The following is a 226591-nucleotide window of genomic DNA, read 5'->3' as shown; positions in this document are numbered from 1 at the left end:
GGCCGAGCCATTGATGAAACGCAGGCGAATCTTTTCGCCTGGTCGAAAGAGCCCCGTCCAGTTCACGTCCGGGGTCTGGCCATTGATCAGGTAGGTGTAGGTTGCGCCACTGACGTCCGCGAGGTCGGTAGGGTTCATCTTCATTTCGGCCCACATCGCGCGGTCAGCAACGGTGGCCGACCAGCCTTTCTTGCCGACATCCTGGATGAAATCACCCACGGTGGGTTTGTGGTAATTGTAGTAATCGGACTGTTTCTTCAGGGTCTTCATCAGCGAAACGGGGTCTTCATCCGTCCAGTCCGTCAGCATCACCACGTAGTCACGCTCATAGCTGAAGGGTTCGGGTTCCTTGGGATCAATCACCAGCGGCCCGTATACACCCTGCTGCTCCTGAAGACTGGAATGGCTGTGGTACCAATAGGTGCCATGCTGGTTGACCGTGAACTGGTAGACATACATCCCACCCGGTTCAATGCCCTTGAAACTCAAGCCGGGTACGCCGTCCATGTTGGCGGGCAGGATGATGCCGTGCCAATGGATCGATGTGGGCTCCGCCAGGCGGTTCTTTACCCGCAGCGTCACGGTGTCGCCTTCGCGCCAGCGCAATAGCGGGCCGGGCAAGCTGCCGTTGACCGTCAGCGCTGTACGCGCCCTGCCGGTAAAGTTGACCGGGGTTTGGCCGATAGACAGATCAAATTCAGTCCCCGCCAGGACGGTGGGCTGCCCCGGGCCGGCCAGCGCCCAGACCGGCGGTCGCCAGAGCCCGAACCCACCCAGCAGGCCGCCGGCAGCCAAGCCTTTGACGAAAGTTCGCCTGGAAGTATTGGAGTGCATGCCGATTCAGTCCCATCAATTGAATGGCAGCAGGTTATAAGCCTGCAGCTGACAACAGGCTTAGCGTCACATTACCGATTGGTCAGTTTCGCCCGGCACCGGGTGCAGGTGCCGGGCGAAGAAGATGAGGCGCGATGGGGCTCAGGCAATCTGTGCTTTCGAAGCCACTTCATCGAACGTCGCCGGATCCAGCGCATCCGCCTGCTCGTCCAGCACCTGCCGCGGGTGACTTTCGCCGGGGATGCTGCTGTCGATCAGGCTCAGCAACTGTGAGCCGCGCAGCGTTAATTTGAAATTCTCACCATTGCCGCACTCTTTCTCTGATCGCGACTCAATAAAGCCGCGCGTGAACAACAACCCCTCGTAATCCGCTGCGAGCTTTTTAAACTCATCGAGATTACCGATGGACTCTCCGGCGGCAGTCCTTTTAGTCGCTTCCTCTTCGGCATATTTGCGCGGGGCGAAGCTGACGCCACCGTTCTGTACTTCATGCAGCAATCGTTCGATCAAATCCCAATCGTAAGTCGTCATCCTGATTCCTCCTGAAGGCACACGAAATAGGCCCTTCAAAGGTGTGACATGCCGGACCCATCGTCCGTTCAGCCTAGCGGACAAGCGCGATTTCGCTGAACTTTTAAGCGTTCGGAACCCTCAACCGAACATCATCGCCATGGAGGTCCGAATCATGAAAACCCTGCTGAATATGGCCGTCGCGGCCACGCTGCTCGCCGCCCTGCCCGCCTGGGCCTGCACGCTGGAAGAAGCCACCGCCAAACGTGAGCAACTGGCCAAGGAGGTGACCAAGCTCACCCAACAGAACCCGCAGAAGGCCAAGGAGATCAACGACGAGCTGCAGAACATGAAGCTGGAAACCGCCAGCGCAGACCTGCCCGACAAGTGCCAACTGATCGACCAGCGCCTCAAGGAAATGGACGCGGCCGCTGCAAAAGCCAAAAACTGAGGCGAAAAAAAACCGGACATTGTCCGGTTTTTTTGTGGTTCAAGCCTTATTCGGCAGCCGGTGCTTCCGGCTTGCGGCGCTTCAGAGGCGCCATGCCGTCCTTGCTGACCAACGACAGGTTGTCGGTCTTTGGACGGTTGGCAATCTTGCGCTTGGTCGGCGACTTGGCGCCGGCCTTCTTCTTGTCGCCCTTGGCGTCGACCTTTTTCTTCTTCACGCCAACGGCCTTGCCCGATGCCTTGACCTTCTTCGGCCCGCCGTAGGTGCCTTTGACTTCCTTGATGGTGCGGCGCTCGAACGACTGCTTCAAGTAGCGCTCGATGCTCGACATCAGGTTCCAGTCGCCATGGCAGATCAACGAGATCGCCAGGCCATCGTTACCGGCACGCCCTGTACGGCCGATACGGTGTACGTATTCGTCGCCGCTGCGGGGCATATCAAAGTTGATCACCATGTCCAGGCCGTCCACGTCCAGGCCGCGGGCCGCAACGTCGGTGGCGACCAGGATCTTCACGCCGCCTTGCTTGAGGCGGTCAATGGCCAGCTTGCGATCCTTCTGGTCTTTTTCACCGTGCAGGACGAACGCCTTGTACTCCTGAGCCACCAGGCGACCGTAGATGCGGTCGGCCATGGCCCGGGTGTTGGTGAACACGATGGCCTTCTGATAGGTCTCGTTGGCCAGCAACCAGTTGAGGATCTGCTCTTTGTGCACGTTGTGGTCAGCGGTGATGATCTGCTGACGGGTGGTCGAGTTCAGGTCGCTGACGTTGTTGACCTGCAAGTGCTCAGGGTTGTTCAGGACCTTGGCGACCATGTCGCGCAAGGTCGAACCACCGGTGGTGGCCGAGAACAGCATGGTCTGCTGGCGGTTCACGCACTCTTGCACCAGGCGCTGCACGTCGTCGGCAAAGCCCATGTCGAGCATGCGGTCGGCTTCGTCGAGCACCAGGACTTCAACTTCCTTGAGGTCCAGGTTGCCGGCGTTCAGTTGTTCGATCATCCGGCCCGGGGTGCCGATCAGGATGTCCGGCACCTTGCGCAGCATGGCGGCCTGGACCTTGAAGTCTTCACCGCCGGTGATCAGGCCGGACTTGATGAAGGTGAATTGCGAGAAGCGCTCCACTTCCTTCAAGGTCTGCTGGGCCAGTTCGCGGGTCGGCAGCAGGATCAGGGTCTTGATGCTGACGCGGACTTTTGCCGGGCCGATCAGACGGTTAAGAATCGGCAGGACGAAAGCGGCGGTCTTGCCACTCCCGGTTTGAGCCGTCACCCGCAGGTCACGCCCTTCGAGCGCGAGCGGGATGGCCGCTGCTTGCACAGGCGTTGGCTCGACAAATTTAAGCTCGGCCACGGCTTTGAGCAGGCGTTCGTGCAGGGCGAATTGGGAAAACACGGGTGCTACCTCGAAGAAATACAAAAAAACAGCTGCATAGGGTAACGGTTTCGGGCGCTCAGGCCGAGTTTCTTTACGCGAACTGCGTTAATCAGCCGCTTTTTTGTCAGGGGATTTGTCCACAAGGACAACTTTGACTGACTTAAATGCTCTAATCGCCCCGTCACGTCCTACAGAAGAATCGCGTTTACCCATGGATATCAAACAGCTCTGGCTCAACGTCAAAGACCTTTGGGGCACCCTCGACGAACACCCGCTGCTGCATTCCAGCCTCGCCCTGGTGGTGTTGCTGGTGGTGGCATTGCTGCTCGGACGAGTGGCTCGCTACCTCATCCTGCACGCCGTCAAGCTGCTGGGCCGGCAACCCGCGCTGCACTGGCTCAACGACCTGCGGCACAACAAAGTCTTCCATCGCCTGGCACAGATGACGCCGTCACTGGTAATCCAGTTCGGCCTGTACCTGGTGCCGGACCTGAGCAAGACCGCCACCCTGTTCATCGGCAATGTCGCCCTGGCGTTCACCATCCTGTTCATGGTGCTGGCGATCAGTGCACTGCTCAACGCCCTGCTGGATATCTACGCCCGCACCGAACACGCCCGCACCCGCTCGATCAAGGGCTACGTGCAGTTGGCGAAGATGGTGCTGTTCGTGTTTGGCGCCATCATCATCGTCGCCACCTTGATCGACCGCTCGCCGCTGTTGCTGCTTTCCGGTTTGGGTGCAATGTCGGCGGTGATCCTGTTGGTCTACAAGGACACCCTGCTGTCGTTCGTCGCCAGCGTGCAGTTGACCAGCAACGACATGCTGCGGGTTGGCGACTGGATCGAAATGCCCCAGGTCGGCGCGGACGGTGACGTGGTGGACATCACCCTGCACACCGTGAAGGTGCAGAACTTCGACAAGACCATCGTCTCGATCCCCACCTGGCGCCTGATGTCCGAGTCGTTCAAGAACTGGCGCGGCATGCAGGCTTCCGGTGGCCGGCGAATCAAGCGCAGCCTTTACATCGATGCCAGCGGCGTGCGTTTCATCCGCGACGACGAAGAGCTGAGGCTTTCCCAGGTACACCTGCTGACCGACTACATGAGCCGCAAGAAGGCCGAACTCAAGGCCTGGAACGAAGCCCAGGGGAATGTCGCCGCGATGTCCGCGAACCGTCGGCGCATGACCAATATCGGCACGTTCCGCGCGTATGCCTTGGCCTACTTGAAAAGCCATCCGGAGATCCAGCCGAACATGACCTGCATGGTGCGGCAGATGCAGACCACGGCCCAGGGCATTCCGCTGGAGATCTACTGCTTCACCCGCACCACCGCATGGGCCGACTACGAGCGAATCCAGGGCGATATCTTCGATTACCTGCTGGCGGTGCTGCCGGAATTTGGCTTGAGCCTGTACCAGCAGCCGAGCGGCGGTGACTTGCGGGCGGGGATGTTGCCGGCGGTGCTGGGAGCCAGTCATTTGCCGGAGGTTGAGTTACGTCGAGGCTGATTAGGTCGGCATGCCGTGGCGAGAGGGTCGAACCCTCGCCACGGGCGTCACCATTTTTGCCAAACAAGCCCCATGCAGCAAGCCAGGAGCCAAGCGATCCCGAAGTAAAACGGCCAGGTTGCCCAACGCCTTAGGGCCAAAGGAACTGACGCCAGCTCCTTCGCAGTAACCTTCCCAGCTTTAATATGAGCTTGAGGTTGCATCAGAAAACCAATAATCACGCTCAAACGCATAGTTTTATCGATCAGTCGATTTTTTCGCCAGAAACGCTTGTTGCGCTGAATGGCTTCGTTTTCACTAAAATAGCTTTCCAGCTCATCCAGTTTTTTATATTTGACAAACAGGTCTGCGCCCAACATGACTAAGGCCTCAATGAACAGAACAATTACGAAGGCAATACCCAGGGACATGATTATTGCCCTACTGATTCATACATAAGATCGCCTACCTCTTCTCCACCTGCCCCTAGAAGGCTACCTCCCGCATAACCTCCAGCCGCTCCGCCCACTATCCCGCAAGCAAGCTTTCCAGCGCCCTTCAGAACCACTCCCAGGACCAAGCTGCAAACACGCCGCGCAGCCTCAGCGCCAGCAATTCCGCCTCGTGCTGCTCCCACCACACCACCCACCAACTTCCCCCCCTCCACATACTTCGCCCGAGTGCACTGCGCTTCCCGCCCTTGCATGCACGCCTCTTTAATCTCTAACCCCGTCACGCCAACATCCAACGCTAAACCTATATAAGTCCCCTTGCCCAAAAATTTCGACGTTTCAGCAATACTGCGAATCCGCTGCGCATAACCAACGATTTCACTCTTGTGCAAATAGCTCTTGGTGGAAATCCCTAACACTTTCTTCAGTGACTTATTCGTTTGCAGGCCGGTACCCAACCGCGCCGCACCTTGCAGTTGAATATCCAAACGCCGGAATAACAGCTGGCGCTGCTGGATAAACGCCTCCTTGTTCACAGCACCGCTCTTCAGTTGCTGATGCAACCGTTCAATCTCCTCCAGTGTGTGCTTGACCTCATCCAAATGCCGCCCCCAGGCAGACGCCGCACTGCCGATGCCAATCGAGCTGTACCCCAGCAAACTTTGCAACAAGTCATAGTTATTGATCACCGCCGCCCCCGCCGATGCGTCCAGTTCCAGATTGCGGCGAATCTCTTGGGCATGGCGCATCAACCACGCATCGTCGGCGGTACACGCCACACCGTAGTCGTCGGGAATGATCACCATCTGCCCCGGCGTCACCAGGCGGTCCTGGCGCAAGTGCAGATTCAGCGCGTCGAATTGATCGGAGAGCTGCCGGCTAGACCCGGTCAGCAGCCGGGATTTCAAACTGAGGTAGTCCGTAGTGCGGTCATTGATGTATCCCTGCGCCATAAATTACATCCCTGATGTAATGAATATGGCGTCGGAATATAAGCAGGCGAGTACGCCCGGGACACAAGCCTGGGAAGGCGGAAATCACATTTGGGAAATCACCTACTCGGCAGGTAATCAGAGCCTACAAAAACACCTCGAGTTAACGTGCCAAACGGCCCGACGACCGCAGGCCCAACCGACTGATCCACACCGCGGCCAGGATCACCGAGCCCCCCAGGAACAGCCTGCCGAGCGGCTCGTGTTGATTCCAGATCAGCAAGTTCAGCAACAATCCCACCGGCACATGCAGGTTGTTCATCACCGCCAATGTACCGCCATTGACCAGGCACGCGCCCTTGTTCCACCAGTACATGCCCAGTGCCGTGCTGACCAAGCCCAGGAATACCAGCACACCCCATTGCAACGGCGCTTCCGGCAGGAAGTTGGCCTTGCCGAACATCAGGAACGCCGGCAACGCCACCGCCAACGCGCCGAGGTAGAAGTAACCAAAGCGCCGGTAGTGCGGCAGATCACTCGGATGACGGGCCACCAGGTGTTTATAAAGCACCTGCCCGGCGGCATAGGTGAAGTTGGCCAGTTGCAGCAGCAGGAAGCCCACGAAGAAGTTCGGGGTGATCTGGTCGAAACGGATCACCGCCGCTCCGCTCACCGCGACCAATGCGGCCACCAGCGCCCACGGATTGAAGCGGCGGTTCAAGGCATCTTCGATCAAGGTCACGTGCAACGGCGTCAGGATGGTGAACAGCAACACCTCCGGCACCGTCAGTACTCTGAAGCTCAAATACAGGCACACGTAAGTCACGCCAAACTGCAGCGCGCCGATCAATAGCATGCCTCGCATGAACGCCGGTTCCACCGAGCGCCAGCGGGTCAGCGGGATAAACACCAGCCCGGCCAACAGCACGCGCACCAGCACCGCGAAATAACTGTCGACGTGACCGGCCAGGTATTCGCCGATCAAGCTGAAGGAAAACGCCTGGATCAGCGTCACAACAAGTAAATAGCCCATGCTCGCCTCATTTTGAATGGGCGCGACCTTAGCGGTTTTCGGCCCTTTACGAAACTCAAGGCAAAAAAAACCCGACCTCGCTAAAAGCGTCAGTCGGGCGGGAGCACTCAGGAGCAAAAAGTGCAAAGGGAGGTTCGATACGCGTACTTGAAGGGTTGCGTGGAGCTATCTAAACAGCGGGCGATTATCTGACGATTAACATCTCACGCCACTTGGGCGAGCAGTGCCTTGGCCTGGTTCACGCCTTTTTCCTGGAAGTCACCGCCCAGGTTCACCCCTTCGGCGTGAATGAAGGTGACGTCGTGGATGCCGATAAAGCCCATGACCTGACGCAGGTACGGTTCCTGGTGGTCGGTGCTGCCGCCGGCATGAATGCCGCCGCGGGCGGTCAGCACAAAGGCGCGCTTGTCGGTCAGCAGGCCCTGGGGGCCGGTGGCGGTGTACTTGAAGGTCACACCGGCACGCAGCACATGGTCCAGCCAGGCCTTTAGAGTGCTGGGAATCGCGAAGTTGTACATCGGTGCGGCCATCACCAATACGTCGGCGGCCAGCAGTTCATCAGTGAGTTCGTTGGAGCGATCCAGGGAAGCCTGTTCGAGCGTGCTGCGCTGTTCGGCAGGTTTCATCCAGCCACCCAGCAGGTGGGCGTCCAGGTGCGGCACCGGGTTGATGGCGAGGTCACGTACGGTGATCTGATCAGCCGGGTGAGCGACTTTCCATTGGCTGATGAATTGTTGGGTCAGTTGGCGGGAGATTGAGTCCTGCTGACGGGCGCTGCTTTCGATGATCAGAACACGGGCCATGATTATGTAAGCTCCATCGGTGAATGCTGTAAGGCGATGGAGTGAAGGTTAATCAGAGCCCGTTCGATTAAAAAGCGTAAAAAATTGCTATAACCCATCTAGAAATTTGTTTATAAGCGGAGTATTGCTGTAGGCGTCCTCCGCTTTTGCCTTATTTCGGTGCGCAGGTCAGCTGGATACGCATCTTGATAATGGCACGGCTGAAATTGACCGTGGTGTTGGTGGTTTTCCCTGCCGCGACCGTGACCTTGCGGGTACGCGGCGCTTCCGGACCATTGGTAAAGCGTACCTTGCACTCCGCGTCATTGGGGCCGTAGTTGGTGAGTTGGATCGAACTGATATTGCTGTCGACGTCCGACGCGCTGTAATCGATCTTCACGCCCTGAATGTCTTTCGTCACATCGGTACTGAATGCAAACGCACTCAACGGCAGCAGCGCCAGCAGCACACAACAGAATTTTCTCATTCGGCAGTCTCCAATAAGGACCGCCAGCTTAGGACAAGAGGAGCTCATCTTGAAAGCGCCCCGCGTTACCCTTGATCAATGGCGCACCCTGCAAGCCGTGGTGGACCATGGCGGCTTCGCCCAGGCGGCCGAAGCGCTGCACCGCTCGCAATCCTCGGTGAGCTACACCGTGGCCCGCATGCAGGATCAACTCGGCGTGCCGCTGCTGCGCATCGACGGGCGCAAGGCGGTGCTCACCGAAGCGGGTGAGGTGCTGCTGCGCCGCTCCCGGCAACTGGTGAAAAACGCCAGCCAACTGGAAGACCTGGCCCACCATATGGAACAAGGCTGGGAGGCCGAGGTGCGGCTGGTGGTCGACGCGGCCTACCCCAACGCCCGCCTGGTGCGCGCCCTCACCGCCTTTATGCCGCAAAGCCGTGGCTGTCGGGTACGCCTGCGCGAGGAGGTGTTGTCCGGTGTCGAAGAGCTGTTGATGGACGGCATGGCCGACCTCGCCATCAGCGGGTTCATCATTCCGGGTTACCTCGGTACGGAAATGAGCGACGTCGAATTTGTCGCCGTGGCCCACCCCGAACACCCGCTGCACCAACTGCACCGCGAACTGAGCTTCCAGGACCTGGAAAGCCACATGCAGGTGGTGATCCGCGACTCCGGCCGCCAGCAGCCACGGGACGTTGGCTGGCTCGGCGCCGAGCAGCGCTGGACCGTCGGCAGCCTGCCCACCGCCGCGACCTTTGTCAGCAGCGGCCTGGGCTTTGCCTGGTTGCCCCGACACCTGATTGAACGCGAACTCAAGGAAGGCCTGCTCAAGCTACTGCCCCTGGAACGAGGTGGCAGCCGCAACCCGACCTTCTATCTTTACTCGAACAAGGACAAACCCCTGGGCCCGGCCACGCAGATTCTTGTCGAATTGCTGCGCACCTTCGACACTGCCCCACTGGACGCGCCGTTCGCCGCACCGCAGCAAGCCTGAACAAGGAGTTCCCATGGCTTATTTCGAACATGAAGGTTGCACCCTGCATTACGAGGAATATGGCCATGGCGCGCCGCTGATCCTGATCCACGGCCTGGGCTCCAGTTGCCTGGATTGGGAGCTGCAAGTGCCGGTACTGTCACAACACTACTGGCTGATCGTGGTGGATGTGCGCGGTCACGGACGCTCCGACAAACCCCGGGAGCGCTACAGCATCGCCCGCTTCACCGCCGACCTGGTGGCCTTGATCGAACACCTGCAACTGCCCCCGGCCCACGTGGTCGGCTTGTCCATGGGCGGCATGATTGCCTTTCAACTGGCGGTGGATGAGCCACAAATGCTCAAGAGCCTGTGCATCGTCAACAGTGCGCCCCAGGTCAAGGTTCGCACGGCCGGCGATTATTGGCAGTGGGCCAAGCGCTGGAGCCTGGCACACATCCTCAGCCTGAGCAGCATCGGCACGGCACTGGGCACTATGCTGTTTCCCAAGCCCGAACAGGCCGAACTGCGGCGCAAGATGGCTGAGCGCTGGGCAAAAAACGACAAACGTGCTTACCTCGCCAGCTTCGATGCGATTGTTGGCTGGGGCGTACAGGAACAACTTTCGAAAATCTCCTGTCCAACCCTGGTCATCAGCGCCGACCACGACTACACCCCCGTGGCGCAGAAAGAAATCTATGTAAAACTGCTGCCCGATGCGCGGCTGGTGGTGATCGAGGATTCCCGCCATGCCACGCCGCTGGACCAACCCGAACACTTCAACAATACCCTGCTCGATTTTCTCAAGACAGTCGAAACCACAACCCAGGATCACTGACCCATGCTGAAAAAAATCGCCTTCTTTGCCGGTTCCGTACTGTTCGCTGCCAACCTGATGGCGGCCGAACCCGCCAAGCCCCCTCACGTATTGCTCACCACCACCAATGGCGACATTGAAATCGAACTGGATCCGGTCAAGGCCCCGATCAGTACCAAGAACTTCCTGGCCTATGTCGACAAAGGCTTCTACACCAACACCATTTTTCACCGGGTAATCCCGGGGTTCATGGTGCAGGGCGGTGGGTTCACGTCACAAATGTCGCAAAAGCCGACCGACGCACCGATCAAGAACGAAGCCAGCAACGGCCTGCATAACGTGCGTGGCACCCTGTCGATGGCACGTACCAACGACCCGAACTCCGCCACCAGCCAATTCTTCATCAACGTTGCGGACAATGCCTTCCTCGACCCGGGCCGTGATGCCGGTTACGCGGTGTTCGCCAAAGTGGTCAAGGGCATGGACGTGGTCGACATCATCGTCAACTCGCAAACCACCACCAAACAGGGCATGCAGAACGTGCCAATCGATCCTGTCCTGATCAAGTCGGCCAAGCGCATCGACTGAAGGCTACAGGGAGTTTCGCGCGGTGCCCGCAAGGCACCGCGCGCATTTGAACAGGAGAGCCCGCCGCGCGGGCGTCATACCTAATGCTCTATCGTCGTTTTGAACAACTGATCGACATCTTCCGCGACGCTCCCAGCGCGGCCCCTCCCGATAAAGTCCTGCCGTTCTACATCTATTACCTGCGCCAGGTATGGCCGTGCTTTGCCGCCTTGCTGGTGGTGGGCCTGATCGGCGCGCTGATCGAAGTGGCGCTGTTCAGCTACCTGAGCCGCATCATCGACCTGGCCCAGGGCACGCCGCCCGCCAACTTCTTCCAGATCCACGCCAATGAGCTGATCTGGATGGCCGTGGTCGCCCTGCTGCTGCGCCCGATCTTCGGCGCCCTGCATGACCTGCTGGTGCACCAGACCATCAGCCCCGGCATGACCAGCCTGATCCGCTGGCAGAACCACAGCTACGTGCTCAAACAGAGCCTGAACTTCTTCCAGAACGACTTCGCCGGGCGCATTGCCCAGCGCATCATGCAAACCGGCAACTCCCTGCGCGACTCTGCGGTGGCCGCCGTGGACGCGATCTGGCATGTGGCGATCTACGCCATCAGCGCCCTGGTGCTGTTCGCCGAAGCCGACTGGCGCCTGATGATCCCGCTGATTACCTGGATCATTGCCTACAGCCTGGCCCTGCGGTACTTCGTGCCACGGGTCAAGGAGCGCTCGGTGATTTCCTCCGAGGCACGCTCCAAACTGATGGGGCGCATTGTCGACGGCTACACCAACATCACCACCTTGAAGCTGTTCGCTCATACGAATTACGAGCAGAACTACGCCAAGGAAGCCATCGTCGAGCAGACCGAGAAAACCCAGCTGGCCAGCCGCGTCGTGACCAGCATGGACATCGTGATCACCACCATGAACGGCCTGCTGATTGTCTTCACCACCGGGCTGGCCCTGTGGCTGTGGACCCAATCCCTGATTTCAGTGGGCGCCATCGCCCTGGCCACCGGACTGGTGATTCGCATCGTCAACATGTCCGGCTGGATCATGTGGGTGGTCAACGGCATTTTCGAAAACATCGGCATGGTCCAGGACGGCCTGAAAACCATCGCCCAGCCGCTGGCAGTGACCGACCGCGAGAATGCCCCGCGCCTGGAAGTGCCCCATGGCGAGGTGCGGTTCGATCAGGTGGACTTCCACTACGGCAAGAAGAGCGGAATCATCAGCGGCCTGAACCTGGACATTAAACCGGGTGAAAAAATCGGCCTGATCGGTCCGTCCGGCGCGGGTAAATCCACCCTGGTCAACCTGCTGCTGCGCTTGTACGACCTGCAAGGCGGACGCATCCTGATCGACGGCCAGAACATCGCCGACGTCGCCCAGGAAACCCTGCGCGAACAGATCGGCATGATCACCCAGGACACCTCGCTGCTGCACCGTTCGATCCGCGACAACCTGCTGTATGGCAAGCCGGACGCCACCGACGAAGAGCTTTGGGCCGCGGTGCACAAGGCCCGCGCCGACGAGTTCATCCCGTTGCTGTCGGACGCCGAGGGCCGCACCGGCCTGGACGCCCACGTCGGTGAACGCGGGGTCAAACTCTCCGGCGGGCAACGCCAGCGGATCGCCATCGCGCGGGTGCTGCTCAAGGACGCGCCGATCCTGATCATGGACGAAGCCACCTCGGCACTGGATTCGGAAGTGGAAGCGGCGATCCAGGAAAGCCTGGAAACCCTGATGCAGGGCAAGACGGTAATCGCCATCGCCCATCGGCTTTCTACCATTGCCAGAATGGACAGGCTGGTGGTGCTGGAAAAAGGCCAGATTGCCGAAAGCGGCAGCCATGCCGAATTGCTCGCACACGGCGGTTTGTATGCCCGACTGTGGCAACACCAGACCGGCGGGTTCGTCGGAATAGACTGATTCCGTTGGTTAACTGCACCCTCAATTCCGAACAATTCTGACAGTTTTCTCCATCTCACTGGTCTTGCGACACAATCCTGCTGTACTCCAATCAGGCCCCAGGAGGGCCCTGATTTAAGGCAGCAGGGAAGCGTCACAGACCCGTTAATCAGATAGAGCAATCTACTAAGGATGTGTTCATGTCACTGTTCAAGCGTTCCGTTACGGAAGGACTGGGTACGTTTTGGCTGGTGTTGGGTGGCTGCGGCAGTGCGGTACTGGCCGCATCGTCGCCTGTCGGGATCGGCGTGCTCGGTGTGGCCCTGGCGTTCGGGCTCACGGTACTGACCATGGCATTTGCCATCGGGCACATCAGCGGTTGCCACCTTAACCCGGCAGTGTCAGTGGGGCTGGTAGTGGGCGGAAGATTTCCGGCCAGGGAGTTACCGGCGTACATCATCTCCCAGGTCATCGGCGGCATCGTCGCCGCTGCGTTGTTGTACTTCATAGCCAGCGGCAAGCCAGGGTTCGAACTGGCCTCGGGCCTGGCGAGCAACGGCTACGGCGAGCATTCACCCGGTGGTTATTCAATGGCGGCAGGCTTTGTGTGTGAGCTGGTGATGACGGCGATGTTCGTGCTGATCATCCTCGGCGCCACCGACCGCCGCGTGCCGGCGGGTTTCGCGCCGATCGCCATCGGCCTCGCATTGACGCTGATTCACCTGATCTCGATCCCGGTCACCAACACCTCGGTCAACCCGGCCCGCAGTACCGGCCCGGCGCTGATTGTCGGCGGTTGGGCGCTCCAGCAGTTGTGGATGTTCTGGCTGGCGCCGATCCTCGGTGCAGTGATCGGCGGCATTACCTATCGATGGTTGGGCACGGAAAAAACCGCCTGAGCCCAACGGGTTCAGCCCTGCCGGTAAGGCAGGGCTGACCTCGCCAGTGCTCTATCAGCCTTGATGTGCCTGCATATACTGGCGCAGCAACTGATTGATGCGCGTCTGATAGCCAGTCCCTTGCCCCTTGAACCACTCAAGAACGTCAGCATCCAGACGGATAGTAACTGCCTGCTTGACCGGCACACGCAATTCGGCACGACGGAAGAAGTCTTCTCCCAACTCGGGAATGTCGCTGGTATCGATCTCCCGATCGTCCATCTTAGCCAGGTGCTCCCAGTCAGTTTTCGATGCTTTCGACATAGTATTTGGCCTCCTGTTTGGTTGCTTTTCGGGCGGAAATAATGCGAATTACGTCACCCCGCCTCTCGGTGTATACAACTACACCTACCAGTAATTTTATCCAGCCAATGCTGACCCAGCGTTCTTCGTCATAATCCGTCCGAGTATCACGTTGTGACAATATTGGATGTTGAAAAATATCCGATACGTCGTTGAAGTCTATGCCGTGCTTGCGGATGTTTACTTGGTTTTTGGATTCATCCCACTCAAAACGCATGGTGCATCCTGTATTTACTTTTGTACATACACTATAGCGAAGTGCTCCCGCCCTCGGCACCTGCCAACCGATCAGTGGTTCAGCCCTGCCGATAAGGCAGGGCTGACCTCGCCTCCTCGGCGTACGCCAGGATCCCCACGCTTTCGCGCTCCAGGAAATCCGCCACCGCGGTCTTCAATCCCGGATGGCGCAGGTAATGCCAGGAGTGTGTGATCACTGGCTCAAACCCGCGAATCAACTTGTGCTCGCCCTGGGCTCCCGCGTCAAAACGCTGCAGGCCATGGGCAATCGCGTAGTCCATGCCTTGATAGAAACACGTCTCGAAATGCAGTCGATCGAACTCCGCCAGGCAGCCCCAGTAACGTCCATAAAAGCTGTCGCCACCGATCAGACTGAAGGCCATGGCCACCGGCCGTGAGCCTTGCTTGGCCAGCACCACGCGAATCGCCTCGGGCGTGCGCTCGGCCAGCAGGCTGAAAAAATTCCGGGTCAGGTACGGCGATTGTCGGCGGATGGCGTAGGTGTTGGCGTAACAGGCATAGACAAAATCCCACTGCGCCTCGCTCAACTCATGGCCTTGCAACCATTCGAACTCAATCCCCTGCCCCGCCACCTGCTCACGCTCCTTGCGCATCTGTTTACGCTTGCGCGAACTCAGGGCGTCGAGAAAATCCTGGAAGTCGCGGTAACCGCGGTTCTGCCAATGAAACTGGCAGCCCAGGCGTTGCAGCCAACCCGGCTGCTGGGCCAGGGCGGTGTCGGCCAGGGCGTCGGTAAAGTTGATATGGGCACTGGAAAGGCCTTCGATTTCCAGGTAACCGGGCAGGCTTTTAAGCAGTTCGAAACCGTCCTCGGCGCGGGCGGCCAACAGGCGCGGGCCGCTGACCGGGCTGAAGGGCACGGCCGTGAGCAATTTCGGGTAATAGTCGATGCCCGCCCGCTCGCAGGCGTCGGCCCAGCCGTGGTCGAACACGTATTCGCCGTAGGAGTGCCATTTGCGATAGCTGGGCAACGCGGCAATCAGCCGGCCACCTTCATAGTGCAGCAAATGCTCCGGCTGCCACCCGGAGTGCGGGCCGATGCTGGCGCTGTCTTCCAGGGCACTGAGGAACGCATGGCGCAGAAACGGCTGATCAGCGGGGACCAATCCATTCCATTCATCGGGCGCAATCTCGGACAGGTTATTCAAACGTTGTAACGGCATCCCATTCCCCGACGGTCACGGCTTTGTGTAGGAGCGAGCTTGCTCGCGATGGTCGTTAACGATAACGCGAGCATTCTGACAGAACGCGGTGATCTCTGGTTCTTTGCGAGCAAGCTCGCGCCTACAAGACTCGACGCAAAAAAAAGCCCCGCCAAACGGCGGGGCAAACCAAATGAGGAGCGCTTTGACGGATGAAGAAAAAGCGCTTTGGAGCGGTATTGCGGGTTGCTTAGAACACGTACTGCACGCGGGCCACGATGGCGTCGCCGCTGTCGTCACCGGCGGCGTTGACGATTTTGTCGGTCTTGGCCTTGATGTAGTTGGCAGAGATTTTCACCGCTTCGTTGGCGTACCAGTTCACCCCAATGATGTTCAGGTTGGCCTTGGCATCGCCCACTTCCCGGGTGGCGGTGTTGCGCACCACGTTTTTGTCATCCACGGTGATATTGTCGTAGCGGTAGAACACTTCCCACGCGCCGTACTGCTTGTTCTCGGGCTTGATGGTGTCGAACTTGGCGCCGTCGAGTTTGTAGACACGGGATTCGCCGGTCAGGGTGTACGCCACCTGGCCGTAGAAGCCGCTGGCTTTCACGTCCTGATAGGCACTGCTGTCGGCCTTCAGCTTGCGGTTCAGGTATTCGCCCTGCAGGGACAACGGACCACGGGCGAATGCAAATTCGCCGCCGAACACGGTGTCGGTGTCGTAGGCGTCGTTCGCCGTCAGGCTGCCGGAATCCAGGCCCACACCGCCACCAAAGGTCGCTCGGTTGCCGTTGGCACCGGCATCGTTGCCGCCGTTGGTGGAAACGCCACGAACCCCAAGACGTGGACGAATACGCGAGTCGAAGGCCGTGTCTTTCAGGTCACGTACCGCGTAATCCAGGCCCAGGTGCAGCACGTTGCCGGTGTCATGCATCGGTGCGAACACCGCACGGGCGTTGAATTGCTTCACGCCTTTGCCGTTCTTGTCGTTGATGTCCTTGGAAGAAACGCTGGCCGACAGGTAAGCCATGTCACCGACGACCGAACTGGCCTGGATACCCATGCCGTTGGCGTGGGAGTGAATCCAGTCAGCGACTTCATACGCCGCGTTGCGGTCGATGCCGGTCACCCACTTGGAGCTGGTGGCTTTTTCCAGGCCGAAGTCTTCGTCGAAGCGGCCGGCACGGATCACGACAGGCTTGAAGCCGGTGTAGGACAGGGACGCTTCGTCGAAGTAGCCATCATCGGCATTGCCGGAGTTGTGGGACAGGTCGTAGTTGACCTGGTACTTCCAGTCCTTGTAGACGGTGCCGCCGAACTCGATGTAGGCACGGCGGAAATAGGCCGCGTCAGCCGAATCACCATTCTTGGTGTAAAAGCCATCAAACGTACCGTAATCGGCCTGCAAACGACCACCCAGCTTGAAGCTGAAATTCTGGTCGGTGGTTGCAACCTCAAGGCCGCCCTTGGTTTTGACAACGATATCGGCGCCGTCAGTAGTGACAGTACCGGCGAAAGCCTGGGCGGTGACAGCCAGGGCCAAGGCGCTGGCCGCGAAACCGGCGAAGTGCTTGCGGATCATCGAAGAATTCCCCTAATTGATGGTCTTTTGCATGGGTAAAACACGCGGTTTAGAGCCGCTGGTGTTGGGGGGCGATCTTGGCGAGGGGATATTTCAGCCGGGTTGCTGGAACATAAAGATTTTGTTACTCGGGAACTTTTTAATAGCCAATCGAAATAAGCCGAAGCCCTTGTAAATCATGGCTCCAGCGCTAAAAAATGGTGAAAATGCCAGATGTTGCAAAATGTAAAAACACCTGAGAAAAATGAATATTTTTTCATGTTGGTTATTTTTTGAGCAAAAAAAAGCCCGCATCATTTATTGATGCGGGCTTCGTTTCTGTGTGAAAAGTGACGGGTATTACTGGTCGCGGGAACGCTCGGCGGCCAGGCGTTCGGCCAACGCATCAACATCGGCGATGGGCGGCTCGGGCAGGATCTTCAGCGTCGCCTGCATCAAGCGCATCTGCCGGATAAAGCGCCGGCAGTTGGGGCAGAACATCAGGTGATGACGCACCAGCAGACGCTCGCGAAAGGTCAGTTGCCCATCGAGATAGTCACTGGAACGCGCCACTTGTTCTTTACAGGTCAACATTCGCCGGTTTCCTCAAAATGCTCCACCGTGGCGAAGACTTTAAGCCGTGCTCGATGCAGCAGCACACGAACATTGGAGAGCGATAGCGTCAGAAGATTACAAATCTCCTCCAACTCCAGCCCCTGACGTTCGCGCAGCAGCAGTACGCTGCTTTGCAGTTCGGAAAGACTGGCCAACGTGTGCTCCAGGCATTTGCGCAGTTCGTCTTCGGTGAGCAGCGCTTCGGGAGTGTCCTGATGCCAGGCAAACGGCGCGACGGCCCAGTGGCCATCGTCAGGCACAAAGCGGTCATCGCCGATGGTGCCGTGGGGCGACGGCAGGTCATCAAGCAGCACTTCCCGGCGATTTTGCTTGTAGCGGCCTTTGGCCGAGTTGGCCGTGATGGTCAGCAGCCAGGTCTTGAGGCTGGAGCGCCCCTCGAACTTCGCCAGGTTGCGCACCACCGACAGCCAGGCGTCCTGGACCACCTCATCGGCATGACGCTGGCCAACGATGGCATAGGCCACCGCACGCATGGCGCTCTGGTAGGTGGTGACCAACTCCTTGTAGGCTCGCTGCTCACCCTTGAGCAATCGTTCAAGCAGGTGCGCGTCGTCCGCTGCTGCCATTCAAGACCTCGATGTCAAAACATGATCAGCGTTTGCGCAGAATCACGCTACCAATCGAATACCCGGCGCCGAACGAGCTCAGCACGGCCACAGCGCCCTTGGGCAAGTCGTCCTGGTAGGTGTGAAACGCAATCACCGAACCCGCGGAGCTGGTGTTGGCGTAAGTATCGAGGATCACTGGTGCTTCTTCCACCGAAGCCTCGCGGCCCAGCAGTTTCTTGACGATCAGGTGGTTCATGCTGAGGTTGGCCTGGTGCAGCCAGAAGCGCTTCACATCGCCGACATTCAGCTGGTTTTCCGACAGGTGCTTGCCGATCAACTCGGCGACCATCGGGCAGACATCACGGAAGACTTTGCGGCCTTCTTGCACGAACAGCTTGTCTGGGGCACCGATGCCCTCTTCCGCCGCGCGGTTGAGGAAACCAAAGTTGTTGCGGATGTTGTTGGAGAACTGGGTCAGCAGCTTGGTGCTCACCACGTCGAACTGGTGGTCGGAAGTGGCCAGGTCGGCCCGCTCGAGAATCACGGCGGTGGCCGCATCACCAAAGATGAAATGGCTGTCGCGGTCACGGAAGTTCAGGTGGCCGGTGCAGATCTCCGGGTTGACCATCAGGATCGCCCGGGCCTGGCCCAACTGGATGCTGTTGGCGGCGTTCTGGATGCCGAACGTCGCCGAGGAACAGGCCACGTTCATGTCAAAGCCGAAACCCTGGATGCCCAGCGCTTCCTGGACTTCAATGGCAATCGCCGGATACGCCCGCTGCAGGTTGGAACAGGCAACGATCACGCCATCGATGTCGGCAGCGGTCTTGCCGGCGCGCTGCAAGGCTTGCTCGGCAGCACCCACGGCCATCTGGCAGAGGATCGACCACTCGTCGTTGGAGCGCTCAGGCAGGCGTGGCGCCATGCGCTGCGGGTCGAGAATGCCGGCCTTGTCCATGACAAAGCGGCTCTTGATGCCCGAGGCCTTTTCGATGAAGGCGGCGCTGGATTCGGTCAGTGGCTCGACGTCACCGCGTTCGATGGCTGCGGCGTTATCCAGGTTGAACTGTTGCACGTAAGCATTGAAAGACTGCACCAGCTCTTCGTTGGAGATGCTGTTGGCCGGGGTGTACAGGCCTGTGCCGCTGATGACGACGTTATGCACGGTCGTTCCTCTAAATCTGTTCAGGCAGAAGGGTATTGGTACCGTCGTACCAAACCGTAAGTAGTTTTATGCCGCTCAGCGGCCTTCAAACGGGTAACGCTTTATTCCATCGCGCCATGGCTGCGCCAGCCCAATTCGACGATCCCGGCATTTATAACCGCGAAGTTTGCCATAAAGCCTGGGGTTTGGCGCCTATCCCGCACAAACACCTTCCCTGTGGCGAGCGAGCTTGCCACAGTTGCTTGCCGCACGTCGGTCACGCCTCGACCAGGCTCCATTGCTTGCTCAGGCGCTTGTCGGAAATCGGCACCTTGGTGCCCAACTGCTGGGCAAACAACGACACCCGGTATTCCTCCAGCCACCAGCGATACAGCTCCAGCTGAGGGTCGCGCTTGCCTTCCTGGGCGTGCTTGTTCAAGCGGTTCTGATACTGGCTCCACAAGCCACCCAGCTCGGTACTCCAGACCCGATCCTTCTGCACCTGGCTCGGCAGTTTCTCCAGGCGCAACTCGATGGCCTTGAGGAAACGCGGCAGTTCCTTGAACCATTGCGCCGGGGTTTCCCGTACAAAACCGGGATACACCAGGTTACTCAGTTGCTGCTTGATGTCATTGAGAGCCACAGCCTGGGCCAGGTCAATCTTGCCCTTGAAGCGTTTTTGCAGGCCATGCCACAGTTTCAGGATGTCGAGGGTCAAGCGCGCCTGGCGCTCGGCATGTTCGGTCCAACTGCCACGCTTGCGCTCGGCCAAGGCGGCCAGGCCGGCGCCGTCACGCGGCAGGCTGGCTTCGCCTTCCAGCACGCAGCTGTCGAGGCTGGCCAACAGAATGTCTTCCACCAGGGCCTCGATACGCCCCAGCTCGCGGTACATCAGCCCCAACTCGGTCAGGCCGGGCAACTTGCCTCGCAGGAATTTTGCCGGCTCGGCCAGTTGTTGCAGGAGCAAGCGCTGCAAGGCCCGACGGTGCTGGAACTCCGCCTCGGCGGCGGTGGAGAAACGCCCTTCCTTGACCGTGCCGTTTTCTTCCACCAATGCCGGATACACCGTCATCGACAGGCCGGCGATGTTTTGCTGGGTTTTCTCGGCCACCGCTGCAAAGACCTTGGCTTCCACCGGCTGCTGGCTTTTCGCGGTCTGCGGCACGGCCAACGCGGCTTGGCTGGCTTCGGCAAAGCGCGCAGTCAGCTCGGCCAGGTCGCGGCCTTCACCGAGGAACTTGCCCTGGCCGTCGACCACTTCCAGGTTCATCTTCAGGTGGTTTTCCACCTGTTGCGCGGCCTCGGCCCAGGCTTCATCGCTGACCCGAGCCCCGGTCATGCGCAGCAACTCGCGCCCCAAGGCCTGGGGCAACGAGCCTTGGCCAAACTCGATGCGTTGCAGGGCCGCCTTGACGAAATCCGGTACCGGCACGAAGTTCTTGCGCAGGGCCTTGGGCAAGTTGCGCACCAGGGCAATGCACTTGGCCTCAATCACACCCGGCACCAGCCACTCCAGGCGCTCGGGCGGCAAGGCCGGCAACAGCGGCGCCGGCACGCGCAAGGTCACGCCGTCCCGAGGATGGTTGGGTTCAAAGTGATAACTCAAGGCCAGGGCGAGGTCGCCCAGGTGCAAGGTGTCCGGGTAATGGGCGGCGGTGACTTCACTGGCCTCGCGGGCCAGCACGTCTTCTTCGCGCATGATCAACAGTTGCGGGTCTTTCTGGCTGTTGACCTTGTACCAGCTGTCGAAGGTCGCAGTCTGGTGGATCTCGGCCGGGAGGCGCGCATCGTAGAAGGCGTACAGGGTTTCCTCGTCCGCCAGGATGTCGCGCCGGCGGGCCTTGGCTTCCAGCTCGTCCAGTTGCTCCAGCAGTTGCTGGTTGGCCGTCAGGCAGCGGGCCCGGGACTGAATCTCGCCGCGCACCAGGCCCTCGCGGATAAACAGCTCACGGGACGTCACCGGATCAATCGGCCCGTAATGCACCGGCCGGCGCCCGACGATGATCAACCCGAACAGGGTGATCTGCTCAAACGCCACCACTTGGCCGCGCTTCTTCTCCCAATGGGGTTCAAAGTGGTTTTTCTTGATCAGGTGCCCGGCCAGCGGCTCGATCCAGTCGGCGTCGATCTTGGCCACCATCCGTGCATACAGCTTGGTGGTTTCCACCAGTTCGGCGGTCATCAGCCACTGCGGGCGCTTCTTGCCGATGCCCGAGGAAGGGTGAATCCAGAAACGCCGCTGGCGCGCGCCGAGGTAATCGCCCTCTTCAGTCTTCTGCCCGATCTGGCTCAGCAGGCCGGACAGCACCGCCTTGTGCAGTTTCGGGAAATCCGCCGGCTCCTTGTTGACGGTCAACTGCATGTCGCGGCAGATCAGGCTCAACTGGCGGTGGGAATCACGCCACTCCCGCAGCCGCAGGTAATTCAGGAAGTTCTTGCGGCACCAGTTACGCAGCGGGCTGGCGGTCAATTCCTGGCGCTGCTCTTCAAACCCACGCCACAGATTCACCAACCCGGCGAAGTCCGAATCCGGGTCCTTCCACTGTGCGTGAGCCTGGTCGGCGGCTTGCTGGCGTTCCGGCGGACGCTCGCGCGGGTCCTGGATCGACATGGCACTGGCGACAATCAGCACTTCCTGCAAGCTGCCGAGCTTGGCGGCTTCCAGCAACATGCGGCCCATGCGCGGGTCCACCGGCAAACGCGCCAACTGGCGCCCCATCGGGGTGAGCTGGCTGTTACGGTCGACGGCGGACAACTCTTGCAGCAAATTGAAACCGTCGCTGATGGCCTTGCCATCCGGCGGCTCGATAAACGGGAAATCGGTGATCTCGCCCAGGCGCAGGTGCAGCATCTGCAGGATCACTGCCGCGAGGTTGGTGCGCAGGATTTCCGGGTCGGTAAATTCCGGACGCCCGATAAAATCTTCTTCGCTGTACAGGCGTACGCAAATGCCCGGTTCAACCCGCCCGCACCGGCCTTTACGCTGGTTGGCGCTGGCCTGGGAAATCGCCTCGATCGGCAAGCGTTGGACCTTGGCCCGGTAGCTGTAGCGGCTGATGCGCGCGGTGCCGCTGTCGATCACATAACGAATACCCGGCACGGTCAGCGAGGTTTCCGCGACGTTGGTCGCCAGCACCACGCGCCGGCCCGGATGGGACTGGAAAATCCGCTGCTGCTCCGCCGGCGACAAGCGCGCATACAGCGGCAGGATTTCAGTGTGCTTGAGCTGGGCCTTGCGCAGCATGTCGGCGGCGTCGCGAATCTCGCGCTCGCCGGGCAGGAACACCAGCACATCGCCGGGGCTCTTGCGTTCGCTGCGTTCAAAGGCGGCGATCTCATCAAGGGTGGCGAGAATCGCCTGGTCGACAGTCAGGTCGTCCTCGACGCGGTTGCCCTCTTCGTCCTGCTCCAGGGTCAGCGGGCGGTACCAGGTTTCCACCGGGAAGGTGCGGCCCGACACCTCGACAATCGGCGCATCGTCGAAGTGCTTGGAAAAGCGCTCCAGGTCGATGGTCGCCGAGGTAATGATGACTTTGAGGTCCGGACGACGGGGCAGCAGGGTTTTCAGGTAACCCAGCAGGAAGTCGATGTTCAGGCTGCGCTCGTGGGCTTCGTCGACGATGATCGTGTCGTAGCGTTCGAGGTAACGGTCGTTCTGGGTTTCGGCCAGCAGGATACCGTCGGTCATCAGCTTGATCAGGGTGTTGGAATCACTCTGATCTTCAAACCGCACCTGGTAACCCACCAGCGCGCCCAGCGGCGTCGCCAACTCTTCCGCGACCCGACTGGCCACGCTGCGCGCTGCAATCCGCCGCGGCTGGGTATGACCGATCAAGCCGTATTGCCCGCGGCCGATCTCCAGGCAGATTTTCGGCAACTGGGTGGTTTTACCCGAGCCGGTCTCACCGGCAATGATCAGCACCTGATGCTTGAGCAGCGCCGCCTTGATTTCGTCGCGCTTGGCGGCGATCGGCAGGCTGTCGTCATAGCGAATCACCGGCAGGCTGGCACGCCGCGCCGTCACCTGGGCGCAGGAGGCCTGCATCCGCGTCACCCACTGCGCAAGTTTTTCCTCATCGGGTTTCTTGCGCAGCTCAAGCAGTTGCCGCCGCAAGCGGTGGCGGTCGGCGAGCATGGCGTGATCGAGGTTTTTCAGCAGTTGGTCGATAGCGGGCGCTTGGTCAGTCATCAGGTACGCAAAGGTCGTCTATGTAGGCAGGGGGCGGATTGTCGCAGAAAAGCGCCGCCACGCGCGCCCCTCATTCATTTTCCAGGCCCTTGCGCCGGTAAGGAAACACATCGATCACTTTGCCGGCGCGAATCGCCTCTTGCAGGCCTTTCCAGTAGTCGGCGTTGTACAACTCGCCGTGCAGTTCGTCGAACAGCCGGCGCTGGCCGGCATCGGCAAACAGGAACGGCGGGAACTCCTCCGGGAACACATCCAGCGGGCCGATGGAATACCAGGGCTCGGAGGCCATTTCATCTTCCGGAGTACGCGGCGCCGGGATATGGCGGAAGTTGGCCTCGGTCAGGAAACAGATTTCGTCATAGTCGTAGAACACCACGCGACCATGGCGGGTGACGCCAAAATTCTTCAGCAACATATCGCCGGGGAAAATATTCGCCGCCGCCAGTTGCTTGATCGCCAGGCCGTAGTCTTCCAGCGCTTCGCGCACCTGGGCTTCGTTGGCGTTTTCCAGATAGAGGTTGAGCGGGGTCATGCGCCGCTCGGTCCAGCAGTGGCGGATCAGCACCGTATCGCCTTCCACTTCGACGGTGCCGGCGGCGACTTCAAGCAACTCGGCCAGGCATTCGGGCTCGAACTTGCTCAACGGAAAACGGAAGTCGGCGAACTCCTGGGTGTCAGCCATGCGCCCTACCCGGTCGACACTTTTCACCAGCCGGTACTTCTCGATCACGGTGGCGCGGTTGACGTTTTTCGACGGTGAAAAGCGGTCCTTGATGATCTTGAACACGGTATTGAAGCCCGGCAGGGTAAACACGCTCATGACCATGCCGCGCACGCCCGGGGCCATGATGAACTGGTCGTCGGTGGTGGCGAGGTGGTTGATCAGTGCCCGATAGAATTCGGATTTGCCGTGCTTGTAGAAGCCGATGGAGGTGTACAACTCGGCGATGTGCTTGCCCGGCAGGATGCGCTTGAGGAAGCCGATAAACTCCGCCGGCACCGGCACGTCCACCATGAAATAGGAGCGGGTGAACGAGAAGATGATCGACACGTCGGCTTCGTCGGTGATCAGCGCGTCGATCTGGATGCCGCGCCCTTCCCGGTGCAGCAGCGGGATTACCAGCGGCCACTGTTCGTCGCGGGTGTAGATGCGTCCGACGAGGTAAGCGCCTTTGTTGCGGTACAGCACCGACGAAAACAGTTCGACATTCAGGTCCGGGTCTTTGCAGACCCAGTCCGGCAGGTTTTCGCGCAATTGCGCTTCCAGGCGGCGCAGGTCGGCGGGCAAGTCGGCGTAGGGTTCGCTGAAACGGTAGTCGGCGAAAATCTGTTCCAGCATGCCCGCCAGCTTGCCGCCCGGCTTGTAGGTGCGGGTTTGCGCCGCCCGGGCGCGGCGCAGGCTGGGCCGGGTGGTGTGAATGAACATGCAGCCGTCGCTGATCAGGTCATGACTGAACAGGCCGCAGAACGTCGAGTTGTACCAGGTCTCGGACAGCTCATCGTCAAACCGCAGGTCGATCAGGCTGATGTAGGCGCTTTTCACCAGCGGCCAGGCGGCAATGTCGAGCAGCACGGCCTCATCGAAGGCCGCCCGCAGCCGCGCCGTGACTTCGCTGACCTTGTCTTCATACAGGTTGATGCGCGCTGCCGAAGCCGCCTGCCCTTGCTGCCACTGCGCCTTTTCGAAACGCTCCCGGGCGCCATCGGTGATCTGGCGGAAGTGCTCGCGGTAGTCGTCGAAGCCGTCGAGGATCATCTGCGCAATGTCGAGGGCGGGCGTTTGCTGCGGCATTTGGGAAACCTCTGCGGGCATTTGGAGTGAGCTGAGCTTAGCCAGTGTGCAGGGACAGGAGAAGGGACATTTTCCGTTCAGACTTGTACGGGTTTGTTCATTTTGTACATTTATTTTCAATTTTATTAATTCGACCATTTGGTCAATAAAAAACCTTCCAAGTCATCCTTGCCAAGTTAAACGTTTCATCTGAAAGCCTTTAGCCACGGGCCTCCCTCGGGTGCCCCTTGGAAAACCCGAGTATTTGCTCTAGCACGCTGGACCTCACGTTCCTTGAGAGCATTGGATCCAACGTAAGGGAAACCCTTATTACCTTACGTGATGGCTCTTTGCTATATAGCGCGCCCTCTCCCACCTAACAAGGTCAGAAGACCGATCCGGGAACAGGTTCTAATCGCCCAAGGAGCATTGAGATGTCATTGAGGAATATGGGGATCGGTCTGCGCGCCAGTCTGAGTTTTGGGGTGTTGGCCAGCCTGTTGATAGTGGTCGGCCTGTTTGGCCTGGGACAGATGGCCAAGCTGCGGGAAAGCGCGCTGATCATCGAAGAGTCGTGGATGCCGAGCATTGAAAACATTCACGACAGCGCCGCCTATGTCGCCAGCATCCGCCTGGAAGCGTTGCGCTTGCTCACCACCGATGAGTCCCGGGTGCGTGACAACAGCAAAAGCCTGATCACCCGCCAGCGCAGCGACCTGGAAGAACTGCTCAGCCGCCACGAAACCCTGCTGAGCAACGAGCAGGAACGCGACCTGCTCAAGCAGTTGAAAGCCAACGTTGCGACCTACATGACGATCGTCGCCCAGATGATTCAACTGGTCGACCAGGACCAACAGCAAAACGCCATGGACTTGCTCAATAGCCGGCTGGCGCCCCAAGGCATGGTCCTCAATAAAAGCCTGGAAGACATGATCACCTTCAATCAAAAAGGTGTGGAAGACGCCGCAGAGTCGGCAGCCCAGATGTACACCAGCGCCCAATGGGTGGTCGGCAGCATCATCGTCACCGCCCTGCTCGCCACCTTGTTGCTGGCCTGGCTGCTGACCCGCAGCATCACCGCGCCCATCGGCCAGGCACTGACGGTGGCCCGCACCATCGCTTCCGGCGACCTGAGCCGGCCGATTGTTGTGGAAGGCAAGGATGAGCCGGCGCAACTGCTGACGGCCCTGGCCACCATGCAGACCAACCTGCAAGACACCATCCGTGGCATCAGTGAGTCGTCGCAGCAGTTGGCCTCGGCGGCGGAAGAGATGAGTTCGGTGATGGAACAGAGCACCCGCGGCCTGCAAGCGCAGAACGATGAAATCGAACAGGCCGCCACTGCCGTGACGCAAATGAGCGCCGCAGTGGATGAAGTGGCGGGCAATGCGGTGTCCAGCGCCGAAGCGTCCAAGGCCTCCGACGAAGACAGCAAACACGGCCACTACCAGATCAGCGAAACCATCAGCTCGATCCAGAACCTGGTGGACGAGGTGCTCGGGGCCTCGACCAAGGCCGAGGGCCTGGCCGTGCAGGCCCAGGACATCAGCAAGGTGCTGGAAGTGATTCGCGGGATTGCCGGGCAGACCAACCTGCTGGCACTTAATGCGGCAATTGAGGCGGCCCGCGCAGGCGAGGCCGGTCGCGGTTTTGCCGTGGTGGCGGACGAAGTGCGCTCCCTGGCGCAACGCACCCAGGACTCCACCGAAGAAATCGAGCAGATGATCAACGGTATCCAGCAAGGTACCCAGGACACCGTCGGGGCCTTGAACAGCAGTGCCGAACACGCCGGGCAGACTTTGCAGCGGGCCAATAGCGCCGGCAGCGCGCTGGAGAAAATCACCGCAGCGATCTCGCAGATCAGCCAGCGCAACCTGGTGATCGCCAGCGCCGCCGAGCAGCAAGCACTGGTGGCCCGAGAAGTGGACCGCAGCCTGGTGAACATTCGGGACCTGTCGACACAAACCGCCGCCGGTGCCACCCAGACGTCGGCGGCCAGCCAGGAACTGTCGCGGCTGGCGGTGGACCTCAATGGCTTGGTGACGCGCTTCGTGCTGTAAAACATGTATTAGCGATTGTGTCAGACAGGTCCGTGGGCAACACTTCCGCCCTTATCAAACAGGAGTGTTTCCGTGAGACCTGTCGACACCCTGCACCTGTTGGTGCTGGCCGCTATCTGGGGCGCGAGTTTTTTGTTCATGCGAATTATCGCGCCGGAAATCGGCACCCTTCCTACGGCATTTTTCCGGGTGTCGATTGCCGCCACCGGCCTGCTGGTGATCCTCGCCATGATGCGGGTGAACTGGGATTTCCAGGGCAAGTTCAAAACGGTCCTGTTACTGGGCGTGATCAACTCGGGCATTCCCGCGACCATGTATTCGGTGGCGGCCCAAGTGCTGCCGGCCGGTTACTCGGCGATCTTCAATGCCACGACGCCACTGATGGGCGTGCTGATTGGCGGGCTGTTTTTCAGTGAGCGCCTGACGCCGTCGAAAATTGCCGGCGTGTGCCTGGGGCTGTTCGGCGTTGGCATCCTGACTCGCGCCGGGCCGGTGGCCTTCGACCTGGAACTGCTGATGGGTGCGCTGGCGTGCCTGTTGGCGACCACCTGCTATGGTTTTGCCGGCTTTTTGGCACGGCGCTGGCTCGATCAACAGGGCGGTTTGGACAGCCGCCTCGCGGCCTTGGGCAGCATGCTCGGGGCCACGCTGTTCCTGCTGCCGCTGTTTGCCTGGAGTGCCATCAGCCATCCACCGGCCAGTTGGGGTGGCTGGCCTGTGTGGTTGTCGTTGCTGGGGTTGGGGCTGGTATGTACGGCGTTTGCCTACATCCTGTACTTCCGCTTGCTGACCTCCATCGGCCCGGTGAAGTCGATGACCGTGACCTTCATGATTCCGCCGTTCGGGGTGTTGTGGGGTGCGTTGCTGCTGGATGAGCCGCTGTCCATGGCGCATCTGTATGGCGGGTTGTTGATTGCGGGGGCGTTGTGGCTGGTGCTTCGGCCAGGGAAATTGGCCGGGAAGCTGTAGGAGCGTTTCGGCTCCTACAGCGTGGGGTTGATCAGCTCTTACGGAACACAAAAGCCAATCCGACAATGATCAGCCCCATCCCCACCAAGCTCAGGATTGCCAGCTTGTTGCCGAAGATCAGGTAATCCATCATCGCCGTCACCGCGGGCACCAGATAGAACAAGCTGGTGACATTCACCAGGTTGCCCCGAGCGATCAGCCGGTACAGCAACAGCGTCGCCAGCAGCGACACCACCAAGCCCATCCACAGCACCGGCACGAAAAAGCCGCTGCTGTGTTCAAAGTGGAACGGCTGGAACGGCACAAACACCGAGCACAACAACAAGCCTGCGAAATACTGCACCGGCAGCGTGCCCAGCGGGTTATCGGTGATGCGCTTCTGCATGATCGAGCCGAAGGTCATGCTGGCCAGGGCCAACAGGCCAAAGAGCATGCCCGCCAGGGACATCCCGGACATGCCGATGCCCTGGTACACCACCATGATCAAACCCGCCAACCCCAGCGCCAGGCCGAACATCCGGCTCCAGGAGCGCTGACGCTCCATCAACACCACGGTCAGGATCGGTTGCACGCCCATGATGGTTGCCATCATGCCGGGCGTGACTTTGAGGTCCAGGGCCAGCAGATAGAAAATCTGGTAGGCCCCCAACAACACCAGCCCGGTGGCTGCCGCGTAGAGCATCGGCTTGCCAGGGCGCGGCAACTTCAGCTTAAGGATCGGGACCAGTATCACCAGCCCCGCCAGGGCGATGGCAAAACGGATCAGCAAAAACGCAAAGGGCGAAGCGTGGGCCAGCCCCCATTTGGAGAAAATCGCCCCGCTGCTCCACAGCAAGACAAACAGGCTCGTCGAGGCCGCCGCGGCCACGGATTGTTTCGAAAGAACAGACATGGATACCACCTGTAATCAGGCAAAAAGCCAACTCAGCAAAGGCTGAAATTCAGTAGGTTTTTTCAGGCGGGCACAGGGGAACAGCCATCAGCTGATCAGCCCGAAATGCCAACGCCCGGCGGTGATACGACTGCGTACACCGGCGTGCTACTGACAGGTGGGGGGTAATGACTGATCTGCGCAGGCTGCTGGCTCCCGCACGGCACGACCACAGCGTTGACCGCTGAATCGACTACCGCTATGCGCAAGGAAGCTGGCATGTGCTGATCTTTTTTGAGGGGATGGACAAGGTGTCTGAAAACACCTGCGACCGACTATAACCAGCTGGGGACATGCTTTGCAATGACTTCGCCAAAAGGCCAGTAAGGACAGCTTGGGTCAACGCCACTAGCCTTGGGAAAAACCAATCCGCTCCGAATCCGGGGGGCTTTTAACTCATGATGACCAATGCCAAAAAAACGCGATTCTCTGCGCTATCAGTTATACCGTTCAAAGGCGGGCTTAGCATCGTAACCATGCTCAATTAATGATCAACAGTGGAGGCTAATATGGGAGCAGTTCCTGAAAACTCCGTCAGCCAGAAATCATCATCGAAGCCAATAAAAGAGCCTGGGGCACCAGCACTAGCACTCACCGCCAATCAGCGCCGTTTTCTCAGTGCAGCCATGACGACCAGCGTTGATGAACCCAGCCTTTTAGCGGGCAACCCCGACAAATCAAAAGCATAAAAAAACCGCTCACTCGAGCGGTTTTTTTATGCCTGCGAAAGCCTTAACCAAACAACCAATACCCCAACGCCGTCAGCACCACCACCGCCAGCACTGGCCGCAGGATGCGATAAGCCTTCGGATGCTTGCGCTTCCACTGCTTGACCACGCCGCTGAAGCTGTCGCTGAAGCGCTTGCTCCAGGCGTACGCCTGGTTGATCCCGCCAACGCGTTCGTCATCCAGGTTCTGCGGCGCAGTAGCGCGGCCCAGTTGGGCGCTGACCCAACGGTTGATGCGCGTCATCAGGCGGCTGCTCAGGGGGCGTTCGATGTCGCAGAACAGGATCACCCGGGTGTGCTCGGTTTCGTTCTTCACCCAGTGCACGTAGGTCTCGTCGAACATCACGTCTTCACCGTCACGCCAGGCATACACCTGGCCGTCGACGAAGATGCGGCAGTCGTCGGAGTTGGGCGTGGACAATCCCAGGTGGTAACGCAGGGAACCGGCAAACGGGTCACGGTGCGGGTTGAGGTGGCTGCCACCGGGCAACAGGGCAAACATCGCGCCCTTGACGTTGGGAATGCTGCTGACCAGGGCCACGGTTTTCGGGCACAGCAGCTCAGCCGACGGCAACGGTTTGTCGTACCACTTGAGGTAGAAACGCTTCCAGCCCTTCTTGAAGAACGAGCCGAAACCGGCATCGTTGTTCTTCTCGGCGGCGCGGATGTAGCCCTCGTCGAACAGGTGCATGGCCTCTTCGCGAATCACTTCCCAGTTGTCCTTGAGCAAGTCCAGCTCCGGAAACTTGCTGCGGTCCAGGTACGGCTTGGACGGCACGGCGGAGAAGATGTACATCAAGGCGTTATACGGGGCGAACAGCGCCGAATGGTTGACGAATTGACGCAACATCGGCAAGCGGGCCTTGCCACGCAAATGCACGTACAGCGTACTGCCGATAAACAGCAGCAACACCGACAGTTTGGCGGCCAAAGAAAAGGTCATGCAGCAACTCCTGGAAATAGGCGTCTGGCCATTAGCCTCCCATTATCGGGAAACCAGACGTAGCAGCCGGCCATGATAAACACTCCGGGCCTCGGGAAAAACCCGCGCACTCCAACAATCAGCATCTAGCGGTGCGCGATAACGGGCCAATTATGCATAAGGGCCACGCCATCGCGCTGATTTGAATCAAGCCTGGTTTTCCTGATCGGTAAACAAATCGGCGAACAGCATGCTCGACAGGTAGCGTTCACCGGAGTCAGGCAGCACCACGACGATGGTCTTGCCCTGCATTTCCGGCTTCTCCGCCAGGCGCACCGCCACGGCCATTGCCGCGCCACAGGAGATACCGCAGAGAATCCCCTCCTCCTGCATCAGCCGCAAAGCCATGGCCTTGGACTCTTCATCGCTGATCAGTTCGACCCGGTCGACCATCGACAGGTCGAGGTTTTTCGGCACAAAACCGGCGCCAATGCCTTGGATCTTGTGGGGGCTGGGCTTGATCTCTTCACCGGCCAGCGTCTGGGTAATCACCGGCGAGCTGATGGGCTCCACCGCCACCGACAGGATCGGCTTGCCCTGGGTGTTCTTGATATAGCGCGACACCCCGGTGATGGTGCCGCCGGTGCCTACGCCTGCCACCAGCACGTCCACGGCGCCATCAGTGTCATTCCAGATTTCCGGACCGGTGGTTTTCTCGTGGATCGCCGGGTTGGCCGGGTTTTCGAACTGGGCCGGCATAAAATACTTGGCCGGGTCGCTGGCGAGGATTTCGCCGGCTTTTTCGATCGCGCCCTTCATGCCCTTGGCCGGCTCGGTCAATACCAGTTCGGCGCCGAGGGCCTTGAGCACCTTGCGGCGCTCAATGCTCATGGAAGCGGGCATGGTCAGCAACAACTTGTAGCCACGAGCGGCGGCAACAAACGCCAGGCCGATGCCGGTATTGCCGGAAGTCGGCTCGACAATGGTCATGCCCGGCTTGAGTTTGCCGCTGCCTTCGGCGTCCCAGATCATGTTTGCGCCAATCCGGCATTTCACCGAATACCCCGGGTTACGCCCTTCGATCTTGGCCAGGATAGTCACGCCACGCGGGGCGATGCGGTTGATCTGAACCAGGGGCGTGTTACCGATGGAGTGCGCGTTGTCTGCAAAAATGCGGCTCATGACGGGTCCTTGAGGCAATTTCAGGAAGGCCCCAAGGGTATGCCTCGTGTTGCGAGGCGTCCAGTCAGGCGAACGTCCAGCCGCTGTAGTAGTCAATCGCCTACACGGATGGAGAAAATTCCCATGAAACGTCGCTACAGTTGGCCCCTCTGGACCCTCGCCGGGGTCGTGGTACTGCTGGTCGCCCTGGATATCGCCCTGCCCTATCTGGTGCGCAACTACCTGAATGACAAACTCGCCGACATGGGGGATTACCGCGGCCAGGTCACCGATGTCGACCTGGCACTGTGGCGCGGCGCCTATCGAATCAACGGGCTGCAGATCGTCAAGGTCGACGGCAAGGTGCCGGTACCGTTCGTCAAGGCGCCGGTGATCGACCTGTCGGTCAGCTGGCATTCGCTGTGGTACGACCACGCGGTGGTGGCCGAGGCGCAGTTCATCAAGCCGGAATTGAATTTCGTCGACGGCGGCACCAACAAGCAGGCATCCCAGACCGGTCAGGGCACCGACTGGCGGGAACAACTGGGCAAACTGTTGCCGATCACCCTCAATGAGGTGCACATCAACGACGGGAAAATCGCCTTCCATAACTTCAGCTCGAAACCGCCGGTGAACATGTATGCCACTCAGGTCAACGCGACCTTCTACAACCTGACCAACGTGGTGGACGTCAAAGGCCAGCGCGACGCGCGTTTCGACGGCAAGGCGCTGTTTTTGGGCCAGGCGCCGCTGGAAGCCACCGCGACGTTTGACCCCTTGAGCAATTTCGAAAACTTCGAATTCCGCTTCCGGGCCCGGGATATCCAACTCAAGCGCATGAATGACTTCGCCTCGGCCTACGGCAAATTCGACTTCAATGCGGGCACCGGCGACCTGGTGGTCGAAGCCCAGGCCGAAAAAGGCCAATTGACCGGCTACATCAAGCCTTTGCTGCGCAATGTCGAAGTGTTCAACTGGCAACAAGATGTCGAGAACAAGGACAAGAGCATCTTCCGCTCGATCTGGGAGGCCGTGGTGGGCGCCAGCGAGACCGTGTTGAAAAACCAGAACAAAAACCAGTTTGCCACCCGCGTGGAGCTGAGCGGCAACGTGCACCAGCAAGATATCAGCGCGTTCCAGGCGTTTTTGCAGATTTTGCGCAACGGTTTCGTCCAGGCCTTCAACGCCCGCTATGAACAACCCAAGCCCTCGACAGATTGATTTTCAACGTGACTGCCCATTCAGAGACTGAATAGCCCGTCTGCGTTCACAGTCGCCGGGGCTGCGCGGTATAGTCGGGCCAAGCTGATTACTCGCCCGCTTCGGTCCCGGACCGTTCGGCGTCACGTTCGAGGATTGATAGATGAAGTTCGAAGGCACCCAGGCCTACGTTGCCACCGATGACCTGAAACTGGCCGTCAACGCCGCCATCACGCTGGAGCGGCCACTGCTGGTCAAGGGCGAACCGGGCACCGGCAAGACCATGCTTGCCGAGCAATTGGCCGAATCCTTTGGCGCCAGGCTGATCACCTGGCACATCAAGTCCACCACCAAGGCCCACCAGGGCCTGTACGAGTACGACGCGGTGAGCCGCCTGCGGGACTCGCAGCTGGGCGTGGACAAGGTGCATGACGTACGCAACTACCTGAAAAAGGGCAAGCTCTGGGAAGCCTTCGAGTCCGAGGAACGGGTCATCCTCCTGATCGATGAAATCGACAAGGCCGACATCGAGTTCCCCAACGACCTGCTGCAAGAGCTCGACAAGATGGAGTTCTACGTCTACGAAATCGACGAGACCATCAAGGCCAAGAAGCGCCCGATCATCATCATTACCTCCAACAACGAAAAAGAACTGCCGGACGCCTTCCTGCGCCGCTGCTTCTTCCACTACATCGCCTTCCCGGACCGCACCACCCTGCAAAAGATCGTCGACGTGCACTACCCGGACATCAAGAAAGACCTGGTCAGCGAAGCCCTCGATGTGTTCTTCGACGTGCGCAAGGTACCGGGCCTGAAGAAAAAACCGTCCACCTCCGAACTGGTGGACTGGCTGAAACTGCTGATGGCCGACAATATCGGCGAAGCGGTACTGCGCGAGCGCGATCCCACCAAGGCCATCCCGCCCCTGGCCGGTGCCCTGGTGAAAAACGAGCAGGACGTGCAGTTGCTGGAGCGCCTGGCGTTCATGAGCCGTCGCGGTAACCGATAAGGGCGATTGCCATGTTGCTCAACCTGTTCAATGAAATGCGTGCAGCCAAGGTGCCGGTCTCGGTGCGTGAGCTGCTGGACCTGATCAACGCGCTGAAACAGCGCGTGACCTTCGCCGACATGGACGAGTTTTACTACTTGGCCCGGGCGATTTTGGTGAAGGACGAACGGCATTTCGACAAGTTCGACCGGGCCTTCGGCGCCTACTTCAATGGCCTGGAAAAACTCGACGATCACCTGCAAGCACTGATCCCCGAAGACTGGCTGCGCAAGGAATTCGAACGCTCGCTGACCGACGAAGAGCGCGCGCAGATTCAGTCCCTCGGCGGCCTCGACAAGCTCATCGAAGAGTTCAAGAAACGCCTCGAAGAACAGAAGGAACGTCACGCCGGCGGCAACAAATGGATCGGCACCGGCGGCACCAGCCCGTTCGGCTCCGGCGGTTTCAACCCCGAAGGCATACGCGTGGGGGATGCCGGCAAGCGCCAGGGCAAGGCGGTCAAGGTCTGGGACCAGCGCGAGTACAAGAACCTCGATGACTCGGTGGAGCTGGGCACCCGCAACATCAAGATCGCCCTGCGCCGCCTGCGCAAGTTCGCACGCCAGGGTGCGGCGGAAGAACTGGACATCGACGGCACCATCGACCATACCGCGCGGGATGCCGGGTTACTGAATATCCAGATGCGCCCGGAGCGGCGCAACACCATCAAACTGCTGTTGCTGTTCGACATCGGCGGCTCGATGGATGCCCATGTGAAGACCTGCGAAGAGCTGTTCTCCGCGTGCAAGACCGAGTTCAAGCACCTGGAGTATTTCTACTTCCACAACTTCATTTATGAATCGGTGTGGAAGAACAACATGCGCCGAGGTTCGGAACGCACCTCGACCCAGGATCTGCTGCACAAATACGGCGCCGACTACAAAGTGATCTTTATCGGCGATGCGGCCATGGCGCCGTATGAAATCACCCAGGCCGGCGGCAGCGTCGAGCACTGGAATGAAGAGCCCGGGTATGTGTGGATGCAGCGGTTCATGGAGAAGTACAAGAAGCTGATCTGGATTAATCCGTACCCGAAAGACACCTGGGGCTATACGGCGTCCACCGGGATTGTCCGGGACTTGATCGAGGACCAGATGTTTCCGTTGACGTTGCGTGGGCTTGAGGAAGGGATGCGCTTTCTTTCGAAATAGGCGGAGCACTCACTGACGCCATCGCAGGCAAGCCAGCTCCCACAGGGAAATGCATTCCAAATTGTGGGAGCTGGCTTGCCTGCGATGCTTTTAGCGGTTCATAAAACGCTGCAAATACTCCACCTGCTGCCGATGCGCCGTCTCCTGCATCACCGGCGCCAACCTCACTTTCTCCCCCGGCAAATACTGCGCCAGCCGTGCCAGCGCCAACGGCGTCAACGCCCCCAGTCGCGGATAACCGCCAATGGTCTGCCGGTCATTGAGCAATACAATCGGCTGCCCATCCGGCGGCACCTGGATCGCACCCAGCGGAATACCTTCCGAAATCAGCGACGGCCCCTGATATGCCAGCGGCGTGCCCAGCAGGCGCATCCCCATGCGGTCGGCGCGGCTGTCGAGGGTCCATTCACTGTTGAACACGTCAAACAGACTCTGCCCGCCGAACTGGCCGATCTGCGCCCCGAGGATCACCTCCAGTGGCGCCTTCGAATCCAGTTTCGGCAATTGCTCCGCAGACAACACCTGCATCGCACCGCCCACGCCTGAATAGCTCAACTGCACACCTTCAGCCAGCGCTCGGCCAAAGCCATCCAGCCCACCCAGTTCTTCACGCCCCACTGTCGAGCAACTGCCCAGCACCTGCGGCGCATCAAACCCGCCCGGCGCGGCCAGGTAAGCCCGCGCGCCGCTGAACGGCTGGGTAAAACGCAAACGCTGGCCTTTTTGCAGAATAAAACTGCGCCCCGGGCTGATTGCTCTTTCATCGACATAAGCGCCCAAGTCCGCCCCGGCCAGCGCCAGCAGGCAATAGTCCTCGGCCTGCACGGTGAAGCCACCCAAGGTAATTTCCACCACGGGCGCATCCAGGGCGTTGCCCAGCAACCAATTGGCCCACGACATTGATACCCAATCCAGCGCGCCGCCCTGGGTCACGCCCAGATGCCTCACGCCAAAACGTCCAGCGTCCTGCAACAGGCACAGCGGGGTGCTGGCCTCGATCAACAAGCGGCTCATGCCTGGGCCTCCAACGGTGTGTCATCGCCGCCCAGGTTGATGAATTCGCTATGGCTGACCGCTTCGTAACGCACGGTGTCCCCCGGCTGCATCAGGCTGTAGCCCTCGCGTTCGCGATCAAACAACTTGGCCGGTGTGCGGCCGATCAGGTTCCAGCCGCCCGGCGATACCACCGGATAGGCCGCTGTCTGCCGCTCGGCGATCCCCACGCTGCCTGCCGCCACCCGCTTGCGCGGCGTATTGAGCCGTGGAGCGGCGAGCAGTTCGTCCACCAGGCCCATAAAGGCAAACCCCGGTGCAAAGCCCAAGGCGAACACCTGGTACTCGTGCTGGCTGTGGCGACGGATCACCTCCTCCACCGCCAGCCCACTGCGCTGGGCGAGTAACGGTAGCTCGGGGCCGACGCTCAGGTCATACCAGACTGGCAACACATGGCATTGCCCGCTGCCCTTGGGCTCCGGCTGCAGTGCTTCAAGCGCCTGATCGATCAGCTCCCGCGCCTGGGCCGGGCTCAGCGCCATCAGGTCGTAATGCACCATCAAGGTCGTGTAGGACGGCACCAGGTCCACCAGCGCCGCGCCAAAACCTTCCCGCAAGCGGCGGGTGGCGGCGAGCATCCAGGGCATGTTGTCTTCGGCGATCACATCAAACAGGCGCACCATCAGGCAGTCGATGGCGACGACTTCAATCCGTGGCTTCATGCTGGGGTCAACGCCTCACGGATGCGCTGCACAGCGGCCACCGAGCTGGCGTTATCGCCATGCACACACAAGGTATTGGCCTGCAGGTACAACGGGCTGCCGTCGCTGGCGACCAGGTGTTCACCGCGAGCGATGATCAAGGCCTGCTGGATGATCTTTTCCGGATCGTGGTGCACCGCCCCCGGCAACTGGCGGGAGACCAGATGCCCGGCACTGTCATAGGCACGGTCGGCAAAGGCTTCGAACCACAGGGTCACGCCATATTCGTCGCCCAGCGCTTGCGCGGCGCTGTTGTCGCGGGTGGCCATCAGCATCAACGGCAGGCTGGCGTCGTAGGCCGCTACGGCCTGGATCACCGCGCGCAATTGCGCCGGCTTGGCCATCATGTCGTTGTACATCGCACCGTGGGGCTTGACGTAGCTGACCCGCCCGCCCTGCGCCCGGCAAATACCGTCGAGGGCGCCGATCTGGTAGTGCAACAGGTCCTGGATTTCCTGCGGGGTGTAGGCCATGGAGCGGCGGCCGAAACCCTGCAGGTCCTGGTACGCCGGGTGCGCGCCCACCTGCACACCGTGCTCGAAGGCCAGGCTGACGGTCTTGCGCATGATGCTCGGGTCGCCGGCGTGGAAGCCGCAGGCAACGTTAGCGCAATCAATGAACGGCATGACCTCGGCATCCAGACCCAAGGTCCAGTTGCCAAAGCTTTCGCCGATGTCGCAGTTCAATAGCAGGCGGCTCACGGTAGGGCTCCTGTAGGCTTTGTTTTTTTGTAGTGTGGGATCTTTTACCAAGATCTCGCAACGATGTTGTCCTGAACCCCAACGACGCTTATCGTGAGACAGCTCGATTTTTGGCGTTTGCGACACGCTGCGTCCAACTAATAAAAACCGATCCATGCATAAGAAAAGTTGATCCCATGAATTTGAAGTTCCTCGAAACCTTCGTCTGGGTGGCCAAGCTCAAGAGCTTTCGCCTGACGGCGGAGAAGCTGTTCACCACCCAGGCCTCGATCTCCAGCCGCATCGCCGTGCTGGAAAGCGAGCTGGGGGTGAAGCTGTTTCTGCGCGACTCCCGGGGGGTGAGCCTGACGCCGGAGGGCTTGAAGGTGCTCGATTATGCCGAGCAGATGATGGCGACCATGCAAGGGCTCAAGCAGTCCCTGGAAACCACCAGCAGCAAGGTCGGGCGTATCCGTATCGGGGTGATGGACACGGTGATCCACACTTGGCTCAGCGCGCTGGTGGCAGAACTGACGGACCACTTCCCACGGGTGGAAATCGAGTTGGTCGCCGATACCGCACTGAACCTCAGCGATCAGTTGCAAAAAGGCTTTCTCGACCTGATCCTGCAAACCGACCTGCTGCGCCAGGAAACCGTGCGCAGCCTGGAACTGGCCAGCCATCCCATGGGCTGGATCGTGGCCAGCCATTCGATCTACAACCGCGACTACGCGTCCCTCGCCGAACTGGCCCAGGAGCGCATCATCACCTACTCGAAAAACTCCTGTCCGCACCAGGACGTGCTCAGCCTGATGCAGGCGAACGGCATAGCCGCGCCACGCATGAGCTGTGTGAACTCGGTGTCGGCGATCACCCGCCTGCTGCGGGACGGGTTCGGGATTGGTGCGTTTGCGCCCGTATTGGTCAGCGAAGAGTTGGCACGAGGAGAATTGACCATGCTGCCCATGGAGCAACGACCACCGAACTTGCAGGTGGTGGTGTCGTGGCGGGTGGGCGTGGAGTTGGTGGAGGAGATTGTGGCGCTGTGCCAGAGCGTGGTGGAGCAGTACGCGCAGAAGGTCGGCGAGGACTTGATGGTGTTGAGCAAACCCATGCCACTGAAGGAACCGATTTAAAACTGTGGGCGCGGGTTTGCTCGTGAATGCAGTCTACCAGCCAACCTATATGTCACTGACGCACCGCATTCGCGGGCAAGCCCGCTCCCACAATTTGACCGCGTCAGCCTTTAAAGCCCCTTGAGGTCCCGCTCTTCAATCGGCCGGCTCTGGCGCAGGCGCTTGCCGCCCAACACCACCCAGTCGATCAGGCGGAACAGGCATTCCAGGCCAAACGACAACAGCATCGCCCCACCCAGGCCCCAGCCCATGGCTTCCGGGGTCAGCAACAGCATGTAGCTGTAGCCGTTCCAGGTTTCCTGGCGAATCGCCGGGTCGGCCGCCACGGCCACTTGCAGCGCGCGGATGTACCACGGGCCTTGCATCGCCTGGAACTGTTTATCCAGCGCTACCTGGCGGTCGAGCAACGTGCCCAGGCTGTTGGCATCGCTGCGAAACACCGGGTCGTCACTGGCACGGTAATGAGCCACCAGCGCCTGCAAATCGCCGTTGAAGAACTGCTGCGCCGTGGCATCGAAGCCGCGCAGGCCAGTCTGGGCCTCGATCAGATGGGCTTCGACGCGCTTGGCGTAGTCACTGATAAACCCCGGCACCTGCACACCGACCAACAAACCCACGGCAAACAACACCAGTCGCAAATAGCTGAGCAACATATTCGACGTCCTTATTCCGTTTTGCCTTGGCTGACACATTCGCCGCGTCGCCACAGGCTCCACTGGCCCGGTTCGTAGCGGGTCCAGGTCTCGTTTTCGGTCAGGGGTTCGGTGGCAATCACCGTCACCACGTCATTGGGGGTGGTTTCGGCCTGAAAATCGACGATCACGTCGACATCTTTCAACCGTGCGGGACCAAACGGCGCACGCCGGGTGATCTGTGCCAGTTTGGTCGAGCAATAGCAGAACAGCCAGTCACCGTCGCTGAGCAGGCAGTTGAACACGCCCTTGCTGCGGTATTCGCTGCAGGCGGCGATCAGGTCAGGCAGCACCTGTTCGATGTCCACCGGCTCCGGAAACGCTTCACGGACGCGGTTGAGCAAATCGCAGAATGCCGCTTCGCTGTCGGTATCGCCCACCGGGCGGTAGAACGTGGCGCGGGGATTGAAGTCCGCCAGTTGGCCGTTATGGGCGAAGCACCAGTTGCGGCCCCACAACTCACGCACGAACGGGTGGGTATTGGACAGGCACACCTTGCCGACATTGGCCTGGCGGATATGGCCAATCACCACTTCACTCTTGATGGGATAACGCTGCACCAGCAGCGCGACTTCCGATTCGCTGCTGGCCGCCGGGTCCTGGAACAACCGCAGGCCACGGCCCTCGTAGAAGGCGATGCCCCAACCGTCGCGGTGGGGGCCGGTCCGTCCGCCGCGCTGCATCAGCCCGGTAAAGCTGAACACGATATCGGTCGGTACGTTGGCACTCATGCCCAATAATTCACACATGCCAGGCTTCTCGATACAGGGCGTACAACGTTAAAGGCGCGGTTCGACCCGCATACCGCTGACAGGGGCCGGGCGACCGTATCGCTCATCGGCGAAGGGTTCGTCGTCTTCCGGCTCGGCGGCAGCGGCTGCCGCAGCGGCAGCCTTCTGCTCACGCCGGATTCTGGAGGCACGCTCGATGGGCCAGCGGATCAGCACAAACACCAGGTACACGCCGAACGCGATCATGGAATACATGAACAGATCGGAAATCGCCCGCCAGGCGTTGTTGCCGACCTTGAGCACCAGGTCCAGGGCGGTGATGGCGACGGCCGGGGCGAACTGGGTCTTCACCGGGTCGACAATGGTCGGGCTGAACAGCAGCACCGCCATCAGCAGCCGCAGCGGCTCGCGCAGCCAGCGCCACATCCAGCGGGTCATGGCAAACCACACCAACAGGCAACCCAGGGCTGCGAAGGCGTAGAGGCCCCAAGCGATCAGATAGTCGTTCTCGGTCATGGTGTCCATGGCAAGGTAGGCAAACAGGCCGCTATGATAACGGCTTTTCAGTGCCGAGGCTGCAATGCCGTCGGCCAACCGCCAGACAGAGAGTGATCCATGCCCCCATCGACCCACATCACTGCCGCCCCGATCGCCCGCAAGGCCCCAGGCACCGACCCGTACGCCTGGCTGCAAGCGCGGGACAGCGCCGAGGTGCTCGATTACCTCAAGGCGGAAAATGCCTGGCAAGAAGCAGAATTGTCCGACCAACAGGCACTGCGCGAAACCCTGTTCGAAGAGATCAAGGGCCGCATCCTCGAAACCGACCTGTCCCTGCCCTCGCCCTGGGGCCCGTACCTGTATTACACCCGCACCACCGCCGGCGACGAATACGCCCGCCACTACCGCTGCCCGCGCCCGGCGGATGACAGCCAACAGGTCGACGAAAGCGCAGAAGAGCTGCTGCTGGACCCGAACGTACTGGCCAATGGCGGCTTTTTCTCCCTCGGCGCCTTCAGCATCAGCCCCGACCACCAGCGCCTGGCCTACAGCCTGGACACCAACGGCGAAGAGATTTACACCCTCTACGTGAAGGAATTGGCCACCGGCAAGGTCAGCGAACTGGAGTTCGAAGACTGCGACGGCAGCATGACCTGGGCCAACGACAGCCTGACCCTGTTCTTCACTGAACTGGACGACACCCACCGCCCCCACAAACTGTATCGCTATCGCCTGGACGGTACCGCCGCCGAAGAAGTGTTCCACGAGCCCGACGGCCGTTTCTTCCTGCACTGCTACCGTTCAAGTTCCGAGCGCCAGTTGCTGCTGGCCCTGGGCAGCAAGACCACCAGCGAAATCTGGGCCCTGGACGCCGAGCAGCCCCAGCAGGCCTTTACCTGCCTGGCGCCACGGGTCGAAGGCCATGAATATGACGTCGACCACGGCAAGCTGGACGATCAGTGGACCTGGTTTATCCGCAGCAACCGCGACGGCATCAACTTTGCGCTGTTCCAGGCCGCCGACACCGGCAGTGTGCCGACCCAGGACGACTGGCAGAACCTGATCCCCCACGACGACGCCGTGATGTTGGACGGCGTGAGCCTCAACGCCCGGGCCATGACCCTGAGCCTGCGCATCGGTGGCTTGCCGATCATCGAAGTGCACCCACAAGGCCAAGCGCCTTATCGGGTGGAATTGCCGGACGCGGCCTACAGCCTCTACGTGCAGAACAGCCTGGAATTTGCCAGCGACAAGATCCGCCTGCGCTATGAGGCCCTGAACCGCCCGGCCCAGGTGCGCCAGCTGGAACTGGCCAGCGGCGCGCAACAGGTGCTCAAGGAAACCCCGGTGCTCGGTGTGTTCAACGCCGACGACTACGTCAGCCAACGGTTGTGGGCGACGTCGGCCGATGGCACTCAGGTGCCGATCAGTCTTGTCGTCCGCCGCGACCAGTTGGGTAAGCCGACGCCGCTGTACCTGTACGGCTACGGCGCCTATGGCCAGAGCCTCGACCCGTGGTTCTCCCACGCGCGCCTGAGCCTGCTGGACCGTGGCGTGGCCTTTGCCATTGCCCATGTACGCGGCGGCGGCGAACTGGGCGAAGCCTGGTACCGCGCCGGCAAGCAGGAGCACAAGCAAAATACCTTCAGCGACTTTATCGCCTGCGCCGAACACCTGATCGCCCAGGGCCTGACCACCTCCAAGCAACTGGCTATCAGCGGCGGCAGCGCCGGCGGCCTGTTGATCGGTGCAGTGCTCAATCAGCGCCCGGAGCTGTTCCAGGCGGCGATTGCCGAAGTGCCGTTCGTCGATGTGCTTAACACCATGCTCGACCCTGAATTGCCGTTGACCATCACCGAGTACGACGAATGGGGCAACCCTGAAGAGCCAGAGGTGTATGAGCGGATCAAGGCTTACGCGCCGTACGAAAACGTCAGCGCCCAGGCCTACCCGGCCACGCTGGTGATCGCCGGCTACAACGACAGCCGCGTGCAATATTGGGAAGCGGCCAAGTGGGTGGCCAAGCTGCGCGACACCAAGACCGACGATAACCTGCTGCTGCTCAAGACCGAGCTGGGTGCGGGCCACGGTGGCATGAGTGGGCGTTACCAGGGATTACGTGACGTAGCACTCGAATATGCATTTGTTTTCAAGGCGCTGGGGCTGATTTAAGGAACTCCGCCTGGCGGGCGGGTCTGAACACCTGACCGCCGGGCGCGCCCTGCACGATTTATGGACAAAGACTGTAAGCCTCATGCCAGAACCGACCTTACTCAATAACGAAATCCGCGACATGCTGATGGATTGCGGCCTCTTCGACCCGTTGCTGCCGGAAGACTTCCATGTGGCGGCGGGCTATTTCAACATCAGCAGCATCGCCCGCGATGAAGTGATATTCCTCGAAGGGGACGCGGGCACCTTCATGTGCATCATCCACTCAGGCCAGGTGGCGGTGCAGAAAACCAACCATGAGGGCCAGCGGCTGACCATCGCCACCTTGCGCAGTGGGCGAGCCTTTGGCGAGATGGCCGTGCTGGATGGCGAGCGCCGTTCCGCCAGCTGTGTGGCGGCCAGCGATTGCGTGCTGTTGAACCTGGGCAAGGATTCCCTGGAAAAAATGCTCAACGATGCACCGAAAATCGCGGCCAAGATAATCCGTGCGATTGCTATCGCCCTGTCCAGGCGCCTGCGCATGGCGGACGGGCAATTGCTGTCCCAGCAGTTTTAACCGCCTGGGGTCTTGGGCTTGATGTCGTTCTGCTGCAAGCCCGGGATCGTCTGGTCCTTCGGCGGCGTGGGCAGCACGATAGGCGCCAACAACGGCTCACCGCTGCCGGCCGCCTTTGGCGTCGCCGGTGGCGTGACTTGCGGGTAAGGTGTGGGCGTTGCAGTGCCCGGTGAACCCGCCGTCGGCGCCGGGGTAATCGGTACGGTTTGCGACTCCTGAGCCTGGGCCACACCGCCAAGGGCGAGCGCGCTCCACACAATGACCGTTAGAATGCTGCACTTCATCGATGGCTCCATGGCCTGACCGTAAAGTCGTAAGGCTACTCCCAACCGCGCAAGAATGCCCTTCCCAATGAGATTTCCATGAAACGTTTCGTTCTGCTGGACACCACTCCGATCCCCGACAACGGCGGTGCCTTGTGCCTGTTCGAATACGGTGAGGATTTTGTCATCAAGATTCAGGGCGGTGACGGTGGCCAGTTGATGAACACGCGCATGCACGGTTCCGAGGATGCATTGGCGGAGATTCCGTGCCGTAAAGTCGCCGGTCGGCCCGGCTCGCGGGTGTTGATTGGCGGTCTGGGCATGGGCTTTACCCTGGCGGCGGCGCTTAAAGCTTTGGGCAAGACTGCCGAAGTGGTGGTCGCCGAACTGGTGCCCGGCGTGGTGGAGTGGAATCGCGGGCCACTGGGGGAAAAGTCCGGCCGCCCGCTGCTGGACCCGCGCACCGTGATCCGCCTGGAAGACGTGGCCAAGGTGCTGCAGGCCGAGCCCCAGGGCTTTGACGCGATCATGCTGGATGTGGACAACGGCCCCGAAGGCCTGACGCAAAAAGCCAACAGCTGGCTGTATTCCGCCGGTGGCCTCAGCGCCTGCGCCAAGGCCCTGCGGCCCAAGGGCGTACTGGCGGTGTGGTCGGCCAGCGCCGACAAGCAGTTCAGTGACAAACTGCGCAAGGCCGGCTTCAAGGCCGAGGAAGTGCAGGTGTTCGCCCATGGCAACAAGGGCACGCGGCATACCATCTGGATTGCTGAAAAGCTCAAGGGCTAAACATTCACTGCGCCGGCCGTAGGTCAGATCGACCGGCGCAGTCGATTCAAATGCCTCAAGCCTTCCAGCACCAACACCACCACCGCCAGCCAGATTGGCAGGTAGGTCATCCATTGGCCCGGCTTGAGGCTGTCTCCCAGCATCAGCGACACGGCCACCAGCAGCACCGGCTCCGCGTAACTGAGCAAACCGAACAGGCTAAACGGCAACAGCCGGCTGGCCAGGATGTAGGAATAACCCGCCGCCGCACTGACCAATCCCATGAGTGGCACCAGCCAATAGAGCGCCGGGCGTTGCGCCAGGGTCTCGCCGATGGGTTCGCCACCGAGGACAAACCACAGCGCGACCGGGATCATCAGCATCATGTCCAGCCACAGTCCGCCGAGGTTATCGGTGCCACAGCGCCGACGCAGTACGAAATACAGCGGATAACCCACGCACACCACCAGGGTGGTCCAGGAGAACCCGCCCGTGCGGTACAACTCATTGGCCACACCCACCGCCGCCAGCGCTGCGGCAATCTTTTGCAGATGTGAAAGGCGTTCGCCGTAAACGATGCGGCCGGTGATGACCATGGTCAGCGGTAACAGGAAATAGCCCAGCGACACATCCAGGCCGTGACCATTGAGTGGCGCCCACATGAAGATCCACAACTGCACCCCCACCAGCGCACTGGTGACCACGACACAGGGCAGCAGCGCGGGTTTCTCCCGCAGCCGCTTGTAGATCAACGGCACCCACTTCCAGTCTCCGGAGAGGCACAGCAGCAACGTCATGAAGGGCAGCGAAATGAGCATTCGCCAGCCAAATATCTGCTGACCATCCAAGGGTTCAAGAAGGGAGGTAAAGAAATACAGCACGCCAAACAGGAAGGAAGCGGAAACCGCCAGAACAACACCTTTAGACACAACAGCCTCTACAAAAAATTGCATATGTTTGATTGAAGCAGGCAGTTGTATTCACGTAGCGTGAATATAAGCGAGATGAACATCAGAAGTTTATTAACGAGCGCCACAACTTCATAACTTACGCAAGGCAATAATCCTGAACTTTAAAATTATATAAGCCAGGCAACTCGTCGAATTTTTATTATTCGCACGACGATCATCAGACACTTCAACCTACCCAACTTCGGTTATTTGAAGCAGCGCGCTCTGGACGAGCGACTCTGATTTGAAACGCCACAATATCAGCCATATGGGGTTGATACCGTGAAGGGGAACCCGGTTGACGGGGAACTAACAGTCGTCAGGAAAGACCTGAGACACTGAACATCTGGCGCTACTGCAGAGCACACTAACGGCAGCTGGCCAAGAGGCGCTACATTAAAGAAACCGGCAAAGTTAGTCCAACACTTTATTACCCAAATCCTATTTAAATCAGCAAGGGCATTTAAATCGATATTCGCCAGGCCATTACTGTATATTCAGCCGTTATACGTCCGATAGAAACGGCGCCAGGCCGCCCCTGTCGGTTCGTCACTTACTTGCTCCTGCTGTCGATAACGTAGGGCACTTTCTTCTTGAAGGTATCATCCAGCTCTTTGCGGTTGAGTGACGTAAATCCCCCTAACTGCCCGGCGCTGAAACCGCTGTCCCCTACCGGCGCATCGGGCGCGAGGCTGACCATGCGCTTGGCCACCGCCTCGATTGCCTTTTCATACCCGCCCTGCTTGTTCAGGTTGAACCCACTCAGGTCAATCTGCGTGCGCAACCACCCTCCCCAGTAAAACTCCAGGAATTCCGGCACCACCGCACCAGAGGTCGGCTTGCCGTAGGACGCCTTGCGGGAGAAGTAAACCAGGCTGCGGAACATGTCGTCGCCCAGGTCCTTGAAGCCCAGGTGTGCCGGAATTTGCTCAGGCGTGATGGTCTTGCCCTGGCCGTCATTGAGCCAGACCTTGCGGCCCTGCTCCATGCGTTTCCAGAACGTCGCCAGGTCGGGACTGTCGCTGAAGTTATCGGTGACCCGCACCCACATCTTCAGTTTGGCGCCGGCACCTGGCTGCTCCCACAAGGTACTGAACGAATGGTGGCCGTCAGTGAGGTACAACTGGCCAGCAGGGCCGACCACCACGGTTTTCATGTCTGCCGGGTGAGTCCCCACCAGGTCTTTGCAGGTAAAGCTGCCTGGTTTATGCAGGTCGGCATCTTTAGGCACCTTGCTGGCTTCGCCCTGGCCATTGGTTTCACAGTATTCGTCAAACACCTTCTTGGGTGATTCGGCAAACACCCCCAGCTTGTAATGGATCTGATCAAAGCCAATCACCGCCTGGGTAGGGTGGAGCTGCTCCAGCGCCACATCAATCAACTGGCCCGGCTGGGGCGTGGAAAACGCCTGGGCTTGAACGCTGAGGACGAATAACAGCAACGCCCACCATCCTGTATGCATCCGCATGAGTACCGCTCCTTATGAATTCAGTTCGCCGATACTACAAACAATCCCCACCACCTGCGTGTACTGCCGCTGAAAAAGCCGGAGGTTTATTACCCCGCAAGCAGCTAGAATCAACGCTATCCGTGATCCACTAAAAGACAGGAGCCATGATGAGCTCGACCAACCCGCCCTCCCACACCGCCAAGCTGGACCGCATCCTCGCCGATGCCCAGCGCGACCGGGAAATGGGCTACCGCGACAAAGCCCTGAAGATGTACCCCCACGTGTGCGGCCGCTGCGCCCGTGAATTCGCCGGCAAGCGCCTGAGCGAACTGACCGTGCACCACCGCAACCACAACCATGATGACAATCCCCAGGACGGTTCCAACTGGGAGTTGCTGTGCCTGTATTGCCACGACAACGAACACTCGCGCTATACCGACCAGCAGTATTTCGGCGAAGGCTCCACCAGCAGCCCGACGATTGCCAAGGCGACGCATAACCCGTTTGCGGCGTTGGCCGGGTTGATGAAGAAAGACGACTGAGTATCTTCGCTGAATGTGACGGCCTCATCGCGGGCAAGCCCGGCTCCCACAGGGGATTGCATTCCAAATGTGGGAGCCGGGCTTGCCCGCGATAGCGATCGCCCAAGCAATACATTAGCCCGAGGCCGTATAATCGCGGCTTTTCTCGAAGGCACCCTTTCCCGTGGGCAATAAACGCTACAGCTGCATCGGTCTGTACAACCCCAAATCCCCCGAAAACGTCGGTTCGGTGATGCGCGCCGCCGGCTGCTACGGCGTGGCCTCGGTGTTCTACACCGGCAAGCGCTATGAGCGGGCCCGGGACTTTATTACCGACACCAAGAAGGTCCACCACGACATTCCGCTGATCGGTATCGACGACCTGAAAAAGATCCTGCCCCTGGGCTGCATCCCCGTCGCCGTCGAGCTGGTGGAAGGCGCCCGCCCTCTCCCCGAATACACCCACCCCGACCGCGCGCTGTATATCTTCGGCCCGGAAGACGGCTCCCTGGACAAGGAGATTCGTGACTGGTGTGAAGACGTGATCTACATCCCGACCACCGGTTGCATGAACCTCGCCGCCACCGTCAACGTGGTGCTTTACGACCGCCTGGCCAAGGGCAACAACACCCGTTCAGGCCCCAAATACTGATTTTCCGGGAACATCCGCGGCCTGTGTGCAGTCAGCTGCATATCAATCAGCCCTTGTTGGAGACAGATCATGAGCGACAGCAAAACCCTGCGACCCGTTATCCGGTCCACACCGTTCGAGCGCCAACCCACGCAAAACGTCCAGGGCTGGGAGCGCATCGGCTCACTGGCCGGCGGCGTGGTGATGATGGGCAAGGGCCTGCGCCGTGGTGGCTTTTTCGGTTTGATCCAGGTGGCGATTGGCGGCGTGGCCCTGGCACGCGGGATCAGCGGGCACAGCTCGGCGAAAGAGTTGCTGGAACGCAGCCGCCAGGAAATGAACACCGTGCGGACCAAGATTGAACGCGCCGGTGAGGAACTGAAGAACCTCAAGACCAAGGCTGAAGTGGCGGCTGAAAACGCCAGCAAAACGGCGGGTTAACCTCGATCAAATGTGGGAGCGGGCTTGCTCGCGAAAGCGGTGTGTCAGGTGATGCATAGTTGACTGACAGTCCGTATTCGCGAGCAAGCCCGCTCCCACCTTGGTTTCAGTGCAGCAGTTTGGTATCGAGTACTACCGACGACTCGCCAATAATGCTCTCCCCCAACTGCACAAACTCCTTTGTGCTGATGCTGTTCATGCGCATCACCGCCTGGGTCAAATCATCCAGCGAACGCTTGTTGTGGGTTTTCACACGAATCTCGCGGTCCAGCTCCTGCAACAACACCACTGCCCGCGCCACTGTCGCACTGTTGGCGTGCTCGACCCGCAGGGTGGTCACGTCCTTGCCTTCCTTGGCCAGCCGGGTCTGGAGCGCGGCATAACGGTCGTCACTGATGCCGCCCGCACGGCGCATCAATTCAATGGCGTAGTACTGCGCCAAACCTTCGCTGATCCAGTCGCTGCCCTGGTGGTCGTTGAAGCGACCGATGGCCTGCACCACTTCGCGGATTAACGGGCTGCTGCCGTTTTCGCTGACCAGCGGCGTACGGCTGTTGAGGTAGATCGAGTCCCGCGCCGAGTACACACCGCGCCGCATCGGGTCACTGGCGCCCACCACCAGGAGTTTCGCCGGGTGCCGCGGGAATGCCGCCTGCACTTGCGGCCAGACGAACGTCAGCAAGGTCAGCACATCCATGCGATGCATGCCCTGCCCTTTGGGCGACGCCACGGTGATTTCGGTTTCCCCCAGGCGCATCCTGCGGCTGCCCAACGTACCCGCGAGCATCCAGCCGGTGGGCCGGTCAAACAGGCGGGAAACATTATCGATGCGGAATTTATGCTTGCCGATGCGTGGCCAGGACGTCTCGACGCTTTTCCAGCCGGCGGGCAGTTCAAACACCAGGCGCGACACCAGTTCAATACCGTCCTGCTGATCCAGGCGCGCGGTGGGCACCAGGTCTTCGCCACGAAACAGCGCCCAGCTCGGGGTCATGCGTGCTTCGTAGACGCCCTTCTTGCGGGCGTGGGTCAGGCGCACGCGGTAGGTCAGGCTGGCCTTGTCGGCACTGGGTTGCCACAGGCCACGGCTGGCGCCCGGCGTATTGCCCGGCAACACTTGCCACTGGCCATCGGCCTTGAAATCGCTGTAGTCGCCGTCACGGCCCAGGTCGAAGTTGAGGCTGCGCACCGCCGAGCCCTGGGACAGGCTCAGGCGCACCTCTGCCTGATCACTTTGGGGCAGCAGCTTGACGTGGTAGTCCAGGTCGACTTTCTTCGCCCAAGCCGACGTACTCAATGCCAACAACAGCAGGCTTGCCGCCAGCCGGGCTCCAACCGTCATACACACTCCTTCTCAGCCCGCGCGAAAAATCAGGTAATCCTCCCAGTCATCCTCGGGCACGCTGCCTTCGCTGAGCATGCGCCCGGACTGGGAAATGCGTTCCTGGTGCACAGCGTCGCGATCACCGCAGACGAGGTGGTGCCACAGCGGCAAGTCCTTGCGCTCACTGACCAACCGGTAACCGCAGGTGGGCGGCAGCCATTTGAACTGGTCGGCCTGGCCCGGAGTGAGCTGGATGCAATCGGGCACCGAGTCGCGACGGTTGGGATAATCGGTGCACTGGCAGGTTTTCAGGTCCAGCAGTTTGCAGGCGATACGCGTGTAGTAGACGCTGTTGTCGTCTTCATCCTCGAGCTTTTGCAGGCAGCACAGGCCGCAGCCGTCGCACAACGACTCCCACTCATCCTGGTCGAGTTGTTCGAGGGTTTTGCGGATCCAGAAAGGTTCGACTTTGGCGGCCATGGCTCTACATCAATATCGGTATGTTAAAAGGCCGCCAGTCTAGTGCCCATGGCTTCCGGGGCCAAGCGCTTACGACTGTCGGTACAACAAGACTTGTCAGCCATCCAGCGGCGAAGTAGTTTTAAACCCCGTTTTTCATCAGGATCAGCTCAATGAGCAGCAACCCTCGCGTCGCCGACTACCCGATCCACCCACAATTCACCGACCGCTGGTCGCCGCGCGCCTTCACCGGCGAAAGCATCCCGGTGGAGACCCTGTTGAGCTTCTTCGAGGCCGCGCGCTGGTCACCCTCGGCCTACAACTCGCAGCCATGGCGTTTTCTCTACGCCCGTCGCGACACGCCAAACTGGGAGCGGTTCCTGGGCCTGCTGAACGAATTCAACCGCGGCTGGGCGCAGCATGCCTCGGCCCTGGTGATCGTCGCGTCGAAGACGACCTTCACCGTCCCCGGCGCCACCGAAGAAACCCCGGCGCTGTGGCACACCTTTGACACCGGCTCGGCCTGGGGCCACCTGGCGCTGCAAGCCAGCCTCAGCGGCTGGCACACCCACGGCATGGCCGGTTTCGATCAGGAACTGACCCGCAAGGAGCTGAAGATTCCTGAAGGTTACGCCCTGCACGCAGCCGTGGCGATTGGCAAGTTGGGGGACAAGTCGACCCTGCCCGACTACCTGCAAGCCCGGGAAACCCCGAGCCCGCGTCGTCCATTGAACGAGCTGGTGTCCGAAGGCGACTTCAATCACCAGGACTGACACGCTCTGACAACCCTTGACGGTCGCTTCAAAACCCTGCTGCCATCACAGCAGGGTGCACCCGCCACAAGTGTAGCTACGCCTTGGCGACCAGCGCGTAATAGGCCCTGCGCAGCTCGTCTCTATCACGCTTGTACAAACTGGCGAGAAACGGTGTCATGTCTTCAAGCCCGTTGGCGTTCAAGTCCACTGGATAAATTTTATTATCCCTCGCCGAATACAGGAAATTGCTCAGCTGCAGATCGTTGTGGTAAAGATTTTTCTGCTCCATACGCCGAAACGCGTCATCCAGTAAAAGCCGCGCCTCTGGGGGCAAACTTCCCCTCGCCAGGGTATTAACGTCCACCCCGTCCAGTTTGCCCATTTTCAAATAACGACGACCATCCTCAAATATCGTCGTTGCAAAGCCGTCACCGTAATAGCTGTTCAGGCACAGGGTCTCGTTATCGACAAAGTCGTCGGCAGCCGTCATGGATGAAGGGCCATAGTCCTTATAAACACTTTTACCGTCGAGACTTTCGTAGATCGTCCCCTCGCCGCCTCCGCCAATTTTTGGGCCCAGGTCCGATGCCACCGAAGGCGGGTTGCCGCCGCGGGCACCCAAGCGCTGCCATTGGTCCCCCTGAAGGTGCTGCACCAACAGCGGCGTTTGCCGGTTGTTGTGATAAATCTGCGCCTGTACGGCACCGTCGGCGGTGCGAGTCACTTGCCGCACTTCGTAGACCGCCGTGTTGCCGGCGGTATCGGTATGGCGGATATGAGACACGTGACCGTCTGCCGCCGCATAGATCCCCTGACTGTTGCGCGCAAGCCCGGAAATGTTCGATTCAGCCACGCCGTAGTCGCCAAACAACCGGTTGTTCAGGGCGCTGCCTGACTCGGCAGGCCTCGTGATAATCGCGCCATCCATCGCACTCGTTTTTGCGGTGAAACCTTCAAGCGGGCTGCCGTACGGCCTCATCCTATGCACATCAAACGCATACCATCGACCGTTCTGGAGTACCGCACCTCCATCAACGTTTTGCCCCGCGACCTTGAAAGTACCCGTCGCCGCTGCGTCATGGTGTTTGCTGGCCGCTTTCAACAGGTCATAGCTGCCACTCGCGCCCTTGAGCTTGTTGACCACCTCTGCACCCGTCGCGCGTACAAGGTTGGCGCCTTTGCCCAGCAGTCGGGCACCGCCAGCGACCAGATCGCTGAAGCCATCCAACGGGTTGAATGCCTGAATGGCCGCCACACCGACGACCTTTGCCACTTGAATGGCCTTGGCGGCAGCGCTGGCGACCTTGGCCCCCGCCTTCGTCACTTTCGCCGCCACACCCGCGCCCGCCGTGACGAAACCAAACACATCCAGCGCCAGGTCACTGGCACCTTCCAGGTGGTTGCCCTTGGAAAAGTTCGCAATGGCTGACCTAAGCGGAATCAGGTCGAGAAAAAAGTTGGTGACGTTCCACTCGGTTGCCATCTGCTTATCGAACGAGGTTACGCCCCGGGCATAAGCCTTGACGTCATCACTGTCGAGATCGAGGTGCTCAACAAAAGCGTCGGCGATGTGCTGCGTTCGCGTACTGGAAAAACTGATGGGCGGCGTCGATAAGCCCGCCTGGTTTTTCGGGCCAAGGGCAGCCTCATTCACGGCCTTGGGATTGAAGTGTTCCGTCTTGAACGTTTTGTTGGCTTGCCGCTCTCGTTTTGTTGTTAATTCAGAAGCTGGCACCGCGCTGATTGCAGCTGCTTTCAAGTCAATTTCATAAACGGCGTCGCCATTTCTTCCGGTCGCCTTGACCCACAACTTATTGTCCGCCCCCCGCCTTTTTTTTGAGGTGAAGTCGACGCCAAGTTCATAGGTGTTTTTCTGAAAAAACTCGAGTTTTCCAAACTCAAGGTTTTCTCTGTCGGCCAATGGAAGTGTTGCGACAAGGTGCCTGATAGCGCTGCGAACCCCTTGCTTGCGAGAGGCGATCGCTTGCTCGAACTGTTCGTTGAAGACTTTGTTCACGCCGAAATCAAGGCGCTTGCCTTTGATCGCCTCTGCAATGTGCGGGTCCCTGCTTTCCCATGTGTAGTGGCCAAGTCCGCTCATGGCGATGTCCAGCAACGAGTAAAGCCCGGCGGGTGCCCGGTTCGGATCGTAAAGCGGTTGGGCTGACGGTTGTTTCGAGTCAACGACCTTCAGTCGTTTCTCTTCAAAGGGTACATGCTCGCCAAACCGCTCTTTCAGGTGGACCAGTGCAATGTCTTTACGGCTTGGGATATCGGCTTCCAATAACCCGGTAGCCGCAAGCGTCAACTTCAGTTGTGCGTTGAATGCCGTCCTTGCACGGTCTATCTCGACGTCGCTGTAACTGTCACTGGGCTGCCGAGTGACAATCCCGTTGGCCACGCCCCAATCCACCAATGCCGCCTTCTGTGCGTGTTCGGCGGCCGCTCGATTCGTCACGATCGCGTTTTCAGCGCTGGACATGACCTGGGCAAAGTTCATGTGCGCCACCTTCCCGGGGAACTGCGCTTCTATGGCCGCAGCTGCGACCGCGAGGCTTACCCAGGCCGGGCTGCCGTAAGTCACGCGGTCGGGAATGCCCTTGATCAAAAACTCGGGGGCCTTTCGTGCCAGTAACAAATAGGCGCCGGCCTTGGCCATCTCGGGACTGGTCTTGTAATTTTCGTGCAGGTAAGTGCTCAGGCGCTCGAGCACTGTCGAAGCCGGCCTGCCCCAGTGGGCGTGTTGCGCGAGGTCGAAACCTGCCACACGGTTTCGGTGCGGCGCCGTAATGGACTCGGGGTCCAGCAGCAGGTGGATTGCGCTCAGTGCGTATTCGTTCACGCTGGTATCGGTTGCGACGCCCCCGAGCTGATCCTGGATGGCTTGCCCCAGTGCCTGCCCGCGGGTGGAGCTGACGAGGGTTTCGAGTGCCTTGGCAGGATCAGCCAATGCCTCGTCCGACAACGGCCGGTTCGCGTTCAGATATTCCAGTATACCCACGCTTGCGCCGATGTGCGGTGCATTGGGGTTCTGGCTGCCATGGTCGGTAGCCGCCGCCAGCACCCTGCGCTGTTCACCGGCGCTCATGGGAACAGGCCAGGACAACCCGCCGCCAAAATTGCCGAGCGGATGCTCCAGTGCCCTGTCACTCACCGCGTGGGCATGACCGGTCAGTTGAAAATGATTGGTGGGCAACCCCAAGCCGATACTTCTGAGAAAGGTCTCTACCGTCGCCGCTTTACCCGCCCGGATCGGGTAGGACGAGTCGGGGTGTATTTGCATCGGTGTCGTTTGCAGCGCGGCCAGCACCGCTTGAGGGCTGGCATTCACGCCAAGACGGCTGGCGATTTCGTTGAGCTTCTGGCCCAGTGTCCGCAGATTCTCGCGGTCGCCCAACGCCGCGGTGAGACCGGATTGCCGGGGGACTGGGGCGCGGGACTGCGCGTTGAAATCGGCCGCGGCGACCAGAGCAGAGGGCAATAGAGGGAGCGCCGCCGGCTCGGTGGAAAGAAGGGAAAGTTGCGGAGTGACCCGTGGAGGGAGAGACACAGTGCCAGCATTCAACATGAGAATGTACCCATCTAAAGAGGGGTACGAGACTCACATACGACCTGTAAAACCGACATCTGATTAGTGTTTGCAGAAATTTGTAAACGCCCGGCAACATGCCTGCCGGGCTAGCGCACTATCAGTAACCGCGCTCGAAACTCACTTCCCCGCGCAACGTTTCCTGCGCCTGATACGCCCGCAAATTCTCGACAAACAACTGCACCATCATCCCCGGCGAAGTCGGCGCCGAGCTGTGGCCGGTGAGCAGCAAGCCCCAGGCGGTCCAGAACGGATGGCGTTGGGGCAATGGCTCCTGACGGCAAACGTCAATCACCGCGCCGGCCAGATGGCCTTCCTTCAACGCTTCCACCAGGTCCGCATCGACCACCGCTACACCGCGCCCGACGTTGATAAACAACCCGGTCGGCTTGAATTGCTTGAACAACGCGGCGTCGTACAAATCATGGGTGTTCGGCGTGTTGGGCAGCAGGTTGACCACATAGTCCACCTCGCCCACCAGGCGCGGTAACTCTTCGAGCCCGGCGACTTCGATAAACGGCGCCTGCTCGCGGGCTTCGCTGGCGATGCCATACAACTCAACACCAAACGGCAGCAGGAATTGCGCAACGCTACGGCCGATATCACCGGTACCGACGATCAGCACCTTGCGCCCCGCCAGGCTCTGGCCCATGCGGTTGTCCCACTTGCGCTCGACCTGGCTGACCAGCCGCGCCAGCACTTCACGCTCATGGCCAAGCATGTAAGTCAGCACGTATTCGGCCATTACCTGGCCAAAGATACCCACGGCGCGGGTCAGGCGGTAATCCCGGGGCAGGCCTTCAGCCAACAGCGGCGTGATGCCGGCCCAGGTGGACTGCAGCCATTGTGGCTGGTGGCCCTGACGCAGCAAGGTGGCCAACAGGTCCGGCTGGCCCAGCCACACCGGGCAATCGGCCGCCAGGCGCGACAATTCGGCGGAGTCGCCGCTGGTCATGACCTCAAGGTCCGGCGCCGCTTCGCGCAGCAGCCGGGCGTACAGCGGGTGATCGTGTTCAGCAATCAGAACGCGCATGGTTCAAACCTTTCAAAAACACTGCAGGCGGCCGCCGACGCAGTTCGCTGTCCGTTGCGGCCACCGCCAAAAATTGAATTCCATTGATGATGTGCCCCGAACGGGGCACTGACCGATCACATCGGGTCATTACGTCGCAGCAGCTCTTCGGGCAAGTGTTCGATGTACTCGTCCTCGGCCGGCGGCATTTGCAGGTGGTAACCCTGCTTCTCGAGGTTCTCCAGAACCACGGTGATGTCCTCGCGGGACAGCTTGCGCTCCGGGCTCAGCACCAGGTCAAAGGCGTGGTGCGGCTTGCCGAAGGCAGCCAGCAGACTTTCCGGCACGCGCTCCAGGGCATCGCTTTTCAGCACGTAGAGGTACATCTCGTTTCGTTTGAGGCTGCGATAGATGGAGCAAATACGTTTCAAGGCTGTTCTCCGGCATTGGCCAGGCTGTCCAGCAGTGCCTGGCCCATCAATTCGCGGCGCCAGCCACGCAGCGAATCTGGCAATTGGTAAGGCCCCTCGGGGTAGCCGCTCTTGACCAGGGCTTCGAGGGTTTTCTTGCGCAGCATCAGTTCCGGCGCCATGTCCAGGCGTTCAGCCTCGGCCTGGCCCAGGGCGCGCAGTTGCTTGATCAGCGTGGCGGCGTCCACCGGCAATGGCTCGGCAACCGCCGGTGGCCATTGGTCCATGGGCACGCTGCCGGCGCGCTTGATCAGGCCCAGCAGGAACTCGCCGTCCTGGCGCACGGTGCGCGGGTGCATGTCTTCGATCTTGCCCAGCGCGGCGAGGTTATCCGGCTGGGATTTGGCCAGGGGCCATAACGAGTGTTCACGAATGATCCGGTTGCGCGGCAAGTCCCGGGCACGGGCCTGCTGCTCCCGCCAGGCGCACAGTTCGCGCAATACCGCGAGCTGGGCACGGGACAGTTTCCAGGCCAGCTTGGCGTCGCGGTAGACCTCGTACGGGTCGACTTCGCGGCGCAGGTTGGCCACCAGTTCGGCACCGTCTTCCAGGACCCACGCGTATTTGTCGTCGGACAGCTTCGGGCGCAGGCGTGTGTAGACTTCCGCCAGGTGCACCGCGTCTTCGGCGGCGTAGCTGATTTGCGTCTCGGACAATGGCCGCTGCAGCCAGTCCGAACGGGTTTCACCCTTGGGCAGGTCGATATCGAGGACGGCTTGCACCAACCGCGAATAGCCCATGGAGAAACCGAGGTTCAAATACGCCGCCGCCAGTTGGGTGTCGAACAACGGCACCGGCAGGCTGCCAGTCAGGCGCAGCAACACTTCCAGGTCTTCGCTGCAGGCGTGCACCACCTTGATCACCGCCGGGTTTTCCAGCAAGGCGGCCAAGGGTTGCCAGTTGTCGATGGTCAGGGGGTCGATCAGGTAAGCGCGAACGCCATCACCAATCTGGATCAGCCCGGCAATGGGATAAAAGGTGTCGACCCGCATGAATTCGGTGTCGAGGGCGACGAATGGCAACTGCTGCCATTCGGCGCAGTGCTGGCCGAGGCTATCGTTGTCGCAGATCCAGTGAATATCGATGGCCACACGGCTCTCCCTTGAAGAATGGCGCGCAGTATATATCGCGAAAGGGAGTTGCGAGCATTCGCAGTACAGCATCCGCCATGAAAACTCTTACAGGAGCTGAAGAATAGTCCGACAGCCGGTACTTATCCTCTCTTGCGCAGGACGTACACGCGCCACATGGCCGAGCCGGGCAGGAATTCCTGTTGATTGAGGACCTTGAAGCCGGCCTGGCGAAACTCCGCTTCCACCTGCGCCCGGTTGCTGGCAACTGCCGCCAGTGCGGGCTGCACAGCCCGGTAGCCGCTGTCACTGTTGACCGAGACGATCACCGTGTCACGGCTCACCCGGTGAAACTCCCCGAGCAGGGCCAGGCGCCCTTCTGCCGTGGGCACATGGCGAAACAACTCCAGGCAAAAAATGCAGTCCACCGCGTTGGCCGACAGGCCGATGGAAAACGCCGAGCCCTGGAAGGTCTTGATCCGCTTGAGCAATCCCGGCGCGTGGTGAGTGCGGGCGTGGTCGAGCATGTCTTGGGAGTTGTCCGAGGCGAGGATCACCCGGTTGCTGTGCTCGGCCAGCACCGGCCAGAACCGCCCGGTACCGCATGCCAAATCGAGGATCAGCCCCGGCTCGCCGGCGATTTTCAGCGCGCGGCGCACCAACCGCTCATCGCGCCACAACCCCAGGCGCCGCAACAGGCCCGGCGGACGTGTGTCCGCGCAGACCCGGGCATGCTCCTGGCCTGTGCGTTCGGCAAATTCAATCTCGATGGAAGACGGCGGTTGCGACGGCATCACACGACTCTGTTAATGGATCAGACATTCGCAGCTTAACCACCGTCTCGTGAAAAAAAGGTCGAAGGATTGTTCACCGTTCATGCAGAACCAGTATCCAGCCCGCTGCCTGTCTGTTAACTGTCTGTGATCAAGGCCTTCATCTTCAGGCCTGATGCAAATACCAGCGCCAATCCTGCTCGCCCACCTCGCCCATGAACTGGCGGTACTCGGCCCGCTTGACCGCCAGGTACACGCCAAGGAATTCGCGGCCAAACGCCTCCCGCGCCCAAGCCGAGCCTTCAAGCGCACGCAAGGTGGTCAGCCAATCGGTCGGCAGCAACTCCTTGGCCTGGGCGTAACCGTTGCCTTCCACCGGCGCGCCGGGGTCGCGCTGTTCGCGGATGCCCCGGTGAATACCGGCCAGAATCGCGGCTGCCGCGAGGTACGGGTTGGCGTCGGCGCCGCAGATACGGTGTTCGATATGCCGGGAAAACGCCGGCCCGCCGGGTACTCGCAGCGTGACGGTGCGGTTGTCCACGCCCCAAGTGGCGGCCAGCGGCGCGTAGCTGTTGGTCTGGAAGCGCCGATAGGAATTGGCGTTCGGGCAGAACATCAGCAACGAGTCGAGCAACGTACTGAGCATGCCGCCCACCGCATGGCGCAACAGCGGCGTGCCGTCGGGCGCTTCGCTGGCAAACAGGTTATTGCCGTCGCGGTCCGCCAGGCTGACGTGCATGTGCATGCCGGTGCCGGCCAGGTCATCGAAAGGTTTGGCCATGAAACACGCGGTCATTCCGTGCTTGTGGGCCACGCCCTTGACCAGGCGCTTGTAACGCACTGCTTCGTCCATGGCTTGCAGGGCATCGCTGCGATGTTCCAGGGTGATTTCCACCTGGCCCGGGGCGTATTCGGAAATCGCCGTGCGCGCCGGGATGCCCTGGAGTTTGCAGGCGCTGTAGAGGTCGGCGAGAAACGGTTCGATCTGCTCCAGTTCTCGCAGGCCGTAGACCTGGGTCGAGCGTGGACGGCCGCCATCGACATCCCGCGCCGGTTGCGGGCGGCCGTTGCTGTCGGGCTTCTGGTCGAGCAAGTAAAACTCCAGCTCCGCCGCCATCACCGGGTAATAGCCGTCGGCCTTGAGGTCGTCGATCACCTTGGCCAGCAAGTGCCGGGGATCGGCCACGGTGGCGGGCATGCCTTCGGTAGGGTGCATGCTGACTTGGACCGCCGCCGTCGGGATCAGCCGCCACGGCATGCGCTGCAAACTGCCGCTGACCGGGTAGGCACGGCAGTCGATATCACCGACTTCCCAGACCAGCCCGGAGTTCTCCACGTCGTCGCCATTGATGGTCAGGCCGAGGATGGTACTCGGCAGCGGCCGGCCATTTTCATACACCGCCAGCAGTTCGTCGCGGTGCAACAACTTGCCCCGGGGCACGCCGTTGTTGTCGAGGATGAACAGCTCGAACATCTCGATATCCGGGTTCTGCTCAAGAAAGGAGTGGGCTTCGTGCAGGGTCGCAAAGGGCGTGTTCATGGGCATTCTCATACGTTCGCGTCAGGCAGGCGCGCAGGCGCTGCCGGGCAGATGCGCGGGGCATCCATGGGGCCAATCAACGTAGGAGAAAGGTGTCCGGTGGGCGTGCGTGGCGGCAGTGCCACAGCGCCCAGAAGGCGAGTTCGGAGGGAAGCGCATCAGCGGTGATCCGACGACGATCCGGACGGCTGGACGCGGTAGCGCCTGGCGATGTCTCAGGGTGTGTGTCGGGGGAACCGTCCATGCGCAAATCACAGTGAAGAGATGCCGGGCAGCCTCACACGCGAGGTTAAGCCGTTAAATCCAGTCTTGACGGAGTTTGGTTGTACCGTGGCTAAACATTTGCAAATAATGGCGCCCCTGCTCATGCCCAAGGACCCGACCGCATGAAAGCTTTGCTGACCCTTTCCCTGCTGGCTGGCCTGTCCGCCCAAGCTCTCGCCGACAGCCCCGTGTCGCGCCTGGATGAAGTGCTCCAGCGCGGTGAAATGACCGTCTGCACCACCGGCGACTACAAGCCCTACACCTATCTGCGCCCGGACGGCAGCTACGAAGGCATCGACATCGCCATGGCCCAATCCCTGGCCAAGAGCCTTGGGGTGCAGGTGAAGTGGGTGCCAACCACCTGGAAAACCCTGATGCCGGACTTCCTGGCCCAGCACTGTGACATTGCGGTGGGCGGTATTTCGGTGTCCCTGGAGCGGCAGAAGAAGGCATTTTTCAGCCAGCCATTGGGCGTCGACGGCAAGATCCCGCTGGTGCGCTGCGCCGATGTGCAGCGCTATCAGACCGTCGAGCAGATCAACCAGCCGCAGGTTCGGGTGATCGAGCCTTCGGGCGGCACCAATGAAGTGTTCGCACGGGCGCACTTGGGTAAAGCGCAACTGACGCTGTTCCCGGATAACGTGACGATTTTTGAAGAGCTGCTGGCCAACAAGGCCGACGTGATGATCACCGACGCCAGCGAAGCCCGGTATCAGCAAAAACTCAAGCCGGGGCTGTGTGCGGTGAACCCCGAGCGGTACATGCAGTACAGCGAGAAAGCGTTTTTGCTGCCTCGCGATGACGTGGCCTGGAAGAGTTATGTGGACCAGTGGCTGCACTTGAGCACGGTGACCGGCGTGTACGACGGCATCATCAATCAGTGGTTGGCTGCGCCCTGACCAATTCAACAAATGCCCTGCACGCGGCACTGCGGTAAGCCCCCTTGCGACTGAGCAACGCCGCCGTGCGTTGCGGCAACGGCGGGCTCAGCGGCATCGCCTGCAACCCCGGCTGCACCTGGGCAATGGCGCTGGGCAGGATGGTTGCCAACGCCGTGTTGCGTACGATTTCGATAATTGCACTGATGGAATTGGCCTCCATGGCAATCAGCGGTTTCACCGCCTGGCTGCGAAAATACTCATCGATATAGCGGCGTGTGGCGAAGCCCGAGTTCAGCAACACCAACGGTTGTTGAAGCCATGACTGTTGGCCGATATCCGAATGGCCAGCACTCACCACCACACTCAACGCCTCGACAAACACCCCTTCACATTCGATATCCGGCAAATGCTCGCCGGTGAAACCGATGCCGATATCCAGTAAATCCTCGGTCAGCGCCGCCTCCATGCGGTCCTGGGTCAGTTCCTCGACGCTCACCGTTATGCCCGGGTACAAACCGTTAAAACGCGCCAGCAAAGGCCCGATCAAGTAGGCGGTAAACGTCGGGGTCATGGCCAGGCGCAAGTTGCCACGGCTCAAGTCCTGCACGTCATGCATGGCGCGGGTGCCGGCCTGCAGATCCTGCAAGGCCAGGCGCGCAAACCGTACATAGGCCTCGCCCGCGTCGGTCAGGCTGACGCTTCTGCCGGAGCGATCCAGCAGCGGCGCGCCCAGGGTATCTTCCAACTGCTTGATCTGCTGGGACAAGGTCGGCTGCGACACATGCAGCGCCTCCGCCGCCCGGGTGAAATTACGGTGTTCGGCAACGGCCAACAGGTAGCGGATATGACGCAGCAACATGGGTGGCGCTCCAACTATAGGCATGACTTATAGAAACCATAATAAGCCGGTCTTGGACGCTATAGCTGAAAACTTCCATCCTTGCCCCATCAGCGACGCAAGGAGAACCACCATGCAAAACCTCATCGACGGCTTTCGCAAGTTCCAGGGTGAAGCCTTCACCCAACGCAGCGACCTGTTCAAACACCTGGCGACCACGCAAAACCCTGGCACGTTGTTCGTGTCCTGTTCCGACAGCCGTGTAGTACCAGAGCTGTTGACCCAGCAGGAACCCGGCGACCTGTTTGTAATCCGTAACGCCGGCAACATCGTGCCGTCCTACGGCCCTGAGCCCGGTGGCGTGTCGGCCACCGTCGAATACGCAGTAGCCGTTCTCGGCGTCAGCGATATCGTGATCTGCGGCCACTCCGACTGCGGCGCGATGACGGCCATTTCCACCTGCAAATGCCTTGATCACTTGCCTGCCGTGGCCAACTGGCTGCGCCATGCCGAGTCGGCCAAGGTGATCAACGCCGCTCGCACTCACGCCTCCGATGCCGACCGGCTGAACTCACTGGTGCGGGAAAACGTGGTCGCCCAACTGGCCAATCTCAAGACCCACCCCTCCGTGGCCCTGGCCCTGGAACAAGGCCGGCTGAGCCTCCACGGCTGGGTCTACGACATCGAAAGTGGCGGCATCGACGCCCTGGATGGCCGCAGCGGGCGCTTCGTGTCACTGCTGGACAACCCGACTACCCGCGCCCACGCCGCCTGAACCTTATTCAACCCCAAGAGGAAATCATCATGTTGCAATCCCAATTCGCCCAATCCCCACGCCTGGCCCTGGCCGACACCGTCATCGACATCAAGGCGCGCAAGAACCTGTCGTGGCAGGACCTCACCGACGGCACCGGCCTGAGCCTGGCGTTCGTCACCGCCGCCCTGCTCGGCCAGCACCCACTGCCGAAAGACGCTGCCGATGTGGTCTGCGACAAGCTCGGCCTCGACCAGGACGCCAGCCGACTGCTGCAAACCGTGCCCCTGCGTGGCAGCTTCCCCGGCGGTGTGCCGACGGACCCGACCATGTACCGCTTCTATGAAATGCTGCAGGTCTACGGTTCGACCCTCAAGGCCCTGGTGCACGAGCAGTTTGGCGACGGCATCATCAGCGCGATCAACTTCAAGCTGGACATCAAGAAGGTCGAAGACCCGGACGGCGGCTCCCGCGCGGTGATCACCCTGGATGGCAAATACCTGCCGACCAAACCGTTCTGATTTGCCGGTAAACCGTCTACGCTCTTGGCACACCAACAAGAACGAGGGACGGGTAATGAAGGCAATGCTCCGAGCCACCTGGCTGCTGCTGTTGTGTTTTGGCCAGGTGCACGCCGCCACCGCTGAGGAGGCGGATGCCCAAGCCGCCAAGGCCTTGTTGGAAAAGGCCTTGGCGTATTACCAGAGCAATGGCGACAAGGCCTTTGCGGCGTTCAGCCGCCAGGGTGAGTTCGTCGACCAGGACCGCTATGTGTTCGTGGTCAACACCAAGGGCGTGCTGCTGGCGAGTGGCGGGCCCTCTTCTGCGTTGATCGGGCGCAATGTTTCCGAGGTGCTGGGGCCGGACTTGAACAAGTCGTTCAAGGATGCGTTGGCGGTGCCTGAGGGCAGTGGCATTCAGCAGGCCGATTACCGTTGGCAGAACTGGAATGACGGTAAGGTGGAGCGCAAGCATGTGTATTACCAGCGCGTCGGGCAGCGGATTCTAGCCGTCGGCTACTACCTGCCGCGGGCTACGCCGGAACATGCGAAGTCTTTGCGGGACAAGGCGGTCAAGGCGTTGGAGAAGGACCCGGCCGGGACGCTCAAGGCGATCAACGCCATGCAGGGCGGCTTTTTGCAGGATGATCTGTATGTGTTTGTGGTTGACCTCGATACCCATCGCTACGTGGCCCATGGCACGACTCCGCGGCTGGTGAATACGGATTTCAGCAAGATCAAGGACCCCGACGGGAAGCCGGTGGGTGAGCCGATCCTGGCGGTCATGGCCGAGCAGGACCAGGGGGAATATCGATACCGCTGGAAAAATCCGGTGACCGGGAAGGTTGAGAACAAGCATGCGTATTTGCGCAAAACCGGACATTTCATGGTGGCTGTGGGGTATTACAGTCCGTGAAGGTCACCTATTTAAATGCTGTAACGCAATCGAATGTGGGAGCGGGCTTGCTCGCGAATGCGGTGTATCAGCCAGCCTATTTATCAGCTGACAGACCGCATTCGCGAGCAAGCCCGCTCCCACATTTAATCTTCATTGTTCCAACTATTTGGCCTTGTCTTCCCGCCCCCGCAACACCCGATTAGGCATGGCAATCGCCGCCGCCAACCCCAACAACGACACCCCGGCACTGACCATCAGCAAATGCCGAAAGGTAATCAGCAACTCCCCCCTCAAAGCATCCTGCGCCGGCCCAGGCGCCGCATTCAAACCATCCAGCAGCACATTCCCGGAACTCCCCTCAGCCACCAACGCCCCACTGGCCAAGTGCGCAAAACTGGAGTCCTGCAACAACGCCAGCAACAGCGCCGACATGCATGCCACCCCGACCGCCCCGCCCAGGGAGCGGAACAGGTTGGTGGTGCTGGTCGCCACCCCAATATCCCGCTGTTCCACCGAATTTTGCGTGCCCACCAGCGAAGTCGGAAACTGCATCCCGGCGGCAATCCCACACAGCAACATAAACAAACTGGTCACTGCCACAGCCTGCGGCGCACTGAGGGCCATACCGAGAATCGCGATCGGACTCAGCAAAGCCCCAATCAGAATCATCGGTTTATAGCGCCCGGTCACCGAGGTCATACGCCCGGCGAAGTACGCGCCCATCGGCAAGCCCATCGCCAGCGGCAGCAAGTGCAAGGCGGCGCTGTCGGCACCGGAACCGGTCACAGTCTGGTAGCGCAGCGGCATCAACACCGTCAGGGAAATTGCCTGGAAACTGGTAAAGAAAATCGTGCACCAGCACAACACCGCACTGCGGTTGGCAAACAAGTGCATCGGCAGCAACGGCTCCCGCGCCCGGCGTTCGTGCCACACAAACACCGTCAACGCCACCAGAGCGCAGGCCAACAAGCCCAGCACTTCATCGTCGCGCCAATGATGACCCTGGCCGATTTCGGTAATGCCCAGCAACAGCGCCGTCAAACCGACGATCATCAACACAGTGCCGAGATAGTCGATCACCGGCTTGCGCTGCGGCACCGGCAGCCCCACCAACGTGCGATGGGCCACCCACCAGGCACCCGCGCCCAGCGGCAAGTTGATCAGGAACACCCAGCGCCACGACAGGTACTCGGTCATATAGCCACCCAACACCGGGCCGGCCACGCTCGCCACCGCGTACATGCTGCTGAAGTAGCCCTGGTAACGCCCCCGCTCACGGGGCGGAATGATGTCGCCGATAATCGCCTGGCTGACCGAAATCATCCCGCCGGCACCAATGCCCTGGAGGATCCGCGCCAGCACCAGTTGCTCCATGCTCTGGGCCATGCCGCAAAACAGCGAGGCGATGGTGAACAGGCCCATGCCGATCAGCATCATCGGCCGGCGCCCGTACAGGTCACCGAGCTTGCCGTAGATCGGCACTGCCACGGTCATCGCCACCATGTAGCCGGAGATCACCCAGGCGAGCAGGTTGACGTCATGGAACTGGGCGGAAATCGCCGGCATGGAGACGGCGACGATGGTCTGGTCCAGGGCCCCGAGAAAGATCGCCATCATCAAGGCGACAAGGACACTGCGAACAGCAGGTGTGGCGGGCTGATTGAGGTTGGTCACGGCAGAACCTGCGAGCAAGGCCCACGGGAAAAGGAAGCCCGCGGGAATGCTCGTCAGTGTACTAGATAGCTGGCTATTCGATAGTCTCGTAAGGAAGTCCGACGTAATTTTCTGCAATGGTTTTACGCCCGGCTTCGGAGTCGACGAAGTATTCCAATTCGCTCTGGGCGATGCGCTGGCTGAAGCCGTCCGCTTCAGGGAATTGGTGCAACATCGAGGTCATCCACCAGGAAAACCGTTCGGCCTTCCAGATCCGCCGCAGGCAAATCTGTGAGTATTTCTCCAGTAATTCCACCCTGCCCTCGCGGTACACCTTGAGCAGGATATTGAACAAGGTGCTGACATCGCTGGCCGCCAGGTTCAAGCCCTTGGCGCCGGTGGGCGGCACGATGTGGGCGGCGTCCCCCAGCAGGAACAGACGACCGTATTGCATCGGTTCCACCACGAAACTGCGCAGTGGCGCGATGCTCTTTTCGATGGACGGGCCCGTCACCAGTTGCTCGATCAGCGATGTCGGCAGGCGGTTTTTCAGTTCATCCCAGAAGCGCTCGTCGGACCAGTCGTCGACCGACTCATCGGCCGGCACTTGCAGGTAATAGCGGCTGCGGGTCGGTGAACGCATGCTGCACAGGGCAAAGCCGCGCTCGTGCTTGGCGTACACCAGTTCCTCGTGGATCGGCGGCGTGTCGGCGAGAATGCCAAGCCAACCAAACGGATACACCCGTTCAAAGATTTTCAGCGCCTCCGCGGGAATCGACTGACGCGCCACACCGTGGAAACCGTCACAGCCGGCGATGTAGTCGCAGTCCAGCCGGTACTGCTCGCCTGCATGCTCGAAGCTCAGCCACGGCTCTGCGCTTTTCAAATCATGGGGCTGCACGTTGCTGGCGGCGTACAGAGTAGTGGCACCGCTGGCCTGGCGCGCGGCCATCAGGTCGCGGGTGACCTCGGTCTGACCGTAGATCATCACCGTCTTGCCGCCGGTCAGCGCCTTGAGGTCGATGTGGGTCAGTTGCCCGTTCAGTGCCAGCTCAAAGCCCTCATGCACCAGGCCTTCGACATCCATCCGCGCACTGACGCCGGCCTGGCGCAACAGGTCGACCATGCCCTGCTCCAGCACCCCGGCACGGATGCGGCCTTGCACGTAATCCGGCGTCTGGCGCTCAAGAATAAGGGTTTCAATCCCCGCTTTGTGCAACAGTTGACCGAGCAGCAGCCCCGAAGGACCGGCGCCGATGATGGCGACTTGGGTTTTCAGCGTTTTCATTATTTTTATGGCCCGCAAGCTTCACCCGAACGTATCCGGTGAAAGAGTTGTCATTGAAGGTGTTGCTGGCATTTTTCACTTGAGTGCCCGGCATAAGAAGGTGAAAACTGAGCCCAAAGCTGCGCTTTTCGCCAATCAGGGCGATTACCGCACAACTCTCCCGAAGTATCGGATGAAGCCATGACCAAAACTGCCAGTGCCGCGATTCCAGTGTTCAAGCTCTACGGTGAAAGCCAGCAATGGCCGACCCCGGATTTGTTGCACTGTGAAACCATCTCCCGGCGCAGCCGTGAGTACCAGTGGGAAATCCAGCCCCACCGGCACGCGGACCTGTGTCAGTTGTTGTACGTGCACAAGGGCCAGGCGCAGTTGGAGATCGAAGGCCAGCGCAGCACCCTGAACGAATCGACGCTGCAGGTACTGCCGCCGTTATGCGTGCATGGTTTTCGGTTTTCCGAAGACGTCGAAGGCTTTGTGGTCACCCTGGCCGCGCCGCTGATGGCGCATTTGCAAGGGCAACTGGGCGCGGCGCTGGATGGCCTGAACGCCTTGGGCAGCTATCCCGCCGGCAACGACAGTGACTACCTCAACAGCCTCTTTACGCGCTTGCAGGACGAGTACGCCAGCGATCAACCGGCGCGGGACATGATGATGCACGCGCTGGTCAGCGTGCTGCTGGTATGGATCAGCCGCCAGGCCATTCAGCGCCGGCATCCACGGGCGCCACGGGGCCGCGAATACTTCCGCCGGTTCACCCAGTTGGTGGAGCAGCATTATCGCGAACACCCGAAAATCGAAGACCTGGCCCACAAGCTCGGGATCTCGGTCTCACACCTGAACGGTACGTGTCGGGAGTTGGGCGGGCAGCCCGCGTTGCAGATCATGCACGACCGCCAGTTGCTGGAAGCCAAGCGCCTGCTGACTTACACCAGCATGACCATCAATGAGATGTCGGAGGTTTTGGGCTTCTCCGATCCGACCAACTTCTCACGGCTGTTTCGCCGACGCGTCGGGTTCTCCCCGAAGGCGTTTCGGGAGCAGTTGAAAGCCGACCAGGACGCTAGCGAAGCGAACTGAAAGCGGCCATGTGGCCAACGCATTGACCGTGATTGCAGCTGGAGGCGAAGCCCGGCTGCATGCGGGCCTGTTCGACGCGGTAGGCGGCAGTGCCATAGAGCGCTGTGGCGGCGGCGCACAGGGTGAAAATCATCAGGTACTTTCTTGTTTTGATCGACATGATGCTGACCTCTGACCGGATCAAGAAGGTGCTTTGGTAAGCATAGGTCAGCTGAGGCAAGTCGCCATTATCCGGCGACATTCAACCTGTTTATGTCGGCTCAGAGACCGACGTCCCACACCGGCTCCTCCGGAAACCTCAGTACCAGGAAGTCCAGCAGGCTGCGTAGCGCCGCCGGCATGTGCTTGCGCGAGGCGTACACCGCGTAGATGTTCATCTGCTGCGGCTCGGCCTCGGGCAACAAGCGGATCAACTCGCCACTGCGGATGTAGTCGCCCGCCTGATAACTCGGCAGCCGCGACACCCCGGCGCCCGCCAGCGTCACCCGCAGCAACGTACTGGCCTCGTTGGCGCTGATATTGCCTTGCACCGGCACCGACACCGGCTCGCCGTTTTCCATGAAGTGCCACAGGCTTTTGCCGAAGTAGGAGTGGGTCAGGCAATTGTGCCGGGCCAGGTCCTGTACCCGCCGGGGTTGCGGATGCTCCAGCAGGTAAGCGGGCGAGGCGCAGATCACCGAACGGCACAGCGTGAGGCGGCGGGCAATCAGGTTGGGGTCCAGTTCAAAGCTGGTGCGGATCGCCAGGTCGATGCGCTCATCCACCAGGTTCACGGTGCGATCGAGCATCTGCATATCAACGCTGACCTGCGGGTAGCGCTTGACGTATTCGGCCATGGCATCGGCCAACTGCGCCTGGCCGAACGAGGTGCTGACACTCAGGCGCAGCAGGCCACGGGGCGCTTCGTCCGGTTCGCTGACGGCGGCCTGCATGTCGCTGCACAATTCCAGCATCTGCCGGCAACGGGGCAAGGTTTCGCTGCCGGCGGCGGTCAGGCTGAGCTTGCGGGTGGTGCGGTGCATCAGGCGCGCGCCGACCCAGTCTTCCAGCTCCGCCAGGTAGCGCGACACCACCGGGCGAGAAAGGTCCAGGTGGTCGGCCGCTGCAGACTGGCTGCCCAAGTCCACCACGGCCACAAACACGCGCATTGCTTGAAGACGATCCATGATTTGCCCGCTTTTAGAAACAAACTATGTCCAAGCATCGCATTTTTTGTAGCGTTTGGTGCAACTAAGCTCTGTCCACACCTACCGATGACTGGAGCAGCACATGTTTGGATTCTCCCCGCTCAAGCGCGTGGCCCTGGCCGCCGCCACCCTGGCCTTCGCCGCGCACGCCACGGCTGCCGACTTGACTCTGGACGCCTACAACCCGGGCGAAACCGCGATGATGCCGGTCACCTCGGTACTGGTCAGCGGCGACAAAGACGCGATCCTGGTGGACGCCCAATTCGGCAAGACCCAAGCCGAGCAACTGGTGCAAAAAATCCGCGCCAGCGGCAAGCGCCTGACGACCATCTACATCAGCCACGGCGACCCGGACTACTATTTCGGCCTCGACACCCTGACCGCCGCCTTCCCCCAGGCCAAAGTACTGGCGCCGCAGCCGGTGGTGGACCATATCAAGGCAACCGTTGAACACAAGCTGGCGTTCTGGGGCCCGAAACTGGGGGCCGACAAGCCAGCCAAAGCCGTCATCCCCCAGGTACTTGAAGGCCACAGCCTGACCCTCGAAGGCAAGCAACTGGAAGTGATCGGTCTGGACGGGCCGCAGCCGGACCGCACCTTTGTGTGGATCCCGTCGATCAAGGCAGTGGTGGGGGGTGTGGTGGTCTCCGAGAACATTCATGTGTGGATGGCCGATACGCAGACCGCGAAGTCCCACACCGATTGGCTGGCAACCCTGCAACGTATCCAGGACTTGAAACCGCGCACCGTGATTCCGGGTCACTACCTGGGGACACCGTCGCTCAAATCCGTAGCGTTCACCGCCGACTACATCAAGGCCTTTGACGAAGAAACCGCCAAGGCCAAGGACTCCGCCGCCCTGATTGCGGCGATGCAAAAGCGTTACCCGAACCTGGGCGACGAAAGCACCCTGGAACTGGGCGCCAAAGTTGCCAAGGGCGAGATGCAGTGGTGAGTTGATTCAACCCTTAACCGTACTGGAGAACGTCATGAGCAAGATCGCAATCATTGGTGCCACCGGTCGTGCCGGTAGCCAACTGCTGGAAGAAGCGCTGCGTCGCGGGCACACCGTCACGGCCATCGCTCGCAATACCGACAAGATTGGCGTACGCCCTGGGGTCACCGTCAAGCAAGTGGATGCACTGGATGCCCAGGCGCTGGAACAGGCCCTACGCGGCAACGACGTGGTGATCAGCGCGGCGCACTTCGCCACCCTGCCTGCGGAAGCGGTGATCAACCCGGTGAAAAAAGCCGGCGTGAAGCGCCTGCTGGTGGTGGGCGGTGCCGGTTCGCTGCTGTTGCCAGGCGGCAGCCGGGTGATCGACAGCCCGGGCTTCCCCGAGGAATACAAAGCCGAAGCCAGCGCCGGCAGTGTCTTCCTCGACACCCTGCGCCAGGAAAAAGACCTGGACTGGACCTTCCTGTCGCCTTCGGCGGAGTTCGTCGAAACCCCACGCACCGGCAAATTCCGCCTGGGCCAGGATGAATTGCTGGTGAGCAGTGAAGGCCGCAGCTGGATCAGCTTTGCCGACTTTGCGATTGCGCTGATTGACGAAGTGGAAACACCGAAGCATTCACGCCAGCGGTTCACCGTCGGTTACTAAGGCTGACGCGCACTAAAAATGTGGGAGCGGGCTTGCTCGCGAATGCGGTGTGTCAGTCAACAGATGTATTGGCTGACCCGGCGCCTTCGCGAGCAAGCCCGCTCCCACATTTTGATCCTCATTGTGACGGCGACTGGGCCTGGGTTACCAGCCAATCCATAAGCTGCTCCAACCCCGCCGAGGGCTCCGTCCCCGGCGGGTACACCAGGTAATACCCCATGCCCGTCGGCACCCTCAATTCAAACGGCGTCGCCAGCCGTCCCGCCTTGAGATCCTCGCCAATCAGCGCGCTGTCGCCAATTGCCACACCAGAGCCCTGGGACGCCACCGTCATCGCCAGGTCCAGCGTTTCAAAATGATGCCCCTGGGCCAGATTGCTCAAGCGTGTATTCGCCGCTTTCAACCACAACGCCCAATCCCGTTCATCCCGCGTAGGGTGCAGCAGCACCTGTTGCTGCAAATCGGCGGGCGTGTGCAAGCCCCCGAGCAAGGCCGGCGCACACACCGGCGTCAGGCACTCATCGAACAGATGCCGGGCTTGGGCTGACTGCTCGGCAATCGGCGCGTAGATCACGGCGGCATCGAACTGTTCACGGCGAAAGTCGACGGTGTAGGCCACGGTGGTGGTCAGTTCCACCGGCACGTCCGGGCGTTCTTGCTGCCACTGCATCAGGCGCGGTAACAACCAGCGCATCACGCAGGTGGAAGCCTTGAGCTGCAAGGTCTCGCGGCGGGTGCCGATCTGTTCCACCGCCTCGCCGATCAGGCCGAACACCTGCTGCGCCCGCAGCGACCATTCGCGGCCCTCTTCGGTCAGGCTCAAGCCACGGGCCTGGCGCTGGAACAGCGCATAACCCAGATGACTTTCCAGCCCGGCAATCTGCCGGCTCACCGCCCCCTGGGTGATGTGCAATTGCTCGGCGGCTCGGGTGAAGTTGCAGCACTGGGCCGTGACCCAAAAGGTGTGCAGGGCCGGCAAGGGCGGAAGGCGTTTCATAAGGGCGCAGCCATGACGTGAGGACATGGCTAGTATGACTTTTTATCGATTGTTGCCGCTATGGGCCAGCCGTTCCAATACGGGCCTTTACCAACAATAAGAGCGATGACAATGGCGACCTGCGGCGAAGTATTGGTCAACCTGCTGGAAGGCTACGGCGTGGACCAGGTGTTCGGCATCCCCGGCGTGCACACCGTGGAACTCTACCGGGGCCTGGCACGTTCAAGCATCCGCCACGTCACCCCGCGCCACGAACAGGGCGCCGGCTTCATGGCCGACGGCTATGCGCGCACCAGCGGCAAGCCCGGCGTGTGCTTCATCATCACGGGCCCCGGCATGACCAATATCACCACCGCCATGGGCCAGGCCTACGCCGACTCGATCCCGATGCTGGTGATTTCCAGCGTGCAGTCCCGCAGCCAGCTGGGCGGCGGGCGCGGCAAGCTGCACGAGCTGCCGAACCAGAGCGCGATGATCGCGGGCGTGGCGGCGTTCTCCCATACCTTGATGTCGGCCGCCGAATTACCCGGTGTGTTGGCCCGGGCGTTTGCGCTGTTTCAGGCCGGGCGACCGCGCCCGGTGCATATCGAAATCCCGCTGGATGTGCTGGTGGAAAACGCCGACGCATTGCTCGGCAGCGAGCCCGTCAGCGTTTCTCGCGCCGGTGCCGCGCCGTCGGCGGTCAAGCAGATGAGCCAGTTGCTGGCGGCGGCAAAACGTCCGCTGATTCTCGCCGGTGGTGGTGCCATCGACGCAGCGCCCGAGTTGACGCAACTGGCTGAAGCCCTCGGCGCGCCAGTGGCGCTGACCATTAATGCCAAGGGCATGCTGGCCTCCAACCATCCATTGCTGATCGGCTCGACCCAAACCCTGGTCGCCACCCGCGCCCTGGTGGCCGAGGCGGACGTGGTACTGGCGATCGGTACTGAGCTGGCAGAGACCGACTACGACGTGACCTTCGCCGGCGGTTTCGACATTCCCGGCGCCCTGCTGCGCATCGACATCGATTCCGACCAGACCGTGCGCAATTACCCGCCGCAAGTCGCGCTGGTGGCTGACGCGCAAATCGCTGCGCAGGCATTGCTTGCCGAACTCGGCAACAAGTCCCTGGCCGCCCGGGACAGCGACTGGGGCGCCCACCGCGTCGCCCGCCTGTGGCGCGAACTGGAACCCACCTGGGACGCCGCCACCCGCGCGCAAACCCTGTTCCTCAATACGGTATTGGACGAATTGCCCGACGTCGTACTGGTGGGCGACTCCACCCAACCGGTGTACACCGGCAACCTGACCCTTAACCTCGACCACCCGCGTCGCTGGTTCAATTCCTCCACCGGCTACGGCACCCTCGGCTACGCGTTGCCGGCGGCCATCGGTGCGTGGCTGGGGCGTGGCAACGGCGCGCCGGTGGTGTGCCTGATCGGCGATGGCGGCCTGCAATTCACCCTGCCGGAATTGGCCAGCGCGGTGGAAGCGCGCACGCCGGTGATCGTGCTGCTGTGGAATAACCAGGGTTATGAGGAGATCAAGAAATACATGGTCAACCGCGCCATCGAGCCGGTGGGCGTGGACATCTATACACCGGACTTTATCGGCGTGGCCAAGGCCCTTGGCGCTGCTGCCCAGCGCATCCAGGGTGTTGAGGAACTGCGCAGCGCATTGCGCGCCGCCACGGATCGCCAGGGGCCGACTGTGATTGAAATCGACCAGGGGCTGTGGATGAAGGAGGTGGCGGTATGAGCGCGGTATTGAACGGGCTGTACATCAACGGTGTCTGGCGTGCGGGCCATGACGTGCTGGACGTGATCAACCCGGCGACCGAAGCCACGCTGGCTCAGGTGAACCTAGGTGATGCAAATGCGGTGACCGAGGCCGTCGGTGCCGCCAGCGCTGCCTTCCCGGACTGGTCGAAAAGCACCGGCCGCGACCGCGCGGCACTGCTGCGCAAGATCGCCGAGGGCGTGAGCGCCCAGCGTGACCACCTGATGCACCTGCAATCGAGCAACAACGGCAAGCCGCTGTTCGAGGCCGGGATTGATGTGGACGACGTGATCGCCACGTTTGAGTATTACGCCGGTGTGGCCGACGAAATGGATGCCAGCCAGGACCGTCCGGTGGCACTGCCCACTGAGGATTTCAGCGCCCGCGTGCGCCGTGAACCCTGCGGCGTGGTGGGCCTGATCGTGCCGTGGAATTTCCCGATGGTCACCACCGCCTGGAAACTCGCCCCGGCGCTGGCGGCCGGTTGCTGCGTGGTGCTCAAGCCTTCGGAAGTGACGCCGTTGGCGGAGCTGGAACTGGCCAGGATCATCGCTTCGGTGGGACTGCCTGCCGGTGTGTTCAACCTGGTCTGCGGCACTGGCCTGGCGGTGGGCGCGCCGATGGCGGCTGACCCACGGATCGCGAAAATCTCCTTCACCGGCAGCAATGCGGTGGGCGTACAGGTGATGCAGCGCGCCGCCGAAACGGTCAAGGGTGTGAGCCTGGAGTTGGGCGGCAAATCCTCGTTGCTGGTGTTGGCAGACGCCGACCTCGACCTGGCCGTGGAACTGGCCTGCGGCGGTGGTTTCTTCAACGCCGGGCAGATGTGTTCCGCCACCAGCCGGGTGTTGGTCGCCGACGAATTGGCGGACGAATTTCTGACCCGTTTGCAGGCCAGGGCCGAGAGTATTCGCGTGGCAGACCCGTTTGCCGAAGACGTGGAAATGGGCGCGCTGGTCAACCGTGCGCAGTACCAGCGGGTGCTGGGGCATATCGAGCGGGGGGTGCAAGCCGGCGCGAAGTTGCTGTGTGGTGGCGGGCGCCCGGCGGATTTGCCTCACGGGTATTTCATTCGCCCGACGGTGTTTACCGAAGTGCCGCTGGACAGCGCGTTATGGAACGAAGAAATCTTCGGCCCGGTGCTGTGCGTGCGCAACTTTGCCAGTGAAGCCGAGGCGGTGGCGCTGGCCAATGACAGCGAGTTTGGTTTGGTGGCCAGCGTGCTGAGCGGCAACCCGGAAGCGGCTGAGCGGGTGGCCAATGCGTTGCAGGTAGGCCTGGTGTGGATCAACGCGCCGCAGGTGATCTTCCCGCAAACGGCGTGGGGTGGTTACAAGCAGAGCAGCATCGGCCGGGAACTGGGGCCGTGGGGGTTGCAGGCGTTTCAGGAGATCAAGCATGTGATTCGGGCGGTCTGAAAACCACCACACAACACTGTGGCGAGGGAGCTTGCTCCCGCTAGACCGGGCTGGCGATCCAGTGCGAAGCGCTCTCAAAAATCTTGGGGCCGCTGCGCAGCCCAGCGGGAGCAAGCTCCCTCGCCACAAAAGCTTTCCTCACCACAAGGGTCCTTGGCAGAAAAGCCCACCCGCATTTTTTCAATAGCCCCAACGACTTTCTCATTTGCCCCCCTCCCCCACGCCCGGCCTAATACTGCCCTTGTCAGTTCAAGGCTCGCCCATGGAAAACGTCCGCGCAAAACCCGCTACCGCCCTTTGGCTGATGATCAGCGTCGTGCTGGTGGCTCTCAACCTGCGCCCGTCGATGGCCGCCGTCGGCCCGTTGTTGTCGTCGATTCGCGCCGACGTGGCCCTGAGTTTCAGCACCGCCTCCCTGTTGACCATGCTGCCGGTCATGGCCATGGGCCTGGCGATGTTTTTTGGCATGGGTGTGGCCAAGCGGTTCGGCGAACATCGCAGCATTATGCTGTCGCTGGTGGTGATCGGCCTGGCCACGGTGTCGCGGTTGTTCCTGGACTCGGCGGTTGAGCTGATCCTCAGCGCCATCGCCGCCGGCGTAGGCATCGCGATGATCCAGGCGCTGATGCCCGCGTTGATCAAGTCTCGCTTCAGCGACAACGTTTCCCTGTTCATGGGCCTGTACGTCACCGCGATCATGGGCGGCGCTGCCCTCGCCGCTTCGTTCTCACCGTTTATCCAGGTGCAAACCGACAGTTGGCGCATCGGCCTGGCGATCTGGGCGGTTCTCGCCGTATTGGCGCTGGTGTTCTGGTACGCCCAACGCTCGGCGTTGCTGCCACTGCCCCAAGCCGGCTCAGGCCCACAGGAATCATTCTTCGGCAATCGCCGGGCCTGGTTGCTGGCGATCTTTTTCGGGCTCGGCACCGCGTCCTACACCTGCGTGCTGGCCTGGCTCGCGCCGTACTACGTGGAACAAGGCTGGAGCGAGCAGAACGCCGGCCTGTTGCTGGGCTTTTTGACGGCCATGGAAGTGGTCTCTGGCTTGATCACCCCGGCCATCGCCAACCGGCGCCGGGACAAGCGCGGTGTGGTCGCGGTGCTGCTGGTGCTGATCATCGCCGGCTTCTGCGGCCTGATCCTTAGTCCGCAGCACCTGAGCCTGCTGTGGCCGTGCCTGCTGGGCCTGGGGATTGGCGGGCTGTTTCCGATGAGCCTGATCCTGTCCCTCGACCACCTCGACAACCCGCGGCGCGCCGGTGGCCTGACGGCCTTTGTGCAGGGCATCGGCTACCTGATCGCCGGTGTTTCGCCGCTGATTGCCGGGATGATCCGCGACCAACTGGGCAGCTTCGAGTGGGCCTGGTGGTCACTGACGGCCGTGGTGGTGGTGATGCTGCTGATCATGCTGCGTTTCGACCCCCGGCATTACGCTCGGCATATTCGCTGAGGTCGTGTTGTAAACATTATTTGTCTCACCTCAAACAGAGAAAGGTCCGACAGAGCTTTCTATTGGTACGAGCGTTCCGTTAACATTTTGTATTGTCTTGTACCAAGTTCGGTACAAAGCGCTTGCGGACGGAACGGATGCTAAACAGCAACTTGCTTAGAAAGCTCGATATGCAGGACCTGATGGTGTTTGTCGCTGTTTACGACCAAAGCAGCGTCACCGAGGTCTCCGAAACCCTGTTCGTCAGCCAGTCCACCGTGAGCTACAGCCTGAAGAAGCTGCGCACCAGCTTCGAAGACGAGTTGTTTATCAACACCCGGGCGGGCATGCGTCCTACGTACAAAGCCGCCACCATGTACGGGCATGTGCAGAAAATCCTCGAAAGCATCAACCTCTGCCATGCCGGCAGCCAGGCCTTCGACCCTACCCAGAAGGCCGTGACCTTCAACGTCTGCGCCCCCGAATACTTCGAACAGTTGATCCTGCCGCGCCTGCTGAAAAACTTCGACCACGCCGACCTGCCGGTGATCGTCAATGTGCAGAAGCTCGAAACCGAGATCCCGGCCGACGCCTTGCGCGATGGGCGCCTGGACCTGGTGATCTGCTTCGGGCCGCACTTTCATCGCGAGCACAAGGACATCAAGACTCAGATGCTGCTGGAAGACGACCTGGTGTGCGTGTTCGACAAACAGTCGGCGCCCCGGGAGCCCGCGTTCAGCCTGCAATCCTTCGTCGCCCGGCGCCATGTGTTCCCCACGCCCTGGAGTTCCGACACCAACATGATCGACGGCTGGCTGGCGCGCCAGGCTCACAAACGCCAGGTGATCGCCCGAGCCAACAGCTACAGCGCGGCGCTGAAGATGATCACCGGCACCGACTTTATCGTCACCCTGCCCCGTCGGGTGCAGAAGCTGCTGGCGGACAAAACCCTGTTCGGCCATTGCGAAGCGCCGAACGGTTTGCCGGGATTTACCCTGGAGATGCAGTGGAATGAACACAGCGAGCAGGACAGCGCCAACACGTGGTTCAGGGAGCAAGTGGTGAAGGTGTGCGCGGATCAGGGGTTGCTATAACCCCCTGTGGCGAGGGAGCTTGCTCCCGCTGGGCTGCGTAGCGGCCCCAAGAATTTTGGGAGCGCTTCGCACTGGAGCGCCAGCCCGGTCCAGCGGGAGCAAGCTCCCTCGCCACAGCGTATTGCCCGTCAGCCAATGGTGATTTTGCTGTAGGAATCGCGATCCATGTCTACCAGCAGGACGCTGAGCTGAACCTGCAAATCCGTAGGCCATTCGCCCAGGTCCTGCAGCGCTGCCAGCAGGCTTTCCGACAACTGTTTCTTGACCTGGGGTGAACGCCCGCTGAGCAGCGACAGTTTTACCGCAATAAACGCGCGCGGGCTCAAGGACGTACCGACCTGAAAGGTCTCCACCTTGACCGCCCGGCTTTTGATATCAAACTCGGAACCGAACTGCCCGGACGCCATCAGCACGTTGTTGAGCCGCAACAGGGTTTTCTCAACGGCCAGCGCTGTGAGGTTGGCGGTGTATTCCAGATGCAGATGCGGCATGAAAAGCTCCGAGTTGTTGTAGGAAAAGAGTCATACATATAGCACGAGGCCGGGTCGAATCAGACCGCTTTCAATGTGAAACTTCGGTCAAGCTGCGCAGCGAGCGGTTTTCCCAGATTGCCACCATCACCAATACCGCCGAAGTCAGCGCCCCCAGTACCAAGGCCGAAAACACCTGCTGCAATCCCAGCGGCAACAACACCAGCAACATCAGCAATCCGCCCAGGTGCGAAAGCGGTGGCAATGCCCGGTCGCTCATCACCCACTTGAACAACGCACTGCCCAGCAGGAACAACCACGGGCCGGCGATGATCGCCACCACGCCCGCCTGGCTGGCATGCCCCGGATGCACCAGCACCAGTTCGTCGGCCACGGCGCTGACGATAATCCCGGCGACGATCAATACATGCAGGTAGGTGTAGGCAATCCGCGCCTGGCGGCCGGGGTCGGCGGAGCTGGCGATGCGATGGTGGGCACGCTCGGCGCCGCTGTCGAAATAGATCCACCACAGGGCGATGCTGCCCACTACCGCCACCAGGAAGGCCGCCAGCCCGTCCACGCTCCAGGGCAACTCAGCGAAGGTCGCGCCAGTCACCAGCAACGACTCACCCAAGGCGATGATCACAAACAGGCCGCAGCGTTCGGCCATGTGGTTGCCTTCCACATTCCAGTCCGCAAGCGTCGAGGGCCCAAGCCCCGGCACCCAGAAATACACCGACGGGGAAATCAATTCGATCAACAGCGCCAGGCCCCAGAAGGCCAAACGCTGTTCACCTTCGAGCAGCGCGCCGGTGATCCAGAACACCCCGGAAAACAGCATCCACGCCAGGATCCGCTGGAAATTGCGGGTCATGTTCAGGGGCTCGCCGCGCACCGCCCACAGGGCAAACAGCGTGCGTCCTACCTGCATGAACACATAGGCACCGGCGAACAACAGGCCGCGGTCGGTAAACGCCTTGGGGATCGACGAGGACAGCAGCAGGCCCGCCACCATCAAGCCGAACAAGCCGATGCGGATCGGGATTTTTTCCGGGTCCAGCCAGTTGGTGACCCAGGAGGTGAAGATCCACACCCACCACACCGCGATCATCATCAGCGCCACCTGCACCGCGCCGCCGATGGACAAGTGGGCGAGCAGCGAATGGGACAACTGGGTCACGGCAAACACGAACACCAGGTCGAAAAACAGCTCGACCATGCCAACCTTGCCGCTGTCATGACTGCCGCGCCCACGCAGCAAGGACCGGGATGGGGTCATGGGTGGATCTCCCTGAAAGGCCTATCTCAAGAGTTGGGGGCGACTACCGGCAGCATGTCCCGCTCGCTCATGAACGCCTCGAGTCGCGAACGCATCCAGCGTTCCGCCGGGTCGGTATCCACATGGCTGAGCCAGACCATGGACAAATCCAGGGTCGGGGTTTCGAACGGGAACGGCTCGCAGAACAGATGCCCCCCGGCGGCCATGGCCTGGGCGGTGTAGTCCGGCAGGCTGGCGATCATGTCGGTGCCGGCAAGCAGCGCCGGCAGCGCGCTGTATTGCGGCACCGAGAGCACCACGTGGCGTTTGCGACCGATTTCCGCCAGCCACTCATCGGCAAACCCGGACACGTTGGCGGTGTGGGACACCAGCACATGGGGCCGTGCGCAATATTCATCGAGGGTCAGGGGTTTGTCCGACGCGTCCGCCCGCAGCAAACAGGGGCGGATATGCCGCAACAGCTTGCGCTTGGCATTCGCCGGCAGGCCACGGGTCTGGGTGATGCCGACGGTAATATCGCCGGAGGCCAGCAGGTCCGGAATGCGCCAGTAATCCACATGCTGCACCACGAACACCACCAGCGGCGCTTCCTGGCGCAAGGCCCGCAGCAGCGGCGGCAGCAGGCCGAACTCGACGTCGTCGGACAGGCCGATGCGAAAGGTCATGGTGCTGATGGACGGGTCGAAATCGTGGGTCAGGCTCAGGGCCGACGACAAGGAATCGAGGGCCGGCGACAGGTGCTTGATGATTTCCTCGGCCCGCGCGGTGGGTTCCATGCGGTGGCCGACGCGAATGAACAACGGGTCATTGAACAAGGTGCGCAGGCGGTTGAGGGCCGAACTGATGGTGGGTTGGCCAAGAAACAGCTTCTCCGCCACCCGGGTCACATTGCGCTCGAGCATCAAGGTTTCAAAGACCACCATCAAGTTGATGTCGGCCTTGCGTAATTCATTGCGATTCATCGGCGCTCGCCCCACTGCCCTGGATAAGCCGCAGTTTAGAAACACCCGGGGCCCTGCGTCTATGCGCACACTGTTCAACACGGGGCTTTGGGACTATAAAGCAGCTTCCAAGGCTTGCGAGAACACCATCGTGCTGGTCATTTCCGCCTTGAGCGTCCTGGTTGCCGGGATTTTGCTCTGGGCCATCAAATTCATCGCTCATCCCACCGCCAGGACACTGTTACGGGCATTTGTCGGTTTATGCCTGGCCGCCGTCGTGGCTTACCTGGTGCTGGCTTCCGGGTTTCCGACCTCATTGCTGGTGTGATCGGGCTCCTGTCCCTGGCGCAAACGCAAAGCGGCCAACGCGGCCACCACCAGCACCACGGCGATCACTTTCAAACCGTTCATGGCGTTGCCAGTGCTCATCTCGATCGCGCCCATCACCGACGGCCCGACAAACCCGCCGAGCAACCCGCAGGCATTGACGAAGCCCAGCCCGCCCGCCAGTGCCACGCCCTTGAGGCGCGAAGCCGGGTAGAGAAAGATGATCGACTGCACCACAAAGAACATCACCGCCGACACACAGAAACCCAGCAGGCTGAACACCGGCCCCGACACCGAGGCAATCCCCAACCCCAATGCCATGGTCAGCAAGCCGGTAATCAACAGCCGCCGGGCACGGGTGGGCGTGGTGGCAAAACGCGGCAGCAATACGGCGCCGGCCGCTGCGGCAATCCACGGCAATGAGGTCAGCAAGCCGACACTCATGGTGCTCAACTCACCGTACTTGCTGATGATGCTCGGCAGGAAAAAGATCACGGTGTAGATCGTGATCTGATGGCAAAAATACACAAAGATCGCCAGCAGGATCTGCGGGGTCAGCCAGTTCTTCAGGGAATGCCCGCCCTCGCCTGCCCCCTCTTCGGTCTCCATCGCGATGCGCTGTTCAATCCCGCGCGCCTCTTCGGCCGAGAGCCAGGATGCCTTGCTCGGGCGGTCCGGCAACTTGCACCACACCACCCAGGCAAACGCCACTGCTGGCAAGCCTTCGAGCAGGAACATCCACTGCCAGCCATGCCAGCCGAGGATCCCGTCCATGCGCATCAACGCCGCGCCCACCGGGCCGCCGATGATGTTGGCAAAACACACGCCGAGCAGGAAATACCCGGTGGCCCGCGCCCGTTGCTCGCGGTTGAACCAGTAGGTGAGGTACAACATCACCCCGGGAAACAGGCCGGCTTCGGCAATGCCCAGCAGCAGGCGCAGGATATAGAACGAAGTCTCACCCTGGACGAACGCCATGGCCGCCGAAATCAGGCCCCAGGTCACCATGATCCGGGCAATCCAGAACCGCGCGCCGACCTTGTGCATGATCAGGTTGCTGGGGATTTCCGACAGCGCATAGGTCAGGAAGAACAGCCCCGCCCCCAGGCCGTAAGCCGCCGCTGAAATCCCCAGGTCAACGTCCAGGTGGTGCTTGGCCAAGGCGATGTTGGTGCGGTCCAGAAAGCTCAGCACGTAGGCGATGATCAGCAACGGCATCAGCTTGACGAACATCAGTTTGTTCAACTCCCGTGGTTCACGGGCAGTGTTGGCAGTCTTCATCGGGCATTCCTCTTGGCGCCCCGCCAGCGCAACAGTTGGGGGGCGCATCGGTGTTGTTCTAGGGTTCGAGTTGCGCAACCAGCGCCGGCGGGCGATGGGAAAACAGTTGCAGCAGCGCCCCGCCCAGGGCACAGCCGGCCATCACGAAGAAGCACACCGTGTAGCCGTGCAAGGTGGTCCAGCCGCCGCCCATGGCAATCAGGCTGCCCATCAGCACCGGCGCCAGGCCGCCGCCGATAAACATCGCGGTGGTAATGATGCCGTTGGCGGTGGAAGTCGCCGACGGCTCGGCCGAGTCACAGGCCACCGCGTAGTAGATCGGCCACACCGCATTGGCCACCAGGCCGAACAGCAGTTGCACGACGATGATCAGTGTCAGGGTGTTGGCGAAGTAGAACGCACCGACACTGGCGGCCATCCACACGCCGCAGATGATCAGGGTGACGCGTCGGCCAATGATGTCCGACAGCGACGGCCACACCAGTTGCCCGAGAATCCCGGTGAGGGTGAACACCACGCTCATCCCCGCCGATTCGGCCAGGGACAACCCGGCGATGTTGTACAGGTACGCCGGCAGCACGATGTTGACGCCCATGTACACCACTTGGGTCAGCATCGTATTACCCGCCGTCAGGGCGATATTGCGATTGCGCAACGTGGCAATAAACGTGCGCCAGGCGTGGCCTTTCACTTGGCTGGCGGGTGCGTTGTCCGGCGGGGTCATGCCCTTGGCGGCGATGTCGACGTACAACGCGGTGATGCGTTCGGCAGTGGAATACCGCGCCCAGAAAATCATCAGCGGCAACGCCACCACAAACGCGAAGAAGAACACGTAGCGCCAGTTGTCTTCGCCAAAGGTGCTGATGACAAAGCTGGCGACGATGCCACTGAGCATGGCGCCAATCGGGTAACCGGTGTGGTGCGCACCCAGGGCAAAACCACGACGCTCCACCGGCCACCATTCGGCGGTGTTGCTCACGCCCACCGGCTCGCCCCAGCCTGCGCCGAGGTTGACGCCGACCCGCAGCGCGATAAAGGTCGCGAGGTTGCCGCTCAGGGCCTTGAACCCGGAGAGAAACGAGATCGCCGTGTAGCCCAGCACCAGCGGCACCTGGAACCGCGCGCGCTTCCAGCCACCGCCGTAGCGGTCGCTCCACATCGAGCCGGGAATATCCAGCAGGGCCAGGGCGAGCATGATCACTGTGGCCATGGTGCCCCACTGATCGGCGGATAAATCGAAATGCTTGGAGATGGTCGGCCCCAGCCGCAACACGATCTCACGGTCGTAGGCGTTGAGGATCCAGATCATCCAGCACACCAGCAGCGACACCCAGGAGTGCCGGTGAATACTGCGCAGCGAGGCTTTTTTCAAGGTTGCCATGGGTTTCTCCAGGCGCGCGAGGGCGCGCACTGACACAAGGTTGCGGAAGGAATGTGCCTTGTTGAAAAAAACGCGCTAGCTGGCGAACCGTCGCTCGGCTATTCCTTGCACGCCCAGCCCGGAGATCGCAAAAAGCGCCCCGCGCTGCTGACCGTCGGCCGGGAAACGCGGCAACGGCGGCTTGGCCATGGAGGTGACGAACAGGGTGTCCAGGTTCGGCCCGCCGAAGGTCAGGCTGGTGACCTTTTTCACTGGCATCTGGATGATCCGGTCGACCTGGCCATCAGGTGTGTAGCGCACCAGTTTCCCGGCGTAGACCAGCGCCTGCCACAGACAGCCTTCGGCATCCACGGTGCAGCCGTCGGCGGCGCCACCACTGCGGGTGTCGACCTTTGCGAAGGTGCGTCGATTGCTCACCGCTCCCGTGGCGAGGTCGTAGTCGTACGCCCAGATCTCGCCGGACCAGGTGTCGCAAAAGTAGAACGTGTCACCCGACGGGCTCCAGCACGGGCCGTTGGACACGATGATGCCTTCGTCCAGGGTGTGCAGGCTCAGGTCCGCATCCAGGCGGTAGAGTTTGGCGCTGGCGCTGTCTTCCAGAGTGTCCATGGAGCCGAAGACAAAGCGGCCCTGGCGGTCGACCTTGCCGTCGTTGAGGCGGTTATTGGGCAGTGCGGGTTCCGGGTCGATGACCAGCGTCAGTTCGCCGCTGTTCAGGTCAAGGAGATGCACGCCGTTTTGCAGGGCGACGATGGCTTGCTCGCCACTATGGCGCAGGGCCATGGAGCCGATTTTCTGGCCCACGTCCCAGGCGCGCAGTTCGCGGCCATCCTCGGTGCAGCGCAGGATCCGGCCGTCGGCGCTGTCGATCCAGTACAACCGTTGTTGTTCGACGTCCCACACCGGGCCTTCGCCCAGGGTGGTCTTCACGTCCACAAGCACTTCGATACGCATGGTGTTATCCCCTTTTTTGTTGTTGTGCGGGATGGACATGGCCGCGCCGTGACGCGACCGGTTTATCGCTTAGAAGTTGACCTGGTCGCGCCCTTTCAGCCCGAGGATTTCCCGCGCTTCATCCGGCGTGGCGACCCGGTGGCCGAGGGCTTCGATCACTGTGCGAATGCGCCGTACCTGGTCGGCGTTGGACGCGGCGAGCTTGCCCGGGCCATCCCACAGCGAATCTTCCAGGCCGACCCGGGCGTTGCTGCCCATGGACAGGCCCATGGTGGCCAACGGGATCTGCCCACGGCCGGCGCCGAGGATCGACCACACGTAGTCGTCGCCAAACAGCCGGTCGGCGGTGCGACGCATGTGAGCGAGGTCTTCTGGATGGCCGCCGATACCGCCGCGCAAACCGAATACCGACTGGATAAACAGCGGTGGCTTGAGCAGGCCGCGCTCCAGGAAGTGGGCGGCGGTGTACAGGTGGCCAATGTCGTAGCACTCGATTTCAAAACGTGTGCGGTTCTCGGCGCAGGAATTGAGGATGTGGGTAATGTCGCGGAAGGTATTGCGAAAAATCCGGTCGTCGCTTTCTTCCAGGTACGGACGCTCCCAGTCGTGCTTGAACTCGGTAAAGCGGTTGAGCATTTCATACAGGCCGAAATTCATCGAGCCCATGTTCAGCGAGGCCAGTTCCGGCTTGAACTGCATCACCGGTTGCAGGCGCTCTTCGACGCCCATGGTCGGTGCGCCGCCAGTGGTGATGTTGATCACCACGTCGCTGGCGGCTTTGATCTGCGGCAAAAATTCGGCGAACAGCGCGGGGTCCTGGCTGGGACGGCCATCGATGGGATCACGGGCATGCAGGTGGACAATGGCGGCGCCGGCTTCGGCGGCACCGATGGCGGCGTCGGCAATTTCCTGCGCGGTGATCGGCAAATGCGGCGACATCGACGGCGTATGGATGGCACCTGTGACGGCGCAGGTGATGATGACAGGACGATTTTTGGACATGACGATTCTCCGACTTTTATTCTTATGAAAAAAATCCCGGGTGTGGCTTGTGTGTTCTTCCTTGGCTAAACGCTGACGCGGCCTACAGGTATTCGACGTTACCGTCGACACTGATCGCTTGGCCGGTGACATTGCGGGCGGCGGGCGAGCAGAGAAACAAGGCCATGGCCGCGACGTCTTCGGCGGTGACCATGCGCTTGAGGGAGATCTTGTTGAGGTATTCCTGGCGCATCTCGGCTTCCGGTACGCCGACCTGCTCGGCACGGGCGCGGATCACGCCGTCCATGCGCGGGCCTTCGACGATGCCGGGCAGCAAGGCATTGACGCGAATGTCGCTTTCGCCCAGCTCCGAGGCCAGGGATTTCATCAGGCCGACGATGGCCCATTTGGTCGCGGCGTACGGCGTGCGCCAGGCGTAGCCGAGTCGCCCGGCGACCGAGGCGATATGCAGCAGATGGCCGTGGGACGATTCCTTGAGCATCGGCACTGCGTGGTGGGCAAAGCGGTATTGCGCCGTCAGGTTGATGTTGATCGTGGCTTGCCACTCGGCATCGCTGATGGCGTCGATACCGCCAGTGGGCCCGGCAATCCCGGCGTTGTTGACCAGCACATCCAGCCCGCCGAATTGCTCGCGCTGCACCTGGAACACCGCCTCGATCTGCGCGGCATCGCTCACGTCGGCACGGGTGGCAACGGTGCCCGGGTACTTGTCGCGAAACGCCGCCAGGGCCGGTTCGCTGATATCACACACATGCACCTTGGCGCCCGCCTCCAGATAGGCCGCCGCCAACACTTCACCGATACCGGCAGCCCCGCCGGAAATCAACACACGTAACCCAGGATAGGGCTGCAGCCGCTGTAGGACACTCATGCACGTTTACCTCCTGAAACAGACGACCGCGAACGGTCGTTCTTGACGAGCAGGCGCGCCAGGGAATCGGCGGCCTGCATGATGTCATCGGTCACGGCAGCGCGGGCGCCAGCGCCATCGCGGGCGGCCAGGGCCTCGACGATGCGCGTATGCGCCTCCATCGAACGCTGCAAGTGAGCTTTATCGGGAGCGACCAGGGCAAAACACGGGCCCATGTGCAGCCAGAAGTTTTCCACGGCGGCCATGGTCAATTCGGCCTGGGCGACGGCATAGATCCGACGGTGAAAGGCGAAGTTGGTCCACAGGTAGCGGGAAACGTCGACCTCGTCGGCGGCCTGTTGCATCTGTTGGCAGAGGTCGGAGATTTCGTCGAGGTCGGCTTTTTCCAGGAGCAACACGGCTTTTTCTGCCAGCAAACCTTCCAGGGCGACCCGCGCATCGCGGATTTCCCGCAGGCGTTCGACCGTCATCATGCGGACCCGCAGACGGGAGGTTTCGGTGACTTCAAAAGCGTTTTCGGCGCTGAGGCGCTGGAGGGCTTCGCGCACCGGCATGGGGCTGGAGCCGAGGGCTTCGGCGAGGCCGCGGATGGTGAGTTTCTGGCCGGGCTGGAAACGACCACTCATCAAGGCTTCGCGAATCTGGCGATAGACCTGGTCTTGCAAGGTGTCGCGGGACACTTGGCGCAAGGTGGGAAGGAGGAGCGGGCCATCTGTCATGAGTCAAAACCTGTGTTGTCGTTCTTATGGCTCCAATATGTGATCACAAATCAAATATGTCAAATAGTTTCCCGTTGACCATGAGTGTGACGCTGACTTAAATGGGCTCTCTCTCAAGCAAGGACCGCTGAACCATGAAATTCGCCTACACCATCGTCTATGTGCCGGACGTCGCTGCCTCCCTGCAGTTCTTCGAAAAAGCCTTCGGTTTGAGTCGTCGTTTCCTGCATGAATCGGGGACGTATGGCGAGTTGGAGACGGGTGGCACCACCCTTTCCTTCGCGGCCCATGAGTTGGGCGAGATCAACTTCAAGGGCGGGCATGTGGAGGCGCATGCCTCACAGCAGCCGCTGGGGATGGAGTTGGGGTTTGTTACTGAAGATGTGTCAAAGGCCCATGCCAGAGCGCTGGCGGCGGGTGCGAAAGAACTTGCTGCGCCGAGCACCAAGCCTTGGGGGCAGGTGGTGTCGTATGTGCGGTGCCCGGATGGCACGCTGGTGGAGTTGTGTACGCCGATTCAGTGAATTTTAGCCAGGTTGAACGTGGCGAGGGAGCTTGCTCCCGCTGGAGTGCGAAGCGCTCCCAAAAATCTTGGGGCCGCTGCGCAGCCCAGCGGGAGCAAGCTCCCTCGCCACAGTGAATTGCCTGCATCAGGGCTTGAGCGGGCGCTCCTGGTCGCGCTCGGACAGTTCGGTGCCATCGTCCGGATGCTTCCAGGTCTGCGGCTTTTCTTCCTCGCGACGCTGCCTGGCGCGCTCCTGCTCCAACTCATCACGTTGCTTGTGTTCGTTGCTCATACCCACCTCCCGTCCGTAAGAATTGGACACAATGGACAAGCATAGATGAGGGAGCGGTTTTGTGTGATCCCAGTCATTGATAACCAAGGCACATCAATCCATGTAAACAACTCACTTATCATTTCTAAATGTGTCAGCCACTATCCGCGGTCTTAAGCGAAACAAGCACTTCAAAAAGAACGCTGGAGACACAAGAACATGCAAAACCCTTCACGACCTGACTCTGCCCGCTCAAAAGTCGGCGCGGTCTTTCGCGTCACCTCCGGCAACTTTCTCGAACAGTTCGACTTCTTTCTGTTCGGCTTCTACGCCACCTATATCGCCGCTGCCTTCTTCCCTGCCGCGAATGAATTTGCGTCATTAATGATGACCTTCGCCGTGTTCGGCGCAGGCTTTTTGATGCGTCCGCTGGGGGCCATCATCCTCGGCGCTTACATCGATGATGTGGGCCGTCGCAAAGGCTTGATCGTGACCCTGGCGATCATGGCCAGCGGCACCCTGCTGATCGTGCTGGTACCGGGCTACCACACCATTGGTTTGTGGGCACCGCTGCTGGTGTTGATGGGCCGACTGTTGCAAGGCTTCTCGGCCGGTGCCGAACTGGGCGGTGTGTCGGTGTACCTGGCCGAAATGGCCACACCGGGCCGCAAGGGCTTCTACACCAGCTGGCAATCGGGTAGCCAGCAGATCTCCATCGTGGTCGCGGCCGCCCTGGGTTATGGCCTGAACCAGTGGATGGAACCGGCCGTGGTTGCCGATTGGGGCTGGCGCATTCCGTTCGCCATCGGCTGCGTGATCATCCCGTTCATCTTCGTCCTGCGCCGCAACCTGCAGGAAACCGAAGAGTTCGCCAACCGCAAGCATCGCCCCACCATGCGCGAAGTGCTGGCCACCCTGGTGAAGAACTGGACCATCGTAATCGGCGGCATGATGATGGTGGCGATGACCACCACTGCCTTCTACCTGATCACCGTGTACGCGCCGACCTTCGGCAAGACCGTGCTTAACCTGACCACCTCCGACGCCCTGCTGGTGACCTTGCTGGTGGCCGTGTCGAACTTCATCTGGCTGCCCATCGGCGGCACCCTCAGTGACCGTTTTGGCCGCAAGCCGGTGCTGATCGCCATGACTGCTTTGACCGTACTGACCGCCTACCCGGCACTTTCCTACGTGGTCAATGCGCCAAGCTTCGCGCACATGCTGGAAACCCTGCTGTGGTTCTCCTTCCTCTACGGCATGTACAACGGCGCGATGATCCCGGCCCTGACCGAAATCATGCCGGTGGAAGTGCGTGTGGCGGGTTTCTCCCTGGCCTACAGCCTGGCGACCGCCATTTTCGGTGGTTTTACCCCAGCGATTTCCACCTGGTTTATCCACGAGACGGGCGACAAGGCATCGCCGGCCTACTGGTTGATGTTTGCCGCGCTGTGCGCCCTGTGCGCGACGTTTGCGCTGTATCGCCGCGCCAGCGCCCGTCTGCAAGTTGCCTGAGGAATCACGCTGATGAAAACCCTATTCAAAACACTGGCGGCACTGGCGATCGGTTCGCTGGGGATGGTCGCCCACGCTGAAGCGCTGAAAGTCATGACCTCCGGCGGCTTCACCGCCGCCTACAAGTTGCTGGGTGCGCAATACGCCACCCAGAGCGGCGACACTCTCGACACCATCCTTGGTCCGTCGATGGGCAAGGCGCCGGAAGCAATTCCCAACCGACTGGCCCGTGGCGAACACGCCGACGTGGTGATCATGGTCGGCTACGCCCTGGACGAACTGATCAAGCAAGGCAAGGTCGACAAGGCCTCCCGCGTTGAACTGGCGGACTCGCGCATCGGCCTGGTGGTCAAGGAAGGCGCAACCAAGCCTTCGATTGCCACCGATGCCGAACTGAAGGCGGTACTGACCAACGCCAAGTCCGTCGCGTACTCGGACAGCGCCAGCGGCGTCTACGTCGAAAAGGAACTGTTCAAGAAACTCGGCATGCCGTCCAAGGGCACCATGATCGAACGCATCCCGGTGGCCTCCCAGGTCGCCAAGGGTGACTACGAGGTGGGCTTGCAGCAGGTGTCCGAACTGCTGCCGATTCCAGGCGTGACCTACGTCGGAAAAATCCCTGAAGACGTGCAGTCCGTCACCCGTTTTGCCGCCGGCATTCCGGTGAACGCCGAACACCCCGAGCAGGCGAAAAAACTCCTGCAATTCCTCGCCTCGCCCCAGGCGCAACCCGTGGTGCAATCCACCGGCCTGGATTCGGTCTCACACTGACCGGAACGGCATCTCCCGCGTCAACCGCTCCAGTTCCAGTGCCGCCGGCGTCAACGTACGCCCGCGGCGCTTGATCAACCCCACGTTGCGCACCACCTCCGGCTCCACCAGCGGCACACTCGTCAGAATCGGGTGCTTGCCGCCTGGCATCGCAATCGACGGCACCATCGCCACCCCCAACCCCGCCTCCACCAGCCCGATCATCGTAGTGACGTGATGGGTCTCGCAGATGCTGGGCTTCTTCACCCGCACCCCGCGCAGGGCCTGGTCGAGCAAGAAGCGATTGCCTGAGGTTTTGTCCACGGTGATGTAGTTGTGCTCGTACGCCTCGGCCCACGTCACACTGGCGCGGTCCGCCAGCGGATGCTCCCGCCGACAGGCCAGCACATACCGCTCCTGCAACAACAGCTCGAACTCCACGCCATCCGCCAGGCTGCCGCTGAAACTCACGCCGAAATCCGCCTCGCCGCTTTCCACCGCCGCACACACCTCGCCCGCACTCGCGTCAAATACTCGCAGACGAATCTTCGGATAGAGCTTGTGGAATTCGGAAATCACATGGGGCATGAAGTAGTACGCCGTGGACGGCACGCAGGCGATGGTGACATCGCCCATGCGGGTCGAGGCGACGTTGCTGATGCCCATCAGGGCGATGTCCAGGTCATCGAGCATGCGCTCGACCTGCGGCAGAAAGGCACGGCCAACCATGGTCAGGCTGACCCGGCGCGTGGTGCGTTCGAAGAGTTTGACGCCGAGGGCAGATTCGAGCTTTTCGATGCGCCGGCTGAGGGCCGGCTGGGAGATACGAATGGCTTCGGCCGCCGCACGGAAACTGCCCTTCTCTACCACGGCACGGAAGGCTTGGAGGTCGTTGAGGTCGAAGTTGATGATCATCGAGTAGGCCGTTGGGTAGTCGCGGGTGACGTCATTATGGGGGACAGCGGCTTGTACCCGCCTGAAAAAAGCAAGGTGATGTTGGGCCCTGTGCTTGATACGGTGGCGGACGCGTGCAAATCCTCTTCACAAATACCTATCGGCAGTCATCAATGGATAAAACAATAAAAAGGGCTCATGCAACCCACTCGCCTTATCGAGCACTCCGATCGGGTTTATGGCTATCGGGCCTGCTGTGCACCGTCACCCTGGGCTTCTTTGCCTGGCAAAGCTTTTACCCGGTCAGCGCCGCCGATGGCTGGAGTGTTCAAGTAGTCCACCGCGATGTGGAAAAGGCCGCATCCCTGATGCCGATGTCCGACGGCTCGCTGATGGTGAGCCAGGAATTGAGCAACGGGCTTGGCAGTATCGTGCGCATCTTGCCCGACGGAAAACGCGAACTGGTGGTAGGCAATCTCTCCAAGCCCGATGGCATGGTCGCCACTCAGGGCGGCTGGGTGTTCAGCCAGGAAGTGGATGGCGCGCCGGTCAGTTTCCTCAAGGACGGCGTCGTCACTGAGCTGTTCAGGGGAGACAGCGTGCAAGGGCTGTGGGACGACGGTGAGTACCTCTACGCCATCGAAGACCGCAAGGTAGCTGCCCGGATCCTGCGCTATCGCTGGAGCGACAAGACACTGAGCGTCGTGCGTGACCAACTCAGCGAAGGCGAGTCGATTGTTCGCTGCACGGATGGGCGCATGCTCTACACAGAAAAGAAGAAGGGCGTGGTGCGAGAGCTGACCAACGACGGCAGCGACCCGGTGGTGCTGGGCCAACTGAACAAACCCACCTTCCTGATGTGCGATGAACGCGGGTTATGGATCAACGAGGATTCCACACACCGCGCGCGTTTGTTGTTGATCGACAAGCAAGGACACCAGCAGACGATTCTGTCTTTCCTGAAGGCGCCACAGTCGATTGTGCGTACGACAAAGGGAACGTACCTGGTGGCCGAAGGGGGTCGTGACCGTATCCTGGAACTGGTGCCGTCCGTGGCACGGGTAGACCCGGTTACAGCTGAAACCGCGCCACCGCCTCGTTGAGCGACACGGCCAAGCGCGCCAGCTCTTGGCTCGACCCGTTGATCTGCCCCGCTCCCGAAGACGATTGCGCGGACAGGTCACGAATATTGACGATGTTGCGGTCCACTTCCTTGGCCACCTGGGCCTGCTCCTCGGCGGCGCTGGCGATGACCAGGTTGCGCTGGTGAATCTGATCGATGGAGTCGGTGATCTGGCTCAATGCGCCACCGGCGCCTTCGGCCAGGATCAAGGTTTCGCTGGCACGCTGGGTGCTCGACTGCATTGAGGTCAGTGCCTCGCTGGAGCCACTGCGCATCGCGGTCACCATCTGGTCGATTTCCAGGGTCGATTGCTGGGTGCGATGGGCCAGCGCACGCACTTCGTCGGCCACCACTGCAAAGCCACGCCCGGACTCACCGGCACGCGCAGCCTCGATGGCGGCGTTCAGGGCCAGCAGGTTGGTCTGCTCGGCGATGGAGCGAATCACATCGAGCACCTTGCCGATGTCCCGCGATTGATCGGCGAGGTTCTGCACCAGATTCGAGGTTTCACCGATGTTGGTGCTCAGCGCCTGAATCGCGCTGACGGTTTCGCCGACGCGCTGCTGGCCATCGCGGGCCGTTTCATTGGAGAGCCGGGTGGATTCGGAGGTGGAAACGGCATTGCGTGCCACCTCATCGGCGGCGGAGGTCATCTCGTTGACCGCCGTGGCGGCTTGCTCGATTTCAGCGGTCTGCTTTTGCAGGCTGCGGTTGCTCTGGTCGGTGATACCGTTGAGGTCGGTGGCCGAGGCCGCCATTTGCCCGGCCGACTGGCGAATCAACTGCAAGGTACCCCGCAGGCTGCCTTGCATGCTCTGCAGTGCCACGAGCAGGCGCGTCACTTCGTCGTCGCCGGTGACTTCAACGGTCTGGGTCAGGTCGCCCCGAGCGACGTTTTCCGCGGCACGCACCGCGTGGCTCAGGGGCCCCACAATGCTGCGCGTCAGCAACCACGCCAGGGCCACGGTGCTCAACGCCGCCAGCAGCACGAAGCCGAAGACCATCGTGCGTGAGCGACTGTACTGCGCCTGCGCGGTCTGGCCCTGCAGGTTGATCTGGGCGTTGTAGTAGTCGGCCAAGGCATTGAGCTGATTGCCGGAACCGTCGACCACAGTTTTCATGTCCACCAACAGCAACTTGTTCAGCTCGGTGGTCTGCTGCTTGTCGGCGAGGATGAATGACTGAGTGAGACCTTGCTGATACTGACGCAGGGAGACCTGGAACTGATCATAAAGGTTGCGTACCTCGGGGGTATCAATCACCGCATTCAGGTCGGCCAGTTTCTTCGTCAGGTCCTGGCTGCGGGTGTCCATCTGGCTACGGTATTGCGAGAGGCTCGCCGGGTTGGGATCAAGGGCCATGCGCAGGGAAATGGTGCGGATGCGCAGCATGATTTCGCGAATGTCCGAGACCAGGCGCATCTTGGGCACCAGGCCACTTTCAACCTGCACGGCGCTTTCGCGGATGCTCGCCATGTTCGAGAGTGCAAAGAACCCCAGCAGCGCCACGAGCAAGGCAATCAAGGCAAAACCGAGACCCGCGCGGCGGGCGATGGACAGGCTGCGGAGCGACATGGCGATTGTTCTCATTATTGGCATACGACATCGTATGACAGAGTTTCGGCCAGCCAGGGCAGGACTTGAGCGCAATTCGTGCAAGTTGCCAGATATAAAATTTCCCACGAAAAAGCCCGCTGGCTTTTAGCTACAGCGGGCTTTGCGGGGCGTCGTTGGCGTTCACGGGTTGGCGGGTTTATCAGCTGCAAATTGACGGTCGAGTACCGAGTCGACCAACGCCTGAGCATTCTCGATCAACTGGGCCAGCCCCATGGTTAATCGATAGTGAATGCTGTCTTGACCATCGGCGCAGCGGTAGGCCGTTTCCAGCGCTGACGACAGGATTTCGGTGGCGTTGGCCAGTGCTTCTTCGGTGCCTACATCCGCACCTACGAGGAAGATTTTGCGTGGTGGGCGCTCGTCGATTTCAGCCGATTCGGGCGCAGGTTCACTCAGGTAATAATCAAGCGCTCTTTGCGCCGCGTCGGACATTTTTCCGTCAGTGAGTTTGTTGTGCGCGCGAGCGCCGAAAGAATCAGGGGGATTGGGGGTGATCTTTTTCATGGTGTAGCTCCTGTATGTAATCGGAGCTGCCATTCCCCTGCTGTCAAACAGGATTGGGTGGCAGCTGTACGCGGGTTGACAGACCGGTATACAGGACCCGGCGCACCCGAAGATGCCCCACGTACAGCCGCCATAAAACGACGCCACAGCTAAAGCAGCCTGTAATCGTATGGAGGTTGTACACCTGTAAATCGGTCTGTCAAAACCGGTCGCCATGGGGGCGACGGGGCGAAGGTTACCGCCGTGCCTCTGGCAGCGCAACCCTGCACTGGCAGCTAAAGAATCAGGCTACAGACATCACTGAAAGGGTGTAACTAGCAAGGCACCTTGCGCCCTCTTGCCTCCTACTGCGATGACTATCTGTTACTAACCGTTATCGGACCTGATGCCCACAGTCGGGCCGAGTGGGGCTCATTTCTGCGCACCGTGCATAGCGATGGGGTAGCGCCTTGGATACTCGGGCGAGTCGTCTATCCCGATAGCGATGATTGAGTGTCGTATTTCTAGGCGGACAACGCCTTCTCGGCACTGCGCGCCATGATCTGCAAATCTTCAAACGGATTTCTGCCAATCAACATGAAGGCGTGAGACGGGCTGGACCAAAACACCACGTTCATGCCCCGGCGCTGTTCGGTGGCCATGGCCACGGCTCCTTTCTTCGCCGCCGTAATGCACAGCGCCAGCGGGCCGTGCCGCGCGTCGAGGTAAGTCAGTTGGCCGATCAGTACGCCGTCATAATCGAGGATTTGTGCACGGCGAAATTCGGCGCCGGGCAGGTGCACTGCATCCGGGCTCAACGGCAGGCCGAGCTGGCTCCCGACCGAACTCAGTTGGGCGATATGGGAGTCGGGGTCAGTGCTGAGGTTTTCCAGGGTCCGGGGCGTGTAGAGCGCCATGTATTCGGCGACCGAGGCACGCCAGCCCGAACCGGGCTCTGGTCGGGGCCAGGTCATGAACAGTCGATCGGCGACCACGCCGGCCACCGCAAAGCTTGCCGCAACCGCGAGAAACCTGCGCCGACTCAGGGTGGGTGTTTGTGCTGCCGGCAAGGCACCGAGCATCGCCTGCAAACGTTCGGCAGGGGCTTGGTCGAGAACCGAATCAAAGGCGGATTTGAACGGTAACTCACCACGCTTGAGCTGCTCCAAGCGGGCGGTCACGGTGGGATCGATGCCCAGCAGGTTATCGATAAGCTGGCGCTGCTGCGGGTCCAACTCGCCGTCCAGATAAGCCACCAGCAGTTCATCCGACGGTGGTGTATTTTGAGTCATCGTCGTTCTCCGCTCGATTTATCCAACAAGCCGCTTGAGTGCGCCGTTTCAGCCAGTTTCAAGCGCGCAGCGGCCAACCGACTCATCACCGTTCCCACGGGAATATGCAGGACTTCGGCAATTTCCTTGTATGAAAGCCCTTCGACGTAGGCCAAAAACACCGTCTCCCGCTGGGCTTCAGGCAACGCATTGACGCGCTTGATCACCTGCGCGGCCAGCACTTGATCCTGGGCCAGGGTTTCGCCGTCAAATGACAACTCCTGCTCGGCATCGACAAACCCCTGCCCTTGCCGTACCCGTTGCGAGCGCAATTCGTTAAGCCAGATCGAATGCATGATCGTCAGCAGCCAACGGTCCAGCCGCGTACCGGCCATGAACTGGCCTGCACGCTCCAACGCCCGCACGCAAGTGGCTTGCACCAGGTCATCCGCCACATGCTTTTGTCGCGACAGCACCAACCCGTATCGCCATAAACGTGGCAATAGCTGGCTCAACTCACGGCGCAACTCAGCGTCTTGGGTGATGGTGATCTCCCGACTGTTCGCTCACGGGTTCAAGCCTGAGGCGCGGCGGCGATGGCTTCGGCCAGGTCTTCGTATTCTTCGCAGGTTGTGCTGCACAAGGCTTTGATTTTCACCAGTTGCTCCTGGGCCAGGTCCACGCGGCCCTTGATGACGTAGGCCTCACCCAGGTACTCACGGACTTGTGCGTAGTTGGGGTCCAGTGCCACGGACTTCAGGTAGTAGCTGATGCCTTCATCGGTGCGCCCCAGTTTACGGGTGGCGTAGCCGCGGTAGTTCAGGGCCTTGGCGGTGTTCGGGTTCTGCAGGGTGTCGAGCAGTGACAGGGCTTCTTCATAACGCCCATCCTTGGCCAGGCGATAGGCGTAGTCGGTGCGGTCGGCGTCCGACGTGGCTTTGCTGGTTTGCAGCACGCACTTGCCGGTCTTGGTATCCCAGACCTGGCCTTTGGGGCAATTGGGTTTGGGTGGCGCCGACTCGTCACCGGAAGCGTGAGCCTGCCCGGCCAGTAATGCGGCGGCCATACAGGCACCGAAGAACAGAGCGGTGCGGTAACCAACGGCGTGTTTGGGACGATTCTTCATGGCGTTCATGCTCCGTAACGATAGGAAAAGTACAGCAGCAAACTCAGTGTTGAAGATCGCCCCGAGGGCCGGGCAGCATGCGGCGCAGCGTGCTGTCGCGCTGGATGTAGTGATGCCACAGCGCGGCGCAGGCATGCAGCCCCGCGAGCACGATGATCGCCCACGCGACGTTGTTGTGCAGGCCACCCAAGGTGCCACGCAACTCGTGATCAATCACAAATGGCGCGGGGACGGGGAACAGGCCGAAAAAGCTGAAAGGCTCGCCTTGGGCCCATCGGAACAAAAAGCCCAGGATCACCTGCGTCAGTAGTAACAGGTATAGACAGCCGTGGGCGATCTTGGCGGCCAGGTTAAGCGCAGGGTGATTGTCGGCCTTGGGGTGATTACCGCCGAACAGACGCCAGAGGATACGTGCAGCGATCAGCACTGCCATGGCGATGCCCAGGGAGATATGGACGGATTGCAGGCCCTTGCGCAGCGGCGTGCCTTTTTCCAGGTTTTCCCAGATATGGGCGCTGGCGAACATGAAGATCACCAACGCGGCGGTCAGCCAGTGGAAGGTGCGGGTCAGGCGGTCGTAGCGGTCGGCGGGGCTGTTCATGGGCGTTTCCTGGGGGGGCTGTGTGGTGAACACCGCAGCAGGAAAACTTATTCAGAGGGAGAGTAAAATTCACAGATTAGACCTGTTTATTTTCCAACCCCGCATCCTTGGTCAAGATATGCGAACTAAATGCTAGAAACTCCCCCAGGTGTTTTGTGATGATCGCTACGGTAATCGGCAGTTGAAGCGTCTGGTACTCGTGAACAGCAATGTTACGGAACCCGACCATGTTTTTCAGGTTGGTCAGCAACGCAGGATTGACCCAACCGCCCTGGCATAACAACTCAAACACGTCACGAGCGCCTTGTGGAACGCCCAGGCGCTCACGACGAATCAAGTGCTGGCCCATGTCCAGCGCTGCCTCACAGGCACGCTGAATATTCAAAATCGCCGCATCCTGGCGCGTGAAATCTGTGGCGAAGCTGGTGGGATCTTTATCGTATTCCTGACGGGCGCGCGCAACGTACCGCTCAATGCTGGCTGCTTTATTGATGAGAACATCATCGACCATAAACTTTCCCTTCCTTCTGGATATCCGCCAACAACTCAGCCCTTGCCGTGTCCAGCGCGGTTTTTTCGCTCAGGACGTAGCTCTCGAATAGACCCGCCTGGACGTTCCCGGACCAGAGCCGACGCCCAGTGGTCAATACTTGGTATTGCATTACTGTTGAGGCTGCGCGCAAATCAAGCAAGTCGACTGGAACTCCAACTATATCGGCCAACTCCCCGGAGAGCTGCCATAGCAATAAAGGCTCGACCACTCCCGCAGAAAGGACCGCAACATCCAGATCACTCTCACTACCTGCCTCACCCGTCACTTGGCTACCGAACACATACACAGCCAATAGTTCGGGAACTTCAGCCTGCAAACGCGCCAGTACTTTTTTAAAATTCATGACTGATGTCCGAAGCGCCAATTAACGAAGACCGTAGCAGAATTCATTATGCAGTTTCTGACTGAAAGCAAAAAACCCCCGACAACATTGAAGTTATCGGGGGTTTTTCATTTTTCAATAATGGCGGAGAGATAGGGATTCGAACCCTAGGTACCGGTGAAGGTACAACGGATTTCGAATCCGTCCCATTCGGCCACTCTGGCATCTCTCCAACGGCGCGCATCATAACAGCCTGTTTCCTGGAAGCAAAGCGCCAAAGCGATTTTTTTCCGTGCTATCAGATGCTTGCGTCGATTACAGCGGTACGCCGAGACGGTTGGCGACTTCTTCGTAAGCTTCGATGACGTCACCGAGGCCCTGACGGAAGCGGTCTTTGTCCATCTTCTTGCGGGTGTCCTTGTCCCACAGGCGGCAGCCGTCCGGGCTGAATTCGTCGCCCAGGACGATGGAGCCGTCGTGGAACACACCGAATTCCAGTTTGAAGTCCACCAGCAGCAGGCCGGCGTCGTCGAACAGTTTGCTCAGGACGTCGTTGACCTTCAGCGACAGTTCTTTCATGCGCGCCAGTTGTTCAGCGGTGCCCCAACCGAATGCCACGACGTGGGATTCGTTGATGAACGGGTCGCCCTTGGCGTCGTCTTTCAGGAACAGTTCGAAGGTGTAAGGGTTGAGCTTGAGGCCCTCTTCCACGCCCAAACGCTTCACCAGGCTACCGGCCGCGTAGTTACGCACGACGCACTCGACCGGGATCATGTCGAGTTTTTTCACCAGGCATTCGTTGTCGCCCAGCAGTTTGTCGAATTGGGTCGGAATGCCGGCCGCTTCGAGTTTCTGCATGATGAAGGCGTTGAACTTGTTGTTCACCATGCCTTTGCGGTCGAGCTGTTCGATGCGCTTGCCGTCGAACGCCGAGGTGTCGTTGCGAAACAGCAGGATCAAGCGGTTGGCGTCGTCGGTCTTGTAAACCGATTTGGCTTTGCCGCGGTAGAGTTCTTCACGTTTTTCCATGATGGGCTCCGCTTGCTAAGTAGGTGGGCTAGGCGATGTGTCGCCAGTCGAGCCCTGAATCTTGATCGGCCAGTTGCAGCCAGTCCGGGTCGCACCCAAGGGTGTCGACAAAACATTGCCGGGCCAGCTGCGGCAGGTTGTTCTTGCTGCTCAGGTGGGCCAGGACCAGGTGTTGCAGGTCTTGCCAGCCCAACTCATACACCAGGTACGCCGCCTGGTGGTTGTTCAAATGTCCAAACTGCCCGCCGACCCGCTGCTTGAGAAAGGCCGGGTAGTGACCCCGTGCAAGCAGGTCACGGCAGTGGTTCGACTCGATCATCAATGCGTCGAGGTCGCGATAACCGTCCAGCACCTTGGCGCAGTAGGAACCCAGGTCGGTGAGCAGGCCGAAGCGCCGTTCACCATCACTGAATACGTATTGCGTCGGTTCCTGGGCATCGTGGGCCACTTCAATCACAGCGATACTCAAGGCACCGATCTGCAATTGGTCGCCACCGGCCAGCAAACCTGCGGGTTCGATCGGTTTGCGCATCCCGCGCAAGGTACCGCGACTCAGGTACACCGGAAGATTGTAGCGCCGAGACAGCAAACCCACGCCATGCACGTGGTCGGCATGTTCGTGGGTCACCAGAATCGCGCTCAGCTGCGCGGGGTGAACCCCCAGGCGCAGCAGGCGCCGCTCGGTTTCCCGCAGGGAGAAACCACAATCCACCAGGACGTACGTGTCGTCGTGGGCTACAAGCGTGCCGTTCCCTTGGCTACCGCTGCCGAGAACGGCAAAACGCATCGGATCAGCCCAGGTTGTCCTGAATCACGCCCAACACTTTGCGCGCCACTTCTGCCGGCGCCACGGTGTTGATGTTTTTCTCGACGGTGACTTGCACGGTTTCGCCTACCTTGCTCAAACGAACCTGGTAACGCTCGGCTCGGGTCTCGACTTCTTCCTTGGTCGGCTTGCTGCCGAACAGCTTGCTGAAGAAACCTGGCTCTTCGTCTTTCTTCTCGGCTTTTTCAGCCAAGTTGATGTAGTACAGGCCCAGGCTGCGGTTGATGTCTTCAACCCGCCATTCGCCATGCTCCAGCGCGCGGCCGACACTCGACCAGGCGCGATCCAGGTCTTCACCCAGGTTGAGCACAACGTTACCGCTGCCGTCTTCGCTGAGGCTGACGCGGCTAGGTGTGTCGAAGCTACCGGCGGCGAGCAGGGAGACGGAACCGCCCTTCTCGGAGATTCGGCTCATGCTGGCGAGCATTTCGTCGACCAGGGCAGCGTCCACGCCGGTGTTGACCGAACGTGGGGTGAAGTCGACGTTGGCAGTGCTGCCGGCAGGACGCTCGGCGCTTACCACATAGACTTCACTGGTGTTGCGCTGCACGCCTGGCTCGATGCGCACGCGGATACGGGCTTCGCTGTCATTGGCTACGCCGCCGGCTTGCAGGCGCTTGGCCATGGACGCCGACAGTTCGCTGGTGTGCTGCCACGCGGTGGTGAATTCACCGGTCTGCGGGCGTTGCTCATCGATACGGAAACCGTTGTCCTGGAAGAACTGGACGGCCACCGGCCAGACTTCGGCAGGTGGGCGCTGGGCCATGACCCAACGGGTGTCGCCGCTCTTCTGCAGGCTGTAGTCGCTGGCCTCGGCCACGGCCGACAGCGGCTGTGGACGCGGCACTTCGTATTCACCCTTGAAGGTGTCGTCGGCCACGTTGCGCGGAATCGGCAGCAACGGGTCAAGGCGCTTGGCGACATTGACGTCCGGCGGCAATTTCATCGGGGCAGTTTGTTGGGCTTCCAGGTAATCGCTACCGCGGTCGCGGAAGTAGCCTTCCGGGCCCCAGATCCAACCGCAGCCACTGGTGCTGGAGATAATCAAGGCAAGTGCGGAAAGTCCGGCCAATCGCTTCATGCGTAGTGCTTCCTCAATTAAACCAGGACGCCGGACTGGCGCAGGGCCTGTCGCAGCGGTTCGTGACAGGCTTCGCTGAGCCAGGTGAGCGGCAGACGGATACCGTCCGGCATCAGGCCCATCTCATGCAGCGCCCATTTCACGGGGATAGGGTTGGATTCGATAAACAGGGTTTTGTTGAGCGGTGCCAGTTGTTCGTGGATCGCCCGGGCCTTGACCGCATCACCGGCAATGGCTGCGGCACACAGCTCGCTCATGGCGCGCGGTGCGACGTTGGCAGTCACCGAGATGTTGCCTTTGCCGCCCAGCAGGATCAGTTCGACGGCAGTGGCGTCGTCACCGGAATACACCAGGAAGTCGCTGCTGACGCCGGCCAGGATGTCCTTGGCGCGTTGCAGGTCACCGGTGGCTTCCTTGATACCAATGATGTTCGGAACGGTGGACAGGCGGATCACGGTCTCGGCCTTCATGTCGCAGGCGGTGCGACCCGGCACGTTGTAGAGGATCTGCGGGATGTCGACCGCTTCGGCAATAGCGCGGAAGTGCAGGTACAGGCCTTCCTGGGTCGGCTTGTTGTAGTACGGGGTCACCAGCAGGCAGGCATCGGCGCCGGCTTTCTTGGCGTTGCGGGTCAATTCGATCGCTTCGCGGGTCGAGTTGGCGCCCGTGCCGGCGATGACGGCAATACGCCCTGCAACACGCTTGACCACGAATTCGATCACTTCGATGTGTTCTTCCACATCCAGTGTGGCCGATTCACCTGTGGTGCCGACCGCCACGATGGCGTTGGTGCCCTCTTGCAGGTGGAAGTCCACCAGTTTGCCCAGGCTGTCCCAGTCGAGATTACCTTGTGCATCCATGGGTGTGACCAGTGCCACCATACTGCCCGCAATCATGCAACCGCTCCTGCCGGAAAAAGAGAGCGGTAATGGTACTGGCGCCAAGATGCTTGTACAAGCGAAGTACCGCCTGAGGATGCGTTCTGGATCAACTTAGTTCGCGGCAACGCCATCATTCGGCCAAAGCGGGGTTTGATGAAGCTGATTACGTAATGAAAACGCCACCTCCTAGCCCTTGGCGATGGTTTTCGCTACCCTTGATCCTTTGATTGATACCGCTTGCATCGTATCGACCGCTCATCGCTTTAGGAAGGCTGCATGTCCACCCCCACAGTCCGCGAACAATTCCTTGTCATCAGTGCCCTTGGCGCCAACCCCATGGAGCTGACTAACGTCCTGTGCCGCGCCAGCCATGAAAACCGCTGCGCCGTCGTGACCTCCCGCCTGACCCGCCATGGCGAGTGCAGTGCGCTGGTCCTGCAGATTTCCGGAACCTGGGACGCTCTGGCCCGCCTTGAAACCGGCCTGCCGGGTTTGGCGAAGAAGCATGACTTCACGGTCAACGTGGTGCGCAGCGCCGCCTTGGAAAACCGTCCCCAGGCCCTGCCTTATGTTGCCTATGTCAGTTCGGCCTACCGCTCGGACATCGTCAACGAGCTGTGCCAGTTCTTTATCGACCATAACGTCGAACTGGAAAACCTGACCTGCGACACCTATCAGGCTCCACAGACCGGCGGCACCATGCTCAACGCTACCTTTACCGTGACCTTGCCGGCCGGCGTGCAGATCAGCTGGCTGCGCGACCAGTTCCTGGATTTCGCCGATGCCCTGAACCTCGACGCACTGATCGAGCCATGGCGCCCACAGAACCCAATGTAAGGAAGTTTTCATGGCAGTAGTCATCGACAAACCGGTAGCCGATTTCGAAGCCCAGGCCACCAGCGGGCAGACCTTCAGCCTTGCCGAGCTCAAGGGCAAGCAAGTGGTGATCTACTTCTACCCCAAAGACAGCACCCCGGGCTGCACCACTGAAGGCCAGGGCTTCCGTGACCAGCACGCAGCGTTCAAGGCGGCCAACACCGAAGTGTTTGGCGTGTCCCGGGACAGCGTGAAGTCCCACGAGAACTTCAAGGCCAAGCAGGAATTCCCCTTTGAGCTGATCAGCGACAAGGACGAAGCGGTTTGCCAGCTGTTTGATGTGATCAAGTTGAAGAAGCTGTATGGCAAGGAATATTTGGGCGTTGATCGCAGCACGTTTCTGATCGACAAGGATGGTGTGCTGCGTCAGGAATGGCGTGGTGTGAAAGTGCCAGGCCATGTGGATGCCGTGCTGGCAGCGGCGCAGGCCCTGAACAAGGCTTGACTCACTTGCTGGCTTTGAAATAGCTATCGCAGGCAAGCCAGCTCCCACATGTGATCAGTGTTCGACAGGACAACTCAGTCAATGTGGGAGCCGGGCTTGCCCGCGATGAGGCCTGCACCGGCACCACAACTCTCAGAGTAACGGCGCTACAACAGGCTCCTGCCGAGGCCAGGCATCCAGCACCGCCTTGAACAGTGTCGCCAGGGGGATCGCAAAGAACACCCCCCAGAAGCCCCACAACCCGCCAAACAACAACACCGCACAGATGATCGCCACCGGATGCAGGTTCACCGCCTCGGAGAACAGCAGCGGCACCAGCACGTTGCCGTCCAGCACCTGGATGATGCCGTACACCGCCATCAGGTAGATGAACTGATCACTCCAGCCCCACTGGAACAGCGCGATCAACATCACCGGCACTGTCACCACCACCGCGCCGACGTATGGCACCACCACTGAAACACCCACCAGCAGCGCCAACAGGGCAGCGTAGTTCAGGCCCAGTGCGACAAAGCCGATGTAGGTGACGCCACCGCAGATAAAGATCTCGATGACCTTGCCACGGATGTAGTTGGCTATCTGCCGGTTCATTTCTTCGGCGACCCGGGTAATCAGCGCGCGCTCACGGGGAAGATAGCCACGCACCCAACGACCGATCATCTCGCGGTCCTTGAGGAAGAAAAACACCAGGATCGGCACCAGTACCAGGTAAATCATGATGTTGACCAGCAACGGCAAGCTCGAAAGAGAAAAGGTCAGTGCCCATTGTCCGAACTTTCCGATTTCACCGCGGGCTACTTCAATGGCCTGCAATACCTGCTCGTCCGACACCAGATGCGGATAACGCTCGGGCAACAGCAGCAGCAATGACTGCCACTTGGCGAGCATGCCCGGTAGTTCGTTGAACAAGGTGATCAACTGATGCCACAACAAAGGCACTACGATCACGATAAACACCAGCAACAGCCCCATGAACAAGGCAAACACCAGGCCCACCGCCGCCCCGCCCGGCAATCGCAAACGCTCCAGGATGGAGACCAGGCCTTGCATCAGGTACGCCAGCACCATCCCTGCCAATACCGGCGCCAGCATGCCGCCCAAGGTGAGCACGGCCGTAAAGGCAAGAAACAGCAGGACGGCCAGCACCACGGCTTCTTCATCGGAAAAGTAGCGCTGAATCCAGTCACGCAACACTTTGAACATCAATAAACCTCAGGCGATAAGGACAGCATATTCACGCGATTCAGGCCTTGCGCAACCAGTAACGATAGACGCCTGCTTCGTCTTCTTCACGCAGCAAGGTGTGGCCGGCCAGCTTGGCAAACGTACGGAAATCCCGCTGGGAGCCCGCGTCCGTGGCGATCACCTTGAGCACCGCGCCGCTGGCCAGTCGATTGAGTTCCAGCTTGGCCTTGAGCAATGGCAGCGGGCAGTTAAGGCCACTGGCATCCAGTTCGGCATCGAAGGCTACAGCGTCAGTCATGGTTTAACTCCGGGTGGGCATCGGGGGCGCTTAGAATATCTGGTCCGAAGCTCAGTGTCCGGCTACAGTAAGCTCTTTGTCGAAAGGCTTTGTGCATGACTTTTTTGCGCCCTACCCTGCTGACGCTGGCTTGCCTGCTGGCCTCTCCAGGCTTCGCTGACGACCTGCCGTCACTTGGCGACGCCAGTTCTGCCATTGTCTCGCCAAAACAGGAATACGATTTGGGCCGGGCATGGCTGGCCTACCTGCGTGGCCAGGTCTCGCAACTCAACGACCCGCAGCTCAAGGACTACGTCGAAACCAGCGTGTACAAACTGGTGGAGACCAGCCAGGTCAATGACCGGCGTCTGGAATTCATTTTGATCAACAGCCCGCAGTTGAACGCCTTTGCCGCACCTGGCGGCATCGTCGGGGTCAACGGCGGCTTGTTCCTCAATGCCCAGACCGAAGGCGAATATGCCTCGGTACTGGCCCACGAATTGGCTCACTTGTCCCAACGCCACTTCGCCCGAGGCGTGGAAGCGCAGCAGCGCATGCAGATCCCGATGATGGCAGCGCTGCTCGGCGGCATCATCGCCGCCGCCGCGGGTGCAGGTGATGCGGGCATTGCCGCAATTGCCGGCAGCCAGGCCGCCGCCATCCAGGAGCAACGCCGCTTTTCCAGGCAAAACGAGCAAGAGGCTGATCGTATCGGCATTCTCAACCTGGAGAAGGCCGGCTACGACCCGCGTTCCATGCCGACCATGTTCGAGCGCTTGATGCGCCAGTACCGCTTTGACGCCAAGCCACCAGAATTCCTGCTGACTCACCCGGTTACCGAATCGCGGATCGCCGATACCCGCAACCGCGCGGAGCAAGCCAAGCCGGGCGGCATTGAAGACAGCCTGCGCTACCAGCTGATCCGCGCGCGCGTGCAGTTGTATTACGAAGACACTCCAGGCCTGGCAGCCAAGCGCTTCCAGGCTCAGCTGGATGAAAACCCGAAAAATGATGTGGCGCGCTATGGCTTGGCCATCGCCCAGATCAAAGGCGCGCAGTTCAACCTGGCCCGGGAAAACCTCAAGCCGCTGCTGGCCAAGGCACCCAACGACATCACCTACAACCTGGCGCAGATCGAGTTGGACATGACCAACAATCGCCTGCCGGACGCCCAGCAGCGCACGGACCGGATGTTGACGCAATATCCAGGCAACTACCCGCTGAACCAGGTGCGGGTGGACCTGCTGCTCAAGCAGAACCGTACCGCTGACGCGGAAAAAGCCCTGGAAGGCCTGCTTAAATCACGCACAGACGATCCGGATGTCTGGTACCAGGTCGCGGAAACCCGTGGCTTGTCGGGCAATATCATCGGCCTGCACCAGGCCCGCGCCGAGTACTTCGCCCTGGTGGGAGATTTCAAGCAGGCCATCCAGCAACTGGACTTCGCCAAGCGTCGCGCCGGCAGCAACTTCCCGCTCTCATCACGCATCGATGCACGCCAGCGTGAACTCATCGACCAGGAACGCATGATCAAAGACATGATGGGCTAAACCTTACAGCCACAAAAAAGCCCCGCTCTCGTCCATCGAGAGCAGGGCTTTTTATTGGACTAGCGGATTACTCGGCCAGCTTGAAGGTAATGAAGCTGGCACGCCCCTGACGCAGGACGCGCATCGACACCGAGCGGTTCTTCGGCAGCGCCTTGGCGATGTCGGTGAACTCTTTGGTGGAGTTGATGGCCTGGTTGTTCAGGTGGGTAATCACATCACCTGGTTGCAGGCCAATCAGGGAGGCAGGGCCGTCCTGGACTTCCTTGATCACTACACCGCTCTTGAGGTCGAAGCTCTTCTTCTGCTCGTCGGTCAACTCGACGACGGCAATGCCCAGGCGGTTGCTGCTGCGTTCGGCACCCGGCTTGCTGTTGCCCAACGCGTCAAGCGCCGCGCCTTCTTCCGGAATCGCGCCGACAGTCAGCTCAACGTTCTGGCGTTTGCCGTCGCGGATCACTTCCAGCTTGGCCTTGCTGCCGGCCTTGAGTGCGCCCACCAGGTGTGGCAAGTCCGCAGACATGACGATCGGCTGGCCGTTCATGCTCAGGATCACGTCACCCACTTGCAGGCCGCCTTTGGCTGCCGGGCCATCGTCCTGGATCTGAGCGACCAAGGCACCGGCTGGCTTGTCGAGACCGAAGGATTCAGCCAGGTCTTTGTTCACCTCCTGGATCACCACACCCAACCAGCCGCGGCTGACTTTGCCACCGGTTTTCAGCTGGTTGGAAACGTCCATGGCCACGTCGATCGGAATCGCGAACGACACGCCCATGAAACCACCGGAGCGGGTGTAGATCTGCGAGTTGATGCCGACCACTTCGCCCGCCAGGTTGAACAGCGGACCGCCGGAGTTGCCCGGGTTGATCGGCACGTCGGTCTGGATGAACGGCACGTAGTTTTCGTTCGGCAGGCTGCGACCGATGGCGCTGACGATGCCTTGGGTCACGGTGTGGTCAAAACCAAACGGCGAACCGATGGCGACGACCCATTGCCCGGCTTTCAGGTCCTGGGATTTGCCCAGCTTGAGCACCGGCAGGTCCTTGCCGTCGATTTTCAGCAGGGCCACGTCGGAACGTGGGTCTGTGCCTACCAGCTTGGCTTTCAACTCACTGCGGTCAGCCAGGCGCACCAGAATCTCGTCGGCATCGGCAATCACATGGTTATTAGTGAGGATGTAACCGTCAGGCGAGATGATGAAGCCCGAGCCGAGGGACTGGGCTTCGCGCTGGCCGCCACCACCACGAGGCGTGCGCGGCTGGGGCATGCCACGTTCGAAGAACTCCCGCAGCATCGGCGGCAGGCCTTCCAGGTCAGGCATCTGCTGGTTGGAGACTTTACGGTCCGGCAGCTTCTGCGTAGTACTGATGTTCACCACGGCAGGCGACGCCTGCTCCACCAGTTGGGTGAAATCAGGCAGCTCGGCCGCTTGCGCGGTAACGGCCTGACCCAGCACCAGCACCGTGGCGACTATGGATAGGTAAGACTTCAAACGTGGTATCGACATACAGCTCCCGTTACGACGAGCAGGGTTGAGCGACAGGGTTCAATAAACGCCGAAAAAACTGCGACCGACATTTTTGTTCCGCGAACAAAACAAGGCCAGGGCCGAGAAGCCCTGACCTATAAAAAACATAGGAGATTTTAGCAAGTGAAAAAAATGATCCAGACATTTCATGTCTCTCGGTAGAGGCAGGCATCGACTCTCTCCTGCGCAACATTGAAATATCAGGATGAACATAGGATTAACAACTCACGGCTTGGCGGGCATGGTGCCGCTGCGTAAAGACAGCGCAATTCGCTCGGCGGTGCCAATCGGGATTTCGCCGACGACGGTCACCATCACCTCGCCTTCCAGGGTATTCAGACGCCGCGATACGGCAACTGTCGGGCCCAACTGGGTGCGCGTCTCGGTCACGGTTGCGCCGTTAAGCGGCTCCAGGAACACCGAAAAACGCGCGAGGCCATCGTCATACATCAAGCTGCTGACAGTGACCTTGGTGTGGGAGTCTTTATGAGCGCTGGTGTTGACTAACTGAAAGCCTGGCGGCAACCAATCGAGGCGCCAATCCTGAGGGATCTCGACCTCCGGGGCCTTGGCGCTGGTCACAGCGACCGGCGTACATTCGCCGCTGGGCAGCAAATCACGATCATCAGGCACCGATGTATTGAGCCGGGTGAACTGGAATCGCTCCAGCAATTGGCCCTGATCATTAAGCAACAATGACTTCAGTGGCAACGCGGTTTCGCGATCCAGATGCAGCTCAAAACCATAGCGGTATTGATCGCGAGGGGTCACTGAGACGATCACCGCATTTCGACCGGCCACGCGCGATTTGCCGATGACGGCAAGGTCGTAGAACGCTTTGAGTTTTTGCGGATCAAGGGTGCGTGCTGTGGCGTTGGGGGAGGCCCCAAGCCCGGCAACCAGCGTGCCGCTCACGCATTGGGTTCGGCCATCCACGCGCAGGACTTCCTGGGCAGAACCATCGAGCTGCAGAAGCCGCTCACGGACCTGGCCATTCTGGACACGATGCCAGATGTCATGGGTAGAAAAACTACCGTTACGCTCGTAGATGAAAGTGCCTTGAAAGCTTTGTTGCTGCTCCGCCCGCCCAAGACGCGTCAGCCAGTCTTGGGCTTCGTCGGCATGGGCGGGGACTACAAACCAGCCACTGAGCAAAAGCGCAAGGAGCGGTATGGCGCGCATAAAGCTCCTTGGCGGACTAGCGGTTTTCCAGGCTTGCAGCACGAGCGTATGGCAGAGCGCTTTCAGTGCCTTTCAAGGCCGATTCCTGTGCGTGTTGGCGCAGGTAGCCAGGAAGACGCTGATCTTGCCAGCCGGATTGCCCTTGAAGTACACCGTTGGCCATAGGCCCGGTGGTATCGGAGCTTTCCTTGTAGCCGGCCAGTACGGCGGGACCCTTGACCTGCGGACCGGCCATGACCGGTTGCTGGGTCTGCTGGGCCAGCTCGGCACCGGCGATTTCGTCCTGGTTGTACAGGCGAACACCTGCCAGAACAGCGACGGTCACCGAAGCAGCGACTGCCAGACGGCCAAGGCTACGCCAAGGACCGCGAGCAGCTTTTGCCGGAACGGCTTCATCAGCCAACGCAGCAGAAACGGCCGCAGCAATATCCAGACGAGGGATTAGAAGATCCTTGTGCATCACCGCCCGAGCGACTTGGTAACGAGACCAGGTATCACGGGTTTCGGCGTCATCAAATGCATTAAGCACTCGACGAAGTTCCAGTTCATCCGCTTCGTTATCCATCACTGCGGACAGCGATTCCTGCAGGGCATCACGACTCATGGCGGTTCCTCTCTTGGCTGTCGCCGCTGTCTCAGTTTTCCTGCAACAACGGCTGCAGGGCTTTATCGATGGCTTCCCGAGCCCGGAAAATCCGGGAACGTACGGTACCCACCGGACATTGCATGACGCTCGCAATGTCTTCGTAACTCAGACCATCGAATTCACGTAAAGTTAACGCGGTACGCAAATCTTCTGGCAGTTGTTGAATAGTGCGATGGACGGTTCCTTCAATCTCGTCGCGCAGCAATGCACGCTCCGGCGACTCGAGATCTTTGAGGCCGTGATCACCATCATAAAATTCAGCATCTTCCGAACTAACATCACTATCTGGCGGGCGGCGACCGCGAGAAACCAGATAGTTCTTCGCCGTGTTAATGGCGATGCGGTAGAGCCACGTGTAAAACGCACTATCACCGCGAAAATTACCGAGTGCACGGTACGCCTTGATAAAGGCTTCCTGTGCAACGTCCTGCGCTTCATGGGTGTCGTGCACAAACCGCACGATCAACCCGAGAATTTTGTGCTGGTATTTCAGCACTAGCAGATCAAATGCCCGCTTGTCGCCACGTTGAACGCGCTCGACCAGCTGCTGATCCTCTTCCTGGGTTAGCATGAACACTCCTCGTAGTACTTGAAGGAGGCTTGCATAACTAATCGATCAGGCTTGCAAACATAGACTCGGGCTTTTCGCAAAAGTTCTCCCCCTCCAAGCAAGTTTCCGGTACGCACTGATTTGGCACACACGAAAAACGCAGCACGGGCTATGCCGGCTGCGCGAATAATCTGTCGCCAGTTTCCTGACGCACCTGACACAGGCGCCGATCAGCAAATCCAGCGTGTTCCCAGCTTTCGGGCATCCTGCTATTGAGTCGGGGCTTATGCAAAAAGTTCCCATCCCAATCGCTGTCAGTTTCATGAAAGCCGTGCAGTTCGTTGACCGTAGTCTCACAATGCCACGAATGCCCGGCTATTGTGCCGCTCCCCCCCTCTATATACTAGTGGGCCGTGTGACCCTTTGATTCGCCGATCCAGGCGTCCTGTTTGCGCCCCCTTCGGATCGCTTTTTGCGGAATCCTTCAAATGAGCCAACAGTTTCAACACGATGTCCTGGTGATTGGCAGCGGCGCTGCGGGCTTGAGCCTTGCACTGACCCTGCCGAGCCACCTGCGCATAGCCGTACTGAGCAAGGGCGACCTGGCCAATGGCTCGACATTCTGGGCCCAAGGCGGTGTCGCCGCAGTGCTGGATGACACCGACACCGTGCAATCCCACGTCGAAGACACCCTGAATGCCGGCGGTGGCCTGTGCAATGAAGAAGCCGTGCGCTTTACCGTCGAGCACAGCCGCGAAGCCATCCAATGGCTGATCGACCAGGGCGTGCCCTTCACCCGGGATGAACATTCCGGCACCGACGACGGCGGCTTCGAGTTCCACCTGACCCGCGAAGGCGGCCACAGCCATCGACGGATCATCCATGCCGCCGACGCCACCGGCGCCGCAATCTTCAAGACCCTGCTCGACCAAGCGCGGCAACGCCCCAACATCGAACTGCTGGAACAGCGGGTCGCCGTCGACCTGATCACCGAAAAGCGCCTGGGCCTGTCGGGCGAACGCTGCCTCGGCGCCTATGTACTCAACCGCGCCAGCGGCGAAGTCGACACCTACGGCGCCCGCTTCACGATTCTCGCCTCGGGCGGCGCGGCAAAGGTCTACCTCTATACCAGTAACCCAGACGGCGCCTGCGGTGATGGTATCGCCATGGCCTGGCGTTCCGGCTGCCGGGTGGCGAACCTGGAATTCAACCAGTTCCACCCCACCTGCCTGTATCACCCGCAAGCCAAGAGTTTCCTGATCACCGAAGCCCTGCGCGGCGAAGGCGCGCACCTGAAACTGCCCAACGGCGAACGCTTCATGCAACGCTTCGACCCACGAGCCGAGCTGGCTCCGCGAGACATCGTCGCCCGGGCCATCGACCATGAAATGAAGCGCCTGGGCATCGACTGCGTCTACCTGGACATCAGCCACAAGCCCGAAGCGTTCATCAAGACCCACTTCCCGACGGTGTACGAGCGCTGCCTGGCGTTCAACATCGACATCACCAAAGGCCCGATCCCGGTCGTCCCGGCGGCGCACTACACCTGCGGCGGCGTGATGGTCAACCAGCACGGGCGCACCGACGTGCCTGGCCTGTATGCCATCGGCGAAACCAGCTTCACCGGCCTGCACGGTGCCAACCGCATGGCCAGCAACTCACTGCTGGAATGTTTCGTGTACGCCCGCTCCGCCGCCGCCGATATCCTTGAACAACTGCCGCGCATTCCCGTGCCAGCCGCCCTGCCCCGCTGGGACGCCAGCCAGGTGACCGATTCGGATGAAGACGTGATCATCGCCCACAACTGGGACGAGTTGCGGCGCTTCATGTGGGACTACGTGGGGATCGTGCGCACCAACAAACGCCTGGCGCGGGCACAACACCGGGTTCGGCTGCTGCTGGATGAGATCGACGAGTTCTACAGCAACTATAAAGTCAGCCGCGACCTGATCGAGCTGCGCAACCTGGCCCAGGTGGCGGAACTGATGATCCGCTCGGCCATGGAACGCAAGGAGAGCCGGGGCCTGCATTACACCCTCGACTACCCGCAAATGCTGCCCGAGGCGCGCGACACTATTCTGGTGCCAACCACCTACGGCGGCTGAACTTCAAGCGCACCCGCAGGCGCCGATGCACATCGGTGGCCTGCGCATCCTGTGGCACACAGACCGAACGCACCCACCAGTCACCCTGCACCCGAAAGCGCAGCACCACGATCAACGGCAACGCCAGGCTGTCGGGGCGCAGTTGCACGCGGTGCCAGCCACGTGCGGCGCTCCACAGCTGCCAGCCATCCTCATCGCGACGCAGGCCGCGAATCGACGAACGGTGAGTGAGCAGGAGATGACGCGGCACCACCCAACCGGCATGGGCCAGGCACGACAAGGCGCCAAAGGCTGCAACCCACGGGGATACATCGAGAAACCACAACGCACCCAATGCGAACGCCTGGGCGAAAAGATAAACCGCCAGCAACTGCCCGGAGGCATGCCAGCGGCATTCGAACGTATTACTTAGGCTGGACACGATCCAGAATCATCCGAACCATGCGCTGCAGCTCCGGGTCTTCCGATTCGGCGCGTTCCATGAACCAGCCGAACATGTCCTGATCTTCGCATTCCAGCAGCTTGCGGTAGCAGTCGCGGTCGACGTCGTTGAGGTGCGGATAGACCTCCCTGACGAACGGTACCAGCAACACATCCAGCTCAAGCATGCCGCGGCGGCTGTGCCAGTAGAGGCGATTGAGTTCTACATCTTCGACCATGGAGCGCTCCTCAAATAGAGCGCAAGTATACAGGCCGAAGCTGCCCGGAACAGTCGGCTTTGGTCGGCCATACGGAAACTATCCATTTGCCGGGCGCCCCTCTATGATGCACTCATGACTTTTTAACCTGCGATGACCCATGGCTGACTCTGCTTTCTTCTGCCCCCTGTCCCACGAAGGCGTTCTCGCCGTCCGCGGTTCCGACGCTGCCAAGTTCCTCCAGGGACAACTGACCTGCAACCTCAACTACCTGAGTGACACCCAGGCCAGCCTGGGCGCGCGATGCACCCAAAAGGGGCGCATGCAGTCGAGCTTCCGCATTCTGCTGCAAGGCGATGGCGTGCTGCTGGCCATGGCCACCGAACTGCTGGAGCCGCAACTGGCAGACTTGAAAAAGTACGCCGTGTTCTCCAAATCCAAACTCACCGACGAAAGCTCCGCCTGGGTGCGCTTCGGTGTGTCGGATGCCGATCAGGTACTGGCCAGCCTCGGCCTCGAGCTACCCGCCGAAACCGACAGCGTGGTGCGCAGCGACGACTTGATCGCCATCCGCGTATCGCCAGGCCGCGCCGAACTCTGGGCCCCTGCCGCCCAGGCTGAAACGCTGCACAGCCAACTCGCCGCGCAATTGAACGAAGGTGAACTGAACCAGTGGCTGCTGGGCCAGATCCGTGCCGGCATCGGCCAGGTCATGCCTCAGACCCGCGAATTGTTCATCCCGCAAATGCTCAACCTGCAAGCCATCGGCGGCGTCAGCTTCAAGAAAGGCTGCTACACCGGCCAGGAAATCGTCGCGCGCATGCAGTACCTGGGCAAACTCAAGCGCCGCCTGTACCGCCTGAGCCTGGATGCCAGTGAACTGCCGGAGCCAGGCACCCCACTGTTTTCCCCGACTCACAACAGTGCCATCGGCGAGGTGGTCGTTGCCGCCCGTGCCGACCAAGGGATTGAACTTCTAGCGGTGCTGCAAGCCGAAGCAGCAGAGAGTGGCGATGTGCATGTAGGCACGTTGGAAGGCCCCGGTCTTCAGTTGCTCGACCTGCCCTACCAACTGGACCGTGATCGCGAGATCCAGCGCTGATCGTCGTACCTTTTTGCAACACCCTAGAGATCATGAATGAACATGCTGGCGGAAAAAGTCCAACAGGCGTTGGTTGTGGCCATCGATAACGATGACCTGGTTCTGCCAACGCTGCCGGAAGTGGCCCTGAAGATTCGTCAGGCCGCCGAAGACCCGGACATCAGTATCAGCCATCTAAGCAAAGTGATCGGCCGCGATACCGCCTTGTCGGCGCGGCTGATCAAAGTGGTCAACAGCCCGCTGTTGCGCGCGACCCAGGAAGTCACAGACCTGCACACCGCCATCACCCGGTTGGGCACCAACTACAGCAGTAACCTGTCGATCGGGCTGGTGATGGAACAGATCTTCCACGCCCGTTCCGACGTGGTCGAACAGAAGATGCGCGATGTGTGGCGACGCAGCCTGGAAGTGGCCGGCGTGAGCTACGTGCTCTGCCGCAACCACAGCCAGTTGAAGCCAGACCAGGCGGCCCTCGGCGGCTTGGTGCACCAGATTGGCGTGCTGCCGATCCTGACCTACGCCGAAGACCATTATGAACTGCTGGCTGACCCTGTCAGCCTCAACCACGTGATTGAAAGCATCCACCCGCTGCTGGGGGACAAACTGCTGCGACGTTGGGACTTCCCGGAAATGCTGGTGAACCTGCCCGGGCAATACCTCGACCTGGAGCGCGACTCCGAGCGCCTGGACTATATCGACCTGGTGCAGGTCGCCGTACTGTATTGCCACCGCAACACCGACCATCCGCTCGCCAGCGTGCCGCTATCGACGCTGCCTGCAATCAAGAAACTGCGCCTCGACCCGCACAGCGACGCCTTGCGCGCCGAGCTGGATGAAGCGCGGTCAATGTTTTACTGATCACCCCGCATTAAAACTGACCCGCACCTTCAACCCCGCCAACTCACCATCATGCAAGCTGATCTGCGCCAGATGTGCCCGGCAGATCTCACCGACAATCGCCAGCCCCAAGCCCGAACCCAAGCCCTGCTGACTGCGCCGATAGAACCGCTCGAATACCCGATCCCGCTCATCCAGCGGGATGCCCGGGCCGTCGTCTTCCACCTCAAGCACCGCCGGCGCCGTCACCCGCAGGATCACGTTGCCACCCGGCGGCGTGTGGGCCAAGGCGTTGTCCACCAGGTTGCTCAACAACTCGTTCAACAAGGTCGGCTCGCCTCGCAGCCACACTGGCTCATCGGCTTCCAGGGCCAGGGCCACGCCACGTGCATGGGCCAGCGGCGCCATGGCCATGCCCAATTCGCGAGCCAACTGGCTCAAGTCCAGCAACTGGGCCCCGCCTTCGGCAATCGCCCTGGCACCGTTTTCGATGCGAGCCAGCGACAGTAATTGATTGGCCAGGTGAGTCAGGCGATCAGTGCCCTGGGCGGCGGTTTCCAGGGTGGTGCGCCAGGTGGCCGGGTCTTCGGCCCGCAGGCCGAGCTCCAGGCGCGCCTTGAGCGCCGCCAGCGGTGTGCGCAGCTCATGGGCGGCGTCAGCAATAAACTGTGCCTGGCGCTCGAACTGCCCGCGCAGGCGTTCAGTGAAATGGTTGAGCGCCCGCACCAGCGGGCCCAGCTCATGCTGCACTTCCACCAGCGGCAATGGCCGAAGGTCATCGGGCTGGCGCTCTTCCACGGCCGTGCGCAAACGTTCCAATGGCCGCAGTGCTGCACTCACGGCAAACCACACCAACAGCAACGCGCCGACGGCCAACATCCCCAGGCGCAGCAAGGTATCGGCCATCAGACTGCGGGCCATGGCAACACGCGCCTCATCGGTTTCGGCCACGCGGATCTCTGCCATGCCGTTCATGTTCGGCTCGGAGACGGCCTTGAGCAGGCTGACCACTCGCACGTTCTGGCCCTGATACTTGGCGTTATAAAAGCGCGCCAGCGCCGGATAGTCATCGGTGCGCGGCGTGCCCGGCGGTGGGCCCGGCAGGTTCTCGTAGCCGGAAATCAACTTCTGGTGAATATCATTGACCTGGTAGTAAATCCGCCCGGCGCTGTCGTAGGCGAACGTATCCAGGGCCACGTACGGCACGTCGGCGCTCAAGGTCCCGTCGCGGTGGGACAGGCCGGCCGCAATGGTCCGCGCCGAGGCCAACAGCGTGCGGTCATAAGCCGTGTCCGCCGCCTCGCGCCCATTCCAGTAAGCGCTCAAGCCACTGGCGAGCATCAACACCACCAGCAACAGCGCCAGGTTCCACAGCAGGCGCCAGCGCAGGCTGCTGGGCTTATGCATCGCGGGCTTCCAGCAGATAGCCCAGGCCACGGAAGGTGACGATGGCCACCGGTTGGCCATCGAGTTTCTTGCGCAGGCGGTGCACGTAGATTTCGATGGCGTCGGGGCTGGCCTCTTCATCCAGGCCGAACACTTGGGAGGCCAGTTGCTCCTTGCTCATCACCCGGCCAGGACGCGCGATCAGCGCCTCAAGCACCGCCTGCTCGCGGGAGGTCAGGGTCAGCAGTTCGCCACTCAGGGTGAAACGCCGCGTATCCAGGTCATAAATCAGCACGCCACACGCCTGCTGCCGCTCACCGCCCAGCACGCTACGGCGCAGCAGGGCTTTGACTCGGGCTTCCAGCTCCGTCAGTTCGAACGGTTTGGCCAGGTAGTCATCCGCACCCAGGTTAAGGCCGTGCACGCGGTCTTTCACATCACTGCGTGCAGTCAACATCAGCACCGGCAGATTTTTCCCGCGGGCCCGCAACCGCGCCAACACCTCGAAACCGTCCATGCGCGGCAGGCCCACATCAAGGATCGCCACCGCGTATTCCTCGCTGCTCAAGGCCAGGTCCGCCGCCACCCCATCGTGCAACACGTCGACGGTCAAACCCGTGCTCTTGAGCGCCTGGGCGACACTTTCGGCTAGCTGCAAATGGTCTTCGACCAGAAGGACACGCATGGGTTTTTACCTCGTTCGGGGGTGGTCGACGCCACGCTTTGCCGGGGAGTTTACAGGCGCCACCTGTGCTGTGAAGCCCGAAAACATTGAAAGGCGGCTGAAAGGTTAGTGAAAGCTTCGCCCTTTAGCATCCAACCACGGTGGGTTTCGCCTGCCGAGCTATTTCACCCATAGCGCCCGAAAAACGCCTCGAAGCGTTTTCGCCAAAATAAGAACAATAAACGGAGTACACCCACGATGCTGCGCACACAGCCGCCTGCTCGTTCTTCTCGTTTCACCCAGACCGCCCTTGCCAGTGCTGCCGCCTTTGCCGGCTTTTCGCCCGTAGGCCAAGCCGCCTTTTTCGAGGACAGCACCGCCACCCTCGAAACCCGCAACATGTACTTCAATCGCGACTTCCGCGATGGCACCAGCGCACAACAATCCAAGCGCGACGAGTGGGCCCAGGGCTTCATGCTCAACCTGCAGTCGGGCTACACCGACGGCACCGTCGGCTTTGGCGTGGATGCCCTGGGCATGCTCGGGGTCAAGCTCGACTCCAGCCCCGACCGCACCGGCACCGGCCTGCTGCCCACCCACGATGACGGCCGCGCCGCCAACGAATATTCCAAACTCGGCCTGACCGGCAAAGTGAAGATCTCCGCCACCGAGCTGAAGATCGGCGCGCTGATCCCCGAGTTGCCGATCCTCAAGCCCAACGACGGGCGCATCCTGCCGCAGACGTTTGAAGGCGGCCTGTTGAGTTCCAAGGAGTTCAAGAACCTGGTGTTTACCGGCGGCCGCCTGAACAAGGCCAAAGACCGCGACGACACTCACTACGAAGACATCGGCCTCAATAACAAGAACAGCCGCTTCCTCAGCGGCGCCACCGGCAAGCATTTCGATTTCGGCGGCGTGGACTACAAGTTCGCCGACAAGATCACCGGCAGCTACCACTTTGCCCAACTCGACGACGTGTACCGCCAGCATTTCCTCGGCCTGGTGGCCTCACGGCCGATGGGCCCCGGCACCTTCGGCGCCGACCTGCGCCTGGCCGTCAGTGATGACACCGGGGCCGCCCGCGGCGGCAAGATCGACAACACCTCCCTCAACGGCCTTTTCAGCTATGCCCTCAATGGCCATAAGCTCAGCGCCGGCTATCAGCACATGTCGGGCGACAGCGCCTTTCCCTACGTGGACGGTAGCGATCCTTACCTTGTCAACTTCGTGCAGATCAACGACTTTGCCGGCGCCGAAGAACGCTCCTGGCAGGCACGCTACGACTACGACTTCGCCAAGCTGGGGATTCCCGGCCTGAGTTTCATGAGCCGTTACCTGTCGGGTGACAACATCAAGCTCAAGAACGGCGAGACCGGCAAGGAGTGGGAACGCAACAGCGAGATCAAGTACGTGGTGCAAAGCGGCACCTTCAAGGACGTGGCCGTGCGCCTGCGTAATGCCACTTACCGTTCCAACTACTCGGCCCGTGATGCGGATGAAGTGCGCCTGCTGGTGAGCTACAGCGTCGCACTCTGGTAACAGCCACCTCATAACAACAATGATGGAGATGAACATGACCCTTTCACTGCGTAAATTTGCCCTGACGGCCAGCTGCATGCTGTTCGCCAGCCAATTGCTGGCCGCCGAGCCCAAGCGCCCGGAATGCATCGCCCCGGCCTCCCCGGGCGGTGGTTTTGACCTGACCTGCAAACTGGCGCAGAGCGCGCTGGTCAACGAGAAGCTGCTGAGCAAGCCGATGCGCGTGACCTACATGCCCGGCGGCGTGGGTGCGGTGGCCTACAACGCCGTCGTGGCGCAGCGTCCGGCAGACGCTGGCACGCTGGTGGCGTGGTCCAGCGGCTCGCTGCTGAACCTGGCCCAGGGCAAGTTTGGCCGCTTCGATGAAAGCGCCGTGCGCTGGCTCGCGGCCGTTGGCACCAGCTACGGTGCTATCGCGGTGAAAAGCGATTCGCCCTATAAAAACCTCGACGACCTTGTTCAAGCGCTGAAGAAAGACCCGAGCAAAGTGGTGATCGGTTCCGGCGGCACTGTCGGCAGCCAGGACTGGATGCAAACCGCGCTGATCGCCAAGGCCGCTGGGATCAACCCGCGCGACCTGCGTTACGTGGCACTGGAAGGCGGCGGTGAAATCGTCACAGCGTTGATGGGCGGCCACATTCAGGTGGGCAGTACCGACATCTCCGACTCCATGCCGCACATCCAGAGCGGTGACATGCGCCTGCTGGCCGTGTTCTCCGAGGAGCGCCTGGACGAGCCGGAAATGAAGAATATCCCGACCGCCAAGGAGCAGGGCTACAACATCGTCTGGCCAGTCGTACGCGGCTTCTACCTTGGGCCAAAAGTCAGCGATGAAGACTACGCCTGGTGGAAAGCCGCCTTTGACAAACTGCTGGCTTCCGACGAATTCGCCAAGCTGCGCAACCAGCGTGAGCTGTTCCCGTTCGCCATGACCGGCCCGGAACTGGACACCTACGTGAAGAAGCAGGTGGCTGACTACAAAATACTCGCCAAAGAATTCGGCCTGATCCAGTAATCGCCCCCCTGTTCGTGCGGCCACGTCCCTGCACATCAGGGCCGTGGCCCAGGAGTTTTTCATGCTCTTACAACGCATTTTCGCTGCCGCGCTGCTGCTGGCCTGTGCTGGCCTGGCGCTGATGGCCTGGCCGTATCAGGCATCGTTTTCCTACGAGCCTGTCGGACCACGCGCCTACCCATTGCTGATGCTCGGACTGATGAGCCTGGCGCTGATCTACATGCTGTTTCGTCCACAACCCACCAAGCACACCGAAGACGAACCTGCACTGGACCGTCCGACGCTGATCAAGATCGGGGTTTGCGTGGTGCTGCTGCTGATATTCGCCGGCACCTTCGAATCCCTGGGTTTCATTCTCAGCAGCATGCTGATCGGTATTCCGATGGCCCGGCTGTATGGCGGCCGCTGGTTGCCTGGTGCGGTGATCATCACCTTGATGAGCGTCGGCCTTTATCTGTTGTTCGATAAAGCCATGGACGTACCGCTCCCCCTCGGCCTGCTCGACGTTCTGGAGAACTGATATGGATACGCTTGGCTATTTGGGCCAGGGCTTCGGCGTTGCGCTGACCCCTTACAACCTGGTGACCGCGCTGTGCGGCACCCTGATCGGCACCGTGGTCGGCCTGTTGCCAGGCTTGGGCCCGATCAACGGCGTCGCGTTGTTGATCCCGATTGCGTTCGCCTTGGGCCTGCCGCCCGAGTCGGCGCTGATCTTGTTGGCAGCCGTGTACCTGGGCTGCGAATACGGCGGCCGGATCAGTTCGATCCTGCTGAACATTCCGGGTGAAGCCTCCACCGTGATGACCACCCTGGACGGCTACCCGATGGCCCGCAAAGGACTGGCTGGCGTGGCATTGTCGCTGTCGGCCTGGAGCTCGTTCATTGGCGCGTTCATCGCCACCTGCGGCATGGTGATGTTCGCCCCGCTGCTGGCCAAATGGGCGATTGCTTTCGGGCCGGCGGAATATTTCGTACTGATGGTGTTTGCGATTGTCTGCCTGGGCGGCATGGCCGGTGACAAGCCGCTGAAGACCTTTGTCGCCGCCTTGATCGGCCTGTTCCTGTCCGCCGTCGGCATCGATGCCAACAGCGGTGTGTACCGCTTCACCGGCGACAACATTCACCTGACCGACGGCATCCAGTTCGTGGTGCTGGTACTGGGCCTGTTCTCCATCAGCGAGATTCTGTTGTTGCTGGAAAAAACCCACCACGGCCAGGAAGCCGTCAAGGCCACCGGCCGCATGATGTTCAACTTCAAGGAAGCCTCCTCGGTGTTCGTGGTGAACATTCGCTGCGGCGTGCTGGGGTTCATCATGGGCGTGTTGCCGGGTGCCGGTGCAACGCTGGCAAGCGCCGTGGCCTACATGACCGAGAAACGTATCGCCGGCGCCAGCGGCGAATTCGGCAAGGGTGACAAGCGCGGCCTGGCCGCCCCGGAAACCGCCATCGGCGCGGCCGCTTGCGGCGCACTGGTGCCAATGCTGACCCTGGGCGTCCCGGGTTCCGGCACCACCGCCGTGATGATCGGCGCCCTGTCGCTGTACAACATCACACCGGGCCCGCTGCTGTTCCAACAGCAACCGGACATTGTCTGGGGCCTGATCGCGTCGCTGTTTATCGCCAACATCATGCTGGTGATCCTCAACATCCCGATGATCCGTATCTTCACGCGCATCCTCGCCGTGCCGAACTGGGCGCTGGTGCCGGTAATTGCCATCATCACCGCGATTGGTGTGTATGCGGTTCACGCCACTACCTTTGACCTGTTCCTGATGATCGGCATCGGTATCTTCGGCTATATCCTGCGCAAGCTGGACTTCCCGCTGTCGCCGGTTCTGCTGGGCTTTATCCTCGGCGGCTTGATGGAGCAGAACCTGCGCCGGGCCCTGTCGATTTCCAACGGTGCAGTAGAGATCCTGTGGTCGAGCCCGATCACCTTTGGTGTCTGGGTACTGACTGCCATTATGTTGCTGATGCCGATCCTGCGTATCTGGCGCAAGCGTTCCCTGCAGCGTCGCGCCCTGGCCGATGTCTGAAGTCAGCTTTAAACAGTGGTGGGCAACACCGCTGGTCGGCCTGCTGGGCGGGTACCTCGCCAGCCAGGTCGGCTGGCCTCTGCCGTATATGGTCGGCTCGTTGCTGGCGATCATCCTCGTGCGCTGCCTCACACCCTGGCAGTTGGCAGAAATCCCCGGCGGCCGCAAATGCGGCCAATGGGTGGTGGGCATCGGCATTGGCCTGCACTTCACCCCGGTGGTGATGGAACAGGTGATGAGCCACTTCGGCCTGATCTTCTTTGGCGCGCTGGTCACCAGCCTCTCCAGCATTGTGGGCGTGTGGTTGATGCGCCGTAGCGGTGAAGACCGTGCCACGGCGTTTTTCTCCAGCATGCCGGGCGGATCGGGGGAGATGGTCAACCTTGGTGCCCGCAATGGCGCGGTGCTCAGCCGCGTCGCGGCGGGCCAGAGTTTGCGGGTATTGGTGGTGGTGCTCTGTGTGCCGGCGGCGTTCAAGTATTTGCTGGGGGAAGGTGCTCCGCAGTTGCATCCGGCGACGGTCGATTGGGCCTGGCTGGCGGTGCTGTTCCCTATCGGCGCGTTAGTAGCCTGGGGTTGGCAGCGCTTGCGTCAGCCGAATCCCTGGCTGTTCGGGCCGCTGCTGGTCAGCGCCATCGTCAGTATTACCTGGGACCTGCACATCGGCCTGCCCGACGGTGGCAGCCAGATCGGCCAGTGGCTGATCGGCAGCGGCCTGGGTTGCCACTTCAACCGGCAATTCTTCCGGCGCGCGCCGTTGTTCATGGGGCGTACGTTGATCGGTACGGCGTTGACCATGTTGATCGCGACACTGGCGGCTGTGGGCTTGAGTGCGCTCACTCAACTGGATCTGCGTTCGCTGACACTGGGCATGATGCCAGGCGGAATTGCGGAAATGAGCCTGACGGCGGAAACCCTGCAACTGTCGGTGCCGTTGGTGACGGCGATGCAGGTGATGCGTTTGTTGTTTGTGTTGTTTCTGGCGGAGCCGTTGTTCAGGCACTGGAACCGACAGCCCTGACCAGCCATCCGTCGGAACTGTCAATATTCACAGCTGGGCAAGTGGAAGGGCTGGAGGCTCAATCGTCCCAGCCCTGCCCTTTAGAGTCGGGCCTTCAGACTGACCTTCAGAGGGTAAGGTTTATGACCGGAAAATCTCCCCAGCCCCCCTTTCAAGCGACTGGAACACTGGACGGCGATGAGGAACCCAAAGGCATTATCAGCCTCATCAACGTTGCAGACACACCCAGCCGTATAGTGGTCAGCGCGGATGGGGCACGCCTCTACATCTCGAGTACGCGTGAATCTGTCATGGTCATTGATACTGCCAGCGATGCCGTCATCCACACCCTTGAAGGTCACGGCACCCCGCTGTGGATGGCCCTGCACCCCACGCAACCACAGATCTATATCAGCTACGGAAACCGCCCGGGCAACCCCGTGGTCGAGGTGATCAGCACCGTTACGTTTGACGTGATCGAGACGATCACGGGTTTTTTCCTCATCAATGGCATTGCGTTGAATTCGAGCGGATCGCGGCTGTATGTCCCCGACAAAACTGGCGAGCTGGATGTGATCACCACCGCCTCCCCTCAACAACGCGCCAAACTGAGATTTACCGTTGGCCCCGACATTGTCGCCGTCGCGCCCGGCAATGCCCGAGCCCACCTGGCCAACGAGCGGGCAGACTGGTTCGTCGTCCATCTCGGAACCCATCAATTGGTCACCAGCATCAATACGGGATTGGTAGCCACCCCATCAACTATCGCCCACGCAATCCACGCAGCTCGCATTTACATCCTCTATCCAAACGCGGGCTTGATTTATATAGGAGACACAACCACCTATCGCCAGAGCGAAATTCTCTCCCGCCTGCAACACCCCTGGGATATCGCGTTTAACAGCATGCGAGAATTCGCCTACGTCACCGAAACCGAAGGTGACCGGGTCAGCATCATCAACACCGGCAGCCAAAGCATCTCCGGTACATTCGAGGGGTTCAACAGGCCCAGGGGCATTGCGGCGACACGAGACGGCCGCACGGCCTATGTTGCCAACAGCGGCGACAACACCGTGGCCAGGGTCCGAATTTGAGCCACCGCGACACAAGACTCAGACCGACGGCAACACCCAATTGATCGGCGTCTCGCCATTCTGCTCAAGAAATTTGTTGGTGCGGCTGAAATGCCCGCAGCCAATAAACCCTCTATAGGCCGACAACGGCGACGGATGCACCGACGTCAGCACCAGGTGCTTGGTGGCGTCGATCAGCTTCTGCTTGCCCTGCGCATGGGCGCCCCACAGCAAGAACACCAGGTGCGGCTGATGCTCGCTCACCACTTCAATAATCCGATCGGTAAAGAACTGCCAGCCCTTGCCCGCATGGGCGTTGGCATTCGCGCGCTCCACGGTCATGGTGGTGTTGATCATCAGCACGCCCTGGTCGGCCCAGCTTTGCAGGTAGCCGTGGTTGGGAATGTCGATGTTCAGGTCGCGCTTGAGTTCTTTGTAGATATTGACCAGCGACGGCGGGGCCGGCACGCCCGGCTGCACCGAGAAGCACAGACCGTGGGCCTGGCCCGGGCCGTGATACGGGTCCTGGCCGAGGATCACCACCTTGACCTTGTCCAGGGGCGTTGAGTTGAGTGCGTTGAAGATCATCGGGCCGGGCGGGTAAATCTCCTTGCCGGCCGCGTGCTCCTGGCGCAGGAATTCCCGCAACTGGGCCATGTACGGCTGGTCGAACTCGTCACGCAGGGCGTGTTTCCAGCTGGGTTCGAGTTTGATACGGTCGTCGGTGGTCATGGTTGTATCCAGAAAAAACAATGGTGCGAACCCTAGGAAAGCCCACCCTGCTTGTCAATTGATCTGACGCAGAACCGGCACTTTCCCGTGAAGCGATCATACTGAACCTTCACTTTCTCGATTGAGGTCATGATGAACCTGCACTTCGAAGAGCTGATTGGCACCGGCGGCGCCCGCATTGGCATCGCCAGCCTGGACGCGGAAAAATCCCTCAACGCCCTGTCCTTGCCGATGATCCTGGCCCTGAGCGAACGCCTGGACGCCTGGGCCAAAGACCCGCAAATCGTCTGTGTACTGCTGCGCGGCAATGGCCCCAAGGCCTTTTGCGCCGGTGGTGAGGTGCGCAGCCTGGCCCAGGCCTGCCGTGAGCATCCCGGCGAAGTCCCGGCCCTGGCCGCGCAATTTTTCGCCGCTGAATACCGTCTCGACTACCGCCTGCACACCTATCCAAAACCGTTGATCTGCTGGGGCCACGGCTATGTGCTGGGCGGCGGCATGGGTTTGCTGCAAAGCGCCGCCGTGCGCATCGTCACCCCGAGCAGCCGCCTGGCCATGCCGGAAATCAGCATCGGCCTGTACCCGGACGTAGGCGCCAGTTGGTTCCTGTCTCGCCTGCCCGGCAAGTTGGGGTTGTTCCTGGGCCTGACCGGCGCCCACATGAATGGCCGCGACGCCCTGGACCTGGGCCTGGCCGACCGCTTCCTGCTGGATGAACAACAAGACGAGCTGCTCGAAGGCCTGCTGCAACTGAACTGGCAGGAACAGACCGACATGCAACTCAACAGCCTGCTCAAGGCCCTGGCCCAGGAAGCCACCGGTCAGTTGCCCGAAGCCCAATGGCTGCCGCGCCGTTCGCAGATCGACGAGTGGTTGGATGTAGGCGATGTGCGCTGTGCGTGGCGCGCCTTGAGCCTGTTGCGCGACCACACCGACCCGCTGTTCAGCCGCGCCGGCAAGACCCTCAGCGAAGGCTGCCCACTGACCGCGCACCTGGTATGGGAGCAGATCCAGCGGGCGCGGCACCTGTCCCTGGCCCAAGTGTTCCAGATGGAATACACCTTGAGCCTGAACTGCTGCCGTCACCCGGAATTCAGCGAAGGGGTGCGGGCGCGGTTGATCGACAAGGACCAACGGCCCCACTGGCATTGGCCGGATATCCATTTGATCCCCGAGGCCGTGGTGCAGGCGCACTTCCACAAGGTGTGGGAAGGGCGGCATCCGCTGGCGGACTTGTCGGACTATTGAGCGCCCGTCAGCGCTTTGCCGCCTCGAACGTGAAGGCACAATTATCGGGTTGACGGTCTTCGCACTGGAATGTGGGTTGCCCGAAAACATCAGTCCCCGGTTGCCAGTGCGTGGTCTCTGCCAGCGACATCGTGCCCCCGCCCCGGGCCGGGCCAAATCTCAAGGCAACCGTGTTACCGCGGACGGTTTTATAGATACACTTTTCCAGGTAGCCACGCTTGCGCTCACCCGACACCTGCGGGATAAAAATCGCCCCCACAAAGGTTTCCACGAGGTCCTGGCCGCTCATTGCCTGGCTTATCCAGAGGGACTCTTTATCAGCTCCCTGAAAGTGGTCATCAACGTAGCGCACGGTACTCGGGTAAGGGCAGCCTTGCGCCGCCGCCAATGCGCTGAAGCCTGAGAGAACAAAAAAGAATAAGTAAACTGGGCTGACTCGCATGGTATGGGCTCCGTCAGGCGATGCAGGAAACGACACGCCAAATAGCGTCCGCTCCCAATTAACTACTGTCGTAGCCCCATAGAATAGCTGTCAAATATGACAGTACCGACCAGCGGTCAGCAAAAACGGCGCCTAAGCGCCGTTTTTTCAATTAGTACGATCAGCGATGCCCGCCACGACCTCCCCCCTGGCCGCCTCGGCCGTCCTGACCACGCCCGCCGCCATTGCCCCAATGACCGTTGCCCCAACCCTGGTTGGGGTAAGGCCGGTAACCGGCTCGCGGCCCTGCAGGGTAATAGCGAGGCGCCGGCTGGTAATAACGCGGCGACGGGTAGTAACGCTGCGGTGGTGGGTAGTAACCCTGGCGGTAATGATAATAAGGACCGCCGCCGTAGTAGTACGCCGGCGCGGGCGCCGTGTAGACCTCGGAACCGTAGTAGGCCCCGCCACCACCGTAATAGGGCGCACACGCAGACAGGGTCAAACCGAGCAAAGCGATGAGAAGCAGTCGACGATACATGGCGGCCTCCTGGACCGCGGAAGAGCACACCCAGCGACGCTGGGGGGCGGCAAACAGCTTTCACTGCCTGACGAAATATCTGACATCAAAAAGCGAATCTGGTGCGATTTGGTAACAGCTTGATACATGTCAACACCCCCTTACTTTGCCTCAATGACAGCCCTGCCATGAAAACCAGCTCCCAGGATGGATTTTTAATCGGCATTGAAACTTCAACAATTCGAATGATGTCATTATGATGCCACGCAACAGCACGGACGCTCTAGTGCGGTCATCCTATCGTCATCAATCCGGATCTCAGCCATGAAACTCTCAACCAAACTGCTGCTTTCGTTCGTACTGTGCGCCTTCATCACGCTGGCAGTCGGGACATTGGGTATCAACGGTGTCAGCCGGCTGGCAACCGCCCTTGATTCAGCTTTCTCCAACAACCTGGTATCCGTCAGTAATACCAACGCTACCCTCAACGGCCTTGTTGCCCACAACCGGGGGCTGTATCGATTGCTGGATGCCAGCCGTGGTGATATTTCCTCACAAGACCGTGATCGTGTTCGCCAAGACATCGCCAATGAGTTGAAACGCAGCCAAACGGCTTACGCGACTTACCGCGCAACGCCCCTGGAGGATGATGAGCGCGCGGCGGGAGATACCCTGGACCAGGTTTGGGCGAAGTACGTCACCAGCTCCGAACAAATTATTTCACTGATTGACGCCGGCCACGCCGATCAAGCGCGCACGCTGCTCAACAGCAGCAACAACGAACTCTTCAGGCAATCCCGCGAGCTGCTCAAAATCATCGTCGATTCCAACAATCGCCAAATCAAGGAAGGTTCGGCAGAGGCCGACGCTTTACGTAGCAGTGCCTTGCAATGGATGATCGGCGGTATCGTCCTGGCATTTATTGTCGCGATCACCATTGGCCTATTGATTACCCGCCTCATCACCCACCCCCTCGCACAGGCGGTGCAAAGCGCACAACGTGTAGCACAAGGCAACCTGACGCAGGCCATCATCACTGATCGCAAGGATGAAGCCGGGCAGTTGCTGATGGCGTTATCCGACATGCAGGGGGGCTTGAAAAGCACCTTGCTGGAAATTTCCAACGCCTCTGACCAACTGGCCTCCGCAGCGGAAGAACTGAGCGCGGTGACCGACGAAAGTACTCGCGGCCTGACCCGCCAGAATGACGAAATCCAGCAAGCCGCCACCGCCGTAAACCAGATGACCGCAGCGGTGGACGAGGTAGCGCGTAATGCGGTGTCGACGTCCGAGGCCTCTCGCCAGGCGAATGCTGAAGCGGATGATGGCCGCCTGCAAGTGGACCAGGCCGTGTCCGGGATGAGTTCGATGGTCAGTGAGATCAATGATTCCACCCAGGCCGTGGTTGATCTGGCCGTGCAGGTTCGGGAAATTGCCAAGGTGGTGGATGTGATTCGTGGCATTGCCGATCAAACCAATCTGCTGGCCCTCAATGCGGCTATTGAAGCGGCGCGTGCCGGCGAGCAAGGCCGAGGCTTTGCCGTCGTGGCGGATGAAGTCCGGGCGTTGGCCCATCGCACGCAATCTTCCACCGTCGACATCGAAAACATGATCGGTACCGTGCAGCTAGGGGCCGATGGCGCCGTTGCGGCCATGAACAAGAGCCTTACCTTGGCCAACAACACCCAGACGATGGCGCAGAATGCGGGCGGAGCCTTGCAGCGCATCACCCACAGCGTGGCGAAGATCAACGAACGCAACCTGGTGATTGCCTCGGCATCCGAAGAGCAAGCCCAGGTTGCGCGGGAAGTGGATCGCAACCTGCTCAATATCCAGGACCTGTCGACGCAGACCGCTGCCGGCGCCCACCAGACCAACGCCTCGAGTCAGGAGCTGTCGCGATTGGCCACATCGTTCAATACCCTGGTGGCCAAGTTCCAGCTGTAGAAAAACCGCATTATCCATCGGGCCCGGGGGTTCGCTTCATTGCAGTGCAACCACGCACCAGCGCAATGCATGAACCCCCGGCGCCACGCCTCCATGCCTGTCGGCAGGCCTGTAAATCCGCGCCATTCCTCACTTGGCACGACTCTCGCTTTACCTCTCCCGTGCAAGAGTCATCACAGGTTCGCGGCACCACAATTTGCAATGGCTGACTAGGGTTCCGGCTCGCTAAGGCGAGTGGCTGGTCCGAGAGTTGGCGACCTCCAGTTGAGGTTACACGGCGGGATAAAAGCCCGGGAGACAAGCCACCGTTTACGGTGCCGCGTTGCTCCTGCTCGCCCTTGATCAACTGGAGAAGCATCCATGCCCTCGATACGTTTACCCGCCCTGCTCGCCGCCGCCTTTGCCGCCGTCGTGAGCTTTTCCGCCCAGGCCGCCCCCAAAGACCATTTCAGCGTGTGCTGGACGATTTATGCCGGCTGGATGCCGTGGGAGTACGCCGGCAGCCAAGGCATCCTCGACAAGTGGGCCAAGAAGTACGGCATCAAGATCGACATGGTGCAGCTCAACGACTACGTCGAATCCATCAACCAGTACACCGCCGGCCAGTTCGACGGCTGCACCATGACCAACATGGACGCCCTGACCATCCCCGCCGCCGGTGGCGTGGACAGCACCGCGCTGGTGGTCAGCGACTTCTCCAACGGCAACGATGGCGTGGTCATCAAGGGCATCGGTAAGACCGTCGCCGACCTCAAGGGCATGAACGTCAACCTGGTGGAACTCTCGGTGTCCCACTACCTGCTGGCCCGCGCCCTGGAGTCAGCCGGCCTCACCGAAAAAGACCTGAAAGTGGTCAACACCTCCGACGCCGACATCGCCGCCGCCTTCAACACCGACCAGGTCAAGGCCGTCACCACCTGGAACCCGATGCTCTCGGAGATCAAGGCCAAGCCCGGCGTCACCGAAGTGTTCGACTCCAGCAAAGTGCCCGGCGAAATCATGGACATGATGGTGGTCAACACCCAGACCCTCAAAGACAACCCCAAGCTGGGCAAGGCACTGACCGGTGCCTGGTTTGAAGTGGTCGCCTTGATGAACGCGAAAAACGCCGCCAGCACCGACGCCCTGGAACACATGGCCAAGGCTTCCGGCACCGACCTCAAGGGCTTCCAGTCGCAACTGGACACCACCAAGCTGTTCGCCACGCCCAAGGAAGCCCTGGCCTTCGCCACCAGCGCGCAGTTGCCCGCCACCATGGGCAAGGTCGCCGAGTTCTCGTTTAAACACGGCCTGCTCGGTGAAGGTGCCAAAGACACCAACGCCGTGGGCATGAGCTTCGCCAACGGCGTGACCCGCGGCGATACCGCCAACCTCAAGCTGCATTTCGACCCCAGCTACGTGCAGATGGCGGCCGACGGCACGCTGTAAGAGGACCCGGCCATGCGCCTGATCAACCGTCACCCGGAACGCTCCAGTCGCCTGCTGTTGGTGCTGCTGCCCTTCGCCTTGCTGCTGTTCGCCTACTTCGTGGGCTCGGCCGAGCGCCTGGCAGACAACCCCAACGACAAGCTGCTGCCCAGCGCCGCACAAATGGGCGACGCGGTGAAACGCCTGGCCTTCAGCGCCGACGCCCGCACCGGCGAATACGTGCTGTGGCAAGACAGCGCCTCAAGCCTGCGGCGCCTGGCGATCGGTCTCGGCATCAGCGCCCTCGCCGGCCTGTGCCTGGGCATCGCTGCCGGGACCTTGCCGCTGTTTGGCGCACCGTTGTCGCCGTTACTGACGGTGCTGTCGATGGTGCCGCCGCTGGCGATCCTGCCGATCCTGTTCATCGTGTTCGGGCTGGGGGAATTGTCGAAAGTGATGCTGATCGTGATCGGCATCACCCCGGCCCTGGCGCGGGACCTGGAACAGCGGGCGCGGGAAATTCCCGTCGAGTTACTGGTGAAGGCGCAGACCCTCGGCGCCTCCACATGGACCCTGATGCTGCGGGTGGTGCTGCCGCAATTGCTGCCACGCTTGCTGATTTCCCTGCGCTTGATGCTGGGCTCGGCGTGGCTGTTCCTGATTGCGGCCGAAGCCATCGCCTCCACCGACGGGTTGGGTTACCGGATCTTCCTGGTACGCCGCTACCTGGCGATGGACGTGATCCTGCCCTACGTGGTGTGGATCACCCTGCTCGCCTGGCTGATGGACTGGGGCCTGAAAGCCCTGACGCGACGTGCGTTCCCCTGGTACGAAGGAGCGCGGGCATGAGCTTTATCAGCGTCAACAACGTGTGGCAGCGCTATGGCGAGCAGGTGGTGTTGGAGCGCCTGAACCTGCAGGTGGCCGAAGGCGAATTCTGCACCTTGGTCGGGACTTCCGGCTGCGGCAAATCGACCTTTCTGCGCCTGTTGCTGGGACAGGAAATTGCCAGCCATGGCGAGATCCTGCTGGACGGTAAACCCCTGGCCGCCGAACCCGATGCCAGCCGCGGCGTGGTGTTCCAGCGCTACTCGGTATTCCCGCACCTGACGGTGCTGAACAACGTTGCGCTGGGCCTTGAACTGCCGCGCTCGCCGTTGCTCGGGCGCCTGTTCGGCAGCGCGAAAAAACAGGCACGGGAACAAGCGGCCGCTCTGCTGCATAAAGTCGGTTTGGGCCATGCCCTGGACAAGTACCCGGCACAGCTTTCCGGCGGTATGCAGCAGCGGCTGGCCATCGCCCAGGCGCTGATCATGAAGCCCCGCGTGCTGCTGCTGGACGAACCCTTTGGCGCCCTCGACCCGGGCATTCGCAAAGACATGCACCTGCTGTTGCTGGAGCTGTGGCGCGAAACCAGGCTGACGGTGTTCATGGTCACCCACGACCTGAGCGAAGGCTTCAGCCTCGGCACCCGCTTGCTGGTGTTCGACAAGGTGCGCCTCGACCCCCACGCCCCCGGCGCCTACGGCGCCCGTATCACCTACGACATCCCTTTGAACAGCGAGCGCCGCAAGGCGATCGCCGCTGAACTTGGAGCCACTTCCAAATGACCGACTCAACTCAATTGTTCCCACCTTTCGCCGAGGAAATGCTCCCCGGCGGCGGCCACCGTTCCTTTGTGCTCAAGCGCGGCCAACTGCTGCGCCTCACCGACATTCGCGGCGGCGCCAACGTCAGCCTGACCCTGCTCAATGCCAACGAAAAAACCGAGCGTTTGAACCTGCCCGACAGCCTCAAATGCCAACACACCGCCAAGCTCACCCGCGGCCATTGCCTGTACTCGGACATGGGCCGCGTGCTGGCCGCCATCACCGCCGACACCTGCGGCTGGAGCGACAGCATCGGCGGCGTGTTATGCGCCGCCGAAGTCGCGGAAAAATACGGCAAGGGCCGCTATCAAGAGCTGCGCAACGGCTTCTACCGCAACGGCACCGACAACCTGCTGGTGGAATTGGGCAAGTGGGGCCTGGGGCTGTCCGACCTGCTGATGACCCTCAACCTGTTCAGCAAAATCACCGTGGATGACACCGGCACGCTGCACTTTGCCGAAGGTAATTCCAAGGCCGGCGACTACATCGAACTCTACGCACCGATGGACACGCTGGTGGTGCTCACCGCGCTGCAACATCCCATGGACCCCAACCCCGAATACGCGCCGCAGCCGCTGAAACTCAGCTGGATGAACGCCGACCCAAGCGTCGCCGAACACTGCCGCACTTCGCGCCCGGAAAATGAGCGCGGCTTTATCAACACTGACCGTCTGTTCGCCTGAGGACCTGCCATGTCTATCGCACTCGCCAAACAACCGGACGCGGCCGTGTACCGCGCGACCATCCCCGCCGGCGAACCCTGGCTGATGGAAGTCAAGGCCGGCCAGACCCTGCGCATCCTCGACCTTGAGGGCAACCAGGCCGTCGACACGCTGTTCTACAGCCTGAAAAACCCCAAGGAACGCTACGACGTGCAGCGCACCTTGCGCCGGCAAAACAGCGTGTACCTGAGCACCGGCAGCGTGCTGTATTCCAACCTCGGCCAGCCGATGCTGACCATCGTCGACGACACCTGCGGGCGCCATGACACCCTCGGCGGCGCCTGCGCCCAGGAGAGCAACACCGTGCGCTACGCCCTGGAAAAACGCTACATGCACAGCTGCCGCGACAACTACCTGCGGGCCTGCGCCCACGATGGCCGGCTGGGCAAAAGCGACATCGGGCCGAACATCAATTTCTTCATGAATGTGCCGGTGACCGCTGATGGCGGGCTGACGTTCGAGGACGGGATTTCCGCCCCCGGCAAATACGTCGACCTGCGGGCCGAGATGGACGTGATCGTGCTGATCTCCAACTGCCCGCAACTGAACAACCCGTGCAACGGCTACAACCCCACCCCGGCGGAGTTACTGGTATGGAACTGAAAATCAAGCGATTGCGTCAGTGGTTGTTCGCCCTGTGCCAGGCCCGAGCCGGGCAGTGTCTGCGAAAACACTGAAGATCAACTGTGGAAGATGACCTGTGGGAGCTGGCTTGCCTGCGATAGCGGTGGATCAGCCAACCTATGGGGTGACTGCCCCACCGCCATCGCGGGCAAGCCCGGCTCCCACAGTTGATCTCCATTGATGTTGAAATTTGCGCTCCGGACGACCGTAGCGCCATCCACATTTGCGGGACGGCCCGCATCCCAGGACAAGGCCGAGCACTCATCGGCCTGCGGGGTTTTGCCATGTTCGAAAAACTGTTGATCGCCAACCGTGGCGCCATCGCCTGCCGCATCCTGCGCACCTTGCGCGAGCTGTCGGTCAAGGGCGTGGTGGTGTATTCCGAAGCCGATGCCGCCAGCCTGCATATCCAGCAAGCCGACGAAGCCTACAGCCTGGGCGAAGGCGCGGCGGCCGGCACCTATTTGTCGGTGGAGAAAATCCTCGCCACGGCCAAGGCCTGTGGCGCCACCGCGATTCATCCCGGCTATGGCTTTCTCTCGGAAAACGCCGCGTTCGCCGAAGCCTGCGAAGCAGCCAGTATCGCCTTCGTCGGCCCGACGCCGGAGCAACTGCGGGTGTTCGGCCTCAAGCACACCGCGCGCGCGTTGGCCAAACAGCACAACATCCCGCTGCTGGAAGGCACCGAGCTGCTCAACAGCCTTGACGCCGCGCTGCTGGCCGGGGAAACCGTGGGCTATCCGATCATGCTTAAAAGCACCGCCGGTGGTGGCGGGATCGGCATGCGCGTGTGCCACAGCGCCGATGAATTGCGCGACTGTTTCGAGGCAGTCAAACGCCTCGGCCAGAACAACTTCAGCGACGCCGGCGTGTTTATCGAAAAGTACATCCAGCACGCTCGACATCTGGAAGTGCAGGTGTTTGGTGACGGGTGTGGCGAGGTGATCGCCCTCGGTGTACGCGACTGTTCAGTGCAGCGGCGCAACCAGAAAGTGCTTGAAGAAACCCCGGCGCCGAACCTGCCCGACGGCATGGCGGATGAGCTGTGCCGTGCCGCCATCACCCTGGCCAAGGCCGTGAATTACCGCAGCGCCGGCACCGTGGAATTTATCTTTGACAGCGCCGATGGCCGCTTCTATTTTCTGGAAGTGAACACCCGGTTGCAGGTGGAACACGGCGTCACCGAGCAAGTGTGGGGCGTGGACCTGGTGCGCTGGATGGTGCAACTGGCCGCCGGAGAAATGCCGCCGCTGCGGGAACTGGACCTGAAGCCTAACGGCCACGCGATTCAGGCACGCCTGTACGCCGAAGACCCGGGCCGGGATTTTCAGCCGAGCCCGGGGCTTCTGACCTGTGTGGATTTCCCGATTGCTGAAGGCCTGCGCGTCGACACCTGGGTGGAGGCCGGTTGCGAGATCCCGCCCTACTTCGACCCAATGATCGCCAAGCTCATCGCCTGGGCGCCAACCCGCGAACAGGCGCGGCTCGACCTGCATCAAGCCCTGACCAGCAGCCAGCTGTACGGTGTGGAAACCAACCGTGATTACCTGCGGCAAATTCTGCTGGCTGCGCCGTTCGCCAGCGGCCAGCCGTGGACGCGCTGCCTTGAAGATTTGGTGTACCACGCCGACACGTTCGAGGTGCTGAGCGCCGGGACCCAAACCAGTGTCCAGGACTATCCGGGGCGCCTCGGTTACTGGGCCGTGGGCGTGCCGCCGTCGGGGCCGATGGACAGCCGCGCATTGCGCCTGGGTAACCGCCTGCTGGGCAATGCCGAGGGTACTGCCGCACTGGAAATCACCATGAGCGGGCCAATGCTGCGCTTCAATTGCGCGGCAGTGGTGGCGGTGACCGGTGCAGACATTGTGCTGCGCTTGAATGATGAAGCGGTACCGATGAACACCGCGTTGCTGATCCCGGCGGGCGCGACCTTGAGCCTGGGCACCATCGCCGGGGCCGGTGCGCGCAGCTACCTTTGCCTGCGCGGCGGGCTGCAGGTTCCGGATTATCTGGGCAGCAAAAGTACCTTCACACTAGGACAGTTTGGCGGGCATGGCGGACGGGCTTTGCGGGCGGGTGACGTGTTGCACGTGCTGCCGTTGGAGGATGTGCGTTGCGGCAACACGTTAGTGCCTGAACCGCTTGCCGAGGTGCGAACCCTGCGGGTGATCTACGGCCCTCACGGCGCGCCGGAATACTTCAAGCCTGAGTACATCGAGACGTTCTTCGCCACTCAGTGGGAAGTGCATTTCAACTCCAGCCGCACCGGCGTGAGGTTGATCGGGCCGAAGCCATTATGGGCGCGTACCGATGGGGGTGAGGCGGGACTGCACCCGTCCAACATTCACGACAATCCCTACGCGATCGGAGCGGTGGACTTTACCGGGGACATGCCGGTGATCCTCGGCCCCGACGGCCCGAGCCTGGGTGGATTTGTATGCCCGGTGACGGTGATCGAGGCGGACTTGTGGCAGTTGGGCCAGCTCAAGGCGGGTGACAAGATTCAGTTCACTCCAGTCGACCTAAAGACCGCCCGCACACTCGCCTTGGAATGGGATCAGGTGTGGGAGCCGGGCTTGCCCGCGATGCAGGCAACTCGGTCCGACAGGCAAGCCGAGGCGATGCTTTCGCGAGCAAGCCCGCTCCCACATTCGATTGAGTCGCCTGTGGTGTGTGATCGTTCCCACGCTCTGCGTGGGAATGCCGCTTGGGACGCTCCGCGTCCCGCTGTCGACGCAATGACGCAGAGCGTCACAGGATGCATTCCCACGCAAAGCGTGGGAACGATCATGTCGCCTGTTGTTCTGGACATCGGCCAAGCCGACACGCGCCTGGTCGCCCGCCTCGCCGGTGACACCCACCTGCTCCTGGAAATCGGCGCCCCGGAACTCGACCTGGTGCTGCGCTTTCGCGGCCACGCCCTGATGCAAGCCCTCGAAGCACAGGCACTGCACGGCGTCATCGACCTGACCCCCGGCATCCGTTCCCTGCAAATCCACTACCAGCCCGAACAACTGCCCCTCGCCGACCTCCTGGCCTTGATCGCCCGCGAATGGCACACCGTCTGCGCCAGCCAAAACCTGCAAGTGCCGTCGCGCATCGTCCACCTGCCACTTTCCTGGGACGATCCGGCCTGCCAACTGGCCATCGAAAAATACATGACCACCGTGCGCAAGGATGCCCCGTGGTGCCCGAGCAACCTGGAGTTCATCCGCCGCATCAACGACCTGGCCAACCTCGACGAAGTGCGCCACACCGTATTTGACGCGAGCTACCTGGTGATGGGCCTGGGTGACGTCTACCTCGGCGCCCCCGTGGCCACACCACTGGACCCGCGCCACCGCCTGGTCACCACCAAGTACAACCCGGCGCGTACCTGGACCGCTGAAAACTCCGTGGGCATCGGCGGCGCCTACCTGTGCGTGTACGGCATGGAAGGCCCCGGCGGTTATCAGTTCGTCGGGCGCACCTTGCAGATGTGGAACCGCTACCGGGAAGTCGCGGCGTTCGATGGCAAACCCTGGTTGCTGCGCTTCTTCGACCAGATCCGCTTTTACCCGGTGAGTGCGGATGAACTGGTGCAGATTCGCCGGGATTTCCCCCTTGGGCGGTTTGAACTGAACATCGAACACAGCCAGTTGAACCTGACGGATTACCAGGCCTTTCTCGCGCAGCAAGCCGAAAGCATTGGCGCGTTTCGCGGGCAACAGCAGCGCGCGTTCAACGCCGAACGCGAACGCTGGATCGCCAGCGGCCAGGCGCATTTCGACAGTGAGGAACTCGCGGCGCCATTGGGCGACGACACGCCGTTGCAGGCCAACGAATACAGCATCGACAGCCACATCGCCGGCAATCTCTGGCAAGTGCAGGTGAGCGCGGGTGAACGCGTGGCGGCGGGTGATGTGCTGGTGATCCTGGAGTCGATGAAAATGGAAATCCCGGTACTCGCGCCGTTCGCCGGCACCGTGCGGGAGATTCCCGTGCAACCGGGCAGCGGCATTGGCGCCGGGCAACGGGTGGTGGTGCTGGAGCGTGATTTGCAATAACGCCTCGGGGCTGTATCGTGCAAGGCACACCGGGTTTCACCGGGACCTTGTCCGATACAGCCTGAACCGACCGATGACCACGCCAACCCTCTGCCCCGCCTGCGGCGCCCGCAACGACTGCGCCCTGGCCGACCCGCGCACTGCCGACCAGGCCTGCTGGTGCTACAGCGTCAGCATCGACCCCGCCGTGCTTGAAGCCTTGCCGCCGGAACTGCGCAACAAAGCCTGCCTGTGCCCGCGCTGCGCCCAGGCGGACGAGCAACTGCGCGGCGCCGAGCCCACGTAATGCGTGTCGACCGTTTCCTCAGCAACCTGCCCCGTTTCAACCGCAAACAGGTTCGCCTGTTGCTGGTGGAACGCCGGATTACCGTCGATGGCCAATTCGTCAGCGATCCGCATCACCCGGTCAGCGAGTTCAGCCGTGTGCTGCTGGATGACGAAGTGCTGCAAGCCGGCAAACCCGCGCGCTACTTCATGCTGCACAAACCCCAGGGCTGCGTGAGCGCCACCGCCGATCCGCAACACCCCACCGTACTCGACCTGCTGGATGAGCCGGACAAGCACGAGCTGCACATCGCCGGCCGCCTGGACTTCAATACCACCGGCCTGCTGCTGATCACCAACGACGGCCAATGGTCGCGCCGCCTGACCCAGCCGCAAACCAAACTGCCCAAGGTGTACTACGTCGAGACCGAGCAGGACATTGGCCCGGAATACGCCGCCACCTTCGCCGCCGGCCTGTACTTCGCCTTTGAAGACCTCACCACCCAACCGGCCGAATTGGAGCTGTTGGGCCCCAGAACGGCGCGCCTGAGCATCATTGAAGGGCGTTATCACCAGGTGAAACGCATGTTCGGGCACTTCGACAACAAAGTGACTCGCCTGCACCGCGAGCGCATGGGGCCACTGGCATTGGACTCAGCCCTTGCCCCAGGCCGGTACCGGGCGCTTACGGACGCTGAAATCCAACAGGTCTGATGACCGTTCAGCCGATGATGGCAAAAAACCACGGCGTCGACTGGCGAACTGGCATCCCTGATGCTTGAATCAACCGAGCCAGCCGCAATCTGACTGGTGAGTCACCCCTACCTACAAGAAACACTTTGCCCGTCCGCACGCTTGATCTGCGGGCACCTCACGGCAAATTGCCCGCCATAACAACACCCGTCGGCCAGCCAGTACCGGATCGACATGGGCCCTCACTTCCAGGCGTATGCCTACCTGTCACAAAGCTCGTGCAGAGTGATCTGCGCGCATTACCCGCTTGCCAGGAGTCTTACGACATGAGGCCAGAAATCGCTGTGCTGGATATACAGGGTCAGTATCGGGTTTACACGGAGTTCTATCGCGCGGACGCAGCTGCCAAGACCATCATCCTGGTCAACGGCTCAATGGCCACCACTGCGTCTTTCGCCCAGACCGTGAAAAGCCTGTACCCGACATTCAACGTGGTTTTGTACGACCAGCCCTACGCCGGTCGCTCAAAAATCCACAATCGCCACGAGCATATGCTGACGAAAGAAGTCGAGGGCCAGATCCTTCTGGAACTCATCGACCACTTCGCCGCCGAACACGTGCTGTCCTTTTCCTGGGGCGGCGCCGCGACCCTCGTCGCCCTCGCCCACCGCCCGCGTCGTGTGGAAAAGGCCGTGATCAGCTCGTTCTCCCCGGTGATCAACGCCCCCATGCGCGACTACCTGGAGCGCGGCGTCGACTACCTCGGCAACCTCGACCGCGACCGCGTGGGCCACCTGGTCAACAGCACCATCGGCAAACACCTGCCGTCGCTGTTCAAACGCTTCAACTACAAACACGTGAGCAGCCTGGCCGAGCATGAGTATGGGCAGATGCACTTTCACATCAGCCACGTGCTCAACAGCGACCGGCTGTGCTACCTCAAGGCGGCGAAGCAGATTGATATACCGGTATTGTTCTTGAACGGCGAATGGGACGAGTACACCAGTGCCCAGGATGCCAAGCTGTTTGGGCAACATATTGCGAAAAGCAGCTTCGGCACGATTCAGGCGACCGGGCACTTTCTGGATATGGAGCACAAGGCCGCGAGCCGGGATAGCCGGGAGGCGTTGATGGGCTTTTTGAGGCCGGAACAGCAGCCAAGCCGGTTGCGGTACCACGCGTCACAGCCACAGCATGCGTTTGCCGTATGAGCGGTGGGGTTGTGGGTGGGCTGGATTTCCATAGGGGTCCGCCTGCCCACGACCGACCGTTGCCACGTAAAACACAGAATTTTCGAAGAAAAACTTCAAATCCGTGAGCACATCTGGTACAAAGTCAGCCGCTCTGAGCGGGTATAGTTTAGTGGTAGAACGAAAGCTTCCCAAGCTTTAGATGAGGGTTCGATTCCCTCTACCCGCTCCACTCAGATTTTGGTCCTGCGTCAGGCTGGTTTGACGGGGGATGTGTAAAAAACCGGTCCTTGGTGGCCGGTTTTTTTATGCTCGAAATTTGAGAGGGCTGCCGATCACCGAACAACCTTGAAATAGACAAGCTCCGGATCATCCTCATCCAGATTCTCAATAACGCCACTGCGCAAGAATCCAGCCTTGGACATGAGTTGCTGTGAAGCGACGTTTGAGCGGTTCGTTGAGGTAAAGAGCTTGTTCGTCTTACACGCGGATTCAGCAGCAACAAGCAGTAGAAGCGCGATGCCTTTGCGCTGGTGTGCGGGAGAGATAACCACCAGTGAAACAAAGCCATTCCCGAAAAAATCATGGGTAAGTACGAGATAGCCGACGACGCTGCCAGCGTCCACCGCAACCAGGCATTGACCCTTCTCAACAGCCTCGCGAATAAGCTCGCCGCGGCTGACATTCGATTTCGCGAAAGCGTCGAGCTCAACCAAGTCACTCAAGTCTTCAAGCTTTGCCTCTCGGGTGAACGGGGTTGTTTCTGCTTCGCTGTTCCAGGTCATCGGTGCGAACTCCCAACACATCAAAATCGGCTGCCCTTCCCTTGGTATGTGCGGCCTGGAAGGGAAAGCCTTTTATAGAATCAAGAAACGCGATCCACTCGGTCCTGCACGGCTTCTACCAGCAAAAGCCCCAACTCAATCATTTGCTGAATCGCCAAGGCCAGGGAGCGATGCTCGTCTGGCAGGTTATCGGCAAATTCATTGGTCATTGCCCCCGCGCCTGCAATGGTTTCGTAGGCGTTGGCGAGCAATGCATCGGTGCCGATTTCGGGACGTACGCTGAATATTCTTACGGGTGAATTATACGAGTCAGTACACATCTGTTGATCCTCAAGAAGGACCACCACCCAGTACAACGGAAATAGGGTGGCAGCTGTACACAGGTTAGTAGACCGGGTAGCTTTCAAAACCGGCGCGCCCGAAGACGCCCTGCGCACAGCCACCGTCAAGTACAGGCACTGAAGTGCCTGACTGATGGGACAGCCATACGCCAAAAGCTACAACGGGCTACTAAACCCGACCGCTGATGGGCAGCGGCTGACGAACCTTAAAGAGGTCGCCCAAGGCGTACAACCGGGACGATTCTGATGGTTGTGTAGGCAAAGCCGCAAGATTCATCACTGCTTACTCGCCCAAATAAGCCGGCAATCTCTGGCAACAAGAAAGCAGCCGCTAGCATTTGAACTAGCCACCTCACTCAGATCATTCTCCGGAACCTCATCGCACCAACGGGTGAGAAACCAGCCACGAAGAATTGATCATGAACCAAACACTTACGGCATTTGATATGACGACACTGCTGGACACTGACGAAGCCATCAACGAGTACGTTTCTCAGGTTTTGGCTGACGGCGACAATGGGGAATTTCTCAGAGCGGTCAGCTATGTGACCGAGACTCGCAAAAAAGCAGAAACCTTCCATATTTCCAAGTTTGAACCATGAAAGACGCATACGATTTCAGCACCGGCAAACGTGGTGCCATCGCCAGCAAAGTGGGCAAGGAGCAGATAACGATCATGCTGGATGAAGCAGTGATTGAAGCTATCCGCAAACGCGCTGAAAGCTCTGGGACCGGAAATCAAACGGTGATCAACACCCTTCTGCGGCAAGCACTAATTCCTCTGGATGGGCAGTGATTTTTCGTGGCACTCAGGCAAGGCCATCGCAGCCTCGCCAAAGCTCGACAACTCCCACATTAGAGCGGTGTCGCTCCCAAATTTGGAATGCACTTCCTGTGGGAGCCGGGCTTGCCCGCGATGCAGGCGGCGCGGTCTGCCAGGTACACCGCAGCGATCCCATCGCAGCCTCGCCAAGGCTCGACAGCTCCCACAAGGAACTGAATTCACCATCCGAAAAGACGGCTATCTCTCGAGCACTACACCCCGCTGCACCACCCACGCCAACGGCAAGGTCAGCAACAACATCCCCGCCAATACCATCACCGCCACCGGCACGCCCATCGAGTCCCCCAAGCCGCCAAACAGCACCGGCGCCAGCGCGCCACCACCGATGGTGCCGGTATAGAACACGGCAAACGCCTGTTCCCGTTTCCCCGCGCCCGCCAGGTCCGGCACCGCGCCGTACAGCACCGACGACGTGCCGTTCAACGCGAGCCCCAACACCGGCAACATCACCATCAAACTGGTCAACGGCAGGTACACCGCCGCAACGATCAACAGCGCGGTGCTGGTCTCCGTCAGCCACACGGTTTTCATCATGCCGATACGTGCGCCGAGGTAGCCGCAAAGCAACTTGCCGAAGGCGCCGCCGATAAACAGCAGGGTCAGCGCCAAGCCGATGCCTGCGGTGCCGGCGCCTTTGGCCTGCAGCAGAAAGGGCAAAAACGTGAGAAAGCCCATGCGCACGGCACTGTCGAGAGTGCCCGTAACGACCAACGCACGCAGGCCGCTGACGGAGCCGCTTCCTACCAGTGCCTTGGCGGTTTTCCCGGAAGTGGACGCCGCGGCCTGCGTGGGGATCAACCACCACAGCACCCCCGCCGCCGCCAGCCCCAGCAGGCCCAAAAACGTAACACTGGCGCGCCAGCTGATGACCGTCAGCAACAGCCCCACCAACCCGGGAACCAGGGTTTTGCCGATGTCCCCGGAGAAGTTGTATTGAGACAGCGCTTCCTTGACCCCACCACCGTTCTCGTAGGTATCGGTGATCAGTGAAGAAGCCAGCGGGTGTTGAGTACTCGCCCCTAGGCCACCCAATAGCAGCGCCAGCAATAACATGCCCAACCCGGTCGCCTGCCCCACCAACAGATAAGCAACACCGGCAAGCGCCGTGCCGCCCACCAGCATCGGCGTGCGTCCCCAGCGTTTGGCGGCGCGGCTGGCCATCAGTTGGAACACCGCCATCATCCCGGAGTACGCCCCACGCAGCAGGCCGATCTGGGCGTAGGTCATGCCGAACTGCGCTTGCCAGATCGGCAGCAGCACGTAGATCACATCCGTCAGGCCATCGTGAATCGCATGGGCGCTGCAGCCGGCGATCAACGAGCGGCGACGGGCGGAAGTCTCGGGTACGGGCACGGCAACGGCGTCGTTCATGAGGTCTTGCTCAGTTCAGATTGGAGGGGCTTCCAGCCCGTCAGGGCGATCAGCAGTGACAGCAACTGGAAACCGATGATCAGCGCTACGCACCCCGTCCAGCCCCAGCGCCCCCAGATCAGCGCCGGGACGATGGCGCCAAAGCTGCCGCCGAGGTAATAGCAGGTGAGGTACAGGCCCACGGCGCCGGCCTTGTTGTGGCGGGCGGTGGCGGTGGTGAAGGCGCTGGCGGCGGCCTGGGCGAGGAATACGCCGGTGGAACTGAGGGACAGGCCCAGTACGATGCACCACAGGGACGGCACCAAGGTCAGGGCCGAGCCGCAGACGCCGAGTGCCGCAGCCGCCGTCAACAGTTCGGATTGCGGGCGGGATTTGCTCAGGCGCCCGGCGATGGGGATCACCACCAGGGCCAGGAGGAACACCATGTAGAGAGTGCCCAGCGCCGCCGGGCCAAGGTCGAACGGGGCTTGGCTGAGGTAAAGGCCGGCGTAGGTAAAGGTCGCCACTTGGGAGAACAGCACGCAAAATCCTACGGCGTACGCCGCCAACAGCGGAGCGCCGAGTACATCGCTCCAAGTGGTTGCAGGTCGTGCAACGGGGGGAGGATTGTCCGGCAGCAGGAACTGGATAAATCCGCCCACCATCAGGCTCAACACTGCCAACAGCTCAAAGGCCTCACGCCAGCCGACATACTCGATCATCACCCCGGTGACGAAGCGCCCGGCAAACCCGCCGAGCACGGTGCCGGCCACGTAGAGGCTGGTGACTTCGGTCACGGTGCCGCCGCGCCAACGATCACCGATATAAGCCACGCTGGTGGCAAACACCACGGGGATCAGCATGCCTTCGATAAACCGCCACACCAGCAGCTCGGCGAAGCTGCTGGCATAGGCAGTCATCAGCGCCGGCACCGCCAGCAACAGCGCGGCCACCGAGATCACGGTGCGTTGCTCAAACCGCCCGGTCAGGCGGCTGACAAAGGGCGCAGTCAGCGCCACCGCCAAGGTGGTGACAGTAATGCTCCAACCGGCCGCCTTGGCGCTCACCTCAAAGTTGGCGGCAAGCGTCTGCAAAATGCTCTGGGTGGCGTAGAGGTTGAGAAACGCCGCGCAGCCACACAGGAACAGGGCAAGACGGGCACAATGCAGGCGCGGTTTCATGAAACCTCTCGTTTTATTATCTGAGGCCTTTATAGAATGACCCGCACACCCGAGACCAATACCGATTTCGAACCGATCAATACCCTGGGGCCAGGATGCTCGACCTACGCAAGCTGCGTTACTTTCTGACCGTCGCCGAAGAATTGCACTTCGGCCGCGCCGCCATTCGCCTGCACCTGGCCCAGCCGCCGTTGACCCGGCAGATTTCCGCGCTGGAGGCTGAACTGGGGTTTCGTTTGTTCGACCGCACCAGTCGCACAGTTTCGCTCACGCCTCAGGGCCGCTCGTTCCTGCCCTACGCACGGGCGGTGCTGGAGCAGGTCGACCTCGCCGAAGTCATCGCCGGCAAACTGGCCGCAGGCACCGCCGGGCAACTGGCGCTGGGTTACGTGAGTTCCATAGCCCTGTCGGACTTGTTCAGCCAGGCGATTCAAGCCTTCGCCCAACGTTTTCCCGATGTGCAATTGACGCTGGTGGAATGCGCCTCCGGCAGCCTGGGCGCACAGGTGGCGGATGGGCGACTGGATATCGGCCTGAGCCGGTTACTGCCCCAGGACGGTCAGACTGAGGTGCAAGCCTTGTCGTTGGGTGAGGAGCGGCTGGTGGCGGCGGTGTCCAGCGACAGCCCGTTGGCCAACCAGGCGGCGGTCAGCCTGGCGCAGTTGAGTGGGTATCCACTGATTCTGTTCCCAGCCGATTATGGCTCGGGACTTAACCAGTCCATTGAGCAGCTTTACCGGGGCAAGGGTTTGCCACTACGGGCCGGGCCGTCGGGGCGGCAAATCACGTCGATCATTGCACTGGTGGCGGCGGGCCAAGGTGTGGCGCTGGTGCCGGAATGTACTCAGAGTTTGATGAATAAGGGCGTGACGTATCGGCCGTTGGTGGACGCGGATGCGTATGCTCGGTTACTTGTTCTGACGCGCAACGGTGGGAGCAGCTTGATGGTTACGGCATTTTTGAACGTGATTGATGAGTTGCTCCAGGCTCGTCAGCAAACCTGATTGCTCTGCCGAAAAACCTCGCAATACCTCCGCCGGGCGCCGTCCCCACACGCTCATACACTGCATACACCACCTACAACAACATCGGTCGTCGACCGCTGGTAGGTAGAGTGTTGATAATTTATCTTCAGTGGTTATAGTCTCCACCAACACACACCACAAGGAGGTGATGTGGACAGCCGTTATTTGATAGGTCACATCGTTGCGGATGGCTGGTACCTGGTGCGAATCAGAGGCAGCCATCATCATTTCAAGCACCCGACAAAGCCGGGGCTTGTGACGATTCCCCATCCTAAAAAGGACCTGCTGGACAAGACCGCAAAGAGCATTTTGAAACAAGCTCTGCTCAGCTGATACGTTCGTGGAGGACAACAAACATGCTGTACCCAATCGCAATTTCAACCGGTGACGAGGACCATGCCTGGGGTGTGGAAGTCCCGGACATTCCCGGTTGCTTCTCAGCTGGAGATGATCTGGACGACGCCATGGCCATGGCCCGCGAAGCGATCGAAGGCCACTTCGAGATCCTCGCAGAAGACGGTGCGCCCATTCCTACAGCACAGAAAGTCACCCTTCATGCCGCCAACTCGCAATATGCCGGCTGCACGTGGGCGGTGGTGGATATTGATGTCACCAAGTACCTGGGCAAGGCACAGAAACTCAATATCACGTTGCCCGGCTACCTGCTGAACCGCATTGACGAATACGTCCTGCATCATCCGGAAGAAAAAAGCCGCTCGGGCTTTCTTGCGTCTGCTGCCCTCAAGGTATTGCAACAGGACCGGTAACAGCACTTCAAGGAACCGCGCAATGCTCCCTCCCTCACACCGCACGCCCAGCCCCGTACTGCGCAAAGTACTGGGCTGGGTGCTGGTCGCGCCTCTGCTGCTCTCGTTTCTCAGGCTGCCCTTTCCGCTGGGGCTCGTGCTGGTGCTGGCGTCCATCACGGCCTCCGTTTATGGCGCCCGGTTTGCCCAACTGCATGCCAGCCGACGTGTAACCGTAGGTGCCGTGATCATCACGCTGCTCAACATCGCTTCATTTTTTGTCATCGGCACGGCATCGGTACTCAAGGCGCTGTACTGGTTCTCGTGGCTTTATTGGTATCCGTATTACGCCGATTGGGTTTACTGGAACTTCTAAGTCGTTCGCGAATTCGACCGCAAGAAACGTAGTTCCACCATAGGCCAGCCTATCTACAGTAGAGCCATACCCACTCAAGGAGCCCGACCATGTCCTATGAATACCAATACATGCCTTCCCCCGTCGGCCAACTGACCCTCGTGGCCCGTGACGGAAAGCTCACCGCTATCCTCTGGGAAAAAGAACGCCCCAACCGCGTTCGCCTGGGTGCCCTGCAAGAGGCCAATAACAGCCCGGTGTTGCAGGAAACCGAGCGGCAGTTGAAGGAGTATTTCGCCGGTACCCGCAACCGTTTCGAGCTGGAACTGGACTTTGCCGGCACCGACTTCCAGAAGAAAGTCTGGCAGGCGCTGCTGACCATCCCGTTCGGACAGACCCGCAGCTACAGCCAGATCGCCGCACAGATCGGTAACCCCAAGGCAGTGCGTGCGGTGGGCGCAGCCAACGGACGCAATCCGATTTCGATTGTTGCGCCGTGCCATCGGGTCATTGGTGCTTCAGGCGGCTTGACCGGTTTCGCCGGCGGGCTTGAGGCCAAGCAGTACCTGTTGGCGCTTGAGGATGGCGTTCAGGCACAAACGCCATCCGGTTCCGCTTGAACCACGGCCCCGCGTATGAACGCCTGATATTCGAACAACGGGTTGAAACCCTGCTTGCGATAAAGCGACACCCCCTGTGGCGCTGCCTCAAGAAAGCAGTGCCGGGCGCCCAGGGCCTGAGCGTGAGCCAGTGCCGCGTGAATCAGTTGCGTGGCATAGCCTTTACCGCGCCAGGCGATCTCAGTCGCGATGTCATTAAGCCGGGCCACGCCATCGCACATCGATAACGTCAACGCACACACCACACCGACGCTGACTGACAGTGTGAAGTGGTAAAGGCCTTGATCGCTGTCCAAGGCTCTCTGATGCCGTGCCTGGTAGTGCGCGATGCCGCTCTGCTGCAGCGCGTACGCACTGCCAATCGGCCCGGCCCACTCGCTCAAGTGCCGAGTCAGGTGGATGTTCAGGTCGCTATCCCTCGACACCGGGGTAAACGTCGATAGTTCCAGGACCATGGCTGTCGTCCGCTCTACTGCAACAAAGCCCATCCCTATCAGCACCTCACCCAGGCCCTCCACCTTGTCTTGATGAATCAAGACACGAGTCGCCAGTGGGGTACGGCGAATCAGCTCCAACGGAGCGTCCATCGAGTGGTCCAGTGCCGAACTGCCCACCAGGACAAACAGCAGGTTCCAGGGGACAGGATGCTCGTCGGAAAAATATGCATTTACGCAGGCGCTGTAGCGGTGAATCAGCGGGCAGAGCGCCGTTAAGAAATGCTCTTCGGTATGGTAATAAAGAGCGGCCAGATCGCAGGTTGCGGTGGAATGCATGGGGCAGGTCCGGACAAAAACCTAGTGTTCCCCTCGGCCCTTCCGGGCAATGTAGGACCCGTCCTAAAAGCCCAACGGAAAAATATATAAATCTGCTTAAAACTCATTTGTTAAAAGAAATTTCAGAACACGCCTGCGGTCAGTATTTTCATCACCCACCCTTTAAGGAAAACGGTCATGAAATTCTCCGCAGTCTCACAGTCCCTGTCCCGCTGGGCAGGCAGTGCCCGCACGTTCTATGCGGCGGTGGCGTTGATCTTCCTGTGGAGCTTGAGCGGGCCTTATTTCCACTACAACGACACCTGGCAGCTGATCATCAACACCTCCACCACCATCATCACCTTTCTGATGGTGTTCCTGATCCAGAACACACAAAACCGCGACAACGACATTTTGCATATCAAGATCGACGAGTTGCTACGCGCCACCAAAGACGCGCAAAACGCGGTGCTGAGCCTCGATGGCCTTGATCGCAAGCAACTTGAGAAATTGCGCAAGGAATACAAGACCATGGGCGACAGCGAAACCATCACCGTCACCACGCTGGTGACCGAAACACCGAATGACGGTGACCGCCCCAAGACGGACTTTAACCAAGCATAAAAAAACGGCGGCTGGAGTGACCCAGCCGCCGTTTTTGATGAAGTACTCAATGCAATCAACCGTCGCCTTGGTGACCTTTACCGTAAGTCGACGCCAACGCCCGGGCTTTCTCCAGGCGCTCTTCCAACTTGGGCAGGGTCTCATCCACCAGGGCCTTTATTTCAGGAATGTCGGACTCGGCACCTTCCTGCTTGAACAGCGCGATCGCGTCTTCATTGGCCTTGACCTGCTCGGCGGTGTAGGCGGCGTCAAACGAATCGCCGTCCTTGAGTTCAGGCATCAGCGACTCGGCCTTGTCGACGATCTTGTCCCGTGGGGCCACCGGCAAGTCGAGCTTCTTGGCAATGGCCGCCAGGTGCTGATTGGCCAGGGTGCGTTCATTGATGACTTCGATGGTGTAGTCCTTGATTTCCTGGGACGACGTCTTGGCGTGTGCCATGCGGCTGGTCTCGATATCGGCCATGCCCTTGGCCGAAGCCTGCTCGATGAAATCGGCAGGCGACTGGGCGAAAGCACTGCTGGCGCCGAGGCCCAGCAGCATCGCGAAACTGGCGGTGCGTAACCGGATAGCCATGCGGCTCATGATGGGTTCCTCCAGGTAATAAACAGGTGCAGGGAAATGAGCCCCGCTCTGAATCTGAATTTTCAGGGCGGTAAAGGTTTAGAAAAAACTTGCCAGTGCGACGAACGGTCGTCAAATCTTGCGGCCAAACAGGCCCGACACTGTTCCCTGCACCTGCCCATTCAACCACTTCAACGCCGGGTCTCCACCCGGCGTGGCGCACGGCCGGCTGATCAGTGCTTGTCGAGGGTGCGCAGCTTCTGCGGCAAGCCCCACAGCAACAACGCCGCCGCCAGCAGTGCACACACGCCGATGACATACAGCGCCGGCGTGGTGCTGCCGGTCAGGTCCTTGATCCGGCCGACCATCACCGGGCTGACGATGCCGCCGAACTGGCCCAGGGTGTTGATCACCGCAATCCCGCCCGCCGCGCCCGCGCCGGCACCGGCCAACAGCTTCGGCGGCAAGGTCCAGAAGGTCGGGATCGAGGCGATGATGCCGGCGCCCAGCAAGCTCAGGGCGACGATCAGGAACGTGGTGTGATCGGCAAAGATCCCTGCACAAAAGAACCCCACCGCCCCCAGCGCCACCAGGCCGCTGACAAACTTGCGACGTTCGCCGGTGGCGTCCGACAAACGCCCGATCACCACCATGCTGATAGCGCCGCAGACGTAGGGAATCGCCGTCAGCAGGCCGATCATCACCGGGCTCTGGGTGCCGGCGCTGCGGATCAATTGCGGCGCCCAGAAGTTCAGGCCGTAGGACGCCACCTGGATCAGGAAGTAGATAAAGCCCAGCATCAGGAAACCGGGAATACGCAGTGCCGCAAGCAGCGAGCCACCGCTCTTGTGGGGTTCATGCACGGCAATGCGGCTGGCCAGCAACGTCTTCTCCGCCGAGGTCAACCAGTGGGCATCCTCGATGCGGTCCTTGAGCAGCTTGAGCACCAGGAAACCCAGGCCAACGCAGGGCAAACCACCGAGCAAGAACAGCCAGTGCCAGCCGCGCATTTGCAGCACGCCGTCGAGGTGTTCCAGCACCAGCCCGGAGAACGGCGCGCCCACCAGCCCGGCAAACGCCGAGGCCAGGAACAGCATCGACGTGATACGCCCACGGTAGTGCTGCGGGAACCACAAGGTCAGGTAATACAACACGCCCGGCGCGAACCCTGCCTCCATCGCACCAATGATGAAACGCAGCCCGTAGAACTGCCATTCGGCCGTGACAAACACCATCGCCGCCGTCGCCAGCCCCCACGACATCATGATGCGCGCGATCCAGCGGCGAGCGCCGACCTTGTACAGCATCATGTTGCTCGGCACTTCGAAGATCACATAGCCGACCACAAACAGCCCGGCGCCGAGGCCGTAAGCGGTGTCGCTCAAACTCAGGTCGGTCTGCAGCTGGAACTTAGCGAAGCTGATGTTGATACGGTCAAAAAACGCGAACAGGTAGCAGACCATGATCAGCGGCATCAGGCGCCAGGCGACCTTGCTGACCAGGGCTTTTTCGGCATCGTGTTCAGCGGCCGGGCGCACGCCGACCTCCAACGTATTAAGGCTCATTGTTTCTCTCCAGCGGACTGCTCGCAGGCGTCCGATTGTTTTTGTTGTCTGGTGGCGTCTTACAAGGTGGCGATGTAGGCCGGTGGCGGATGCAGGTCGCAATTGCGCCCGGCCTTGGCCACCTGGCCCGGGAGTTCATGGCCGAGCAGGGCCGGCAGTTGCCGCGACATTTTCAGCAAGTGAGGCAGGTCGATACCGGTGTGAATCCCGACTTCGTCACACAGGTTGACCAGGTCTTCAGTGCAGATATTGCCCGACGCGCCGGGCGCAAACGGGCAGCCGCCGAGACCGCCCAACGCCGCATCAAACCGTCGCGCTCCGGCCTCGTAGGCGGCCAGCACGTTGCACAAACCCAGGCCGCGGGTGTTGTGGAAATGCAGGGTCAGGTCGCTCGCCGGAACACGTTCCAGAACGCGTTTGACCAGGCGCTCGACTTGACGCGGGTTGGCCATGCCGGTGGTGTCCGCCAGGCTGATGCCCTGGATGCCCAGCTCGCGGTAGGCATCGACCAACTGCAGCACGCGGTCCTCATCGATCTTGCCCTCGAACGGGCAACCGAAGGTGGTGGCGATGCTGCCGTTGAGGCGCACCGGATAGTCGACAGCAAAACTCACGATGTCGCCGAACGCCGCCAACGACGCTTCGCAACGCATGCGCATATTCGCCAGGTTGTGGGTCTGGCTGGCGGACATCACCAGGTTCAACTCATCGGCCCGGGATTCGATGGCACGCTGGGCGCCCTTGAGATTGGGGATCAACGCCACGTAGATAATTCCGGGGCGGCGGGTGATGCCCTGGAACACCTGTTCGCCATCGCGCAACGCAGGAATGGCCTTCGGCGAGACGAACGAACCGGCTTCGATCCGGGAAAACCCCGCCAGGGACAGCTGGTCGATCAGCGCGACCTTGTCGACGGTCTCGACCCAGGTCGGCTCGATTTGCAGGCCGTCCCGGGGCGAGACTTCCTGCACGATCAGGGCATCGGAATAGCTTTTCATTGCACCACTCCCGAGGTTTTCAGACGTTGAATATCGGCCCCGCTCAAGCCCAGGTCGCCGAGGATTGCATCGGTGTGCTGGCCCAGGCTCGGGCCCTGCCAATTCACCGCGCCAGGGGTTTCCGACAGCTTGGGCACGATGCCGGGCATCTTCACCGTGAGGCCGCCGGGCAGGTCGGCGCTGAGCAACATGTCGCGGGCCTGGTAGTGCGGATCGGCGACGATATCGGCCACTGAATAGATGCGACCCGCCGGCACTTCGGCGGCTTCCAGGGCGCTGAGCACCTGGTCGATGGGCAGGCTGCTGGTCCAGTGGGTGATGGCGGCATCGAGCAGGCCGCTCTTGGCGGCACGGCCATCGTTGTGGGCAAACTCCGGCGCTTCGGCCAGGTCGGCGCGGCCGATGGCGAGCATCAGGCGCTTGTAGATCGGGTCGCTGTTGCCGGCGATCACCACGTAGGCGCCGTCGGCGGTCAGGTAAGTGTTGGAAGGTGCGATGCCGGGCAAGGCGCCGCCGCTGCGTTCGCGCACATGGCCGAGCATGTCGTATTCCGGTACCAGGCTTTCCATCAGGTTGAACACACTTTCGGCCAGGGACACGTCGACGACCTGGCCGTCGCCCTGGCCGGTCTTGACCCGCAGCAACGACATCAGCGCGCCGATCACGCCGTGCAGCGACGCCAGGGAATCACCGAGGCTCACGCCCACCCGCGCCGGTGGAGAATCCGGGTTGCCGGTGGTGTAGCGAATCCCGCCCATCGCCTCGCCGATGGCACCGAAGCCTGGGCGGTCGCGGTAGGGGCCGGTCTGGCCGTAGCCCGAGATACGCACCAAGGTCAGCTTGGGATTGAGGGCGTGCAGCACGTCCCAGCCCAGGCCGAGTTTTTCCAGGCCGCCGGGACGCAGGTTTTCGATCAGCACGTCGGCGTCGCCCAGCAGTTGTTTGACCAGGTCCAGGCCTTCTGCCGACTTGAGGTCCAGGGCCAGGGACTTCTTGTTGCGCGATTGCAGGTACCACCACAGCGAGGTGCCTTCGTGCAGCTTTCGCCATTTGCGAAGCGGATCGCCCTGCCCCATGGCTTCGATCTTGATCACCTCGGCGCCAAACTCGGCCATCAGCCGGGCGGCGAAGGGCGCGGCAATCAGGGTGCCGATCTCGATCACCTTGATACCGCTCAGGGGAGCCGTCATGGGGTGTACCTCTTGTTCTTGGAATGTGGGCCAAGGCTAGAGGACACGGGCAGTAGAAATCCAACCGTCAGTTGGCAACGAGCGTTCGCGAAATGCGAAGGCTTGAATAAGCGTTGGGTGTGGCGAGGGAGCTTGCTCCCGCTGGAGTGCGTAGCGCTCCCGGCTTTTTTGGGGCTGCTACGCAGCCCAGCGGGAGCAAGCTCCCTCGCCACAGCAAGCTCCCTCGCCACAGGGTGTGCTTACGCCTGCTCTCGCCGCAGGTAGTCGAACAACAACCGGCTCACCGGCGACAGCTGCGCCTCATCACGCACCACCAGGATCAGGCTGCGATCCGACCAGGCATCCGTCAGCGGCACCGCGTGCAAACCCAACGCCCGGCCAAACAATTCATAGGCCTTTTGCGGCAGGATGCCGATGCCCATGTTGGCCTGGACCATCCGGCACATGGCATCAAAGCCCGGCACATGGATCCGCAGGCGCAACACCTTGCCCGCCTCCCGCGCCGCCGCGTGGGTGCGCATGTTGATCGAACTGGCGGAATGCAGCCCCACGTAGTCGCTGTCCAGCGTCTCGACAAACGCCAGGGCCTTACGCGATGCCAACGGGTGATCCGCTGGCATCAGCACCACCAGCTTGTCCCGACGATAAGTCACGCCGGGCAGGCCTTTGGTGTCGGTGTCGCTGGAGCAGATACCCAGGTCCGCCACCCCATCGATCACGCCCTGGACCACGCCATTGCTGGGTCGCTCTTCCAGGTCGGCTTTGACCTGCGGGTGCCGCGCGGAAAAGTCGCGCAAGTCTTCCGGCAGGAACTGAATGATCGCCGAGAGGTTCGCCAGCATCCGCACATAACCGCGCACGCCGTGGCTGTGTTCGCCCAGCTCCAGGCCCATCTTCTCGACGTTGAACAACATCTGCCGCGCATGGTGCAGCAAGGTCTCGCCGGCGGCCGTGAGCTGCATGCCCTTGGCCTGGCGCACAAACAGGCTCACGCCCAACACCTGTTCCAGCTCCATCAAACGCTTGCTGGCGGCCGAGACCGCAATGGCTTCGCGGGCCGCAGCGCGGGTCAGCGTGCCTTCTTCATGCACCGCCACAAACAGTTGCAGGGTGATCAGATCAAGGCGACGAACCAGGCTTTTGTGCAGCATCTAGGCGCGCTCGGTGGCCAGGCGATTGATATCGGCCTGCTCCACCACCGGCAGAGGTGCGCCGTGCCGGACGGCCGCGAGCATCGCGCGGCCAACGGTTTCCGTGCTCACCACCCAGGCCGGCCGCACATGGCGCAGCAGCGACAACAACGGGCCGACCACGGTGTAGATGGATTGGTAGAGCGGGGTTTTCGAGCGCACGCCGTGCAACGGCTGAATCACCCCGGGACGGAACAGGTACACCGCCTTGAACGGCAGGCGCAGCAACGCGTTCTCGGTCTTGCCCTTGATCCGTGCCCACATGGTTTTGCCGGTTTCGCTGCTGTCGGTACCGGCGCCGGACACGTAGATGAAAGTCATCTGCGGATTGAGCCGGGCCAGGGTGCTGGCGGCCACCAGGGTCAGGTCGTAGGTCAAATGGGTGTACTTGACTTCGTCCATGCCCACCGAGGAAACGCCCAGGCAAAAGAAGCAGGCATCGAAACCTTGCAGCAGATGCTCAAGCGGCTGGAAATCGAACATATCGGCATGCAGCACCTGGTGCAGCTTGCCGTGTTCCTGGGTCAGCGCGGTACGGCCGACGGCGACGACTTCCTGCACGTCACTGGCCAGCAGGCACTCGCGCAACACGCCCTGGCCGACCATGCCGGTGGCACCGAATAGCAGAACTCTCATAGGGGGGACCTCTGCGGCAAGCTTCACGCCGCAAGCTTCAAGTTAAAAAGCAGCAAGGCACACACCTTAGCAGCTTGTTGCCTGAAGTTTGCCGTTGTCCCTATCAAAACGCGCTGCGGAAGATCTCTTCAATCTGACGCTGATCCGCGCGCCGTGGGTTGGTCAGGCCGCAGGCGTCCTTCAGGGCGTTGGACGCCAGCAGCGGGATGTCCTGCAACTTGGCGCCCAGCTCCCGCAGCCCGGCAGGAATTTCCACGTCCTGGGACAGGCTGCGAATCGCCGCGATGGCCGCCTGGGCGCCCTCTTCCACCGACGTCCCTTTGATGTCTGCGCCAAGGGCCCGTGCCACATGGCTCAGGCGTTCGGCGCTGACGCTGGCGTTGAAGCTTTGCACATGGGGCAACAGCACCGCATTGCACACACCGTGGGGCAAGTCATACAGCCCGCCCAACTGGTGCGCCATGGCGTGCACAAACCCCAGGGACGCATTGTTGAAGGCCATGCCGGCAAGGAACTGCGCATACGCCATGTTCTCCCGGGCGGCCATGTCTTGGCCGTCGCGCACCGCAATCCGCAGGTTGGCGCTGATCAGTTCGATGGCCTTGATCGCGCAGGCGTCGGTGATCGGGTTGGCGGCGGTGGACACATAGGCTTCGATCGCGTGGGTCAGCGCGTCCATGCCGGTGGCGGCAGTCAGGCCCTTGGGCATGCCGACCATCAGCGCCGGGTCGTTGACCGACAGCAGTGGCGTGACGTTACGGTCGACGATGGCCATTTTCACGTGACGGGTTTCGTCGGTAATGATGCAGAAACGGGTCATTTCGCTGGCGGTGCCGGCGGTGGTGTTAATGGCCACCAGCGGCAGTTGCGGTTTGGCCGACTGGTCGACACCTTCGTAATCGCCGATGTGCCCGCCGTTGGTCGCACACAGGGCAATGCCCTTGGCGCAGTCATGGGGTGAGCCACCGCCGAGGGACACCACGAAATCGCAGGCGCTCTGTTTCAGCAACGCCAGGCCTTTTTCGACGTTCTCGACATTCGGGTTGGGCTTGGCGCCGTCGTAGATCACCGAGTCGATGTCCTGCATCGCGAGTTTCTCGGCGATCATGCTGGCGACACCTGCCTTGGCCATCCCGGCGTCAGTGACGATCAGCGCCTTGCGAAAGCCGTAGTTGCGAATCGCGGTCATGGCGTCGTCGAGGCAGTCGATGCCCATGATGTTGACGGATGGAATGAAGAAGGTGCTGCTCATGGTGGCGAATCCTCGAAAGTCGTTATGCCTACAGCATCGACCTCGATTGCCTGCGGCATCTTGACCAGGATCAACGCCCGCTCGTGATAAAGTCACCGCCCAGCCGTTTTTGAGTAGACCCGCCGCAATGAAGGATTCCCAGGATTTTGACGCCCACCTTGAAGACTGGAACGCCTTGCGCAGCAGTACCGCCTTCAGCGGGATCCTGATCGGCAACGGCGCCAGCCGCGCAGTGTGGGAAGACTTTGCCTACGACTCACTGTTCGAAAACGCCCGCACCGTGGAAGAGAAACCCCTGAGCCAGTCCGAGCTCAGTGTGTTTGACGCGATGCAGACCCGCAGTTTCGAACAGGTGCTGGGCGCGCTGAAAACTACCAGCCGGGTCAACAAAGCCTTGGCGGTCAGCTCGGCGGCGCCGCGCAATCGCTACTACGCGATCAAGGAAGCACTGATCAACACGATCCACAGCGTGCACATTCCGTGGCGCCTGGTGAAGCCTTCGACGCTGGCGACGATTCATCAGGAGTTGGCGAGTTATCCGACGGTATTCACCAGCAATTACGACCTGCTCAACTACTGGGCGATCCTGCAGGCGCCGGGAATCGATGATCTGTTTCGCAGTACGGATGCGAGCTTTGACCTGCGCAATACTGGCTGCGACACCCCGCGCATTTTGTATCTGCATGGTGGTTTGCACCTGGTGCGTAACCTTGACGGTACGGCGCGTAAATTGCCGACCACTGACAGCACGTTGCTCAGCAGTTTTGCGATCAACAACACGATCAAGACGCTGGATGATGTGCCGTTGTTTGTCAGCGAGGGCAAGGTTGAGGAGAAGTTGAAGACCATTCGCAGTTCTGACTATTTGTCGTTCTGTTATGAGCAGTTGTTGAGCCATGAGGGCGCGTTGTGCATCTTCGGGCATCACCTCGGCGCGCAGGATGTGCATCTGGTGCAGGCGATTCGACAGGCGAAGATCACGATGTTGGCGATTTCGGTGTTTGGCCGCAGTGCGGGGTTTATTCAGCAGCAGAAGCGGCGTTTTGCGCAGTTGTTTGAGGGGGTGGATGTGGAGTTGCGGTTTTTTGATGCGCGTAGTCATGCGCTTGGGGGTTCGGGGCTTTCGGTGCCCGTGGAGCGGTGATGGGGGTGGGGCGGGGTGAGGTGTACATATCCGTTGCTGCGGTAACGGCTGCTTAGGGTTCCGCTCTTACAGCGGGTCACTTTTTTACAAACGCCTAAAAAAGTAACCAAAAAACGCTTTGCCCCACCACTCGGTGCCTCGCCTAGGCTCGGCATGCCCGCACTCCGGCCCGATTCCGCGGGCCGCCGCGACGGGCCATCCATGGCCCGGCGCGGCTAAATCGGCATCCCTGCCGATTTACCCGCTCCACCGTGCCTACTTGCGGCCATCGTGGTTGACGGGGCCCGCAGATCAAGATCAAAAGCAAGAGCACAGCGGCCTCCCGGCCGGCTTGAGTGTTAAAAGCAAAGGCAAGATCCAGAGCGAAAGCCAAATCTGAAGCGGATGCAGCTCTGCTTTTCTGTGGGAGCTGGCTTGCCTGCGATGCAGACACCTCGGTGCATCAGGTACACCCAGTTGATGCTATCGCAGGCAAGCCAGCTCCCACATTTGACCGTGCCCGCTTTAGCTTTTGATTTGGCTCTTCAACACTCAAGCCGGCCGGGAGGCCGCTGTGCTCTTGCTTTTGATCTTGATCTTAGGCGCCCCGTTAAACCACGCTGGCCGAACGCAGGCTTTGGAGCGTGGGTAACCTGGCAGGACGCCAGGTTAGCCGTCCTGGGCCAGGGATGGCCCATGACGGCGGCCCACGGTCCAAAGCCGGAGTGAGGGCACTCCGAGCCTAGGCGAGGAGCCGAGTGGTGGGGCAAGAGCGTTTTGCTTACTTTTGCGCTCTTCAAAAGTGAGCCGCTGTAAGAGCGGAACCGTCAGCGGCCATCACACAAATAACGGATATGCCCCCACCCCACCATCACTCCTCAGCGCTATGCACCACCACCAAAAGCTGCGCCTGAACCTCCCCCACCGACCGAATCCGATGCGGTTTCTGCGCATTGAAATGCAACGCATCCCCCCGATTCAACACCACCCGCTCACTCATGAAATCCACCTCAACCTGGCCTTCATGCACAAACAGAAACTCCTCCCCCAAATGCTCCTTGAAGGTCTTGTCGGTGAACTCCGCCGGCGGGTAAATGATAAACGGCAACAAACTGCGCTCACTGACCTGATGCGCCAACACCGCATACCCTGGTGACGCATCGGTGCCCGACAACGCCTGCCGTTCATGGCTACGCACCAGGCTGTAACTGTCGAGACTGACGTTGTCTTCACTGAACAGCTCTTCAACCTTCACGTTCAACGCCTTGGCCAACTTCAGCGCCGCAGCAATCGAAGGCGTATTCAGCCCGCGCTCGACTTTCGACAGGTAACTCTTGGTCATCCCGGATTTCTCCGCGAGCGACTCCAGGGTCACACCAAGTTTTTTTCTCAGTATTTTCAAACGGATAGACATGTGCAGCGGTTAATCCATTAAAGAGGCGATGATGAATACTTGCCAATGACACTTTGTGTCATATAGTCTCTTTCGTGTCATTTGCGACGAACAAGGACACTGATATGGCCAAGACATTAGCACTCCCAAAAGACCAACTGGTCAAGCAAGCGCTGAGCCAGATGCAAAACACCCTGGCGGATAATACGTGGACCGACCGGCAAAAGCTGGCACTCACCTGCCGGATCCTGTTCGAAAACGGCCACGACTCCGGCCTGGCCGGGCAGATCACCGCACGCGGCCCCACCCCGGGCACCTATTACACCCAACAACTCGGCCTGGGTTTCGATGAAATCACCGCCAGCAACCTGCTGTTGGTCAACGAAGACCTGGAAGTGTTGGAAGGCCACGGCATGCCCAACCCGGCCAACCGTTTCCACAGCTGGGTGTACCGCGGTCGCCCGGATGTGAATTGCATCATCCACACTCACCCGACTCATATCGCTGCGTTGTCGATGCTGGAAGTGCCGCTGCAGGTGTCCCACATGGACCTTTGCCCGCTGTACGAAGACTGCGCGTTCCTCGAAGCCTGGCCCGGCGTGCCGGTGGGCAACGAAGAAGGCGAAATCATCACCGCCGCCCTGGGGGATAAACGCGCGATTCTGCTTTCTCACCACGGCCAATTGTCCACCGGGGCGAGCATCGAGGAAGCCTGTGTGATCGCACAGTTGATCGAGCGTGCCGCCAAGTTGCAGCTGCTGGCGATGGCCGCCGGCACGATCAAACCGATCCTGCCGGCGCTGGGCCGCGAAGCCCATGACTGGATTTCCAAGCCCAAGCGCCACGGCGCTGCGTTCAACTACTACGCTCGGCAGAACCTGCGCCAACACGCCGATTGCCTGAACTGAAACCCTTTTTCGACCGGAGACTTTTCCATGTCCAGCCCTTCTATTCACGGCATTATCGGCTACACCATCACCCCGTTCAGCGCGGACGGCCAGCACATTGATCTGGACGCCCTGGGGCTTTCGATCGACCGCCTGATCGACAGCGGCGTGCACGCTATCGCCCCGCTGGGCAGCACCGGCGAAGGCGCCTACCTCAGCGATGCGGAGTGGGATGAAGTCGCCGCCTACAGCCTCCAGAAGGTGGGCAAACGCGTGCCGACCATCGTCAGCGTCTCCGACCTGACCACCGCCAAGGCCGTGCGTCGCGCGCAGTTTGCCGAAGCCCACGGTGCGGACGTAGTGATGGTATTGCCGGCCTCTTACTGGAAGCTCAGCGAGGCGGAAATCCTCGCTCACTACGCGGCCATTGGCAACAGCATCGGTGTGCCGATCATGCTCTACAACAACCCGGCCACCAGCGGCACCGATATGTCGGTGGACTTGATCCTGCGCATCGTCGACAGCGTCGACAACGTGACCATGGTCAAGGAAAGCACCGGGGATATTCAGCGCATGCACCAACTGCATCGGCGTAGCGAGGGCCAGGTGCCGTTCTACAACGGCTGCAATCCGCTGGCACTGGAGGCGTTTGCGGCAGGGGCGAAGGGATGGTGCACGGCGGCGCCGAACCTGATTGCGCAGCTCAACCTGGATTTGTATGAAGCCGTTTTGGCCAATGACCTGGAGAAAGCGCGGGAGCTGTTTTATCGCCAGTTGCCGTTGCTGGACTTCATCCTCAAAGGCGGCTTGCCGGCGACGATCAAGGCCGGTTTGCGGCTGACGGGGCTGGAGTCGGGGGATCCACGGTTGCCGGTGTTCCCGCTGGGTGAGCCTGGCCGTGTTCAGTTGCAAGCACTGCTGACCCTGTTGCGCTGAAACGCCATCCAAAGGTGGGAGCGGGCTTGCTCGCGAAGGCGGTGGGTCAGTCAATTAATATGTCGACTGATTCACCGCCTTCGCGAGCAAGCCGCTCCCACATTCAGTCCGCATTCCTCCGTAGAATTTCACTAGAGACAAATGACAATAGTTCTCGATATCATTCGCGACTTTTCCACGTCGTGCTTCGTCAAGAAGGATATCCATGTCTCGTCCCAAGCCCGACCCGCTGTCGGCCGATGCTTTTCGCAGGTTTTATGCAGATATCTTGCATTTCCTGCGCAAACGCACGGACAACGCCAGCGACGCGGCAGACATGACCCAGGACGTCTTCACCCAGTGGCTGGACTACCGCGACCGCGCCCAGGTCGAGCAGCCACGGGCGTTTCTGTTCCAGATGGCGCGCAATCTGCTGCGCGATCACTGGCGCAAACAAAAGGTGCGGCACACCGTCCACCAGCAACAGGCCGAACTGGAGGCCGAACCTGTCAACGACTCGCGAGACGATCCCATGGCCGCCGCGCAACGCCTGCAACGCCTGGAACAGTTGAAAGAAGTCCTCTCTGAACTCTCGCCGAGAAGACGAGAAGCCCTTATGCTGCACCGCTTCGAAGGCCTGAGCCAGGCGCAGATCGCCGAACGCATGGGCGTTTCCGTCAGCATGGTGGAAAAGCACATCGCTTTTGCCTTGCTGCATTGCAAGCAGCGACTTCAACAAGAACAGGGCAAGGAGCAGCCAGAATGACCCGCCTGAGCGACATCGACAGCTGTGACATCGAGGCCCGCGACTCCATCGATGCCCAAGCCGCCAGCTGGTTTGCGCGCAACCGCAATGACGCCGGTCGCGCCGACCGCAAGGCGTTTGCCGCCTGGCAGTCCGAGCCGGCCCATGCCCGTGCCTACGCCGAATTCGAACAGCTGTGGGCCGACCTCGCCCAGTTGCAGCAACTGAACAAACCCACACCGCTGCCCGTGCGCAAAACGCCAGTCTGGCGCCCGGCCCTGGCGGTGGCGGCCGCCTTGGTGTGTGCCCTGCTGACGAGCAATCTCGGCGCCCCGCGCGAGCTGTTCCACGCCCAGGTCGCGGCCCATGCCAAGGGCATGCGCACCTTGCACTTGCCCGACGGCAGCACCTTGTACGTCAATGCCAACACGCGCCTACGGCTGGATTTCAACAGTCATCAGCGCGTCGTGCATCTGGATCAAGGCCAACTGTATATCGAGGTGGCACCCGACAAGGAACGGCCACTGTTCGTGCAAGCCGGTGAAGCCAATGTGCGGGTGGTCGGCACCGGCTTCGATGTACGGCGCAGCAAGCAACAGTTGGTGGTCAGCGTGGCCCACGGCCAAGTCGCGTTCGACGCGAATGCCAAGGTGCCAGCTACGCTGCTCGGCGCCCAGCAGCGCGCCACGTTCAGTTATGCCAAGGGCACCTTGCAACAGCAAACCCTCGAAGCCGGCGAGGTCGCCGATTGGCGCGGCGGGCACGTATCGTTTCGTAATCGCGAGCTGGCCAGCCTGATGGACGAGTTGAGCCTGTACCGGCCACAGGCGCCGTTGCTGGTGGACAGCGCGGTGGCGCAGTTGAAGGTCTCGGGCAATCTGGACGTGAATGATCCGGACGCCCTGCTCAACGCCCTGCCCGCCCTGCTGCCAGTAAAAACCGTGGCCCTGGCCGACGGCAATATCAGGATTGAGCCTCGGAAATAATCCCTCGATACACTCATTTGAGAATATTTTGCATTCGCATGTGAGGATTATTTTTCCTGCCGCGTCTTCCTCGGGTCTGCGTTTGATACGCACACCTTTCTGGCCATTTGGCTACTTCGGGGGATTTCATGTTTCGCGCGCCTTGCCACGTTCAGCACCTGTTTCTTCGACCCACCGCCATTGCCGCCTGCCTGGCCTTCAGCCTGAGTGCCCAGGCCGAGTCGTTCAAGCTGCAACTGCCGGCCCAGTCCCTGGCCACGTCCCTGAGCCAGGTGGCGCAGCAGGCGAAAATCCAGCTGCTGTTCGATGAAGCACTGCTGAAAAACGTCCAGGCGCCGGCCCTCAATGGCGACTTCACACCGGAAGTGGCGATTCGCACCTTGCTCAACAACGGCGAGTTCGTGTTGCTCAAGGTCGGCAGCACCTACGTGGTACGCCCCGAAGAGGGCAAGACCACCAACAGCAGCGCGATCCAGCTGGAGGCCCTGAGCGTGATCGGCACCGGCAACGAGGTGGACTCCACCACCGTCGGCCGTTCCACCCTGAGCCAGGCCGACATCGACCGCTACCAGTCCAATAACATCCCCAGCCTGCTGCAGACCTTGCCCGGTATCAGCCAGGGTGGCTCGCTGAAGCCCGGCGGCCAGACCATCAACATCCGGGGTTTCGGCGACGCCGAAGACGTGCCGCTGACCGTCGACGGCGCCACCAAAAGCGGGTTTGAGCGCTACCAGCAAGGCACCGTGTTTATCGAGCCCGAGCTGATCAAGAGCATCGAAGTGGAGAAGGGCCCCAACTCGCCCTTCAGCGGCAACGGCGGCTTTGGCGGTACGGTCAACATGACCACCAAGGATGCCCCGGACCTGCTCAAGGACGGGCGCAACAGCGGCGCCATGCTCAAATACGGCTACTCCAGCAACGACCATGAGCAGGTCTACAGCAGCGCGGTCTACGGCCGTACCGATGACGGCCGCTTCGACGCCCTGGCCTACCTGACCCAGCGCGACGGCGGCGACATGAAACTGGCCGCCACCCTGCCCAACGACAACAACCAGTACCCGATCAACCCCAAGCGCCTGCCCAACAGCGCCCAGAATGTGGATGGCAAACTGTTCAAGTTCAATGCTCACTTCACCGATGAGCAAAGCCTTGGCCTGTCGTATTCGCGCTCCAACAGCCAGCGCTGGACGCCCTTCTCTGCCGCCAGCTACCCAACACCGCCGACCCAGGCCAACATCGACCGCTATGGCTACGAAGCCGCGCTGAAACGCTTCCTGGCCAACCGCAACACCGTCGACACCACCTGGTCCGGCAAGTACGAATACCAGCCGATGAATAACCCGCTGGTGGACTTGACCATCAAGTATTCCGAATCCAATACCGACCAGACCGACGAGCGAGACGCCACGGCGTTTTTCCAGCTGGCCACTGGCGGGCGCAAGATGGACACCGCCTACAACGACAAGAACCTCGACGTACGCAACGTCAGCCTGTTTTCCACCGGTGCGTTGCAACACGCGGTGACCACCGGGGTGCAGATTCGCAAGCACACCCGGGAAACCGAAATGTGGATGCCCGGCGCCACCTACAACACCCCGAAATACAACTACGGGCACTTCCAGCCGGGCTTCATGCCCCATGGCAAGGTCGACACCCACAGCTTCTTTATCCAGGACGCGGTGACGCTGGGCGATGTCACCATCACCCCGTCGATGCGCTATGACCATGTGCGCAACCGCGGCGAGGCCAATGACGCGCCGTACTACAGCAACCCGGATCCGGCCATCGGCCACGACTACAGCGACCGCACCTACACCGGCTGGTCGCCGCGCCTGGCCGCCTACTGGACCATCACCCCGAACGTGGCGATGTTTGCCAACTGGAGCCGCACCTGGCGCGCCCCGGTGATCGACGAGCAGTATGAAGTCCAGGGCCTGGGCAGCCGCACCGCCACCAGCCTCGACCTGGACCCGGAGCGCATCACCTCCATCACCCTGGGCAACGTCACCCGCTTCGCCGATGTGTTCACCCACGGCGACAACCTGCAACTGCGTACCACGCTGTTCCACAACAAGGTCGAGGACGAGATCTTCAAGAACACGGGGGTGGGCTGCCAGAACCAGGCGGTCAACGGCGGGACGATTTCCAGCGCCTGCCCGCCGGGGGCGATGTCCAACTACCGCAACATCGGCGGCATGACCATCAAGGGCTTTGAGGCCGAGAGTTTCTACGACTCCACCTACGTGTTCGGCTCGGTGTCCTTCGCCTACACCACCGGCAAACACGAAGGCGCCTACACCAACCCATGGGGCCCGGACGTCTGGGCGCGGGATATTCCGCCGACCAAATGGGTGATCGTACTCGGCACCAAGATCCCGAGCCTCGACGCTCAGGTGGGCTGGCAAGGACAGTTCATCGGCGCCACCCGCCGTTTGCCGAGCGACAAGTATTCCGGCGGTCCGGGCACCAGCATCGGCGACCTGTTCTACGATCAGTACGGCAACAAGCGCTACAACACCCAGGGCCTGTTCGCCAGCTGGAAGCCGCAGCAGGCTTACCTCAAGGGCACCGAGGTCAACTTCACCGTGGATAACCTGTTCAACAACAACTTCCGCCCGGCGTTGAGCGGCGACCGCGCCTACACCAAGGGCCGGGATGCGAAGATCAGCGTGACGCGGTTCTTCTGACCCTTCACACGTATTCGGCTTGGAAACCCGATCAGTGTGGGAGCTGGCTTGCCTGCGATGCGGGCGACTCGGTCAGCCAGTTAAACCGAGGCGATGTCATCGCGGGCAAGCCCGGCTCCCACATTGAACGAGTGGCCACATTCAGATCTTCTGCGCGCCATTTCTTGTATTCACAAGGCTGAGCTCTGGGGCCTGAACCCGCTGCCGGCTCAGATACCGCGTGCAACTCACCCGCAAAAACGAAGCAAAATTCACCACTTCGCCGCGGTAGTCCATCACCTCTTCATACAGCTTGGCGATCAGTTGATTGGTGGTCATGCCATCCACCTCGGCGATTTCGCTGAGGATGTCCCAGAACTGGTTTTCCAGGCGCACGGTGGTCACCACGCCGCAGATGCGCAGGGAACGCGAGCGGGATTCGTACAGAATCGGGTCGGCCTTGACGTACAGCTCGCACATGGCGATGACCTCCACTTCACAGGGTGATTTTGGTGCCCAGCAGGCCGAGGAAACCCGCCAGCCAGCTGGGGTGCGCCGGCCACGCCGGTGCCGTCACCAGATTGCCTTGAACGTGGCTGTCGGTCACCGGGATATCGATGAACGTACCGCCCGCCAATCGCACTTCCGGCCCGCACGCCGGGTAAGCGCTGCACTCACGGCCTTCCAGAATGCCGGCGGCGGCCAGCAATTGTGCCCCGTGGCATACCGCAGCGATGGGCTTGCCAGCCTTATCGAAGGCCTTGACCAGTTGCAGGACTTTTTCGTTCAGGCGCAGGTACTCGGGCGCGCGACCACCGGGCACCAGCAACGCGTCGTAGTCGGCGGCGTCGACCTTGGCAAAATCTGCGTTCAGGGCGAACAGGTGCCCGGGCTTTTCGCTGTAGGTCTGGTCGCCTTCGAAGTCGTGGATCGCCGTGCGAACGGTCTGGCCGGCGGTCTTGTCCGGGCACACGGCGTGCACGGTATGCCCCACCATCAGCAGCGCCTGGAACGGCACCATCACTTCATAGTCTTCGACGTAATCGCCGACCAGCATCAGGATTTTCTTCGCGGCCATGGGACATTCCTCCGGTTGAACGGTTGGGCAGACAGGAGTAGCCAAGATAGACCTGTGCCGATGGGCCGGGTAATGGCCCGCTACTACATCAGCACCCCGGCTTGTGTGGGAGCCGGGCTTGCCCGCGATGCAGACACCTCGGCCTGACAGGTAAACTGCGTTGATCCCATCGCAGCCTCGCCAAGGCTCGACAGCTCCCACATGAACCGAGTCGCCCATTCAAAACTGTACGGCTCAATCTTGACCCAGCTGTAAGCGCGCGTTTGCGGGGCTTTGTGGCTAGATGAACGTCCACTTCCGGCCCATTTGATTCTGGTTCCTTCCATGAGCTCCCGCGAAAATACCGGCATGGCCCTCGGCCTGCTGGGCGTCGTCATCTTCAGCCTCACCCTGCCCTTCACCCGTATCGTGGTGCAGGAAATCCACCCGCTGCTCAATGGCCTGGGCCGGGCGTTGTTTGCGGCGGTGCCGGCGGCGGCGTTGTTGCTGTGGCGCCGTGAGCGCTGGCCCACCTGGCGCCAGGTGCGCGGGCTGACGCTGGTGATTGCCGGGGTGATCCTGGGCTTCCCGGTGCTGTCGGCCTGGGCCATGCAAACCTTGCCCGCGTCCCATGGCGCGCTGGTCAACGGTTTGCAGCCGCTGTGCGTGGCGCTGTATGCCGCGTGGTTGTCCCATGAGCGGCCATCGAAGGCGTTCTGGGCCTGCGCGGCGCTGGGCAGTGCGCTGGTGCTGAGTTATGCGTTGATCACCGGGGCCGGCAGTATCCAGGCGGGCGACCTGTTGATGCTCGGGGCGATTGCCGTGGGTGGCCTGGGTTACGCAGAAGGTGGCCGTTTGGCCAAGGAGATGGGCGGCTGGCAGGTGATCTGCTGGGCGCTGGTGCTGTCGACGCCGGTATTGATCGGGCCGGTGGCCTACCTGGCGCTGCAACACGAAGGGCCGATTTCCATGCGCACCTGGTGGGCGTTTGGTTATGTGTCGCTGTTTTCGCAGTTCCTGGGTTTCTTTGCGTGGTACGCCGGGCTGGCCATGGGTGGCATCGCCCGAGTCAGCCAGATTCAGCTGTTGCAGATCTTTTTCACCATCGCGTTTTCCGCGCTGTTTTTTGGTGAGCACATCGAGCCGATTACCTGGCTGTTTGCCTGCGGGGTGATTGTGACGGTGATGTTGGGGCGCAAGACCAGTGTGAAGCCTGCGCCAGCTCCCAAGCCCAGCGCGATCTAATGTGGGAGCTGGCTTGCCTGCGATAGCATCACCTCGCTTTACCTGTTACACCGAGGTGCCTGCATCGCAGGCAAGCCAGCTCCCACATTTTGGTTAGCGTCGTTCTCAGGCGAGGTAACCGTCCGCCCGCAGCAGGGTTTCGAGGCAATGTTCGGTGATGTTGTAGAACGCCTTGAGCTCTTGGACTTTCCCCAGGAGCTGAGCGTTATCCACCGGCTCCGCACGCTTCACGGCAAGGATCATCTTGTTCTTGTTGGTGTGTTCCAACGAGATGAACTCAAACACCTTGGTTTCATAGCCGCAGGCTTCAAGGAACAACGCACGCAGGCTGTCGGTGACCATTTCCGCCTGTTGGCCCAGGTGCAGGCCGTATTGGAGCATCGGCTTGAGCAGCACCGGGCTCTGGATCTGCAAACGAATCTGCTTATGGCAGCACGGCGAGCACATGATGATCGACGCCCCGGAGCGGATGCCGGTGTGAATCGCGTAGTCGGTGGCGATGTCGCAGGCATGCAGGGCGATCATCACGTCCAGTTCGCTGGGCGCGACGCTGCGCACATCACCACACTTGAACACCAGCCCCGGGTGATCCAGGCGGGCGGCGGCGTTGTTGCACAGGGTCACCATGTCTTCGCGCAGTTCCACGCCGGTGACTTCGCCCTCGGCATTGAGGGTGTTGCGAAGGTAATCGTGGATGGCAAACGTCAGGTAGCCCTTGCCCGAGCCAAAGTCCGCAACCCGCACCGGCTGGTCCAGCTTCAGCGGTGAGGTGGTCAGCGCATGGCTGAACACTTCGATGAACTTGTTGATCTGCTTCCACTTGCGCGACATCGCCGGGATCAGCTCGTGCTTGGCGTTGGTCACGCCAAGGTCAGCGAGAAAGGGCCGGGACAGGTCCAGGAAGCGATTCTTCTCGCGGTTGTGCTCGGCAGACGGCGCCTCCCGCAGTTGTTGCGGCTTGCTTTTGAACAGCGAGCTTTTGTTCTTCTTGCTGTATTCCAGCTGGGCTTCGTCGGTCACCGACAGCAGGTGCGCGTTCTTGAACGACACCGGCAGCAGCTCGGCAATCGCTGCCACGCCATCGGCCAGGGAGAAGTTCTTGGTGATGTCGCGGGTCTTGTAGCGGTAGACGAAGGACAGGCAAGGCTGGTCCTTGACCGTCAGCTGCTTGATGATCAGCTTCTGAAGATCAGGCTCGGTGCCGACGTACTTGGCCAGCACCAGCTTGATAAAGGCGTTTTGCTCAAGGCTCGCGCTCAGCAGTTCTAGGAACTGCGCGTGATGATCCGGCGCGGGGCTGGCAGGTTTAGCGGTGGCAGACATGAACAAAAACGCCTCGGGCAGGGAATGCCGGGAATTTTACACTACTCCAACACCACCAACCGATTCGGCAGCTCATTACGCGCGTGGGTCACCGGCACATGCTCCTTGAGCAACTCGCCGCAGGCTTCAATGCACGCGACAAACCCGGCCAACGTCTGCCCCTGCTTCACCTGACGGGTGAAGTCCTTGACGATCGCATCCCAAACGCTGTCATCCAGGCGACTGGAAATCCCCTTGTCCACCAGGATTTCCACATACCGCTCGGCCTCACTGACGAAAATCAGCACCCCGGTACTGCCCAGCGTGTGGTGCAGGTGCTGCTCCAGAAACTGCCGCCGTGCCAGGTTGGACGCACGCCAGTGGCGCACCGAGCGCGGAATCAGCCGCGTGGTGACCTTGGGCAACCGGAACACCAGGCACAGCACGACGAACGTGCCCCACTGCGCCAGCAGCAAGGTGTACATGGTCAGCCAGCCCGACAGGTAGTGAATGATCCCCGGCACCACCAGCGCCAACAGGCTGGCCCACAACAGCGGGATGTAGGCGTAGTCGTCGGCACGGGCCGCGAGCACGGTCACCAGTTCGGCGTCGGTCTGCTGCTCGACCCTGGCGATCGCCTCGGCGACCTGGCGTTGCTCGTGTTGACTCAGTAATGCCATGGTTGTTGATGCTCTCTCGTTATTGTCATTACCAGCCACCCGAGGCGCCACCGCCACCGAAACCACCGCCGCCGCCCCTGAAACCACCACCGCCACCGCCTCCCCCGCCGCCACGGCCACTGCTGCTGAGAATCGCCAGCAGGATAGCGCCAACGGGCAGGCCCATGCGATTGCACAGCCACAGCACCGCCAGCAACAGGATGAACAGACCAATGGAAATGCCCGGGTTTTGCTTGGCGAAGTTGGCTTCAGACACATGCGCAGGCACGGCCAGCGGATCGCCGCCCACCACCTGCAGCATCGCCGCCACGCCGTCGCTGATGCCCTTGCTGTAGTTGCCCGTCTTGAACGCCGGGGCGATCACCTGGTTGATGATCACCCAGGACTGCGCGTCGGTGAGTACGCCTTCCAGGCCGTAACCCACTTCGATACGGATCTTGTGCTCATCCCGAGCGACAATCAGCAATGCGCCGTTGTCCTTGCCCTTCTGGCCGATGCCCCAGGCGCGACCCAGTTGATAACCGAAGTCTTCAATGGGTACGCCTTGCAGGTCAGGCACGGTGACCACCACGATCTGGTCACCGCTGGTCTGCTCCAGCGCCTGCAATTGCTGGGTCAGTTGCGCACGCACGGCCGGATCGATCATCTGGGCGTTGTCGACCACCCGCCCGGTCAGGGCCGGGAAGTTCAGGGCGGCCTGGGCGGTCAGGCTAAAGGCCAGCAGCACCGCCGCCAGCAGCCAAGCGCGCTTGCCCATCAGAATTTCACTTGCGGCGCTTTATCGGCATCGGCACTGGTGGCCTCGAAGTTGGCGCGGACCGGCAAGTCGCTGTACATCAGGCTGTGCCACAGGCGACCCGGGAAGGTGCGGATCTCGGTGTTGTAGGCCTGTACCGCCTGGATAAAGTCACGACGGGCCACGGCGATGCGGTTTTCGGTGCCTTCAAGTTGCGACTGCAGGGCCAGGAAGTTCTGGTTGGCCTTCAGGTCCGGGTAGCGCTCGGACACCACCATCAAGCGGCTGAGTGCACCGCTCAAGCCGTCCTGGGCTTGTTGGAACTGCTTGAGCTTTTCCGGGTTGTCCAGGGTACTGGCATCCACCTGGATCGAGGTGGCCTTGGCCCGTGCTTCGATCACGGCGGTCAGGGTGTCCTGTTCATGGGCCGCATAGCCCTTGACCACTTCCACCAGGTTGGGGATCAGGTCGGCGCGCCGCTGGTACTGGTTCTGCACCTGGGCCCAGGCCGCCTTGGCCTGTTCGTCCAGGGTCGGGATCTTGTTGATGCCGCAACCGCTCAGCACGGTGCTCACCAGTATCAATGCCACGACCTTCCAGCCCCAGCGGTAACCTTGTGCTGCTTGCATGGTGTTTCTCCTGCCAAACCTATGAAATTTACCGACTGACGCGTTAGCCACGGGCTTAGGGCATAATCCGCCACCACCCACTGGATTGCATCGTGCCAATCAGCTAAAAGATGCCCAGCGCCAATAAGAGTTCAGAAGTGTGCGGTATTTATCTGAACAACACCCGAACAACAATAGACGCTCTCCGGTCCCAAGGCTGCGAGAAAGGATTTTCATGAAGAAGCTGTGTTTGCTGGGCCTTGTTGTCAGTTTGGCCACTCATTCCGTATTTGCCGAAACAAAGCCCGCAGTACTCAAGGACAAAGACGCCTTCGTCAGTGATCTGCTGAAACAAATGACCCTCGATGAAAAGATCGGCCAGTTGCGCCTGATCAGCATCGGGCCGGAAATGCCCCGCGAGCTGATCCGCAAGGAAATCGCCGCAGGTCGTATCGGCGGCACCTTCAACTCGATCACCCGCCCGGAAAACCGTCCGATGCAGGACGCGGCCATGCGCAGCCGGCTGAAGATCCCGATGTTCTTCGCCTATGACGTGATCCACGGCCACCGCACGATTTTCCCCATCAGCCTCGCCCTGGCCTCCAGCTGGGACATGGACGCCATCGGCCATTCCGGGCGCATCGCCGCCCAGGAAGCCGCCGCCGACAGCCTCGACATCACCTTTGCACCGATGGTCGACATCTCCCGTGACCCACGCTGGGGCCGCACCTCCGAAGGTTTTGGCGAAGACACCTACCTCACCTCGCGCATTGCCGAAGTGATGGTCAAGGCCTTCCAGGGCACCAGCCCCGCCAAGGCCGACAGCATCATGGCCAGCGTCAAGCACTTCGCCCTGTATGGCGCGGTGGAAGGCGGTCGCGACTACAACGTGGTCGACATGAGCCCGGTCAAGATGTACCAGGACTACCTGCCGCCCTACCACGCCGCCATCAAGGCCGGTGCCGGCGGCGTGATGGTTGCGCTGAACTCGATCAACGGCGTGCCAGCCACCGCCAACACCTGGCTGATGAACGACCTGTTGCGCAAGGACTGGGGCTTCAAGGGCCTGGCCGTGAGCGACCACGGTGCGATCTTCGAATTGATCAAGCACGGCGTGGCCAAGGACGGGCGTGAAGCCGCCAAGCTGGCGATCAAGGCCGGCATCGACATGAGCATGAACGACTCGCTCTACGGCAAGGAATTGCCCGGTCTGCTGAAATCCGGCGAGATCGAACAGAGCGACATCGACAACGCCGTGCGCGAAGTGCTCGGCGCCAAGTACGACATGGGCCTGTTCGCCGACCCTTACCTGCGCATCGGCAAGGCCGAGGATGACCCGGCCGACACCTACGCCGAAAGCCGTCTGCACCGCGCCGACGCACGTGACGTGGCACGCCGCAGCCTGGTGCTGCTGAAAAACCAGAACGACACCCTGCCGCTGAAAAAGACCGCGACCATCGCCCTGGTCGGCCCGCTGGCCAAGGCGCCGATCGACATGATGGGCAGTTGGGCCGCTGCCGGTAAACCCGCGCAATCGGTGACCCTGCTGGACGGCATGAATGCCGTGATCGGCGACAAGGGCAAAGTGATCTATGCCCGTGGCGCCAACATCACCAACGACAAGAAAGTCGTCGACTACCTCAACTTCCTGAACTTCGATGCGCCGGAAGTGGTGGATGACCCGCGCTCGTCCCAGGACATGATCGACGAAGCCGTCAAGGCCGCCAAAGGCGCCGACGTGGTCGTGGCCGCAGTGGGCGAGTCCCGTGGCATGTCCCACGAGTCGTCGAGCCGCACCGACCTGAACATCCCGCAGAGCCAGCGCGACCTGATCAAGGCCTTGAAAGCCACCGGCAAACCGCTGGTGCTGGTGTTGATGAATGGCCGTCCGCTGTCGATTGTCGAGGAGAACGAACAGGCTGACGCAATCCTCGAAACCTGGTTCGCCGGTACCGAAGGCGGCAACGCCATCGCTGACGTGCTGTTCGGTGACTACAACCCGTCGGGCAAGCTGCCGATCACCTTCCCGCGTTCGGTGGGGCAGATTCCGACCTACTACAACCACCTGAGCATTGGTCGGCCGTTCACCCCGGGCAAGCCGGGCAACTACACCTCGCAGTACTTCGATGACACCACCGGGCCGCTGTTTCCGTTCGGTTATGGCTTGAGCTACACCCGCTTCAGCCTGTCGGACATGGCACTGTCTTCTACCACCCTGAACAAGTCCGGCAAGCTCGACGCCACCGTGCTGGTGAAAAACACCGGCAAGGTCGATGGCGAAACCGTGGTGCAGCTGTACATCCAGGACGTGGCCGGCTCGATGATCCGCCCGGTCAAGGAATTGAAGGACTTCCAGAAGATCATGCTCAAGGCGGGCGAAGAGCGCGCGGTGCACTTCACCATCACCGAGGAAGACTTGAAGTTCTACAACACCCAACTGAAGTTCGCGGCTGAGCCGGGCGAGTTCAATGTGCAGATCGGATTGGATTCCCAGGATGTGAAGCAGCAGAGTTTCGAACTGCTCTAAAGTCTTGCTCGGTCAAAGTGTGGGAGCGGGCTTGCTCGCGAATGCGGTGTGTCAGTCAATGGAAGTTTGGCTGATCCACCGCTTTCGCGAGCAAGCCCGCTCCCACATTTGATTGGGGTTTTCTGGCTAGCCGCGGCGGTCCAGAAGATTGACCACCAACCGATCAATCCACCCCCACACCCGCTGCTTCACGCGCCGCCACAATGGGCGTGACTGCCACGCCTCAAGGCTCACCGCCTGGCTCTTGGCAAAATCCCTTTCGAAACTCCCCGCCACCGCCAACGCCAATTCCGGGTCCAACGCCTCCAGATTCGCCTCCAGGTTGAAGCGCAGATTCCAGTGGTCGAAGTTGCACGAACCAATGCTCACCCAATCGTCCACCAACACCATTTTCAGGTGCAGGAAGCACGGCTGATACTCAAAAATCTGCACCCCGGACTTGAGCAAACGCGGGTAATAACGGTGCCCGGCATACCGCACCGACGGGTGATCGGTACGCGGTCCGGTCAACAGCAAGCGCACATCCACTCCGCGCCCCGCCGCCCGGCGCAGGGCACGCCGTACGCTCCAGGTCGGCAGGAAATACGGCGTGGCCAGCCAGATACGCTGGTGGCCGCTGTTCAGCGCACGGATCAGTGATTGCAAAATATCCCGGTGCTGGCGAGCGTCGGCATAGGCCACCCGCCCCAGCCCCGGCCCTGTCGCCGGCACCTTGGGCAAGCGTGGCAGGCCAAAATGCGTGGCCGGTTTCCAGGCCCTGCGATCGTCGTTGGCCAGCCATTGGCGATCAAACAACGCCTGCCAATCCAGCACCAACGGGCCACGAATCTGCACCATCACTTCGTGCCAGTCGGCGGTGTCTTCCCCGGGTGTCCAGAATTCATCCGTCACACCCGTGCCGCCAACCACAGCGACGGTCTGGTCGATCAGCAACAGCTTGCGGTGGTCTCGGTAGAGGTTGCGCATCCAGCGGCGCCACCTCAGGCGGTTATAGAAACGCAGGTCCACCCCCGCCTCGATCAATCGCCGACGCAGGCCCAGGGTAAACGCCAGGCTGCCGTAGTCATCGAACAGGCAACGTACGCGCACGCCACGTTCGGCGGCGGCCACCAAGGCCTGAACCATCGCCTCGGCACACGCGCCCGCCTCCACCAGATACAACTCCAGCGCGACCTGTTGCTCGGCCTGGGCGATGCTTTCCAACATGCGCGGAAAGAAACTCGGACCGTCGATCATCAACTCGAAACGGTTGGCGCTGCGCCACGGGAACACTGCGCCGCTCATGTCAGCGCGCCGTGAAAATCAGGACCGCACCCACCGGCACCGACAGGCTGATCTGCGACAGCCCGGCGGCCTTGCGCAATGTGGCCACGCCCGGCAGCAAATCGAAATCCTCGGCGTGCACCACCAGCGGTTCCAGGGTGACCACCTGGAAGCGTCGGTCATCCAGGCGAGTCGCCAGCAATTCGGCGCTGTAGGTCTGGGTCTTGCCGTGCAGCGTCACCGACAGCGGCAGGCGCAGCTCGTATTGCGCACCGGGGGCCAGGTCGTTGATCGGTTGCAGGTTGATCTGCGCGTTGATCACCGCGTCCGGGAAGGTCTTGATCTCGAACAGCTCATTGCGCATGCGCTCGTCGCGCAGCGGAATGCCGCTGTTGATCGACTCCAGTTCGACTTCCAACTGCGCCGCGCCCTTGCTGTCGACCTTGCCATGCAGCACCAGAAAGCGCTGCACTTCGGCGACGTCGGTGTTTTTGGTGGTGACGAACGACAGGCGCGAGGACTCGTTGTCCAGGTACCAGTCGGCGTGAGCAGGCACAGCTGCTCCGGCCAGCAGCAGGAAGGCCATGGGTTTGAACAGGGACATAAAGACTCTTGGGGCAAAAAACCTGCACGAACCTTAAGCGCAATGTAACGAGCGGCGCAAATCCAATGTGGGAGCTGGCTTGTGTGGGAGCTGTATTTCAGGCCAACGCCTGCTGCACATCGCGAATGGTCGATTCCAGGGTGGCCAGGTGCAGGCTCAGCACCCGTTCCACCGGAGCCTGATCCATCGGCCAATGCAGCGCCATGCTGCCCACCAACCGCCCATTGGCCCGCACCGGCAAAGCCACCGCGCGAATCAGGAACGGCAGGCGCACCGGGTATTCCCAGTAGCCTTCGGTGCGCTGGCCAAACCCCTGATGCTGGGATTGTTCACACGCCCGGTATTGATCGTCTTCCGCCACCCGCTCACGGCCGGCCAGGCGCTGCACTTCATCCGCCGACAATTGCGCCAGGCACGCCTTGCCCATGGCCGAATGAAACAGGCTGGCGTGCTGGCCGACGATCTGGCAGTTGTTCGGGTAGAGCTTGCGCAGCACCGTGGGGATCGCGCTTTCCATCACTTCCAGGCGTTCGCCGTCGAAGCTCGACAAATCCACCACCAGGCCGGTGCGCTCGCTGAGGTCCAACAGCCACGGCGCGGCGCTTTCCACCAGTTGGCGCTTGAAACGTTGCTGAGTGTCGCCGAACAAACGCCGGGCCCGCAGGCGGTAACGCCGGTCGCTGAGGCCACGATAGACCCAGCCTTGTTCCTGCAAGGTCAGCAGCATCCGCGAGACGGTGGCCTTGGGCAGGTGAGTCAGGTAGTGCAGTTCTTCCAGCCCCAGCGCCTGGTGCTCGCCGAGCAATTCGATGATCGCCAGTGCCCGCCCCACTGAGCGTACGGTTCCCGTCTCGGCGTCGCTGCCCATGTGTCGATCTCCTTGATGCCGATGGATGATCTGATTTCACAGCAAGATACAGGCCCGTCGCGACTCAGCCGGTCGGCGAGAGGCAAGCGGGCGGCCGCCGCTGCACCCACTGGGTCAGTTGTTCGTGGGCGTACGCCAGTTGCAACACCGCCCTGTCCGCCTGGGCCGGGCCGATGATTTGCAGGCCCATGGGCAAACCCTGGGGGTTGAACCCCACCGGCACGTTGATGCTCGGCAGACCGGCCAGCGTGGGGCCGATCACCACTTCCATCCAGCGGTGGTAGGTGTCCATCTCGCGCCCTGCGACAAGGCGCGGCCAGGGTTGTTGTGCATCGAAAGGGAACACTTGGGCGGTGGGCAGCAACAGGAAATCGTAACGTTCGAACAGCTTGCCGAGGGCGCGGTACCAGTCGCTGCGGTTGACCGACGCCAGGTAAACGTCCGCCGCACTCAATTGCAAACCGCCCTGCACTTCCCATTGCGCCTCGGGTTTGAGCAGCGCGCGTTTTTGCGGGTCGGCGTAGGCCGCGCCGAGAGAGCCCTGGATCAGCCAATGGCGGTGCACCAGCCAGGTCTGCCACAGGCGTTCCAGGGAGAATTCCGGTTGGCAGTGCTCAACCTCGCAACCCAACGCGGCGAAGTCCTTGAGGGCCGATTCGCACAGGCTCATCACACCGTCTTCCATCGGCAGATAACCGTTGTAATCCCCGAGCCAACCCAGGCGTGCACCCTTGAAGTCATGCTGCAGCGGCTCACCCAACACCGCCGGATCTTCCTTGAGCGACAACGGCACCCGAGGGTCGTAGCCGGCCTGCACACTCAGCAGCCGCGCCACATCCGCCACGCTGCGGCCCATCGGGCCTTCCGTGGCCAGTTGCTGGACGAACAGCTCCGGCGCCGGCCCGTGAGGCACCCGGCCCTGGGACGGGCGCAGGCCAAACACGTTATTGAACGCCGCCGGGTTACGCAGCGAGCCCATCATGTCGCTGCCATCGGCCACCGGCAGCATGCGCAATGCCAGCGCCACTGCCGCGCCGCCGCTGCTGCCACCGGCCACGAGGCGCGGGTCATAGGCGTTGCCGGTGGTGCCGAACACGCTGTTGTAGGTCTGCGAGCCCAGGCCGAATTCCGGCACGTTGGTCTTGCCGATGATGATCGCGCCACTGGCCCGCACCCGCGCCACGCTGATCGCATCTTCTTGAGGAATGTGCTCGGCGAACAGCGGCGAGCCAAGGGTGGTACGCAGACCTTGGGTGGCCGCCAGGTCCTTGATCGCCTGGGGCATGCCGTGCATCCAGCCACGGGATTGGCCTTGGTCCAACTCGCGATCACGCTGCATCGCTTCGGCCAGCACCTCCTCATCAGAGCGCAGCGAGACCAGCGCATTCACCGCCGGGTTGAAGCGCTCGACCTGGGCCAGATACGCCTGCATCACTTCATGGCAGGACACCTGCCGCGCATGGATCGCCCGGGACAGTTCGATGGCATCCAGTTCAACAATACTCAAGGTTTCACCTCGCTGGAAAACGGCGCCGGTCGTTTCGCCCGTGGCGCCTCATGCATGCAGTAAGTGCCCAGCAGCGTCAGGACGCAAGCGAACAGCACATAAAATGCCGGGGCTACCGGCGTGCCCAGCACCTTGCTGAGCCAGGTGACGATCAACGGTGCAAAGCCCCCGAACACCATCACCGCCACGTTGTAGGCCACCGACACCCCGGTAGAGCGTACTTCGATGGGAAACTGCTCCGCCAGGGCCGTCGGCGCCGGGCCGAAAAAGCCGCCGATGGCGGTGCACAGCATCACCTGCATCACCAGCAAACGCTCGATGGATGGCGCCGTCGCGACCCACACATACAGCGGGTACACCATCACAAAAAACGCCAGGGTGAACGCCATCAATACCGGACGCCGACCCAGCCGATCCGACAACAGGCCGGACAGCGGAATCACCACGGTCATCAGCGCCACCGCGAACATCTGCACCATCAGCACCTGGTCCAAAGGCAGGCCGAGGTTCTTGTGGGCGAAGGTCGGCATATTCACCAGCACCACGTAGAACGACACCGTTGCCCCACACGCCAGGCCCATCGACACGAGGATGCTGCGGCGGTGATCGCGGATGACCTCCATCAAGCTCGGTGCCGCCCCCTTGGCCTGTTTGCGCGCCTCGATAAATTCCTCGGGGTCTTCCATGTGCCGGCGGATCCACAAGCCCACCGGGCCGATCAGCAAACCGAAGATGAACGGCAGGCGCCAGCCCCAGACTTCAAGGGTTTGCGGCTCGAAAAAGTGCGTGACCAACGCCACCATCGCCGCCCCGCCGAACACCGCCAGGCACTGCCCCACCAACTGCCAGGAACCGTACAACCCCTTGCGGTGGGCCGGCGCGCTTTCCACCAGGAACGCCGTGGCACTGGCGTATTCGCCGCCGGTGGCAAAGCCCTGGAGCATGCGTGCAACCACAATCAGCATCGGCGCGCCCATGCCGATCGCCGCATAGCTGGGAGCGAAAGCGATCAAGGCGATGGAGATGGTCATCAGCCGGATGATCAGTTGCATCGCGGCCTTGCGGCCTTTGCGGTCCGAATACATGCCCAGCAGAATCCCGCCCACCGGACGCATGAAGAAGCCGACGCCAAAGGTGGCCAGGGCCATCAGCAGCGAGGCGTATTCATCCTCCGAGGGGAAAAATTGCCGGGCGATGATGCTGGCGAGAAAGCCGTAGACGATGAAGTCATACCATTCCAGCGCATTGCCAATCACCGCCGCCACGACCTGGCGGGTGCGGGATACGCCCTGTTTTGCAGTCTGCATGAGGAACACTCCATTCAACCTGTTGGGAAAGGGTCCAGCGGCAGAAAAAAGAGGTCGTCAGGCGGGCTTGAGCCAGCTCTCGGCCAGCGCGCCCCAGTAGGCGGCGCCGGTCAACAGGATGTCGTCGTTGAAGTCATAGGCGGGGTTGTGGACCATCGGCCGCGAGACGCCGTTACCGATAAACAGGTAGCTGCCGGGGCAACGTTGCAGCATCCAGGCGAAGTCTTCGCTGCCCATCAGCTTGGTGGTGTTGCCGTCGACGGCGTCCTCACCCAACAAGGCGACACCGACCTCGCGAGCGAACTCGGTTTCATCCGGATGGTTGACCAGCACCGGATAGGCCGGCCGATGTTCGATCTGCGCGGTGCAGCCGAAGCTCGCGGCCTGGGTCAGGATGATCGCCTTGACCCGCTCCAGCATCAATTCACGCACGTTTGCATCCAGGGCCCGCAGGCTCAAACGCAACAGTGCTTGCTGGGGAATCACGTTGGCCGCCTGGCCCGCTTGCAGGGCACCGACGGTCACCACGGCGGCTTCCTGGGCATTGATATTGCGCGCCACCACGGTCTGCAACGCCATGACCATACTGGCGGCGGCCACCAGCGGGTCCACCGTCAGGTGCGGCATGGAACCGTGGCCGCCGACACCTTCGAGGGTCACGGTGAGCAAGTCCTGGGAGGCCATCATCGGCCCGACCCGCAGGCCCAGATGGCCAGCGGGCAAGCCCGGCATGTTGTGCATGCCGAACAGTGCGTCGCAGGGAAAACGTTCCAGCAAGCCGTCGGCGAGCATGGCTTCGGCGCCGCCCTGGCCTTCTTCGGCGGGCTGGAAAATCAGGTTCAGGGTGCCGTCGAATTGACGGGTCGCGGCCAGGTAACGCGCGGCGCCCAGCAGCATGGTGGTGTGGCCGTCGTGGCCGCAGGCGTGCATGCAGCCGGCGTGTTGGCTGCTGTAGCTGGCGCCGGTGTTTTCGATGATCGGCAAGGCATCCATGTCGGCACGAATCCCCAGCTTGCGCGCGCTGCTGCCATTGCGCAGCACACCGACCACGCCGGTCTGGCCGATACCGGTGTGGACTTCATAGCCCCAGCTTCGCAGGGATTGCGCCACGAGGGCCGAGGTGCGGTTTTCTTCAAAGCCCAGTTCGGGGTGGGCGTGAATGTCCTGACGCACGGCGTGCAGGTCGCTGGCGACATCGCTCAGCCAATCCAGGATGTGCTGGTGTGGGCTCATGGTGATTCTCCTCGCAGGCGGGTGTTCCCGTTCTTGTTCGTTGCACACCGCCAGATAACCGCGATGTGCGCAGGAGGACAATCAAAGGTGGTTCCACCCTGTGGAACCTCATGGTGTGAGTCGGCAGCCCTCGCGTTGGCCCAGCCATTGGGCACTGTGGGTGCGACCCAGGCCGCTGGCGGTCACCCGGTGTTTTTCCGGGTTGTCGGCGAAGGCGCTGGTGGGCACGTATTGCTTCACATAACCCACGCAATAATCAGCGGGATTGCCTTCCACATACCGGCACGAGCAGTACTCCTTGGCGGTATAGGCGGCGATGATGTCGGGGAAAGCTTGCAGATTGACCCGCTCGTGCCAGACCCAGCCGAGCAACACGAGTAGCAGCAGGATCAACAGGCTGATGAAGGGATGGCGGCGGATCATGGTTGCACCGCCGCGAGGACGCGTTTGAGGAGTTCGTTGTGGCGATAGCTACCGTCGCGGTCGTCGCCGTAGCGCACGATCACCAGGTGTTCATCGGGCATTACGTAGAGCGCCTGACCCCAGTGGCCAAGGGCGGCGAAGGTGTCGGCGGGCGCGTCCGGCCAGGGTTTGGCGGCGCCCTGCACTTCGCGGTTGAGCCACCATTGGCCGCCGGGGACTGCTTCGTCCTGGCCGGGCTTGTAGTGGTCGAAGGGTTGGCGGTTGAACGCGATCCACTCCTTGGGCAGTAACTGGCGGTCGCCCCAGCGACCGTCGCGCTGCATCAGCAGGCCGACGCGCGCCAGGTCGCGGGCGGTGAGGTAGGCGTATGAAGAGGCGACGAAGGTTTCGTCGGCATCACTTTCCCAGGTGGCGTTGCGGATGCCCAGCGGCTGGAACAGGGCGGTCCATGGGTAGTCGACGTAGGCCTTGTGGCCGAGCATGCCTTTGAGGGTGGCGGACAGGATATTGCTGTCGCCGCTGGAATAGCGGAATGCCTGGCCGGGGGCGTTGAAGGTGGTGGTGTCGGCGCTGAATTCGGCCATGTCGTGGCGGCCGCGGGTGTAGAGCATTGCCACCACCGAGGATTTCAGCGGGGCGAATTCGTAGTCTTCCTGCCAGTCGAGGCCCGAGGCCCAGTGCAGGAGGTCGGCCATGGTCACCCTTGGGTGTTGTTTCATGGGTGGGTAAAAGCGAGCGGCGGGGTCGCTGAGTTTGAAGCGGTTTTCGCCGAATGCCACGCCGAGTACGGTGGCCATCAGGCTTTTGCTGATGGACCAGGTCAAGTGCGGGGTGTTGGCGGTGGTGGGGGCGGCGTAGCGTTCGTAGATGATCTGGCCGTCACGGATGACCAGCAAGGCGTCGGTGCGGATGCCTTTGCGGGTGCTGTCGTCGCGGGGTGGGAAGGCGTAGTCATCCAAGGCCTTGGCGGCCGGGCCGGTCAGGGGCTGGCCTTGGGACCAATCCTTCTCCGGCCAGGTTTCGGCGTGGGCTGTCAGGGTGAACAGCAGCGCGGCGTATAGGAGGCCTTTGAACATGGACGTTGAGACTCAGGGCATTCAAGCCCGCGAGGCTAGCCCAGGGGGATGACGGTTTTGTTACGGGGCCCTGGGGGGAGTACATATCCGTTATTTGGGTAACGGCGGCTTAGGGTTCCGCTCTTACAGCGGCTCACTTTTGAAAAGCGCAAAAGTAAGCAAAACGCTCTTGCCCCACCACTCGGCACCTCGCCTAGGCTCGGTGTGCCAGCGTGGTTTAACGGGGCGCCTAAGATCAAAATCAAGATCAAAAGCACAGCGGCCTCCCGGCCGGCTTGAGTGTTGAAGAGCAAAATCAAAAGCTAAAGCGGGCACGGTTCAAATGTGGGAGCTGGCTTGCCTGCGATAGCATCAACTGGATGTACCTGATGTACCGAGTTGTCTGCATCGCAGGCAAGCCAGCTCCCACAGAAAAGCAGAGCTGCATCCGCTTCAGATTTGGCTTTCGCTCTGGATCTTGCCTCTGCTTTTAACACTCAAGCCGGCCGGGAGGCCGCTGTGCTTTTGCTTTTGATTTTGATCTGCAGGCCCCGTTAACCACGATGGCCGCAAGTAGGCACGGTGGAGCGGGTAAATCGGCAAGGATGCCGATTTAGCCGCGCCGGGCCATGGATGGCCCGTCGCGGCGGCCCGCGGAGGCGTGCCGGAGTGCGGGCATGCCGAGCCTAGGCGAGGCACCGAGTGGTGGGGCAAAGCGTTTTTTGGTTACTTTTTTAGGCGTTTGTAAAAAAGTGACCCGCTGTAAGAGCGGAACCCTAAGCCGCCGTTACCGCAGCAACGGATATGTACACAAAAATCCCAAACCAGCCCCAGGCGCCTGTCATCTAAGCGTCACCGTAACTTCATGGAGATGACACCGGCCCTACATAGCCTGACATGGCACAAACAAGTCGACTGGCCGCAACCCTGGCCGGCACTCGGAGACTCGCCATGACTCAGATCGCCCGCATCAGCGACACCGGCAATGAACGCCGTCTGCAAGCCGAACGCCTGATCGGCGCCCAGGCTTTGCAGGAAGCCCAGGCCCTGCGATTCAACGTATTCAGCGGCGAATTCAACGCCAAGCTGAAAGGCGCGGAACTGGGCCTGGACATGGATGACTATGATGTTCACTGCAGCCACATCGGCGTGCGGGATTTGAACAGCGGTCGACTCGTCGCCACCACCCGTTTGCTCGACCACCAGGCCGCCAGCACCCTGGGCCGCTTCTACAGTGAAGAAGAATTCAGCCTCCACGGCCTGCTCCACCTCAAGGGCCCAATCCTGGAAATCGGCCGCACCTGCGTCGACCCCGCCTACCGCAACGGCGGCACCATCGCGGTGTTGTGGGGCGAGTTGGCCGAAGTACTCAACCAGGGCGGCTACAGCTACCTGATGGGCTGCGCGAGCATCCCGATGCACGACGGCGGCATCCAGGCCCACGCGATCATGCAGCGCCTGCGCGAACGCTACCTGTGCAACGAACACCTGCGGGCCGAACCGAAAAAGCCGCTGCCAGCGCTGGACCTGCCGTCCAACGTCATCGCTGAAATGCCGCCCCTGCTCAAGGCCTATATGCGCCTGGGCGCGAAGATTTGCGGCGAACCGTGCTGGGACGAAGACTTCCAGGTGGCCGACGTGTTCATCCTGCTCAAGCGTGACGAGCTGTGCCCGCGTTATGCCCGCCACTTCAAGGCGGCCATGTGATGAGCCGTCTTCGGGTGTACGGGCGAATTGCCCGCGTGCTGGTGGTGGTGGCCCTGGGTTTGACCATGGCCAGTGTGTTTGGCGTATTTGAGCGTTTGGGCGTGGCCAACTCGATGGTGCGCCGCCAGCGCTGGTCGCGGTTTTTCATGGCGCGGTTGACCAACGCCCTGCCCTTTCGCGTAACCGTTCACGGTGAGTTGCCGCAACAGTCGATGCTGTGGGTCAGCAACCATGTGTCGTGGACCGACATTCCGCTGCTGGGGATGGTGGCGCCGATGTCGTTCCTGTCCAAGGCCGAGGTACGCACCTGGCCGGTGGCGGGTTGGTTGGCAGCGAAGGCCGGCAGCCTGTTTATCCGTCGTGGTTCAGGTGACAGCCAGTTGATCCGCAAACAGATGACGCGTCACCTGGAACAAAAACACCCGCTGTTGATGTTCCCGGAAGGCACCACCACCGATGGCCGCACCCTGCGTACTTTTCATGGGCGCTTACTGGCCAGTGCAATTGATGCCGACGTGTCGTTGCAACCAGTGGCGATTCGTTATCTGCGCGACGGCAAAATCGACCCGCTGGCACCGTTCATTGGCGATGATGATTTGCTCTCGCACTTGATGCGGTTGTTTGGCAATGACCAGGGCGATGTGGAAATTCATCTGCTCAAGCCGATTGCCTGCGCCGGGCAGGAGCGTGCGGCGCTGGCGTTCCAGGCGCAGCAGGCGGTGCAGAAGGCGTTGTTTGGCCCCCTTCCAGAAGCTGAGCAAATGCCAGCGCGGCCAGCATTCGCGGCCTAAAGCGAGCGCGCTGAAAAATGGGGGAGCGGGCTTGCTCGCGAAGGCGGTGTATCAATCAGCAGATTCATTCGCTGACCCACCGCTTTCGCGAGCAAGCCCGCTCCCACATTTATAGTTGTATTGCCAACTGGCTATTTGAGAACCGCTGCAACTCTGGGTAAAACACCCGGAAGTCCTCGCTTAACGGTTCATACAGCGCTCGCAATTCCTGCATGGCATGGCCCAGTTCTTCGGGCCGTGTCAGGCGCCGGCCAATTCCCCGCAGTACCTGCTCCATCACCGCAAATTCCCGGTACGAACCCAGCCAGTCATCCGCCGCCATGTACGGCGCAATCTGCGCCAGCCGACCCGGCAGCGCCGGCTCTTCGGCGAGCACCCGGTAAACCTGGGAGGTAAAACGCTCCAGTGGCTGATCGGCATATAACGCCCAATCCCGCGCCAGGCAATGGTCGAAAAACACATCGAGGACGATCCCGGCGTAGCGGCGTCGGGTCAGCGTGAAGCGCGACAGCGCCTCCCCGATCAGCGGGTGGCTGTCGGTGTAGCGATCGATTGAGCGATGCAACTGAATCGCCGACTCGATTTGCGGGCTGAACTGGCCTTGCAGGCGACCTTTAACAAAGTCGCCATACAGGCTGCCGAGCAATTGAGCAGGAAGTTGGCCGCCAAGGTGCAGATGTGCGAGATAATTCATGGCGCGCAGTTTAGCACTGCCGTCAACGTATCGTTATAACCCGATATACCGATTTAATCTGGTTTAAGACCAAAATCATATTGGTATATCGGGATACAACGATTTAAGGTTCGCCTCATCGCGATATAACGTTTTACAAACCCGAGCATCACTGCCATGTCCATCGACCTCGACGAAATAATAAAAGCCCTGGCGCACCCAGTACGGCGAGACATCCTCAACTGGCTGAAAGACCCTAAGACGCAATTCCCCGATCAGATCCACCACCACGAGCATGGCATTTGCGCCGGGCAGATCGACCAGCGCTGCGGGCTGTCCCAGTCCACCGTCTCGGCGCACTTGGCGAACCTGCAACGGGCAGGACTGATCAGCAGCCAGAAGGCTGGCCAATGGCATTTTTTCAAACGCAATGAGGATGTGATCCAAGCCTTCCTCAAAGCGCTCACCGAAGAACTCAGCGCACCGCTGTAACAAGGACTCACCCATGCCTCTCTCGCTACTCATCCTGGCCTTAAGCGCCTTCGCCATCGGTACCACCGAGTTCGTCATCATGGGCCTGTTGCCGGATGTGGCGGCCGACCTCGGTGTATCGATTCCCGGCGCCGGCTGGCTGGTGACCGGTTACGCCCTGGGCGTGGCCATCGGTGCGCCGTTCATGGCACTGGCCACCGCCAAGCTGCCGCGCAAGGCCGCCCTGGTAGCGTTGATGGGCATCTTCATCGTCGGCAACCTGCTCTGCGCCCTGGCCAGCGACTACAACGTGCTGATGTTTGCCCGTGTGGTCACCGCGCTGTGCCACGGCGCCTTCTTTGGTATCGGTTCGGTGGTCGCCGCCAACCTGGTGCCGGCCAACAAGCGTGCTTCGGCCGTGGCGCTGATGTTCACCGGCTTGACCCTGGCCAACGTGCTCGGCGTACCGCTGGGCACCGCGCTGGGTCAGGAAGCCGGCTGGCGCTCGACCTTCTGGGCCGTGACCGTCATAGGTGTGATTGCGTTGATCGGCCTGATCCGCTTCCTGCCGGCCAAGCGTGACGAGGAAAAACTCGACATGCGCGCCGAGCTGAGAGCGCTCAAAGGCGCCGGCATCTGGCTGTCACTGAGCATGACCGCACTGTTCGCTGCCTCGATGTTCACCCTCTTCACCTACGTCGCGCCGCTGCTGGGGGATGTCACTGGCGTCTCGCCCAAAGGCGTGACCTGGACCCTGTTGCTGATCGGCCTGGGCCTGACTGTTGGCAACATTATCGGCGGCAAGCTGGCCGACAAGCGCCTGGCTGCCACCCTGATCGGTGTATTCATCAGCATGGCGGTGGTGTCCACGGTCCTGACCTGGACCAGCGTCGCCGTGATCCCGACTGAAATCACCCTGTTCCTCTGGGCCACCGCCTCGTTTGCCGCCGTACCGGCGCTGCAAATCAACGTGGTGACCTTCGGCAAGGCGGCACCGAACCTGGTGTCCACCCTGAATATCGGCGCCTTCAACATCGGCAACGCCCTCGGCGCCTGGGTAGGCGGCAGTGTGATTGCCCATGGCTTCGGCCTGACCAGCGTGCCCCTGGCCGCTGCAGCACTGGCCGTGCTCGCGCTGCTGGTGACCCTGATTACTTTCCGTCAGACCGGCGATGCCGACCTGGCCCCCGCGACTAACTGATCAACTAAACAGAAGGGTGTTATCCCATGACGACTATTTTCGATCCAATCAAGCTGGGCGACCTGGAACTGTCGAACCGCATCATCATGGCGCCGCTGACCCGCTGCCGTGCCGACGCCGGTCGCGTGCCCAATGCGCTGATGGCTGAGTACTACGTACAACGCGCTTCCGCCGGTCTGATCCTCAGCGAAGCCACTTCCGTCACGCCAATGGGCGTGGGTTACCCGGACACCCCGGGCATCTGGTCCAACGATCAGGTTCGCGGCTGGGCCAATGTGACCAAGGCCGTGCACGGTGCAGGCGGCAAGATCTTCCTGCAACTGTGGCATGTGGGCCGGATCTCCCACGAGTCGTACCTGGACGGTGAAACCCCGGTCGCGCCAAGTGCCATCCAGCCTAAAGGCCACGTCAGCCTGGTACGCCCACTGGCCGACTACCCAACGCCGCGCGCCCTGGAAACCGCCGAAATCGCCGACATCGTCGACGCTTACCGCGTAGGCGCCGAGAACGCCAAGGCTGCTGGCTTTGACGGCGTGGAAGTCCACGGTGCGAACGGCTACCTGCTCGACCAGTTCCTGCAAAGCAGCACCAACCAGCGCACCGACAACTACGGTGGCTCCCTGGAAAACCGCGCACGCTTGCTGCTCGAAGTCACTGACGCCGTGATTGAAGTGTGGGGCGCCGGTCGTGTCGGTGTGCACCTGGCACCGCGTGCCGACTCCCACGACATGGGCGACGCCAACCTGTCGGAAACCTTCACCTACGTCGCCAAAGAGCTGGGCAAGCGTGGCATCGCGTTCATCTGCTCCCGTGAAAAGGAAGCGGGCGACAGCCTCGGCCCACAACTGAAAGCAGCTTTCGGCGGCCCGTACATCGCCAACGAACGCTTCACCAAGGACAGCGCCAACGCCTGGCTGGCCTCCGGCAAAGCTGACGCCGTAGCGTTTGGCGTGCCGTTCATCGCCAACCCGGACCTGCCCGCTCGCCTGAAGGCCGACGCGCCGCTGAACGAAGCACATCCAGAGACGTTCTACGCCAAAGGCCCGGTCGGCTACATCGACTATCCGACCCTGGCACTCTGATCTGCTGAAACGAAAAAGCCCCGGCTTACGAAAGCCGGGGCTTTTTTATGGGCGGCGGGAAACATTCCTTCACAGCCTTGCAACAATATTGCTACAAAATACTTAGCAAACTACCTATCAACCACCCGCCAGCCCGTATATAAAGTCACCCCACAAAATCAGGGAAAAGTCTGGTTGACCTCCCTTGGTCTTTATTGTTGACACAACTGGTCGCAATTACGCATTTTGTCTTAATTGCGCAGGCCAGGGCTCAAGCGCAGCATGTCCAACGCGATATCCACCCACCGTTCTGCGTCCTGGGCCAATTGAAAACTGTCGGGTACCAGCAGCCATTGGCCGAGAATTCCGTCGATATAGGCGTGCATGCACACCGCCGCACGTACGGTGTCGAGATTCTCCGGAAGCTGCCCGCGATGGACCGCGTTACGCAGGGTCAGCCCGATGCGCAGGTTGCATTCAAGGCTGGCGGTCTGGCGCTGACGGCGCAGATCACACATTTCATCGGTGAATTCGCACTTATGAAACAAAATCTCATTGATGCGCCGGGTCTTCGGGTCCAGGGCCACTTGATGGAACAGATGAATCAGCAGCTTGCGCATGCAACCCAGCGGATCGACCTCGTCCTCGCTCTCACTGGCCCTGGCCAATTCATCCAGCGGCTCGTGCAGGGTATCGAGCATCGCCTGCACCAGATCGGCCTTGTTGCTGAAGTGCCAGTAGATGGCACCGCGCGTCACGCCTGCCAGCGCGGCGATATCCGCCAGTGTGGTACGCGCAACCCCGCGCTCGTAAAAGGCTTGCTCGGCCGCTTCAAGAATCTGGCTGCGCGTTTCCTGAGCTTCCTCTTTGGTACGACGAACCATGGCAGTAAAACCTCAATCAGGAATCCTGGGGCGATAGGTAACGGCAATTCAAGAGCCGGTAACCATCATCTGAATAATTGTGGGACGACACCGTCAAGGGCGCCGAACGTACTAGAATCGAGGCTTTGCGCGTTGCTTTGTCAACATTGCGCGAAGCCTGTCAAGAGTTTACAAACAACCATGAACGTAAGTATATTGCGTAGCAAGCTACTTATCTACTCAGTGCCTGTTTTTTACCCTTCCACACTTCTTGTGCGCACCCTGCGCGCCTGACCCGAGGATCTTCATGCAACTTAAGCCAGCTGTTACCGCCCTGGTTACTGCCGTCGCCCTGGCATCGCTGCTCAGCGGATGTAAAAAGGAAGAAGCGGCTCCGCCCGCTCAAACCCCTCAGGTCGGCGTGGTCACCATTCAACCTCAAGCCTTTACCCTGACATCCGAGCTGCCAGGCCGCACCACGGCCTATCGCATTGCCGAGGTTCGCCCTCAGGTCAACGGCATCATTCTCAAGCGTCTGTTCAAGGAAGGGGGCGACGTCAAGGAAGGCCAGCAGCTCTATCAGATCGATCCGTCGGTGTATGACGCCTCCCTGAAAAGCGCCCAGGCCAACCTGGCCCAGACCAAGTCGATTGCCGATCGCTACAAGCAATTGGTCGACGAGCAAGCCGTCAGCCGTCAGGAATACGACACCGCCGTGTCCAACCGCATGACCTCTGAAGCCAATGTGCAAACGGCCCAGATCAACGTGCGCTACACCAAGGTCTTTGCCCCGATCTCCGGACGTATCGGCCGTTCTTCGGTCACCGAAGGCGCGCTGGTCAGCAATGGCCAGACCGACGCGATGGCGGTGATCCAGCAACTGGACCCGATCTACGTCGACGTTACGCAGTCCTCCGCCGAGATGCTGAAACTGCGTCGCGACCTGGAAAGCGGCCAACTGGAAAAAGCCGGCGAAAACGCGGCCAAGGTCAAGCTGACCCTGGAAGACGGCAGCGCCTACAAGCTGGACGGCAAGCTGGAGTTCTCCGAAGTCTCGGTCGACCAGACCACCGGTTCCGTGACCCTGCGTGCCGTGTTCCCGAACCCGGATCACACCCTGCTGCCAGGCATGTTCGTACACGCCCAGCTGCAAGCCGGCGTGAACAGCAAGGCCATCCTGGCTCCGCAACAAGGCGTCACTCGTGACCTCAAGGGTGTACCGACGGCACTGATCGTGAACAAGGACAACAAGGTCGAGCAACGTGTCCTGGTGGCCAACCGCACTTCCGGCGCCTACTGGCTGGTGGAAAAAGGCCTGGACGCTGGTGACCGCGTGATCACCGAAGGCCTGCAATTCATCAAGCCGGGCATCGAAGTCAAGGTCAAGGACGCTGACAACGCTAAACCCGCCGGCACTGCTGCAGCGCCTGCTGCCGATGCTGGTAAAGGGGAGTAATCCATGTCGAAATTTTTTATCGACCGTCCCATTTTCGCCTGGGTAATTGCCCTGGTGATCATGCTGGTCGGGGCACTGTCGATCCTGAAGTTGCCCATCAACCAGTACCCGGCCATTGCGCCAACCGCCATTGATATCCAGGTGACCTACCCGGGCGCGTCCGCACAAACCGTGCAGGACACCGTGGTGCAGGTTATCGAGCAACAGCTCAACGGTATCGACAACCTGCGTTATGTTTCCTCGGACAGTAACTCCGACGGCAGCATGACCATCACCGTGACGTTCAACCAGGGTACCAACCCGGATATCGCCCAGGTTCAGGTGCAGAACAAGTTGAACCTGGCGACCCCACTGCTGCCGCAAGAAGTGCAGCAGCAGGGTATCCGCGTGACCAAGTCGGTGAAGAACTTCCTGATGGTGATCGGTCTGGTGTCCGAAGACGGCAGCATGACCAAGGACGACCTGTCCAACTACATCGTATCCAACATCCAGGACCCGATTTCGCGAACCGCCGGTGTAGGTGACTTCCAGGTGTTCGGTTCGCAGTACGCCATGCGTATCTGGCTCGACCCTGCCAAGCTGAACAACTACCAGCTCACGCCGGTGGATGTCAGCACAGCGATCTCCGCACAGAACGTGCAAGTGGCTACCGGCCAACTCGGCGGCCTGCCTGCCGTGCCCGGCACCCAGTTGAACGCAACCATCATCGGCAAGACCCGCCTGCAGTCTGCAGAGCAGTTCGGCAATATCCTGATGAAGGTCAATACCGACGGCTCACAGGTACGCCTGAAGGATGTTGCCCGTATCGAGTTGGGCGGTCAGAACTACAGCATCGCTGCACAGTTCAACGGCAAGCCGGCATCCGGTATGGCGATCAAGCTGGCGGCCGGTGCTAACGCGCTGGACACCGGCAAGGCCATCCGCGCCACTGTAGCGTCCCTGGAACCGTTCTTCCCGCCAGGCATGAAAGCTGTGGTGCCGTATGACACCACCCCAGTGGTGACCGAATCGATCTCCGGTGTGGTTGACACCTTGGTCGAAGCGATCGTGCTGGTGTTCCTGGTGATGTTCCTGTTCCTGCAAAACTTCCGCGCCACCATCATCACCACCATGACCGTGCCGGTAGTGTTGCTGGGTACCTTCGGGATCCTGGCTGCGTTCGGCTTCACCATCAACACCCTGACCATGTTCGGCATGATCCTGGCCATCGGCTTGCTGGTGGACGATGCCATCGTTGTGGTGGAAAACGTCGAACGGGTCATGGCCGAGGAGCACTTGTCGCCTAAAGAAGCGACGGTCAAGTCCATGGGCCAGATCCAGGGTGCCCTGGTAGGTATCGCGCTGGTGCTGTCGGCAGTACTGCTGCCGATGGCCTTCTTCGGCGGCTCCACTGGTGTGATCTACAAGCAGTTCTCCATCACCATTGTTTCGGCGATGGCGTTGTCGGTACTGGTTGCGCTGATTTTCACCCCGGCCTTGTGCGCCACCATGCTCAAGCCGATCGACCCGGAAAAACACGGCCAACCCAAGCGCGGTTTCTTCGGCTGGTTCAACCGTACCTTCGACCGCGGCGTATTGAGCTACGAACGCGGCGTCGGCAACATGATCAAGCACAAGATTCCGGCGTTCCTGGTCTACGCGCTGATCCTGGCCGGCATGATCTGGCTGTTCATGCGCATCCCTGCCGCCTTCCTGCCCGATGAAGACCAGGGCGTGATCTTCGCTCAGGTACAGACGCCGGTCGGTTCTTCGGCGGAGCGCACGCAGACAGTCATCGACGATATGCGTGCCTACCTGCTGAACGACAAGGAAGGCGAGCCGGGCGAAGGCAAAGGCGTAAAATCGGTATTTACCGTAAACGGCTTCAACTTCGCCGGTCGTGGTCAGAGCTCTGGCCTGGCCTTCGTGATGCTCAAGTCATGGGAGGAGCGCGACGCATCCAACTCGGTATTCGAGATTGCCAAGCGCGCCCAAGGTTACTTCTCCCAGACGTTCAAGGACGCCATGGTATATGCCATTGTGCCGCCTTCGGTTCTGGAGTTGGGTAACGCCACAGGTTTCGACGTATTCCTGCAAGACCAGGGCGGCGTCGGTCACGACAAGCTGATGGCTGCACGCAACCAGTTCCTTGGTGCAGCGGCACAAAGCAAGATCCTGGCAGGTGTGCGCCCCAACGGCGTGAACGATGAACCGCAATACGAGCTCAGCGTCGACGACGAGAAGGCAAGTGCCCTGGGCATCAGCCTGGCAGACATCCAGCAGACCTTGGCCATCGCTCTGGGTGGCAGCTACGTCAACGATTTCATCGACCGTGGTCGTGTGAAGAAAGTGTATGTGCAGGGCGACGCTTTCAGCCGGATGTCCCCGGAAGACCTGGATAAATGGTACGTGCGCAGCACCTCCGGGAAGATGGTGCCAATGTCGGCCATCTCGTCGGGCAAGTGGATCTACGGTTCGCCGAAACTCTCGCGCTACAACGGTGTAGCCGCGATGGAAATCCTCGGTACTCCGGCACCTGGCTACAGTACCGGTGACGCGATGACTGAAGTCGAGCGCATTGCCAAGGACCTGCCGGCGGGTGTCGGTTATGCGTGGACCGGCCTGTCGTACGAAGAACGTCTGTCCGGCTCCCAGGCACCTGCGCTGTACGCCCTGTCGCTGCTGGTAGTGTTCCTCTGCCTCGCGGCACTGTACGAAAGCTGGTCGATCCCGATTGCGGTGATTCTGGTGGTACCGCTGGGTGTGATCGGTGCGTTGATGGCCACCAGCCTGCGGGGACTGTCCAACGACGTGTTCTTCCAGGTAGGCCTGTTGGTGACGGTGGGCCTGGCAGCGAAAAACGCCATCCTGATCGTGGAGTTCGCCAAAGAGCTCCACGAACAGGGCAAAGGCATCGTCGAGTCGGCCATCGAGGCATCTCGCATGCGTCTGCGACCGATCATCATGACGTCCATGGCGTTCATGCTCGGCGTACTGCCCCTGGCGATTTCCACCGGCGCAGGCTCAGGTAGCCAGCACGCCATCGGTACGGGCGTAATTGGCGGTATGATCACCGCCACGGTCCTCGCGATCTTCTGGGTACCCCTGTTCTTCGCAACCGTGTCCTCCGCTGGCGAGCGTAAAAAGACTGAAACCAAGCAAACTCCTAAAGAGGCTGGCCAATGAGCAAGTCGCTACTCTCCTTAGCGGTCACAGCATTCGTGCTCAGTGGCTGCTCGCTGATCCCGGACTACCAGCGCCCTGAAGCGCCGGTAGCCGCGCAGTTCCCGCAGGGGCCGGCGTATTCGTCGGCCCAGGCGCCTGGCCAGGCCGCTGCCGAGCAAGGCTGGAAGCAGTTTTTCCATGACCCTGCCCTGCAACAGCTGATCCAGACTGCACTGGTGAACAACCGCGACCTGCGTGTCGCGGCCCTGAACATCGACGCGTATGCCGCGCAGTACCAGATCCAGCGTGCCGACCTGTTCCCGGCAATCTCGGCCACGGGCAGCGGCAGTCGTTCGCGCACCCCGGCCAAGCTGTCGCAGACCGGCGAATCGACCATCTCCAGCCAGTACTCGGCGGGCCTCGGGATCAGCTCCTATGAGCTGGACCTGTTTGGTCGCGTCCGCAGCCTGAGCGAACAAGCGCTGCAACAATACTTCGCCACTGAAGAAGCGCGTCGCACCACCCAGATCAGCCTGGTAGCCAGCGTGGCCAACGCCTACCTGACCTGGCAAGCCGACAAGGAGCTGCTCAAGCTCACCCAAGACACCCTGGGCGCGTACGAGCAGAGCTTCAAACTGACCTCCCGCAGCAACGAAGTCGGCGTGGCGTCGGCCCTGGACTTGAGCCAGGCCCGCACCTCGGTGGAAAACGCCCGGGTTGCACTGGCGCGCTATACCCGCCAGGTGGCCCAGGACGAAAACAGCCTGACCCTGCTGCTGGGCACCGGCCTGCCGGCGAACATCGCCAGCCGGCCATTGTCTGATGACCTGTTGAGCGAAGTACCGGCCGGCCTGCCGTCGGACCTGCTGCAACGTCGTCCCGACATCCTGCAGGCCGAGTACAACCTCAAGGCTGCCAACGCCAACATCGGCGCAGCACGGGCCGCGTTCTTCCCGAGCATCAGCCTGACCGCCAGCGCCGGTACCGCGAGCCCGACCCTGGGCGGCCTGTTCAAGGGCGGTTCGGGCACCTGGTCGTTTGCACCGCAGATCAACATCCCGATCTTCAATGCCGGCAGCCTGCGCGCCAGCCTGGATTACTCGAAAATCCAGAAAGAGATCAACGTCGCCAACTACGAGAAAGCGATCCAGACCGCCTTCCAGGAAGTCTCCGACGGCCTCGCCGCCCGCGAGACCTACAAGCAGCAACTGGACGCCCAACGTGGCTTCGTCGCCGCCAACCAGGACTACTACCGCCTGGCCGAGCGTCGCTACCGCATTGGTGTCGACAGCAACCTGACGTTCCTCGACGCCCAGCGCCAACTGTTCAGTGCCCAGCAGTCGCTGATCACCGATCGCCTGGCGCAGCTCAACAGCGAGGTCAACCTGTACAAGGCCCTCGGTGGTGGCTGGAACGAGCAGACCGCGAAGAACGAGCCGTTGAAAGAAGAAGCACCGCCCTTGAAGTTGTTCTGATTACATTCAGTTGAAACGCAAAGCCCACCTTCATGGTGGGCTTTTTTTGGCTCACGCAACGCCTACTCATCCTGCGTATGTTCGAGGTTGAACGACTCACAGTTGACCGAAACAGTGCCATCGGGAACGTTATAGTGAAAGCGAAAACGGCCCTCGATACTCAGTCTTTGGCCGTTCTGAAAATAGTCATTGACCTGGAGAAGTCCTCCACCAATGCCACTACCCGTGCCACCTCCCTTATCGACGTAATTGAAAGAAGCAAAGACGTCTGCATCTTCTCCTACAAAAGGATTACCGATGAGATAAGCCGTGTCGGCAGCCAGAGGTTTGATAAACACCAAAGACAAGTTTGATGCGTCTTCACCCGGCCCGAAGTGGGTTTCCACTATGGTTGACGGTCCCTGGTACCCAATAGTCATTCTGTGGGATTTCAGAATATGCGGCCGTTGGCCCGGGGCTTCGACCACCAACTCCATGGATCCGGTTGTCGCACGCTGATTTTCAACACCCTCGATTTTCTTCGTCTCTTTGTTCCACTTGAAATCCATGACGCCGCTCCTGCTCGTAAAACGTGAATGGATCGGGGAGGACATCCAAATCACCTTCCGGCCCTCAAGCTACCCCCCCACTTCACTTTCAACAACTGGCAGAAATCACAGGTACAGACCAGTTGAGCGTCGGTTCCAGCGGGACAAGGAAACCTCCTTCCTGGTGCTCGGTGGCGGGACCTTTGGCGTGTCGATCATCGAACTGTTCGACGATCGTTATGGTAGCGACCCCCTTCGCCTGCCAGAAATACCTCCCCGCTTTTCCCTGGACCAGCCTTACCGCCTCCCGCCTGTAAAACTGCGAAAAAACCGGCCAGCCCTTCCCCGGCGACCGGCCGCGCAACTGCGTTCGATCATCGCCCAAAACCCGCTTTACCCCAATTGAAACGCGCCCACGCCGCCCCGCACCATGGCCCGCACCTGCATAACCCCAATAACAACAGGTCTAACGCCATGAGCATCGTTCACCCGCGCCAGCTACTGCTGGCGACCGCTGTCGCCAGTCTCGCCCTTCCCGTTCTCGCCGAAGAACATGGGTTTCTCGAAGACGCCAGCGCTAACCTCAACTTGCGCAATTTCTTCTTCAACCGTAATTTCACCAACCCGACCAAGGCCCAGGGCGGCGCCCAGGAGTGGACCCAAAGTTTCATCCTCGACGCCAGGTCCGGCTTCACCCAAGGCACCGTCGGGTTCGGCATGGACGTGCTCGGTTTGTACTCGCAAAAGCTCGATGGCGGACGCGGCACCGGCGGTACACAACTCTTGCCGCTGGACCGTGATGGCGAGCCCGCCGATAACTTCGGGCGCCTTGGCGTCGCGTTCAAGGCGCGAATCTCGAAGACCGAAGTGAAAGTCGGCGAGTGGATGCCGGTGCTGCCGATCCTGCGCTCCGACGATGGTCGCTCACTCCCGCAAACCCTGCGCGGCGGCCAGATCACCTCCAAAGAGATCGACGGCCTGACCCTCTATGGCGGCCAGTTCCGCGCCAACAGCCCGCGGGACGACAGCAGCATGACCGACCTGTCGATGTCCGGAAAAGCCGCCTTCACCTCCGACCGTTTCAACTTCCAGGGCGGCGAATATACCTTCAACGACAAACGCACCCAGATCGGCGTATGGAACGCCCAGCTCAAGGACATCTACCGCCAGCAATACCTCAACCTGATCCACAGCCAGCCCGTGGGCGCCTGGACCCTGGGCGCCAACCTCGGGTTCTTCTACGGCAAGGACGACGGCAGCGCCCGCGCCGGCGACCTCGACAACAAGACCTGGTCCGGACTGTTCTCGGCCCGATACGGCGGCAACACCTTCTATGTGGGCCTGCAAAAACTCACCGGCAACAGCGCCTGGATGCGGGTCAACGGCACCAGCGGTGGCACCCTGGCCAACGACAGCTACAACGCCAGTTACGACAACGCCCGGGAAAAATCCTGGCAGCTGCGCCACGACTACAACTTCGCCGCCCTGGGCATTCCAGGCCTGACCGTGATGAACCGCTATATCAGCGGCAGCAACGTACACAGCGGCACGGTGACCGACGGCAGGGAATGGGGACGGGAAAGTGAAGTGGGCTATGTAGTGCAGAGCGGAACATTGAAGGACCTCAATGTGCGCTGGCGCAATTCCAGCATGCGCCGGGACTACAACAACAATGAGTTTGATGAAAACCGGTTGATCGTCAGTTACCCGATCTCCTTGCTCTAATGCTGGAAGCTCCATGGTTGTGACTTCACTGGGAAAACGCTTAACTATTCAAAAATTTTTCCCTACGGTCGGTAGGAAAATGACACAACCCCAAATGAACCAACTCCATCGTTGCACCAATAACAATCTGTTCCGACCAACACTTCACTTAATGTTTGCAAGATGGAGCAACACTATGACAACAGTAACTTCAGGCAATCCAAGTTCATTCTCCTGGAATGACTGGCGACAAAAACTGGACGAAAAACATACAGCAAGCACCTCACACCACCAGAGCGCCCATCAGGAGCCGACCCACAACAAGGAAACTTGCCAGCGCCAACGGCACCGGTCCAACTCTTCCAGTCACTTCACTCAACACAAGTACGACGCGGCCCCACCTCCCGCTAAACCCGCTGTCACACCACCCGGTAACGAGTACCGCGCCAACGAATTCGTTTGGACCGATCTTGTCAACGTGCCGAGATCTGCGAGTGGAGCCCCCGTGACCCACGAATTTGACAATGGCAATGTCAAAATAACCTCGTCGCCCATGCACCAGGGAAGCTTCAACGGCACGCCTACCCCGCGAAACAAGGTCACCATCGAAACGGGCCATCAGGACGATCACATCGAGATAAAGACACTTCAGTCTGGAGGTGTCGTCGCTGAAATCAATGGAAAAGCCTACGCGCTCCCCATCGAAAACGTGGGTGCAATAGCTGGGCTACTTGAAATAAATACCAATGGCGGGGAAAAAGATAAGGTAAATATCGCCAAAAATATCTGGTTCGAAACGCAGATCAGCCTCAATGATGATCATCGTGTATCAGGCCGAAATGGCTACACGTCCGCACCTGAATCCTCTGACAAAAAAGCGTCAGACGCTATCCCGGTGGCTTCCCAGATGAAGCAAGAGGGTGACAGCAAGGTATTCACGCACGACGCTGTCACCATCAGCTACGATCAAAACAAATACTCCGACCATCCCGGCGACGGCGTCACACAAATCCAAACGGGTGATGGTGACGACAACGTTCGTATCAGTGCTGCCGACGATGGCTCATTAATAGCCGACATCAATGGAGAAAATTTTTTACTGCCGGTCAAAAATGACCCTACCGGACGTTCGCGATTGTTTTTACAGACACAGAAAGGCGAAGCTCACGTCACCATCGACTCAAACGTTAAAAACTTCTCCTATATCAACTTGGGCGCGGACAAGTCGGGCACGGTTTATACCGGCGGTGGATTTGTCTCCGGCCCGCAAGAAACGAAGCAGGACCAGCAATATAGAAACCAGAACTACAACCCTGTTTAAAACTGCCTGAATGGCCGGGCTGTGTGCGCTCGTCAGCCTGGCTAAAAACTGCGACGAACTTGCTGTATGGTGCGCGCGTGTCATGGATGACCGAAACCCGCAGCCAACGTCTTTCGAGTCCGCCGTACACCATGAAACCCTTCGCCGCCGTATCGGCTCTACTGCTCCTGGCCCTGAGCCTCAGCGGTTGCATCGGTCCGCCCTTGGCCCTGACACCGCAGACCGAACAGCGTTTGAAAACCGAGGCGCCGATCCGCTTTTTGCTGACCTTCGATGACGGCCCCAGCGCCTCGGGTTTTATGAACCCGAGCCGCTCGGTGATGGCAGACCTGGCAAACAACCCGATACAGCCGGGGATCAAGGCGGTGTTCTTTTTGCAGACCGAGGCGCCCCGCTCCGGCGGCAACCCGCGGGGTCGCAAGACCATGGAGCGCGAATACGCGGCCGGCCATATCCTGGCGTTCCACACCGCGACCCCATGGCACAGCAATCATCGCTCGCAGAACCCGGTGGAACTGGAGCACTACCTCAGCCTCGGCTCGTCGACCCTTGAGTCAATCACCGGCCAGCCGCCCACACTGGTGCGCCCACCCTTCTGGAATTACGACAAACGCACCTTCGCCGCCTACCAGCAACATGGCCTGCACGTATTGCTCACGGACCTGAGCGCGAACGATGGCGTGATCTGGGTATTCAATGGCAGCCCGCGTCGCCGGGAAAACCTGATCCGCCAACTGTCAGTGCTGCGCGAACGCATCGCACGGGGTGAGTTGCCGACGGTGGACGGCGTGATCCCCGTGGTGGTGACCTTCCACGACATCAACCGCTACACCGCCTGGCACTTGAAGGAATACCTGCAGATCCTGATGGACAGCGCGCGCATCAACGGCGTGCCCGTCGCCCAGCAGCCGTTCTATACCGACCGGGCAACCTTGCAGCGGGCGGCCATGGCCCGCACGGTGAAGAACGCCGACGAAGTGGTGCATCTGCCCGGCGTGTGGAACTGGGTGTGGGACGCTGACTCGCATTGAATCTGAACCCGGCTCAAGCACGAAATATCGCGACAGCATTCGACTTTTCCTACTGCGGAACTGCCCTTCTCTTCAAACCAACCAAAAGGCTCTCACAAAGAATGATTGAGGTTTTGGTATGAATATTTCTCCGCACGCGCCTAACCCGATGAACTACACCCGTAGTTCGTTACCGCCATCAGAACCGCCCATTCAGATCCAATACAAAACCCCTGATTCTCGAGCGTTCACCAACGCTTCCCGATATTCTCCCGAGTTCCAACTCGGACAAAAAAATTACATCAACAGCGAAGTCTTGTATCAAGACCAAAACGTAAAGATCTCCCAGGAATATGAATTCTCAGCCAATCAAAACGGCGAAGTGGAAGTAGTGTTCACCGAAATCGTACTGGAAACAGGCAACCGATCAGACACGGTAAAGATCACCGGAGCCCCCGACGGCAAGTTACTCGTCACCGTCAACGGTAAACGCTACCTAATCGAATTGCTCAACCGCCCCGACCTCGAAATAAACCAACCGCTGCACGTCAAGACACACGGTGGCAACGACAGTGTGGTGGTCGCCCCTGAGGTCACCACACCTATCAGGATCAACCTGGGAGATGGCAATGACTACGCCCGTGCCGGAGGCGGCCCCACACAGATCAGGGGCGGATCCGGGGATGACGTTATCCTCCTGGGCAGCGACAACGGGGTTGCATCGGGCGAAGGTGGCAACGACGTATTGGTCGCGGGCACGGGCAGTGGCGCGCTTTATGGCGGTGAAGGAAATGACTGGCTTCTCGCCCTGGACGGACCGCCCGAACGTGTGATGCATATGGACGCTGGTAAGGGAAACGATTCCATAATTTCCAAAAGCGGCCACTCGGTAATACACGGTAACGGCGGTAAAAATCGGATCACCACGCTGGGCAGTGCCGTCATCTATACCGGCAGGGACAAAAACAATGTCAACGCCTACCACGACAACACCGTTATTTACGCCAAACCTTCAGATAACGTGACCCGCACGAGCCACTCACGCAGGTTTGACGTACATCCCAGCGACGCTGGCAAAACAGGTTATTCAGTCGTGGGCTCCACCGAATTCAAAGAGCGCGTGGAAGACGACCTGGAGCTCTTGAGAATGTCGCCTACCGGCCAACAAGGCTTGAAGAAGGCTGACGAACTGGCCCGACAGAACAACGCGCCCATCACCATTCGTGAGTTGAACACCCGAGACGACATGAACTATGCCTTTAACAACAAAGCGATCCAGGAGTATCTTGAGAAAGGCGGCGATGTCAATTCACTGACACCTTCAGAGCTGGGTTTTATAACGGATGGTAAACCCGGAGCCACTGCTGACCGTGGAACGATTATCTACAACCCTTCCCTTGCGTCCAACGTCGGTAACCCAATCATCGGCCTTTATCATGAAATGGCCCACGCGTTTAATGGTGCCACCGGCACTTCGTTACCGGGCTCAACCGCGCTGGATCCGTATGAAAAACACGTTGAGGAAGACCTTGAGCGTCAGGCAATTGGCCTGCCAACGGTAGCTGACCCCTTCGACTTTGACGGGGATCCTGAGACCCCGCCGACCACCACCAACCCACGGCCATTCACCGAAAACGGCCTGAGACAAGAAATGCGTGTTCCATTACGAAAAAGCGTCGACGAGAAACCGTAGACCTGACCCCATGAATTAAGGAGCAGGCGCAAATCACGCCTGTTCCCGCGACTCAACCCCCAGTTCATCCCACACCGACTCGGCCAGGTGAAACGTCGCATTGGCCGCCGGGACCCCGCAATAGATCGCGCTCTGCATCAGCACTTCCTTGATTTCGGCACGGGTCACGCCGTTACTCGCGGCGGCCCGCAGGTGCAGCTTCAGCTCTTCACTGCGGTTCATGCCGATGAGCATGGCGATGGTGATCAGGCTGCGGGTATGCCGCGGCAGCCCCGGGCGGGTCCAGATATCACCCCAGGCGTGGCGGGTGATCATTTCCTGGAACTCGCTGTTGAACTCGGTCAGGGCGTTGAGGCTGCGGTCGACGTGGGCGTCGCCCAGCACTTCGCGGCGCACTTGCAGGCCGTCGGCATAACGTTGTTTCTCGTCCACAAAAAGCTCCTCATGCAACTTTTGACAACAGGCACATAACCTGTGGCGAGGGAGCTTGCTCCCGTTGGGTCACACAGCGGCCCCAGTGAGGCCGCTGCAGGGTTTTACAAATAGTTGGGTTGCAGCTGCTCAGGGGCTGCTACGCAGCCCAACGGGAGCAAGCTCCCTCACCACAGGGTTCAGCGATACTCAGCGGGCGAGCAGAAATTTCAGCACACGGTCGCTGAACGCCGCACCGGCCTGTACGTTGGACAGGTGCGCGGCGTAGAACTCGGCGTACTCGGCGCCTTTCACGTGCTCCTGGATAAAGTGCCCGCCAGAAGGCGGTGTGACCGCATCTTCAGTGCCGGCAATCACCAGGGTCGGCACCTTGATCGACGACACTTGTTCACGGTAATCCGCGTCTCGCACGGCCGCGCAGTTTGCGGCATAACCCTGGGGATTGGTCGCTGCCAGCATGTCGGTGATCAGCGTGGCCTGGTCAGGGTGAGCCTCGGCAAAGTCGGCAGTGAACCAGCGCGCGATCGATGCGTCACGCAGGGCCACCATCGCTGCCGCACCGTCGCGCAGGACCATCTCGATGCGCGGGTTCCAGATCTCGGGCGTGCCGATTTTGGCTGCGGTGTTGCACACCACCAACCGATGCAAACGCTCACCCGCATGGATGCCCAGCCACTGGCCGATCAGGCCGCCCATGGACAACCCGCAGAAATGCGCGCGCTCGATTTCCAGTGCATCCAGCAGCGCCAGTACGTCACGGCCCAACTGCTCGATGCTGTAGGGGCCTTCGGTGACCAGGGATTTGCCGTGGCCGCGGGTGTCGAAACGCAGCACCCGGAAGTACTGGGTGAACGCCTCGATCTGGATGTCCCACATGTGCAGGTCGGTGCCCAGGGAGTTGGACAACACCAGTACCGGTGCGTCTTCGGGGCCATCAAGTTGGTAGTTCAGTTCGCCATCGGCGAGTTGTACACATCCCACAGCAGCCTCCTCAGGCAATCAAAGCAAAATGTTCGGCCACGGCCCGGGTAACCCAGGTGTGTGCCTGGCCCAGGTAGTGCGCCGGGTCCAGCAGGCGATCGAGTTCGGCCGCCGAAAGCTCGGCAGTCACTTGGGGTTCATCCCCCAGCACCGCCCGCAGGTGGCGCCCGTCGGCGACGGCGCGTTTGCAGCATTGTTCCAGCAGATGGTGCGCGGTCTCGCGGCCCAGGCGTTGGGCGAGGACGATGCTGACCGCTTCAGCCAGTACCAGGCCTTGGGTCAGGTCCAGATTCTGGGCCATGCGCCCGGGGTCGACTTCCAGACCTTCACTTACCAGCAACGCCTGGTGCAACGCACCGGATACCAGCCGGCAAATTTCCGGCAAGGTTTCCCATTCGGCATGCCACAAGCCCAGGCTGCGTTCGTGCTCCTGGGGCATGGCGCTGAACATCGTCGCCACCAGGCCCGGCACGCGGGTGGCGGCGCTGATCAGCACGGCGGCGCCCACCGGGTTGCGTTTGTGGGGCATGGTCGAGGAGCCGCCTTTGCCCGGTGCCGACGGTTCGAACACTTCCGCCGCTTCGGTCTGCATCAGCAGGCTGATGTCGCGGCCCAGCTTGCCGAGGCTGCCGGCGATCAAACCGAGCACCGAGGCAAACTCCACCAGGCGATCGCGCTGGGTGTGCCAGGGTTGTTCCGGCAGGCCCAGTTGCAACTCCGCCGCCAGCGCTTGTGCCACCGGCATCGCCTGTTCGCCAAGGGCTGCCAGGGTTCCCGAAGCACCGCCAAATTGCAGCACCAGCAAACGCGGCTTGAGCTCACTCAGGCGCTGCCGACTGCGGGTGACCGCGCCGAGCCAGCCGGCGATCTTCATGCCCAGGGTGACCGGTGTTGCATGCTGCAACCAGGTGCGGCCAGCCAAGGGGGTTGTCCCATAGCGTTGGGCCTGCGCGGCCAGGATCTCGCCCAACCGTGCCAGGTCATGTTCGATCAGCTCGACGGCGCTGCGCAGTTGCAGCACCAGGCCGGTGTCCATCACATCCTGGCTGGTCGCGCCCAGATGCACATAACGCTCGGCGCCGGCATCTTCGCCGGCGATCAATTTGCCAAGGGCCTTGACCAACGGAATCGCCGAATTGCCCGCCGTGGCAATTGCCTCGCCGAGGGCATCCACGTCGTAGAGAGAAGCCAGGCAGGCCTGGGCAATCGGCGCGACGGCCGCTTGCGGGATCAACCCGACCTGGGCCTCGGCCCGGGCCAGTGCCGCTTCGAAATCCAGCATGCCCTGCAAGCGCCCTTGGTCGCAGAACACTTCGGCCATGCTGTTGGCAGTGAAGTAGGCGTCGAACAGTTGGTTGCTCGTGCGCATCGTCATAAAACATCCCTAGGTGGCGCATACCCGACAATGGGCATGCGCCAGCCGGTTACAGATCGTGGTGCAAGTACGCCGCCTCTTTGGGCAAGCGCAAGCTGAACAGGAAAGCCACCGCCATCATCGCCGTGACGTACCAGTAGAAGGTGTTCTCCATACCCATGGACTTGAGACCCAAGGCCACGTATTCCGCCGAACCACCGAAGATCGCATTCGCCACCGCATACGCCAGGCCCACGCCCAGTGCACGCACTTGTGGCGGGAACATCTCGGCTTTCACCAGGCCGCTGATGGAGGTGTAGAAGCTCACGATGGCCAGGGCCAGGGTGATCAGCACAAAGGCCAGGAACGGACTGCTGACGGTTTTCAGGGTCAACAGGATCGGCACAGTGCACAGCGTGCCCAGGGCACCGAACCACAGCATCGAGTTACGGCGGCCAATCTTGTCCGCCAGCATGCCGAACACCGGCTGCATGCACATGTAGAAGAACAGCGCGCCGGTCATGATGTAGCTGGCGGTCTTGGCGTGCATCCCGGCGGTGTTCACCAAGTACTTCTGCATGTAGGTGGTGAACGTGTAGAAAATCAGCGAACCGCCGGCGGTGTAACCGAGCACGGTGATAAACGCGGCCTTGTGATCGCGGAACAGCGCGGCAATGCTGCCGGCGTCCTTGTCTTCACGCATTTCCTTGCTGGTGGTTTCTTTCAGGGTACGACGCAGCAACAGCGAGATCACCGCCGCAATGGCGCCGATCACAAACGGAATCCGCCAGCCCCAGGCCCGCAGTTCATCTTCGGTGAGGATCTGTTGCAGGATCACCACCACCAACACCGCCAGCAGTTGCCCGCCGATCAGGGTCACGTACTGGAACGAAGCAAAGAAGCCGCGCTGGCCCTTGAGGGCCACTTCACTCATGTAGGTAGCGGTAGTGCCGTATTCACCGCCTACCGACAGGCCCTGGAACAGCCGCGCGACCAGGAGCAAGGCCGGGGCCCAGGCGCCGATGTCTTTGTAGGTGGGCAAAAAGGCGATGACCAGGGAGCCGGCGCACATCATCAGCACCGAGATCATCATCGAATTCTTGCGACCATGTTTATCCGCGACCCGGCCGAACAGCCAGCCGCCGATGGGGCGCATCAGGAAGCCGGCGGCGAACACACCGGCGGTGTTGAGCAGTTGCACGGTGGGGTCGTCCGACGGGAAAAACGCCGGGGCAAAATAGATGGCGCAGAAGGCATAGACGTAGAAGTCGAACCATTCGACGAGATTGCCGGAAGAGGCACCGACAATCGCAAAGATCCTTTTGCTGCGTTCTTCTCCGGTGTAGTGGCTGGTTTTTGTTGTCATGTTTTTTCACTCAGTGGGAACGGTTATAGCCTAGACATACTTTGCAACAACCATGTTCCGCAAGCAGACTTTTGCATATTTGTTGCCTGGGCCGGCCTCATCGCGGGCAAGCCCGGCTCCCACATTTGGAATGCATTCCCCTGTGGGAGCTGGCTTGCCGGCGATAAATCCCCAGCCAACTCAATAATCGAAGAACACCGTCTCTTCGTCTGTGCCCTGCAAAATCACATTCCACTGATACACACCCGTCGCATCCGCCTTGGCGATCAACGTGCGCCGGCGTTCTTGCGGTACACACGCCAGCAGCGCGTCATCCCCATTCGCCGCCTCACCGTCAAAGTAAATCCGCGTCAGCAGGTGCTTCACCAACCCACGGGCAAATACCAGCACCACCAGATGCGGCGCCTGGGTCGTGCCCTTCAACCCCGGCACACTGCCCGGCTTGATGGTGGTAAACCTAAAACGCCCTTCGGCATCCACCGGCACCCGGCCAAAGCCTTCGAAGTTCGGGTCCACCGGCTTGTCCTGCTCATCTTCAGGATGGTCGTACTTGCCGGCCGCATTCGCCTGCCAGACTTCCAGCATGGCGTCGTTGACCACATCGCCGTTGCCATCCACCACCTGCCCGGTGATCGCCACGCGCTCACCAAGGGTTGCGGCAACGGTGAGGTCTTCGCGGTTCAGCCAGGTCAGGCCGATGTGGTAATACGGCCCGACGGTGTGGGAAGTAGTCGCGTTGAGGCTCATCTCATTTCTCCATCGGCGTGGCGTCGCGGCCGCGCAGGACGATGTCCCAGCGGTAGCCGAGGGCATAGTGCGGAATGGTTTTTTCCAGGTCGAAACTGGCGATCAGGCGTTCCTTGGCGGAGGTGTCCGGGACGCAGTTGTAGATCGGGTCGTACGCCAGCAACGGGTCGCCGGGGAAGTACATCTGCGTCACCAACCGCGTCAGCACACTCGGGCCGAACAGCGAGAAGTGGATGTGCGCCGGGCGCCACGCGTTGTGGTGGTTGCCCCATGGGTAGGCGCCGGGCTTGATGGTCTGGAACTGGTACCAGCCGTCAGCGTCGGTGACGGTACGCCCGGTGCCGGTGAAGTTCGGGTCCAGCGGCGCGTCGTGCAGGTCGCGCTTGTGGTTGTAGCGGCCGGCGGCGTTGGCCTGCCAGATTTCCACGAGGATGCCAGGCACGGGCAAGCCGTTTTCATCCAGCACGCGCCCGTGAATGATGATGCGTTCGCCCTGGGGCTCGCCTTCATGCTGGGCGGTCAGGTCGTTGTCCTTCTCGTTGATGCGCTCGGCGCCGATGGTCGGGCCGGTGATTTCCGACAGGGAATGGGGCAGGAACACCAACGGCTTGGACGGCGAACGCAGGTTCGTCGACTGGTAGGCCGGGTGCAGGTAATCAGGCTGAGTACCCGCTTGCGGGCGCCGGTATCCGGGCTTGTCACTCATGGAGCAATCCTCTTTATTCTTGTGGGTCTCAAACACGTTCGATCGCCAGGGCCAGGCCTTGGCCAACACCGACACACATGGTCGCCAGGCCTTTGCTGCCGCCGGTTTTTTCCAACTGATGCAGGGCGGTCAGTACCAGGCGTGCGCCACTCATGCCCAGCGGATGGCCGAGGGCAATGGCGCCGCCGTTCGGGTTGACCTGCGGTGCGTCGTCGGCAATCCCCAGTTCGCGCAGCACGGCCAGGCCCTGGCTGGCGAAGGCTTCGTTGAGTTCGATCACATCGAAATCGGTGACTGCCAGGCCCAGGCGTTCTACCAGTTTGCGCACCGCCGGCACCGGGCCGATGCCCATGACGCGAGGCGCCACCCCGGCGCTGGCCATGCCCAGCACACGAGCGCGGGCAGTCAGGCCATGTTTTTTGACGGCTTCCGCAGAGGCCAGGATCAGCGCTGCGGCGCCGTCGTTCACACCCGAGGCGTTGCCCGCAGTGACCGTCTTGTCAGGGCCGTTGACCGGCTTGAGTTTGGCCAGGGCCTCCAAAGTGGTATCGGCCCGCGGGTGCTCGTCGTGCTCGACCAGGGTTTCGCCTTTTTTATGGGCGACACGCACCGGCACGATTTCTTCAGCAAAAAAGCCGGCAGCCTGTGCAACAGCGGTACGTTGCTGGCTGCGCAGGGCGAAGGCGTCCTGATCGGCGCGGGACACGTTGTAATCGTCGGCCACGTTGTCGGCCGTTTGCGGCATAGGGTCCACGCCGTATTGGGCCTTCATCAGCGGGTTGATAAAACGCCAGCCGATGGTGGTGTCTTCCAGCTTCATGTTGCGCGAGAACGCCGCATCGGCCTTGCCCATCACAAACGGTGCGCGGGACATCGACTCAACGCCACCGGCAATCGCCAGCTCCATTTCACCGCTGGCGATGGCGCGGAAAGCCGTGCCGATGGCGTCCATGCCCGAAGCGCACAGGCGGTTCAGGGTGACGCCGGGAATGCTTTGCGCAAGGCCCGCCAGCAATGCTGCCATGCGCGCCACGTTGCGGTTGTCTTCGCCGGCCTGGTTGGCGCAGCCGAGGAACACTTCATCCACCGCGTTCCAGTCCACCGATGGGTTGCGTTCCATCAGCGCCTTGATCGGCAGTGCCGCCAGGTCATCGGCACGCACGGTGGACAAGCCACCGCCAAAACGGCCGATGGGGGTACGAATGGCGTCACAGATAAATACGTCGCGCATCAGGCTTCTCCGGGGGCTTGGCCGTGGGCCGCCGCCGTGCGTGCCTCAAGGTCGCGCAGGGCGGTCAGTTCAATCTCGGTAGGTTCGGCGCTGGTGCTCACCTGGTCGGCAAAACGAATCGCCCAACCAGTTGCGGCCACCACTTGCTCACGGGTTACGCCGGGGTGCAGGGCGGTGACGACAAACTCGTGGCTGCCCTCCTCCGGTTCCATGATGCACAGGTCGGTAATGATGCCTACCGGACCGGCCCCTGGCAGCCCCAGGCGTTTACGCGAGTCGCCGCCTTCGCCGTGGCCTACCGAGGTGATGAAATCCAGTTTGTCGACAAACGAACGCGCCGACTGCTTGAGGATGATCAGCACGCTCTTGGCGGAGCCGGCGATCTCCGGCGCGCCACCGGCACCCGGCAGGCGCACTTTGGGCTGGTGATAGTCACCGACCACGGTGGTGTTGATGTTGCCGAAGCGGTCGACCTGGGCCGCACCCAGGAAGCCGACGTCAATGCGCCCGCCCTGCAGCCAGTAGCGAAAAATCTCACCCGTTGGCACCACGGTGTCAGCGGTTTCCGCCAGCTCGCCGTCGCCGATGGACAGCGGCAGCACGGATGGCTTGGCGCCAATCGGGCCGGACTCGTAGATCAGCACCACATCCGGCGACGACGTCAGGCGCGCCAGGTTGGCGGCCTTGGAAGGCAGGCCGATGCCGACGAAGCACACCGAACCGTTCTTCAGGCGGCGCGCGGCGGCGACAGTCATCATTTCATTGGTGGAGTAAGCCATTATTTGGCCTCCTGCGCGGTGGCCAGCTTGGCCTGGAATTCACTGAAGTTGGCGGTGCCGTGGATGTATTCGTTGATCCACGCAGTAAACGTCTCACGGTCCCGGGCGATCGGGTCCCAGGCCTGGTAGAAGCGGTTGTCACGCTCGGTGTAACCGTGGGCGTAGGACGGATGCGCGCCACCCGGCACATGACACACGGCAGTCAGGGCCCAGGTCGGCAGGACGCAGGCGTTCATCGGTGCGTTGAGGTCATCGACAATTTCTTCGACGGTGACGATGCAGCGCTTGGCCGCCAGGGCGGCTTCTTTCTGCACGCCGAGAATGCCCCAGAGCAACACGTTGCCCTTGCGGTCAGCCTTTTGTGCGTGGATCACGGTGATGTCCGGGCGCACCGATGGCACGGCGGCCAGCACTTCGCCGGTGAAGGGGCAGGTCACGGTCTTGATCAGCGGATTGACCTTGGGCAGGTCGGAACCGGCGTAGGCCCGCAGCACCGCGAATGGCAGGCCGGACGCACCGGCGACGTAGGCATTGGCCAGGTCGGCGTGGCTGTGTTCTTCGATCTCCAGGGGTTGCGGCCATTGCTTTTCAACCGCGTCCCGCAGGCGATGCAGGGAGCCCACGCCCGGGTTGCCGCCCCAGGAGAAAATCAGCTTGCGTGCACAGCCGGCACCGATCAACTGGTCGTAGATCAGGTCAGGCGTCATGCGCACCAGCGTCAGGTCTTTCTTGCCCTGACGAATGATTTCATGACCCGCCGCCGTAGGGATCAGGTGAGTAAAGCCTTCCAGTGCAACGGTGTCACCGTCATTCACGAACTGCTTTACTGCATCAGCCAGCGAAAGGATTTCAGCCATGGGGTTGGGCTCCCGGTATCGATCGAAAAAGGCGCTGGGGGGCAGCGCCGAAGTGCTTGAAGATTAAGCCGGGGGTCGGGGCCAAACAATCCGATAATCGACTGAGTGTTCGATTATCGAACGGATTGTTGTCTTGCTATCGGTCCGCTTCAGGTGGCGTCCGCATGGCTGACCATGCCCTTGATCACCACCGCGGTGGTGGCCAATGCCGCGGGTATCACCAGGGCCGTCAGCACCTGTTCGAAGTTCCAGCCCAGGCCCAGCAAGGTTGCGCCCATCCATGCGCCGAGGATCGCGCCAAAACGGCCGATGCCGAGCATCCACGACACGCCGGTGGCACGGCCCTGGGTCGGGTAGAAGCGTGCGGCCAACGACGGCATCGCCGATTGCGCACCGTTGACGCACATGCCAGCGATCAGCACCAGGGTCGCCAGCAGCGTGATATTGCCCAGGCTCTGCCCCACCGCGTAGGCAAACACCCCGGCCAGCAGGTAGAAGGTGCCGATGACCTTGTGGGGATTGAACCGGTCCATCGCCCAGCCCACCCCGACTGCGCTTAGCACGCCGCCGAACTGGAACAATGCACCGATAAATGCGGCCTGTTCCATGCTGGCGCCGCTGTCGCGCATCAGGGTCGGCAGCCAACTGGTCAGCAGGTAAACAATCACCAGGCCCATGAAATAAGTCAGCCACAACAACAAGGTGCCGGCGCTGTAGGTGCCAGAGAAGATCACCGCGAACACGTTGCGCGCCTTGACGGTTTTTTGCTCGGGTACGCTGAAGCTTGAGGCTTGGGCGACGATGCCGGGTTCGATGGGCGCGAGGGTCTTGCGCACCTTGTCGGTGCCGCGATTGCGCACCACCAGGTAACGCGCCGACTCCGGCAGCCAGAACAGCAACACCACCGCGAGGATCAACGGCAAGATGCCACCGATCATCAGCAGGCTGTGCCAGCCAAAGGCCGGGATCAACTTGGCCGAGATAAACCCACCACCGGCCATGCCCAGGTTGAAGCCGCAAAACATGCTGGTCACCAGCAGCGACTTATGGCGCTCCGGGGTGTATTCGGAGAGCAGCGTCGTGGCGTTCGGCATGCCGGCGCCCAGGCCCAGGCCGGTGAGGAAACGCAGGATCAGCAGTTGATCGACGTTACTGCTGTAGGCCGATGCCAGGCTGAAGGCACCAAACACCAACACCGCCCCCACCAGCACCACCTTGCGCCCGAAGCGGTCGGCGAGTGGGCCGGAGCCGAGGGCGCCAAAGACCATGCCGATCAACGCGGCGCTCATCACCGGGCCGAGGCTGGCGCGGTCGATGCCCCAGTCCTGGGACAACGCCGGGGCGATAAAACCCATGGCAGCCGTGTCGAGGCCGTCGAGGAAGACGATGAGAAAACACAGGATCACCACCCGCCACTGATACCGCGACAGCGGCTGGGCGTTGATGAAGGACTGAACGTCCAGGCAAGTACCGACAGCAGGTGAAGGCTGATTCATTATTTTTATTTCCACACCGATGGGCGGGCGAACGACCTTGAGTCGTCATTATTATTGGGGCCGCGCCCTGAAGCGCTGCCGCACATTAATAAGCCTTGGGAAACACCGTCAATTCATCCAGCCGGGATCTGTGCGGTCACCGAACAGCTTACGCAAACAGCTGGGCACTCAGTTCCTGGCTGGCGCTGAGCATGCTTGGCAGGAAACGCTGCTCCAGCTCACTGCGGCTGACCCGCCCGGCATGGGTGCTGACGTTCAGCGCGGCCAGCACCTGGCCGGAGGCGTCGTACACCGGCACGGCGATGGAACGCAGGCCCTGTTCCAGTTCCTGGTCGACAATGCACCAGCCTTGTTGCCGCACTTCCTGCAGGCATTCGAGCAAGGCTTGCGGGGTGGTGAGGGTGCGGCTGGTCTTGGTTTGCAGGTCGGCGTGGTCGAGGTAGTCCTGCAGCGAGGCGTCATCCAGCGCCGCCAGCAGGATACGGCCCATGGAGGTGCAATAGGCCGGCAAACGACCGCCCACCGACAGGTCGACGGAAATCAGGCGCTGGGTGGTGGCGGAACGGGCGATGTAGAGGATGTCGTCGCCTTCCAGGGTCGCCATGTTGCAGGCTTCGTGGAGTTGTTCGCTCATGCGGTCCAGGTAAGGCTGGGCCGAAACCGCCAGGGGCGTGGATGACAGATATGCGTGGCCGAGGGTCAACACCTTGGGCAGCAGCGAATAGGTACGCCCGTCGGTGGTGGCGTAGCCGAGTTTGATCAGGGTATGCAGGCAACGGCGTACGGCGGCGCGAGGAATTTCCGTGCGGTGGCTGATCTGGGCGATGGTCAGGTGACGCTTGCGCTCCTGGAACGCCTGCACCACGGCCAGGCCACGGGCCAGAGAAGTCATGAAGTCCGGATCACCGGTAAACGCCTGGATACGCTTGGCCGGTGACGCAACGATCGGCGGCGCCACTGATGCGAAGGAGTTGCGCAATTGATCGTTCATTTGGGGTCCTTTCTCTTATTTTTAACCGCTGCGGAGGGGTGACTGCTATTACAAGCCGCCGTGCAATTGATACACAAGGCAGCGAGGTCAACATTGGGCGATTATCGGACGACCATTCGATTATCGCAATTTTTCACTGCTGGCCGGTGTCGGATCCGGATCGTCCCCCGGGGTGGCTTCTCAAGCGACTTTCAGAATCGACTGATGTACGAGAGAAGTTAAGATTTATTTACCGCCTTTAGAAAGCTTCACCCTTTTATGACGCCAATAGTTCAGCAAGTACCTCACCTGAGCGCGTAACAAAACGCTCACACAAAGTTGACGATTTTTAACTTGATGGCGATAGTGTTATTCAAACGCGTCGCTATAATGCATCCTGTGTAGAGGCCAGCCTCGTCTCGCCCTCGAGGACGAACCTCACCCGGCCGTGAACCGGCTGTGTACAAGCTGCGCCGCAAGTACCTGACACTCATTTCAAATGCCTGCCAACTGCTTGTGGTTGTGAACAAGAAAACTGTTGCTACGACAGCTGTTCTTCTCCGGCATCGTGGCCGCGTGCAATAAAGAAGTGGTTTTTCCTGTATACCTTCACACGCTGATCTTTCGGGTTGATGGTATACCGGGGCGACTTCTCGGCATCGCGCTTCGCCGGAATCAAACTCAACTCAATTAGGTAACAATGTGACGAAAGACGAACTGCGCGCGGAACTTGAGCGCCAGGAACAACGTTACAAGGATGTTTACGGCGGGGAAGTCACCACCTACGCCGCCCAACCAGAACCTGAACGCAAGCCATGGCGCAAACGGGCCAGTCTGCTCGACCAGGCCTTTGCCCAGGAAATCCAAAAGATTGAACAGGATCTCAAAGCCGAAGAGCCATAAGCGAATCGGATTGAGCTTCCAGGGGTGCCATCTCTCTGCCAGTACCGCGCTGGCGGAGGGAAGCGCCTATATGGCGTCTTACCGAAATTTCATACAATTGTTTCAGATGCTTCCTTCCAGCGGTTTAAGCCGCACATTTAAAGCATCCTCCTTATAAATCAACCACTTGCCAAAGCCCCGAAAACACCGGGATGCGCCCCTCCCCGCCATTTTTTTTCGTTGAAGAATGTTACCGATGAGCAGCTAGTGCATTGATTACCGATGTTTTCTGGCATAATCGCGCCCCCTTACGACCGGGTCAGAAAACCTTCATGATCGATTTATTCAGCGGACTGGATGCTTGGGTTCTAGTGAGCCTGTTGCTCGCCCTGGCCTTTGTCCTCGCCTTCGAGTTCATCAATGGCTTTCATGACACCGCTAACGCGGTTGCCACAGTCATCTATACCAAAGCCATGCCTCCGCATCTGGCCGTGTTCTTCTCCGGGGTGTTCAACTTCCTCGGCGTGTTGCTCGGTGGTGTCGGTGTTGCGTATGCCATCGTGCACTTGCTGCCGGTGGAGTTGCTGATCAATGTGAACACCGGCCACGGTCTGGCCATGGTCTTCTCATTATTGGCAGCGGCGATCACCTGGAACCTCGGCACCTGGTATTTCGGGATCCCGGCGTCCAGCTCCCACACCCTGATCGGTTCGATCCTCGGTGTCGGCCTGGCCAACGCCCTGATCAACGACATTCCCCTGGCTGACGGCGTGAACTGGCAGAAAGCGATCGATATCGGTGCCTCGCTGGTGTTCTCGCCGATGGCCGGCTTCGTGGTGGCAGCCCTGGTGCTGCTCGGCCTGAAGTGGTGGCGCCCGCTGTCGAAGATGCACAAGACACCGGACCAGCGCCGCAAACTCGACGACAAGAAGCACCCGCCGTTCTGGAACCGCCTGGTACTGGTGATTTCGGCAATGGCCGTGAGCTTCGTGCACGGTTCCAACGATGGTCAGAAAGGTATTGGCCTGATCATGCTGGTGTTGATTGGTATTGTCCCGGCGCAGTTCGTACTGGACCTGGGCAGCACCACTTACCAGATCGAGCGTACCCGCGACGCCACGCTGCACTTGAATCAGTTCTACCAGCGTAATCACGAAACCCTCGGCGAGTTCCTCGCCCTGGGCAAGAGTGTGAAGGACGATTTGCCGGGCAAGTTCCAGTGCAATCCGCAACAGACCGAACCGACCATCACCGCCCTGCTGGATACATTGAAGGGGGTCTCTGACTACCATTCGCTGACTGCCGAGCACCGCATTGAAGTGCGTCGTTATCTGTTGTGCCTGGATGACACCGCGAAGAAGGTGGGCAAGTTGCCTGGCCTGGAAGCGCGTGAGAAGTCGGACCTGGACAAGTTGCGCAAGGATCTGACGGCCACTACCGAATATGCACCGTTCTGGGTGATCCTGGCGGTAGCGCTGGCCTTGGGCCTGGGCACCATGGTGGGCTGGAAGCGTGTGGTGTTGACCATTGGTGAGAAGATCGGCAAGCAAGGGATGACGTATGCCCAGGGCATGTCGGCGCAGATCACCACGGCCAGCATGATTGGCCTGGCTAACATCTTTAGCTTGCCGGTATCCACGACCCATGTGTTGTCTTCGGGTGTGGCCGGGACCATGGTGGCGAACAAGAGTGGGCTGCAAGGCGGTACCGTTAAGACCATTTTGATGGCTTGGGTGTTGACGCTGCCGGCGACTGTGGGCCTTTCGGCCGGGTTGTTCTGGTTGGCTTCCAAGGCTTTGGGTAGCTGACAGATCTTTGGCTTGTGAAGAAGGTGCGACCTGTGAGGGTCGTGCCTTTTTTTGTGGCTGGGGTTTGGGTGTATATCCGTTATCCGGCTTTGGACCGTGGGTCGCCACGATGGGCCATCCTTGGCCCAGCGCGGCTAACCCGGCGTCTTGCCGGGTTACCCACGCTCCAAAGCCTGCGTTCGGCCAGCGTGGTTTAACGGGGCGCCTAAGATCAAGATCAAAAGCAAGAGCACAGCGGCCTACCGGCCGGCTTGAGTATTAAAAGCAAAAGCAACAGCCAAATCAAAAGCGGGCACAGTCAAATGTGGGAGCTGGCTTGCCTGCGATAGCATCAACTGGGTGTATCTGAAAAACCGAGTTGTCTGCATCGCAGGCAAGCCAGCTCCCACAGAAAAGCAGAGCTGCATCCGCTTCAGATTTGGCTTTCGCTCTGGATCTTGCCTTTGCTTTTAACACTCAAGCCGGCCGGGAGGCCGCTGTGCTCTTGCTTTTGATCTTGATCTGCGGGCCCCGTTAACCACGATGGCCGCAAGTAGGCACGGTGGAGCGGGTAAATCGGCAAGGATGCCGATTTACCCGCTGTAAGAGCGGAACCATAGGTGGCCGTTACCTAAATAACGGATATGTACTCAACACCCACTAAATCCAAAACAAAAAAAAGGCGACCGAAGTCGCCCAAAATGCCTTGCGTGCTCATGTATCCCGAAAAGACCTAAGGCTTCTTACGCTTATTAGCGTCTTTCCAGATAAAAATTCCAAACCCTACAAAGAACATCACCATGAGGCCAACCGTCAGCACTCCGGCAAATACCACATTATCGAAAAACATGACCGGCCTCCTGCACTTGCCCTGTTGCGATGGGGCTAAGTTAACCAAGAAGACGAAAGAAGAAATTGACGAGGATCAATGTCGCCCGCGACGGGGCGTAAAGAAGGGAAATAACTGACCTGCATCAAGGGATGCAGGCTATATCAACGCTTTTTCGGTTTGTTTTTCGGCTTTTTCTTACCTTTGCCCAACGGCATCGCCTGCTCAAATGCCTGGCGCACTTCGTTCAGTCGCTTGTCATTGAGGTCATGAACGCGTTTGGCACGTTCGGCATTCAGGTCAATCAGCTTGTCGTCATCACTCATGGCTTGGCTTACGTTGTGGCGGGAATGACTCAATAATGCGGCCTTGCCTGCGTTGCGGCAAATACCCTGGAGAAAATTCCCGTCGCCCTCACATTCACTCGCTTATTTATCGCGCTCAAACGTAATGATGGAGCGTGTAGTGCCCGGCCAATTCGGCATCTCTCGCCAAGGCGTCAGCACTTCCAACGTGTCCCCCTTGACCTCAAAATCCCTGCACTGCTCGGTACCGACCCAATCCGGGTTCCAGGCAGCCTCTACCTGTGTGCACCATCGGTTGCCCTCGACCCGCTCGACACCGGTATAGGCCACCAGCGTATTCAGCAACACCGACTTTTCCGCGTCCGTTGACCCCGCTTTTCTTCCCTCACCCGTCAGCACAAAAGCCACTCGGTGATCTGCGGTAAAAATGACGCGCCCGGATGGATGGCTTCCCATCGCAGGAATCCGCTCAAGGGTAGCCTGGGACTCAACCTGATAGCCGACCAGTCGCCATGCCCCGACCAAAGGTGACTCATTTGCCAGTACCGTCCCGCAAAGTGCCGCCGTGATAGTCACCCCAAACAACCACTTTTTTACATACGTGTGCATCGTTCTATCACCTCAATAATGAGGCGTAAATTCTTCAGAATAATTGTGAAAATATATGCAAGACAAATCCCAAGCCACTGCCATGCAGGCCTGGTGATAAAAACCGACAGCAAAACAACGGGCGACAAATTACACCGCCATCGCCCAGAATCAGCACGTTTACACTCTACGCAAGAGGCGCACTCAGGTGGCACTGCACAAGGACCTTCCCCCACTCCTGGCCCTGCGCGCCTTTGAAGCCGTGGCCCGGCATCTGAGTTTTATCAAGGCTGCCGCCGAACTGTCGGTGACTCAAAGCGCCCTCAGCCATCAAGTGCAGAAACTCGAACAACATCTGGGCAAGCCTCTATTTATCCGACGCACCCGCGCCATCGATCTGACCGAAGACGGCCAACACTACTACGACCAGATCCGCCCCGCCCTCGACGTCATCGCCGCCGCTACCCGCCAGCAACAAACGCCACCCGCCGCCACCGTGCTGCGCGTCGGCCTGCTCGCCTCGTTCGCCACCTTGTGGCTGGCGCCGCGCCTGGCCGGGTTTCTCAGCCGCTACCCGCACATCCAGGTGGAGCTGGTACCCGCGATTCAACTGGCAGATGTCGCCGCCGCCGAGGTCGACCTGGCGATTCGCTATGGCAAGGGCGACTGGGCCGACGTGAAGGCCACACGCCTGATGAACGAAACACTGTCACCCGTCTGCAGCCCGGCGTTCAAGGCCAGCCAACTGGCCAACGGCCCGCTGCTGATGGCCACCTCGCACCGCCCTTTCGAGTGGACCGACTGGTCCCGGCATTACCAGGTGGAGGTGGAGCACTACCCCAAGGCACTGTTACACGACTACAACATCGTGGTCGAAGCCGCCGTGGCCGGCCAGGGCATCGCCATGGGCCGCCACCGCCTGATCGAGCGCAGGCTGAAGGACGGCACATTGGTGGAAGCCTTCGACTGGCCGCCCTATCAAAGCGAAATCGGTTACTGGCTGATTACCCCGCAAGGCGATACGAGCGAAGCAGCCGCCTGTTTCAGTGAGTGGCTAGGGGAAATCTGCGCCGACGCATGAGTTATTTCGATGCGTTGAGTGAGATCTATCCGTTTGTCGACCCAAACCACGCCGCCCATGCTGAAGACTCTTCCCAAGAGGATTCACCATGAGCCACTCCATCTCCCAACGCGTAAAAGCCCTCGGCCTGAGCCTGCCAACACCCAGCCAGCCGATCGCCAACTACGTCAATTACGTGATCAGCCAGAACCAACTGTTTATCTCCGGCCAAATTCCGCTGCTGGACGGCAAACCCACCTACATCGGTCGTCTCGGCGAGTCCATCAGCGAAGACGAAGGCGCCAAGGCCGCCGAACTCGCTGCGCTGGGCCTGCTGGCACAATTGAGCGATGCCTTGGGCGATGACCTGTCGCGGCTGGTGCGCATCATTAGATTGGGCGTGTTTATCGCCAGCAGCGGTGATTTCCAGCGCCAGGGCGCAGTGGCCAATGGCGCCTCGAACCTGCTGGTCAACGCCCTTGGCGACAAAGGCCGCCATGTCCGTACTGCCGTGGGCGTCGCCAGTTTGCCGGGCGGCGTGGCAGTGGAGGTTGATGCCATTTTCGAGCTGCTGCCGTGACCGCGCTGTCCCTGACCGAGGTCCGGGAGCTGCGGGGCGAAACGCCGGGCTGCCAGTCCGGCATCGTCCACTTCAACCACGCCGGGGCCTCCCTGCCGAGCCAGGGGACGCTCGACGCAATCATTGACCAGTTGCAACGCGAAGCCCGTGACGGCCCGATGGAAGCCGGCGAGCACGGGTCGCTGCTGGCGGAGAAAGCCCGTCGCGCGGCGGCGCAATTGCTCAACGCCCCCGCGTCATCGATTGCCTTTGCCAGCAGCGGCTCGACCGCCTGGAGCCTGGCGTTTCAGGCGCTGGGCCCATGGCAGCCGGGCGACCGCATTCTGGTGGGCCGCCACGAATGGGGCGGCAACCTGGCGAGCATGCAGACGGCCGTGCAAGCGGGTGCGCACGTGGAGGTGATCCCTTGCGATGAAGCCGGCGCGGTGTCCGTCGCCGGCCTGGAAGCCATGCTCGACGACCGGGTGCGGTTGATCGACCTGACCTGGCTCCCCGCCAACAGCGGCTTGATCAACCCTGCCGAGGCCATCGGCGCGTTGGCCAAGCGTCGTGGCATCGCCTACTTCATCGACGCCGGACAAGCCATCGGCCAGGTGCCGGTGGATGTGCAAGCGCTGCACTGCGATGTACTCAAGGGCGCCGGGCGCAAGCATCTGCGCGGCCCGCGCGGGACCGCATTGCTGTACGTGCGACCGGATTTTCTCGAGCGCTTGAACCCGGCCCAACGCGATGTGTTTTCTGCGCCCTGGAGCCCTGCGGGTTTCGACTTGCGCAACGACGCCCGGCGTTTTGAAACCAGCGAAGTGTCATTCGCCTTGCTGGCAGGGCTGGGCAATGCACTGCAGGAGGTCAATCGATTGGGGGTTGAGCGGATCCGCGAGACGGTCCGGCTGTTAAGCGACACAATCCGTGAAGAATTGCGCCGAATCGACGGGATTACCTTGCATGACCTGGGAACCAGCGCAAACCAGTCCGGCCTGATCGCCTTCAACCTGGCCGGCTGGGACGCCTTCGAGCTCAAGCGCCGCCTGGGGCTCAAGCGGATCAATATCGGTGCCAATGGCGTGCCCTACACTCCACTGGACATGCAGGCCCGAGAGCTGGACAGCGTGGCGCGAATCTCCGTGAGCTACCTCAACACCGCGCACGATATCGAGCAACTGGTAGCCGCCCTGCACGAGCTGCGGGATTAAACCTCGACGTCCACCCACAGGCCTTGGCGTGGTGCATCTTCAATCAGCGGCACCACCGGCACGGTGTTGTCGGCGTTGAGTTCGTCGCCGGGAATGGCCAGGTGCTGCTCCGAATCCTCATCGGCTTCGCGGCGGCGCTTTTGCTGCTCCTGCTGGCGTCGCTGTTCCTCGCGCAGCAACAGGGCTGCTTCCTCGGGGTCGCGCTTTTGCAGGTCGATGGTGCTTTCGTTGGAGCCTGGTTGAACCGGCACCACAGGCGGGATATCCGGTTTCTGGCGCACCGGATCAAGCTGCGACGTGACCGGCACAACACTCAAGGGCAGCATGGGTGGCAGCATATTAATAGTCTCCTGTTCAGCAGACTGTCGGCTGCGTGGGTGACGACTTGAGCGTCAAGCCGCCAACTTGTGAACCAATCGTCATCTATCCGACGAACATACAGCCCTTTTTCTTGCCGCTTGTAGCTTAAAGCTTGAAGCTGCACCTATTCCTTTTGGTCTGGAAGCCGTGTTCCGTTAGAATAGTCGGCTTTTTCACGGCGGGAGTCAGGCAGCATGGCGCAGCAGTATCAACCGGGGCAACGCTGGATTAGTGACAGCGAAGCAGAGCTGGGGTTAGGCACCGTTCTGGCACAGGACGGCCGCTTGTTAACCGTGCTCTATCCGGCCACTGGCGACACCCGCCAGTATGCGCTACGGAATGCGCCCCTCACTCGCGTGAGGTTTTCGCCGGGTGACACCATCACCCATTTCGAAGGCTGGAAAATGACCGTGCAAGAGGTCGACGACGTCGACGGCCTGCTGGTCTACCACGGCCTCAATGGGCAGAACGAGCAGGTCACCCTGCCGGAAACCCAACTCTCGAACTTCATCCAGTTCCGTCTGGCCAGCGACCGTCTGTTCGCCGGCCAGATCGACCCGCTGCCCTGGTTCTCCCTGCGCTATCACACCCTGGAACACACCAGCCGCCAGTTGCAGTCCTCGCTCTGGGGCCTGGGCGGCGTGCGTGCGCAACCGATCGCGCACCAACTGCACATCGCCCGTGAAGTCGCCGACCGTATCGCGCCGCGGGTTCTGCTGGCGGACGAAGTGGGCCTGGGCAAGACCATCGAAGCCGGCCTGGTGATCCATCGCCAGTTGCTGTCGGGTCGCGCCAACCGCGTACTGATCCTGGTGCCGGAAAACCTCCAGCACCAGTGGCTGGTGGAAATGCGCCGCCGCTTCAACCTGCAGGTGGCGCTGTTCGACGAAGAGCGCTTTATCGAAAGCGATGCCGCCAACCCGTTCGAAGACACCCAGCTCGCGCTGGTGGCCCTGGAATGGCTGGTGGACGACGAGAAGGCCCAGGACGCGTTGTTCGCCGCCGGCTGGGACCTGCTGGTGGTCGACGAAGCTCACCACCTGGTCTGGCACGAAGAAAAAGCCAGCCCCGAATACTCGCTGGTGGAGCAACTGGCCGAAGTGATTCCCGGCGTACTGCTGCTCACGGCAACCCCTGAGCAGTTGGGCCAGGACAGCCACTTCGCGCGCCTGCGCTTGCTGGACCCGAATCGCTTCCACGACCTGCACGCCTTCCGCGCCGAGAGCGAAAACTATCGCCCGGTGGCCGAAGCCGTTCAGGAGCTGCTGGACAAGGGACGTCTCTCGCCCGCCGCCCACAAGACCATCCAGGGTTTCCTCGGCGACGAAGGCGAAGCGCTGCTGACCGCCGTCAACGATGGCGATGCCGAAGCCAGCGCCCGTTTGGTACGCGAACTGTTGGACCGCCACGGCACAGGCCGCGTGTTGTTCCGCAACACCCGCGCCGCCGTACAAGGCTTCCCGGAGCGCAAGCTGCACGCCTACCCGCTGCCGTGCCCGGACGAATACCTCGAACTGCCCCTGGGCGAACACGCCGAGTTGTACCCGGAAGTCAGCTTCCAGTCCCAGCCGGATGTGGATGAAGAACAACGCTGGTGGCGTTTCGACCCGCGCGTCGAGTGGCTGATCGACCAGCTGAAAATGCTCAAGCGCACCAAAGTCCTGGTGATCTGCGCCCACGCCGAAACCGCCATGGACCTGGAAGACGCCCTGCGCGTGCGTTCCGGCATCCCGGCCACGGTGTTCCACGAGGGCATGAACATCCTCGAGCGCGACCGCGCCGCCGCGTACTTTGCGGATGAAGAGTTCGGCGCCCAAGTGCTGATCTGCTCGGAAATCGGCAGTGAAGGCCGCAACTTCCAGTTCTCCCACCACCTGGTGCTGTTCGACCTGCCGTCCCACCCGGACCTGCTGGAACAGCGGATCGGCCGTCTGGACCGGATCGGCCAGAAGCATGTGATCGAACTGCATGTGCCGTACCTCGAAACCAGCCCGCAAGAGCGGCTGTTCCAGTGGTACCACGAAGCGCTGAACGCGTTCCTCAACACCTGCCCGACCGGCAACGCCTTGCAGCACCAGTTCGGCCCACGCCTGCTGCCGCTGCTGGAAAACGCCGACGACGGCGAGTGGCAAGCGCTGATCGACGAAGCCCGTGCCGAGCGCGAGCGCCTCGAAGCCGAACTGCACACCGGCCGCGACCGTTTGCTGGAGCTCAACTCCGGCGGTGCCGGTGAAGGTGACGCGCTGGTGGAAGCCATCCTCGAGCAAGACGACCAGTTCACCCTGCCGATCTACATGGAAACCCTGTTCGACGCCTTCGGCATCGACAGCGAAGACCATTCGGAAAACGCGCTGATCCTCAAGCCCAGCGAAAAAATGCTCGACGCCAGCTTCCCCCTGGGCGACGACGAAGGCGTGACCATCACCTACGACCGCAACCAGGCGCTGTCCCGCGAAGACATGCAGTTCATCACCTGGGAACACCCGATGGTGCAGGGCGGCATGGACCTGGTGCTGTCCGGTTCCATGGGCAACACCGCCGTGGCGCTGATCAAGAACAAGGCGCTCAAGCCGGGCACCGTGTTGCTGGAACTGCTCTACGTCAGCGAAGTGGTTGCCCCGCGCTCGCTGCAATTGGGCCGTTACCTGCCGCCGGCTGCGCTGCGTTGCCTGCTGGATGCCAACGGCAATGACCTGTCGGGCCGCGTCTCGTTCCTGACCTTGAACGACCAGCTCGAAAGCGTGCCCCGGGCCAGCGCCAACAAGTTCGTCCAGGCCCAGCGCGACCAGTTGACGCCACGGATCAACGCCGGCGAAGAGAAGATCGCCCCGCGTCACGCCGAGCGTGTGGCCGAGGCTCAACGTCGCCTGGCGGCGGACACCGACGAAGAACTGGCACGCCTGACCGCGTTGCAAGCGGTCAACCCGACCGTGCGTGACAGCGAACTGGTTGCCCTGCGCCAACAGCGCGAGCAAGGCCTGGCCATGCTCGACAAGGCTGCGCTGCGACTGGAAGCGATTCGGGTGTTGGTCGCGGGCTGACTTCGCCGCCCTACCCTGCCAAACAAAAAGGCCCGCGCAATGCGGGCCTTTTTTATTCACTGGGTTTCATCGGTGACCCTGATGCCCTCATCGCGGGCAAGCCCGGCTCCCACAGTGACCGTGTACATCAGCGACAACTCGGTCAACTGTGGGAGCTGGCTTGCCTGCGATAGCCTCACCTCGGTCTCAGGCAGTAACCGCCGTAGCCGGCACCTCCACCACCCCCAACCCCTCCTTCATCCGCTTGGCATCGCGCACAAAACTGCGGGACGCCTGGAACAGAAACAGCATGGTCAGAAACAGCGCCACCGGAATCAGGTACATGGCATCGTGCAAGCCTATGGCTTTATACGCCTCGGTCATCTGCTCCGCCCCCGCCGCATACATCGCCGAATGGGCAAAATGATCCGACAACCCGCCCACCACAATCGGCCCCATGCCACCGCCCAGCAAATACAAGCCGGCGAAGAACAACGCCATCGCCGTGGCCCGCAGGCGCGGCTCAACCACGTCCTGGATCGCCGTGTACACGCAGGTGTAGAAGTTATAGGCAAACAGCCAGCCGACACTGAACAACGCCACAAACACACCAATCTCGATCCGCCCGGCGTGCAACGCCCAAGCAGTGGTGACGGTCGAGATGATCAAGCTGCACGCCGCGAACAACAACCGGCCATTCGCGACGCGTTGATGGATCTTGTCGGCAATCCAGCCGCCCAGGGTCAGGCCCACCAGGCCGGTAATACCGACGATAACACCGGTGGCAACTGCCGCATCCTGCAACGGCAGCAGGAAATAGCGCTGCAGCATCGGCACCAGGAACGAGTTACAGGCGTAGGTGGCGAAGTTGAAGCACAAGCCTGCCAGCACCAGCCATAGAAACGTCGGCACCGCCAGCACCCGGCGAATCGGCCGGTCGACTTTCTCCTGGGAGACTTGCACGGTTTCCGCCGCGCCGCGCTTGGGTTCCTTGATATAGAACATGAACACCGCAAGGATCAGCCCCGGCACCGCCGCAATAAAGAACGGCGCGCGCCAGCTGTCGAACGCCTTGACCATTGCACCGATGGTAAAGAACGCCAGCAACAGCCCCAACGGCAGGCCCAGCATGAAGATGCCCATGGCCCGCGCCCGGCGATGGGCCGGAAACAAGTCACCAATCAACGAGTTCGCCGCCGGTGCATAACTGGCCTCGCCGATGCCGATGCCCATGCGCACCAGCAAAAACGTCCAGAAGCTGCCCACTAGGCCATTGACCGCTGTCAGGCCGCTCCACGCCGCCAGGCCCCAGCCCATGAGCTTACTGCGCGAGCCAGTATCGGCCATCCGCCCAAGGGGCAAGCCGGCAATCGCATAAACAATGGTGAACGCAGTACCGATGATGCCGAGCTGGAAGTCGCTGAGGTGCCACTCCATGCGGATCGGTTCGATGATGATCGCGGGGATGGTGCGGTCGAAAAAGTTGAACAGGTTGGCCAGGAACAACAGGAACAGAATGCGCCAGGCATTCGCCGCTTGGGTCGAGTTCTGCATGGGTCCGTCTCTTTTATTGTTATGTGAGCCGCGATGCCAGACGCATCCTGAGCCCGGAACCTGCAATCTAGTCAGCCCCGTAGGGATTGTCTGTAATGATTCGTAAGCCTGATGTCACTCCATCGGGCGACCCGGGAGATCATCCCTAATCATTTAGTTCTAGTTATTTATAAACTCATCGCCAAATGATTAGAAGCAATCTGCCATCAGCCCTTGTAACCCGCTCACGCTCTCTATACTGAAAGACGCAGTCAGACTAAAACTCTGTGACGGGACATGCTATGGAATGGCTTGGTTTGCATTTTTTTACCGACCTTCCGGACAGCGGGCATTTATTACTCAATTGCAGTCATAACCCCTTTCTGGTGCTTCTGGCTTACGTGGTGGCCTGTGCAGCGGGCTTCGGCACCCTGGACATGGCCGAGCGGGTCGGCCATGTCGACAACCCCAAGGCTCAACGGCACTGGCGCTGGGTAGGTGCGGGCTGCCTGGCAGGCGGAATCTGGTCGACCCACTTCATCAGCATGCTGGCCTTCCAGGCACCTATCGCGATTCACTACGAATTGATCATGACGTTCGCCTCGCTGCTGATCGCCCTGATCGCGTCGCTGTTCGCCATGCAAACCCTCAGTCACCCCAGGCTGCGCCTGCACCAATATGTGCTGGCATCGGTGTGGATGGGGCTGGGTATTGCGTTGATGCACTACGTGGGCATGTCGGCCATGCGCTCCGAGGCGGGCGTGTATTTCGAGACCGGGCTGTTCCTGGCCTCGGTGTTGATCGCCATCGGCGCCAGCCTGGCGGCGTTGCTGCTGTCGTTGTACTTGCGCAACGGCACCGGCATGTTTCATCAATTACTTAAGTACGCCGCCAGCCTGGTGCTCGGCGCCGGCATTATCAGCATGCACTTCACCGGCATGGCGGCCATGCAACTGCTGGTGCCCGCAGACCTTGTTCCGTCGGCGCTGCCCGTGGACAACAATCCCATCCAACTGGGCCTGCTGGTAGCGGTCATCGCCTTGCTGGTGATCGGCAGCAGCATCAGCGCTGCGCTGGCAGACAAGAAGCTGCAACACAAGGAAACCGACCTGCGCCGGGTCAATGCACTGCTCACCGAACTCGACCAGGCCCGCGCCTCGCTGCAACAGGTGGCGCACTACGACGCCTTGACCAGCCTGCTCAACCGCCGTGGCTTCAACCAGATCTTCGCCGAGAAGCTCGCAGAAAAAACCGCAACCGACGGCATGCTGGCGGTGATCTTCCTGGATATCGACCACTTCAAGCGCATCAACGACAGCCTCGGCCATGACGCCGGCGACGAATTGCTCACGGTGCTGGCCGGCCATATCAAAAGTTCGGTCCGCAGCCATGACGACGTGGTCGCGCGGTTTGGCGGCGACGAGTTCTGCATCCTGATCAGCATTCACCATCGCGATGAAGCGCGGCACATGGCCCAACGCATCATGCAGAAAATGAAAGACCCCATCGAGTTGGCCGGCCGGCGCATGGTGATGACCACCAGCATCGGCATCAGCCTGTTCCCCGAAGACGGCAAAACCAGCGAAGAGCTACTCAAAACTGCCGACCTGGCGTTGTATCAGTCCAAGGATACTGGGCGTAACAACCTGAACTTTTTCAGCTCCAACCTGAAAACCCGGGCTTTCCTGGAACTGCAACTGGAGGAAGAACTGCGCGCCGCGCTGCGGGGCAAAAACGAGCTGGTGCTGTTTTACCAACCGATTCTTGACCTGAAAAAAGGCCGGATCACACGCCTCGAAGCCCTGGTGCGTTGGCAACATCCTCAACACGGCCTGCTGACCCCGGACCGGTTTATTGGCATTGCTGAAAACAACGGGCTGATTGCCGAACTGGATCACTGGGTTCTGCGCCAGGCCTGCCACGACCTGAGCCTGCTGTCGGAGCAGGGTCATACGGAATTGATCATGGCGGTCAATTGTTCGGCCTTGAACCTGACCCGTGACGAACTGGCCGATGAAATCGAAAACGCCCTGCGCTTCGGCGGGATCGCCGCCAATCGCCTGGAACTGGAAGTGACCGAAAACGCCCTGATGGGCAATATCAGCAGCACCCTGGCACTGCTGCGGCAAATCCGCGCCTTGGGCGTGTCGCTGTCCATCGACGACTTCGGCACCGGCTATTCGTCCCTCGCCTACCTCAAGCGCCTGCCGCTGAATACCTTGAAAATCGACCGCTCGTTTATTCAGGATATTCCCAAATCCGCCACCGACATCGATATCGTCCAGGCCATTATCGGCATGGCCCACACCCTGCATCTGCAAGTCGTGACCGAAGGCGTGGAGACCCTGCAACAATTGGAAGTGGTACAAAAACACGGCTGTGATTTTGTTCAGGGTTACTTGCTCAGCGCCGCTGTACCGATGAGTGACATCAGCGCAGTGATCAAAGGCCTCGATCAGCACAACATGTTTAGCCTGCTGGGGCTTACAGGCAGTGAACCCGCACCCAAAGATCCGCCTTCGGGCCGTACGGGCCCCGCGTCCATCGTCAGGCCAATTCGCTGACGCCGAAAATTTGGCAAATCGCCATCACTTCACTAAAGAATCCCGACGAACGGCCGATTCATCAGAGTCCGGCCAGGATTTCCCCTTAAAACCCTAGGGTTAAACCCTCCCGCCCAGGACCAGGACGCACTGTAAAGTCGCGATCTCTCATTCCGTGATGGCTACCTGATACCTCTTCAGCCATCCGTCCAGGCACATGGCGCACAATGACTTCTAAAAATAACTCTGCCACTGCGGTATCCGATGTGTTGCTGACAGCCCCTGCGGAAAAACCCTCAGGCTCAAAGTCATTGAGCACCGCGCGCCCACTGGCCACCCAGCAGTACCTGTACTTCACCGAGACCAACACCGACCGCATCCTCGACAACCTCGACGGCCTGCGCGACATGGTGTTCCCGCGCTCACCGCACCTGGAAGTCGACGGCGAACTGCGCAACGAGCAGGAATTCCCCTCGGTGTGCCTGATCGGCCTGGGCCGCTGTGGCTCCAACATTGCCCTGGATGTGGCAGAGCTGGTGTACAACGCCCGCAAATTCTACCTCAACGAATTCAGCAACGAGGATAAAACCACTGACAAGGGTTACCGCCCGGCCCAGTGGATTCGCAACAACCTGCGCCTGGGGTCGAACAAAGGCACCAAGCCGGTGTTCCTGGTCGAGCCACTGGTGATGCTGGGTGACCTGGACAAGGACATTGCCGGGCGCATCCGTTTCTCGCGCAAGGGTGAGAAAAGCGGTTTCCTGCGGGACTACAGCAAGATGAAAATCATGGACCTCTCGGAAGTCCATGCCGGTGGCGCCGGTAACGCGCCGATCCTCGGCCAGTACCTGGCCAAGATCATCCTCAACAAAGACACCCAGCGTTTTTCCAGCCCCGACTGGAAGATGATCCACTCGTACCTGATCGACTCCTGCGGCATCAAGGCCAACCAGTCACGCCTGTACTTCTCGATCTTCAGCGCCGGCGGCGGTACCGGCTCGGGCATGGCCTCGGAATTCGGCCTGGCCCAGCAGCACTCGTACATGAACAAGACGTTCGACACCAAGCCCGCCGACGAGCATGACAGCAAGAGCGGTCACGCCTTCGTGTTCGAGCCGATCTTCACCAGCGGCATTTGCGTGCTGCCGAACATCTCCGATCACCGCAGTGAAATGTCCGAGGCGCTGCACATCAACGCCGGGCGGCTGCTGTGCAAATACCTGTCGGAAGAATGGGATTTCTCGTACAACTTCGACAATGAAGACAGCAGCGAGGCCAGCGTGAAAGGCCGCATCCGTCCGTGGAACGCGATGATGCTGATCTCCAACGACATCATGCGATATGCCGAAGAAAGCGATGACGGCAACATCCAGAACATTGATGTCAATGCCATGGAGAAGCACGCCAACCAGTACATCTCACAACAGATCTTCAACATTCTGACGGCCCAGGCGGTTACCACCGACTACGACCAGAACTACTTCCGTCGCGCCGGGATCGACATTGGCGAGACCATCCGCCTGGACGCCAACGACCTGTTCATGAGCCTGGCCGGCCCGGTGGCGATTGCCTATGCCGAATCGGTGGTGCCGGAAACGCCCGCGCCTTCGAGTGACAAGTTCAAGGTGTTCGACAAAGAGCCACAGCGGCTGAATATCGATGACCTGTTTTTCCGTTCCATTGATCTGCCGCACTTCAACAAGGTGACCCAGGCGATCGAGGGCATCAGCCTGTTGCCGATTGAGTCCAAGCGCTATAAGGCCTCCTTGGAGCAGTACAAGAATTCCGGGTATGACGCGGCGGCACTGCATGACCTGCACTTCTTCAAGAACTGCTCGTCGGTGGTGTCGATTGTGTCGTTGCCCAAGGATTACAAGCTGTCCTATATGGACCTGAATCGGCTCAAGACGCACCTCAACAGCCTGTTTCCCAACACGACGCTCAAGCGGTATGCGTTGGTGATCGGGGCGTCGGCCAACTTGTCGCTCACGACCTTGATCGCTAAGAGTCCGTGTTTGTCGGATGACTTTTTGACGCTGATCGTGGCGTTCATCAAGCGCTGCTTTGCGAGGAATCCGTATCGGTTTGATGACACGCTGGATAACTCGATTCTGGATTTCATCATTCATGAGGATTTTGATGAAGACCGGATTGATGAGCTGCTCAATGAGTTTGAGAACCCGGCGAAGATCCTGGATACCAACTGGTATGCCATCAAGCCGATGTACGAGAAGAAGTATCGTGAGTTGATCAATGACAAGGACAAGTTTGTGTCGATCAACGATATCCGGCTGTCGCGGGATTGTGTGAAGAAGGCGATCAAGTACCTGCGTGAGATTTATCGTCATCGGATTGGGAAGACCAAGGTTATTTCGCTGAATAACCATACTGGGAAGACGGCGTAGGCTTGATTCTTAGGTGGGGTGTATATCCGTTATTTAGGTAACGGCCGCTTAT

General features: G+C 60.7%; 220 protein-coding genes, 2 tRNA genes, 2 pseudogenes and 1 riboswitch (1 of these 225 cut by a window edge). Of the genes and pseudogenes, 98 read left to right on the top strand and 126 right to left on the bottom strand.

The features are described from left to right. Positions 1-834, bottom strand: partial view of a copper resistance system multicopper oxidase gene (locus LIY45_RS01115; RefSeq protein WP_226475045.1) — the beginning only. It extends 873 nt beyond the left edge of the window; 834 of the gene's 1707 nt are visible here — the first part of the coding sequence; it begins with the start codon at positions 832-834; the stop codon falls past the left edge of the window. Between the two features lie 141 nt (positions 835-975). Next, positions 976-1365 (bottom strand): transcriptional regulator, encoded by a 390-nt coding sequence (locus LIY45_RS01110; RefSeq protein ID WP_226475044.1) that lies wholly within the window; start codon positions 1363-1365, stop codon positions 976-978. 154 nt (positions 1366-1519) lie between these two features. Between LIY45_RS01110 and LIY45_RS01105 the strand changes: the two genes are divergently transcribed. Continuing rightward, positions 1520-1795 carry a hypothetical protein gene (locus tag LIY45_RS01105; protein WP_226475043.1) on the top strand — a complete coding sequence of 92 codons (276 nt, stop codon included), beginning with the start codon at positions 1520-1522 and terminating at the stop codon, positions 1793-1795. A 46-nt stretch (positions 1796-1841) separates the two neighbouring features. Here the strand turns inward: LIY45_RS01105 and LIY45_RS01100 are convergent, their stop codons facing one another. Then, positions 1842-3188, bottom strand: coding sequence for a DEAD/DEAH box helicase (locus tag LIY45_RS01100; protein ID WP_063034035.1), 1347 nt, complete (start codon positions 3186-3188; stop codon positions 1842-1844). A 193-nt stretch (positions 3189-3381) separates the two neighbouring features. Here LIY45_RS01100 and LIY45_RS01095 point away from each other — a divergent pair, with 193 nt between their 5' ends. After that, a complete protein-coding gene (locus LIY45_RS01095) occupies positions 3382-4680 on the top strand; it encodes a mechanosensitive ion channel family protein (protein ID WP_226475042.1) in 1299 nt (432 codons plus the stop codon). Positions 4681-4727: 47 nt separating this feature from the next. Here LIY45_RS01095 and LIY45_RS01090 read toward each other — a convergent pair whose 3' ends face one another. The 5 genes from LIY45_RS01090 to LIY45_RS01070 form a co-directional block, all read right to left on the bottom strand. Further along, a complete protein-coding gene (locus LIY45_RS01090) occupies positions 4728-5090 on the bottom strand; it encodes a hypothetical protein (protein ID WP_226475041.1) in 363 nt (120 codons plus the stop codon). Positions 5091-5092: 2 nt separating this feature from the next. Further along, positions 5093-6064: a hypothetical protein gene (locus LIY45_RS01085; RefSeq protein ID WP_226475040.1), complete on the bottom strand. Its 972-nt coding sequence runs from the start codon at positions 6062-6064 to the stop codon at positions 5093-5095. A 142-nt stretch (positions 6065-6206) separates the two neighbouring features. Then, positions 6207-7076 carry a carboxylate/amino acid/amine transporter gene (locus LIY45_RS01080; protein ID WP_017479153.1) on the bottom strand — a complete coding sequence of 290 codons (870 nt, stop codon included), beginning with the start codon at positions 7074-7076 and terminating at the stop codon, positions 6207-6209. A 203-nt stretch (positions 7077-7279) separates the two neighbouring features. After that, the gene (locus LIY45_RS01075; RefSeq protein ID WP_017479154.1) at positions 7280-7879 is read right to left on the bottom strand and encodes an FMN-dependent NADH-azoreductase; all 600 of its coding nucleotides are present in this window, start codon (positions 7877-7879) and stop codon (positions 7280-7282) included. A gap of 151 nt (positions 7880-8030) precedes the next feature. Continuing rightward, entirely contained in the window at positions 8031-8345 is a 315-nt protein-coding gene (locus LIY45_RS01070; RefSeq protein WP_026078195.1) for a hypothetical protein, read from the bottom strand. Positions 8346-8394: 49 nt separating this feature from the next. On the opposite strand from LIY45_RS01070, the gene LIY45_RS01065 reads away from it, so the two are divergent. From LIY45_RS01065 to aqpZ, 5 genes are all read left to right on the top strand, one after another. Next, positions 8395-9318 (top strand): LysR family transcriptional regulator, encoded by a 924-nt coding sequence (locus LIY45_RS01065; RefSeq protein WP_003210710.1) that lies wholly within the window; start codon positions 8395-8397, stop codon positions 9316-9318. A 13-nt stretch (positions 9319-9331) separates the two neighbouring features. Then, positions 9332-10135: an alpha/beta hydrolase gene (locus tag LIY45_RS01060; protein ID WP_226475039.1), complete on the top strand. Its 804-nt coding sequence runs from the start codon at positions 9332-9334 to the stop codon at positions 10133-10135. A 3-nt stretch (positions 10136-10138) separates the two neighbouring features. Beyond that, complete coding sequence (locus LIY45_RS01055; RefSeq protein WP_226475038.1) at positions 10139-10702, top strand: peptidylprolyl isomerase; 564 nt, start codon at positions 10139-10141, stop codon at positions 10700-10702. An 83-nt stretch (positions 10703-10785) separates the two neighbouring features. After that, entirely contained in the window at positions 10786-12618 is a 1833-nt protein-coding gene (locus LIY45_RS01050; RefSeq protein ID WP_226475037.1) for an ABC transporter ATP-binding protein, read from the top strand. Positions 12619-12797: 179 nt separating this feature from the next. Then, positions 12798-13496, top strand: a complete 699-nt coding sequence (gene aqpZ, locus LIY45_RS01045) for an aquaporin Z (RefSeq protein WP_226475036.1) — start codon at positions 12798-12800, stop codon at positions 13494-13496. Positions 13497-13550: 54 nt separating this feature from the next. Here the strand turns inward: aqpZ and LIY45_RS01040 are convergent, their stop codons facing one another. The 9 genes from LIY45_RS01040 to aceK all read right to left on the bottom strand — a co-directional run bounded on the left by LIY45_RS01040 (position 13551) and on the right by aceK (position 25111). Further along, positions 13551-13799: a BrnA antitoxin family protein gene (locus tag LIY45_RS01040; RefSeq protein WP_226475035.1), complete on the bottom strand. Its 249-nt coding sequence runs from the start codon at positions 13797-13799 to the stop codon at positions 13551-13553. Continuing rightward, positions 13777-14055: a BrnT family toxin gene (locus tag LIY45_RS01035; protein ID WP_226475034.1), complete on the bottom strand. Its 279-nt coding sequence runs from the start codon at positions 14053-14055 to the stop codon at positions 13777-13779. The genes LIY45_RS01040 and LIY45_RS01035 overlap by 23 nt, the downstream gene beginning before the upstream one ends. 79 nt (positions 14056-14134) lie before the next feature. Beyond that, positions 14135-15259: a GNAT family N-acetyltransferase gene (locus tag LIY45_RS01030; RefSeq protein WP_226475033.1), complete on the bottom strand. Its 1125-nt coding sequence runs from the start codon at positions 15257-15259 to the stop codon at positions 14135-14137. A gap of 229 nt (positions 15260-15488) precedes the next feature. After that, positions 15489-16823, bottom strand: coding sequence for an OprO/OprP family phosphate-selective porin (locus LIY45_RS01025; RefSeq protein ID WP_017479162.1), 1335 nt, complete (start codon positions 16821-16823; stop codon positions 15489-15491). A 339-nt stretch (positions 16824-17162) separates the two neighbouring features. Further along, positions 17163-17396, bottom strand: a complete 234-nt coding sequence (locus tag LIY45_RS01020; RefSeq protein ID WP_003210701.1) for a zf-HC2 domain-containing protein — start codon at positions 17394-17396, stop codon at positions 17163-17165. Continuing rightward, positions 17390-18004 (bottom strand): RNA polymerase sigma factor, encoded by a 615-nt coding sequence (locus LIY45_RS01015; RefSeq protein WP_017479164.1) that lies wholly within the window; start codon positions 18002-18004, stop codon positions 17390-17392. Before LIY45_RS01015 ends, LIY45_RS01020 begins: the two co-directional genes overlap by 7 nt. Positions 18005-18029: 25 nt before the next feature. Next, positions 18030-19151, bottom strand: coding sequence for a beta-ketoacyl-ACP synthase III (locus tag LIY45_RS01010; protein ID WP_226475032.1), 1122 nt, complete (start codon positions 19149-19151; stop codon positions 18030-18032). Positions 19152-19407: 256 nt separating this feature from the next. Then, on the bottom strand, positions 19408-23319 hold the full coding sequence (hrpA, locus tag LIY45_RS01005; RefSeq protein WP_226475031.1) for an ATP-dependent RNA helicase HrpA: 3912 nt from the start codon (positions 23317-23319) through the stop codon (positions 19408-19410). Positions 23320-23389: 70 nt separating this feature from the next. Further along, positions 23390-25111 (bottom strand): bifunctional isocitrate dehydrogenase kinase/phosphatase, encoded by a 1722-nt coding sequence (gene aceK, locus LIY45_RS01000; RefSeq protein ID WP_017479167.1) that lies wholly within the window; start codon positions 25109-25111, stop codon positions 23390-23392. A gap of 413 nt (positions 25112-25524) precedes the next feature. Between aceK and LIY45_RS00995 the strand changes: the two genes are divergently transcribed. After that, positions 25525-27150 carry a methyl-accepting chemotaxis protein gene (locus LIY45_RS00995; RefSeq protein ID WP_226475030.1) on the top strand — a complete coding sequence of 542 codons (1626 nt, stop codon included), beginning with the start codon at positions 25525-25527 and terminating at the stop codon, positions 27148-27150. Positions 27151-27222: 72 nt separating this feature from the next. Next, entirely contained in the window at positions 27223-28119 is an 897-nt protein-coding gene (locus LIY45_RS00990; protein WP_226475029.1) for a DMT family transporter, read from the top strand. 31 nt (positions 28120-28150) lie between these two features. Here LIY45_RS00990 and LIY45_RS00985 read toward each other — a convergent pair whose 3' ends face one another. Continuing rightward, positions 28151-29011 carry a DMT family transporter gene (locus LIY45_RS00985; protein WP_226475028.1) on the bottom strand — a complete coding sequence of 287 codons (861 nt, stop codon included), beginning with the start codon at positions 29009-29011 and terminating at the stop codon, positions 28151-28153. 548 nt (positions 29012-29559) lie between these two features. Between LIY45_RS00985 and LIY45_RS00980 the strand changes: the two genes are divergently transcribed. Beyond that, positions 29560-29739 carry a hypothetical protein gene (locus tag LIY45_RS00980; protein WP_226475027.1) on the top strand — a complete coding sequence of 60 codons (180 nt, stop codon included), beginning with the start codon at positions 29560-29562 and terminating at the stop codon, positions 29737-29739. 43 nt (positions 29740-29782) lie between these two features. On the opposite strand, the gene LIY45_RS00975 is transcribed toward LIY45_RS00980, so the two are convergent. Both LIY45_RS00975 and cysK read right to left on the bottom strand, forming a co-directional pair. Then, complete coding sequence (locus LIY45_RS00975; RefSeq protein WP_226475026.1) at positions 29783-30721, bottom strand: aspartyl/asparaginyl beta-hydroxylase domain-containing protein; 939 nt, start codon at positions 30719-30721, stop codon at positions 29783-29785. Positions 30722-30907: 186 nt separating this feature from the next. Further along, a complete protein-coding gene (cysK, locus tag LIY45_RS00970) occupies positions 30908-31882 on the bottom strand; it encodes a cysteine synthase A (protein WP_226475025.1) in 975 nt (324 codons plus the stop codon). Positions 31883-32005: 123 nt separating this feature from the next. Here cysK and LIY45_RS00965 point away from each other — a divergent pair, with 123 nt between their 5' ends. The 3 genes from LIY45_RS00965 to LIY45_RS00955 all read left to right on the top strand — a co-directional run bounded on the left by LIY45_RS00965 (position 32006) and on the right by LIY45_RS00955 (position 35260). Next, on the top strand, positions 32006-33082 hold the full coding sequence (locus LIY45_RS00965; RefSeq protein ID WP_226475024.1) for a DUF748 domain-containing protein: 1077 nt from the start codon (positions 32006-32008) through the stop codon (positions 33080-33082). Positions 33083-33224: 142 nt separating this feature from the next. After that, positions 33225-34070: a MoxR family ATPase gene (locus LIY45_RS00960; protein WP_003189627.1), complete on the top strand. Its 846-nt coding sequence runs from the start codon at positions 33225-33227 to the stop codon at positions 34068-34070. 11 nt (positions 34071-34081) lie between these two features. Next, complete coding sequence (locus tag LIY45_RS00955) at positions 34082-35260, top strand: VWA domain-containing protein (RefSeq protein WP_003210689.1); 1179 nt, start codon at positions 34082-34084, stop codon at positions 35258-35260. A 90-nt stretch (positions 35261-35350) separates the two neighbouring features. Here LIY45_RS00955 and LIY45_RS00950 read toward each other — a convergent pair whose 3' ends face one another. From LIY45_RS00950 to LIY45_RS00940, 3 genes are read right to left on the bottom strand one after another with little or no spacing between them, the layout of a single operon-like run. Then, positions 35351-36274: a biotin-dependent carboxyltransferase family protein gene (locus LIY45_RS00950; RefSeq protein ID WP_226475023.1), complete on the bottom strand. Its 924-nt coding sequence runs from the start codon at positions 36272-36274 to the stop codon at positions 35351-35353. Beyond that, entirely contained in the window at positions 36271-36975 is a 705-nt protein-coding gene (locus LIY45_RS00945; protein ID WP_226475022.1) for an allophanate hydrolase subunit 1, read from the bottom strand. Before LIY45_RS00945 ends, LIY45_RS00950 begins: the two co-directional genes overlap by 4 nt. Continuing rightward, complete coding sequence (locus tag LIY45_RS00940; protein ID WP_226475021.1) at positions 36972-37715, bottom strand: 5-oxoprolinase subunit PxpA; 744 nt, start codon at positions 37713-37715, stop codon at positions 36972-36974. Before LIY45_RS00940 ends, LIY45_RS00945 begins: the two co-directional genes overlap by 4 nt. A gap of 176 nt (positions 37716-37891) precedes the next feature. On the opposite strand from LIY45_RS00940, the gene LIY45_RS00935 reads away from it, so the two are divergent. After that, on the top strand, positions 37892-38830 hold the full coding sequence (locus LIY45_RS00935) for a LysR family transcriptional regulator (RefSeq protein WP_226475020.1): 939 nt from the start codon (positions 37892-37894) through the stop codon (positions 38828-38830). A 110-nt stretch (positions 38831-38940) separates the two neighbouring features. On the opposite strand, the gene LIY45_RS00930 is transcribed toward LIY45_RS00935, so the two are convergent. Genes LIY45_RS00930 through LIY45_RS00920 form a run of 3 tightly spaced genes read right to left on the bottom strand, consistent with a single transcriptional unit; the run spans position 38941 to position 40778 of the window. Continuing rightward, positions 38941-39483: a DUF2937 family protein gene (locus LIY45_RS00930; protein ID WP_017479178.1), complete on the bottom strand. Its 543-nt coding sequence runs from the start codon at positions 39481-39483 to the stop codon at positions 38941-38943. An 11-nt stretch (positions 39484-39494) separates the two neighbouring features. Further along, positions 39495-40271: a class II glutamine amidotransferase gene (locus tag LIY45_RS00925; protein ID WP_003210683.1), complete on the bottom strand. Its 777-nt coding sequence runs from the start codon at positions 40269-40271 to the stop codon at positions 39495-39497. Positions 40272-40301: 30 nt separating this feature from the next. Beyond that, entirely contained in the window at positions 40302-40778 is a 477-nt protein-coding gene (locus tag LIY45_RS00920) for an MFS transporter (protein WP_226475258.1), read from the bottom strand. Between the two features lie 90 nt (positions 40779-40868). Between LIY45_RS00920 and LIY45_RS00915 the strand changes: the two genes are divergently transcribed. Both LIY45_RS00915 and LIY45_RS00910 read left to right on the top strand, forming a co-directional pair. After that, positions 40869-42923 carry a S9 family peptidase gene (locus LIY45_RS00915; RefSeq protein WP_226475019.1) on the top strand — a complete coding sequence of 685 codons (2055 nt, stop codon included), beginning with the start codon at positions 40869-40871 and terminating at the stop codon, positions 42921-42923. An 82-nt stretch (positions 42924-43005) separates the two neighbouring features. Further along, the gene (locus LIY45_RS00910) at positions 43006-43479 is read left to right on the top strand and encodes a cyclic nucleotide-binding domain-containing protein (protein ID WP_017479182.1); all 474 of its coding nucleotides are present in this window, start codon (positions 43006-43008) and stop codon (positions 43477-43479) included. Here LIY45_RS00910 and LIY45_RS00905 read toward each other — a convergent pair. Next, positions 43476-43763 (bottom strand): hypothetical protein, encoded by a 288-nt coding sequence (locus LIY45_RS00905; RefSeq protein WP_017479183.1) that lies wholly within the window; start codon positions 43761-43763, stop codon positions 43476-43478. The two genes, LIY45_RS00910 and LIY45_RS00905, sit on opposite strands and share 4 nt — an antisense overlap. Before the next feature lie 78 nt (positions 43764-43841). Between LIY45_RS00905 and LIY45_RS00900 the strand changes: the two genes are divergently transcribed. Then, positions 43842-44528, top strand: coding sequence for a spermidine synthase (locus tag LIY45_RS00900; protein ID WP_017479184.1), 687 nt, complete (start codon positions 43842-43844; stop codon positions 44526-44528). A gap of 23 nt (positions 44529-44551) precedes the next feature. Here LIY45_RS00900 and rarD read toward each other — a convergent pair whose 3' ends face one another. Together rarD and LIY45_RS00890 are read right to left on the bottom strand one after the other, a co-directional pair. Beyond that, entirely contained in the window at positions 44552-45436 is an 885-nt protein-coding gene (gene rarD / locus LIY45_RS00895; RefSeq protein WP_226475018.1) for an EamA family transporter RarD, read from the bottom strand. Positions 45437-46010: 574 nt separating this feature from the next. Next, positions 46011-46925, bottom strand: a complete 915-nt coding sequence (locus LIY45_RS00890) for a ParB/Srx family N-terminal domain-containing protein (protein WP_226475017.1) — start codon at positions 46923-46925, stop codon at positions 46011-46013. A 149-nt stretch (positions 46926-47074) separates the two neighbouring features. On the opposite strand from LIY45_RS00890, the gene LIY45_RS00885 reads away from it, so the two are divergent. The 3 genes from LIY45_RS00885 to LIY45_RS00875 all read left to right on the top strand — a co-directional run bounded on the left by LIY45_RS00885 (position 47075) and on the right by LIY45_RS00875 (position 48500). Next, positions 47075-47449 carry a YajD family HNH nuclease gene (locus tag LIY45_RS00885; protein WP_003210675.1) on the top strand — a complete coding sequence of 125 codons (375 nt, stop codon included), beginning with the start codon at positions 47075-47077 and terminating at the stop codon, positions 47447-47449. 163 nt (positions 47450-47612) lie between these two features. Further along, positions 47613-48080 carry an RNA methyltransferase gene (locus tag LIY45_RS00880; RefSeq protein ID WP_003210674.1) on the top strand — a complete coding sequence of 156 codons (468 nt, stop codon included), beginning with the start codon at positions 47613-47615 and terminating at the stop codon, positions 48078-48080. 69 nt (positions 48081-48149) lie between these two features. Then, entirely contained in the window at positions 48150-48500 is a 351-nt protein-coding gene (locus tag LIY45_RS00875) for a DUF2892 domain-containing protein (protein ID WP_226475016.1), read from the top strand. Positions 48501-48606: 106 nt separating this feature from the next. On the opposite strand, the gene LIY45_RS00870 is transcribed toward LIY45_RS00875, so the two are convergent. Both LIY45_RS00870 and LIY45_RS00865 read right to left on the bottom strand, forming a co-directional pair. Then, entirely contained in the window at positions 48607-49842 is a 1236-nt protein-coding gene (locus LIY45_RS00870) for a hypothetical protein (protein ID WP_226475015.1), read from the bottom strand. Positions 49843-49854: 12 nt separating this feature from the next. Then, positions 49855-50304: a YcgN family cysteine cluster protein gene (locus LIY45_RS00865; protein ID WP_010176530.1), complete on the bottom strand. Its 450-nt coding sequence runs from the start codon at positions 50302-50304 to the stop codon at positions 49855-49857. A gap of 152 nt (positions 50305-50456) precedes the next feature. Between LIY45_RS00865 and LIY45_RS00860 the strand changes: the two genes are divergently transcribed. Then, positions 50457-51056 carry a nitroreductase family protein gene (locus LIY45_RS00860; RefSeq protein ID WP_063032540.1) on the top strand — a complete coding sequence of 200 codons (600 nt, stop codon included), beginning with the start codon at positions 50457-50459 and terminating at the stop codon, positions 51054-51056. Between the two features lie 76 nt (positions 51057-51132). Here the strand turns inward: LIY45_RS00860 and LIY45_RS00855 are convergent, their stop codons facing one another. The 6 genes from LIY45_RS00855 to LIY45_RS00830 form a co-directional block, all read right to left on the bottom strand. Continuing rightward, a complete protein-coding gene (locus tag LIY45_RS00855) occupies positions 51133-54606 on the bottom strand; it encodes a hypothetical protein (RefSeq protein ID WP_226475014.1) in 3474 nt (1157 codons plus the stop codon). A 121-nt stretch (positions 54607-54727) separates the two neighbouring features. Next, on the bottom strand, positions 54728-55660 hold the full coding sequence (locus LIY45_RS00850; protein WP_063032542.1) for a D-2-hydroxyacid dehydrogenase: 933 nt from the start codon (positions 55658-55660) through the stop codon (positions 54728-54730). Positions 55661-55776: 116 nt separating this feature from the next. Continuing rightward, positions 55777-56070, bottom strand: coding sequence for a YcgL domain-containing protein (locus LIY45_RS00845; RefSeq protein ID WP_003210667.1), 294 nt, complete (start codon positions 56068-56070; stop codon positions 55777-55779). Continuing rightward, a complete protein-coding gene (gene rnd / locus LIY45_RS00840) occupies positions 56067-57200 on the bottom strand; it encodes a ribonuclease D (protein ID WP_226475013.1) in 1134 nt (377 codons plus the stop codon). The genes LIY45_RS00845 and rnd overlap by 4 nt, the downstream gene beginning before the upstream one ends. A gap of 122 nt (positions 57201-57322) precedes the next feature. Then, a complete protein-coding gene (locus LIY45_RS00835; RefSeq protein WP_226475012.1) occupies positions 57323-57973 on the bottom strand; it encodes a class I SAM-dependent methyltransferase in 651 nt (216 codons plus the stop codon). Between the two features lie 145 nt (positions 57974-58118). Then, a complete protein-coding gene (locus LIY45_RS00830) occupies positions 58119-59492 on the bottom strand; it encodes a glutamine synthetase family protein (protein WP_226475011.1) in 1374 nt (457 codons plus the stop codon). A 386-nt stretch (positions 59493-59878) separates the two neighbouring features. Here LIY45_RS00830 and LIY45_RS00825 point away from each other — a divergent pair, with 386 nt between their 5' ends. After that, the gene (locus LIY45_RS00825; protein ID WP_226475010.1) at positions 59879-60655 is read left to right on the top strand and encodes a transporter substrate-binding domain-containing protein; all 777 of its coding nucleotides are present in this window, start codon (positions 59879-59881) and stop codon (positions 60653-60655) included. Here LIY45_RS00825 and cynR read toward each other — a convergent pair. Further along, entirely contained in the window at positions 60630-61496 is an 867-nt protein-coding gene (gene cynR, locus LIY45_RS00820; protein ID WP_226475009.1) for a transcriptional regulator CynR, read from the bottom strand. The genes LIY45_RS00825 and cynR overlap by 26 nt on opposite strands. A 112-nt stretch (positions 61497-61608) precedes the next feature. Here cynR and LIY45_RS00815 point away from each other — a divergent pair, with 112 nt between their 5' ends. Genes LIY45_RS00815 through LIY45_RS00805 form a run of 3 tightly spaced genes read left to right on the top strand, consistent with a single transcriptional unit; the run spans position 61609 to position 63645 of the window. Beyond that, positions 61609-62250: a carbonic anhydrase gene (locus tag LIY45_RS00815; RefSeq protein ID WP_226475008.1), complete on the top strand. Its 642-nt coding sequence runs from the start codon at positions 61609-61611 to the stop codon at positions 62248-62250. Between the two features lie 29 nt (positions 62251-62279). After that, positions 62280-62750 carry a cyanase gene (cynS, locus tag LIY45_RS00810; RefSeq protein ID WP_003210659.1) on the top strand — a complete coding sequence of 157 codons (471 nt, stop codon included), beginning with the start codon at positions 62280-62282 and terminating at the stop codon, positions 62748-62750. Between the two features lie 55 nt (positions 62751-62805). Beyond that, positions 62806-63645 (top strand): cache domain-containing protein, encoded by an 840-nt coding sequence (locus tag LIY45_RS00805; protein ID WP_226475007.1) that lies wholly within the window; start codon positions 62806-62808, stop codon positions 63643-63645. 144 nt (positions 63646-63789) lie between these two features. Here LIY45_RS00805 and LIY45_RS00800 read toward each other — a convergent pair whose 3' ends face one another. Both LIY45_RS00800 and pobA read right to left on the bottom strand, forming a co-directional pair. Further along, positions 63790-65301 carry an MDR family MFS transporter gene (locus LIY45_RS00800; RefSeq protein WP_226475006.1) on the bottom strand — a complete coding sequence of 504 codons (1512 nt, stop codon included), beginning with the start codon at positions 65299-65301 and terminating at the stop codon, positions 63790-63792. Positions 65302-65374: 73 nt separating this feature from the next. Then, a complete protein-coding gene (gene pobA, locus LIY45_RS00795) occupies positions 65375-66559 on the bottom strand; it encodes a 4-hydroxybenzoate 3-monooxygenase (protein ID WP_226475257.1) in 1185 nt (394 codons plus the stop codon). A gap of 189 nt (positions 66560-66748) precedes the next feature. Between pobA and LIY45_RS00790 the strand changes: the two genes are divergently transcribed. After that, the gene (locus tag LIY45_RS00790; RefSeq protein WP_226475005.1) at positions 66749-67645 is read left to right on the top strand and encodes a helix-turn-helix domain-containing protein; all 897 of its coding nucleotides are present in this window, start codon (positions 66749-66751) and stop codon (positions 67643-67645) included. On the opposite strand, the gene LIY45_RS00785 is transcribed toward LIY45_RS00790, so the two are convergent. Next, the gene (locus LIY45_RS00785; RefSeq protein ID WP_226475004.1) at positions 67629-67805 is read right to left on the bottom strand and encodes a hypothetical protein; all 177 of its coding nucleotides are present in this window, start codon (positions 67803-67805) and stop codon (positions 67629-67631) included. The genes LIY45_RS00790 and LIY45_RS00785 overlap by 17 nt on opposite strands. A 100-nt stretch (positions 67806-67905) precedes the next feature. After that, positions 67906-68811: a LysR family transcriptional regulator gene (locus tag LIY45_RS00780; RefSeq protein ID WP_226475003.1), complete on the bottom strand. Its 906-nt coding sequence runs from the start codon at positions 68809-68811 to the stop codon at positions 67906-67908. 103 nt (positions 68812-68914) lie between these two features. Here LIY45_RS00780 and LIY45_RS00775 point away from each other — a divergent pair, with 103 nt between their 5' ends. Both LIY45_RS00775 and LIY45_RS00770 read left to right on the top strand, forming a co-directional pair. Continuing rightward, positions 68915-69787 carry an MBL fold metallo-hydrolase gene (locus tag LIY45_RS00775; RefSeq protein WP_226475002.1) on the top strand — a complete coding sequence of 291 codons (873 nt, stop codon included), beginning with the start codon at positions 68915-68917 and terminating at the stop codon, positions 69785-69787. Positions 69788-69821: 34 nt separating this feature from the next. After that, positions 69822-70436, top strand: a complete 615-nt coding sequence (locus tag LIY45_RS00770) for an NAD(P)-dependent oxidoreductase (RefSeq protein ID WP_226475001.1) — start codon at positions 69822-69824, stop codon at positions 70434-70436. Between the two features lie 118 nt (positions 70437-70554). Here LIY45_RS00770 and LIY45_RS00765 read toward each other — a convergent pair whose 3' ends face one another. Beyond that, positions 70555-71433 (bottom strand): LysR substrate-binding domain-containing protein, encoded by an 879-nt coding sequence (locus LIY45_RS00765; protein WP_226475000.1) that lies wholly within the window; start codon positions 71431-71433, stop codon positions 70555-70557. Positions 71434-71544: 111 nt separating this feature from the next. Between LIY45_RS00765 and LIY45_RS00760 the strand changes: the two genes are divergently transcribed. The 4 genes from LIY45_RS00760 (at position 71545) to LIY45_RS00745 (ending at position 77132) form a co-directional block, all read left to right on the top strand. After that, positions 71545-73170 carry a 5-guanidino-2-oxopentanoate decarboxylase gene (locus LIY45_RS00760; RefSeq protein WP_226474999.1) on the top strand — a complete coding sequence of 542 codons (1626 nt, stop codon included), beginning with the start codon at positions 71545-71547 and terminating at the stop codon, positions 73168-73170. Further along, a complete protein-coding gene (locus tag LIY45_RS00755; RefSeq protein WP_226474998.1) occupies positions 73167-74609 on the top strand; it encodes an aldehyde dehydrogenase family protein in 1443 nt (480 codons plus the stop codon). Before LIY45_RS00760 ends, LIY45_RS00755 begins: the two co-directional genes overlap by 4 nt. A gap of 262 nt (positions 74610-74871) precedes the next feature. Further along, a complete protein-coding gene (locus LIY45_RS00750; protein WP_226474997.1) occupies positions 74872-76059 on the top strand; it encodes a CynX/NimT family MFS transporter in 1188 nt (395 codons plus the stop codon). A gap of 137 nt (positions 76060-76196) precedes the next feature. Continuing rightward, the gene (locus LIY45_RS00745) at positions 76197-77132 is read left to right on the top strand and encodes a LysR family transcriptional regulator (protein WP_226474996.1); all 936 of its coding nucleotides are present in this window, start codon (positions 76197-76199) and stop codon (positions 77130-77132) included. 128 nt (positions 77133-77260) lie between these two features. Here the strand turns inward: LIY45_RS00745 and LIY45_RS00740 are convergent, their stop codons facing one another. From LIY45_RS00740 to LIY45_RS00730, 3 genes are all read right to left on the bottom strand, one after another. Continuing rightward, entirely contained in the window at positions 77261-77623 is a 363-nt protein-coding gene (locus LIY45_RS00740) for a 5-carboxymethyl-2-hydroxymuconate Delta-isomerase (protein WP_226474995.1), read from the bottom strand. A 70-nt stretch (positions 77624-77693) separates the two neighbouring features. Continuing rightward, positions 77694-78881: a low temperature requirement protein A gene (locus LIY45_RS00735; RefSeq protein WP_226474994.1), complete on the bottom strand. Its 1188-nt coding sequence runs from the start codon at positions 78879-78881 to the stop codon at positions 77694-77696. A gap of 26 nt (positions 78882-78907) precedes the next feature. Then, on the bottom strand, positions 78908-79843 hold the full coding sequence (locus tag LIY45_RS00730; protein WP_017479216.1) for a LysR substrate-binding domain-containing protein: 936 nt from the start codon (positions 79841-79843) through the stop codon (positions 78908-78910). Between the two features lie 61 nt (positions 79844-79904). Here LIY45_RS00730 and LIY45_RS00725 point away from each other — a divergent pair, with 61 nt between their 5' ends. Continuing rightward, on the top strand, positions 79905-80150 hold the full coding sequence (locus LIY45_RS00725; protein WP_152416404.1) for a hypothetical protein: 246 nt from the start codon (positions 79905-79907) through the stop codon (positions 80148-80150). Here the strand turns inward: LIY45_RS00725 and LIY45_RS00720 are convergent. The 6 genes from LIY45_RS00720 to LIY45_RS00695 form a co-directional block, all read right to left on the bottom strand. After that, positions 80105-81430, bottom strand: a complete 1326-nt coding sequence (locus LIY45_RS00720; protein ID WP_226474993.1) for an MFS transporter — start codon at positions 81428-81430, stop codon at positions 80105-80107. The genes LIY45_RS00725 and LIY45_RS00720 overlap by 46 nt on opposite strands. A gap of 58 nt (positions 81431-81488) precedes the next feature. Next, the gene (locus LIY45_RS00715) at positions 81489-82811 is read right to left on the bottom strand and encodes an MFS transporter (protein ID WP_003211904.1); all 1323 of its coding nucleotides are present in this window, start codon (positions 82809-82811) and stop codon (positions 81489-81491) included. 75 nt (positions 82812-82886) lie between these two features. Then, a complete protein-coding gene (locus tag LIY45_RS00710) occupies positions 82887-83765 on the bottom strand; it encodes an SMP-30/gluconolactonase/LRE family protein (RefSeq protein WP_226474992.1) in 879 nt (292 codons plus the stop codon). A gap of 69 nt (positions 83766-83834) precedes the next feature. Continuing rightward, entirely contained in the window at positions 83835-84767 is a 933-nt protein-coding gene (locus LIY45_RS00705; protein ID WP_010176558.1) for a 3-keto-5-aminohexanoate cleavage protein, read from the bottom strand. Positions 84768-84849: 82 nt separating this feature from the next. Next, complete coding sequence (locus LIY45_RS00700) at positions 84850-85638, bottom strand: SDR family oxidoreductase (RefSeq protein WP_017479221.1); 789 nt, start codon at positions 85636-85638, stop codon at positions 84850-84852. Further along, entirely contained in the window at positions 85635-86357 is a 723-nt protein-coding gene (locus LIY45_RS00695; protein WP_003211913.1) for a GntR family transcriptional regulator, read from the bottom strand. Before LIY45_RS00695 ends, LIY45_RS00700 begins: the two co-directional genes overlap by 4 nt. A 134-nt stretch (positions 86358-86491) precedes the next feature. Here LIY45_RS00695 and LIY45_RS00690 point away from each other — a divergent pair, with 134 nt between their 5' ends. Beyond that, positions 86492-86881, top strand: coding sequence for a VOC family protein (locus LIY45_RS00690; protein ID WP_017479222.1), 390 nt, complete (start codon positions 86492-86494; stop codon positions 86879-86881). Positions 86882-87007: 126 nt separating this feature from the next. Here LIY45_RS00690 and LIY45_RS00685 read toward each other — a convergent pair whose 3' ends face one another. Then, a complete protein-coding gene (locus LIY45_RS00685) occupies positions 87008-87154 on the bottom strand; it encodes a hypothetical protein (protein ID WP_017479223.1) in 147 nt (48 codons plus the stop codon). A gap of 198 nt (positions 87155-87352) precedes the next feature. Between LIY45_RS00685 and LIY45_RS00680 the strand changes: the two genes are divergently transcribed. Continuing rightward, positions 87353-88645 (top strand): MFS transporter, encoded by a 1293-nt coding sequence (locus tag LIY45_RS00680; protein ID WP_017479224.1) that lies wholly within the window; start codon positions 87353-87355, stop codon positions 88643-88645. Positions 88646-88657: 12 nt separating this feature from the next. Further along, positions 88658-89416: a substrate-binding domain-containing protein gene (locus tag LIY45_RS00675; RefSeq protein ID WP_226474991.1), complete on the top strand. Its 759-nt coding sequence runs from the start codon at positions 88658-88660 to the stop codon at positions 89414-89416. On the opposite strand, the gene LIY45_RS00670 is transcribed toward LIY45_RS00675, so the two are convergent. Beyond that, positions 89408-90310 (bottom strand): LysR family transcriptional regulator, encoded by a 903-nt coding sequence (locus tag LIY45_RS00670; protein ID WP_017479226.1) that lies wholly within the window; start codon positions 90308-90310, stop codon positions 89408-89410. The genes LIY45_RS00675 and LIY45_RS00670 overlap by 9 nt on opposite strands. Positions 90311-90540: 230 nt before the next feature. Here LIY45_RS00670 and LIY45_RS00665 point away from each other — a divergent pair, with 230 nt between their 5' ends. Next, entirely contained in the window at positions 90541-91392 is an 852-nt protein-coding gene (locus LIY45_RS00665; protein WP_226475256.1) for a hypothetical protein, read from the top strand. On the opposite strand, the gene LIY45_RS00660 is transcribed toward LIY45_RS00665, so the two are convergent. The 13 genes from LIY45_RS00660 to dapA all read right to left on the bottom strand — a co-directional run bounded on the left by LIY45_RS00660 (position 91361) and on the right by dapA (position 101216). Continuing rightward, on the bottom strand, positions 91361-92986 hold the full coding sequence (locus LIY45_RS00660; protein ID WP_017479228.1) for a methyl-accepting chemotaxis protein: 1626 nt from the start codon (positions 92984-92986) through the stop codon (positions 91361-91363). The two genes, LIY45_RS00665 and LIY45_RS00660, sit on opposite strands and share 32 nt — an antisense overlap. A 162-nt stretch (positions 92987-93148) precedes the next feature. Continuing rightward, on the bottom strand, positions 93149-93532 hold the full coding sequence (locus LIY45_RS00655) for a DUF3077 domain-containing protein (protein ID WP_226474990.1): 384 nt from the start codon (positions 93530-93532) through the stop codon (positions 93149-93151). Between the two features lie 503 nt (positions 93533-94035). After that, positions 94036-94803 carry a transcriptional regulator gene (locus tag LIY45_RS00650; protein ID WP_226474989.1) on the bottom strand — a complete coding sequence of 256 codons (768 nt, stop codon included), beginning with the start codon at positions 94801-94803 and terminating at the stop codon, positions 94036-94038. Continuing rightward, positions 94800-95297, bottom strand: coding sequence for an RNA polymerase sigma factor (locus tag LIY45_RS00645; protein WP_226475255.1), 498 nt, complete (start codon positions 95295-95297; stop codon positions 94800-94802). Before LIY45_RS00645 ends, LIY45_RS00650 begins: the two co-directional genes overlap by 4 nt. A gap of 59 nt (positions 95298-95356) precedes the next feature. Then, positions 95357-95908: a tetratricopeptide repeat protein gene (locus tag LIY45_RS00640; RefSeq protein WP_226474988.1), complete on the bottom strand. Its 552-nt coding sequence runs from the start codon at positions 95906-95908 to the stop codon at positions 95357-95359. Positions 95909-95951: 43 nt separating this feature from the next. After that, the gene (locus LIY45_RS00635) at positions 95952-96509 is read right to left on the bottom strand and encodes a cytochrome b (RefSeq protein WP_226474987.1); all 558 of its coding nucleotides are present in this window, start codon (positions 96507-96509) and stop codon (positions 95952-95954) included. Between the two features lie 76 nt (positions 96510-96585). Beyond that, positions 96586-97020, bottom strand: coding sequence for a DUF86 domain-containing protein (locus LIY45_RS00630; RefSeq protein WP_177068335.1), 435 nt, complete (start codon positions 97018-97020; stop codon positions 96586-96588). After that, positions 97010-97405: a nucleotidyltransferase domain-containing protein gene (locus tag LIY45_RS00625; protein WP_017479235.1), complete on the bottom strand. Its 396-nt coding sequence runs from the start codon at positions 97403-97405 to the stop codon at positions 97010-97012. The genes LIY45_RS00630 and LIY45_RS00625 overlap by 11 nt, the downstream gene beginning before the upstream one ends. A 121-nt stretch (positions 97406-97526) precedes the next feature. Next, positions 97527-97616, bottom strand: a tRNA-Ser gene (locus LIY45_RS00620). Positions 97617-97699: 83 nt separating this feature from the next. Continuing rightward, a complete protein-coding gene (purC, locus tag LIY45_RS00615; protein WP_003211975.1) occupies positions 97700-98413 on the bottom strand; it encodes a phosphoribosylaminoimidazolesuccinocarboxamide synthase in 714 nt (237 codons plus the stop codon). A gap of 28 nt (positions 98414-98441) precedes the next feature. Next, positions 98442-99200 (bottom strand): MBL fold metallo-hydrolase, encoded by a 759-nt coding sequence (locus LIY45_RS00610; protein ID WP_226474986.1) that lies wholly within the window; start codon positions 99198-99200, stop codon positions 98442-98444. 4 nt (positions 99201-99204) lie between these two features. Then, complete coding sequence (gene bamC, locus LIY45_RS00605; RefSeq protein ID WP_226474985.1) at positions 99205-100320, bottom strand: outer membrane protein assembly factor BamC; 1116 nt, start codon at positions 100318-100320, stop codon at positions 99205-99207. Between the two features lie 17 nt (positions 100321-100337). Continuing rightward, positions 100338-101216, bottom strand: coding sequence for a 4-hydroxy-tetrahydrodipicolinate synthase (gene dapA / locus LIY45_RS00600; RefSeq protein ID WP_010176584.1), 879 nt, complete (start codon positions 101214-101216; stop codon positions 100338-100340). 261 nt (positions 101217-101477) lie between these two features. Here dapA and LIY45_RS00595 point away from each other — a divergent pair, with 261 nt between their 5' ends. Both LIY45_RS00595 and LIY45_RS00590 read left to right on the top strand, forming a co-directional pair. Further along, a complete protein-coding gene (locus LIY45_RS00595) occupies positions 101478-102038 on the top strand; it encodes a glycine cleavage system protein R (protein ID WP_003172487.1) in 561 nt (186 codons plus the stop codon). Between the two features lie 10 nt (positions 102039-102048). Beyond that, entirely contained in the window at positions 102049-102522 is a 474-nt protein-coding gene (locus tag LIY45_RS00590; protein ID WP_226474984.1) for a peroxiredoxin, read from the top strand. A 132-nt stretch (positions 102523-102654) separates the two neighbouring features. Here the strand turns inward: LIY45_RS00590 and LIY45_RS00585 are convergent, their stop codons facing one another. After that, the gene (locus tag LIY45_RS00585; RefSeq protein ID WP_003211986.1) at positions 102655-103725 is read right to left on the bottom strand and encodes an AI-2E family transporter; all 1071 of its coding nucleotides are present in this window, start codon (positions 103723-103725) and stop codon (positions 102655-102657) included. 40 nt (positions 103726-103765) lie between these two features. After that, the gene (locus LIY45_RS00580) at positions 103766-104005 is read right to left on the bottom strand and encodes a sulfurtransferase TusA family protein (protein WP_154745394.1); all 240 of its coding nucleotides are present in this window, start codon (positions 104003-104005) and stop codon (positions 103766-103768) included. Between the two features lie 95 nt (positions 104006-104100). Between LIY45_RS00580 and LIY45_RS00575 the strand changes: the two genes are divergently transcribed. After that, positions 104101-105534, top strand: coding sequence for a M48 family metalloprotease (locus LIY45_RS00575; protein ID WP_017479253.1), 1434 nt, complete (start codon positions 104101-104103; stop codon positions 105532-105534). A gap of 67 nt (positions 105535-105601) precedes the next feature. On the opposite strand, the gene LIY45_RS00570 is transcribed toward LIY45_RS00575, so the two are convergent. From LIY45_RS00570 to rpoE, 4 genes are all read right to left on the bottom strand, one after another. Then, complete coding sequence (locus LIY45_RS00570; RefSeq protein ID WP_026078208.1) at positions 105602-107038, bottom strand: DegQ family serine endoprotease; 1437 nt, start codon at positions 107036-107038, stop codon at positions 105602-105604. 246 nt (positions 107039-107284) lie between these two features. Further along, the gene (locus LIY45_RS00565; protein ID WP_226475254.1) at positions 107285-108241 is read right to left on the bottom strand and encodes a MucB/RseB C-terminal domain-containing protein; all 957 of its coding nucleotides are present in this window, start codon (positions 108239-108241) and stop codon (positions 107285-107287) included. A 16-nt stretch (positions 108242-108257) separates the two neighbouring features. Continuing rightward, positions 108258-108845, bottom strand: a complete 588-nt coding sequence (locus tag LIY45_RS00560) for an RseA family anti-sigma factor (RefSeq protein ID WP_003172479.1) — start codon at positions 108843-108845, stop codon at positions 108258-108260. A gap of 31 nt (positions 108846-108876) precedes the next feature. Then, entirely contained in the window at positions 108877-109458 is a 582-nt protein-coding gene (gene rpoE, locus LIY45_RS00555; RefSeq protein WP_003172477.1) for an RNA polymerase sigma factor RpoE, read from the bottom strand. A gap of 467 nt (positions 109459-109925) precedes the next feature. Here rpoE and nadB point away from each other — a divergent pair, with 467 nt between their 5' ends. After that, positions 109926-111542, top strand: a complete 1617-nt coding sequence (gene nadB, locus LIY45_RS00550; protein ID WP_226474983.1) for an L-aspartate oxidase — start codon at positions 109926-109928, stop codon at positions 111540-111542. Here nadB and LIY45_RS00545 read toward each other — a convergent pair. Further along, complete coding sequence (locus LIY45_RS00545) at positions 111511-111963, bottom strand: hypothetical protein (RefSeq protein ID WP_226474982.1); 453 nt, start codon at positions 111961-111963, stop codon at positions 111511-111513. The two genes, nadB and LIY45_RS00545, sit on opposite strands and share 32 nt — an antisense overlap. Continuing rightward, the gene (locus LIY45_RS00540; RefSeq protein WP_003212000.1) at positions 111947-112201 is read right to left on the bottom strand and encodes a succinate dehydrogenase assembly factor 2; all 255 of its coding nucleotides are present in this window, start codon (positions 112199-112201) and stop codon (positions 111947-111949) included. Before LIY45_RS00540 ends, LIY45_RS00545 begins: the two co-directional genes overlap by 17 nt. 139 nt (positions 112202-112340) lie before the next feature. Here LIY45_RS00540 and LIY45_RS00535 point away from each other — a divergent pair, with 139 nt between their 5' ends. Next, a complete protein-coding gene (locus tag LIY45_RS00535; protein ID WP_226474981.1) occupies positions 112341-113282 on the top strand; it encodes a folate-binding protein YgfZ in 942 nt (313 codons plus the stop codon). Between the two features lie 36 nt (positions 113283-113318). Then, a complete protein-coding gene (locus tag LIY45_RS00530) occupies positions 113319-114140 on the top strand; it encodes an HDOD domain-containing protein (protein ID WP_017479259.1) in 822 nt (273 codons plus the stop codon). Here LIY45_RS00530 and LIY45_RS00525 read toward each other — a convergent pair whose 3' ends face one another. Together LIY45_RS00525 and LIY45_RS00520 are read right to left on the bottom strand one after the other, a co-directional pair. Then, entirely contained in the window at positions 114141-115526 is a 1386-nt protein-coding gene (locus tag LIY45_RS00525; protein WP_226474980.1) for a sensor histidine kinase, read from the bottom strand. After that, positions 115519-116190: a response regulator gene (locus tag LIY45_RS00520; RefSeq protein ID WP_226474979.1), complete on the bottom strand. Its 672-nt coding sequence runs from the start codon at positions 116188-116190 to the stop codon at positions 115519-115521. Before LIY45_RS00520 ends, LIY45_RS00525 begins: the two co-directional genes overlap by 8 nt. 237 nt (positions 116191-116427) lie before the next feature. On the opposite strand from LIY45_RS00520, the gene LIY45_RS00515 reads away from it, so the two are divergent. The 6 genes from LIY45_RS00515 (at position 116428) to LIY45_RS00490 (ending at position 122853) form a co-directional block, all read left to right on the top strand. Continuing rightward, on the top strand, positions 116428-117708 hold the full coding sequence (locus LIY45_RS00515) for an OprD family porin (RefSeq protein ID WP_226474978.1): 1281 nt from the start codon (positions 116428-116430) through the stop codon (positions 117706-117708). A 28-nt stretch (positions 117709-117736) separates the two neighbouring features. Continuing rightward, positions 117737-118723 (top strand): tripartite tricarboxylate transporter substrate binding protein, encoded by a 987-nt coding sequence (locus LIY45_RS00510; protein WP_226474977.1) that lies wholly within the window; start codon positions 117737-117739, stop codon positions 118721-118723. A 61-nt stretch (positions 118724-118784) separates the two neighbouring features. After that, on the top strand, positions 118785-119243 hold the full coding sequence (locus tag LIY45_RS00505; protein WP_226474976.1) for a tripartite tricarboxylate transporter TctB family protein: 459 nt from the start codon (positions 118785-118787) through the stop codon (positions 119241-119243). Between the two features lies 1 nt (position 119244). Beyond that, positions 119245-120759: a tripartite tricarboxylate transporter permease gene (locus tag LIY45_RS00500; RefSeq protein ID WP_017479264.1), complete on the top strand. Its 1515-nt coding sequence runs from the start codon at positions 119245-119247 to the stop codon at positions 120757-120759. Further along, the gene (locus LIY45_RS00495) at positions 120752-121780 is read left to right on the top strand and encodes an AbrB family transcriptional regulator (protein WP_226474975.1); all 1029 of its coding nucleotides are present in this window, start codon (positions 120752-120754) and stop codon (positions 121778-121780) included. Before LIY45_RS00500 ends, LIY45_RS00495 begins: the two co-directional genes overlap by 8 nt. Positions 121781-121902: 122 nt before the next feature. Continuing rightward, entirely contained in the window at positions 121903-122853 is a 951-nt protein-coding gene (locus LIY45_RS00490) for a hypothetical protein (RefSeq protein WP_226474974.1), read from the top strand. 18 nt (positions 122854-122871) lie between these two features. On the opposite strand, the gene ung is transcribed toward LIY45_RS00490, so the two are convergent. Then, complete coding sequence (ung, locus tag LIY45_RS00485) at positions 122872-123564, bottom strand: uracil-DNA glycosylase (protein ID WP_226474973.1); 693 nt, start codon at positions 123562-123564, stop codon at positions 122872-122874. Between the two features lie 132 nt (positions 123565-123696). Between ung and LIY45_RS00480 the strand changes: the two genes are divergently transcribed. Continuing rightward, on the top strand, positions 123697-124809 hold the full coding sequence (locus tag LIY45_RS00480) for an enoyl-CoA hydratase/isomerase family protein (RefSeq protein WP_226474972.1): 1113 nt from the start codon (positions 123697-123699) through the stop codon (positions 124807-124809). Between the two features lie 7 nt (positions 124810-124816). Here the strand turns inward: LIY45_RS00480 and LIY45_RS00475 are convergent, their stop codons facing one another. Next, the gene (locus LIY45_RS00475) at positions 124817-125251 is read right to left on the bottom strand and encodes a DUF3757 domain-containing protein (RefSeq protein WP_226474971.1); all 435 of its coding nucleotides are present in this window, start codon (positions 125249-125251) and stop codon (positions 124817-124819) included. A 160-nt stretch (positions 125252-125411) separates the two neighbouring features. Continuing rightward, positions 125412-125771 carry a hypothetical protein gene (locus LIY45_RS00470; RefSeq protein WP_226474970.1) on the bottom strand — a complete coding sequence of 120 codons (360 nt, stop codon included), beginning with the start codon at positions 125769-125771 and terminating at the stop codon, positions 125412-125414. A gap of 303 nt (positions 125772-126074) precedes the next feature. Between LIY45_RS00470 and LIY45_RS00465 the strand changes: the two genes are divergently transcribed. From LIY45_RS00465 to LIY45_RS00415, 11 genes are all read left to right on the top strand, one after another. Continuing rightward, entirely contained in the window at positions 126075-127697 is a 1623-nt protein-coding gene (locus LIY45_RS00465) for a methyl-accepting chemotaxis protein (protein WP_226474969.1), read from the top strand. A gap of 198 nt (positions 127698-127895) precedes the next feature. Further along, a riboswitch (guanidine-I (ykkC/yxkD leader) is annotated at positions 127896-127996 on the top strand. A 61-nt stretch (positions 127997-128057) separates the two neighbouring features. Then, positions 128058-129125, top strand: a complete 1068-nt coding sequence (locus tag LIY45_RS00460; protein ID WP_063032660.1) for a putative urea ABC transporter substrate-binding protein — start codon at positions 128058-128060, stop codon at positions 129123-129125. Between the two features lie 12 nt (positions 129126-129137). Continuing rightward, entirely contained in the window at positions 129138-129953 is an 816-nt protein-coding gene (locus LIY45_RS00455) for an ABC transporter permease (protein WP_017479272.1), read from the top strand. Beyond that, the gene (locus LIY45_RS00450) at positions 129950-130714 is read left to right on the top strand and encodes an ABC transporter ATP-binding protein (RefSeq protein ID WP_226474968.1); all 765 of its coding nucleotides are present in this window, start codon (positions 129950-129952) and stop codon (positions 130712-130714) included. Before LIY45_RS00455 ends, LIY45_RS00450 begins: the two co-directional genes overlap by 4 nt. After that, entirely contained in the window at positions 130711-131436 is a 726-nt protein-coding gene (locus tag LIY45_RS00445) for an urea amidolyase associated protein UAAP1 (RefSeq protein ID WP_063032666.1), read from the top strand. Before LIY45_RS00450 ends, LIY45_RS00445 begins: the two co-directional genes overlap by 4 nt. Before the next feature lie 9 nt (positions 131437-131445). Then, entirely contained in the window at positions 131446-132078 is a 633-nt protein-coding gene (locus tag LIY45_RS00440) for an urea amidolyase associated protein UAAP2 (protein ID WP_226474967.1), read from the top strand. Between the two features lie 305 nt (positions 132079-132383). Then, positions 132384-136145, top strand: coding sequence for a 5-oxoprolinase/urea amidolyase family protein (locus LIY45_RS00435; protein ID WP_226474966.1), 3762 nt, complete (start codon positions 132384-132386; stop codon positions 136143-136145). Between the two features lie 73 nt (positions 136146-136218). After that, positions 136219-136431 carry a cysteine-rich CWC family protein gene (locus LIY45_RS00430; RefSeq protein ID WP_226474965.1) on the top strand — a complete coding sequence of 71 codons (213 nt, stop codon included), beginning with the start codon at positions 136219-136221 and terminating at the stop codon, positions 136429-136431. After that, positions 136431-137123 carry a pseudouridine synthase gene (locus LIY45_RS00425; RefSeq protein ID WP_226474964.1) on the top strand — a complete coding sequence of 231 codons (693 nt, stop codon included), beginning with the start codon at positions 136431-136433 and terminating at the stop codon, positions 137121-137123. Before LIY45_RS00430 ends, LIY45_RS00425 begins: the two co-directional genes overlap by 1 nt. Before the next feature lie 305 nt (positions 137124-137428). Beyond that, the gene (locus LIY45_RS00420; protein WP_017479279.1) at positions 137429-138313 is read left to right on the top strand and encodes an alpha/beta hydrolase; all 885 of its coding nucleotides are present in this window, start codon (positions 137429-137431) and stop codon (positions 138311-138313) included. A 137-nt stretch (positions 138314-138450) separates the two neighbouring features. Further along, positions 138451-138524 (top strand) — tRNA-Gly (locus tag LIY45_RS00415). A 103-nt stretch (positions 138525-138627) separates the two neighbouring features. On the opposite strand, the gene LIY45_RS00410 is transcribed toward LIY45_RS00415, so the two are convergent. Continuing rightward, the gene (locus tag LIY45_RS00410) at positions 138628-139077 is read right to left on the bottom strand and encodes a GNAT family N-acetyltransferase (protein WP_226474963.1); all 450 of its coding nucleotides are present in this window, start codon (positions 139075-139077) and stop codon (positions 138628-138630) included. Between the two features lie 80 nt (positions 139078-139157). Continuing rightward, a complete protein-coding gene (locus LIY45_RS00405) occupies positions 139158-139397 on the bottom strand; it encodes a DUF6124 family protein (protein WP_226474962.1) in 240 nt (79 codons plus the stop codon). A 440-nt stretch (positions 139398-139837) separates the two neighbouring features. On the opposite strand from LIY45_RS00405, the pseudogene LIY45_RS00400 reads away from it, so the two are divergent. Both LIY45_RS00400 and LIY45_RS00395 read left to right on the top strand, forming a co-directional pair. Further along, a pseudogene (locus tag LIY45_RS00400) lies at positions 139838-139978 on the top strand (transcriptional regulator); the annotation flags it as partial. A 38-nt stretch (positions 139979-140016) separates the two neighbouring features. Beyond that, positions 140017-140196: pseudogene (locus LIY45_RS00395) on the top strand (BrnA antitoxin family protein); the annotation flags it as partial. A gap of 243 nt (positions 140197-140439) precedes the next feature. Here LIY45_RS00395 and LIY45_RS00390 read toward each other — a convergent pair. Both LIY45_RS00390 and LIY45_RS00385 read right to left on the bottom strand, forming a co-directional pair. Next, a complete protein-coding gene (locus LIY45_RS00390; protein WP_226474961.1) occupies positions 140440-141633 on the bottom strand; it encodes an MFS transporter in 1194 nt (397 codons plus the stop codon). After that, positions 141630-142793 (bottom strand): MFS transporter, encoded by a 1164-nt coding sequence (locus tag LIY45_RS00385; protein WP_226474960.1) that lies wholly within the window; start codon positions 142791-142793, stop codon positions 141630-141632. Before LIY45_RS00385 ends, LIY45_RS00390 begins: the two co-directional genes overlap by 4 nt. Positions 142794-142888: 95 nt before the next feature. Here LIY45_RS00385 and LIY45_RS00380 point away from each other — a divergent pair, with 95 nt between their 5' ends. From LIY45_RS00380 to LIY45_RS00360, 5 genes are all read left to right on the top strand, one after another. Further along, entirely contained in the window at positions 142889-143797 is a 909-nt protein-coding gene (locus LIY45_RS00380) for a LysR family transcriptional regulator (RefSeq protein WP_226474959.1), read from the top strand. A 171-nt stretch (positions 143798-143968) separates the two neighbouring features. After that, positions 143969-144151, top strand: coding sequence for a type II toxin-antitoxin system HicA family toxin (locus LIY45_RS00375; RefSeq protein WP_003189411.1), 183 nt, complete (start codon positions 143969-143971; stop codon positions 144149-144151). 23 nt (positions 144152-144174) lie between these two features. Continuing rightward, positions 144175-144585 (top strand): type II toxin-antitoxin system HicB family antitoxin, encoded by a 411-nt coding sequence (locus LIY45_RS00370; RefSeq protein WP_226474958.1) that lies wholly within the window; start codon positions 144175-144177, stop codon positions 144583-144585. A gap of 22 nt (positions 144586-144607) precedes the next feature. Next, the gene (locus tag LIY45_RS00365; RefSeq protein ID WP_226474957.1) at positions 144608-144940 is read left to right on the top strand and encodes a hypothetical protein; all 333 of its coding nucleotides are present in this window, start codon (positions 144608-144610) and stop codon (positions 144938-144940) included. Between the two features lie 89 nt (positions 144941-145029). Next, positions 145030-145539 (top strand): methylated-DNA--[protein]-cysteine S-methyltransferase, encoded by a 510-nt coding sequence (locus LIY45_RS00360; protein WP_226474956.1) that lies wholly within the window; start codon positions 145030-145032, stop codon positions 145537-145539. On the opposite strand, the gene LIY45_RS00355 is transcribed toward LIY45_RS00360, so the two are convergent. Beyond that, on the bottom strand, positions 145509-146312 hold the full coding sequence (locus LIY45_RS00355; RefSeq protein ID WP_226474955.1) for a GNAT family N-acetyltransferase: 804 nt from the start codon (positions 146310-146312) through the stop codon (positions 145509-145511). The genes LIY45_RS00360 and LIY45_RS00355 overlap by 31 nt on opposite strands. 177 nt (positions 146313-146489) lie before the next feature. Between LIY45_RS00355 and LIY45_RS00350 the strand changes: the two genes are divergently transcribed. Next, a complete protein-coding gene (locus LIY45_RS00350) occupies positions 146490-146915 on the top strand; it encodes a low affinity iron permease family protein (protein ID WP_226474954.1) in 426 nt (141 codons plus the stop codon). Positions 146916-146970: 55 nt separating this feature from the next. Here the strand turns inward: LIY45_RS00350 and LIY45_RS00345 are convergent, their stop codons facing one another. The 7 genes from LIY45_RS00345 to yiaY form a co-directional block, all read right to left on the bottom strand. Beyond that, a complete protein-coding gene (locus LIY45_RS00345; protein WP_177027174.1) occupies positions 146971-147498 on the bottom strand; it encodes a DUF4142 domain-containing protein in 528 nt (175 codons plus the stop codon). Between the two features lie 212 nt (positions 147499-147710). Next, complete coding sequence (locus tag LIY45_RS00340) at positions 147711-149042, bottom strand: MFS transporter (protein ID WP_226474953.1); 1332 nt, start codon at positions 149040-149042, stop codon at positions 147711-147713. A gap of 59 nt (positions 149043-149101) precedes the next feature. Then, the gene (locus LIY45_RS00335) at positions 149102-150040 is read right to left on the bottom strand and encodes a hydroxymethylglutaryl-CoA lyase (RefSeq protein ID WP_226474952.1); all 939 of its coding nucleotides are present in this window, start codon (positions 150038-150040) and stop codon (positions 149102-149104) included. Beyond that, entirely contained in the window at positions 150037-151230 is a 1194-nt protein-coding gene (locus LIY45_RS00330; RefSeq protein WP_218263681.1) for a CaiB/BaiF CoA-transferase family protein, read from the bottom strand. The genes LIY45_RS00335 and LIY45_RS00330 overlap by 4 nt, the downstream gene beginning before the upstream one ends. A 239-nt stretch (positions 151231-151469) precedes the next feature. Beyond that, the gene (locus LIY45_RS00325) at positions 151470-152381 is read right to left on the bottom strand and encodes a LysR substrate-binding domain-containing protein (RefSeq protein ID WP_226474951.1); all 912 of its coding nucleotides are present in this window, start codon (positions 152379-152381) and stop codon (positions 151470-151472) included. Then, complete coding sequence (locus tag LIY45_RS00320) at positions 152382-153056, bottom strand: NAD(P)H-binding protein (RefSeq protein ID WP_226474950.1); 675 nt, start codon at positions 153054-153056, stop codon at positions 152382-152384. It abuts the gene before it with no gap. A gap of 103 nt (positions 153057-153159) precedes the next feature. Continuing rightward, positions 153160-154308 (bottom strand): L-threonine dehydrogenase, encoded by a 1149-nt coding sequence (gene yiaY, locus LIY45_RS00315; protein WP_017479299.1) that lies wholly within the window; start codon positions 154306-154308, stop codon positions 153160-153162. A 127-nt stretch (positions 154309-154435) separates the two neighbouring features. Between yiaY and LIY45_RS00310 the strand changes: the two genes are divergently transcribed. Beyond that, positions 154436-155452, top strand: a complete 1017-nt coding sequence (locus tag LIY45_RS00310) for a DUF4917 family protein (RefSeq protein WP_226474949.1) — start codon at positions 154436-154438, stop codon at positions 155450-155452. An 850-nt stretch (positions 155453-156302) separates the two neighbouring features. On the opposite strand, the gene LIY45_RS00305 is transcribed toward LIY45_RS00310, so the two are convergent. Next, on the bottom strand, positions 156303-156845 hold the full coding sequence (locus tag LIY45_RS00305; protein WP_093200858.1) for an XRE family transcriptional regulator: 543 nt from the start codon (positions 156843-156845) through the stop codon (positions 156303-156305). A gap of 104 nt (positions 156846-156949) precedes the next feature. Here LIY45_RS00305 and LIY45_RS00300 point away from each other — a divergent pair, with 104 nt between their 5' ends. The 5 genes from LIY45_RS00300 to LIY45_RS00280 all read left to right on the top strand — a co-directional run bounded on the left by LIY45_RS00300 (position 156950) and on the right by LIY45_RS00280 (position 163044). Continuing rightward, positions 156950-157732, top strand: a complete 783-nt coding sequence (locus LIY45_RS00300) for an aldolase (protein WP_226474948.1) — start codon at positions 156950-156952, stop codon at positions 157730-157732. 27 nt (positions 157733-157759) lie between these two features. After that, positions 157760-158647: a dihydrodipicolinate synthase family protein gene (locus LIY45_RS00295; RefSeq protein WP_226474947.1), complete on the top strand. Its 888-nt coding sequence runs from the start codon at positions 157760-157762 to the stop codon at positions 158645-158647. A 205-nt stretch (positions 158648-158852) separates the two neighbouring features. After that, the gene (locus tag LIY45_RS00290) at positions 158853-159392 is read left to right on the top strand and encodes an RNA polymerase sigma factor (protein WP_226474946.1); all 540 of its coding nucleotides are present in this window, start codon (positions 158853-158855) and stop codon (positions 159390-159392) included. Next, a complete protein-coding gene (locus LIY45_RS00285; protein WP_226474945.1) occupies positions 159389-160357 on the top strand; it encodes a FecR domain-containing protein in 969 nt (322 codons plus the stop codon). Before LIY45_RS00290 ends, LIY45_RS00285 begins: the two co-directional genes overlap by 4 nt. A 128-nt stretch (positions 160358-160485) precedes the next feature. Beyond that, positions 160486-163044 (top strand): TonB-dependent receptor, encoded by a 2559-nt coding sequence (locus tag LIY45_RS00280; RefSeq protein ID WP_226474944.1) that lies wholly within the window; start codon positions 160486-160488, stop codon positions 163042-163044. A gap of 141 nt (positions 163045-163185) precedes the next feature. Here LIY45_RS00280 and LIY45_RS00275 read toward each other — a convergent pair whose 3' ends face one another. Continuing rightward, entirely contained in the window at positions 163186-163503 is a 318-nt protein-coding gene (locus LIY45_RS00275; protein ID WP_226474943.1) for a ribbon-helix-helix domain-containing protein, read from the bottom strand. 16 nt (positions 163504-163519) lie between these two features. Beyond that, entirely contained in the window at positions 163520-164101 is a 582-nt protein-coding gene (locus LIY45_RS00270) for a DJ-1/PfpI family protein (protein ID WP_017479308.1), read from the bottom strand. A gap of 324 nt (positions 164102-164425) precedes the next feature. Between LIY45_RS00270 and LIY45_RS00265 the strand changes: the two genes are divergently transcribed. Further along, positions 164426-165325 carry a DMT family transporter gene (locus tag LIY45_RS00265; protein ID WP_226474942.1) on the top strand — a complete coding sequence of 300 codons (900 nt, stop codon included), beginning with the start codon at positions 164426-164428 and terminating at the stop codon, positions 165323-165325. A gap of 105 nt (positions 165326-165430) precedes the next feature. Here LIY45_RS00265 and LIY45_RS00260 read toward each other — a convergent pair whose 3' ends face one another. Genes LIY45_RS00260 through LIY45_RS00245 form a run of 4 tightly spaced genes read right to left on the bottom strand, consistent with a single transcriptional unit; the run spans position 165431 to position 168672 of the window. Further along, positions 165431-166648: an SAM-dependent methyltransferase gene (locus LIY45_RS00260; protein ID WP_226474941.1), complete on the bottom strand. Its 1218-nt coding sequence runs from the start codon at positions 166646-166648 to the stop codon at positions 165431-165433. Between the two features lie 41 nt (positions 166649-166689). Beyond that, the gene (locus LIY45_RS00255; protein WP_226474940.1) at positions 166690-167307 is read right to left on the bottom strand and encodes a TPM domain-containing protein; all 618 of its coding nucleotides are present in this window, start codon (positions 167305-167307) and stop codon (positions 166690-166692) included. Between the two features lie 28 nt (positions 167308-167335). Further along, positions 167336-168064 carry a TPM domain-containing protein gene (locus tag LIY45_RS00250; RefSeq protein ID WP_226474939.1) on the bottom strand — a complete coding sequence of 243 codons (729 nt, stop codon included), beginning with the start codon at positions 168062-168064 and terminating at the stop codon, positions 167336-167338. Further along, positions 168064-168672 carry a LemA family protein gene (locus LIY45_RS00245; RefSeq protein ID WP_226474938.1) on the bottom strand — a complete coding sequence of 203 codons (609 nt, stop codon included), beginning with the start codon at positions 168670-168672 and terminating at the stop codon, positions 168064-168066. Before LIY45_RS00245 ends, LIY45_RS00250 begins: the two co-directional genes overlap by 1 nt. 214 nt (positions 168673-168886) lie before the next feature. Between LIY45_RS00245 and bglX the strand changes: the two genes are divergently transcribed. After that, positions 168887-171178 (top strand): beta-glucosidase BglX, encoded by a 2292-nt coding sequence (gene bglX / locus LIY45_RS00240; RefSeq protein ID WP_226474937.1) that lies wholly within the window; start codon positions 168887-168889, stop codon positions 171176-171178. 126 nt (positions 171179-171304) lie between these two features. Here bglX and LIY45_RS00235 read toward each other — a convergent pair whose 3' ends face one another. The 8 genes from LIY45_RS00235 to LIY45_RS00200 form a co-directional block, all read right to left on the bottom strand. After that, the gene (locus tag LIY45_RS00235; RefSeq protein ID WP_226474936.1) at positions 171305-172462 is read right to left on the bottom strand and encodes a phosphatidylserine/phosphatidylglycerophosphate/cardiolipin synthase family protein; all 1158 of its coding nucleotides are present in this window, start codon (positions 172460-172462) and stop codon (positions 171305-171307) included. 1 nt (position 172463) lies between these two features. Then, positions 172464-173045 carry a YceI family protein gene (locus LIY45_RS00230; RefSeq protein ID WP_226474935.1) on the bottom strand — a complete coding sequence of 194 codons (582 nt, stop codon included), beginning with the start codon at positions 173043-173045 and terminating at the stop codon, positions 172464-172466. A gap of 97 nt (positions 173046-173142) precedes the next feature. After that, a complete protein-coding gene (locus tag LIY45_RS00225; RefSeq protein ID WP_226474934.1) occupies positions 173143-173913 on the bottom strand; it encodes a helix-turn-helix domain-containing protein in 771 nt (256 codons plus the stop codon). A 64-nt stretch (positions 173914-173977) separates the two neighbouring features. Next, on the bottom strand, positions 173978-175420 hold the full coding sequence (locus LIY45_RS00220; RefSeq protein WP_226474933.1) for an amidase: 1443 nt from the start codon (positions 175418-175420) through the stop codon (positions 173978-173980). Next, the gene (locus LIY45_RS00215) at positions 175417-176727 is read right to left on the bottom strand and encodes a citrate-proton symporter (RefSeq protein ID WP_226474932.1); all 1311 of its coding nucleotides are present in this window, start codon (positions 176725-176727) and stop codon (positions 175417-175419) included. The genes LIY45_RS00220 and LIY45_RS00215 overlap by 4 nt, the downstream gene beginning before the upstream one ends. 57 nt (positions 176728-176784) lie before the next feature. Beyond that, the gene (locus LIY45_RS00210; RefSeq protein ID WP_226474931.1) at positions 176785-177960 is read right to left on the bottom strand and encodes a M20 aminoacylase family protein; all 1176 of its coding nucleotides are present in this window, start codon (positions 177958-177960) and stop codon (positions 176785-176787) included. A 108-nt stretch (positions 177961-178068) separates the two neighbouring features. Next, the gene (locus tag LIY45_RS00205; protein WP_226474930.1) at positions 178069-178383 is read right to left on the bottom strand and encodes an amidase; all 315 of its coding nucleotides are present in this window, start codon (positions 178381-178383) and stop codon (positions 178069-178071) included. Continuing rightward, positions 178380-179459 (bottom strand): serine hydrolase, encoded by a 1080-nt coding sequence (locus tag LIY45_RS00200; RefSeq protein WP_226474929.1) that lies wholly within the window; start codon positions 179457-179459, stop codon positions 178380-178382. Before LIY45_RS00200 ends, LIY45_RS00205 begins: the two co-directional genes overlap by 4 nt. A 930-nt stretch (positions 179460-180389) precedes the next feature. Here LIY45_RS00200 and olsB point away from each other — a divergent pair. Continuing rightward, the gene (gene olsB, locus LIY45_RS00195; RefSeq protein ID WP_010176659.1) at positions 180390-181145 is read left to right on the top strand and encodes an L-ornithine N(alpha)-acyltransferase; all 756 of its coding nucleotides are present in this window, start codon (positions 180390-180392) and stop codon (positions 181143-181145) included. Continuing rightward, a complete protein-coding gene (locus tag LIY45_RS00190; RefSeq protein WP_017479323.1) occupies positions 181145-181936 on the top strand; it encodes a lysophospholipid acyltransferase family protein in 792 nt (263 codons plus the stop codon). The genes olsB and LIY45_RS00190 overlap by 1 nt, the downstream gene beginning before the upstream one ends. Positions 181937-182045: 109 nt before the next feature. Here the strand turns inward: LIY45_RS00190 and LIY45_RS00185 are convergent, their stop codons facing one another. Continuing rightward, complete coding sequence (locus tag LIY45_RS00185) at positions 182046-182630, bottom strand: ACP phosphodiesterase (protein WP_017479324.1); 585 nt, start codon at positions 182628-182630, stop codon at positions 182046-182048. A gap of 156 nt (positions 182631-182786) precedes the next feature. Here LIY45_RS00185 and LIY45_RS00180 point away from each other — a divergent pair, with 156 nt between their 5' ends. Genes LIY45_RS00180 through LIY45_RS00170 form a run of 3 tightly spaced genes read left to right on the top strand, consistent with a single transcriptional unit; the run spans position 182787 to position 185363 of the window. Further along, on the top strand, positions 182787-183101 hold the full coding sequence (locus LIY45_RS00180; RefSeq protein ID WP_017479325.1) for a helix-turn-helix transcriptional regulator: 315 nt from the start codon (positions 182787-182789) through the stop codon (positions 183099-183101). 13 nt (positions 183102-183114) lie between these two features. Then, a complete protein-coding gene (locus tag LIY45_RS00175) occupies positions 183115-184281 on the top strand; it encodes an MFS transporter (protein WP_063032752.1) in 1167 nt (388 codons plus the stop codon). Positions 184282-184307: 26 nt separating this feature from the next. Next, the gene (locus LIY45_RS00170; RefSeq protein WP_226474928.1) at positions 184308-185363 is read left to right on the top strand and encodes an alkene reductase; all 1056 of its coding nucleotides are present in this window, start codon (positions 184308-184310) and stop codon (positions 185361-185363) included. 230 nt (positions 185364-185593) lie between these two features. On the opposite strand, the gene LIY45_RS00165 is transcribed toward LIY45_RS00170, so the two are convergent. Next, positions 185594-186226: a TetR family transcriptional regulator gene (locus tag LIY45_RS00165; RefSeq protein WP_003219798.1), complete on the bottom strand. Its 633-nt coding sequence runs from the start codon at positions 186224-186226 to the stop codon at positions 185594-185596. 286 nt (positions 186227-186512) lie between these two features. On the opposite strand from LIY45_RS00165, the gene LIY45_RS00160 reads away from it, so the two are divergent. Genes LIY45_RS00160 through adeC form a run of 3 tightly spaced genes read left to right on the top strand, consistent with a single transcriptional unit; the run spans position 186513 to position 192280 of the window. Then, entirely contained in the window at positions 186513-187661 is a 1149-nt protein-coding gene (locus LIY45_RS00160) for an efflux RND transporter periplasmic adaptor subunit (protein WP_017479328.1), read from the top strand. 3 nt (positions 187662-187664) lie between these two features. Next, the gene (locus LIY45_RS00155; protein ID WP_017479329.1) at positions 187665-190826 is read left to right on the top strand and encodes an efflux RND transporter permease subunit; all 3162 of its coding nucleotides are present in this window, start codon (positions 187665-187667) and stop codon (positions 190824-190826) included. Next, positions 190823-192280 carry an AdeC/AdeK/OprM family multidrug efflux complex outer membrane factor gene (adeC, locus tag LIY45_RS00150; protein WP_017479330.1) on the top strand — a complete coding sequence of 486 codons (1458 nt, stop codon included), beginning with the start codon at positions 190823-190825 and terminating at the stop codon, positions 192278-192280. Before LIY45_RS00155 ends, adeC begins: the two co-directional genes overlap by 4 nt. 62 nt (positions 192281-192342) lie before the next feature. On the opposite strand, the gene LIY45_RS00145 is transcribed toward adeC, so the two are convergent. Then, a complete protein-coding gene (locus tag LIY45_RS00145; RefSeq protein WP_226474927.1) occupies positions 192343-192828 on the bottom strand; it encodes a hypothetical protein in 486 nt (161 codons plus the stop codon). Here LIY45_RS00145 and LIY45_RS00140 point away from each other — a divergent pair. The 5 genes from LIY45_RS00140 to LIY45_RS00120 all read left to right on the top strand — a co-directional run bounded on the left by LIY45_RS00140 (position 192827) and on the right by LIY45_RS00120 (position 198535). After that, complete coding sequence (locus LIY45_RS00140; RefSeq protein ID WP_226474926.1) at positions 192827-193213, top strand: hypothetical protein; 387 nt, start codon at positions 192827-192829, stop codon at positions 193211-193213. The genes LIY45_RS00145 and LIY45_RS00140 overlap by 2 nt on opposite strands. A 68-nt stretch (positions 193214-193281) precedes the next feature. Next, a complete protein-coding gene (locus LIY45_RS00135; RefSeq protein WP_226474925.1) occupies positions 193282-194532 on the top strand; it encodes an OprD family porin in 1251 nt (416 codons plus the stop codon). A 175-nt stretch (positions 194533-194707) separates the two neighbouring features. After that, positions 194708-195832: a hypothetical protein gene (locus LIY45_RS00130; protein ID WP_226474924.1), complete on the top strand. Its 1125-nt coding sequence runs from the start codon at positions 194708-194710 to the stop codon at positions 195830-195832. A 131-nt stretch (positions 195833-195963) separates the two neighbouring features. Further along, positions 195964-196863 (top strand): polysaccharide deacetylase family protein, encoded by a 900-nt coding sequence (locus LIY45_RS00125; protein ID WP_226475252.1) that lies wholly within the window; start codon positions 195964-195966, stop codon positions 196861-196863. A 118-nt stretch (positions 196864-196981) separates the two neighbouring features. Next, complete coding sequence (locus LIY45_RS00120) at positions 196982-198535, top strand: M91 family zinc metallopeptidase (protein ID WP_226474923.1); 1554 nt, start codon at positions 196982-196984, stop codon at positions 198533-198535. 33 nt (positions 198536-198568) lie between these two features. Here the strand turns inward: LIY45_RS00120 and pcaC are convergent, their stop codons facing one another. The 11 genes from pcaC to pcaR all read right to left on the bottom strand — a co-directional run bounded on the left by pcaC (position 198569) and on the right by pcaR (position 209475). Beyond that, positions 198569-198967, bottom strand: coding sequence for a 4-carboxymuconolactone decarboxylase (gene pcaC / locus LIY45_RS00115; RefSeq protein ID WP_226474922.1), 399 nt, complete (start codon positions 198965-198967; stop codon positions 198569-198571). A 189-nt stretch (positions 198968-199156) separates the two neighbouring features. Beyond that, positions 199157-199948, bottom strand: coding sequence for a 3-oxoadipate enol-lactonase (gene pcaD, locus LIY45_RS00110; protein WP_226474921.1), 792 nt, complete (start codon positions 199946-199948; stop codon positions 199157-199159). A 10-nt stretch (positions 199949-199958) separates the two neighbouring features. Further along, the gene (locus tag LIY45_RS00105) at positions 199959-201323 is read right to left on the bottom strand and encodes a 3-carboxy-cis,cis-muconate cycloisomerase (RefSeq protein WP_226474920.1); all 1365 of its coding nucleotides are present in this window, start codon (positions 201321-201323) and stop codon (positions 199959-199961) included. Between the two features lie 49 nt (positions 201324-201372). Next, positions 201373-202668, bottom strand: coding sequence for an MFS family transporter (locus LIY45_RS00100; RefSeq protein WP_063032788.1), 1296 nt, complete (start codon positions 202666-202668; stop codon positions 201373-201375). A gap of 180 nt (positions 202669-202848) precedes the next feature. Next, positions 202849-203415, bottom strand: coding sequence for a protocatechuate 3,4-dioxygenase subunit alpha (gene pcaG, locus LIY45_RS00095; protein WP_017479339.1), 567 nt, complete (start codon positions 203413-203415; stop codon positions 202849-202851). Position 203416: 1 nt separating this feature from the next. Next, the gene (gene pcaH / locus LIY45_RS00090; protein WP_017479340.1) at positions 203417-204121 is read right to left on the bottom strand and encodes a protocatechuate 3,4-dioxygenase subunit beta; all 705 of its coding nucleotides are present in this window, start codon (positions 204119-204121) and stop codon (positions 203417-203419) included. Positions 204122-204149: 28 nt separating this feature from the next. Continuing rightward, positions 204150-205355, bottom strand: coding sequence for a 3-oxoadipyl-CoA thiolase (pcaF, locus tag LIY45_RS00085; protein ID WP_275948692.1), 1206 nt, complete (start codon positions 205353-205355; stop codon positions 204150-204152). Next, positions 205352-206134 carry a CoA-transferase subunit beta gene (locus tag LIY45_RS00080; protein ID WP_226475251.1) on the bottom strand — a complete coding sequence of 261 codons (783 nt, stop codon included), beginning with the start codon at positions 206132-206134 and terminating at the stop codon, positions 205352-205354. Before LIY45_RS00080 ends, pcaF begins: the two co-directional genes overlap by 4 nt. After that, positions 206131-206988: a CoA transferase subunit A gene (locus LIY45_RS00075; protein WP_003219830.1), complete on the bottom strand. Its 858-nt coding sequence runs from the start codon at positions 206986-206988 to the stop codon at positions 206131-206133. The genes LIY45_RS00080 and LIY45_RS00075 overlap by 4 nt, the downstream gene beginning before the upstream one ends. A gap of 149 nt (positions 206989-207137) precedes the next feature. Beyond that, positions 207138-208484 carry an MFS transporter gene (locus LIY45_RS00070; protein ID WP_226474918.1) on the bottom strand — a complete coding sequence of 449 codons (1347 nt, stop codon included), beginning with the start codon at positions 208482-208484 and terminating at the stop codon, positions 207138-207140. A 148-nt stretch (positions 208485-208632) separates the two neighbouring features. Beyond that, entirely contained in the window at positions 208633-209475 is an 843-nt protein-coding gene (pcaR, locus tag LIY45_RS00065; protein WP_003219833.1) for a pca regulon transcriptional regulator PcaR, read from the bottom strand. A gap of 681 nt (positions 209476-210156) precedes the next feature. Here pcaR and LIY45_RS00060 point away from each other — a divergent pair. Together LIY45_RS00060 and LIY45_RS00055 are read left to right on the top strand one after the other, a co-directional pair. Continuing rightward, on the top strand, positions 210157-210357 hold the full coding sequence (locus tag LIY45_RS00060; RefSeq protein ID WP_003219834.1) for a hypothetical protein: 201 nt from the start codon (positions 210157-210159) through the stop codon (positions 210355-210357). A 311-nt stretch (positions 210358-210668) separates the two neighbouring features. Beyond that, positions 210669-212144 (top strand): inorganic phosphate transporter, encoded by a 1476-nt coding sequence (locus LIY45_RS00055; protein WP_017479345.1) that lies wholly within the window; start codon positions 210669-210671, stop codon positions 212142-212144. A 712-nt stretch (positions 212145-212856) separates the two neighbouring features. Here the strand turns inward: LIY45_RS00055 and ccoM are convergent. The 3 genes from ccoM to LIY45_RS00045 all read right to left on the bottom strand — a co-directional run bounded on the left by ccoM (position 212857) and on the right by LIY45_RS00045 (position 213866). Further along, positions 212857-212973: a cytochrome c oxidase subunit CcoM gene (gene ccoM / locus LIY45_RS30755; RefSeq protein WP_010176679.1), complete on the bottom strand. Its 117-nt coding sequence runs from the start codon at positions 212971-212973 to the stop codon at positions 212857-212859. 143 nt (positions 212974-213116) lie between these two features. After that, complete coding sequence (locus tag LIY45_RS00050; RefSeq protein ID WP_177091307.1) at positions 213117-213278, bottom strand: hypothetical protein; 162 nt, start codon at positions 213276-213278, stop codon at positions 213117-213119. A gap of 102 nt (positions 213279-213380) precedes the next feature. Continuing rightward, entirely contained in the window at positions 213381-213866 is a 486-nt protein-coding gene (locus LIY45_RS00045) for a lipocalin-like domain-containing protein (protein WP_226474917.1), read from the bottom strand. Between the two features lie 187 nt (positions 213867-214053). Here LIY45_RS00045 and LIY45_RS00040 point away from each other — a divergent pair, with 187 nt between their 5' ends. From LIY45_RS00040 to LIY45_RS00030, 3 genes are all read left to right on the top strand, one after another. Next, positions 214054-214926 (top strand): LysR substrate-binding domain-containing protein, encoded by an 873-nt coding sequence (locus LIY45_RS00040; RefSeq protein WP_226474916.1) that lies wholly within the window; start codon positions 214054-214056, stop codon positions 214924-214926. Between the two features lie 88 nt (positions 214927-215014). Next, entirely contained in the window at positions 215015-215485 is a 471-nt protein-coding gene (locus LIY45_RS00035; RefSeq protein WP_226474915.1) for a RidA family protein, read from the top strand. A gap of 5 nt (positions 215486-215490) precedes the next feature. Continuing rightward, positions 215491-216678, top strand: a complete 1188-nt coding sequence (locus LIY45_RS00030) for an aminotransferase class V-fold PLP-dependent enzyme (protein ID WP_226475250.1) — start codon at positions 215491-215493, stop codon at positions 216676-216678. Here LIY45_RS00030 and LIY45_RS00025 read toward each other — a convergent pair. After that, positions 216675-217016, bottom strand: a complete 342-nt coding sequence (locus LIY45_RS00025) for a hypothetical protein (protein ID WP_017479350.1) — start codon at positions 217014-217016, stop codon at positions 216675-216677. The genes LIY45_RS00030 and LIY45_RS00025 overlap by 4 nt on opposite strands. Positions 217017-217232: 216 nt before the next feature. Between LIY45_RS00025 and rapA the strand changes: the two genes are divergently transcribed. Then, on the top strand, positions 217233-220079 hold the full coding sequence (rapA, locus tag LIY45_RS00020) for an RNA polymerase-associated protein RapA (RefSeq protein ID WP_226474914.1): 2847 nt from the start codon (positions 217233-217235) through the stop codon (positions 220077-220079). A gap of 186 nt (positions 220080-220265) precedes the next feature. Here the strand turns inward: rapA and LIY45_RS00015 are convergent, their stop codons facing one another. Beyond that, positions 220266-221612, bottom strand: a complete 1347-nt coding sequence (locus tag LIY45_RS00015) for an MFS transporter (RefSeq protein ID WP_226474913.1) — start codon at positions 221610-221612, stop codon at positions 220266-220268. A 281-nt stretch (positions 221613-221893) separates the two neighbouring features. On the opposite strand from LIY45_RS00015, the gene LIY45_RS00010 reads away from it, so the two are divergent. Both LIY45_RS00010 and LIY45_RS00005 read left to right on the top strand, forming a co-directional pair. Then, entirely contained in the window at positions 221894-224155 is a 2262-nt protein-coding gene (locus tag LIY45_RS00010; RefSeq protein ID WP_226474912.1) for a bifunctional diguanylate cyclase/phosphodiesterase, read from the top strand. 206 nt (positions 224156-224361) lie between these two features. Continuing rightward, positions 224362-226539 (top strand): hypothetical protein, encoded by a 2178-nt coding sequence (locus LIY45_RS00005; RefSeq protein WP_226474911.1) that lies wholly within the window; start codon positions 224362-224364, stop codon positions 226537-226539. Positions 226540-226591: the final 52 nt, after the last annotated feature.

This window comes from Pseudomonas sp. MWU16-30323 (genome assembly GCF_020515595.1).
In the GTDB taxonomy this organism is placed as follows: Bacteria; Pseudomonadota; Gammaproteobacteria; order Pseudomonadales; family Pseudomonadaceae; genus Aquipseudomonas; species Aquipseudomonas yamanorum.
This window is presented reverse-complemented; position numbering and strand designations above follow the sequence as displayed.

Bases quoted from the DNA above. Each gene is read 5' to 3' on its own strand.
- LIY45_RS01110 (WP_226475044.1), bottom strand. From the start codon at position 1,365: ATGACGACTTACGATTGGGATTTGATCGAACGATTGCTGCATGAAGTA.
- LIY45_RS01105 (WP_226475043.1), top strand. From the start codon at position 1,520: ATGAAAACCCTGCTGAATATGGCCGTCGCGGCCACGCTGCTCGCCGCC.
- LIY45_RS01095 (WP_226475042.1), top strand. From the start codon at position 3,382: ATGGATATCAAACAGCTCTGGCTCAACGTCAAAGACCTTTGGGGCACC.
- LIY45_RS01090 (WP_226475041.1), bottom strand. From the start codon at position 5,090: ATGTCCCTGGGTATTGCCTTCGTAATTGTTCTGTTCATTGAGGCCTTA.
- LIY45_RS01085 (WP_226475040.1), bottom strand. From the start codon at position 6,064: ATGGCGCAGGGATACATCAATGACCGCACTACGGACTACCTCAGTTTG.
- LIY45_RS01080 (WP_017479153.1), bottom strand. From the start codon at position 7,076: ATGGGCTATTTACTTGTTGTGACGCTGATCCAGGCGTTTTCCTTCAGC.
- LIY45_RS01075 (WP_017479154.1), bottom strand. From the start codon at position 7,879: ATGGCCCGTGTTCTGATCATCGAAAGCAGCGCCCGTCAGCAGGACTCA.
- LIY45_RS01070 (WP_026078195.1), bottom strand. From the start codon at position 8,345: ATGAGAAAATTCTGTTGTGTGCTGCTGGCGCTGCTGCCGTTGAGTGCG.
- LIY45_RS01060 (WP_226475039.1), top strand. From the start codon at position 9,332: ATGGCTTATTTCGAACATGAAGGTTGCACCCTGCATTACGAGGAATAT.
- LIY45_RS01055 (WP_226475038.1), top strand. From the start codon at position 10,139: ATGCTGAAAAAAATCGCCTTCTTTGCCGGTTCCGTACTGTTCGCTGCC.
- LIY45_RS01050 (WP_226475037.1), top strand. From the start codon at position 10,786: ATGCTCTATCGTCGTTTTGAACAACTGATCGACATCTTCCGCGACGCT.
- aqpZ (WP_226475036.1), top strand. From the start codon at position 12,798: ATGTCACTGTTCAAGCGTTCCGTTACGGAAGGACTGGGTACGTTTTGG.
- LIY45_RS01040 (WP_226475035.1), bottom strand. From the start codon at position 13,799: ATGTCGAAAGCATCGAAAACTGACTGGGAGCACCTGGCTAAGATGGAC.
- LIY45_RS01035 (WP_226475034.1), bottom strand. From the start codon at position 14,055: ATGCGTTTTGAGTGGGATGAATCCAAAAACCAAGTAAACATCCGCAAG.
- LIY45_RS01030 (WP_226475033.1), bottom strand. From the start codon at position 15,259: ATGCCGTTACAACGTTTGAATAACCTGTCCGAGATTGCGCCCGATGAA.
- LIY45_RS01025 (WP_017479162.1), bottom strand. From the start codon at position 16,823: ATGATCCGCAAGCACTTCGCCGGTTTCGCGGCCAGCGCCTTGGCCCTG.
- LIY45_RS01020 (WP_003210701.1), bottom strand. From the start codon at position 17,396: ATGTTGACCTGTAAAGAACAAGTGGCGCGTTCCAGTGACTATCTCGAT.
- LIY45_RS01015 (WP_017479164.1), bottom strand. From the start codon at position 18,004: ATGGCAGCAGCGGACGACGCGCACCTGCTTGAACGATTGCTCAAGGGT.
- hrpA (WP_226475031.1), bottom strand. From the start codon at position 23,319: ATGACTGACCAAGCGCCCGCTATCGACCAACTGCTGAAAAACCTCGAT.
- aceK (WP_017479167.1), bottom strand. From the start codon at position 25,111: ATGCCGCAGCAAACGCCCGCCCTCGACATTGCGCAGATGATCCTCGAC.
- LIY45_RS00995 (WP_226475030.1), top strand. From the start codon at position 25,525: ATGTCATTGAGGAATATGGGGATCGGTCTGCGCGCCAGTCTGAGTTTT.
- LIY45_RS00985 (WP_226475028.1), bottom strand. From the start codon at position 29,011: ATGTCTGTTCTTTCGAAACAATCCGTGGCCGCGGCGGCCTCGACGAGC.
- LIY45_RS00980 (WP_226475027.1), top strand. From the start codon at position 29,560: ATGGGAGCAGTTCCTGAAAACTCCGTCAGCCAGAAATCATCATCGAAG.
- LIY45_RS00975 (WP_226475026.1), bottom strand. From the start codon at position 30,721: ATGACCTTTTCTTTGGCCGCCAAACTGTCGGTGTTGCTGCTGTTTATC.
- cysK (WP_226475025.1), bottom strand. From the start codon at position 31,882: ATGAGCCGCATTTTTGCAGACAACGCGCACTCCATCGGTAACACGCCC.
- LIY45_RS00965 (WP_226475024.1), top strand. From the start codon at position 32,006: ATGAAACGTCGCTACAGTTGGCCCCTCTGGACCCTCGCCGGGGTCGTG.
- LIY45_RS00960 (WP_003189627.1), top strand. From the start codon at position 33,225: ATGAAGTTCGAAGGCACCCAGGCCTACGTTGCCACCGATGACCTGAAA.
- LIY45_RS00955 (WP_003210689.1), top strand. From the start codon at position 34,082: ATGTTGCTCAACCTGTTCAATGAAATGCGTGCAGCCAAGGTGCCGGTC.
- LIY45_RS00950 (WP_226475023.1), bottom strand. From the start codon at position 36,274: ATGAGCCGCTTGTTGATCGAGGCCAGCACCCCGCTGTGCCTGTTGCAG.
- LIY45_RS00945 (WP_226475022.1), bottom strand. From the start codon at position 36,975: ATGAAGCCACGGATTGAAGTCGTCGCCATCGACTGCCTGATGGTGCGC.
- LIY45_RS00935 (WP_226475020.1), top strand. From the start codon at position 37,892: ATGAATTTGAAGTTCCTCGAAACCTTCGTCTGGGTGGCCAAGCTCAAG.
- LIY45_RS00930 (WP_017479178.1), bottom strand. From the start codon at position 39,483: ATGTTGCTCAGCTATTTGCGACTGGTGTTGTTTGCCGTGGGTTTGTTG.
- LIY45_RS00925 (WP_003210683.1), bottom strand. From the start codon at position 40,271: ATGTGTGAATTATTGGGCATGAGTGCCAACGTACCGACCGATATCGTG.
- LIY45_RS00920 (WP_226475258.1), bottom strand. From the start codon at position 40,778: ATGGACACCATGACCGAGAACGACTATCTGATCGCTTGGGGCCTCTAC.
- LIY45_RS00915 (WP_226475019.1), top strand. From the start codon at position 40,869: ATGCCCCCATCGACCCACATCACTGCCGCCCCGATCGCCCGCAAGGCC.
- LIY45_RS00910 (WP_017479182.1), top strand. From the start codon at position 43,006: ATGCCAGAACCGACCTTACTCAATAACGAAATCCGCGACATGCTGATG.
- LIY45_RS00905 (WP_017479183.1), bottom strand. From the start codon at position 43,763: ATGAAGTGCAGCATTCTAACGGTCATTGTGTGGAGCGCGCTCGCCCTT.
- LIY45_RS00900 (WP_017479184.1), top strand. From the start codon at position 43,842: ATGAAACGTTTCGTTCTGCTGGACACCACTCCGATCCCCGACAACGGC.
- LIY45_RS00890 (WP_226475017.1), bottom strand. From the start codon at position 46,925: ATGCGGATGCATACAGGATGGTGGGCGTTGCTGTTATTCGTCCTCAGC.
- LIY45_RS00885 (WP_003210675.1), top strand. From the start codon at position 47,075: ATGAGCTCGACCAACCCGCCCTCCCACACCGCCAAGCTGGACCGCATC.
- LIY45_RS00875 (WP_226475016.1), top strand. From the start codon at position 48,150: ATGAGCGACAGCAAAACCCTGCGACCCGTTATCCGGTCCACACCGTTC.
- LIY45_RS00870 (WP_226475015.1), bottom strand. From the start codon at position 49,842: ATGACGGTTGGAGCCCGGCTGGCGGCAAGCCTGCTGTTGTTGGCATTG.
- LIY45_RS00865 (WP_010176530.1), bottom strand. From the start codon at position 50,304: ATGGCCGCCAAAGTCGAACCTTTCTGGATCCGCAAAACCCTCGAACAA.
- LIY45_RS00860 (WP_063032540.1), top strand. From the start codon at position 50,457: ATGAGCAGCAACCCTCGCGTCGCCGACTACCCGATCCACCCACAATTC.
- LIY45_RS00855 (WP_226475014.1), bottom strand. From the start codon at position 54,606: ATGTTGAATGCTGGCACTGTGTCTCTCCCTCCACGGGTCACTCCGCAA.
- LIY45_RS00850 (WP_063032542.1), bottom strand. From the start codon at position 55,660: ATGCGCGTTCTGATTGCTGAACACGATCACCCGCTGTACGCCCGGCTG.
- LIY45_RS00835 (WP_226475012.1), bottom strand. From the start codon at position 57,973: ATGCCGTCGCAACCGCCGTCTTCCATCGAGATTGAATTTGCCGAACGC.
- LIY45_RS00830 (WP_226475011.1), bottom strand. From the start codon at position 59,492: ATGAACACGCCCTTTGCGACCCTGCACGAAGCCCACTCCTTTCTTGAG.
- LIY45_RS00825 (WP_226475010.1), top strand. From the start codon at position 59,879: ATGAAAGCTTTGCTGACCCTTTCCCTGCTGGCTGGCCTGTCCGCCCAA.
- cynR (WP_226475009.1), bottom strand. From the start codon at position 61,496: ATGTTGCTGCGTCATATCCGCTACCTGTTGGCCGTTGCCGAACACCGT.
- LIY45_RS00815 (WP_226475008.1), top strand. From the start codon at position 61,609: ATGCAAAACCTCATCGACGGCTTTCGCAAGTTCCAGGGTGAAGCCTTC.
- cynS (WP_003210659.1), top strand. From the start codon at position 62,280: ATGTTGCAATCCCAATTCGCCCAATCCCCACGCCTGGCCCTGGCCGAC.
- LIY45_RS00805 (WP_226475007.1), top strand. From the start codon at position 62,806: ATGAAGGCAATGCTCCGAGCCACCTGGCTGCTGCTGTTGTGTTTTGGC.
- LIY45_RS00790 (WP_226475005.1), top strand. From the start codon at position 66,749: ATGACCAAAACTGCCAGTGCCGCGATTCCAGTGTTCAAGCTCTACGGT.
- LIY45_RS00785 (WP_226475004.1), bottom strand. From the start codon at position 67,805: ATGTCGATCAAAACAAGAAAGTACCTGATGATTTTCACCCTGTGCGCC.
- LIY45_RS00780 (WP_226475003.1), bottom strand. From the start codon at position 68,811: ATGGATCGTCTTCAAGCAATGCGCGTGTTTGTGGCCGTGGTGGACTTG.
- LIY45_RS00775 (WP_226475002.1), top strand. From the start codon at position 68,915: ATGTTTGGATTCTCCCCGCTCAAGCGCGTGGCCCTGGCCGCCGCCACC.
- LIY45_RS00770 (WP_226475001.1), top strand. From the start codon at position 69,822: ATGAGCAAGATCGCAATCATTGGTGCCACCGGTCGTGCCGGTAGCCAA.
- LIY45_RS00765 (WP_226475000.1), bottom strand. From the start codon at position 71,433: ATGAAACGCCTTCCGCCCTTGCCGGCCCTGCACACCTTTTGGGTCACG.
- LIY45_RS00760 (WP_226474999.1), top strand. From the start codon at position 71,545: ATGGCGACCTGCGGCGAAGTATTGGTCAACCTGCTGGAAGGCTACGGC.
- LIY45_RS00755 (WP_226474998.1), top strand. From the start codon at position 73,167: ATGAGCGCGGTATTGAACGGGCTGTACATCAACGGTGTCTGGCGTGCG.
- LIY45_RS00750 (WP_226474997.1), top strand. From the start codon at position 74,872: ATGGAAAACGTCCGCGCAAAACCCGCTACCGCCCTTTGGCTGATGATC.
- LIY45_RS00745 (WP_226474996.1), top strand. From the start codon at position 76,197: ATGCTAAACAGCAACTTGCTTAGAAAGCTCGATATGCAGGACCTGATG.
- LIY45_RS00740 (WP_226474995.1), bottom strand. From the start codon at position 77,623: ATGCCGCATCTGCATCTGGAATACACCGCCAACCTCACAGCGCTGGCC.
- LIY45_RS00735 (WP_226474994.1), bottom strand. From the start codon at position 78,881: ATGACCCCATCCCGGTCCTTGCTGCGTGGGCGCGGCAGTCATGACAGC.
- LIY45_RS00730 (WP_017479216.1), bottom strand. From the start codon at position 79,843: ATGAATCGCAATGAATTACGCAAGGCCGACATCAACTTGATGGTGGTC.
- LIY45_RS00725 (WP_152416404.1), top strand. From the start codon at position 79,905: ATGCGCACACTGTTCAACACGGGGCTTTGGGACTATAAAGCAGCTTCC.
- LIY45_RS00720 (WP_226474993.1), bottom strand. From the start codon at position 81,430: ATGAAGACTGCCAACACTGCCCGTGAACCACGGGAGTTGAACAAACTG.
- LIY45_RS00715 (WP_003211904.1), bottom strand. From the start codon at position 82,811: ATGGCAACCTTGAAAAAAGCCTCGCTGCGCAGTATTCACCGGCACTCC.
- LIY45_RS00710 (WP_226474992.1), bottom strand. From the start codon at position 83,765: ATGCGTATCGAAGTGCTTGTGGACGTGAAGACCACCCTGGGCGAAGGC.
- LIY45_RS00705 (WP_010176558.1), bottom strand. From the start codon at position 84,767: ATGTCCAAAAATCGTCCTGTCATCATCACCTGCGCCGTCACAGGTGCC.
- LIY45_RS00700 (WP_017479221.1), bottom strand. From the start codon at position 85,638: ATGAGTGTCCTACAGCGGCTGCAGCCCTATCCTGGGTTACGTGTGTTG.
- LIY45_RS00695 (WP_003211913.1), bottom strand. From the start codon at position 86,357: ATGACAGATGGCCCGCTCCTCCTTCCCACCTTGCGCCAAGTGTCCCGC.
- LIY45_RS00690 (WP_017479222.1), top strand. From the start codon at position 86,492: ATGAAATTCGCCTACACCATCGTCTATGTGCCGGACGTCGCTGCCTCC.
- LIY45_RS00685 (WP_017479223.1), bottom strand. From the start codon at position 87,154: ATGAGCAACGAACACAAGCAACGTGATGAGTTGGAGCAGGAGCGCGCC.
- LIY45_RS00680 (WP_017479224.1), top strand. From the start codon at position 87,353: ATGCAAAACCCTTCACGACCTGACTCTGCCCGCTCAAAAGTCGGCGCG.
- LIY45_RS00675 (WP_226474991.1), top strand. From the start codon at position 88,658: ATGAAAACCCTATTCAAAACACTGGCGGCACTGGCGATCGGTTCGCTG.
- LIY45_RS00670 (WP_017479226.1), bottom strand. From the start codon at position 90,310: ATGATCATCAACTTCGACCTCAACGACCTCCAAGCCTTCCGTGCCGTG.
- LIY45_RS00660 (WP_017479228.1), bottom strand. From the start codon at position 92,986: ATGTCGCTCCGCAGCCTGTCCATCGCCCGCCGCGCGGGTCTCGGTTTT.
- LIY45_RS00655 (WP_226474990.1), bottom strand. From the start codon at position 93,532: ATGAAAAAGATCACCCCCAATCCCCCTGATTCTTTCGGCGCTCGCGCG.
- LIY45_RS00650 (WP_226474989.1), bottom strand. From the start codon at position 94,803: ATGACTCAAAATACACCACCGTCGGATGAACTGCTGGTGGCTTATCTG.
- LIY45_RS00640 (WP_226474988.1), bottom strand. From the start codon at position 95,908: ATGAAGAATCGTCCCAAACACGCCGTTGGTTACCGCACCGCTCTGTTC.
- LIY45_RS00635 (WP_226474987.1), bottom strand. From the start codon at position 96,509: ATGAACAGCCCCGCCGACCGCTACGACCGCCTGACCCGCACCTTCCAC.
- LIY45_RS00630 (WP_177068335.1), bottom strand. From the start codon at position 97,020: ATGGTCGATGATGTTCTCATCAATAAAGCAGCCAGCATTGAGCGGTAC.
- LIY45_RS00625 (WP_017479235.1), bottom strand. From the start codon at position 97,405: ATGAATTTTAAAAAAGTACTGGCGCGTTTGCAGGCTGAAGTTCCCGAA.
- purC (WP_003211975.1), bottom strand. From the start codon at position 98,413: ATGGAAAAACGTGAAGAACTCTACCGCGGCAAAGCCAAATCGGTTTAC.
- LIY45_RS00610 (WP_226474986.1), bottom strand. From the start codon at position 99,200: ATGCGTTTTGCCGTTCTCGGCAGCGGTAGCCAAGGGAACGGCACGCTT.
- bamC (WP_226474985.1), bottom strand. From the start codon at position 100,320: ATGAAGCGATTGGCCGGACTTTCCGCACTTGCCTTGATTATCTCCAGC.
- dapA (WP_010176584.1), bottom strand. From the start codon at position 101,216: ATGATTGCGGGCAGTATGGTGGCACTGGTCACACCCATGGATGCACAA.
- LIY45_RS00595 (WP_003172487.1), top strand. From the start codon at position 101,478: ATGTCCACCCCCACAGTCCGCGAACAATTCCTTGTCATCAGTGCCCTT.
- LIY45_RS00590 (WP_226474984.1), top strand. From the start codon at position 102,049: ATGGCAGTAGTCATCGACAAACCGGTAGCCGATTTCGAAGCCCAGGCC.
- LIY45_RS00585 (WP_003211986.1), bottom strand. From the start codon at position 103,725: ATGTTCAAAGTGTTGCGTGACTGGATTCAGCGCTACTTTTCCGATGAA.
- LIY45_RS00580 (WP_154745394.1), bottom strand. From the start codon at position 104,005: ATGACTGACGCTGTAGCCTTCGATGCCGAACTGGATGCCAGTGGCCTT.
- LIY45_RS00575 (WP_017479253.1), top strand. From the start codon at position 104,101: ATGACTTTTTTGCGCCCTACCCTGCTGACGCTGGCTTGCCTGCTGGCC.
- LIY45_RS00570 (WP_026078208.1), bottom strand. From the start codon at position 107,038: ATGTCGATACCACGTTTGAAGTCTTACCTATCCATAGTCGCCACGGTG.
- LIY45_RS00565 (WP_226475254.1), bottom strand. From the start codon at position 108,241: ATGCGCGCCATACCGCTCCTTGCGCTTTTGCTCAGTGGCTGGTTTGTA.
- LIY45_RS00560 (WP_003172479.1), bottom strand. From the start codon at position 108,845: ATGAGTCGTGATGCCCTGCAGGAATCGCTGTCCGCAGTGATGGATAAC.
- rpoE (WP_003172477.1), bottom strand. From the start codon at position 109,458: ATGCTAACCCAGGAAGAGGATCAGCAGCTGGTCGAGCGCGTTCAACGT.
- nadB (WP_226474983.1), top strand. From the start codon at position 109,926: ATGAGCCAACAGTTTCAACACGATGTCCTGGTGATTGGCAGCGGCGCT.
- LIY45_RS00540 (WP_003212000.1), bottom strand. From the start codon at position 112,201: ATGGTCGAAGATGTAGAACTCAATCGCCTCTACTGGCACAGCCGCCGC.
- LIY45_RS00535 (WP_226474981.1), top strand. From the start codon at position 112,341: ATGGCTGACTCTGCTTTCTTCTGCCCCCTGTCCCACGAAGGCGTTCTC.
- LIY45_RS00530 (WP_017479259.1), top strand. From the start codon at position 113,319: ATGAACATGCTGGCGGAAAAAGTCCAACAGGCGTTGGTTGTGGCCATC.
- LIY45_RS00525 (WP_226474980.1), bottom strand. From the start codon at position 115,526: ATGCATAAGCCCAGCAGCCTGCGCTGGCGCCTGCTGTGGAACCTGGCG.
- LIY45_RS00520 (WP_226474979.1), bottom strand. From the start codon at position 116,190: ATGCGTGTCCTTCTGGTCGAAGACCATTTGCAGCTAGCCGAAAGTGTC.
- LIY45_RS00515 (WP_226474978.1), top strand. From the start codon at position 116,428: ATGCTGCGCACACAGCCGCCTGCTCGTTCTTCTCGTTTCACCCAGACC.
- LIY45_RS00510 (WP_226474977.1), top strand. From the start codon at position 117,737: ATGAACATGACCCTTTCACTGCGTAAATTTGCCCTGACGGCCAGCTGC.
- LIY45_RS00505 (WP_226474976.1), top strand. From the start codon at position 118,785: ATGCTCTTACAACGCATTTTCGCTGCCGCGCTGCTGCTGGCCTGTGCT.
- LIY45_RS00500 (WP_017479264.1), top strand. From the start codon at position 119,245: ATGGATACGCTTGGCTATTTGGGCCAGGGCTTCGGCGTTGCGCTGACC.
- LIY45_RS00495 (WP_226474975.1), top strand. From the start codon at position 120,752: ATGTCTGAAGTCAGCTTTAAACAGTGGTGGGCAACACCGCTGGTCGGC.
- LIY45_RS00490 (WP_226474974.1), top strand. From the start codon at position 121,903: ATGACCGGAAAATCTCCCCAGCCCCCCTTTCAAGCGACTGGAACACTG.
- ung (WP_226474973.1), bottom strand. From the start codon at position 123,564: ATGACCACCGACGACCGTATCAAACTCGAACCCAGCTGGAAACACGCC.
- LIY45_RS00480 (WP_226474972.1), top strand. From the start codon at position 123,697: ATGAACCTGCACTTCGAAGAGCTGATTGGCACCGGCGGCGCCCGCATT.
- LIY45_RS00475 (WP_226474971.1), bottom strand. From the start codon at position 125,251: ATGCGAGTCAGCCCAGTTTACTTATTCTTTTTTGTTCTCTCAGGCTTC.
- LIY45_RS00470 (WP_226474970.1), bottom strand. From the start codon at position 125,771: ATGTATCGTCGACTGCTTCTCATCGCTTTGCTCGGTTTGACCCTGTCT.
- LIY45_RS00465 (WP_226474969.1), top strand. From the start codon at position 126,075: ATGAAACTCTCAACCAAACTGCTGCTTTCGTTCGTACTGTGCGCCTTC.
- LIY45_RS00460 (WP_063032660.1), top strand. From the start codon at position 128,058: ATGCCCTCGATACGTTTACCCGCCCTGCTCGCCGCCGCCTTTGCCGCC.
- LIY45_RS00455 (WP_017479272.1), top strand. From the start codon at position 129,138: ATGCGCCTGATCAACCGTCACCCGGAACGCTCCAGTCGCCTGCTGTTG.
- LIY45_RS00450 (WP_226474968.1), top strand. From the start codon at position 129,950: ATGAGCTTTATCAGCGTCAACAACGTGTGGCAGCGCTATGGCGAGCAG.
- LIY45_RS00445 (WP_063032666.1), top strand. From the start codon at position 130,711: ATGACCGACTCAACTCAATTGTTCCCACCTTTCGCCGAGGAAATGCTC.
- LIY45_RS00440 (WP_226474967.1), top strand. From the start codon at position 131,446: ATGTCTATCGCACTCGCCAAACAACCGGACGCGGCCGTGTACCGCGCG.
- LIY45_RS00435 (WP_226474966.1), top strand. From the start codon at position 132,384: ATGTTCGAAAAACTGTTGATCGCCAACCGTGGCGCCATCGCCTGCCGC.
- LIY45_RS00430 (WP_226474965.1), top strand. From the start codon at position 136,219: ATGACCACGCCAACCCTCTGCCCCGCCTGCGGCGCCCGCAACGACTGC.
- LIY45_RS00425 (WP_226474964.1), top strand. From the start codon at position 136,431: ATGCGTGTCGACCGTTTCCTCAGCAACCTGCCCCGTTTCAACCGCAAA.
- LIY45_RS00420 (WP_017479279.1), top strand. From the start codon at position 137,429: ATGAGGCCAGAAATCGCTGTGCTGGATATACAGGGTCAGTATCGGGTT.
- LIY45_RS00410 (WP_226474963.1), bottom strand. From the start codon at position 139,077: ATGACCTGGAACAGCGAAGCAGAAACAACCCCGTTCACCCGAGAGGCA.
- LIY45_RS00405 (WP_226474962.1), bottom strand. From the start codon at position 139,397: ATGTGTACTGACTCGTATAATTCACCCGTAAGAATATTCAGCGTACGT.
- LIY45_RS00390 (WP_226474961.1), bottom strand. From the start codon at position 141,633: ATGAACGACGCCGTTGCCGTGCCCGTACCCGAGACTTCCGCCCGTCGC.
- LIY45_RS00385 (WP_226474960.1), bottom strand. From the start codon at position 142,793: ATGAAACCGCGCCTGCATTGTGCCCGTCTTGCCCTGTTCCTGTGTGGC.
- LIY45_RS00380 (WP_226474959.1), top strand. From the start codon at position 142,889: ATGCTCGACCTACGCAAGCTGCGTTACTTTCTGACCGTCGCCGAAGAA.
- LIY45_RS00370 (WP_226474958.1), top strand. From the start codon at position 144,175: ATGCTGTACCCAATCGCAATTTCAACCGGTGACGAGGACCATGCCTGG.
- LIY45_RS00365 (WP_226474957.1), top strand. From the start codon at position 144,608: ATGCTCCCTCCCTCACACCGCACGCCCAGCCCCGTACTGCGCAAAGTA.
- LIY45_RS00360 (WP_226474956.1), top strand. From the start codon at position 145,030: ATGTCCTATGAATACCAATACATGCCTTCCCCCGTCGGCCAACTGACC.
- LIY45_RS00355 (WP_226474955.1), bottom strand. From the start codon at position 146,312: ATGCATTCCACCGCAACCTGCGATCTGGCCGCTCTTTATTACCATACC.
- LIY45_RS00350 (WP_226474954.1), top strand. From the start codon at position 146,490: ATGAAATTCTCCGCAGTCTCACAGTCCCTGTCCCGCTGGGCAGGCAGT.
- LIY45_RS00345 (WP_177027174.1), bottom strand. From the start codon at position 147,498: ATGAGCCGCATGGCTATCCGGTTACGCACCGCCAGTTTCGCGATGCTG.
- LIY45_RS00340 (WP_226474953.1), bottom strand. From the start codon at position 149,042: ATGAGCCTTAATACGTTGGAGGTCGGCGTGCGCCCGGCCGCTGAACAC.
- LIY45_RS00335 (WP_226474952.1), bottom strand. From the start codon at position 150,040: ATGAAAAGCTATTCCGATGCCCTGATCGTGCAGGAAGTCTCGCCCCGG.
- LIY45_RS00330 (WP_218263681.1), bottom strand. From the start codon at position 151,230: ATGACGGCTCCCCTGAGCGGTATCAAGGTGATCGAGATCGGCACCCTG.
- LIY45_RS00325 (WP_226474951.1), bottom strand. From the start codon at position 152,381: ATGCTGCACAAAAGCCTGGTTCGTCGCCTTGATCTGATCACCCTGCAA.
- LIY45_RS00320 (WP_226474950.1), bottom strand. From the start codon at position 153,056: ATGAGAGTTCTGCTATTCGGTGCCACCGGCATGGTCGGCCAGGGCGTG.
- yiaY (WP_017479299.1), bottom strand. From the start codon at position 154,308: ATGAGCAGCACCTTCTTCATTCCATCCGTCAACATCATGGGCATCGAC.
- LIY45_RS00310 (WP_226474949.1), top strand. From the start codon at position 154,436: ATGAAGGATTCCCAGGATTTTGACGCCCACCTTGAAGACTGGAACGCC.
- LIY45_RS00305 (WP_093200858.1), bottom strand. From the start codon at position 156,845: ATGTCTATCCGTTTGAAAATACTGAGAAAAAAACTTGGTGTGACCCTG.
- LIY45_RS00300 (WP_226474948.1), top strand. From the start codon at position 156,950: ATGGCCAAGACATTAGCACTCCCAAAAGACCAACTGGTCAAGCAAGCG.
- LIY45_RS00295 (WP_226474947.1), top strand. From the start codon at position 157,760: ATGTCCAGCCCTTCTATTCACGGCATTATCGGCTACACCATCACCCCG.
- LIY45_RS00290 (WP_226474946.1), top strand. From the start codon at position 158,853: ATGTCTCGTCCCAAGCCCGACCCGCTGTCGGCCGATGCTTTTCGCAGG.
- LIY45_RS00285 (WP_226474945.1), top strand. From the start codon at position 159,389: ATGACCCGCCTGAGCGACATCGACAGCTGTGACATCGAGGCCCGCGAC.
- LIY45_RS00280 (WP_226474944.1), top strand. From the start codon at position 160,486: ATGTTTCGCGCGCCTTGCCACGTTCAGCACCTGTTTCTTCGACCCACC.
- LIY45_RS00275 (WP_226474943.1), bottom strand. From the start codon at position 163,503: ATGTGCGAGCTGTACGTCAAGGCCGACCCGATTCTGTACGAATCCCGC.
- LIY45_RS00270 (WP_017479308.1), bottom strand. From the start codon at position 164,101: ATGGCCGCGAAGAAAATCCTGATGCTGGTCGGCGATTACGTCGAAGAC.
- LIY45_RS00265 (WP_226474942.1), top strand. From the start codon at position 164,426: ATGAGCTCCCGCGAAAATACCGGCATGGCCCTCGGCCTGCTGGGCGTC.
- LIY45_RS00260 (WP_226474941.1), bottom strand. From the start codon at position 166,648: ATGTCTGCCACCGCTAAACCTGCCAGCCCCGCGCCGGATCATCACGCG.
- LIY45_RS00255 (WP_226474940.1), bottom strand. From the start codon at position 167,307: ATGGCATTACTGAGTCAACACGAGCAACGCCAGGTCGCCGAGGCGATC.
- LIY45_RS00250 (WP_226474939.1), bottom strand. From the start codon at position 168,064: ATGGGCAAGCGCGCTTGGCTGCTGGCGGCGGTGCTGCTGGCCTTTAGC.
- LIY45_RS00245 (WP_226474938.1), bottom strand. From the start codon at position 168,672: ATGCAAGCAGCACAAGGTTACCGCTGGGGCTGGAAGGTCGTGGCATTG.
- bglX (WP_226474937.1), top strand. From the start codon at position 168,887: ATGAAGAAGCTGTGTTTGCTGGGCCTTGTTGTCAGTTTGGCCACTCAT.
- LIY45_RS00235 (WP_226474936.1), bottom strand. From the start codon at position 172,462: ATGAGCGGCGCAGTGTTCCCGTGGCGCAGCGCCAACCGTTTCGAGTTG.
- LIY45_RS00230 (WP_226474935.1), bottom strand. From the start codon at position 173,045: ATGTCCCTGTTCAAACCCATGGCCTTCCTGCTGCTGGCCGGAGCAGCT.
- LIY45_RS00225 (WP_226474934.1), bottom strand. From the start codon at position 173,913: ATGGGCAGCGACGCCGAGACGGGAACCGTACGCTCAGTGGGGCGGGCA.
- LIY45_RS00215 (WP_226474932.1), bottom strand. From the start codon at position 176,727: ATGCAGACTGCAAAACAGGGCGTATCCCGCACCCGCCAGGTCGTGGCG.
- LIY45_RS00210 (WP_226474931.1), bottom strand. From the start codon at position 177,960: ATGAGCCCACACCAGCACATCCTGGATTGGCTGAGCGATGTCGCCAGC.
- LIY45_RS00205 (WP_226474930.1), bottom strand. From the start codon at position 178,383: ATGATCCGCCGCCATCCCTTCATCAGCCTGTTGATCCTGCTGCTACTC.
- LIY45_RS00200 (WP_226474929.1), bottom strand. From the start codon at position 179,459: ATGTTCAAAGGCCTCCTATACGCCGCGCTGCTGTTCACCCTGACAGCC.
- olsB (WP_010176659.1), top strand. From the start codon at position 180,390: ATGACTCAGATCGCCCGCATCAGCGACACCGGCAATGAACGCCGTCTG.
- LIY45_RS00190 (WP_017479323.1), top strand. From the start codon at position 181,145: ATGAGCCGTCTTCGGGTGTACGGGCGAATTGCCCGCGTGCTGGTGGTG.
- LIY45_RS00185 (WP_017479324.1), bottom strand. From the start codon at position 182,630: ATGAATTATCTCGCACATCTGCACCTTGGCGGCCAACTTCCTGCTCAA.
- LIY45_RS00180 (WP_017479325.1), top strand. From the start codon at position 182,787: ATGTCCATCGACCTCGACGAAATAATAAAAGCCCTGGCGCACCCAGTA.
- LIY45_RS00175 (WP_063032752.1), top strand. From the start codon at position 183,115: ATGCCTCTCTCGCTACTCATCCTGGCCTTAAGCGCCTTCGCCATCGGT.
- LIY45_RS00170 (WP_226474928.1), top strand. From the start codon at position 184,308: ATGACGACTATTTTCGATCCAATCAAGCTGGGCGACCTGGAACTGTCG.
- LIY45_RS00165 (WP_003219798.1), bottom strand. From the start codon at position 186,226: ATGGTTCGTCGTACCAAAGAGGAAGCTCAGGAAACGCGCAGCCAGATT.
- LIY45_RS00160 (WP_017479328.1), top strand. From the start codon at position 186,513: ATGCAACTTAAGCCAGCTGTTACCGCCCTGGTTACTGCCGTCGCCCTG.
- LIY45_RS00155 (WP_017479329.1), top strand. From the start codon at position 187,665: ATGTCGAAATTTTTTATCGACCGTCCCATTTTCGCCTGGGTAATTGCC.
- adeC (WP_017479330.1), top strand. From the start codon at position 190,823: ATGAGCAAGTCGCTACTCTCCTTAGCGGTCACAGCATTCGTGCTCAGT.
- LIY45_RS00140 (WP_226474926.1), top strand. From the start codon at position 192,827: ATGACGCCGCTCCTGCTCGTAAAACGTGAATGGATCGGGGAGGACATC.
- LIY45_RS00145 (WP_226474927.1), bottom strand. From the start codon at position 192,828: ATGGATTTCAAGTGGAACAAAGAGACGAAGAAAATCGAGGGTGTTGAA.
- LIY45_RS00135 (WP_226474925.1), top strand. From the start codon at position 193,282: ATGAGCATCGTTCACCCGCGCCAGCTACTGCTGGCGACCGCTGTCGCC.
- LIY45_RS00130 (WP_226474924.1), top strand. From the start codon at position 194,708: ATGACAACAGTAACTTCAGGCAATCCAAGTTCATTCTCCTGGAATGAC.
- LIY45_RS00125 (WP_226475252.1), top strand. From the start codon at position 195,964: ATGAAACCCTTCGCCGCCGTATCGGCTCTACTGCTCCTGGCCCTGAGC.
- LIY45_RS00120 (WP_226474923.1), top strand. From the start codon at position 196,982: ATGAATATTTCTCCGCACGCGCCTAACCCGATGAACTACACCCGTAGT.
- LIY45_RS00105 (WP_226474920.1), bottom strand. From the start codon at position 201,323: ATGACGATGCGCACGAGCAACCAACTGTTCGACGCCTACTTCACTGCC.
- LIY45_RS00100 (WP_063032788.1), bottom strand. From the start codon at position 202,668: ATGACAACAAAAACCAGCCACTACACCGGAGAAGAACGCAGCAAAAGG.
- pcaG (WP_017479339.1), bottom strand. From the start codon at position 203,415: ATGAGCCTCAACGCGACTACTTCCCACACCGTCGGGCCGTATTACCAC.
- pcaH (WP_017479340.1), bottom strand. From the start codon at position 204,121: ATGAGTGACAAGCCCGGATACCGGCGCCCGCAAGCGGGTACTCAGCCT.
- LIY45_RS00075 (WP_003219830.1), bottom strand. From the start codon at position 206,988: ATGGCTGAAATCCTTTCGCTGGCTGATGCAGTAAAGCAGTTCGTGAAT.
- LIY45_RS00070 (WP_226474918.1), bottom strand. From the start codon at position 208,484: ATGAATCAGCCTTCACCTGCTGTCGGTACTTGCCTGGACGTTCAGTCC.
- pcaR (WP_003219833.1), bottom strand. From the start codon at position 209,475: ATGAACGATCAATTGCGCAACTCCTTCGCATCAGTGGCGCCGCCGATC.
- LIY45_RS00055 (WP_017479345.1), top strand. From the start codon at position 210,669: ATGATCGATTTATTCAGCGGACTGGATGCTTGGGTTCTAGTGAGCCTG.
- ccoM (WP_010176679.1), bottom strand. From the start codon at position 212,973: ATGTTTTTCGATAATGTGGTATTTGCCGGAGTGCTGACGGTTGGCCTC.
- LIY45_RS00050 (WP_177091307.1), bottom strand. From the start codon at position 213,278: ATGAGTGATGACGACAAGCTGATTGACCTGAATGCCGAACGTGCCAAA.
- LIY45_RS00045 (WP_226474917.1), bottom strand. From the start codon at position 213,866: ATGCACACGTATGTAAAAAAGTGGTTGTTTGGGGTGACTATCACGGCG.
- LIY45_RS00035 (WP_226474915.1), top strand. From the start codon at position 215,015: ATGAGCCACTCCATCTCCCAACGCGTAAAAGCCCTCGGCCTGAGCCTG.
- LIY45_RS00025 (WP_017479350.1), bottom strand. From the start codon at position 217,016: ATGCTGCCACCCATGCTGCCCTTGAGTGTTGTGCCGGTCACGTCGCAG.
- rapA (WP_226474914.1), top strand. From the start codon at position 217,233: ATGGCGCAGCAGTATCAACCGGGGCAACGCTGGATTAGTGACAGCGAA.
- LIY45_RS00015 (WP_226474913.1), bottom strand. From the start codon at position 221,612: ATGCAGAACTCGACCCAAGCGGCGAATGCCTGGCGCATTCTGTTCCTG.
- LIY45_RS00010 (WP_226474912.1), top strand. From the start codon at position 221,894: ATGGAATGGCTTGGTTTGCATTTTTTTACCGACCTTCCGGACAGCGGG.
- LIY45_RS00005 (WP_226474911.1), top strand. From the start codon at position 224,362: ATGACTTCTAAAAATAACTCTGCCACTGCGGTATCCGATGTGTTGCTG.